The sequence below is a fragment of the Acidimicrobiales bacterium genome (assembly GCA_041394265.1).
Taxonomy (GTDB): domain Bacteria; phylum Actinomycetota; class Acidimicrobiia; order Acidimicrobiales; family SZUA-35; genus JBBQUN01.
Genome location: JAWKIO010000006.1, coordinates 1 through 230,686 on the forward strand (window position 1 = coordinate 1; position 230,686 = coordinate 230,686).

The window sequence follows — 230,686 nt, forward strand, 5'->3', positions numbered from 1 at the left end:
AGGTAACGGACAGGTAACACGGGGGCGAGTCGAGCGGGCGTGGGCCACGGCGCAGTCTCGGCGATGGTCACGCTCCGCGCGCATGGGGTCGAGCCCGTACAAGCCTGTTTCGGGTCCGATCAGGAGTGTGGGCGTGGGGTTTCGAGAGCGCATGTTTCGATCGCCGCCGCGCCAGGTCAGGCTGGCGACGCATCGTCCGGCAGCTCCGCTCGTGGGTCAGCTTCGCCGTCGTGCTTCGGCTCGAGCGGCTCTTCGGCGCGGCCGAGGAACGCGAGGAACTTCTCGGCGGGTGACGCGGTGGCGGCTACGTCGATCTCGGCGCTGTAGTGGTCGAGGTCGCGCTCGTGTCCGATGACGGCGTGGGCTGCGGTCAGACCATCTTCCCAGAGGCGGTTCGGAATCGCGAGCTGGTTTCGGGTGGGCCCCGCGATGTCCCAGCAGTGAGCGAGGACGTCGAACAGGTTGATACCGGCGGCGATGGATGCCGGGTACGAGCCGAACGGGAGATGGCAGGTTCGGGTGAGGTCGGTGCCGAGCCAGGCGTCCCTTGCGGTGGTAGCAGCGTTGCGGAGCGCTGCTCGATGGTCGGTTCCGAGGTGGTCCCCTTTGGGGGTTCGGGGAGCGTCGGTGTCGCCACGAGCGAAAGCTGCGAACTTCAGCGTCACGGCGATCGAGTGGTTCAGGACGTCTCGCACCTGCCAGCCGGGGCATCGCGAGTCGAGGCCGAGGTCAACGGTCTCGATGGCCTGACCCACTGTCACCTGGGCTTCGAGCGCTTCTGCCAATGCTGCCGGGTACATCGAGCCCAGGATCGCGCAGGATCCGGCGTGCTCGGAACCTTGTCTCATCAGACCGGGCGGGCTATCGGTCTCGGAGTCCCTTGCCGGCGAGGATGCGGGGGGTGATCTTGTCGATGCGGCTCTCCCGGGTGCTGGCTTGTTTCGCCCCGGAGACGTAGAGGTTGTACTCGCGTTGGCGGCCGGGGGTGAGGTCGTAGAACGCTTCGGCCAACTGATCGTGGGCTGCGAGCCGTTCGACGAGCTCGGGCGCGAGTTCCTCGTCGGGTCGTTCGGGGAGTTCGGTGCCGGCCTCTTCGTGCCCGATGGCTTCTCGGACGTAGGCGGTGATGGTGGCGGCGAGCTCCTCGACGTCGGCCACGGAGGTGAAGCGCATGCGCTTGGGGCCGTGGGTGTGCGGTCCTTGGGCGTGGAGCACGCCGTCGGGGTCGTCGAGGAGGACACCTTTGAAGAACATGAGGGCGAGGTGGTCGGAGAACTCCTGCAGCAGGACGATGTTCGCGTCATCGAGGCAGTAGCAGGGCTTGCCCCACTTGATCTCTTCGTCCAGCCCGCAGGCGAGCAGCACTGGCCGGATCGCGGTGATCTCGTCGGGCCACTGGGTGGAGGCGGCCAGGTAGGCGTCGACGTCGGGGAAGTCCTCCACTACTGCTGTTCCGGGAGTTCGGCGAAGTCCTTCTTGGCTTGCCGGTACCAGCGCATCCCGGAGACCGGACGGCGCCACCGTGACTTCATGTCGTCGCGTGCCGGACGGTGTTCCTCGTCTCCGGAGGCGACCATCTCTTTGAGGTGGGCGTCTTGGGCGCTGATGATCTCGTCGGCGGTGTCGCCGTGGTGTTCCTGGCCACAGGGACCTCCGAGCTGTTGGCAGGTCATCGTCTTCATCAGGGCGTGTTCTCCAGGACTCGATGCGGCATTGGGGCGGGGTGGGTCAGGCTTGGGCGATGCGGACCAGGTTTCCGGAGGGGTCACGAAACGCGCAGTCCCGCACTCCCCAAGGCTGCGACTTCGGTTCCTGCAGCACCTCAGCGGCACCGGAAGCCCGGATCCTCTCGAAGGTCTCGTCGAGATCAGCAGCCGAGAAGATGGCCGCCTGGATCGAACCCTTGGTGACGAGCTCAAGCAGGGCGTCACCGTCTTGTTGGGATCGCCCGCCGTGGGGCTGGGACAACACGACATCGACAGCCTGCCCGGGCGCACCGACGGTGACCCAACGGAAGTCACCCCGCTTGACGTCGTTGCGCACTTCGAGGCCGAGCGCATCGCGGTAGAAGGCCAGCGCTTCTTCGGGATCGTGCACCGGGATGAACATGGTGGAGACAACAACGCTCATGGCAGGCAACGCTACGAGGAGATCCGCACCGGGGCTTCTCCGATCCTGACCGATCGGCCGCCATGCGGGTGACGGCTACCGAGTCGGTCGGAGGTGGTGCATCGCCACACACGGTGGGACGGCCTCGAGATCACGGTGATCGAGCCGCTTGTACGCGGATGGGCTCATCCCCACGATCTCGGAGAACCGAGCGCTGAACGAACCCAGCGACGTACACCCAACAGCGAAGCAGGCGTCAGTGACCGAACTGCCCGACCTGAGCAGGGCCTGGGCGCGTTCGATCCTGCGGGTCATCAGATAGCTGTAGGGCGTTTCGGAGTAGGCGTCGCGGAACCGCCGCGAGAAATGGCCAGCCGACATGAACGCAGCCTCGGCCATCGCCGGAACGTCGAGCGGCTGCATGTAGTGCTGGTCGATGAAGTCTCGGGCTCGTCGCAGGCTCGCCAACTCGGCGAGCCGATCGGGCGTCATCCCTCGACCGTAGCGACAAGCCCGCCGGGCAACGAGCGGGGGTGTTCGCATCGGTCAGGATCAGAGAAGTGGGTCCTCCCACGCGCTCTCTACCGTCGACCTCGAATGACGTCACCTCGGAGGAGCACATGAGAAGACTCGGGATCGCGCTCACGTCGGTACTGGCGGCTGCCACGCTGTTCTCGGCGGCGGGCAAACTGGCCGGCCTGGACGAAGTCGAAGAGCTTCTCGACGACGTCGGCGTCCACGGTGTCCTGCGAGACGCTCTGCCGTTTATCCAGATTGCTGGCGCCACCGGAGCGATCGCTGGGCTGATCCGATGGCCAAGGCTTGGGATTGCCGCCACGATCGGGCTCTTCGCCTACTACGCGGGTGCCGTCCTGTTCCACCTCCGCGAGGACGCCGACGGCTACGGCATCGCCGCCGGCTACGCAATCCTCGCCCTCGTCGCAACCGGGATCAGGACCCACACGACGGTCAACCGATCCGAAAGGGAGATTGAGTCCGGTAGTGGTTCCGCGTGAGCGACCTGTGCCTGTCCGCAGTCCTTGCGGCGCGCTGAGCCCCTGACCCTGGACGAGGGACTCCCTGGTCGCCGGGCACCCACCCCGGTGAATCCCTAAGGGCCTGTCGTCGATCCGCGGTTCGGATGGTGGAGGGTTGAGACCTCTGCGTCCGGTAGCGGTCGGGCATTGTTCCATCGGGCACCGAGCGCCTGGTCGAGTTGGGCGTCGATGGCGGGGAAGAGGTGGCCGTAGGTGCCGAGGGTGACGTTGATCGTGGAGTGGCCCATCCGTTCCATGATCGCTCGAGGGTGAGCGCCCTCGGCGATGAGGAACGCCGCGTAGGTGTGCCTGAGATCGTGGAATCTGGTGCCGTTGGGAAGACCGGATCGGAGGACGGCGGGCTGGAAGTGGCGGGGGTACCAGTTGGAGTGGCGGAGTGGCCCGCCGTCGGGGCCCTCGAAGACGAGGTCGTTCTGCTTCTTGGTGGCGAGGTAGGGGGTGAGTTCGGCGACGAGGGGTTCGGGTAGTCCGACGGAGCGGCGGGAGTAGGTCTTGGTAGGGCCGATGTTGAAGCCGCCGTAGGCCTCGTCGGCCGATTCGGAGACTTCGACGCGGCGGCGCATGAGGTTGATCCTCGAGACGCGGAGCGCGCCGATTTCGCCGGCTCGGAGTCCGGTGTAGGCGGCGAAGCGGACGAGGAGGGCGTAGTCGGGGTAGCCGCCTTCTCGGTGACTGGCGCCACGCTGGAGCGGGGGCGGGTCCTGGATCGCTTCGGCGAGGGTCATGACCTGGTCGTCGGTGAGGAAGATCATCTCCTGCTTCACCGGTCGGGGTGCTTTGATGTCCATGACGGGGTTGTTCTTCACCACGCCGGAGCGGACGGCGAGCTTGAAGACGAGTCGCATGACGTCGCGGATGTTGCGGACGGTGCCGGCGCCCTTGCCTTGGGCGGAGAGCCGGGCGAGGAAGGTGAGCACCTCGGGGTGGTCGATCGACCCGATGGCGCGGTCGCCGAACTCGGGGAGGAGATGGTTTCGCAGAATCGAGTCGTAGCTCTCCCGTGTCTTGGGCTTGAGGTGGGCGGTGGTCTCGATCCACTTCTCGGCCCATTCGCCGAAGGGCTGTCGGCCGCGTTGGGGGTCGACCCAGTCGTGGCGGACGATGTCGGCTTCGACGGTGTTGGCGTAGCGCTGGGCGTCGACCTTTCGCTTGTAGGTCTTCTTGCGCTGCTTGCCGTCGGGCCCGCGGTAGTAGACGTCCCATCGGCGTTCGCCTGATGGTGTGGTGCGCGGCTGGATGCTGGCCATGACGGTGTCCTTCCCGGTCGGGTCGTGCTGGTGACGCTAGGTCGATGGTGTGACGCGAATCGGCCGGTTCAGTCGAAGTGCTTCTGGGGGACGGTGCGGGCGTCGATCCAGTCCTCGACGTCGGAGCGGCGGAACATCACGTACTTGCCAACCTTGATGAACGAGATGCGGTTCTCTTCGACGAGGCGGCGGACGAATCGTTCGGATCGGCCGAGGAGGGTGGCGACGTCGCCGATGTCGATGAGGCCTTGGTTGAGTTCGTCGACGGTGCTCATGGGTGTTCCTTTCATGGTGTGGTTGTGCGGGCGAGGGCGTTGTCGAGCCAGGTAGGCCAGTCGGTGGCGGGTCCGGGGTGGTAGCAGCCGCTGGTGGGCGCTGCCGTCGGTGGGATCGGCGTGCCGCGGAGGATGGCGAGCAGGAGGGGTTGGGGGCAGACGGCTTGGCCGTAGGCGCGGATGCCAAGGTGGAGGTGGGGTCCGGTGGTGTTGCCGGCACCGGGGGTGCCCGGCTGTCCGCCGCTGAGGCCGATGGTCTGTCCGGCGGTGACGTCGTCGCCGACTGCGACGGCGACGGTGGAGAGGTGGCAGTAGGTGTAGATGGCGCCGTCGGTCCCGGCGATGATGACGGTGTTGCCGCAACGGCCACCGCTCGCCGGATAGACGCCGGCGTCGCCGATGGATGTAGTGACCCGTCCGTCGACGATCGCGAAGAGCGGCGTGCCGACCGGCAGTCCGATGTCGTGGGCCGGGTAGTCGTGGTGGCTGCGGACGGCGATCGCTTCGGTGGCGTAGGCGACAGGGGCGGGGTAGGCGTAGCCGGCGACGACGGGCCCGATCGACGAGAGGGTGCCGGTGTAGCGGGCGGCCCATTCGAGGACCAGGTCGACGTAGGCGCGTGAGCGGTTGTAGGCGAAGATTGCGGCTTCTATGTCGTCGACCCGGCCATGCGGGCAGAGGTGAGCTACGGCGGCGGGGATGGCGTCGTGGACGTTGTTGGGGTCCCGGATGCCGTCGCGGTTGCCGTCTTGGCCGAAGATCGCCCAGGACGAGGGGATGAACTGGAACGGACCGACGGCCCGGTCCCACAAGGTGTCACCGTCGTAGCGGCCGTCGTCGGTATCGGGGATGCGGGCGGTGCCGTTGGTGCCGTTGAGCGGGATGCCGATGATGGCGGGGCTGATGGTGCCGTCGGGCTGGAGCGTCGCGCCGCCGAATCGTCCGTGATCGGACTCGATCTTGCCGATCCCGGCAACGACCTGCCACGGAAGCCCCGGGCACGCCGCGGACTGGGCGGCGTAGAGCTGCAGCAGCAGAGGCGGGATGTCCGCGACAGCGTCTTCCGAGGGGTCGAAGAGGGCATGGCCATCCGATGCTGATGCGCTGGCGGTCCCGGCGGCGAGGGCGGAGAGTCCGAACACCGCTGCGAGCGGCGTGGCGAGGACGGCGAGTCCGCCGAAGAGGAGCTTCGCGATCATCTGCCGCCCCCAAGCGATTCACCTTCCCGCATCCAGACCGGCCGGGCCAGTTCGAAGCGGTCCCCGTCTCGGTGGTGGAGGAGCAGGCCGAGACTCGTCAGAGGGGACCGGCCGCCGCCGATAGCGGCGTGCCTAGCGATCCGAGCTACGAGCCGACGATGCATGCCTCATCTGTGGCCCGTCGACCCCAGTGATTGGGACACGCCCTTCGATGCGCCCAACGTGCGTCGCCCGAGTGGGCTCACCCAACGGGCAGACAGAGGCTGTCACACCCTCTGTCTACGCTGGAGCACATGAAGGTGTTCGTTTCGCACAAGGACTCCGACGCCAACCTCGCGCGGACTGTCGTCCAGGCTCTCGAGGCCTTGGGCGTTCCCGCTTACCTGGATGTTCTCGATGACCGGCTCCTGCGAGGGCCGGAGCTGGCTGCTCAGATTCGATCACGAATGGCGACCTGTAGCCATTTGATCGCCGTCGTGTCGCAGGCGACCGCCAAGTCCTGGTGGGTTCCGTGGGAGATCGGCGTGGCAAGTGAACGAACCATGCCGCTCGCCTCGTTCACCTCGCAGCCCTCGCTCCTGCCTGACTACTTGCGTACGTGGCCGTTCATGTCTCGGTCGGGCGAAATAGCTACTTACGTCGAGGAGGCTCGCCGGTTCGACCGAGAGACTAGGTCGGTCACGGCCTCGGCAGCGCGAGGCGGTTGGGCCGACTTTCATCGCAATCTGAAGTCTAGATTGGGTCAGTAGTTTTGTATTCGAAGGGAAGTGCATGACATCTAAGAAAGTAGTATTCGTGGCCTTCGCAATCGAGGATCAACGCCAGCGTGATCTTCTCAAAGGCCAGTCCCTCCACCCCCGCGCCCCGTACGAATTCGTCGACATGTCCGTGAAGGAACCCTACGCCTCGGCATGGAAGGAGAAGGTTCGGACGCGGATTCGTAGGTCCGACGGTGTCATCGTTCTTGTGAGCAGGAACTCGCTGAAATCGACGGGGCAGAAGTGGGAGATTGAGTGTGCGAGAGCAGAGAAGAAGCCGGTCCGCGGTATATGGGCCTATTCGACTGACCGAACGAGCTTGAGCGGCGTCGCCACTTTCGTATGGAACGATTCCAATATCAGCTCGTTCATAGATTCGCTGTAAGCCGATGCGCAAGGCTCTTATTGTTGGCATCGACTTTTACAACGCGATCTCTCACCTGTCGGGCTGTGTGTACGACGCCCGTAGCGTCGAGTCCGTCCTTACTCGACACGCTGATGGCACGTTGAACTTCCCTTCGCCGCAGGTGATGACGGCGGTGGACGAGGGGACGGCCATTTCCAAGGTGCAGCTCAAGCAGGCTATCCGACAGCTATTTGAAGGGGATTCGGAGATCGCCCTCCTTTATTTCGCCGGCCACGGCTACGTCGAGGATACAGGCGGATTTCTTTGCGCGAGTGATTCTGAAACCGGCGATGACGGTGTGTCCCTCCATGAGGTGATGACTCTCGCGAATAAATCGGCAGCGACGAACAAGGTGATAATCCTCGATAGCTGTCACAGCGGTGCAGCGGGTACCAATCCGATTATGCGAAACCTGGCAGAGTTGGCGGAGGGACTGACGATACTGACGGCATCAACTGCAGACCAGGTGGCGTACGAGAAGGAAGGTGGAGGGGCAGGCGTCTTCACCAGCCTCTTCGTCGATGCGCTGCACGGAGCGGCGGCGAACTTGGTAGGTGATATTACGCCGGGGAGCATCTATGCGCACGTCGACCAATCTCTGGGTCCGTGGGCGCAGAGGCCTGTATTTCGAACCAACGTCAAGACTTTTGTATCGCTCCGCAAAGCACTGCCGCCGATCGCCCTTGATGACCTGCAAGCCCTTGGTCGACTCTTTCCCAGTCCGGATTTTGAGTTCCCGCTGGACCCGACCTACGAACCTCAACGATCATCTGATGAGATCAGCGATCCCCGCATACCAGATCCCGATCCCGTGCATACAGCCGACTTCCGCATTCTGCAAAGCTGTGTGCGTGTGAATCTTGTTCGACCGGTTGTCGCCCCGCATATGTGGAATGCTGCGATGGAGAGCAGGAGCTGCGAACTGACGGTTCTGGGTCAGCACTATTGGAACTTAGTAAACGAAGGGCTGATCTAGGTGTGGGATCGTGTCTTGGCCGCGCTGACGGGCGACGAGCTGCTCGAGCGGCTGTCCGCCATCGAGCACGAGCGGTGGGCTCACTGGCAGCGGTACGTCCATAGCCAGTGTGAGCCGGATGTGGATGGCTCTCTTCGGATCCCAGCCGAGCTGGTCGAACGGTGGACGGATCAGATCGACCGCCCCTATGCATACCTGTCAGAGGCTGAGAAGGAGAGCGACCGCGAGCAAGTGCGGCGCTACTTGCCGACCATCACCGCAGCCGTCGAGCAAGTTCGCGACTCGGATTCGTAGCTTCGAGCGCGTCGCCTTCGTCGCAGAGGGGAGCGAGTGCGGAATCCAGGGCTCCCTAGCACGGAACCTTGGAGGACTTCCCTGAGAGGTGTCCCAACGGCCGATTCGGACGGGCCACAGATGGGGCATGCACGTTGGGCGATTCGCACCAAAACCCTTGACGGTGACCGAGGTCACCTGGTTCCGTGGTTATCCACAGGCTGAATCGCGCGGAGAGCGCGAATCGGTGGCGGATCGGGCGATGCCAGGGGAGGTGCGACGGTGACGGATGGCTGTCACGACGGGTTTGTACCGTCGACGACACCAGCTGAACCTGCGAGGTTCGGCCGCGCCGGCAGCTTCTCGATCGTCGCGAGCACGGGCCTCGCCTCCTCGAGGAGAACCGCCGTGCGCCTGACCCATCGCCCTGTCGTTCTGACCCTTCTCGCCGCAGCGCTGCTCGCCGCATGCAGCAGTGGCGACGACACGATCGCCGAACCCACCGCAGGGACCACGCCGACTAGCGAGGCGACCGTGGCTGCGACGACAGCGCCCCCGACGAGTACCCCGGCGCCCACCGCGGCTCCCGACCCTGCTGGTGCCACCGAGGCATGGCTTCAGCTCTGGGATGGCACCGAGAGGCTGGTGACCGACGCCGACGCTGCGTCGGAGGAGATGCTGGCCGTCGCCAGCCCATCCGTCGTCGAGCAGCTCGCCACTATCTACAACCCGACCCTGGCGTCGGACGTCGCCAGCACGCCGAGATTGTTCGAGAACAACCCGGTCACGGAACCCCATGCGGACGGCACGGTTGCCGTCAGCGACTGCATCTTCGAGACACCCAAGGCCGGCAACGCCACGATCTGGTACTCGGGCACGGCCGAGGCGGTCGACGGCGCGTGGACGATCACATCCATCACGCTCAACTCCGAGATCGGCTGCGTTCCATCGGCGATCGCGACCGAAGCGATCGCCGGCTACGAGGCGTACTGGGACGCCCGGGTCGAGTTCTGGGATCCAGCCGATCCGTCGAGCCCGCTCGTCGACGAGACGATGACCGGCGCCCACCTCGACCTCATCGAAGGGCTCCTCGTCGATCACGCCGACCGGGGCCTCGTCCTGCGCGGAAGGCCGACAACACACCCCGAGATCATCGAGGTCCGCTCGGCCACCGAGATCGCCATCCTCGACTGCAGCGAGCAGGACACGGGCCGGGGTCTCTTCGTGGTCGAGACGGGTGAGCGTCTTGACGACATTCCGACCGTGCGGGACGGCCAACGCGACCTCACCTCGGCGGTGATGGTGCTCGAAGACGGGGCCTGGAAGGTCTCCGATGTGCAGGGACAGGCGGACGTGTCATGCGACTCGGCACCGACACCGCAGGGCTTGCCGGTCGTGTAGCCGCCGCGTTCGCGGCGGTCACGGCGACGCTGACACTTGTCGCCGCGCCCGTCGCTGCACAGCCGACGCCGCCCGATCCGGGCCCGCCGGCACCGATCAACCCGTTGCCGATCACCCCTGCGTGCCCGGACACCGGAGGCGGTGGAGCGGCGATCGACCAGAATGGCGGCGCCGTCCTCGGCACGTGTTGGGGCAACACGCCCGGTTCGGGGCCCGACATCACTGTCTCGTCTGCTCTCGTGTGGAACTGGTACGGCTGCGACCAGTGGCGTCCGTACTCACCGGGATCGACCGTCTCGGCCGTCAGCCCCCAGGGCGAGCTCCTGCTCGAGGACATCATCGCCCGAGGCCTCGACCCGACCGTCACCTACGTCTGGCACACCGTCGAGTGCACCCACGTTCAACGGGGAGCCGGCGCTGACGGCGCCGACCTCGTCGAGATCTGGGGGTGGGGACTTCTCGTGATCGGCACGACCGCACCGGTCGATCCGCTGACCCTGCGTGACATCGCCGCCGCCCGCATCGACCCCGAACCCCCGACCCCGGCTACGTCTCCCATGTGGGGCGAGGTGGCATCGGTCGTCAACATGAGCACCTGGCTCTGGGTGACCGACGACTGGGAACCGGTCGAGGAGGAGGAGTCCCAGGGCTTCGTCACCGTCGTGGTCCAGGCCCGCCCGGTCGAGACCTCCTGGGACACCGGTGACGGCACCACCGTCGTGTGCGCCAACGGCCCCGGCGTCCCCTGGGCGCCGGGCATGGCCAGCGACGACACCTACTGCTCGCACACCTTCACCGCCGCGGGCACGGGACTGGCCGGCTCAGCCACCACCACGTGGACCTTCCGCTGGTGGCTCAACGGCAACGACATGGGCGACTTCGGCGACTTCACCCGAACCACCCCGATCTCGTTCGACGTGACCGAGATCCAGGCAATCGAGACCGGCAGATAGGAACACCATGACCACGACACTCCGACCCCGGCCCAAGCCGAGCAGCAACGGCTCATCGCCACCGACGCGCTTCGACATCGAGCCACCGAACCACGGCTCAGCTCGCAGCAAGTGGCCGGAGATCACCGTCGGGCTGCTCGTCGTCGCCCTCTTCGCTCTCGTCGGAACCTGGTTCTACTCCTCGACCTCGGATCGTGAGCCCGTCATCGCTGTCCGAAACCCGATCGAGCGCGGGCAACAGATCACCGCCGCAGACCTCATGGTGGTCGACGTAGCCAGCGAACAGGCGCTCAACGTACTGCCAAGCAACCAGTCCGGTCTGGTCCTCGGACGCAGCGCACTGGTCGACCTCGCACCGGGCACTCTCGTGTCGGGCGATTTGTTCGCCGAGCAGGCGCTGATCGCTGACGGCGACGGGGTTGTGGGACTCGCCCTCGATCCTGGCGAGTACCCCACGCTCACCCTTGCCCCCGGAGACCGCGTCCGCATCGTCGAGACACCCAAGGGAACCGACGCCACCACCGAGGTCGTCCTGGTCGCCGACGCCGAGGTCATCGACGTCACCCCGATTGGGGTCCAGAACCAGCTCTTCGTCTCGGTCTCGATGGCAGCCACCGAAGCCGACGCCGTCGTCGCTGCCGCCTCGCAGGATCGTGTTCGGCTCGTACAAGTGGCGGGGTCCTGACATGGCGCTCATCTGCTTCGCCTCCGCCAAGGGCTCACCCGGTTCGACGCTTACCGCACTGGCGGTCGCTGCTGCCTGGCCGACCTCCGGCGATCGTCGCAAGCTGCTGCTCGAAGCCGACGCTTCGGGCGGGACGCTCGCGCTCCGCTACGGACTCGGGCTCGAACCCGGTCTCGTCACCTTCGCAGTCGCTGCCCAACGCCACCTCGATCCCGAAGCTCTCTGGGGCCATGCCCAACACCTCCCGGGCGGACTCCCCGTGATCGTCGGGCCCGACAACCCCGACAGAGCGGCCTCGGTCCTCGCCCGAAGCGCCGGAATGATCGCTAGCCGGCTGGCCGAACAGTCCGACCTGGACGTCATCGTCGACATCGGCAGGCTCGGCACCGAAGCGCCCAACATGGACATCCTTCGGGCCGCCGACGTGATCCTCATGGTGGCCCGGCCGACGGTCGAGCAACTCCAGCCTGGGGCCCATCGGCTCCGCTCGCTTCCGGTCCCCGACGACCGACTGAGCTGGGTCCTCATCGGACAGGCACCTCACTCAGCAGACGAGGTTCGCGAGGCGCTCGGCTACGACGTCGCCGGTGTCATCGCCGACGACCCCCGTGGAGCCGCTGCCCTCGAAGGCGGCGCCGCCGGGAGTCGGCTCCGCCGATCGGCGCTGGCCCGGAGCGCCAGTGCGCTCGCCGAGACCTTGGCGAAGCGGCACCACCCTGTCGCCCAACAGATGGCTGAGGCGGAAGCCGCTGTCGACGAAGACAAGCGAATCAGTCGCTCGACGTTCGAGATGTTGATGAACGGAGCCTCCAATGGCCGCTGATCGTGCTCAGGTTGCGGAGCTCCGACGGAGGGTCGGCGATGCGATCAGCCGGCAGGTCGCCGAGGCGGAGCACCGAACCGGATCCGTGATCGGCGGCGACGACCGCCGCATGCTCGCCCACAACATCATCGCTCGACAGATCGACGCGCTCGACACCGAAGCGATGAACAGTGGACGGCCGCTCGCCACCGAGTCCGAACGGGACGAGCTCACCCGATCGGTCCTCAACGACCTCTTCGCTCTTGGTCGCATCCAGCAGTACATCGACGATCCGAACATCACCGACATTGTGATCAACGGCCACGACACGGTCTGGCTCACCGACCGGCGAGGCACCAAGTTCCGGGGCGAGCCTGTCGCCGATAGTGACGATCACCTCATCGAGATCATCCAGACCGCAGCTCGCCGCGGTCGATCCGAGCACCGTTGGGATCCGGCCAGTCCCCGTCTCGACCTGCAACTGCCCTCGGGAGATCGACTCAACGCCATCGCCTGGCTGGCCAACCGACCGGCGATCTCGATCCGGCGACACGACTTCGACATCAACCGGCTCAAGCAGCTCATCGATCTCGGCACGATCAACGAACCCCTGCACCACCTCTTGAAGGCGATGGTCCGGGCGAGGTTCAACCTCATCATCGCCGGCGGCACCGGGGCCGGGAAGACCACCTTCATGCGGTGCCTCATCAACGAGATCCCGCCCGAGGAACGACTCATCACGGTGGAGGACTCCCTCGAAGTCGGTCTCCACCACTTCGCCGACCTCCACCCAGATCAGGTCGAGCTCGAGGCCCGACCGGCCAACGTCGAGGGAGTCGGCGAAGTCACGATGAACGACCTCGCCATCAACGCCCTGCGCATGAACCCCGACCGCCTCATCGTCGGAGAGGTTCGAGGCGACGAGTCCCTCACCCTTCTGCTCGCCTGCACGCAAGGTAACGACGGGACGCTTTGCACCGTCCACGCCGACTCGTCCGAGGGTGTGTTCGGGCGGCTCCAGATGTATCTGGCGATGACACGGGAACGTTTCGATCCGGCGGCCACCAACATGCTCGTGGCCCAGGGGATCGACGCCATCGTCCACGTCGCACGGATCGCCGGCAACCGGCGTGTCGTGACCTCCATCCGGGAGGTGACCGGCGCCGACCGCGACCTCGTGTCGACCAACGAGATCTACGGCCCTGACGAGACCGGTCGGGCGGCACCCCGCTACACGTTCAGCCCGGCCCGCCTCGAACGCCTCGAACAGGCCGGGTTCGACCGACGTTGGCTGAACGAACCGGGAAGGTGGGAGCGCTGATGGCCGCCTTCGTGTTCGCCGCTTTGTCGGCCGGAGTGGGTATCGGCGTTCTTCTGATCGTCCAGGGCCTCCGAGGCCGGGAAGTACTCCCGCCGGCTGTGATCGACTTCCGAGGCTTTGCCCGAAGTGGGCGCCTCCCGTGGATCGCCGGGGCGGGCGCCGTTGGTCTGGTCGTGCTCGCCATCACCGGATGGCCAGTGGCTGCTGCTGCTGGGTTCGCGCTCGTGGTCTCGGGGCCTCGTCTGCTCGGCGGCAAGCAGGTTCGTGAGACGGGCATCGCTCGAACGCAGGCCATCGCTACGTGGACCGAGACCATCCGCGACAACATGGCCGGTGCAGCTGGCCTCGAGCAGGCACTCATCGCAACCGCAGCGGTGGCTCCGGCTCCGATCGCCGCCGAGGTGCGCCGCTTCGTCCATCGCCTCGACGACATGCCGCTCGCCGAGGCCCTCGCCCGACTCGGTGACGACCTCGACCACCCATCGGCCGACATGGTGGTCGCAGCCCTCACGAACGCCGTGCGGATGGAGAGCCGCGACCTCGGGCCGCTCCTCACCCGACTCGCCGAGTCCATTCGAGGCGATGTGCGGATGCGCCTCCGAGTCGAGGTCGGCCGAGCACGAATCAGGACATCGGCCCGCATCGTCACCGGCGTCACCATCTTCGTGATCGTCTTCCTCTACCTGTTCTCCCGCCCGCTGCTCGACGTGTACGACTCCGCTGTCGGCCAGCTCTGGCTCGCTCTGGTCCTCTCGATCTTCGTCGGCGGCGCGTGGCTCATGAACCACTACAGCCAGGTCGAGATGCCCGAACGGTTCTCGGCCCGTCATCGAGTCGAGGGCCGCGTAGCTGGGAGCCAGTCATGAACGGTCCGCTGTTTGCTGCTCTCATCGGAGCCGGTCTCGGCGCCGGTTGTCTCCTGATCCTCCGGGCGCTACGACCGAGACCGGTGCCGCTCGCCGTCGCCGTTCGTGCGTTGGGTCAGCCCGGGCGCCCGGCCAGTGCACCGCTCGCACCCGCTCACGACGACCTGCGCCAGCGGCTCGGCCGCTCGAGCGCACGGGCCATGGCGGCGCTCGGGCTCGCCGAGAGCGGGGCGCTCGCCGAGCAGCTGCGAGTGCTCGACAAGCCCATCGAACGCCATGCCTACGAGAAGCTCCTCGCCGCCACGGCGGGCTTCGCCCTCCCGATGCTTGCCTACGCGGGGCTCACCGCAGGCGGGGTGAGCGTCGCGCCAATAGCTCCCCTCATCGCAGCGATCGTCCTCGCCGCAGGTGGCTTCCTCTATCCCGACCTGCCACTCGCGGAACAGGTCGAGCAACGCAGACAAGGGTTCCGTCACGCCTTGTCGAGCTGGCTCGATCTCGTCACCATCATCCTCGCCGGCGGTGGCGGTATCGAGACCGCCCTCACCGGGGCAGCGAACGCCGGGGGTGGCTGGGCCTTCGACGAGATCCGCCTCGCGCTGCGCCGTGCAGAACTGACCGGGCGCCCCCCGTGGGATCTCCTCGATGAGCTCGGCGCCACCATGGGCGTCGTCGAACTCCAAGAACTCGCAGCCTCCGTCCGCCTGGCTGGCGGGCAGGGGGCGAAGATCCGCCAGTCTCTCGCCGCCAAGGCCGACGCCCTCCGGGCACAGCAGGCCGCCGACATCGAGACGAACGCCGAGACACGCACCGAGAAGATGATCGTCCCGGTCACCGTCATGGTCCTCGGCCTCACCCTCTTCATCGGCTTCGGCGCCATCGACGCCATCAGCACCGATGGCGGCGCAACCACCTTCACGCCCACGGCGGCGCAGCCATGACCCCCGCCCCGACGATCGCCCAACCATCAACCGACTGACCCAACACCAGAGAGGACCGATCCCATGGATCAGCTCAAAGCACACGTCGAGTTCCTGCGATTCGGCATCGAATACAACCTGACCAAGGCCGGCGTCGCCGTTCGCGACGAACGTGGAGCGATCTCCACCGAGATGGCGGTCGTCATGGCCGGCTTGATCGCCATCGCCGTCGTGGTCACCGGGATCCTGATGTCGAAGGCGCAGTCCAACGCCAACAACATCCCCGACACCGTCCAGGCCCCCTGAGCCGACGATGACGACCAGGGCACCGACCGTCGACTCGGCGCGCCGCCGTTTGCGTGGCGAAGCCGGTGTCACGTCGACCGAGATCGCGATCGTCATGCCCGTGATGCTCATCGTCGTGATGCTGGTGTTCCAGGTCGCCCTGTTCTGGCACGCCAAGCAGGCGGCCGACACCGCCGCCGAGGAAGCGGTCGACGCCGCACAGGTCGCAACGGCGACCGACGCCGATGGCTACGGCGGGGCGGACACGATCCTCTCCCAAGCTGGCAACCTGCGAGACGTCCAGGTCCGTGTCACCCGAGACCTCGCCAGTGGCGTCGTCACGGCAACGGTTACCGGTCGGGCTCCGTCGATCATTCCCTTCGGATCGTGGAGCGTCTCGGCCCAGGCGCAAGGGTCGATCGAGCGTTTCATCCCGGCGGACGAGCGATGACCCGCCTGGCTCAGTGGCGCAGCGACGAGCGGGGATCGGTCGCGACCGAGTTCGCCATCGTCATGGCGGCAGTGCTCCTCGGGTTCGTCGCGCTCACCATCTACGGCGGACGAGTCGTCCAGGCCGAGAACGAAGTCCGCAGCGCCGCACAGGAAGCGGCCAGAGCCGCCAGCCTCGAAGGCACCCCGGCAGCGGCCGACGCAGCCGCACGTTCCGTCGCCGTCGCCAACCTGTCCCGATCAGGAGTGTCTTGCCCAACCCCGGTCGTCGCCGTCGACCTCGCTCGCTTCGGCCCCGGCGGCGATGTGACCGTGACCATCACCTGTACCGCCTCCTTCGGCGACGTCGGCAGCCTCGGTGTCGCCGATTCCCGAGCCTTCACGGCGTCGGCCACCGAGGTGATCGACCGGTATCGAGGTGGCGCATGACCTTCCGGACATCCGCTGCCACGCAGGGCGCATCGTCCCTTGAGGGCGAACGAGGCGCAGCGTCGATCCTGTTCGCCGTGCTGGGGCTTGCGCTGTTGATGGCGACCGGCCTCGCCGTCGACGGTGGCCGCAAGCTCGGCGCCCTCAGCGAAGCACGTGACATCGCCGACAACGCCGCCCGAGCCGGCGCCCAGATGATCGACGAGGACACCTACCGAACCAGTGGCGTCGCCTCCATCGACCCGGCCGCCGCAACCCAACGGGCTCAGGCCTACCTGGCCGCGCACGGCCACACGGGAGTCGTGAACGTCACTGGTACCGACGTCACCGTGACCGTGACCATCACGCTCGATCCCACCTTCCTTCCGGGACTCATGACCGTGTCGGCCACCGAGTCCGCGACCGCAACCACCGGCACGTAGAGGACGCCATGCACCGAATCACCGATCTCATCAAGGGCCTCGCCGGCCTCGCCCTCACGCTCGGCCTTCTCGTCGGCCTACCGGTCGGGCTGGCGACCATCGTGGGCTGGCCTCTCCCGACTGCGTGGCCAGGGCTCGAGACCGTCGGGCGCCACCTGAGCGACGGCGACATCCCCGACGCCTTCCTCCTCAAGCTGATCGCTCTCATCGTGTGGATGGCGTGGGCACAGATCACCGTCGCCACGCTCGTCGAGTACGTCACGATTCTTCGAGGCAAGGCAGCGCACCGAAGCCCGACGCTGCCGGCGGTGCGGCTCCTCGCAGCGAAGCTCGCCACCTGGACCACCCTGCTGGTCAGTGCCGTTGGTCCGATCCGCCCTGCGATGGCAACGCCCCTCGCTCCGATTCCCGCCGTCGCCGCGGAGTTCGAGCTCCCGGTTGCGACAGCCGAGGACACGGCCGACGTGCCCGATCCGGACGTGCAGGAAGTCGCCGCATCGCAGCGGTATGTGACCCGCCAGGGCGACACCTGGTGGTCGATCGCCGACGACCTGCTCGGCGACGGACTGCGATGGAAGGACATCCGAACTCTGAACGTCGAAAGCCGAATGAGCGATGGCACGGTGATCAGCGCGTCGACGGACATGGTCCGACCCGGATGGAACCTGGCAGTGCCGAGCGACGCCGTCCTGCCCACGTCGTTGGTTGAGATCGGCGACGATGCGTCGTCGGAGGTCGTGGTCGAGAAGGGCGATCATTTCTGGGCGATCGCCGACGAGGCGCTGACCGACGCATGGGGTCGCCCCCCGACTGATGCCGAGCTGACCCCGTACTGGACGGAGATCGTCGCAGCGAACGAGGACCGGCTCCTGCCACCGGAAGACCCGAACCTCATCTACCCCGATCAGCGCTTCGTCTTGCCGGCACCGCCACCAAGCCCGGACCTCGCCCCCGACCTGAACGGCAACACACCGATCGTCCCGAGCGAGGGCGCCCCGCCGGAGGCCCCAACGCCGGCTGCGCCGCTGGAGGCCTCCGAGTCGCCAGTCGTCCCGACATCACCCGCTCCACCCCAGGAGAGCCCTGCACCGTTCGAGGCTCCGACAAGCGCTCCGGCAACGGCCGTGTCGACGCTGCCCGAGCCTGCACCCGCTCCTGCGACCGAACCGGCCGCCGGTGAAGACAGGATCGATCGGGCACTTGACGCGGCGAAGCCGGTCGGCGTCGTCGCCGGGGGCATCGCACTGCTCGGTGGCACGCTGCTCTTCACGCTTCGCCGCCTGCGTCATATCCAAGCGGCCCGTCGGCGACCTGGTACGACGATCGATCCGCCCGATCCCGATGCGGCATCGTTCGAGCGACGGATTCGTTCGATCAGTGTGGACGGCGAGGACGTCAGGTACTTGGCTGCGGTCAACCGCTACCTGAGCCACCAGCTGGAGAGGTCCGACACCGGAATCCCGGCGATCGTCGCAGCCCGAGCCGGACAGTTCGGCCTCGAGCTGCTGCTCGACGACCCGTGCGAGCCCGTCGCCGGGTTCGTTCCCGCGACCCCGGACAAGTCCGCATGGCAGCTCGACTCGGACCTCGACGCCCGCATGATGGAAGCCGCGTTCGGCGACGACGCCCACCCCTTCGCTCCCGCCCTGTGCCCAGTCGGCGCAACCGACGCGGGCAATCTGCTCGTCGACTTCGAGCAACTCGGGTCGACAGCGATCGAAGGGTCGGTCGAGGAAGTGGCTGCATTCGAGCGAGGCCTCGTCGCCGCACTGTGCTCCTCCCCGTGGGGAACAGAGTGCGAGATCGTCGCCATCGGGATCGACGGGCTCTCCAACGATGAACTCAGCCGGGTCACATCGCCGGCCGATCCGGTCGCCTGGGCCAGCGAGGCCGGGGAGCGCATGAAGCGGATCGCCTCGTCGCTCCACCGGAGCCCCTACGAGGAGCGCGTCGCTCACGGCGAGGTCTACCACCCGACCGTCGTCGTCATCGGGCCTGGGGCAAAACTGGCCGGTGTCGCCCAGCACCTCGCTCCAGTCGCCGACTTGGCGTACTCGCCCCTCGCGGTCATCTCGGCTCACCCTCTCGCCGGTGAGCACCGGATCGCTCTCGAAGCCGGCACAGGAACGATCGAACCGCTCGGCATCAGCTTCGTGCCGATCTCACTCGCAGCGGTGGACCTGCACGCAGTCGACCACCTGATCGCCAACGCGTCCGACACCTCCACCAGCCCGCCAGCCGAGGCATGGGCCGACGAGATCCGCAGTGCCGATCACGCAGAGTCGTCCGACGGCACGAGCAACGGCTCGGCCACCGCCGTGATCGACCTGACACCTGAAGCACCGGCCGCCGAAGGCGAAGCTGCTAGTCCAAGCCAGGAAGCGCTCGACCGAATCGCCGAGATCATGGAACCCCGGCCGGTCGAAGTGACGATCCTCGGCCGCAAGCCCACAGTCGAGGGACTTGCCGACTCAGCCTCGGCGAAGCTCGAAGCGATCATCGTCTACCTCACCTTCCACCGCAGCGTGTCGAGCGAGCGGTTCCGCGACGAGTTCTGGCCCCGGTCGAACAGCCGGGCTGCCGGTGACAACGCCATCACGAAGGTGCGGACCCTCCTTGGCATCGATGCCGACGGCAACGCTCGGCTCGACTCGGCCCGCAACAGTGGAACCTACGCAGTTAGCGATGAAGTCGGCATGGACTGGCACCGGGTCGAGGCGCTGGTCGCTGCCGCCAAGGGGGCAGCGGAGGCCGACGAGGTCGCCTACCTCAAGGCAGCCTGCGAGCTCATCGACGGACACATCGCCGCCGACGCACCACCGAGCGCCTACGCGTGGCTGCTCCGGGAGCCAACGATCTACACGCTCATCGAGACGACTCTCGTCGACGCCGCTCACCGCTGCGGTGAACTCGCCCTCGCCTCCGGCGACTGCGACCTCGCCCGCTGGGCCGCCCGCAAGGGTCTCACCATCGTCGAGGGCCAGGAGTCGCTGTACCGGATGCGAATGCAGGCCGCCTATGAGGCCGGCGACCGTGATGGCATCGTCCAGGCCTTCCACGAGGCACAGCGAGCCGCCGAGTCGTACGGCTACGCCGAAGAAGTCCAGCCCGAGACCCAGGCGCTCTTCGAGCAGCTCACGGCGACGCCGGGACGCGGCCGGGACACCGCCGACACCTGAGCCCTCCGAGAATATCGGTCACCCTGCCGTGCTCAGGATTGCCGGCTATCGGACGGGCCGGAACCTATCGGCGTCGTAGATATGCGCTCTGATCCGGCCGGTCGGGGGCAGTTCCGACGACGGGCGCCGCCAAACAATAGGTGACAGCGGCAGACGCTGTGAGCGGATATCGCTGCGCTGTGCATGTGTCGAGTGATCGGCCAGGGACGCCGCATCGGCTTCGACGCGCAGTGCCGGTTCCGGTTCCGAACGGAGTTCTATTACACCGGCTACGCGCGTGGCGCTGGGCTCACGATCGGCGTCGTTGTCTGCGTAGGAGGGAGCGGAGTGTCTCGGCGTTTGCGTAGCCGACCCGCATGGCGATCTCGGCGGAGTTGAGGTCGGTGGTTGCCGAGAGATGCCGAGCCCGTTCGATGCGAAGACGTTGGACGAAGCCGAGCGGAGTGAGGTTGAGTGCCGAGCGGACTCGTCGTTCGAGGGTGCGCCGGCTGGTGCCGAGCGACTGCGCGACGGACGCGATGTCGAGCGGTTCGTCGAGGCGGGCGCGCACGAGGCGTTCGAACTCGACGACGATCGGGTCATCGTGGCGGAGGTGTTCGTAGGCGGCGAAGGCCGCCTGCGACGGGCGCTCGTCGATGAGGAGCAGTTTGGCGACGTGCTGGGCCAGGTCGGGGCTGATCGATCGCACGAGTGAGAGTGCGAGGTCGATGTGGGCGAAGGCGGCGCCGGCGGTGATGAGGTTTCCGTCGACCACGACCATGGTGTCGAGATCGAGGTCGACGGTCGGATAGCGCGTTCGGAACTCGGGCCCCAGGAACCAGCTGGTCGTCGCCCGCCGGTGGTGCATCCGTCCGGTCTCGGCGACGGTGAACACGCCGGTACACGCCGCAGCGATCTGGGTGGTCGCGTCGTCGAGCCGCGCGAGTGACTCGATGACCGAACGAGCATTTCGGCTCTGCAGCGCGTCGTTGGTGGCGGCGGCGGTGAGGGTTCCAAGCGCAGGGACGATGACGACGTCGAAGTCGCCGGACTCGGACAGCGGGTGCTCCACCGACAGGGTCATCGATGTCGTCGTGGTCACCCGTCGCTTCGGTCCGATGATGGCGAGTTCGATCGGGTCGATGTGTGGGTCGACATCGCCGCGGACTCCGTCGGCCACCCGCACGATGTCGATCACCGACGCGACCGCCGAGCCGAAGCAGCCATCGAGCGCGATCAGTCCGAAACGCATGGCGTGAACGGTAGCAATGCTGCCGTATGCGCCACTCCCCACCGCCCTCTTGCTTGTCGTACGTTGGACTCCTCATACGAACAACCCCGCAAGCAAGGAGACCACCGTGTCCACACCCACATCACTCCCGTACGCCTTCGTCGCCAAGATCGTCGCGGCCGATGGACAGCACGACGCGCTCGGCGATCTGCTCGCCAGCGCTGTCGAACTCGCCAACGATGAAGAAGGAACGATCGTCTGGTTCGCGGTCCGAACCCACCCCGACACCTTCTGGATCTTCGACGCATTTCCCGACGAGTCCGCTCGCGACGCCCACGCCAACGGCGCCATCGTCGAAGCCCTGATGGCCAACCAGCAGCTCCTCGGCGCAGCGCCCGAGATCCTGCCCGCCGACGTCCTCGCTTCCAAACTCCCGTAGTCCGCCACCACTCGAGAGGGTCGAGCCCCGCCGAGCGGCAGGCCCCAATCGCCGACCTGCTCGTGAATGTTCGGTTCGACCAGCGAGGCAGCCTTTGTTGGTGCCGCTCGGTTGCGGGCCGCATGACGCGAGACTCGTTGCATGAGTCCGCCACAGCGGTTTGCCGATCTTCAGCTGTCATCGGAGCGCCTCGGTCTGACCGAACGTCTGGACGAAGAACGTCGAGCGGTCGTCTCCCAAGCGTCCGACCTGACACCCGATGAGCTGCAAGCTCGGCCGCTCCCGGCAACGAACCTTACGATCGGCCGGTTGGTCAAGCACCTCTCGTTCGCCGAGGATCGATGGTTCCAGCACAAGCTGCTCGGTCTCGAGCTCCCCGTACCGAGGCGTTCGGTCGACGACAGAGATGCGCACGAGTGGTCGTTCCACTCAGCCGACAACGACAGCGCCGAGGAACTCCTCGGCCTGTACGTCGCAGCGTGCGAGCTGAGCCGAACCGCCACGGCAGCGTGCGCGTCGATGGACACGCTGGCGGCGTTGCTGTCGTTCGACAAGAAGCCGGTCAAATCTCCGTTGGCTCCTTGCGGACATGATCGATGAGACCGCACGGCACTCCGGGCACGCCGACCTGATTCGAGACGCGCTCGGGCGGCCTCCAGTTCGCTGAAGCGCTGGCGACAAAGGCGCTCGATATCACCGGGCTGTCCGAGCGGCATGCAGCGTCCGGGAACGGCACATACGCGAGCGGTGGGGTGTCCCATAATCCCCGTTGATCGAAGCCAGTAGACCGCCCCTAAACGCCGGTTACACGGGTGATCGGCGTTTGGCCGCTTGGCGAGCGATCGAGCGTGTTCAAACAAGCGTCGCCGACGCCGATAGATGCCTATGCCCACGTTTGACCGTCCACGGAGAAACCCTCTCAGCAGGGTCGCGGCGCTGGCGCTAGCCAGCGCAACGCTCTCAGCCTGCGGCGGAGACGCAACCGCCGCGGGTTCAGATGATCAATCGTCAGCGCCGGTGTCCTCTACGACGGCCCCCACTACCCAAGTGCCGACGAGTACATCCACGTCCACCACGCAGGCTCCGGCCGCCGACAGCGATCCCGTTCTGCCTGCTAACGCTGTGCTCGCCTTCACAAGCGACGAAGGCCGCCTTGGTGCAGCCTTCTACCTCGTTGACGGCTGGTGGTGGGCTGTTGTCGAGAACCAAGGCGAAGAGGGGCTCATCATCGGCGGTGTGCACAGCACCGATCTCGAGGGCGGATCCGAAACGACCCTCGGGTTTCCTCCCGGACGAGGGATCCTCGAACCCGGCGAGTCAAGGGTCTACGAGCTGAAGATCCAGAAGACACAGGGTTTCGCTGCGGGTGGCGCCGACTCTGTCGATTTCGAGGATGTCACCCTCGAAGAAGCAACTGCAGGCTCGTGAAACCCGGCGTCCCGCGAGTGTCAGATCGTGGGATACGGAAGCTGCAGGTCGGCAAGTTTTACAGCGGTCTTGCGTGGACGTGGCCTGCGTTCTTTCTCTGCGTGGCTGGGCTGGTCTTGTTGGAGAGCTCCAGCAACGACAGGGAGTCGATGCCAACACGGATCCTCGTTGCTGGGCTGCTCTAGATCGCAGTGGCGATGCGATGGGCTTCCCGGTTCATTTACGTCGAGTTCCGTCCGCGCCAGGTGATTGTCCGGAACTTCTTTCGCAGGACGTCCTTTTGTCTCGATGACGGTTCGACCACGGTGTACGTCGGCTACTTCGTCCACTTCGAGAATTCCGACGCTTACGTCGGAACGTTCGGTTTCGTCACTCAAGGGCCGTTTGGGTTCTTCAGATCTGAGCGGCGAGAACTCATCGCGAACGAACTGGCCGAAGCCGGGCGAGATTTCAAGCTAGTCGAACGGTAGGCAGCAGGAACCGACACGTTCGGAGCGACGCGCACGACCATCCTCCACAACTGGCCCGGCCGATCTCGACCGACCGCCCCCTACCGCTCACGGCTCCTCCCTCGACGACCGCCCCCCAACGCCGGGACGGCGACGCACATTCTTGAGCGCTTCGACGCGACCGTATTGCCGGCAATCGGATGGTTCTCAGGAGTTCCGACCAGTGTCGATATAGCGCCCCTGCCCGCGACCAGCCAAGCGAAGCGTCGCACGAGCCTCGCGAGTCGAGATGTCTATCGCTCCGTGGTGTCGACGTGCTCTGCGTGATGTCAGCGTCGGTTGAATAATGACCCCTTATCGACGCTCGAATTTTGACCCCCTTCTGGTCGGGTCCACCACGGGTAGTGATGGATTGCGATGCCTGGCGCTGTTGGCGTCGGGAGACTTGGAGGATGATCAGCGTGGAAGACTGGGCAGAGATCCGGCGGCTGCATTTCGCTGAAGGGCTGGGGGTGAAGACGATCGCGAGACGGCTCGGGATCGCGAGGAACACGGTGCGCACCGCGGTCCGGTCGCCGGAACCGCCGGCGTATCGGCGTGACGGTCCGGGATCGCGTGTCGACGCTGTGGAGCCGGAGATCCGCCGGTTGTTGGGCGAGTTCCCCGATATGCCGGCCACAGTGATCGCGGAGCGGATCGGCTGGGGGTATGGGATCACGGTGTTGCGTGACCGGGTCCGTGAGCTGCGGCCGTTGTTCGTGGCCCCGGACCCGGCACAACGCACCACGTATCGGCCGGGCGAGTTGGCGCAATGGGATCTGTGGCAGCCGGATGTGGAGATCCCGGTCGGTCACGGCCAGGCCGAGCGGCTCTGGACGGTGGTGGGTGTCCCGGGGTTCTCCCGGTTCATCGGGGCGTGGATGATCCCGTCGCGGGCGGCCCATGACGTGTTGGGCGGCATGAACCAGGTGTTGGGCCAGATCGGTGGGGTTCCCCGGACCGCGGTCTGGGACCAGGAAGGCTGTATCGGTCGTTGGCGGCACGGCACCCAGTCATTGACTGACCCGACCCGGGCGTTCGCTGGAGCATTGGGGATGGGGTTCCGTCTCTGCGGCCCGGCCGATCCGGAAGCGAAAGGGATCGTGGAGCGGGCGAACGGCTATCTCGAGACCAGTTTCCTGCCGGGCCGTTCCTTCGATGGTGTCGCCGATTTCAACACCCAGCTGGTCGCCTGGCTGACCAAGCGGGCCAATGTTCGGGTTCATGCCACGACCCGGCAACGGCCAGCGGACGCGATCTTCGAAGACCGGGGATCGATGCTGACGCTGCCGACGGTTCTGCCTGATGTGTCGCTGCGGTTCAGCACCCGGCTCCCTCGTGATCATTACGTGCGGGTCGACACCAACGACTACTCGGTCAACCCACGCTTCGTCGGCCGGCGGGTCAACGTCGCGGTCACGCTCGATGAGGTGATCGTCACCTGTGATCAGACCGTGATCGCCCGGCATCGGCGTTGCCTCGCCAGCCATCAAAGCATCCTGGCCGCCGAGCATTCCCGGATCCTTGGCCGCATGCGCGCCGAAGCCGCCGCCGTCGTTGCCGCACCGGTCGATGCTGGTGTCGAAGAACGCGACCTGGCCGTCTATGACCGGCTCGCGTCATGACCACCACAGCGTCGAAAGATCTCGACTACCTGTGCCGGGCGTTGAAAGCCCCGACCCTGGCCGCCGCGGTCGGCCGGCTCGCCGAGCGGGCACGCAACGACCACTGGACCCACGAGGAGTTCCTGGCCGCGTGTCTGGAACGCGAGGTCGCTGCCCGCCAAGCCAACGGCGGTGAGCTCCGGATCAAGGCCGCCAGGTTCCCGGCCCGGAAAACGTTGGAAGAGTTCGACTGGGACCATCAACGCTCACTCAAGCGTGACGTGATCACCCATCTCGGTGTCCTCGATTTCATCGAAGCCCGACAGAACGTGGTGTTCCTCGGGCCGCCCGGCACCGGGAAAACCCATCTCGCCACCGGGATCAGTATCCGGGCCTGTCAGGCCGGGCATCGGGTCCTGTTCGCCACCGCCGCGGAATGGGTCGCCCGCCTCGCCCAGGCACACGACCGCGGATCGCTACACGACGAACTCCGACGGCTGGGCCGCTACCCGCTGCTCGTGATCGACGAGGTCGGCTACATCCCGTTCGAGTCCGACGCTGCGAACCTGTTCTTCCAGCTCGTGTCCGCCCGCTACGAACGAGCCAGCGTGATCGTCACCTCGAACAAACCCTTCGGAAGATGGGGCGAAGTGTTCGGCGACCCCGTTGTCGCAGCGGCCATGATCGACCGGCTCGTCCACCACGCCGAGATCATCAACCTCAAAGGCGACAGCTACCGGCTCAAAGACCGCGACCTCGGCAGAGGAGGACCCACCACCAACGACACAGAGTGACCACCGGACCCACCGAGGGGGTCAATTTTCGGCCGACGCCAGGGGGTCAAAATTCAGCCGACGTTGACACGTGAGAAGTCATCGCAGAACGCGGCATGGCCGCGTCGAACACCTCGCAGTGCGGCCATGGCGGCTGCTCGGACCCGCCCTTCCATGTCGGATGAACGATCGCCCACCGCGTCTCGTCCTCGACGAAGACCAAAGTGTCGTCGCAACCTATGCAGCCCGCCACAGGACTGAGAACTTGTCCGAAAAGCCGGTGGCCGCTCGACAGCTCGACTGCGAGCTCTCTCACGAGTTGTTGGCGCCGCGGCTGGTCCAGGATCCTCCATCCCGCAGGCAACGGATCGGGTTGCCAGTCGATGTAGCTGCTCATATCGACCAGTCTGCACCGAGGCCAACCATTTGCCCGCTCCGGTGCGCATATCGCTCATTGCTCCGAGGCTTCGAATCCGAGCAGGACGGCACATACGCGAGCGGTGGGGTGTCCCATAATCCCCGTTGATCGAAGCCAGTAGACCGCCCCTAAACGCCGGTCAGGTGGCTCGCTCATTCTCGTGGCTCCGCTGGATGATTCGCTGCCGAGCACGCCCGGGCGGTCAATTGTCAGCCGACCCCGCGGACCGATTGCACCATCGTTCCCGCCAGCCTGTCATGACGGCCCCTGCCATCGACGTCGCTCAAGACCGAACCGAAGACGTAGATCCACAGGCCAAGCATCGCAATGGTCAGGGCCATGTTGACCACTCGTGTCAACACCAACACCTCACCCGCCAGCAGACCCAGCGCCACCAGATAGAACACCGTCGGCAGCTGTTTGACAGCGGTTCGAATCGCTGCCCGAGACCAGCCGAGAGCATCGGCCGCGACGGGCGCTACCCGCAGCCCAACAAGGGCCTTGCCCGGGGTCGCTCCGAATCGGGCGACGCCGACCCAGTCGACGACCACGATCACGACCAGGCCGGTGATCCAACGCCCGGTCGCGCTCCCGACGCCACTCCAGCCGATCAGAGCTGCCAACATCGTCGTGTCGAGCCACCACGCAACCAGTCGACGCCCGACGAAACGACCCCGCTGCGGCCCGGAAGAGGCAGCGGGCCCGCTTGGCGGGGGCGGACGATTCGACGGCCGCTTGCCATCTCTCCGAGTCATCGAACCGCGTCTCGCGTCGCTGGCGAAGAAATCATCGGAAGCGATCGCTCTGGGTGGCCCAGGGAACATTCGAGGCGATCACGAACCACAACAACCCGGAGAACGAGTCGACCCGACCCCCGGTAAACAGCCCAATGATCAGCAGCCGCTCTCGCATGGTCAACACTTCTGCCGCCGGGACCCACAGAAACCCCAACCGGTAGCGGGCAGCGAGAACGTCACCGGCAAGCAGGTCGAGACCCAACAGGCGGGGCCGGACCTCCACCGAATCGGTCGAGAACCGAATGACCCCGCCGTTTCGGTCGATCTCGATGGGCTGGTGGTCAGATCGAAAGAACCATCGAAGCGGGACCCGCCCGTTCGAGCTGAGGTGGGCCCGCTCTCGACTCGAGATGCCGAGCGACGAGACCACCAGTTGCTCCCCGCCGCACCTCAGCACGCACTGGCCCATCTCGGGACATCTGACCGTCACGTTCGGATCGTTCGGAATGACCACGGCGGCTACCCGGCGTCCGCATCGGAACGACTTGAACAGCCCGCTGTCCGATACGAACCTCACGGCGCCCGGTCGATGGTCACCGATCCACCGGCGTGGCCCGCGCAGTTGTCGGCTCTCGGCGACATCACTCGACTGCACCCGGACTCACCCTTTCGGACCATCTGTGCCGACCAAGACCCATCCAACGATGTGACATCGGGAGCTTTGATCGCTTCGATTCCTTCAGACCCTGCCGCCCCATGACCATCGTCGATGATCATCGGACCGAGGTCGTGGCACACCATCGGCCCAAATCAAAGCCGGATGAGGAAGCTACCGAGCATGCACGCGACCGTCCCCTACCACTCGCCGCACACCATTCAACGAACGTCCCTGACCGCCGGCCGTGGGGCGCATCGAGACGGACAGACATGCAGTGGTTGCGGGCGCCGGCGGATCAGCGACCTGATCGAGATGGAACCCAGACGACCGCTACTGTGACGCAATGGCAGCCCAGCGGATTGCGGCATCGTTCACACCCGGAGCCCCAGGACCCCAATTCGTTGTTGCCGGCGCGGACCTGAGTGACGATCTTGCCCCTGGCATGCAGGTCGAACTGGTCGAGGAGACCAGTGGGCTTGCCTACCTTGCGGTGGTGTTGCGGGTGCTTGGCGATCACCGTTTCGAGGCGTTGGTCGACAGCGTGCGTGTCGAGCGAGCTGGTCGAGACCGAGCCATCATGTAAACAGCCCGAGTCCTATCGTCCGGTCCCTCACGTCGATGCACACATGCCTGAGGCATTCCGTTTCTCCTGGCGGGCCAGGCAGCGGCCAGTTCCCGCTGCGTCTGACTCGATGAGTGTGAACAAATCTCGAGAGCGACTCGGACCCTTCCTGACGCCCAAGCGTTCTGGCCACACCGGACGGTCCTCATCGAGGTTGGCTGGCGATGCGGCCTTGTCGTGGGGCTGCCGATTTCGTTGGGGTGGTGTGGTGCAGATCGGCGGCTGGCTGCCTTGATTGGTATCTGACCTGTTCCAGTCCCTGGGAGGCCGCGGTGTCACCGTGTTCGACGTTGCCAACATGATCGCTGATCGCCCCGACGGTGCTGGACTCGACACGTCGAGCGGGCAGCTGGGTTTCGAGGAGTTCTTCGCCGTCCATGAGCCGCTGCTCCGTCGGGCGCTTGCGGCCGGGTTCGGCCACGATCTGGGCCGCGAAGCAGCCGCCGAAGCGCTCATGTACGGCTGGCAATGGTGGGACCGGGTCGCAGAACTCGACAACCCCGCCGGCTATCTCTATCGAGTTGGTGAGCGGTGGGCCGTTCGCCAACGGCAACGATCAACGAAGCGTGCCACCGGTTGGGCGACGCAGCCATCGGCTACGGACAGGTTCGAGCCGGGCCTGGCCGGCGCGCTCGACTCGCTCACCGCCCGCCAGCGCCAGGCTGTCGTCCTCGTCACCGGATTCGGTCTCACCCACGCAGAGGCAGCGGACGTGCTCGGTATTGCCCGCACGTCGCTGCAGAACCATCACGAACGTGGTCTCACAAACCTTCGCCGCCGCCTGGGAGCAGACACATGACCCTCGAGCAACAACTCCGCGACTACTACAACAGCGACCCGATCACGCTCAACGAGCTCCGCCACCGCATGCATTCTGGTGCTGATCTCATCGACTTCGAACCTGTCGACACCGACAATATGACGCTCGATGACCTCGACACTCCAACCGCGCACGATGCCGGTTCACTGCCTGGCCGGAAGCCCGCCCTGGCGCGGAATCCCGGCTGGTTGTACGCCGCCGCCGTGATGTTGATCCTCGTTGGTGTTGTCGCCGTCGTTCAACGCAGCACGTCTCCAGAAACTGCTGCGGTCGGATCGGCAGACCCGGCGGCTGCGGGCAGATGGGTGCAGATCGACCAAGGTGACGCGTTCGACCCCGCCCCCTCGGTCACGCCGGACGTGCTGGTCCAACCAATCAAGCAGAACCGGATCTTCGTCACCGCCGTCAGGTCCACGGCTCTCGGCTACTTTGCGATCGGGGCCGAACAACGCGACCAAGCGAGCACCGGGGCGGTGTGGCGGTCCGCTGACGGTCAGACCTGGACCCGGGTCGCTGACCCGGACCATCTCTGGGGCGACGTCGAGAGCCGACCCGTCGGCTACACGCGGCCACTCGCTGCTGGACTGTGGACGATCGCCGAGCACGATGGAACCGTTGTCATCGGCGGCTATAGGTACCGAGATCCGGCGTCGACGTCGATCACCGCCGCCGCATGGTCGACCACCGATGGAATCAACTGGACGGCCGGGCGCATGCCCGGCGATTCGGCTGGCCGGTCAGTGAGATCGATTGTCGGGACCGAAGACGGGTTCTTGGCGATCTCAGGAGGAGCGGCCGCTCCCGTCGGCCCGCAGCTGTGGCGCTCGGTCGACGGTGTCACATGGCTACAGGTCCATTCCGAGGGGTTTCCTGATGATGCGGTGGTGAGCTCGATGACAACCACCGATACCGGCACAAGCGAACGCATCGTCGCTGTCGGCTCCGCCGGGAGCCTCAACCAGCGACCCGGACTCTGGTACTCCGACGACAACGGCAACACGTGGCGATCCGGCACCATCGACCATCGGCCGTCAGATCACCCGTTCGGCGAACTCACCGATGTCCAAACTGGTCCCAACGGGCTGATCGGCCTCGGTATCCGTCAGGACCAGAGCGCCACCACCGACCAACTCGACGGCTCGTATCAGCTTGTGGTGTGGGAAAGCAGCGACGGCATCGCATGGGACGAACGACCGATCGATGCAACCGAGAACCGCCCGTGGATGTGGCCGGGACTTGCCGTCGGCCCCGACGGTTTCGTCGTCGCCGCCTTCATCGAGGTCGACGACGGGTACGAGGGGGTCAGCTGGATCAGCGCAGACGGCGGGCCCGTGGAACGGCTTGAGCACCCGACCGGCCGCGCCGGAGGTGTGCCGGCAGCGACCAGCGACGGTTACGTGACCATCACGCCAGTCCTCGCCACCAACAAGCCAGGACCCGTTCCACCAGTCGCCGAACCGACAGAGGTATGGACCCTCTCCACCGTCCGCAACTAACCCGACCCAGCGACCAGAGCAACGACCACGACCACCAATCTCGGCCCAACGTCGACCAGTCCTGCGGTCGATCCCGATCGACCAACCATGCGCCATCCACTACCACTCACGCACGGCACCGTGTACCAACGTCCTCGACCGCCGGCCGCGGGTGACGCAACTCTGCAGTCGACCGCCAACAGCCGACTACGGTCTCGCCATGTTCAGTATCGCTGCGAAGGTGTTCCAGGCATGGCGTGCTTTGCTCCGGCGAGTATTCGCCGACGACGGCTCAGGCAGTCGAATCGACCACGCTCACGGCGAGAACTTCGGGAAGGCACCGCACGGCTCCGGCCAAATGTGACCGTCTGCGATTCCATCAACATGTCTTGGCAACAGGTTCAGGCAACCACCATCGATGAGATAGGGGTCGGCAATGCTGGCTTCGTAGCGGCGGAAGCGGCAAGGTGTCCCCAAAACGCTCACGGCCGAGGCACCGGGGCGCTTCACCCCAACTCGCCGGCTCGATGACATTGGGGCACGGGTCATTCGGCTGCCTCAGCGACAGCGCTTCGGAGGGGGCATGATCAGCGCCACGCCGGCCTGCTGCATGCAGGAGGAGCTATTGGCTGAGCGACTTTCGTACGGACGAGACAGAGATTTCGGTATCGATTCGGTCTGTTCAGTGATGGATGGGGTGTGGAGATACTTGCCAAGGGACCGAGGAGCACTTTGGGATCGACGGCCGACAACGAACGCGCTGCGTTCAGGGCGTTCTACGAAAAGGAGTTCACCGAGCAGACTCGGCGAGCTGGTCTGATTGTCGGATCCAAGACTGCAGCTGCCGACGTGGTCCAGGACGCGATGATTGCCATCTGGCAGCGGTGGGGCGACCTGCAAGATCCTGGCCCATACCTCAACCGGTGCGTGCTCAACGGCTGCAAGCGCACGGCTCAACGGACACGAACCGGTGAACGAGCGCTGAGCCTGCTTCCTCCCCGACCAAACCCTGACGGTCAGATCGACACGATGTGGGACGCCGTCGCACAGCTCCCCTTCGACCTGCGGGCGCCAGTGGTCCTGCGCTTCTACGGCCAGCTCTCGAACAAGGAGATCGCTCACGCGCTCGATTGGCCCGAAGGGTCAGTCGGGCCGCGCATCACACAGGCGCTCCGACAACTCCGAAAGGCAGTGCAATGACCACTGACTCCCCCCAGGAAACCGAGGAACTCCTTCGCCGTGCTCTAGCAGCCAAAGCGCCCGACTACGGTTCCACCCCCGATTTCGATGCGTTCGAAGCCGCCAACCTGGACCCCGTCGGCCCCCTGGATCCCGACATCACGTCCATTGAGCCTTCAACGCCGACAAGCCGACGGTCACGCAAGGTCTTCGCCGTCGCAGCTGCTTGTGTCGGCGTGGCGGTCGGGGCGCTGCTCGCCTTCAACCGACCAGACATCAAGCCGACCGACATCGCCGCCGGTGATCCCTCCTCGGCAACTTCGGTGCTGGATCAGCAGACCGGCGGCGACGCGTCGACCAGTCCAATGGTCGAGTCTGGCGTCATCTTCTCGAAAGACTGTTCGGTCCTCATTCGTGTCTACAACGCATCCAGTAGGAGCGGTATCGCCGGCAAAGCGACCGACACAGCGTCTACCGCGATCGTTGAGGATCCGACATTGTCGGGATCCATGCTCGAGCCGCGCAACGCTGCCGTTGTCGAGGAAGCCGTGACATGGGTCCTGAGCGAAGGCGCAGACTGCGCCGACCTCGACCGGCTCGGACTTCCAGATGCCACCCGCCTCGAACAAGCGGTCGATCCGAGCGTGTGGGCAGCACTCGACTTCGAACCTGGCAGCACCCCGCAGATCGCCATCATCCTCGGAGCCAGGTACCAAGGGTGAGGTCAGCAGCCAGTGGGCATCGACAGGCCCGGGCTGGAAACCCCCTCGGGGCGCGCCCCCTACCACTCACGGCCAGAACGCCAAACAACGCCCCCGACTGCCGGTTCGAGGACGCCTACGGGCGATGGCGCAGCGCGTCGGCAACCGGCACGGAGTTCTCGCGTGTCTTGTCGGCGGATGCGTGGGAGTGACGCTTGTTGATCGGCTGCGAGGCAGAGGCGAGACTCGGTCGACGTGAGAGATATCGAATGAACAGGTTCGATGGGGTTCGTTCTCGGTCGAGGCTCCTCATCTACGGCGCTGCGCTGATCGCAACGACGGGTTTGGGAATCGGTTTCGCGTACGGAGCGGGCAGCGCCGGGCCGGCGACGAGCTATGCGTTTGCAGTCGGTTGTTTCTGGGGTCTTCTCATGCTGGGGCAACGCTGGACGGCTGAGGGAAACCTGTCGCAGCTCCTCGACGGTGGCCGCTTCGAGTTCCGCGGCACGCTCGGTGCTGAGGGTCTCGCCGAACCATGGAGGAGCCAAGTCCGCAACGTGCTCACCTCCCCTTTGCATCGGTACATGATCCGGCTACCGATCGACCTCCTCGTGTCGGAGACCGCCGTCCAGATCACCGCCCGGCCCACCGGCAGCAAGCAAGCACTGACCTTCAGCTTCCATTTCGGGCTCGCCAATGTTGCCTCCATCTCGACCCGATCCGCATGGCACGACCAGGCCGGCCCCGGACTGACCTTCACACTGCACGACGGGCAGAAGGTCCGCATCACCCTCTCACTCTCGGCGAAGCAGGTGGAACTGGTGGCAGCAGAACTCCGTCGGCGAATCGACGTCCAGAGCGTGTGAGGTCGTGGGCGTGACCCAACGCTGGCATGGCGTACAGGTCAAGCAGGTCGCAGCCTCAGCCGCAGTTCAATACCGCCAAGGGGATCGCCTCAGGGCGCCCTCGGTTTCGAGCCCAAATCCGGCCTCCTTGGCTGCCGCGACGATGCGCTGGTCGGTCGATCTGCGGCTGCCCACGCTGATCAGCCAGACGTTGCGTAGTGCCGGGATCTCGATGACCGTTGTCGAGCGTGTCGACCGGAGCACGAAACTCAAGATGTCGGTCGTGCGGTTCCGATAGCGCGCGACCAGCACCCACTCCGCCGCTGGATAGCACGTCGTTGTCGACCACCCCCGCACCAGCAGCGAACCTGGCACGAACTCGGCAGTGAGTCGAGACCAGCGCACCGCCAACATGACGAGTAGACCCACGAGAACCACGACACCGACGATGGCAGAAGTGAAGGAGCCGACGATCCAGCTGATCGGGACCGTCGCCAGCCCGGGAGCGAGAGGGCTCGGGTGGCAACGGGCGATCAGCACCGGTACGGCTCTCGGTAGGAGGCCGCTGCGGGAAGGTTGAGATCTCGTGTGGCCTTCTCGACCTCTTCCTTCCAGCGAGTGATCCCGAACATCGCAAAGAGGCGACGCGGTGACAGTGGCCGAGCATCGGATTGCAGGGCGGCTCGGAGGAACCTCGACTGGGTCGGGGTGAGGTCGCCCGCAAGCCCGAAGGTGAACCGGTTGCCGTCGACCTGTAGGTCGGTGGACACGAAATCGGATGCCGGGTCGACTGGATGATCCCAGGTCGCTGCGAGCCAACGACGCACGGTCGTCAACAGGTGATGTGCGGCCACGGTGAGATCGGCGAAGAACTCGTCACGCTCGGGAACCACCCCCAGCGGTCCATCGGGAACGAGGGGGACGCGCACCAGCGACACCTCCTGGCGAGTGTGTTCGCCCCGTTGTCGTTCCTGGAGCGCCTGGTAGGTGTCGGCTGCGACGAACGCCGTGGCCACTGGCCCCTCGAGCCAGTAGGCCGACGCCGGACGAGCGACCACTGACAGCAGACCGTTGAGTGGGTGGAGTACCGACCGCATCTGGTCACGGGTGCCGGTCAGGTGCACGCCGTCGCTGATCGGCATCGACTTGCCAGCGAGTCCGACATCGAGCGCCGCTGCCGGGGTCTCGTGCAGCCACAGGTGTTGCGGGTAGAGCGGGAGTTGGTCGATGGTGAGCCGTCCGGGTCCGGCTTCGTAGCCGCTCGCGATCTCTGTTCGCCAGAGTGGGGCTCGGGCGACGTCGGTGGCGATCCATCCACCACGCAGACCCTTCTCGGCCAGCGCGTCGGCGAGCGGGTCGAGTCGGCCGCCGTCGCTGCCAGCGATGACGATCCTGATCGTGGAGTGCTCGCCGTGGTGTCGAATGGTGAGTTGGTTTGGCGGCCACGAAACCTCGCTGTCTCGCCACCCGAGATGGAACTCGTCGCCGTATTCCGTCAGTCCCGTGACATCCGGCGCTCGGGTCGACCTGATCGCTCCGGGAGCGATCTCGTGGATAGCGCCCCACACGAGGTCGGCATGCGTCTGATCGATCCAGTCCATCGAAGCCGTCAAACTGGCCCCACCATCAATGGACACCGGGTCGCCCGCGTCGAACGGATCGGTCGGCAACGGAGGGACGGGATGAAAACGCGGCGTCATACAAGCAACACCCATCAGGGGCAGACCAGCCCGACGAGGCTGATCCACCCCAACCTACGCGTGTCCCCTACCACTCACTGTTCAAGCGCCGGACAACGCCCCACAACGCCGGCTCGGCGACGCATTTGCGTTCGAACGTGGGAGACATCGGTGAATGGACCGTTCGGGTGCTCGACGCTTGGGTGGAGGGTCGGAACATTCCGGGCACGCTTGCGAACGTGGCTAGATCCAGCGGCGTCGTCGCCGCCGTAGCAAGAGCCCGCTGGTACTTCGGGGCGCAGGCCGCAGCGGGCGCGATCTGGTGGATCTCGGTGTTCGCGTCCGACGACGTCCGTCGACTCACGTTGGGTGGATGGGATCCATGGCTGCTCGTCGGACCCGACGTGGCGTTCTTCGTCCTGGGTTCGTTGTGGGCAGCACTCACCGGCAGTCGTGCTGCATCGACGGTCGTGACAGTGTGGACGATCAGCGTCACCGCGTCTCTACTCGTGTACGGCTTGATCGAGCGCACCGCTGGCTGGGGTGTTGTCGCGATGACGGTCGCAGCGTTCGGCACCGCCGTCTCCGCCTTGACGGTATGGCATGGGCGTCTACCGACGGAGTGGTTCTTCGTCGGCCCGTTCGCGTTCCACCCGGCGACAGTGTCGAGCAAGGCAACAAATGTGCGACGAAGTCTCGCTCAGCTGGTCGTGTTCTGGACGCTGTTCTTCGCCGTGATACCGATCATCGTGGCCGCTGCTGAGCACCGCCTCAGAGTCTCATTGCCGGCGCTGCAGCACCCAGCCTGCGATTGGATTGGTTGGCTGGTCTTCACAGCGGGGAGCGCCTTGGGTTTGTGGTCGTGTCTCACGATGGCGTTGGTCGGCCGGGGCACACCGCTCCCAGCCGAGACCGCACGGCGACTCGTCGCATGCGGCCCCTATGGGTATGTCCGCAACCCGATGGCTGTAGCTGGCGCAGCCCAGACCGCGGCGATCGGCGCTGTCGTGGGTTCGTGGAGCGTGATCGCACTGGCAGGGGTTGGTGCAGTGCTGTGGAACCTCGTGATTCGGCCGGTGGAGGAGGCCGACCTCGCAGCCCGGTTCGGAGAGGACTACGACCGCTACCGCAGCACCACCCGATGCTGGGTTCCCACCCGTTCCTCCTAGCTTCGACCATGCTCGGCCACCGGTCGTCGAGCCATCGCCGCCGACCCACCACGGGTCGGCGGCCGTATCGCTCGGTCTGCCGGATAGCGCGTGGGTCGGGTGAGTGATCGGACCTGAACGCCAACTCTGCGCGAATTTTGGCTTCGGACTGATCCGGTCGCGACATACTCTCCGTCACATGTATGCCGCCAACTTCGCAATCAGTCGACATCGGTGGGAGGGGTCGACCCGGCCCTGTGCGTACTCGCTTGCTCTCGGCGATGTCGCGTTCGCTGACTTCTCGCTCGACGACGAAGGGCGCCTCTTCGTCGTGAGGATCTCCTTCGATGGCTATGGGTGTTGCAGCCCAGACCCTTCCGCTATTGCATCAATGGATGCTGCCGATTCGCTCGATCTCATCACCCTCATGGATTCGGACGAGCAACTGGAAAAATGACCACGTCCGAAAACTGCTGCGTAACTACTTCGAAGCGCACCGACTTGTGATCTGGGAAGAAGCGCTGATCGAGTGGGGCTTGGTTTCTGCTAGTCGATGACGCCGTGAATCGGCGGTAGCCGAACGTCAGCGCTCAGTGACTTGCTGGCTCTCCGCGTTTCAGCGGGGTGTGATGGTGGCGAGTAGGTCCCAGTTGGGTCGGCCGGCGTAGAGCAGGGCACGGATCCGGTAGTTGGTGAACTGGCGGAACCCGAACGCCACACGCTTGACCCTCTTGATCAGATTGTTCGCCGCCTCGGTCGGCCCGTTCGACACCCGGGCCTGGTGCCAGGCCGAGATCTGGTTGCTCCAGCGGACAATCGACCGCCCGAGACGCTGGATCTCGGGCGGGCAGTCCTGGTCTTGGAGATCGTGACCGAGCCGTTCGACGAACTCGGCCGCGAGCACGGGGTCGTCGATGTCGTAGATGCTGCGCACCGTCTCTTTCGCATGCCACGCGTTGCGGACCTCACCGTGCGGGTCCCCAGCGTCGAGCAGGCCCAACAGCTTGGCTCGACCATCCTCGTCGAGGCGTTCATCAGCCATGGTGAGCAGCCGCCGGCATCGGTAGAGCGGGTCGTCTTTGTGGCCCCGGTGCCCGAGGGTCTGGTTCTGGACCCGGCGACGGACCTCATCGAGACGCTGGTTCGCCAGCTTGATCAGGTGGAACGGATCCGCGATCTGGGTGGCGTCGGGGAGCATCGTGTCGAACGCGAGCCGCCACGGACCCGACAGGTCCAGCACCGCCCAACAGATCGTGTCCCGCCACGACGGCGGCGTCTCAGCAAGCCATTCACACAACCCGATCGATGAGCGGCCCTCGATCACATCGATCAACTGACCCCGGGCAACATCAACAATCGAGGTCGACCACGCCTGGGTCCGCCACCGACCCCGCCTCGCGAACAAGACCTCATCGACCCCGAGCGCGTCCACCGTGCCGACCCGGTCGGTATCGGCATCGAGGAGCGCTTGCCCGTAGGCGACCACGGCGTCGTTCACGGCGTGCCAGTCAGCACCAAGCTCGGCGGCGACATCGCTGACCGCACGACCGTGGCGGCCGACCTGCACCGTGGCCCACCGTGCGGCCCGGTCGGTCAACGACAACCGGGGCGCTGCGATCTTGGGGTCCTCGTGCGTCCAGGACCGCTGCTGGCACCAGATCCTGGGGCAGCAGAAGCGGTGCTTGCGCCACCGCAACCTCACCGGCCGTCCGAAACAGGTCAGGTCGGCGAGTTCGACCACGGGCCGGTCCTTCACCCAAGCCCGTTCGCGGCATTGCGGACACGCCGGCGTCTCGATGATCGATTCGACGGTGACCTCGAGCCGGCCGGGCAGCGGTTCGGTGACGTCGACGATGTTGACCGCGCTCAAGCCGACCAGCAGCTCGCACGCGCGTAGGGTTGAACACTGCAGGGGCACCTCAGAATCCGAACGGCTTAGACACCCTCAGATTCGCAGGTGCTCCTGAACCGCGCCGGCGATCCCCACCAGATCACACACCCCGCTCAGACGCGAAGCGCCGACTTGCCGCCTGGATCCACGCGATATCCGCACGTACGCGAGCGGCGCACTGCCCCTTATTGCTCAGCGCTCATGCCCCTCGTCCCTGCCCCATACCGCCGGCTCGAGGGCTGCGTCTTCCAGGGGTCGGGCGCGATGGTTCAGCGCAGGGCGATGACGCCCGATACTGAAGACGTGCGCTCGATGATCACAATCGCTTACCAGCGACTCCCGCCACTGCGGCACCAGCGATCCGCCGCTTCGGGGCCGCTCGCTGCGCATCGCTGGCTGCCCTCGAGTGTGGTGACGCCGATGACTTCTGAACGGTCGGTCGAGTTCGGCCCCGCCTGCCAGTCACCGAACCCGATCCAACGGTCGGAAGCCGGACACCCATACCTCGTCCGTCTGTTCGCCGCGTGGTGGCTGTTCGGATGGCCAGCGATCGGGTTCCTCGGTGCGTCGACCGGTTTCCAGTGCTTCGCTGCCGGTTTCGGAGCTCTCGCTGCAAAGTACGCACTCTCGTCCGCCAGCCGCCCCGCTCATCTAGACCGCCGTTCGCGTCTCGTGCGGTACGTGTCGTGGCCGACATGGCTTCCAGGCAGCCATCCCGATCCCGACGTGGCTGTCTCGTCTCCGGCCGAGACGGCATCAACTTCGACACGCGGACCAATCGGGGCCTCACCGAACCCGCTGCAGCGGCTCTCGGTCGTGAGCCCGTTCGGAAGCTACTTGTTGGGAATGGCCATCATCCTTGCTCCCTACGCAGTCGTGGGACTTATCGGTGGCGCGCCGATCGGCCTTCTCGCCATCGCGATGTCGTTCGGCACGCTGGTGACTGTTCCGATGGTCGTTCGACATCCGCTTTGGCGGATGACCCGGAACGAACGGTTCGATCGAGAGTTCGTCTACCTTGCTTGGCCAAAACGATTCCCTGGACACCGCGATCATAAGACGTTGATGTCTCGCGAACACCGTCGACGCGCCAGCCTCGCGGACGAACCCCAACCGTCCAGAAAGTGAGCGCCACCGGGCACCAGCGTCATCGACCCTGGACCGGGTGCGATCGCGAACGTTGCCCGAGCGAGCAGCACAACCACCCCTGAGCACCGCGGACCACGGAGCCCAGCCGAGCGAGATCGGCGAAGACGCAGACGACGAAACACCCCGAACCCCGGCCGATCCAGGCCAGGAGTCCATCCCAGATCGCCGGCTTGTGGCCAAGGGCCAGAACCTGGGAACCGGTAGCTTCACTTCAGCGGAGGTCGGATCCGAGATGGACCTTGCGATGTTGTACCAAGAGCCTTCGTCAGAAGCTGGAGGACCCTCCCGGTCTTCGTCCTCTCATCCTTGTGCTGGATCCTCTTCATAGTCAGACGGCAGATGGTCTGGGTGCGCAATGAGACGAAGTTCGACCCGATGCCCGGCCTAGTGGTGTGTCGCGGAATTGGTTCGGGTGGTCAGGGCTGCTCGGCCTCGTCGGGTTTGTCGATGATGTCGTTGGCGGTCTTGGTCCACACGAACGGCTTCGGATCGTCGTTCCAGTGCGACACCCACACATCGATCGCTTCGATCAACTCATCCAGACTCGAGAACGAACCGGTCTTGAGCCGCTTGTTCGTCAACTGGGCGAACCAGCCCTCGATCAGGTTCAACCACGACGACGACGTCGGCGTGAAATGCAGATGCCACCGCGCCTGACGGGGCTTGGCCAACCATTCACGAACCTCGGGCCCGGAATGCGCGGACAGGTTGTCCAACACCACATGGATCTCCAGATCCTGGGGCGTGTGCAGATCGATCCACTTGAAGAACGCCAACACGTCCGCCGACTTGTGCGACCGGCGGGTCTGATGCAACACCTCACCGGTCCCGACGTTCAACGCCGCGAACAGATCAGTGGTCCCGTGCCGCTTGTAGTCATGAGTCATCGTCCGACCCCGCCCCGGTTTCATCGGCAACGACGGCTGGGTCCGATCCAACGCCTGACACTGGGTCTTCTCATCGAAGGAGAACACCACCGCCCGCTCGGGCGGATCCAGATACAACCCGACCACGTCGACCAGCTTGTCCTCGAACGCCGGGTCGTTGGACAACTTGAACGTGTCGACCCGCCACGGCCGCAGATTCCTCGCCTTCCAGATCTTGGCGACCGTGTCCTTGCCGACCCCGAACCGTTCGCCCATCGACCGGGTCGACCACTGAGTCGACCCGTCATCGGGAACCGTGTGCAACGTGTCGTGCACGATCCCGTCCACCACCGCTTGAGGGATCACGGGTTTGCGGCCCCGACCCGGAGCGATTGTGCCGACCGCTTCGACACCACCGGCCTCGAACTTGCGACGCCAGCTGCGCACCGTGTCCGGAGACGCCGAACACCGTCTCGCGATCTCCTCGTTCGCGACCCCATCAGCCGCCAACAACAGTCCGGTCGCCTGACGCACCTTGCGATGCGGCAACGACGAGGAGCGTGCGATCTTCTCCAACTCGAGCCGCTGCTTGGGCGACACAACCAACGGGGCAGCAACCATCACCGGCATCTTGCCACCCTAGCCTACCTAGCTATTTTAACGACGAACCACTAGGCACGTTCTTTCGGGAAGGAGGCAAAGATGCTGTGATCGATCTGGCTCGGTCGAAGATCAACGCGTTTCAATTGTTGATCGTCACAGGCGTTGAGGTATTCGTTCTGTCGCTCACTGGATTGTCCGTGGGCACGATCTATCTGTTCTTCGTGGTGCTGCTGGCTCTGTACCTCCTTCCCGCCTATCAGACCATGTGCGTCCAGGTCGGATTGATGCGCGATGCGTGGCCGTTGTACATCAACTACTCCCGATTTTTCGACAGCTAGCAGATCCCTGGTTTGCTATGCCAACGGACACGTCCGCTGTCCGAAACCGACTCACGGCGTGGGTCGTCGACCGGCACGGTGGCGATGAACGTCTCTGTTCCAGTTGCGCCCCCTACCACTCACACCCCGAGCGCCGAAGACTGCCCCATACCGCCGGCCCGGGGACGCACATTCTCGAGCGCTTCGGCGCGACCACAATGCAGGTTGGCGCGTGGGATCGCGGCGCTGCCTCGGCCGCGGTTCTGATCGGCTGGCCACCGCAGGCACGGGATAGTCGACAGCGATGGATCGGCTGCCTATGAGCTGTGCATCATCTTCTCAACCAGGACGGTGAGCTGATCGATCTGGCGAAGCTCGTCGGCGGGAAGGCTGCGAGAGCCACGAAGCGAGCGCAACGCCTGCACGACCTCGGCCCAGCCATCGGTCAAGCCGTTGTTGGCCGTGTATGCCGGGAGCAGGACCGCGAGCGGTCCAAGTTCTCGTCGCTCGTATGAGTCCCTTGGCGTGGTGGGATTTCGGGGCGGGTCCACCTGTGGGTGAGTCACCGGCGTGATGCTCGGTGTGTACGACCAAGTGCACACCATGGAGAACCACACCGATGACTCTTGAACAGTCTGACATCGACCGCTTGCTCGACGCGATCTCGATCGGAGAAGGAACCGATCTGGTCCGCCAGCTCGCCCAGTGGGCGCTGCAACAGTTGATCGAGGCCGAAGCGGCCGAAACGATCGGCGCCGGCCGGTACGAGCGCAGCATCGACCGGACCACGCATCGCAACGGGACCCGGCCGAGGACCTTGTCGACCAAGGCCGGCGATCTGGAACTCGGGATCCCGAAACTTCGCAAGGGTTCGTTCTTCCCCAGCATCCTCGAACCCCGCCGCCGGATCGACCAGGCCTTGTATGCGGTGGTGATGGAGGCCTACGTCAACGGCGTCTCCACCCGAGCGGTCGATGATCTGGTGGTGGCGATGGGGATCGACACCGGCATCTCCAAATCAGAGGTGTCGCGGATCTGCGCCGGTCTGGACGAACGAGTCGAAGCGTTCCGGACACGCACCCTGGGTCACACCAGCTTCCCGTACGTGTATCTCGACGCCACCTACATCAACGTCCGTGACGACGCCCTCGGGCAGGTCGTGTCCCGGGCGGTGGTGATCGCGACCGGGATCACCGCTGCGGGTGACCGCGAGGTGTTGGGTGTCGATATCGGTGATTCGGAGGACGAAACGTTCTGGCTCCGGTTCCTCCGCTCGATGCGTAAACGTGGTCTTGGTGGTGTCCGCCTCGTCATCTCCGACGCCCACGAAGGGCTGAAGGCCGCCATCCGCAAGGGGATCAGCGGGGCGAGCTGGCAGCGGTGTCGTGTGCACTACGCCCGGAATCTGTTGTCCAAGGTCCCGAAAGGGCAGCAAGAAATGGTGGCGGCCGCGTTCCGGTCGATCTTTGCGCTCGGCACCACCGGGGAGATCAACGCCCGTTGGGACGAGGTCGCCGACATGCTGGAGGCCAAGTTCCCGAAAGCGTCGTTGTCGATGCGTGACGCCAAGACCGATGTGTTGGCGTTCGGGGCGTTTCCGTCGTCGCACTGGCGCAAGATCTGGTCGAACAATCCGTTGGAACGACTGAACAAGGAAGTGAAACGGCGGACGAACGTGGTCGGGATCTTTCCCAACGACGCCGCCGCGATCCGGCTCATCGGTGCGGTGCTCGCTGATCAGCACGCCGAATGGGCGGTCGCTCGTCGCTACATGACCGAGGGGTCGATGGCGGACCTCAACAGTGTGCGCGACACTGAGCGATCACGGGCCCAACTCGAGGCCTGACACACCGAGCAACACACTCGAACCCCACCACTCCACGGGACTCTGTCCGTCGCTCACACCACCCATCGATCAGTTGAGCGAGCGAGGCATCTGCAGGATGCTCATCTGCGGACATCACCGGTCCAGCTTCGCGCGAGCGACGTGCCCCGAGAAGCATCTGTGCTATCCGTCCTCCGTCCAGTGACTCGGTGAGACGTGCCAGCGATCGCCCGGCCCCGATCGCGTCGCCATGTGGCCCGGTGGCATGTCCGCCAGTGCCACTATGGAGGTGTTCCGATCAATGGCGTGCCAGATATGGCTGGCGACGCAGGCGCCACGGAACGTGTCAAGGGGGATGAGACAGCTTCTTACGCTGATTGGATGAGTGCTTCCCGGTTGGGTTCGTTGATCCACGCGACTTCGGGAAGCTTCGGCGGCGTGGGCGGACGGTGCCTGAATCGGGCGGGGTTCGCCTCGTAGGCAGCGGTCAGGGTCTCGGCGCGGGCAGCCCGGATCTCGGTGGCAGTGCCGTAGTGGACCGACGCCGGCGTGTGCAGCCCGATGCCGGCGTGGCGATGCACGTGGTTGTAGTGATCGAAGAACGCCGCGCAGAACGAGCGTGCGTCGGCGATCGACCCGAACCGGCCGGGGAACGCAGGGCAGTATTTGAGGGTCTTGAACTGGGCCTCGCTGTATGGGTTGTCGTTCGAGGTCGACGGACGGCTGTGGGATCGGGTGACGCCGAGATCGACCAGGAGCTGGGCGACGGGCTTGGACGTCATCGACGATCCACGATCGGCGTGCAGGGTCAGCTGGTCGCGGGCGACGCCTTGGCTGTCGAAAGCGGCGGCGATGAAGGCTTCGGCGAGCTCGCCGGTCTCGGCTTCGGCGACGGTCCAGGCCACGACGTAGCGGGAGTAGATGTCGATGATCACGAACAGCTCGTAGTAGACGCCACGCTCCGGGCCGGCGAGCTTGGTGATGTCCCAGCTCCAGACTTGGTTCGGACCGCGGGCGATCAGCTCGGGCTTCTTGCGGGCCGGGTGGGTGCGCTGGCGGCGTCGTTCCCGGTTCTCACCCGCAATGGCCAAGAGCCGATACATGGTGCGGATCGAGCACAGGTAGATGCCGTCATCGAGAAGCTGGGCCCACACCTGGGCCGGGGCCAGGTCGCAGTAGGTCTCTGAGCGCAGCACCGACAACACGTGCTGGCGTTCGGTCTCGGTCAACTTGTTCGGTGGCTCGGGTCGCGGTCGGGGTGGCCCCAGGACCGGGGCTCGTCGGCGACGCAGGATCGTGGATCGGTTCGCGCCCAGCAGCTCGCATGCCTTCTTCGTCGAGGTCGCCTCCTCCAGGGGTGGCAGGATCTCGGCGATCACGGCTTCGACCTCGGATCGTGCTCCACGCTCTCGGAGAGCTTCTCCAAGAGCGCGTGTGCTTTTCCCGTGATCTCCAACGCCAGCTTGGTGCGTTCCAGTTCGGCCTCGAGACGAGCGTTGCGTGCTCGAAGCTTGTCGAGTTCGATCTCGGCGGCCGAGCGACGCTGCTTCGCTTTGCGGGCCAGGCCCTCACGGGCGCCGGCCTCGGCCTGTTTGCGCCACTCCGAGATATGCGACGAGTACAAGCCTTCGCGTCGCAAGATCGCGCGCGTTCCTCGGAACCCTTCGGCCAGGAGTCGTACTCGGCCAGGATGTCGGCCTTGTACTCGGCGGTGAAGGACCGTCGTGTCGGCTTCGCTGCCGGGTCGATGTCGTCATCGGTCACCCCACCAGTGTGGGCGCGGCCGTTCAACAATGCAGTCGTCATAGTCATGATCGAATGTTCCTGTCTCGCCCCGTCGGCTCAAATGATCGGGTACCGCAGGTGTCTCACCTCACCCTGACAGACAGGGCCAGGCTCGTTCGGGTCATTGACTCCGTCGCCCACAAGCCAGCTTTCGTCCTCCGTGTGCACCACTTGCCGTGCCGGCTCCTCGCCGCGCAGAACGGTTCTCTGGATGACTGCTCCAAGCTGCCGGGGGAAGGTCCCGTCCCGGTACGGGAACGGCAGGTGCTGGAAGATCTCGTCCGTCTCGTCCAAGGGACGCATCGTGCCAGTTCCCGGATCCAGTGGCAATAGCACCCAGGCGTGCAAGCTGATCAGAACATTCGGAGCGGAGTGTGGACCGGTCTGTCCTGGATCGGGACATGCGCGGATGGCCCCACTTCCGACCGCGACACGCCAGGCGTCCCAGCACTTGGCAGCTACACCGAATCGTTCAGAAGCGCAGCATCGAACCAGACGTCCTCCTGCGATGGAGCCAGAAGGAATCGCCAACCTGGTCCAAGGCCGAGCATCCCGACTATCTCGGGGCAGCGGTCTGTCAGATGATCTGCATGCAACGGCTTGAAGAGGCCGGGATCTGCGCTGAGACTCTCACCGGCCCAAATGAACCATCCCGACGTTAGACCTCGATGATGGCGGAGACCGTTGAGCGGCCACAGTCCGGTACCGACGTTGTCTGCCACTCCGACAATGTCGTCGGGCGCCGTCATCGCGAACCCGGCACCGTATCGCGCACAAACCGCACGCATTTCGTCGATGAACTGGTGCACTCGCCAGAGCGTGGGCGAACTCGGAAGACGGGTTCCTTGCCCGGGGTGCGGCCGCCGAAGAAGCGATCGTCTCGATCGGACGCCAACTTCACGAATTCGGACTTCGGAGCCGCAAGCGAACCGGCTTTGACACCCGGGAGATCAACAGCCTCTGGGTGCCCCAGAACGCTCCGGTCGTTGCCTGTAGGAACCGTCACCTTACCGCGGAACGGAGTGAGCCGATGGGCCACGGGTCGAGTCCTCGCTACTGGCGCCGATCCCATGTCGGTTCAATGGGCCTGCCGACGGTGGGCTTGAGCACCGTGGGCAGTCGCCTCGCCCTTCCGGTCATCGAGGGCACCTGCCCTCGGCCAGCCATGGGTCAGGTCGCGTCGAGTTCGCTGGACGATACGGATGCACTGGCCGTCACGGGTTGAGAGCCGTACAAACTACGGACTCAAGTAGCAGGTGAAGTGGTCGATCCTCTGGTCATGAGGGTCAGCTCTCTCTATCTGCGTCTTCTTGCAGTCTTGGCGTTGGGTGTCGGCTTCTACGCGCTCCTCGTCTGCTTGCTCCTCGCTGCGTTTCTTCTGCCGGTGCTCGAGCTTCGCTACTTCGGTCGGCTTCACCTTGTCCTTGTCGGCGGGCCATTCGCTGTGGTCGCGTTGATGTGGGGAGCAAGACCTCGAAGGCATCGGTTCGAGCCCCCTGGACCCGAGCTTGCCGCTACCGAGCATCCGGAGCTGTTCGACCTGATCGAGCGTGTCGCTGTTCAAACTCGTCAGGCTGCTCCGACTGCGGTGTACCTCGTTCCTGAGGTCAACGTATTTGTAGCGTCAGTGGGCGGCGTCCTCGGGATGCGGCAGCGGCGAGTGCTCGGCGTCGGCCTGCCAGCTCTGCAGTTGCTAGACGAGGAAGAACTCCGGGCCGTCATCGCCCACGAGTTCGGCCACTTCGCCGGGGGCGACACCCACTTCGCCCGACTTGCCTTCGGCCTGACCCGCAGCGTCCGAAGCAGCCTCTCCAGGCCTTCGCCCAATCTCGCTTGGCATCTAGTGAATGGCTACTTCAAGCTCCTTCTACGATCAACGACCTGGGTTCTCCGAGAGCAGGAGAAGGCGGCCGACGAACTTGCAGCCAACGTGACGTCAAGGGTCACGATGGCCAGTGCGTTGTGGCGGATGGAACACGGCCAATCGCTTTTCGAGGCCTATCTCACCGAGGCCGCCGGTCCCGTGCTCACTGCCGGCTACGTGCCTGATCTTCGCGATGGGTTCGATCGCTTCCGCTCTACGCAACAGCTCAAGGCACCGCATTCGCGGATGGAGAGGCGGGATGCGGGCCGCTACGACACGCACCCGCCATTGGCCGAACGGCTGGCGATGTTGGGATTCGATCTGTCGTTTCGACCCTCTTCGACATTCGTGGCGTCCCCGGCCTCTAGCTACCTGCGACCGTCCGCAGCCGAGACCAACCTGTGGCCCTACCTGATTGGTGAGGGCGCCAACGATCTCGACCCCGTCGAGTGGGACCGGTTCGGTGAGATTCAGATTGAGGCATGGCGATGCGAGACCGAGCAGCAGAGAGAATTGCTGGTCGGACTTAGGCTCGGGGACTTGCCTCGCGACATCGGCCCCTGGAGCGCCATGGGCAGAGTCGTCCTAGGCAGACGGTCAGGCCCCGTGGGGCACCGCAACTGGCACAAGTTTGGTCACCACATGGTTGCCCGAGCGATGGCGGTTGCCCTTCACGACGCTGGATGGATAATTCGCTGCGAGCCCGGTGAGATCCTGACGATCGAGCACGACGGCCAGAAGTACGATCCCGTTGACCTGCTGGACGGAGTTGTCGATGACGACGCGGCTCGCATCGGCTTTGAAAAATGGGTGCGACGATATGGTCTTGGCGACCTGGCTCTGGTCTCCAACAGCGAGGACGCCACACAGACAACGAATGCGGATAATCAGGCCGGATCGCGTAGTGATCGATGGGCCCGCGAGCGACACCCGCAACGACAATGACACGGCGAAGACCAGCGATTCGGGCTTGATTGCCGGGTTAGCTCACTGTGATCGTGGCTAACGATCCAAGCGATGCGGCCGCAAGGTCAGTCACCTCGACCGTGACACCATCACAGGTCCCGAAGGTGCGCACGGCAGTGGAAAGTGCCGCCTCGCTCGCCTCCACGTCACGACTGTCGGGCCCCGAGCGACATCGGCCATGCTTGCCTATTTGTACTGCCGTCGCCAGGCCAGCAAGGCTGGTTGATCGGCGAGTGAACACCCGCGCGGGACTCGACCGATGTGAAAGGTCTGAAATGCAAGGAGCAGAAGGAGCTCGCTCTCGATCCAGACTCCTCGTCTACGGTGCGGTGCTGATCGTCGTGAGTGGTCTCGGAATCGGCGTTGCGTACGGTGCTGGGAGCGCAGGTCCGGCAACGAGCGCTGCGCTTGCAGTCGGTTGCTGCACGGGGTTGCTCTTGGTGGGGGAACGCTGGACCGCTGAAGGAAGACTGGCTCAGCTCGTCGATGGTGGTCGCTTCGAGTTCTATGCGACGCTCGGCCATGACGATCTTGCCGACCCATGGAGGAGCCAGGTCAGGGAACTGCTCGCTCTGCCAATGCGTCACTACTTGATCCGATTGCCGGTCGACCTGGTGGTGTCTGAGACGACGGTGCACATCGCATCGCGTCCGATCGGCGGCAGGAGAGCAGGAGCGTTCAGCTTGAGTTTCGATCTGTCGGAGGTCTTGTCGGTTTCGACATCGTCGCCATGGCACGACCAAGCGGGACCAGGGCTGACTCTCGGCCTTCACGACGGAAGCAAGATCTGCATGACGATTCCACTCTCGGCGAAGCAGGCGGAACTGGTGGCAGGAGAACTCCGTCGACGAATCGATGGTCGAACTGCGATGTAGCGGGAACCGCCCGGTTGCCGACGTCGTGTGCCGGTCTGGCACGGCCGATGTTCGCCAAGCTCTGTGTACCCCCAACCATGCCGGCCTTGAGCACTCCACGGCCGTCTCCGATCGCCGGCCATGGACATCGCCTCGAGTGTCCGAACGGTAGAGGTCACGCGGATCCCCAGCTTGGGCACGCGTCATCTGAGCAAGCAGACCCTCGTCAATGGAACAATGCCCGGCTCTCGTACATCGGCGGGCGCACGCACGCGAGGTCAGCGTTGCGAGGCCGGATAGCTACTCCCTTGGGAAAGGATTCGTCGGTACGCGTCACGCCTCGTTTCGGTACGTGAGGCTCCCCGGACAGCGACAACAGTCGAACCAGCGGCGCGATCATGGCGACCTCGCCGATCCTTGCCAACCAATACCGGCAGGTAGATGAACAATCCGATGCCCCACCAGCCGCAAAGCAAGACCAGGTAGGTGTTCGGCTCGATCTCGAAGTCGCCCGCTGTCTGCAGAGCAACGACCGCTCGCCAGTACAGCGTCGCCGCGATGCTGACCCCGGTTCGTATCGCTGCCCTTCGCAAGCCAACCCGCTCGTCAGTCGTGGAGCGAACGCGCAAGCCCATGAGTGCTTTGCCCGGGGTTGCTCCGTAGAGAGCGACGCCGAGCACATCGAGCATGGCGCCTGCAACGATCCCGACCAGCCACTTCCCGTTCGATCCCGGCACACCGAGCCACACGGCCAGTAGCCCGACCGGGAGAATCACGACCCCGTCAATCAGCCCAGCGAAGAAACGGCGCCCCACGAACCTTCCATCGCGTGGCCGCGCCACCTCCGCTGTCGGTGGAGGTGGCACTGCGGGTATCAGCGGGCTACGTCCATGCTTGCGAGTCACAAGAACCGGGCCTTCAGTCGAACATGTCCACGCCATACACGCCCTTCGACCATGTCAACGAACGTAGCGTCTCACCACCACAGCAGTGAGAAGCTGAACTCCCCAAACCTGCCATCGCATTACCCCGCGTTGCGTCCCCGAACGTTCAGCCGCCACGGGTTTCTCGCCTGCCCCACAACGCCGGGATGATGTCGCGCGAGTCGCCGCTCGTTCAGCAGGCCGCGTTCAGCAGCGGATGCTCTACTGCTCCGGGCCAACGGTCGAAAGGCCGAACTCGACTCGCATGAACCGCCAAAAGAGCGGAACGGCATCAGCGGCGGGTCGAGTGATCTCGGTGTCGGGGCCGTTGACAGCGATGTGGTCGATCCGAACTGTCGATTTCGCGTGTCTTCTCAGCGAGCCTGGGGCAGCCACGAGGACTACGTCGAGGGGTGGCGCCGATATCGGCTTTGGTGCGACGACGAGGTCGTGCATTGATGTAGTGATCGCGAGCAACCTGTCGGCGCCCGCGTTGACAACCGATCCGATGATCTCGAGCAGGTAATCGGCTTGTTCGTCTTCCCAGTTCACGCGTTCGAGTATCTCGCTGACGTCTTCCCATCTGCGTTCTCGAAATTCGTGTCGCCAGCCGAAGGTCACAGGATGCAGCCTCTCACCTCACAGCACCTCGCGACCACCTCGTTCAGGCAACGCGACCAATCCGGTGACAAGGTCGGCCGTCGTGACGGAGGGCTCGATTGGGCGTCGGGGAAGTGCCCCCGAACGCTCAACGCCCGCGTCGCCGCCCCTGCCCCAGACCGCCGGTTCTCGAGGACGCACGTTCGCGAACGGTCGGCTGGAACGCATTGGCGGAACGCGACGGCCTCGGCGGGTTGCCGGCCGGACCCCGAGTAAGGGCCCGACCGAGCAGCCTGTTAGGTCAGTTCGATGAGTCCGCCGACGGTGGGCGCAAATCCGCAAGCTTCGATGTAGAAGTCCCGAAGGCTTTCATCGAAGCCGACATGAAGGAACTCGCAACCAGCGGCCTGAGCGCCGTCGCGTGCAGCGTGGACGACGGCGACACCGATGCCGCGGTGCCGGTAGCCCTTGTCGACCATGACGTCCTCGATGAAGGCGTGGACCAGACCGTCCCAGAGCACGTTGGCGAAGCCGACGAAGCGTCCGCTGTCTCGTGCCACGACCCAGCCGAGGCTGTGTCGGCGGGTTTGCTCGACCCAGTCCCACTCGGACTCGTCGAACAGCCGCGTTTCGAACGCAGCTGCGTGAAGGGCGTGGATCTCGCGATTCGTGAACGGCTCGCGCCACGCGAAGGTGATGTTGCCGTGAGGCATGAACTCTCCTTGAAGGTCGGAGGGTGGATGCCCCAGCTGCGGCCAGGGTGCGGAGTCTCAGCCGATGAGCGGACCGAGCGCAGCAGGGGCGGTGAGGTCATAGCGTGCGGTGTCCATCAGGGGCCTCCCGGGGATCGATGCGGGAGAACCCCCGCACGACCGAGAGTACGCCGTCACCTTCGGCACGGCCTCGCGATATCGGCACGTACTCGAGCGACGAACTGCCCCATTCCGCTCAGCGGCTGCCTGGCTGCCCCTGCCCCAGACCGCCGGCCGTGGATGTGAGCTGTCGGGATTGACGATTGGAGGCGGCCGGACTCCCGTTGAACCACGAGGATTTCTGGGTGGGTGACCCCGCAATTTGGAACCGCCATGCCTTGTGGGTGTGATGGTTGGCGTGGGGTCGTTCGAATCGTTCTACGGGGAACACCGTGACCGACTCGTGGCGGTGCTGTTCGGGTTCGTCGGCGACATGACCGTCGCCGCCGACGCTGTCGACGAAGCCTTCACCAAGGCCTACACGCGATGGAACCGAATCAGCAGGCATCCCGAACCGGCCGGTTGGGTGTTCGTGACCGCAAGAAACGAGGCACGACGCCAAATGAAACGCCGCACGGCCCGACCAGCGTTCGCCACCAAAACAACGATCGTGGGCCCTGCCGGTGAGACCTGGCTCTTGGTCGCCGCGCTCCCTGACCGGCAACGCGAAGCTGTCGCGCTTCGCCATCTTCTCGGCTTGACCGAACAAGGCGTCGCCGAAGCCATGGGCATCACACGGGGCACCGTGTCCTCGACCTTGAGAGACGCCTACCGATCGCTTGGCCTGTCACTCGCGGACTCGCCACCCATTGAGAACATCGAGGCCCGACCATGAACCCGCTAGACACGCTGTCGACCGCATTTCACCAGCAGATCGCCGTCCCACCAGGACCAGGGGTCGACACCATCGTGCGTCGCGGAACCATGCGGCGTCGACGCGCGAAGGGTCGAAACCTCGCGGCCGCCGGCGTACTGGTCGCCGGATTGGCGGGAGCAGCAACGAACCTCGGTGGAGACGCCATCAACGAAACCATCGCGGCGGACGAAACCACGTCGTCGGGCTCGGTGATGGATCGACTGTCGATCGATCTCGACTCCGCCATGTCGGCATTGCCTGCCCGTCCCGCCGAATCGCTCACGATCCCCACCCCGACACTGCAGGGCTGGTCGGTGAGCGTCGACACGGTCGCCATTGAGGGATCCGGGCCGGATCGGTTGGCCCCAACAGCCACGTTCCTCCTCGCCAACGGCGACGACCAAGTCACTATCGACGTGGCCCGATGGGAGCTTCCGCTCGAATCGTCGACAGAAGCACCCGTCACCATCGACCGCCACGGCCAGACCGTGCAGGCAAGCCGCACCGACGCCGGCACTGAGGAGAATCTGGTCAAGCTCAGATGGCAGGAACCAGGCACACCGAAAAACCCGCTCACGGTGACGGTATGGGCCCATGCCGAGATCATCGAGGACGTTGCGGACACGATCACCTTCGAAGAACAGCCCGTCACCGGGGCCACAGCACCGCCCCTGATCGACAGCCGGCCCGACGATGTTGTTGTTCTGGCCGGGACAACCGACGAAGTGGCGTGGCGAGTCGTTCACGACGGGCGCGGAGGTGAACTTGCCGTCGAGATCGATGGCCAGGCGCCCCTGATCCGTGCTGAGGCATCGAGCGAACCCAACGACTTCCCGGTCGATCTCATCTCGGTCAGCAACAACGGGATACAGATCAACATCATCCGGCTACCCGCCGACGCCACGGCCAGCATCGAAACCGGCGGAACGATCGTCGCCCTACCCACCTTTGAGCTGGACGGATCAGTACAACGAATCGCCGCTGCACCGATCCCCGCGGCCGCTCAAGCCGACCGAGTCGTCCTACACGGCCCCGACAACACCATCGTCGTCCTCCCACTCATCACACCACCCCCCACCGGATGGATGGCAACACGCTACGAAGCCAACTGAACGCCCACATCCACTAGAGCGCCACCTGTCCCCGGCTGCTCACCAACCGCCGAACTGCCCCTTTGACCGGCGGCACGGCGGGTCCAATCGCCATCAGGTCGCCGTCGAGTGCCCGACCAGTAGCAGCGAACGCTCGCCCGGCACGGGGGAGCAGACCCCTTGGGCCACTACTGGCGTCGTAGCCGGCTGCTCCGATGGTGGCGGAGGTCAAGGAGCCGACGAGTCAGCAGATCGGGACCGTCGCCAACCCGGGCCAAAGGGCTCGGGTGGGAACGGGCGATCAGCACCGATACGGCTCCCGGTAGGAGGCCGCTGCAGGAAGGTTGAGACCTCGTGTGGCCTTCTCGACCTCTTCCTTCCAAGTGGGGATCCCGAACATCGCAAAGATGCGCCGTGGAGACAGCGGCCGAGCATCGCTTGTCAGAGCGGCTCGGAGGAACCTCGACTGGGTCGGGGTGAGGTCGCCTGCGAGCCCGAAGGTGAACCGGTTGCCGTCGACCTGTAGGTCGGTGGACACGAAATCGGATGCCGGGTCGACGGGATGATCCCAGGTTGCTGCGAGCCAACGACGCACGGTGGTCAACAGGTGGTGTGCGGCCACGGTGAGATCGGCGAAGAACTCGTCACGCTCGGGAACCACCCCCAACGGCCCATCGGGAACCAGTGGTACACGCACCAGCGACACCTCCTGACGAGTGTGTTCGCCCCGTTGTCGTTCCTGGAGCGCACGGTAGGTGTCGGCGGCGACGAACGAGGTCGCTACCGGCCCCTCGAGCCAGTACGCCGACGACGGAAGACCGACCACCGACAGCAGACCGTTGAGTGGGTGGAGCATCAACCGCATCTGTTCACGGGTGCCGGTCAGGTGCACGCCGCCGCTGATCGGCATCGCCGCCCCAGTGAGTCCGACATCGAGGACCGCCGCCAAAGAATCTTGCAGCCACACGTGTTGCGGGTGGAGCGGGAGTTGGTCGATGGTGAGCCGTCCGGGTCCGGCTTCGTAGCCGCTCGCGATCTCTGTTCGCCAGAGCGGGGCTCGGGCGACGTCGGTGGCGATCCATCCACCACGCAGACCCTCCTCGGCCAGCGCGTCGGCGAGCGGGTCGAGCCGACCGCCGTCGCTGCCAGCGATGACCATCCTGATCGTGAAGTGCTCGCCCTGGTGTCGAATGGTGAGTTGGTTGGGCGGCCACGAAACAGAGCTCTCCTCCCACCCGAGATGGAACTCGTCACCGTATTCCGTCAGTCCGGTGACATCTGGCGCTCGGGCCGACGTGGTCGCTTCGGGAACGATCTCGTGGATCGCGTCCTACACGAGATCGGCATGCGCCTGATCGATCCAGTCCATCGAAGCCGTCAAACTGGCCCCACCATCAATGGACAGCGGGTCGCCCACCTCGAACGGATCGGTCGGCAACGCAGGGACGGGACGAAAACGCAGCGTCATGCAAGCAACACCCATCAGGGCACAACCAGCCCGGAACGGCTGAACCACCACAACCTACGCGTGTTCCCAACCGCTCACGACCGCCAACCAAGGAAGACCGTCCTCGATCGCCGACGGTGGGTGGCGCTGTCGAGGGCCCCAGCCGGGAATGAGGGAGTTCCCGGAGTGGACGAGCTCATGGCATCGGCGATGGTGAGAACATGACAATGCACAGCGAACGACCTGGTCGGCCTGGAACAGTCGAGCGTGTTGTCCTGTTGGCCGGTGCCGGCTTCGCGTTTCCTGCGACGTGGTGGGTGTTGGGCCGCATCGATGATTCGGGCGCCTGGATCGCTGATCCGGACTACGCCGTTCGGCCGCCACAGATCGACCGAGGTCTCGCGCATGTGATCGGTGCCGGTTCGACACTTCTCGCCGTTCTGACGATCTTCGTGGTTGCCGGATCAATCGCCAGTGGTCGTTGGTGCCGATGCGTTGCCGGCGTCTTCGGGCCGTTGGGGGCAGGGTTCGCCTACGCCGGGATGGCGGGACATGTCCTCACGGCGCCAGTGATCGGGGCCAACATCGGCGCTGGGCTGGTCATGCTCGGCGCAGTTCCCGCCGCCGGCACCTTGATCTCAATCATCTCGATCTCCTGGAGGGCGTGCATGCGCACCCACGATTCGGCCCCGGCATGACCACCCCCCTGTGAGCCTCCGGCCTCGATCCTCGAACCTCGAGCGGACCGTTCCCGACAACGAACGACGCCCGGACCGCCACCGCAGCCGCTCTCTCATCCGGGCCATCTCGCAGACTGCCCACGTGCTGATGCCCGAGCAGCCGGGCCGAGACGTCCGATGACTTGCCGGTCGAGTGTGTTCCGCTGGTGCCCGACCGTGTGGTCAGCTTGTCGCGAAGTAGCGGATGTCGTTCATGATGGCGGTTGGGTCCTGCCCAGCAAGCGAAGTCTGCAGTGGGTCGGTGGTGTCGAAGCTGGAGCCGTCAGGGAACTCCGGGTAGGCGAGGACCGCCACGGTGACGACATCGCCATGGGCGTAGATCCAAACGATGCGGCGGAGCCAGGTGTCGGGATTGGCGCTGCCGTGCTGGTATTGCTGGATCGACGCCGATTCGCCGGTGGTGACGATCCCGTCCGGTGTTGACTGATATAGCGGCACCGCTAACGCGGTCGGCCCATCGACGATGTCGAGTTCGGCCGGGTCGGCCATAACCCGCCACGCCAGATCGTCGATGTCGAACGTGGCGACCTGAAGTCCTCCTCGACCGGTGACATTGGCCATGGCCGTTGCGGGATCGCCGTCCCACCCCTCGGGCACCGGAACATCAACACCGCCAGGCTCCGTCGACCCGGCACGGGTGGGGAACGCCGGTGTCGAGAGCCTGCCGGCAGCGAACTCAGCGACCACCGGCGGTGCGGTGGGCAGGACCGCCGGTTCGGTCGTGGGTACCGGCTCGGGTGCAGTCTCGCCGATTCGCTCGCGCTCGACCACAGGTGGCCCGACACCGAGTATCAGTCGTGTCGGCCGCGCTCGCGGCGATCGGCGGACCTCGGCTACGAACGGGAGATCACCGACATAGCGCCGCTCGAGAGCGACGGCGTAGACGGCGGGCGTGGCAGCTGCGTCGCAGAACACGTTGCCGCCCGGCGAGAAGAAGTCGAGGACGACGGTCGCGTCGTCGCTGCCGTAGCCGTCGAAACGCACGCCACAGGCACCGAAATTCACACCCGACCGGTGGGTGTAGGCGAGGATCACCTCGGTATCGAAATCGACCGCGATCTGCTCGGTCTCGGGGCCCTCACCGAGCAGCGGCCACAGTCGGTCGTAGTCGGCTTGATTGTCGATGACGGACGGGCCAGCCCCGAAAGCGACGCCGCTACCTGCACCGACCCACCGCCAACCCGGACCCGACAGTTCCTGTGGGCCGATAGGCACATAGTCGTTGGGATCGGCGCCCTCCACACACAGCTCGTCTGGATCGGCGAAACCAGCCAACGCTGCAAGGGTGGGTTCGTCGAGCACGAACAAGTCGATCCTCGGCAGATAGCCGTCACCACCGGGGCTTCCGCCCGGACTGAGTCCCGTCTCAACAGCAGCGAAGAGCAGCTCCTGACCTCGTTCGGTGCTGACATCGCCCTCGAGAGACAGGCCCGATTCCTGACAACGGCGAAACCCGGACGCCTGCAAAATGGCTTCGCTATCGATCTCGGGTCGGGTCGTCACCGGCAGCCCCGTCGCAGCCGCGACCGGTGTCGTGGCAGTGCGGTCGGACGCTGGCGCGGGGCCGTCGGCAACGAGACCCGGCTCTCCCCCGGTGCCGCAGGCAACCAGCCCGACTATGAACACGGCGACGACGAAGAACCGTCGCATGCCATTCAGACGCCGCACAAGACACATCCAGTGCCCATCGGCATCGGAGGGCTCATACAAAGCCGCCACCCAGATGGCTGCCACGAGCCCCGCGCCGCAACATAGCTATGCGCTCGTGACCGCCAACGCCAGAAGCGGCCCCTACCCCAGTCAAGCCCCAAGCGGAGAGGGCGTGCCCCACTTCGCCGGTGGGGCGGCGCACACTCTTGAGCGGTCCGTCGACGACACATTGCCGGCTGTGAGCGAATCACCACGAAACCCGCATCGTCATTCCTGAGCGCATCACGATGGCCTGTCACCTCTGGCCGTCGCGCACCTGCGTCCCGGAGCGAAGACCGAGGCGGTCACGCTCGAAGTACTCGTCGTAGCACGGTTCGCACACCCAATCGCGCGCCCACCGCCATCCGAACTCAGCACCGCCGTCTCCGATCTTCACCCAGTCGAGCAAGCAATGTTCATGGTCGCTGATCGGGCGCTCAAGGACCCAGGTGCGTCCGACATCAGCCACGGCGTCGTAGGCGTCGGGCGCCCACCACTGCTGTAGTTCAGCAACCCGACCAGCGACTGCGTCAAGCGCAGTTGCGTTCGTCCTGAACTCCGCCGTGTGATCGTCGGTTGAGACGACCACATCGAGATGCACGGTGGTTCCGTCGTCGAAGTGAAGCGACGACGGGGCGAGCGGCGGGTGGAACACGGCATCTGTTCGCACCGTGACAAACGTTGTGTCGCCGTCTCGCCGCACGCCGACGACCTCCACCAGTGAACCCACATGACGAAGCGTAGGGCCGCAGTCGAGTCGGACGATCGCGGCGCACTGAACGGTGCTTCGACGCAACGAAGCGATCCCGCTCGCTTCACCCACGACCCGGCCTCGATCGTGGCTGCCGCACGGCACACGCCGCGTACGACCTCTTCTGAGGACCCGCCCTCAATGGCACACACGAGACGGCGAAGCGTCCCATACCCTCGGCCGATCTCAGCCATGCCCATGCCCCTTGGCGCCGATTCAAGGTCGCGTTGTCCGGTGTCTTCAGACGCGTCGAGAGACGAGCCGTGGGAGCTCTGCAGCGCCGAGATCCGCCCCATGGCCAAGCAACGCTCGCATTGGAACCCGGATCGGCTTTTCAGTGAAATCGCGAACTTCGTGTCCTCGTCAGGACTAGACCGATCCGATGGCCTGCAACCGTGCCGCTGCGGACCTCAGCGCCTCAAGGTTCGCCTCGCTCACCGAGAGACGCGAACCGCCTTGTTCGTCGAACAAGCGCCAACGCGTTTCGTCTTCCAGTGAAGTACTGAGCCAAGCGTCCAGAGCGAGAGCAGCGATACGGGCGTCGGCGCCCGATTCGCTCGCGTCCAACGGCTGGTTGGCTGACAGCCAGCCGAGCCTGTGCACGGCCTCTGCTGCGCCCAATCGAGGAAGCAACCGGAGAAGCAGGCCAGTTTCGACGCCGGTATCAACAGCGGCTGCCGCTTCGCTCTCTCCGAACGCCCGCCGAGCTGCCACCGTATCGCGACGTTCGAGGGCGCCGATCAGCAGGAACCTGGAGGTGTGAAACCAATCAGCGGAACGGACGATGCCCGAGATCGACATCTGGATGAGTTCTTCGCCGCGTTCTGGTTCACCGGTCTGGACCAAACACGCTCCAAGCGTCCCGGCAATGACGGGCAGCTCCGCATCGGCATAGGCAAGATGAGCAAGACTCGTCGCTCGTTCGAGTGTGCCGGGCTCAGCCAGGACTGCGAGGGTGTAGGCAACGGCGTTGCGGTAGTAGGCAACATCGGCGGGCTCGGCGTCTTCGAGCGCCAAAGCGAGTGCGAGGGCCTTTTCGGCATATTGGAGTGCGTCTGCGTGGCGCTCGTCGAGGAGCAACGCGACGGCTGCTCTGATGTTGGCAGTGGCGTCGTCGGGTTCGATCTGCACGGCAGCGATCCCGTTGTCGGCGAGCGCTGCCGTAAGAATGCCAGTGGGCGCGATGCCAGCACCGTCCAGAAGCAGATCGTGGAACTCGAACGCGTTCACTGACCAGTCGGTCCGGCTCAGCCGTTCCTCGATCTCCGCACGTGTGAGCTTCAACGTGTCGAGGATCTGGCGCCCGTCTGAAGGCCACGCCGAGTTACTCGGGCCCCTGTGGAACGTCAGGCTGGCTGCGGCTGAGATGCCAGCGACGAATGTGAAGTACAGCCAGCCATTCGCTACAGCCGGAGAATCAGCCGATCTCAACCCTCGAGTCAACCATGCGATGAACAAGGGAGTACCCGAGCCTGCGAGCCCCATCACAACAAATCTTGTTCGATACCAGGCACCGTTGGCGGGGAAGTTCGCCACCCAGCCGCCGACGAGCCTTGACCGGAGCCGAATGTCGACGCTGCCGAGTCGGAACCGGGCTTTCGTTCTGCCTGCACCGAACGACACCTGATGGATCCGGAACCCCACGACAGCACCCACTGCCGCGTGGCCGAGCTCATGCAACGCACTCACAAGCAGCGGCACAACACAACCGATCGCCAAGACCTGCACGGTCGCGGCGACGTTGAAGTCGAGCAAGACCAACACAAACGCCGCGATCAACCCCGCGATGACGACGCGCCGCCCCATCTAGCTACAACAACCCAACAACTCGACTACTTGACAAAGTGTCCCTCAGCAAGAGACCCGCAGCGGGACCGTGGTGTTGGCAGGGAGGACGATTGTCAGGTCCCCCGATCGGAGCGTCACCATCTGATTGGCCGTGGCTCCAATCCGATACTCGAAACGGGCGTCGACACGTGTCGACCCGTCTGGCATCGGCGTGCTCGCCATGGTGAATGAAGGGTCGGATGCGGTGATCTCACCGGGTAGATCGTGCGTCCGCAGGGGCACAGACCACCACGAGACCGACGTAGAACGGTTACACCCGTAGGAGGCGCCACCCATAACCTCGAAGATGGTCCCGCTGACCTGGGGGTAGATCCGGCGGTAGGGGTAGCGGGCTTTGAACTCGTCGTTGGCTGCGACCCATCGAACGACTGCATGTTGCGAAAGCCCGCCATTCATCTCCCCGAGCCAGTAGTCGAACCCGGCGCGATCAGGCGTGCGACCAAGAACATTCGAATAGACGATGGTCAAGAACTCGTCATTGGATTGGGCGCCACCGAACTGCGTCCGAAACTCAGCAGACTCCTTGAACGCCCAGGCAAACTCATCGAGCACATCCTGGTGTGGCATTTGCGGCGAACGCAGTCCGTTGTATTCGTTGATCCAGTAGCTGGCTCCGGCGAAGTCTGGCTCTCGATCGAAGAACGCCCGGTAGAGACGCAACACATCTGAGTGAGGTTCCTCCATGTAGCCGATGGACGAACGAAGATCTTCGAGCGTCTCGGCGTTGGCGCGACCCGGGAGGCCGACAGGCAGAGCGGCACTAGCGAGCAGGACTACAAACAGAATGTGGACCAGGGTTGGGCGTACGAGCGAATCCGAGTATCGAGTTCTGCGTGCGTGCGCTTCGGCCATCGTCCGAGTGTGACAGGTGCCTCGGCGCATCGAAAGCCCGCACGCCGCTCAGGGTGGTTTGACCCAACTCGTCTCGAGAACGACCTCAAGCAACGTCGGCGATGATCATTGCTTCAGCGCGGAGGCGACGACGGCGGAGGCTGTGAGGCAGTACTCCTCGCTCGCCGGCAAGTTCGTCGAATCGAACGTCCTGCACGCGGGTGAGGGCTACAAGGCGAGCATCTTCTGGCGAGACCACGCCGCGCTTCACTGCATCGCCGAGCACGTCGACGAGTCGTTCGGCCGGATCCGCTGAAGGAGACACAGTGACCGGATGGAAGACCATCGGGTCAGGGATCTCCTTGCCGCTATGGCGGAACAGCGTTGTTGACGCGATCTGGCGGACGTCGAGTCCGATGTTCCCGCCGATGTTGTTCGGCCGCCGGTCGAGTGGGTACTCGGCGATGCGACTCCACGCAGCGGCGACAACCGTGGCCGCCACTTCTTCACCGCTGTGAGGTCCAGGTACGAATCGGTTGGTGGTGCACACCATCCCGGGCATCTGAACGTGAAGCACGACCCGCCAGGCGAGCGAGTCGTTCGCCCCACATCGGATGAGCGCAGCGAGTACATCGTCGCGACGAGAGCGGTCGGGGTCGTGCGCACGACCCACGACGGCGTCCAGATTGTCGAAGCCATGCAGTGCAGGCTCCTCGAGCGTCCACTGCTCGAGGGACCTGGCGGCCTTCCTCGACCGGACGATCCGCTCCCATTCGTCGTTGAGATCTCGGAACAGCTTGATCGACATGGCAGGTCTCCTCGCCTCGTTGGTAGGCGAAGGACCATCACGAACCGCGGTGCACCGACTTCTGCACCACCGACTGCACGGAAGGAGAGAAATCCCTGGTAACGGTGCACCATGGCCTGCACGGTGCAGTCGGTGGTGCAGCGTCGCAGCCAGGTCTCCTCTGGTTCGACAACTCGATCAGATGTGGCCGGGTCCACCTCTCCGGCCCACACATCGTCTGCTCAGCGAAGCCTGTCGATCTGGTTGATGGCCCACTGCCCGACGGCGGTCCTCGCCATCGCCAACGCCTGATCTCGGTCGGCCGTGATGACGAACACAAAGCGTTCTGGACTGACGTCCGCTACCCAGCCCGCGAGCGGTCCGCTTGCGAGTCGGAATTCGAGCATGTGCCCGAGGCGTAGATCGATCGGCGCCACAAACCAGCCATACGTGGCGTCGCGCGGCCACTCCGCCTCGACCCACCGGCCGTCGGCGATCCACACGTTGGCGACCGACTGGCACGCTACGGATGAAGGAAGGTCGAGGAGTCCGAGACCGGCGCCGAGACGCAAGACGACGGGACCCGGCAGATAGTCGACGAGCTCCGGACGCAGGACTTCGTTAGGCACCCGCTCAACGCCAGCGGGGCGACGGCGACCGAACAGTCGCATGCGGTCATCGTAGGCGTCGACAGCGACAACTCGGTCAGCACCGTTGCGACCATCCCGATCTGGCAACCTCGCCCCGATTGCTCGGGACGTAGCGACACCGAAGGACGGCCGCCGCATACCCGGAACGGCGACAAACGAGCCGTCGGCAGTTCCACCCATTCCGTACGTCTGTGTCACCCGCCACTCTTGGCAACGAAGGATCCATGCACTGACATGACGGGAAGCGGCAGCGACGCAGCTACCTCTCGGCGGTCGTTAGCGGGGCAGGCTGGCGGCGCCGATGAGGTTGGACTCAACTCGGTCACGCACGTCAAGGGTGTCGCAACGCTGAGCCACATCCTGGGGCAAAAGTGGACGACCACCATCATGATCGCGTTGGCGGTGGAGCCGGTTCGCCACGGTCCCTTGTGCCGCAAGCTCAGCGGCATCAGTCGCAAAGTGCTGCACGACAGTCTGAACGCACTCATCGAGGACGGAGTCGTGGAGAAGACCATTGGCGTCGACGACCTCGACAGTGTTTCCGTCAGCTACGGCCTCACCGCGCTCGGGCACTCGCTCACGCCGGTCCTCGCTGAGATGGACCGATGGTGCAGCTGCAACCTCGACGAACTGGGACCTGGCCGCGGAGCGCAACTTCGTGTCGAGCGAGGCGCTGACCAGGGTGGTCACTCCGAGGTAACCACGATCACCTTGCAGTAACCGGGTGCTCCACGTCGATCCTTTCGACCGTGACCGACCGACCCTGCACAAAGCGACAAACGCTGCGGCGCTCCGTACGCCAGCATTTGTGTATGAACCCTCGATCCCGCCGAGTTCCGAGTCGTCTCCTGGAACATCATGCAAGGCGGCGGGCCCCGCAAACAACGACTGACCGACCAGGTCGTCGCCTGGAACACCGACGTCGCTGTGCTCACCGAATACCGCCACGCCAACAGCAACGACCTCTCGACGATGCTGTCGAACGCAGGGCTCCCCCATCATCTGGCCGGCGAGGACACCACCGGCGGGTACGCGGGCGCTCTCATCGCCAGTCGCTTCCCGCTGACGCAGGGCAACGTCGTCCTCGATCACCCCGATGGACCTGCTCGTTGGCTCCACGCAAAGATCCCTCACATCGGCTGGAATGTCGTGGCCTGCTTCATCCCCGGATCGAGCGGACCCACTGGCAAGCAGCGCAAGGATGCCTTCTGGGACGCCGTGCTCGACAGCGCCACCCAGCTTGCCGACGAACCGACCGTGATCACCGGCGACTTCAACACCGGTCGCCACCTCATCGACGAAGACGGCAGGACCTTCCATTCCGCCGACCGATTCGAAGCGATCCTCGATGCAGGCTGGGTCGACGGCTTTCGATCGCTCCACGGCGATATCAAGGCGCCCTCCTGGTGGAGCCCCGGCTACAACAACGGCTTCCGCCTCGACCACGCACTTATCTCGGCCGGAGCACCGACCCCCACTGCCTGCCGCTACGAAACCACAGACGCCAGCGGCAACACCATCTGCGGACCGGCCAAGGGCCGCCTCTCCGACCACGCCGCAATGATCATCGACGTTCCGAATCTCAACCGCCCTTAGCGTCTTCGGTGCTGCCGGCCAGGGCTGGGAACTGCCAGCTGTAGCCGATCGACCCAAATGGGAAAACGCAACTCAGCGACCGAACAGTCCTTGGAGAGTTCACCGAGCAACTCGTCGGCGTGAAGATCTCCCCGCTCCGCGCGTTGAGGCTTCTCTTCTGCGGCTGTCGTAGTCGCACGGCACGCAACTCAACACCAGTAGTCGCTAGGACCGGCCGCCATCAGCGCTATCGCTCGCACGCGTGTGAGCGTGAAGCTGAGACCGCAAGCTCGCAACTGCCGCCGAGGCGTACAAAGGCAGAGCGAGTCGTCCGAATCACCTGCGTGTAGCGTCTTCGCTAGTTGCTGACGGCAGAGGGGAGAGATGTGCAAGGTCAAGTCCTCAATCCGGAAAGCTTCGTTTGGGCCCTGGGCAAGCTCCGTGGTCCGGATGTCTCATACGTCGTGACCAGAAGCGCTGGCTGGGAGGAGTTCCTGGCGCCAGACTACGCAACCGATGTCGTCCTGCTCGGCGATGACTACCTTGCGTCCGTTCGTACCGCCACGTTCGCCCTGGAGCAATCGTGGGCGGCGGAAGGACTACCTCGCGCCCTCGAGGCAATCCGTCCGACGTGGCGCTACATCGCCTTCAGTCTCGCGGCCATCGAAGGTCGTCTTCGCCTCCCCGAGGAGGTTTTGCTGACAAATCGTGAGGTCTGGCAGGAGCTTATTACTGGAGCTGAACCAGAGAACGCAGCCTCACGCCCTGTGGAGCAGCTGGCTCAACTAACCGTCTTGCCGGTGGACCGAGCCATCGTGGATTGCATTCCGACTGTTGACCGGCGGACGGGTGCAGCAACCGGCACGATCCTGCTCACGAACGGAAGGCTGATCTGGTCCGAGACGGGCCTTGTTGTGAGCTCGCTGTCGTGGGACCTGTGCCGTGAACTGAGTCTCGAACTACAGAGGGGCCAGCTACTGGACTTCTCGCTGACAATGCGCTCCGGGGACCATATCTCCTTCACGACAGCTGAGTCGGCAGCGAGGTCGCTCGTTCAAATTGCAGCGCTCCATAGTCTTGCGCTCCGCTAGTCGTCGAGGTGGCCGCATCGCGACCTGCTCGAGCTTGGCTGTTGGATGGCCATCGGCAAAGCTGAGGTTGTCGGCGTCACCGACAGTGAGGCAGGGCACCGCCATTGCGTGCGTGACCCTCTCAGTCGGCACTTGCCCTGGTCAATGTCGCTTCCTCGATCCACCTTGCGAAGAGACTCCAGGCTGCGAGCTGTTCGAGCGCAAGTTGCTCTGAGAGCTTGATCTCCGCTGCCGGAAGGTGACTGAGCGGATTTCGAACGCCTTCAAAGAGACCGATCCCGAAGCTTCGGGCACCGTCGAGTCGTGCTCGCTCCGTTGCGTCGGTCGAGGCAGCGAACCGGAGGCGAGGACTGTCGGGACCTGGATCACTCGACGAGAATGCTTGCTCGACAAGCTTCTTCTCAGACAGGTCACGCCGGCCAATCAACTGTTGGAGTCTTGAGTTCACAATTTTCGCAGCGGCATCGACGGCTCCGTGGTAGTCCAACGTGCGCCAGTAGGGATTGGCAGCGTCCCACACGAGCGGGTGGAGTGAGCTTGCTGCCAGTCGGGGTCCAGCCGAGCGGTCGCCGAGCAGTGCTTCGATCTCATCACCGACTTCTAGCCGAGCGAGTAGCTGTTGTGCGGCGAATCTCTCGCGCTCTGCGAAACGGGCGCCGCCTCCTGCAGACTCCCTCCAGTCAGGGTAAAGAGTCTCGAGTATCGGGCTGACCTTTTCGACGAGGCCCACGGCAGCGTCTCGTCCGCAAGCGATGTGACTACCACCGGCGACCTCGCGGCTAGCAATGTACCTGGTCGCGATGATGAAGGACCGCAACTCCTCCTTGATCCGCTCGTAGTCAGGCTCATTCGCCGCCATCTAATGACCTTAGCGCCCGCAACGGGCGAGGCGAAGGTGTCGAGGTAAAGCCGATCGTTCGCATCGACCGGTGCTGTGTCCCACAAGGCTACTTATCACGAACCGAAGCCACTGTCGCCCAGCAACCAGAACCGGTTCCAGGGGTGTCAACCACCTAGCGGCGCCAACATTTCCACCGTGACCCGGGACAGCTTTACAACCGTTGTCCACCTCGTTGTCCACCTGGAGGCGAAAACGAGGAGAGCCGGCCCCTGGGGACCGGCTCTGACCTGCTGCTTTACCGTCGGGCTGGGGAGATTCGAACTCCCGACCTCCTGACCCCCAGTCAGGCGCGCTAACCAAGCTGCGCCACAGCCCGTGGCCGCACGGATGCTACCGCGGCGAGGGGTGTCCCCCACCTGCCGCAGCCGCCAATCTGCTCACATCTTCTGCACGACCCAGATGATGCCCTGGATCAGGCGCCAGCCCAGGTAGAGCACGAGGGCGATGACCATCAGCCAGAAGTGCCACGGAGCCTTCGTGCTGGGCGGGTGCTTCAGGTCGGACGTGTCGACCTTGCCGCCACAGGCCGCACACGAGCCGTCCTCGGCGAGCGCGTTGGGCGCCCGGTATTCGTCACACGCGTCACACCACGGCATCGAGTTGTTGGTTGCTTTCAGACTCGTCGAAGGACCAGTACCGCAACGTCGTCGTTGATCGGTCCGCCCGAGAAGTCTCGGGCCGCTTCGACCAACACCTTGGTGAGCACATCAGGCGAGGCCGTGGGGTCACGGCGGATCATACTGGCCACGCCTTCCTCCCCGAACAGGGCCTCACCATTGCGGGCTTCGGCGAGCCCGTCGGTGTACATGACCGCCACGTCGTCGCTCTGCCAGGCGATTTCTCGTGAGTGATAGAGCGCCTTCGGATCGAGCATGAGCAGAGGTCCGGTGGCACCGAGCGGCCGCACCTCCGACGCATGCCACACGAAGGCGGCAGGGTGGCCGGCCGAGGAGTAGCGCAGCGTCTCGGCGTCGTTGTCGAACACCATCACGATGAGTGAGATGAACTCTTCGCCTCGTTCGAGGACCGACATCTGAGCGTTGAGTTCCTCGACCGCCTGGCCCGGGTCTCGGTACTGACGAAGGAACGCCCGCAGCAGGTACTTGGCCTGCAGGGCGGTGATCGATGGCTCGATGCCGTGACCGGTCACGTCGCCGATGACGGCGGCAACCCGGTGCTTGTCGACTCGGAACACGTCGTAGAAATCGCCTGCCATGGCGCCGCTCGACGCCTGGTAGTGCGAGCCGATCTCGAACCCCTTGAGGCTGGGGAGGGTGGACGGGGCGAGACGTGCTGCCCACTGCAACGGCGCCAGTTCTTCCTGGGTGAGCACCTCTCGAGCACGCTTTTCGACTTCGGACCGACCGGCGGCGACCCGGGCGATCTCCTCGAGCCGTTGCCGGCGGAACAGGGTGATCACCGACGGCAGGGCGAGGGTGAACGAGGTGAGGGTGACCCCACGGGGAACGGCCACGATCGCGAGCACGATCAAGACGGTCGCGGAGCTGGCAGCGGCAACCGCCGAGAGGAAATCACGCCGGAAATCGGCGTCGGCCAGGCGCCACAGGTCGGGGTCGATCTGCTCGGTCGACAGGCGGGAGGCCAGCCGGCGCTGGACGATCGTCTGCCGGATCCAGAACACCGCGGCGGCAACACAGATCGCGGCGGCGATCGCTGGCACGAGGCGTTCCATGGACCGAGGCTACCCTTTCTGGTCACCGGCAGCGGGAGTTGTTCACGCTGCCGTCACGATCGATTCGAAGCGGGAAGGAAGGCAACCCATCTGAGCTGGGATCCCTTCCTGTCGGCCGATCGGGGTGATTATTCACTCCTGCGTCGGACACGCATCTTGATCGGTGTCGAACCAAGATCGAACGCCTCACGCAGGCTCCGCTCCAGGTAGCGAAGGTACGACTGGGGGATGTCGCGGTTGGCGAACAGGGTGAACGTGGGCGGATCGGTCGCACCCTGCGTGGCGTAGAGCACCCGGGCCCCGTGAGGCGCCGGCGTGGCCTGCTGGGCCCGGCGGATGACCTCGTTCACCTTGCGGGTCGGCATGCGGGCCGAATAGGCGTCGAGCGCCAGGTCGAGCGACGGCAGCAGCTTGTGGGTGCCCGAACCCGACAGTGCCGAGATCCGGTGCACGGTGACGTTCGGCAGGAAGCTCAGCTTCCGTGCGATCTGGTCGGCCATGTTCTCACGGGCCTCGGTGTCGAGCAGATCCCACTTGTTGAGCACGACCACGATCGGACAACCGGCGCCATCGACCCGCTCGGCGAGCCGCTGGTCCTGGGCCGTGATCCCCTCCGTGGCGTCGATCAGCAGCAGAGCAACGTCGGCGGTGTCGACCGACTGGAGTGCCCGGATGGTCGAGTAGTACTCGGTGTTCTCGTCGATCCGGCTACGGCGCCGCATCCCGGCGGTGTCGAGGAACCGGATCGGACCGTTCGCCGTCTCGACGATCGTGTCGACGGTGTCCCGCGTGGTGCCCGCCATGTCGTGCACCACCGAGCGGTCCTCGCCGATCAGCCGGTTGAACAGCGTCGACTTGCCGACGTTCGGCCTGCCGGCGAGCACGATCGAGAAGATCCGCTCGTCATCACCGCCCTCGACATCATCGCCCTCGATCTCGGTCGGTTCGGGCAGAGCAGCCACCAGATCGTCGAGCAGATCACCGACGCCCCGACCGTGCAGGGCACTGACGCCGTAGGGGTTGCCGAACCCGAGACGAACCAACTCCCACACCTGATCGCTGTGGCGAGCGTCGTCGACCTTGTTGGCGACCACGAAGATGGGCTTGTCGTAACCACGGATGGCTCGAGCCATCTGGGCGTCGTCCTCGGAGATACCGACCGAGGCGTCGACCACGAACAGCAGCGCATCGGACTCGGCGATCGCCTTCTCGGACTGGCGAGACACCTTCATGTCGATCTCGGATCCCGAGGCCATCCAACCGCCGGTGTCGACGAGGTTGAACCTCGTGCCCTGCCACTCGGCCTCGACCATCTTGCGGTCGCGGGTGACGCCCGGCTTCTCCTCGACGATCGCCTCGCGCCGGCCCAGGACCCGGTTGAGCAGGGTCGACTTGCCGACGTTCGGCCGACCGACGATGGCGACCGTCGGCAGGTGGGAGGCGGATGTTGTTTCGGTCATGCCGATCTCACTTCTGTGGTGTCGAGCCCGAGGGCTCGACGGAGGGCGATGCCGTCGGTCGGCACCACCTCGACTGGTCGGGGCAGCTCGTCGAGGCTCATGCCGTCGAGGAACACACTGCCGGAAAGGCACACGTCGGGCAGCAGATAGCGGTGCCCGGCGGGCTGGTCGGCCAGCACCCGGGCGACGTCGGCACCCACCATGAGCCCGGCCACACCGATGTTGCCGCCGAAGAACTGATTGTCGACCTCGACGATCCGCACGTCGTCGCGGCCGAGATCGTCGATCATCGGCCCGAGGATGCGGGCGCCGTACTGACCGGTGAGCACACCGATCGGCGCGCTCGGCCGTGGCCGCAGCTGCACGATCGCTGCGCCGTCGGCGTCGGTCGGCGTGGCGAGCCGTGGTGCGCGGTAGCCCTCGGCGGGCGCACCTTCGACCCAGGCGAAGAAGCCGGACTTGGGGCCGGTCGCTTCGTCGGTCTCGCCCCGGAACTCCATCTCGAACGTCCGGGCCATGCCGATGCCGTCCTCGTGCATGGCGAACCCCTCGTAGGTCTCGGCGTCGGGGAATGGACGGTTGGCGAGCAGGTAGTACTCGTCGGCGGCGAACACGAGGCGGTGGCCCAGCACGTCGAGGAAGATGTCCTGCCACTGCTCGACCAACTCGACCACCGCTTCGGCTTCGGCCACGGTGTGCGCCCGCATGTCGGCCTCGTTCGAATGGTCGCTGATCCCCAGCGGCACGATAGCCAACGACGCGAGCTCGCTGTAGTCGTCGAGCACGCCGGCCAACGTGCGCTCGAGCGCCTCTGCGTCGTTGATGCCGGGGCAGACCACGACCTGCCCGTGGACCTCGATGCCGTGGTCGAGCAGGGCTCGCAACCAACGCAGGCTGGTGGCGCCGCGCTTGTTGCGCAGCAGCGACGACCGGACCTCGGGCTCGGTCGAGTGGATGCTCACGTACAGCGGCGACAGACCCTCGGTGATGACACGCTCCAGGTCGGCCTCGGTGAACCGGGTGAGGGTGGTGAAGTTGCCGTAGAGGAACGACAGCCGGAAGTCGTCGTCCTTGAGGTACAGGCTCTTTCGCATGCCGGCCGGCAACTGGTAGATGAAGCAGAACGAGCAGTGGTTGTCGCAGGTGCGGACCTGGTCGAACAACGACGACTGGACCTCGATCCCGAGCAGCTCGCCGTCGGCCTTGTCGATGTCGATCTGGCGAGTGAGGCCGCCCCGGTCGATCTCGAGGCTGACCGCCGGCTCGTCGACGAGCATCCGGTACTGGATCACGTCACGTGGCACCTCGCCGTTGACCCGCAACAGCACGTCGCCGACAAGCACGCCAGCCGTTGCGGCTGGTGAGTCGGGCGCCACCGCGAGGACGCGGGGAAGCTGGGCGGTCTGGGCGATCATCGTGAAAAAGTCTACGGAAGGGCATCCAGAAAGGACCCGGCGACGAACAACGGGCAATGAACGACACGGATCGACCCACCAAGATCGCCGTCATCGGCAGCGGCATCGCCGGTCTCAGCGCCGCTCACCAGCTGGCCAAGGACCCCCGCCATCATGTCGTCATCTACGAGGCGGCCGATCGGCTCGGCGGGCACGCCAACACCGTCACCGTCGAGGACCCGATCGCCGGACCGCTCGGCATCGACACCGGATTCATCGTCCACAATGACCGGAACTATCCCCACCTCGTTGCCTTGTTCGACGAGCTCGGCGTGCCGGTGCAAGACACCGAGATGAGCTTCGCCGTCACCGATCGAACCAACGGTTTCCACTATCGGGCCACCAACCTCAACACCCTGTTCGCCGACCGGAAGAACCTGGTCAGCCCCACCATGTGGCGAATGCTGGCCGACATCATCCGCTTCTACCGCAAGGCCAACGCCTACCTCGATGCCGGTCGCGACGACCTGAGCATCGCCGAGTTCCTCGACGAGGGGCGCTACCACGAAAGCTTCGTCGACCTCCACCTGATCCCGATGGGAGCGGCCGTGTGGTCGGCCGACCCGACCACCTTCGACCGCTTTCCGGCGGCCAGCCTGCTGTCCTTCCTTCGCAACCACGGCCTCCTCGGCATCGGCGACCGTCCCCAGTGGCGCACCGTGATCGGCGGCTCACGTGTCTATGTGCAGGCCATCGCCGATGCATGTGCGGGCGAGGTCCGATTGTCCTCACCCGTCACTCAAGTGTGTCGAACGACCAGCCAGAGCGTGGCGTCCGATTGGGCGGTGTCGGTCACGAGCAACGGGCACACCGAAGGGTTCGACGAGGTCGTCCTTGCCTGCCACAGCGACCAGGCCCTCGCCATGATCGCCGATGCCACGCCGACCGAGAAGGAGGTGCTCGGAGCGATCGGCTACCAACCGAACCGGGCGACGCTGCACACCGACGCCTCGCTCATGCCACCGTCGGAGGCTGCGTGGGCCGCGTGGAACTATGAGTGCGGCGTGGGTGACGAGACCCTCCCGGCGGTCACCTACGACCTGACGCGCCTCCAGCGGCTGCCCGGCTCGCGGCGCTACTTCGTGAGCCTGAATGCCGACGACCGCATCGATCCAACGACCGTGTTGTACTCCGCCGACTACGCCCACCCGGTGTTCGACCAACCCGCAATCGATGCCCAAACTCGCCACGGTGAGATCAGCGGTGTCGACCATCTCCACTTCTGTGGGGCCTACTGGGGCTTCGGCTTCCACGAAGACGGCATTGCGTCGGGCCTGCGTGTGGCGGAGGCGATCAGTGCTCGGTCCCGGAACGCCACACCGGTCGGGGCGTCGACATGACCCCCGGCGTGGCGTCGGTCTGCGCCGGCACGGTCTACCACCGGCGTGCCACGCCGACCGAACACTCCTTCGAGTACCCGATGTCGATGGTGTGGATCGACCCCGATCATCCGAACGATCTCTGCCACCACCACCGGCTCTACTCCCCTGCCGAACCCGCACCGGCCCGCTTCCGACGCAGCGACTACGGCGACGAACGCACCCCGCCGCTCGGGCTCCTCGTGCGTGACGATCTCGAACCGGTGCTCGGGCATCGGCCGGACGGACCGATCCGCATGCTCACCCAGCTCCGCCGGTTCGGCTGGCTGTTCAACCCGATCACCGTCTATCTGGCGTGGGACACGACCGATCCCGAACCCGTCGGCGCTGTGCTCGAAGTGACGAACACCCCCTGGCACGAGCGCCACCGCTACACGATTGCGCTGCACGATGCTGCGCCGGCGGGACCCGGTCCTCGTTTGATCGACCTGCCCGAGGGGAACGATGCGCCCATCATGCGCACCGCCCGGTTCCCGAAATCACTGCACGTCTCGCCGTTCTTCGGCCAGGACTACGACTACCTGATCGGGGTCGCCGCCGGCGAGCAGCTGCGCATCGACCTCCAGCTCGTCGACCCGACCAACGAGACCGTGGCCCTCGACACCTCTCTCCAGCTCGACCGCACTCCGGCCTCTCGCCGTGCCCTGGCTCGCAATCTGTGGTCGGCCCCCCTGTCGACCTACCGGGTCAGCACCGGCATCCACTCCCAAGCCGCCCGTCTGGCTGCCAAACGAGTCCCCTTCGTCCGCCATCCCGACAAGCTCACCCAGGAGTCCCCCTCATGACGGCACCGGTCGACCCCGCTGCTCCCCTCGCTCCCGCCGCCCACGACACCGATCAACCCGTCGCCGACGGCAACGTGCCGATCGTGCGGCCCGAACGTCTCCTGCGTCACGCCGAACGACAACGCAAGGTTCCGGGCGTGCAGCGAGTGGCTCGCCGTGCCGCCCATGCCGTGATGGATCGCATGACCTCGGGCCAGCTCACGGTCATCGACCGTGAAGGCGTCCACCGCTTCGGACCGGGCGGTGGCCTCAGCGCCGAGATCGAGATTCGCGACGATCGAGCGTGGAGCAGCCTCATCAGTGAGGGCTCGATCGGGCTCGGCCGTGGCTACATCGAAGGCTGGTGGCACTCCGACGATCCTGTGTCGGTCGTGCGCATCATCATCGAGAACATCGAGCCGCTCGATGAGTACCGAAATCGGCTCCACCATGCCACGGGCTGGCTCGTCGACCCCGTCCGTTCCGTGCTGCCGCGGCGCAACAAACACCGCAACAAAGAAGACATCGCCAGTCACTACGACGTCGGCAACGACTTCTTCTCGATCTTCCTCGATGAAACGCTGACCTACTCGGCCGGTGTCTTCACCGAACCCGGTATCCCGCTCGCCGCCGCCAGCCGGGCCAAGTACGACCGGCTGATCGACAAGCTCGGCCTGCAGCCCGACCACCGTCTCCTCGAGATCGGCACCGGCTGGGGCGGCATGGCGCTCCAGGCGTCGGAACGGGTGGGCTGCAACATCACCACCACCACGATCTCCGACGAGCAACTCGCCGAGGCCACCCGCCGGGTGCACGAGGCGGGTCATGCCGACAACGTGACCCTGCTCGACGCCGACTGGCGAGACCTCGAAGGAACCTTCGACCGGATCGTGTCGATCGAGATGATCGAGGCCGTCGACTGGCGCGACTACGACCAGTTCTTCTCGACCATCGAGCGCTGCCTCGCCCCCGACGGGCTGGTCGGCATTCAGGCGATCTGCATTCCTGATCGTCGCTACGAGCGGACCAAGAACACCGAGGACTTCATCCGTCGCTTCGTCTTCCCTGGTGGCTTCCTTCCCTCCATCGGCGCGGTCAACCGTTCGGTGTCGTCGGCCACCCGCATGAAGATGCTCGACGTCGAAGACCTCACCGTCCACTACGCCGAGACACTTCGGCGATGGCGTGACCAGTTCGATGCCCAGCTCGACGAGGTACGGGAGCTCGGTCTCGACGAACGCTTCATCCGCCTGTGGCGCTTCTACCTCGCCTATTGCGAGGCAGGGTTCCTCGAGCGTCACTGCACCGTCAATCAGTTCGTGCTTGCCGGCAGGGACTGGCGCCCCGACGGGTTGGCCCTTCGCCCGTAGGGCGGCGCGGGGATCGAGGCTCGAACAACTACGATCGACCACCATGACCGTCGACCGGGTACTACTGTGCGCGCCCCGTGGCTTCTGCGCCGGGGTCGAGATGGCGATCAAGGCGCTGTCGTGGATGGTGCGTGCGTTCGATGCGCCGGTCTACTGCTACCACGAGATCGTGCACAACAAGCTGGTCGTCGACCGGTTCGAGGCCCAGGGCGTGATCTTCGTCGACTCGATCGACGAAGTGCCCGAAGGTCGTCCGATCATGCTGTCGGCTCACGGGTCGGCGCCCGAGGTGGTGGAGGCCGCCCGGGCCCGAGGCAGCTACGTGGTCGACGCGGTGTGCCCGCTCGTCACCAAGGTGCACCACGAGGTGAAGGTGCGGGCGAAGAAGGGCTACCGCATCATCTACGTCGGCCACGAAGGCCACGAAGAGGCCATCGGCACCATGGCCGTCGCTCCAACCGCCATCAGCCGGGTCGAGTCGATCGATGATGTCGCCGCCCTCCCCGAGTTCGACGAGCCGACGGCGCTCCTCGCCCAGACCACGTTGTCGCATCGTGACTGGTCCGATGTCGCCGACGCCGCCCGCGTCCGCTTCCCCGACCTGTGGCAGCCCGGTCGCTCCGATCTGTGCTTCGCCACCACCAACCGCCAGTCGGCGCTGATGTCGGTGGCCGATCGGGTCGACGCCGTCGTGGTGATCGGCTCGGCCAACTCGTCGAACACCAACGCTCTGGCCAAACTGGCCGAGCAAGCCGGGTGCCCGCGGGTGTTCCGGGTCAACGGACCCGAGGAACTGCCCGACGACCTCTCCGGTGTCGTCGCCGTCACCGCCGGTGCGAGCGCCCCCGAAGACGTGGTCCAAGCGGTCATTGCCGTCCTCGCCCCGGCAAACGGGGTCGAGGAAGTCACGATCACCGAAGAAGCCGAGTACTTCCCGCCGCCCCGCAACCTGCGCGAGATGCTGACCTCGGTCGACGTCGTCGCCACGTTCGGCCTCGGCGGCAATGTCGACGCCCGCCCGCCGCTCGATGACCGAGTCATCGGCGCCGCCGACGTCCTCGCCTCGATCAGCGGCAGCTAGAGACCAGCTCGGATCTGGGCCTGATCGAACAGCTCCTGCAGCGAGTCGTGGAGTTGCTGTGAGATCGCCTTCACGGTCGAGCGCTTCACCCGCTCGCCTGCCACTCGCTCGGGCGGCATGATCGGCTTGCCGATCACGATCGTGCACTTGCGGGGGCGGATGATCCTGCCGCCGATCGGGAGGGCGCGTTCGGCGCCGCCGATCCCGACGGGCACGATCGGCACACCGGCTCGGCAGGCGAGGAACGCCGCACCCTCCTTGATCGGGGCGACGACCGGGCCCTGGTAGCGAGTGCTCTCGGGGAAGATCACGAGCGGGTCACCGGCGGCGAGAATCAGCTCCGACAGTCGAAGCGCTTCACGGTCGGCCATGTGGCGTTCGACCGGAAAGCCGCCGACGGCGAGCAGGAACCGGCCGAGACCCGGAGTGGCAAAGTACTTCTCGGCACCCATGTAGCGAAGGATCCGCGGCGTGGTTGCCGCCGCCAACGGCGTGTCGAGGATCGACCGGTGGGCGCCCGGTGCCAGCACGAAGCCACCCTCGGTCGGCACATGCTCTTCACCGACGACCTCGAGCCGGAACATCACCTTGAACAGAAACATGGCCACGATGCGCACGGCCCGGTAGAGCCGGGGCGAACCACCGCCGAGGTCGGGCGTCGTCTCAACCACAGGTCACACCCACGAATCTCAGCTGCGGATCTCGGCCGCGATCAGTTCGACGACTTCGTCGATCGACAGATGGCTCGTGTCGACCTCGATCGCTCCATCGGCCCGCTTCAGCGGATCGTGCTGGCGCCCGGAGTCGAGTGCATCACGACGAGCGAGATCGGCGGCGACGGTGTCGTAGTCGAGATCCTCGACCTCGCGTGCCCGGCGGGCGGCACGAACCTCGGGGCTGGCGGACAGGTACACCTTGAGCCGAGCGTTCGGGAACACGACGCTCCCGATGTCGCGCCCTTCGAGCACGCCACCGCCCCGACGACGGGCCCACTCGCGTTGGCGGGACACCAGCTCGGCACGGACCTCGGGGTGCGACGCCACTTGCGACACCGCACGGGTGACCTCGGGCCCACGAATCTGGGTGGTGGCGTCGAAACCGTCGACGGTGACGGTGCCGTCGGCCTCGATTCGCAGGTCGATGCCTTGGGCCACGATGCCGACCTCGTCGGCGTCGGCCGGATCGATACCACGGGCCAGGCAGGCAAAGGTGACCGATCGGTACATGGCACCGGTGTCGAGGTACTCGAGGTCGAGTGCCTTGGCCAGGCGCCGCGCCACCGTGGACTTGCCGGATCCGGCGGGGCCGTCGATGGCGATGACCAACAACTCGGGTTCCACAGATGTCACGCTAGCGCTCCTGGTTGGTTCACTCGGTTGGTCATCGCGCAGGCACCACCCATCAGTCGAGTTGGCGCAGCGTGGGTTGGTAGCCCCGCACCATCAGCCCGCCGACGAGGCGTTCGCCCAGCTTTCGATCGACCATCAGCAACATCACACCGCGTCCGCCCTCGCCGCTGTGGGTGATGTCGAGGTCGAGGATGTTCACGTCGAGCTCGGATGCCAGCGTGGCGATGGCCGCGATCTCACCCGGGCGATCGGGGATCGGCACCGCGACCTCGGCGACCTCGTCGGTCACTCGGAAGCTGGTCGGCAGATTGATCCGAGCGTGCCGGGCCGTGGTCAGCAGATCGAGCAGACCGCTGCGGTCTTCGTCGAGGACCTTGCTCCGAACGTCGGACAGCCGGGTGATGAGTCCGTCGAGCCCGGCGACGATTGCGTCGCGATTGGCGACACAGATGTCGGGCCAGATCGACGGACGGCCGGCCGAGATGCGGGTCATGTCTCGGAATCCACCGGCAGCGAGGCGTAGGAGCGCACGATGCTCGACCGATGACTCGTCGGCCAGCGTCATCAGCGCCGCTGCCGTGAGGTGAGGGACGTGGCTGACCTGGGCGACGAGCCGATCGTGCACTGCGGGCGCGAGTGCGATGACTTCGGCGCCGAGCTTGCTCACCACCCCGGCGACCATCGCCAGGCTCGCCTCTTCGGTGTGGTCGGTCGGGGTCAGTACCCACATGGCACCCTGGAAGAGATCACCGCGTGCGCCGTCGATGCCGTCTTGCTCCGAACCCGCCATCGGATGACCGCCGATGAATCGGGGGTCGTCGATCGCCGAACAGATCTGGGCCTTGGTCGAACCGACGTCGGTGACGACCGCGGTGGTCTCGGCCAGGGCCCGCTTCGCCAACTCGGGAATGACGCCGACGGGTCCAGCCAGCACCACGAGGTCGCTCATCGGGTCGACCCCGACCGCATCAGCGGCGCCGACGTCGACGGCCCGCTTGGCCACTTCGGGATCGGCGTCGTCGGCCGAGACGTGCCAACCGTCGGCCCGCAGCGCCATGCCAACCGACCCACCGATCAGGCCCGAGCCGATGATCGTGGCTCGACGAGCGGCCGATCCGACCTGGCGCTCGCTCACTGTTCGTCGCCGGGCTCGGCAAGCTCGGGTCGCAGCGCCACTGCGCCGCGAAGGAACACGTGGCGCAGCTGGTCCTTCGTCTTGGTGGTGTCGAGGTGGGCGAGCAGACGCACGCACAGCGGCAGTGCGCCGTCGACCGCCATCTCCTGCGTACAGATCAACGGCACATCGGTGAGACCAAACGCTCGGGCCGACACGGCCGGAGCGATGCTCGAGATGTCAGGCGTGGCGGTGAAGAGCACCGACACGATCTCGTCGTTGCGCAGATCGTTGCGCTCATACAGCGTTTCGAGCAGCCGGGTGGTGTGTTTGCCCACCTCGTCGGGCGTGTCGGCATCGATGGTGATGGCGCCACGCAGGGCGAGGAACGAACGCGAGGGAGTAGACATCGCCCGTGAGGCTATCGGTCGCCGCGGTCGGCGTCATCTGCCGAAACCCCGTCGATGACCGCCCGCTGAAGCTCGAGCATCTCGTCGGCGTCGACCACCCGCCACGCCCCCGGGGCGAGGTGTGGATCACTCAGCGGTCCGATGCGGGTGCGGGCGAGCCGCTGCACGGGGTGGCCGATCGCCTCACACATGCGCCGGACCTGACGGTTGCGGCCCTCGTGAATGGTGATGCGCAGCAGGCCGTCGGCGACGGAAGCGACCTTGGCCGGGGCGGTCATCCCGTCGTCGAGTTCGACGCCCTCACGGAGCTGCCGAAGTGCCGCTCGCGACGGCACGCCTTGAACGTGGGCCAGGTATTCCTTCTCGACGCCGAAGCTGGGGTGGGTCAGGCGGTGAGCCAGCGTGCCGTCGTTGGTGAGCAGCAGCAGTCCCTCGGTGTCGTAGTCGAGTCGTCCGACGGGAAAGACCCGCGGCTCGCTCGGTACGAGATCGATCACGGTGGGGCGACCCTGCGGGTCCGACGCCGTCGTGATGGTGCCCGCCGGCTTGTTCAGCAGGTAGGTGATGGCGTCGGGCAGCGTGGACAGCACGGCGCCGTCGACGGCGATCACGTCGACCCCGGGGACGACCCGACGACCGAGTACCGCGATCTCGCCGTTGACCGTCACCTTCTCGTCGACGATCAGGTCTTCGCACACTCGTCGGCTGCCGACACCGATACGGGCCAGCACCTTCTGCAGCCGCTCACCGTCGTGCAGCTCGGGCTCAGTCATCGTCGGGCCGCTCGTCGACGGCAGCAGGGCCCTCAGCAGCAGGGTCCTCAACTGCAAGGTCGTCCGCAGCAAGGTCGGCGACCGGGTCGATCTGGGAGCGGTCGACCCGGAGCGTCTGTTCGAGTGCTTCCACGACGTGAGCACCGGGCACGAAGTCGCCGAGTGGCGGCAGCTGGTCGATGGACGCGATGCCGAGCTTCTCGAGGAACGACGACGTGGTTCCGAACAACACCGCCTGGCCCGGACCGTCGTCGCGGCCGACCTCGGCCAGGTAGCCGCGGTGGACCAGCGTGCGCAGCACGCCGTCGACGTTCACGCCGCGGATGGCCGACACCTGGGCCCGGGAGATGGGCTGCTTGTACGCAACGATCGCCAGCGTCTCGAGCGCTGCGGTCGACAGACGGGTGGTCTGCCCTTCGAGCACATACCGCTCGATGTAGGGCGACAGGTCGGGATGGGTCTGGAACCTCCAACCATTGGCCACCTCGACCAGCTGGAAGCCACGCCGCTCGCTGGCGTAGGACGCGGCAAGCTCGTGGCAGAGCTCTCGGACCAGCGTGACGGGGATCTCGATGAGCTGGGCCAAAAGGTGTTCGGCCAGCGGATCGGTCGACACCAGGACCATGGCCTCGATGGCTCGCTTCGCTTCGGCGATCGACACCTCGGGCCGGGGTGCCAGCTCGGCTGCGACCTCGGGCTCGGTTTGCTCTGACTCCGACACGCTCATCCTTCGTAGGTGTCGGTGGTCGCCATCACGTAGTCATCGACCCCGACGTTTCCGCCGATCCATTCGACGGTGAGGGTACCGAAGACGGCGACCTGCTCGATCTCGACCAGTCCCTGCTTGAACAGCTCGAGCACCGCGAGGAAGTTCACCACGACCTCGACCCGATCGAGGCAGTGCCGGGTGATCTGGCGGAACGACATCACGCCCATGGAGGGGAGATCGGTGATGAGGCGCTCGATGGCGTCGGTGACACTCACCCGGATCTGGGTGACGTGATGGAGCGCGACGGTGGGCACCGGACGAGGCGATGCGACGCGAACGAAGGCGTCGTGGAGGTGCTGCGGGCTGACGCCGGCGAGCAGATCAGGAGCGAGGTCGAGGAAGCGATCATCGACACCGACACGGCGCGGGGCCACCAGCGACGCCAACTGGGCCAGCTGTTCGAGGACCTTGGCCGCGTCCTTGAAGGTCTTGCACTCGAGCAGCCGGCTGAGAAGGTAGTCGCGCTCCTCCCACAGGCCGAGCTCTTCGTCGAGATCGACGTCGGCGTCGACGGGCAGGAGACGGCGGCACTTGAGTTCGATGAGCGTGGCGGCGATCAGCAGGAACTCGGTGGCGACTTCGAGGTCGCAGCGATCCATCCGGTCGAGCTCGGCCAGGTAGGCGTCGACGATGCGCGACAGCGAGATGTCGTACAGGTCGACCTCGTCCTTCAGGATGAGGTGCAGCAAGAGGTCGAACGGTCCTTCGAACGCCTCGGTCTGCACTTGAAATGACATGGGTGTGATTGTACTCCCGGCCGCGGCGAGGAAACTCTCGCGCCGTCCTCGCCACCTCGCCCTACCCTACCGACCATGACTCGCCTGTTCAGTGGAATCCAGCCCTCCGGCGCCGTGCATCTCGGCAACTACCTCGGGGCGCTCCGCAACTGGGAAACCATGCAGCACGACGCCGATTCGGTCTACTGCATCGTCGATCTCCACGCCCTCACCCTGCCGAAAGAGCCGGGCGAGGTCCTCCAGGGCACCCTCGACATCGCCAAGATCCTCCTCGCCATCGGCATCGATCCCGAGGCCTCCACCCTGTTCGTGCAGTCGCAGGTTCCCGAGCACACCGAGCTGGCGTGGCTGATGCAGACCACCGTGTCCTACGGCGAGCTCAGCCGGATGACCCAGTTCAAGGACAAGTCCGAACGCTCCACCGGCTTCGTGTCGGCGGCGCTCTTCACCTACCCGGCCCTGCAGGCAGCCGACATCCTCCTCTACGACACCGATGTGGTGCCCGTGGGCGACGACCAGCGCCAGCACATCGAGCTCACCCGTGATGCGGCCATGCGATTCAATACCCGCTACGGCGACACGTTCGTGATCCCCGAGCACCGCATCCCGGCCGCCGGCGCCCGCGTGATGGATCTCCAACACCCCGAGAACAAGATGTCGAAGTCGGTCGACTCACCCCAGGGCACCGTCGGCATTCTCGACGACCCGAAGACCATCGAGAAGAAGTTCAAGCGGGCGGTCACCGACAACGATGCCGAGGTTCGCTATGACCCGACCACCAAACCCGGTGTGTCGAACCTGCTCGACATCCTGGCCGCCGTCACCGGCGGTGATCCCCATGCGCTGGCCGAGGGCTACACCCAGTACGGCCCCCTCAAGGCCGACACCGCCGCCGCGTTGATCGAGCTCCTCACGCCCATCCAACAGCGGATTGCCGAACTCGATGACGCCACGGTGCGCACGGCCCTCTCCAGGGGCGCAGAGAAGGCGCGTGACATCGCCGTTCCGGTGATGAGCCGGGCCAAGAAGGCTGCGGGGCTCCTCGTCAGCGAGTGATGATCGCCCACACCTCGTGAGCGAGGTGACTCAGCGTCGCAGGGCACCACCGAACGTAATCTCACGGTATGCGTTCATTTCGCCACCGTGTGATGTCATCCCTCGCTCTCGCCCTGGCGGCCGCCACTGCGGTCGTCGCCCCAGTCGGCGCCCAGGGCAACGACCTGGCCTCGACCTCGGATCCACTGCCGTGGGGCGTGGTCGATCGCCTCGATGTTGGCGTTGCCGATGACCAGGAACTGATCCGCGACATCGCGATCTCGGGCGACACCGTGTACGCCGTCGGCTTCTTCTTGAACGTGCAGCCCACGGACGGTGGCAGCAAGGTCGCCCAGTCCTTCGTCGCTGCCTTCGACCGAACGACCGGGGCGTGGAAGCCGGAGTTCCGACCGGTCGTCGACGGCCCCGTGCTCGAGGTCGAGGTCGACGCCCAGGGCCAGGTCTACATCGGTGGCGACTTCTCCTCGGTGAGCGGCGCTCCTCGACCGCCGGCATCGCCGTCCTCGACGCCGTCACGGGCGAACCGACCGACACCAAGATCAACGGCGAGTGGACCTACCCGCAGGGCATGCTGTCGATCGACGCACTCACCATCGAGGGCGACCTGCTCTACATCGGTGGCAACCTGACCCATCTGTTCACCAACGACTCGGGCCGAGTTCGGGTCAACCGCCTGGCCCGGGTGCAGCTGTCGACCGGTGCCATCGACCGCAACTGGAACCCAACGGTGTCGGGCGGACGGGTCTCGACGATCGCCGTCGACCCGAGCCGAAGCCGGGTCTATGTCGGCGGGCAGTTCACCGGGGTCAACGGAACCACCAACACCTACCGCTTCGTGGTCCTCGACCAGACCACCGGCGACTTCGCTCCCGGCGTACCCCAGGGGCTGCGGGTCTCGAACCAGCTCTACCCCGTCAGTTCCCGGGCCCAGACCAGCACCTATTACTACTACCGCTACTCCCGCCAGGATCACTTCCCCTACGACATCGAAGTCTTCCCCGGCTATGTGGCCTGGGGCGGCGACATGGCGATCGAGATCATGTCGGAGTCCAACCTGAACTCGGTCTACTCGTGGAACCGGCGCAGCACCCTGTCGAACAACTGCCCGCTCGACGGCGACGTACAGGCACTCGAATACACCGGCGGCTACCTCTACTGGGCCGGCCACTTCGAGCAGGAGGGCACCTACTACTCCACTCGTTGCGCCACGGGCAATCCCCGAGTCCTGGCCCGCTGGAGCCCGCAGGGTGGACGCGACACCAGCTTCACCACGCAGTGGAACCAGCCCTCGCCCACCGTCTGGGCCCTCACGGCCGATCCGGCGTCGGGGGCGCTGTGGGTCGGTGGCTACTTCAGCTCGACCGGCAATGTGCCTGTCCGCTCGCTCGCTCGCTTCACGCCCGGCGGACCGCCAGTCGCCGACACCGAACGGCCCTCGGTCCCGACCGGTCTGAGCGTGGTCGGCGCCACCGATTCCTCGATCGACCTGGGCTGGGATCCCGGCGTCGACAACGTCGGCGTCACCGGCTACTACGTGTACCGCTCGTCGACACCGAACCAGCTCGGACCGCTGGTCGGCACGTCGGCCACCACCAGCTTCGTCGACGACGACCCGGCGCTCGCAGCGTCGACGACCTACTACTACGCCCTCAAGGCGTTCGACGCCGCCGGCAACCTGTCGTATCGCACCGGCTTCCGGGCCGCCACGACCGCCGACCCCGGCGTGGTCATCGATACCGAGCGGCCAACGGTGCCGACCAACCTGGCCGTCGACGCCGTCACCGCCGACACGGTCACACTCAGCTGGACCGCAGCAACGGACAACATCGGCGTCACCGGCTACGAGATCTACCGATCCACCACCCCCGGCACCGTCGGACCACTCGTCGCCACCTCGGCAACCACCGGCTACACCGACACCGGCCTCACCACCGGCACCACCTACTACTACGCCCTCAAGGCCTACGACGCCGCCGGCAACACCAGCTGGCGCACCGGCCTCCGAGATGCGACCCCCGTCGGCGGTGCCGCAGCCGACACCGAGCGACCGACGGTGCCGACCAACCTGGCCGTCGACGCCGTCACCGCCGACACGGTCACACTCAGCTGGACCGCAGCAACGGACAACATCGGCGTCACCGGCTACGAGATCTACCGATCCACCACCCCCGGCACCGTCGGACCACTCGTCGCCACCTCGGCAACCACCGGCTACACCGACACCGGCCTCACCACCGGCACCACCTACTACTACGCCCTCAAGGCCTACGACGCCGCCGGCAACACCAGCTGGCGCACCGGCCTCCGAGCGGCCGCCACGAACTGATCCACAGGCGAATCGGGCCGGATTTCGCGCCGCCCGGGCGCGAAATCCAGTCCAGCCACTCACCTGTCTCCTGCCTGGTCAACGTGTTTCTGTGATGTGACGTTGTGGTAACGCGATGTCAAGTTGACGGCGTATGGCCAAATCTGGCACTACCGTGTTCCTCGGCCTGAATGGATGGCCATATCTCGTACTACCAAACGAGGAGAGGTATACGTATGACAAAGAAGAGCCTGACTCGGCTTCTGTCGTTGCTCGCAGCCCTGGCGATGGTCGCCAGCGCCTGCGGTGGCAGCGACTCGGCCGGCACGGACGCTGGTTCGGAGGGTGAGTCGACCGAGACCACCGCCGCCCCGGAAGAGGACTCGACCGAAACCACCGAAGAAGCCATGGACGATGCCACGGAGACCACCGAGGCAGCAGCCGAGGGCGCCAGCGCAAGCGCCGATGGTGTCCTCACCGTCGGCACGCTGATCCCGCTCACCGGCGACCTGGCCTTCCTGGCTCCGCCGGAGGTTGCCGGTTCCCGTCTGGCCGTTGAAGACATCAACGCCGCCGGTGGCGTGCTCGGTGCCGAGGTTGCCCTGGTCGAGGCCGATTCCGGCGACACCAACGTCGACATCGCCAACCCCAGCGTCGACACCCTCCTCGGGCAGAAGGCCGACGTGATCGTCGGTGCGGCCTCGTCGGCCGTGTCGAAGCTCGTCATCGACAAGATCACCTCCAACAACGTGATCCAGTTCTCGATGGCGAACACCTCGCCTGACTTCACCACCTACGACGACAACGGTCTGTACTTCCGTACCGCCCCGTCCGACCTGCTCCAGGGCAAGGTCCTCGCCAACCTCGTTGCCGAAGAGGGCAACGCCTCGGCGAGCGTCATCTACCGTCAGGAAAGCTACGGCGAAGGCCTCGCCAACTCCTTCAAGGAGAACTTCGAGGCACTCGGCGGCTCGATCGACGAGTTCCTCCCGTACGCAGTCGACACCGAGAACTTCGATCCCGAGATCGACAAGCTCGTGGCTGCTGACTCCGACGCCATCATCGTGATCTCGTTCGCCGAAGCCGGCAACATCCTGACCACGATGAACGAGCGGGGCATCGGCCCGACCGCCAAGGCGGTCTACGGCGTTGACGGCTTCATCGAGTCGGCCGACAACAACCTCAGCGATCCCTCGATCCTCGAAGGCCTCCGCGGCACCCTGCCGTCGGTCGACCTGGCGACGATCACCACGCTGACCGACCGTTTCGAGGGCGCCTACGGTGACACCGTCGACACCCTCGCCTACGGCGCCGAGACCTACGATGCCATCATCATCACGGCGCTCGCCGCCGAGGTGGCCGGTTCCGACGATCCTGTCCTCATTGCCGCCGAGATCAACGGCGTCACCAAGGACGGCGAGAAGTGCACCGAGTTCGCTGCCTGCAAGGAGCTCATCGCTGCCGGCACCGACATCGACTACGACGGCTACGGCGGCCCCTACGAGTTCGTCGACGCCGGCGAGCCCGCTGCTGCCAGCTTCCGCATCGTGACCTACGGAGCGGCCGGCCTGGACACCTCGCTCGACGAGTACGTCTTCGCCAGCTGATCCTTCCGGATCAACATCACAGTGGCCGGGCCTTCGGGCCCGGCCACTGGTCGTTTTGGACCGAGATGCGGAGACGGTATGCCTCTCGATGCACCAGCGGCGACGCAACGCGATGTGGCCCGGGCTCGTGCCCGGGCCACATCGCGAAGTATTGGGAGACGCCTTGGTCAGTGCGCCTTGGTCAGTGTGCCGAGGTAGAGCTCGATGACCTTGGGGTCCTCGAGCAGGTTGCGACCGGTGTCGGTGTACGCGTTGGTGCCCTGGTCGAGCACATAGCCACGATCGCAGATTTGTAGGCATCGGCTCGCGTTCTGCTCAACCATGATGATGGTGACGCCGGTGTCGTTGATCTGCTTGGTACGGATGAACACCTGATCCTGCAGGGCCGGGGAGAGTCCAGCCGACGGTTCGTCGAGCAGGAGCACCGACGGCTCCATCATGAGCGCTCGTCCCATGGCGAGCATCTGCCGTTCACCACCCGAGAGCGACCCGGCTCGCTGCCCGATCCGCTCCCCCAGGCGTGGGAACAGGGTCAGCACCCGATCGAGTCGTGGTCCGGTCGATTTCGGGGTGAGGAAGCAGCCCATCTCGAGGTTCTCACGGATGGTGAGGCTCGGGAACACGTTGTTGTTCTGCGGAACGTAGCCGATGCCTCGCTCCACGAGGGCATGAGCCTTGAGGTTGGTGATCTCGTCGCCATTCAGCGTCACCGTTCCCTCGTGGATCTTCACCAGGCCGAACATGGCCTTGATCATGGTGGACTTCCCGGCGCCGTTGGGGCCGATGATGCCGATCAGTTCACCCTGTGCGGCAACGAGGTTGACGCCATTGAGGATGTTGACACCCGGCACGTAGCCGGCGACGACGTCTCGGATCTCGACGACCGGGGTGTCGGTGGACGTGCTGGTGGTCATTGGGTCCCTCCCAGGAGATCTTCGGAGAAGTCGAGGGCGGCATCGTGATGGCTGCCGAGATAGGCATCGATCACTCGCTGGTTCGACCCGATCGAGCTGTGCGGGCCTTCGGCGATGACTTGTCCTTCGGCCATGACCACGACCCAGTCGGAGATGTCACGCACGACGTCCATGTCGTGCTCGACGAACACGACAGAGATGCCCTCATCGCGTAGCGACTTGACGTGCTCGAGCAACGACTGGGTGAGGGCCGGGTTCACCCCGGCCATTGGCTCGTCGAGCATGACGACGGCCGGGTTGGTCATCAGCGCCCGCGCCATCTCGAGGAGCTTGCGCTGGCCGCCCGACATGGTGCCCGCGAACTGGTCACGCATGTGAGACAACTTGAATCGCTCGAGCAGCTCGTCGGCCCGGGCCTCGATCTCTTGTTCCTGCCTCCGCCAGGTCCCTGGGATCAGGCCCCGCCACATCGTCTCACCCCGCTGATTGGTGGCACCCAGCTTCATGTTCTCGATGGTGGTCAGACGAGAAAGCGCCTTCGTGAGCTGGAAGGTGCGCACCATGCCCTGATTGGCGAGCTTGTGGGACGGCTGACCGGTGACGTCGGCGCCATTGAATTCGACGATCCCGGTATTCGGCGTGTCGAAGTTGGTGAGAAGGTTGAAGAAGGTGGTCTTGCCGGCGCCGTTCGGACCAATCAGTGCAGTGATGACGCCCCGCTGGATCTCCAGGTGATCCACGTCGACGGCCTTCAGTCCGCCGAACTGGCGAGTGAGATTGTGGACCTTGAGAATCGGGTCGGGCTTGGCCACGCCTGGCGTCTCGGCGACGCCTTCGAGGGCGGCGGCCGCCGCGGTCGCCGTAGTGGAAGGGGTCTCGTCAGCGGGCATCGAGTGCCATCTCCTCTTTGTCTCCGAAGATTCCCTGGGGTCGGAACGCCATCAACGCCATCAGCATCAGGCCAACGAGCAGGAATCGGATCAGTGAGACCTCGGTGCGGTCGATGACCTTGGCGACCGAGTCGTATTGGTCGACGAGCTGTCCGATGAACGACTCGAAGAACGTGATCAGGAACCAGAACAGGATTGCCCCGATCACCGGTGAGAACACCCGTGCGGCGCCGCCAAGGATGAGGGCCGCCCAGATGAAGAAGGTAATCGGCGGGACGTAGACATCGGGTTGCACGGTCGAGTTGGTGAACGCCCAGATGAAGCCGGCGAACCCGGCGATCACACCACCCAGGATCAGCGCCTGGAGCTTGAACCAATAAGCGTTCTTACCGAGCGCTCGCACGGCGTCTTCGTCCTCACGGATGGCCTTCAACACTCGGCCCCATGGGCTCTTCATCAACAGGTACACCCCGTAGGTGATGATGGCGACGGCGATCCAGCCGAACACGACGACAGCGACCTGGTTGCCGCGATAGGTGAATGGCCCGACGTCGACGGTCTTGCCGTTCCACGGGTTGATCTCCTGGAGCCCGCCGGCCCACTCGTTGAGGCCTTCGGCGCCTCGGGTCACCGACCGAAGCGCCGTGGAACGAGCCAGCAATCGAATGATCTCGGCCGCCGCAATCGTGACGATGGCGAGGTAGTCGGCTCGAAGCCGCAGCGTGGGGAGACCGAGCGCCAGGGCCAGGACGAGTGCGAACATCAGGCCCACGATGATGGCGAGACCGGAGACCAAACCCCACGAGGTGATGGCGATGGCGGTGCCGTAGGCGCCGACGGCCAGGAAGCCGATGTGGCCGAAGTTCAACAGGCCGGTGTAGCCGAAGTGGATGTTGAGCCCGATGGCCGCCATGGCGAACACGACCGCCTGGGGGCCGAACGCCTGCGTGAGGCTCTCGGACATGACCCGCCCGAAGTCGAAGGCGAGAAGTGGGGCAAAGGCTGCGAACAACATGTGTCAACCGATCCTTTCGGCGCGACCGAGGATGCCCTGGGGTCGCACCATCAACACGACGATCATGACGGCGAGCGCACCGGCGTTCTTGAGCTCGATGGGGATGAAGAGCGTCGACACCTGGATGCCGATGCCGATGAGCAAGCAACCGACGAAGGCGCCGTAGGCGGTGCCGAGCCCGCCGAGGGTGACACCGGCGAAGATGAGCAGCAGCATCCGGAAGCCGAGCAACCAGTTCAGCGTCTCGGAGAGGCCGAGGAACGTGCCGCCCAGGGCGGCCAACGCGCCACCGGCGATCCACACGAAGCGGATCACCCGCTGCACGTCGATGCCCGAACTCTCCGCCAGGTCGCGATTGTCGGCGACCGCCCGCATGGCCTTGCCGATTCGGGTGCGCTGCAGCAGCAGTCCGACGCTCACGAGCACCACGACCGTGATCACCATGGTGATCAGATCCTTGTCGGTGATGTCGATCAAACCGAAGTAGGTGCGGGCCTGTTGCGCGGTGTAGTCCTTGTAGAAGCGGGGATTGCCACCGAAGATGAAGAGGAAGAAGTACCGCAGGAAGATCGAGAGGCCGATCGTGATGACCAGCTGCGCGATCAACGACGTGCCACGCCGCCGCAGGGGGCTGAAGATCCAGGCATCGAGCAGGTAGCCGAACCCACCACCCAGCACCATCGAGATCAGGGTGGCGAAGATCAGGTTGACACCGCCACCGAACGGTGCCGGCCAGCCGGCCATGAAGCCGAACACGCCGGCGAGCCCGTAGTAGTTGAAGAAGTACGACGTGAGCATTCCGAAGACCATCATCTCGGAGTGCGCGAAGTTGGTGAGCCCGGTCGTGCCGAAGATGAGCGACAGCCCGATCGCCGCCATGCCCAGGAAGAGTCCGAGCTTGGCACCGTCAACGATGAGCTGCAGGACCCGTCGGACGCTGACGCCGCTCTCGGTCGTGGTCTGCACGGGCGCATCACCGCTCTCGAGCCCGAACAACGTGTTGCCCACGCCGCCGACGTCGACTCGGGCCTCGTTGGAGACCCGATCGGGATTGCTGAGCGTGATGCCCTCGGGGAGTGTCGTCGGGTCGATCGTGACGATGTAGGTTCCGGCCGAGGGCACGTCGAGCAGGAACACCCCGTCCTCGCCGGTCGCTCCCGAGCCGATCTCGTTGCCAGCTTCGTCGGCGACGGAGAAGACCACGCCGACGACCGGCTGGCGCTCTCCCTCGGCGTCGCGTGCCTGCAACCGCACCTGCACCTGTTCACCTTCGGCCGACGCCGGCGCCACCAGGCCGAACAGGACGGCGAGGAAGACGGCAATGAACATGAAACGTCGCTTGGGCACACGCACTCCCTGATCCCGCACCGGTCGGCGTGCGGGTCGTGGTCAGACTTTCTGCGTCACCAGGTTCGAGGGGAACCACCGAAGGTGACCGGGGAACCCTAGCAGTGTGATCGGTGCCTGTGCCGATGTCGCGCGATTGGACCGATCACTTCGATGAATGGATGGTTTCCCGAGTGTTTCGCGCTCAGTCGCCGTCGCAGTGTTTGAGCACCGAACCGATTCGTGGGTCGATCGTCCACCGGTCCTCGGGCCGATGATGCTCTCGGGCCCAGCGCACGACGAGGTCATCGGCATCGGCCGCAGCGAGCAGATCGGCGCCCAGCTCCGGGTGGAGGCGGTATTCCGCAAGGCGCCGGCGTGGCGGTCCGGCGTCGAGCCAGGCGTGGGCTCGTGCCGGGTCGACCAGGCTCCACACCAGCGTGGCGACGACCCTCATCGGGGTGCGGTAGTTGCTGACCACCTTGCCTGAGTCGTGCAACAGCGCCGCAGCGATCACGGCGTCGGTGGCCCCATCGCTGAGCGCCCCGACCACGTCGCGCGCCACTTGCACCGCATGGCGTCGGTCGGGATTGGACATTTGCTGCCAGAGCGCGAGTTCGCCGGGGCCGAGATGGCTGGCCGCCCACGCCTCGTCGTCGGCTGTGGGTGGCCCCGGACGGATCGATCCGAAGAAGCGACCCGCAAGATGGGCAACGCTTGCCGGGCCCCGCATCACTGGTCGTCGGCTCGGATCAGTGACCGAGCCGGCGGGCCGCGGCCAGCACGGCGGCAATGGACTTGCCGTCGGTGATCGTGCCGTCGAGCGCCATGTCGATGGCCTGGGCAAACGGCACCTTCTCGATGAGCATGTGCTGCTCTTCGAGACCATCGCCTTGCCGGGGCACTTCGGTCAGATCGGTGGCGAGGTAGATGTACTGCAGCTCGTCGCAGAAGCCCGGCGAGTGATGGAACCGCAGCAGCAGTTCGAGCGATCCGGGCGTGCGGCCGATCTCTTCGGCCAGTTCCCGCACGATGGCCGTCTCGGGCGGTTCGCCGTCGACGTCGAGTTTGCCTGCCGGCACCTCCCACAGATCACGGTCGATCGGTGCCCGGTATTGGCGAACGAGGAAGATCGAGTCGTCTTCGATCGCCACGGCCGACACGGCGCCGGGATGACGTACGACGTCGCGCCGTACCTGCTCACCGCCCGGCCCTTCGAACCATCCGTCGAAGAAGCCAACGACGGCGCCCTGGTGCACCAGGTCGTCGCGCACGTGACGGAAGCCTGACGGAGGCGCAGCGAAGGCGGGTGCCCGGCCGGATGTCGAATCGGTCATGCGTTGACGCTGCCGCCGGCGACGGCCTCGTCGTCGAGCGTGAGCACGCCCGCCTGGCCATTGGCCGACGCCCCGGGCCTGCGCCGCTCGGCGTCGACGAACCGTTGGGGGTCGTTGGTCTGCGCCCGCTCGAGAGCGGCGGCGACGAAGCCGTCGAACAGCGGAGCGGGGCGGTTCGGCCGGCTCTTCAGTTCGGGGTGGGCCTGGGTGCCGATCCAGAACGGGTGGTCGTCGAGCTCGATGAACTCGACGAGGCGCCCATCGGGCGACGTGCCCGAACAGCGGAAGCTGGTGCCGTCGGTGAATCGGGTGCGGAACTTCGGGTTGAACTCGTAGCGGTGACGGTGACGTTCCTTGATCACGCTCTCGCCGTAGATCTTCGCCACCTGCGAGCCTTCGTCGAGCACGGCGACGTAGGCCCCGAGGCGCATGGTGCCGCCCATGTCGGTGATGTTGCGCTGGGAGTCCATCAGGTCGATCACGGGATAGGGCGTGGTGACGTCTTGGGTGTCGAACTCCGACGAGTTCGCACCGTTGAGTCCGAGCACATCACGGGCGTACTCGATGGTCATGACCTGCATGCCGAGGCACAGACCCAGGCATGGCTGGAGGTGCTCACGGGCATAGCGGGCCGCTTCGATCTTGCCCTCGACGCCACGCTCGCCGAAGCCACCGGGCAGCACGATGCCGTCGAGATGGCCGAGCTTCTCCTCGACCAGCATCCCCTCGACGTGGTCGGACATGATCCACTCGATCTCGATGTCGACCTGGTGGTGCAGCGCCGCGTGACGCAACGCTTCGGCCACCGAGAGGTAGGCGTCGGGCAGGGTGATGTACTTGCCGACGATGCCGATCTTGAGCGGCTTCCACGCCGAGTCGACCAGGTCGACCAGACGGGTCCATTCGGCGAGATCGGGTTCATTGTCGGGCAGCTGCAACAGCTTGCAGACGTAGGTGTCGAGGCCCTCGTCGTGCATGTTCAGCGGGATCTGGTAGAGCGACGACGCGTCGGCGGCGTTGACCACCCCGTCGAGGGGCACGTCACACATGTTCGAGATCTTCGATCGGAGCCCATCGGAGATCCGCTCGTTGGAGCGGCACACGATGACATCGGGCTGGATGCCGCGCGAACGAATCTCGGTGACCGAGTGCTGGGTGGGCTTGGTCTTGTGTTCGCCGGCAGGGCCGATGAACGGCACCAGCGTGACGTGGACGTAGCACACGTTGTCGCGGCCGACATCGAGCCGGAACTGACGGATGGCCTCGAGGAACGGCAGGATCTCGATGTCGCCAACCGTGCCGCCCACCTCGGTGATGACCACGTCGACGTCTTCGGCCGCCAAGATGTTGATGCGCCGCTTGATCTCATCGGTGATGTGCGGGATGACCTGCACGGTCTTGCCGAGGTAGTCACCACGCCGCTCGGCAGCGATGACCGAGGAGTAGATCGAGCCGGTGGTGGCGTTCGATGCCTGGGTGAGCGGCTCGTCGATGAAACGCTCGTAGTGCCCGAGGTCGAGGTCGGTCTCGCCTCCGTCGTCGGTGACGTAGACCTCGCCGTGCTCGAACGGGTTCATCGTGCCCGGATCGACGTTGAGGTAGGGGTCGAGCTTCTGCATCGTGACCCGCAGCCCCCGTGCCTTCAGCAGCCGGCCGAGCGACGAAGCCGTGAGCCCCTTGCCGAGCGAGCTGACGACGCCGCCGGTGACGAAGATGTGCTTGGTCAATGCGCGCTCCAGTTCCTGATCCGCTCGCACCAACCTAGCGCCGTCAATTCAAGATGGGCAGGACTGGATCGGGAAGCGCCGCCCGTAGTGCCTCGGCGAACTCGCGGTCGGGTGATGTCGTTCCGGCCCCGCAGCTCAGCGACAACATGAAGGCGAAACAGACGTGGTGGGCGAGGTGGTCGGCCGAGCCCCGGTAGCTGATCAAACCGTCGAGCAGCGCGGGCGTCGTTCGGGCATACATGACGGTGGTGGCGTCGCTGTTCGCCATCGCACCGAGCTCGCGAACACCGGCCACCAGCGCCTGCGCGGTCTCGGTGTCGATCGCCTCCAACGGCTGATAGCCGAGGGTGTCGAAGGCGTCGGTGTCGTACACGCTGAACGCCATGGCCTGCTGGCACACGCCGGTGACCGCCGCCAGACGCAGGTTGTCCGAGCCGACGTCGAGGCCACCCTGGCGGATGAGGAGGTGCAGGTGTTCTCGCAGCGTCGTCGGGAGCCGGCGCGCTGCCTCCTCGTCGAAGTCGACCATCGCCGCAACGAAGCGTTCCTCGAGCCGGCGGGTGAAGTCCTCACCGGTGGCGCGGCGGTGTCGGGATGCCGACTCGGGCTCGTTGTCGTCGGGACGCGGTGCGTCGTGGTCTGCCACGGCACTTCCTCTGCGCTCGGGACCTTCGGTGGGTTGACCATCGGTCGATCGGTACTGCGTCCTTGAGCCGACAGTGTGGCACACCGCCGTCGGTGCTGACGTGGGCAGAACCGCCTCATTGGCAGTTCGACCCATCAGCGAGGCAGGATGAGCGCCATGAGCCAACTCACCGCCGTCGCCGATCCGTCCGAACTGGGACTCGATCCCGCTCGTCTTGCTGCCATCGACGCCTTCGTCGCCGAGCACTACCTCGACACCGGCCGGTATCCGGGTATGAGCCTGGTCATCGCCCGCGGCGGCAAGGTGGCGCACGTCTCGCACCAGGGCTACGCCGACGACGCCATCTTCCGCATCTACTCGATGTCGAAGCCGATCACCTCGGTCGCCCTCATGCAGCTCTATGAACAGGGCCGGGTCAAGCTGAGCGACTCGGTGTCGGACTACCTGCCGTCGTGGGCCGACCTGCGGGTTTGGAAGGACGGCTCACCGGCGAACTACACCACCGACTTCCCCGAGCGAGAGATGATCGTGAGAGACCTCCTCACGCACACGTCGGGTCTCACCTACGGCTGGATGGGCCGCCATCCCGTCGACGCCCTCTACCGCAAGTCCAACATCGGCGGCGTGGTGCGCGGCGGAACGCTCGCCGGCATGTGCGATGCGCTGGCCGAGGTGCCGCTGCTGTTCTCGCCCGGCACCCAGTGGAGCTACAGCGTCGCCACCGACGTCTGTGGCCACCTCGTCGAACTCGTCAGCGGGCAACCGCTCGACGAGTACTTCAGCGAGCACATCTTCGAGCCGCTCGGCATGGTCGACACCGGCTTCTTCGTCGACGATGCTCGCGCCGATCGCCTCGTACCGAACTACGCCCACCCCGAGCTCTCGCCCTTCGGCGTGCCACCTGGCGCCACCGGCCAGATGGCCCTGATCGACGACGGTGGCAACGACAGCCCCAACCGCTCCAAGCCCACCTTCTTCTCCGGCGGCGGCGGCCTCACCTCCACACTCGCCGACTACCACCGCTTCACCCAGATGCTCCTCAACGGTGGCGCACTCGACGGCCAGCGGGTGATCGGACGCAAGACCCTCGAATACGCCACGTCCAACCACCTCCCGAACGGTGCCGACCTCGCCCAGATGGGCCAGGCCGTCTTCAGCGAGACCACCTACGAGGGCGTCGGCTTCGGCCTCGGCTTCTCGGTCGCGCTGCGCCCGACCGACACCCAGACCATCACCTCGGTCGGCGAGTTCGCATGGGGCGGCGCGGCGTCCACGATGTTCTGGGTCGACCCGGCCGAAGAGCTCACCGTCGTCGGGATGACCCAGCTCATGCCGTCATCGGCCTACCCGATCCGCCAGGAGATGAAGGCGCTGGTCTACGGCGCCCTCACCTGATCGGCATCGGTGAACTTCGGCGCCCACATCGTCGTCGCCCGACACCTCGGCGATGACCCCCGATTCTGGCTGGGCGCTGCGTTGCCGGACCTCGCCGCCATGGGCGGGTTCCGTCTCCTTGGTGACACCACAGACGACCAGATCACCGCCGGCATCGGGATACACCACCGCACCGATGAGGCCTTCCACCGTCACCCGTGGTTCACCGACCTCCAGCGGACACTGCAGTCCGTGCTCCTCGACGACGGACTGAGCCGCGGTGCCGCCCGAGCCGTCGCCCACGTGGGTCCGGAGCTGCTCCTCGACGCCTCACTGCTCGCAGCGTCGGGGCCAGGGTCAGGCCCAGGCCACGGCGACACGATCGGGGCGGCCCTGGCCGAACTGCCGACGCTCGGCGACGACCTCGCTCCCCTCGTTCGACCTGCACACCGCGACGACTGGGCCCATCACCTCGATCGTGTGGCGAGTTGGCACCCGGCCAACGACGACCACGACGTCGACGCCATCGCCCGGCGTCTCCACCGCATCCTGTCCCGCCGACCTCGGCTGACGTTCGGGTCCGAGCAGATCGGCGTCGTCGCTACCCACCTCCGCTCGATCAATGACCACGTCGAGCGAACGGCGACCGTGATCGTTGGCGAACTCGTGGGCGAGCTCCGGTCGAGATGATCAGCGCTTGGCCCGCTTCGGCTTCTTCGCCGCTGCCGCCGTGGGGGGCCGCTTCTGGGCCTGGGCCTCGTCGAGCAGTTCGGATCCGTGCTGGCGAGCCGTCGAGGAGTCGGGCTGGCCCGACAACATGCGGGCCAATTCGGTCCGCCGCTGATCGTCGTCGAGGAGGTGGACCTCGGACACGGTGTCGTCGTCGCCCTGCAGCTTCTGCACGGCGAGATGGGCATCGGCGAAGGCGGCGACCTGCGGAAGGTGGGTGACCACCAGCACCTGATGGCGGTCGCCGAGCGCTGCCAGCGCCCGACCGACGGCGAAGCCGGCCTGCCCGCCGATGCCGGCATCGACCTCGTCGAACACGAGGATCGGTGGGGCCTCGGACAACACACTGCGCAGGGCCAGCATGGCCCGGGCGAGCTCACCGCCCGAGGCGACCTTGGCCAGCGATTGCAGCGGTGAACCCGGGTTGGCCGACAGTTGGAACACCACCTGACTACCGTCGTCACCGTCGATGGAGATGCCGACCTTCGCCTTCGGCATGGCCAGCTCGGGCAGGTAGGCCTCGATCGCCTTCGCCAGCTGGGGCGCGGCCGCTTCGCGGGCTGCTCGCACCTTGGCCGCCGCTTTGGCCACCGCCGCCAGTGCCGCCTGGTGCTCGGCGTCGAGGTGCTCGGCCCGACGATCGGCTTGCTCGAGGGTGTCGAGCTGTTCGGCGAGTGAACGGTGCTCCGCCATGACCGCTTCGAGCGTGTCGCCGTACTTGCGGCACAGCTGCTGGAGCTGGTGACGACGGGCCTGCACGGCCGACAGCGCCTCGGGATCCTGCTCGATCGTGTCGGCCACGGTGCGGATCCCGTCGGCCAGATCGTCGAGGTCGGCCAGGATGTTGCGGATCCTTTCGGCCTCGTCGCTGAACGGGGCGCGTCCGTCGAGCCGGGGCAGGGCGGCACTGAGCTGGTCGCGGATGCCGTCGTCGTCGGCGAGCATCGCCAGCACGGCGGCTGCGGCCTCTTGATGGTCGACGGCGTTGGCCAGGATCTCCTCGGTGGCAGCCAGCCGGGTGTCCTCATCGGCGTCTTCCACCCCGGCGGCGTCGAGCTCGTCGACCTGGTAGCGCAGCAGGTCGATCTCGCGATGGCGAGACCTCGGATCGCCACCCAGCGATGCCAGTGCATCCTCGACCTCGTGCAGGGCACGGCGGGCGGCGTCGAGCTCGGAACGGTCGATCTTGGCGAAACTGTCGAGCGCACCCCGCTGGGCCTCGACCCCGAGGAGGGACTGGTGGGAGTGCTGACCGTGCAAGTCGACGAGCCGCTTGCCCACCTCGGCCAGCGACGACACGGTGACCGGGCGCCCGTTGATGTAGGCCCGAGACCGGCCCTCGGCCGGCACAGCTCGGGTGATCACGATCTCGCCGTCTTCGGCTCCTTCGCCGTCGAACGAGAACCGACCGTCGACCAACGCCTCGTCAGCGCCAGGGCGCACGAGTCCGGGATCGGCGCGCCCGCCCATCAGCAGCGAGATGGCGTCGACCAGGAGCGTCTTGCCGGCGCCGGTCTCGCCAGTCAGCGCAATCAACCCCGCGGGCAGCCGGAGGGAAAGCTTGTCGATCACTCCGAGGTCGGAGACGGTCAGTTCGAGCAGCATGGGTCAGATCGTCGATCTCGTGCCTAGCGGTCGGTCAAGCCGAATTTCTCTTTGAGGATCGTATGGAAGTCGCGATCGCCCCGCACCAGGAAGGTGGCGCGGCGGCGTCCGCCCCGACACAGGACCGCATCGCCCGGTGTGAGCCGGGCGATCTGCTGGCCGTCGACGGTGACGATGCCGTCGCGGTAGCCGTCGATCACGAAGCGGACCTCGGTGCTCGGTGCCAACACGAGCGAACGGTCGAACACCATGTGGGCGGCAACCGGGGTGACGACCAGGGCCTCGAAGTTCGGCTCGACGATCGGCCCACCGGCCGACAGCGAGTAGGCGGTGCTCCCGGTCGGCGTGGAGATGATCAGGCCATCGGCCAGGTAGCGGGTGAAGTGACGACCGGCGATCCAGGCGTTGACCGACACCGTGTGCCCGCTCTCGGCCCGCTCGAGTACGACCTCGTTGAGGGCGAAGGTCGGCTCGGGTGGCGTGGCACCGTCGGCCCGTTCGAAGCTGATCTCGAGCAGCATCCGATGCTCGGGCGTGAGACCGCCGGCCAACCACTGATCGAGCACCGGCTCGAGTTCGTGCGGGTCGACTTCGGCCAGGTAGCCGAGGTGCCCGGCATTGATCCCGAGCAGCGGCACCCGGTCATCGACGGTCAGACGGGCAGCCCGGAGCATGGTGCCGTCGCCGCCGAGGCTGAGGCACAGGTCGAGTCCGGGGCCGAAGGCCTCGTCGCCGACACCGAGGTCGGGCCGACCGATCAACCCGGCGTCGACGCTCGGCAACACCCCGACCCGGCCGTTGGCCTCGCACCACGCCAACGCCCGCAGCGCCAGGTCTCGTACCTCCTCACGATGGTGGTGGATCACCAGTCCGATCGATCGTTGCTCGGTCACCGTGTTGTCCCTCGCGTGGTTGGTCGCAGCGTCTTGGGCTGCTCGCCTGCCGCCCCATCGATCAGGTCGCTGAGCGCAAGCGGATCGAGTGGCTCGGCTCCGACGACGAACCGACCGACGAACTCGATGTTGCCGTTGGTCCCGGTCACGGTGGATTGCACCAGATCGAGCATCGGCGCACCGGCCTCGACGCCGGCGTGAGCGACCTCGTGGAGGACTCGGCGCCACACCGAGGGATCGGTGATGATCCCCTTGCCCTTCGACGCCTCCTGACGGCCGGCTTCGAACTGCGGCTTGATCAGGAGCAGCATCGTGGCCCCTGGTGTGGCGCATCCCACCAGCGTCGGCAGGACGCGGCCGAGCGAGATGAACGACAGGTCGCCCACCACGAGGTCGACCGGACCGCCCAACTGCTCGACCGACAGGCTGCGCACATCGGTTTGTTCCCGCACGTCGACCCGGATGTCGGCGCGGAGGCGTTCGTGGAGCTGGTGCGTGCCGACGTCGACGGCGTAGACCCGCTCGGCGCCTCGTTGGAGGAGGCAATCGGTGAAGCCGCCGGTGGACGATCCGGCATCGAGGCATCGCAGGCCCGACGGGTCGACGCGGCAATGGTCGAGCGCGCCCGCCAGCTTCCCGCCCGCACGGCTCACGAACTTGGGCGGCGGCCCTGACAGCTTGACGTCTTGGCCGGGCAGCACCTGGCGGGCCGGCTTGTCGGCAATGGCGCCATCGACGAGCACTTTGCCCTCGTTGATCAGCCGAGCCGCCTGTTCGCGGCTGGGGACCAGGCCTCGCCGCAGCATCTCGGCGTCGAGTCGTCGGCGAACCGCCATCAGGCGTTGTCGTCGAGGGTGGCCACCAGGGATCCGAGATCGTCGGCGACGACATCGGGCGTTGGCTCGACCGGAAGATCACTGGCCGACACCACGCCGCTCAGCACGAGGCCGAAGCGATAGCCAAGGGCGACGGCGAAGGCACCGTCGGTCTCGGGTCGGTCACCGACCATGATGCCGTCGGAGCCGAATCGGGCCCGAACCAGATCGGCCTGGGGCTCGTGCGGCTTGCCGGCGATGATCGGCTGCTGGCCGGTGGCAGCCGCGACGGAGGCGACGATGGCCCCGGCGCCGGGATAGAAGCCGTTCTCGGTTGGGTAGGTCGGGTCGGTGTTGGTGGCGATGAACCTGGCGCCGCCGGCGACCGACTGCACTGCGAATCGGAGCCGGTCGTAGGACAGGTGCCAGTCGAGTCCGACCAACACGGCATCGACGCCGTCGGGCGACGAGGTCGTGTCTTCGATCAGGTGAGCGCCCCGAGCGCTTACGGCCTCGGCGATCCCCGGGCCGCCCAGCACGAACACCCGCTCGTCGGGCTCGACCAACGTGGCGCCGGCCATGGCCGATGAGATGAATCGGCCTGGTGCGTCGATCCCCATCGCTGCCAGCTTGGCTTCTTGCTCGCCGACGGTTGCGAAGGAGTTGTTGGTGACGAACACGACCTCGTGGCCCCGGTCGAGCAATCGGGAGACCGCTTCGGCCGAGCCCGGGATCGGCAGCTTGCCGGTCCACAGGACACCGTCGAGATCGAGCGCCCATGTCGTCACGGCTTCACCCTATCGAAACGAACCGGTTCGTCGCCGATCCGCAGGTGAGCCGTAGTGTGCTTTGCCTCTGGTCTGGGCCGGACCGTGATCTACAGTGCTACCCATGACTGACGTTCTGAGCTCACTTCCGGCCGGTGTGATCACCGGCGATGCCGTCCCCGCCGTCTTCGCCGAGGCCAAAGCCCGCGGGTTCGCCCTCCCTGCCGCCAACTGCATCGGCAGCAACTCGATCAACTCGGTCCTCGAAACGGCCGCCGCGGTCAACTCCCCGGCCATCATCCAGTTCTCGCACAGTGGCGGCGCCTTCATCGCCGGCAAGTCGATCACCGGCGGCGACACCGGCGCCATCCTCGGCTCGGTTGCGGGAGCCCAGCATGTGTGGACCATGGCCGAGGCGTACGGCGCCCGGGTCATGCTGCACACCGACCACGCCGCCAAGGACAAGCTCGGCTGGGTCAACGGTCTGCTCGACTACGGCGAGCGTCACTTCGAGACCAACGGTGTGCCGCTGTTCAGCTCGCACATGCTCGACCTTTCCGAGGAGTCGATCGAGGAGAATCTCGAGATCTGCTCCGCCACCCTGGAGCGGATGAGCAAGATCGGCATGACCCTCGAGATCGAGCTCGGCATCACCGGTGGGGAGGAAGACGGCGTCGACAACTCCGATGCCGACTCGGCTGACCTGTATTCGAAGCCTGAAGAGGTGGCCTACGCCTACGAGCAGCTGATGAAGATCTCCCCGAACTTCACCATCGCTGCGGCGTTCGGCAACGTCCACGGTGTGTACAAGCCCGGCAATGTGGTCCTGACCCCGTCGATCCTCGACGATTCGCAGCGCTACATCGCCGAGAAGTTCGGAACCGACGCGAAGCCGGTCAACTTCGTGTTCCATGGCGGGTCGGGCTCGACTGCCGCCGAGATCGAAGAGGCCATTTCGTACGGGGTCATCAAGATGAACATCGACACCGACTTGCAGTGGGCGTTCTGGGACGGCGTTCGTCAGTTCGAGGCCGAGAAGCACGATTATCTCCAGGGCCAGATCGGCAACCCTGACGGCGACGACAAGCCGAACAAGAAGGTCTACGACCCCCGGGTGTGGCTGCGGGCCGGCGAGACCTCCTTCGTCGCTCGCCTGAAGCAGGCCTTCGCCGAGCTGAACAACGTCGGCACGCTCGCCTGACCCACCGCCCCACCGGGGCGCCATGTCACCGCCCCACCGGGGCGCCATGTCACCGCCCCACCGGGGCGCCATGTGACCGCCGCTGATTCAGGCGGCCTCGTCGAGGCGTCGAATCACTTCGGCACACAGATTGCGTTTCGCGGTCGACGTACGGGCAATCACCTCTGCTCGGACGTCGACCGCGTGCGCGTTCGACCCTCCGACCCGGAAGAACCGGCGCTGCACGGTACCGAGGATCATGAGCCGGTCGTCGACGGCAACCTTCGGCAGCGACCGGGTAGGCCCTTGCCACGAGACCGGCACTGTACGTCGATCGGCGTCGGCCCCACTGACCAGGTCGAACGTCAGGAGCACGTCGTCGGACGGCAGGGCCCGCAGCACGGGCTCAGCGCGCACGGCTCCTCGGATGACGACGATGTTCTCCGACGATGGTGAGGCGGTCACTTGCTTCTTGGTGGCCATGTCGACCACTCCCCTCTTGATGCAATCGAGCGAATCGGTGTCGCTCGCTGGTTCGACGGGGGAAAAAGAACGTGTCACGTGCCGGTCGGATGTCTCGACCGATCGTGGTTGGTCAGCGTAGCTGTCGGGCGCGCTGAGCCGCGTCGCCGAAGTTGGGGCTCAGCTTGTCGATCTCGAGGAACAGTTTGCGCGCTCGCGACGCTTCGCCGTTGCGCTCGTAGAGATCGGCCAGGGCGTACCAACGTCGAAGATGGTGTTCCTTCGGCTTGCTCGGCGCTTTGGGCGCGGTCTCGAGGATTCGGATGGCGTCTTTGGGCTTGCCGTTGTCGGCCAATGCTCCCGCGTAGACGATCCGGCCTTCCTCGACCAGTTCCGCCGCCGGCGACGCCGCACCGAGCTCGAGCCACAGCGCCTCGACGGTGTCCCAATGACGAAGGGCTCGGTGACAGTCGGCCAGCACCGGGTGTTGCTCGACCGAGTTGGTCATGTCGGCAAACGACTGGAGTTCCTTGGCCGCCTGTGACCACCGGCCCTGTCGATAGAGCGAGAGGCCGAGCAGCTCCTGTACCTCGGGAACGCCAGGGGCGAGCTTGTTGATCGACACCAGCAGACGCTGAGCATCGGCGAAGCGCTCCGCCTCGAACGCGGTGGCGGCCTCGATGAGCCGGCGCCGGAGCTTCGACGTGGTGTCGCTGGCGACGCCAGGGAACACCACCTCGGACACATCGATCGTGCTCCCACCTCGGCGGCGCTTCTTGCCCGCCTTCGCCGGCGCCTCGTCGTCGATACGGGCGATCTCGACGGGGTCACGCAGCACCGGGGGCGGCGGCACCCGGCGGCGACGGCCTCCCCCGCTGCTCGGGCGAGAGTTCGACGGGCGCGGGTTCGATGACATCAGGCCAGGATAGGGCCACCTGAGCGCCAAAACGCCGAAAGCCCCATGCCGAAGCATGGGGCTTTCGTAAGAAATCCGGCGGCGACCTACTCTCCCAGGACGTCTCCATCCAAGTACCATCGGCGCAGGAGGGCTTAACTTCCGTGTTCGGAATGGGAACGGGTGTGACCCCTCCGCTATCGCCACCGAAATCTGTTGCACTGGTTCCAGATCGATGACCGATCGGACACAAGTTACGAACTTGTTTCTCAAGAATTCCACAGCGAGCACGAGCTGTAATAACCATAAGCCCTCGGCCTATTAGTACCAGTCAGCTGAATGTGTTACCACACTTACACGCCTGGCCTATCAACCTAGTCACCTACTAGGGGCCTTACCCGGTTAACCCGGTGGGAGATCTCATCTTGGAACGGGTTTCCCACTTAGATGCCTTCAGCGGTTATCCCTTCCGCAGGTCGCTAACCAGCCATGCTCCTGGCGGAACAACTGGCACACGAGAGCTGCGTCCATCCCGGTCCTCTCGTACTAGGGACAGACTTCCTCAAATCTCCTTCGGCTGCAGAGGATAGGGACCGAACTGTCTCACGACGTTCTAAACCCAGCTCGCGTACCGCTTTAATGGGCGAACAGCCCAACCCTTGGGACCTGCTTCAGCCCCAGGATGCGATGAGCCGACATCGAGGTGCCAAACCTTCCCGTCGATATGGACTCTTGGGGAAGATAAGCCTGTTATCCCCGGGGTACCTTTTATCCGTTTGCGACGGCCCTTCCATACGGCGCCGTCGGATCACTATGCCCTGCTTTCGCACCTGCTCGACCTGTCGGTCTCGCAGTCAAGCTCCCTTGTGCCATTGCACTCAACGACTGATGGCCGACCAGTCTGAGGGAACCTTTGGGCGCCTCCGTTACAATTTAGGAGGCGACCGCCCCAGTCAAACTACCCATCTGACACTGTTCCCGACCCAGATCATGGGCCCGGGTTAGACGTTCAATATAAACAGGGTGGTATTTCAACGATGGCTCCACCGATGCTGGCGCACCGACTTCCTAGCCTCCCACCTATCCTACACAATCTAGATCAAACGCCAATATCAAACTGTAGTAAAGGTCCACGGGGTCTTTCCGTCCTTCTGCAGCTAACGAGCATCTTTACTCGTACTTCAATTTCGCTGGGTCTGTGGTTGAGACAGTAGGGAAGTCGTTACGCCATTCGTGCAGGTCGGAACTTACCCGACAAGGAATTTCGCTACCTTAGGACGGTTATAGTTACCGCCGCCGTTTACTGGGGCTTAAATTCAAAGCTTCGTCTTGCGACTAACCTCTCCTCGTAACCTTCCAGCACCGGGCAGGCGTCAGAGCGTATACAGCGCCTTACGGCTTCGCACGCTCCTGTGTTTTTAGTAAACAGTCGCTTCCCTCTGGTTTGTGCCACCTCGTCGAGCTCCGGAAGCAAGTTCCATCACTCTAAAGAGGTCCTCTTTATCCCGAAGTTACAGAGGTATTTTGCCGAGTTCCTTAACCACAGTTCACCCACTCGCCTTGGTCTACTCGACCTATCCACCTGTGTCGGTTTCGGGTACGGGCGATGTAAGAACTCGCTAGAGGCTTTTCTTGGCAGTCTGGAATCAATGACTGACCACTGTGTGGCCGGCATCGCGTCTCAGGCTTCATGAGGTCCGGATTTACCTGGCCCTCGCCCTACACGCTTACCCAGGGACAACCAACGCCCCGGTTCACCTATCCTTCTGCGTCACCCCATTGCTAGCCGCGTCATCGTGGGTCGTTTCGCCTCCCGAAGGAGACAGCCACTTAGCAACAACAATTTGGCTCGGACGTGCTTACATCGGTACTGGAATATCAACCAGTTGTGCATCGACTACGCCTCTCGGCCTCGCCTTAGCTCCCGACTAACCCTGGGCGGACGAACCTTCCCCAGGAACCCTTGGATATTCGGCGGAGGAGATTCTCACTCCTCTTTCGCTACTCATGCCAACATTCGCACTCGACCACGCTCCACGGCTGGGTTATCCCGCCGCTTCATCGCAAGATCGACGCTCCGCTACCACGCACACAAAAGTGTGCATCCGCAGCTTCGGCTCTGGACTTGAGCCCCGTTACATTGTCCGCGCAAGATCACTCGACCAGTGAGCTATTACGCACTCTTTAAAGGGTGGCTGCTTCTAAGCCAACCTCCTGGCTGTCTGAGCAATCTCACATCGTTTACCACTTAGTCCAGAATTAGGGGCCTTAGCTGGCGGTCTGGGCTGTTTCCCTCTCGACCATCGAAGCTCATCCCCCGAGGTCTCACTGCTGCGCTCTGGAGCCATGGTATTCGGAGTTTGGTTGGGGTCAGTAAACTTGTGGGTCCCCTTGCCCATCCAGTAGCTCTACCTCCATGGCTGAACACGCAACGCTGCACCTAAATGCATTTCGCGGAGAACCAGCTATATCCGAGTTTGCTTGGCCTTTCACCCCTAACCACAGGTCATCCCCCCAGTTTTCAGCCTAGGTGGGTTCGCGCGTCCACGGGGTCTTACCCCCGCTTCCCACTGCCCATGGCTAGATCACTCGGCTTCGGGTCTGCAGCATGCGACTATGACGCCCTATTCAGACTCGCTTTCGCTCCGGCTTCCCCTCACGGGTTAACCTTGCCACATACCACAACTCGTTGGCTCATTCTTCAAAAGGCACGCTGTCGCCCCGAAAGGCTCCAACTGTTTGTAAACCAACGGTTTCAGGTACTATTTCACTCCCCTCCCGGGGTACTTTTCACCTTTCCCTCACGGTACTCGTTCACTATCGGTCGACTACGGATACTTAGCCTTACGAGATGGTCCTCGCAGATTCACACCAAGTTTCACGGGCTCGGTGCTACTCGGGTGTCTTGGAAGGAGGTGTCTACGTTTCGTGTACGGGGCTATTACCCTCTGTGACCGGACTTTCCAGACCGTTCCACTACGGAGACACTTTGTAACTCCTCGACAGCTCTGACGTACTGTCATCAAGATCCCACAACCCCACACCAGCAACGCCGTCAGGCTTGACACTGGTGTGGTTTAGGCTCTTCCCATTTCGCTCGCCGCTACTCAGGGAGTCGTTTTTACTTTCCGTTCCTTGCGGTACTTAGATGTTTCAGTTCCCGCAGTTCCCTCTACCGCTGCTATGTGTTCACAGCGGAGTAACAATCCATAACGATTGCTGGGTTTCCCCATTCAGACATCCTCGGATCAACCCTTATTCGGCAGGTCCCCGAGGCTTATCGCAGCCAATCACGTCTTTCATCGGTCGTAGTCGCCAAGGCATCCACCGTTGGCTCTTAATAGCTTGTGGGTATTACATTCAAAATCAGCGAACTGATAAATCAGTTCAAAGATGCTCGTGCTCGCTATGCAATTCTCAAGAAACATGGAGTGAGCTACACCAGCTCCCTCAAAGCGGAAGAGACGAAGAACGATGAAGAGCCCCGTGAGGGGCTCGACGTAGCGTGTGTCAACTGAGATGCCCAGCACCCCGGGTTGCTCGTTTGGCAACCATCGGCTTGCTGAGCTCCTTAGAAAGGAGGTGATCCAGCCGCACCTTCCGGTACGGCTACCTTGTTACGACTTCACCCCAATCGCCACCCCCACCTTCGAACACTCCCTCCCTTGCGGGTAAGGCCATGTGCTTCGGGTGTTGGCAACTTTCGTGGTGTGACGGGCGGTGTGTACAAGGCCCGGGAACGTATTCACCCCGGCGTTGCTGATCCGGGATTACTAGCAACTCCAGCTTCATGGAGTCGAGTTGCAGACTCCAATCCGAACTGAGACCGGCTTTAAGGGATTCGCTTCACCTCGCGGTGTTGCAGCCCGTTGTACCGGCCATTGTAGCATGTTTGCAGCCCTAGGCATAAGGGGCATGATGACTTGACGTCATCCCCACCTTCCTCCGAGTTGACCCCGGCAGTCTCTTACGAGTCCTCAGCATTACCTGTTAGCAACATAAGACGAGGGTTGCGCTCGTTGCGGGACTTAACCCAACATCTCACGACACGAGCTGACGACAGCCATGCACCACCTGTGTAGAGCCCCGAAGGACACCATATCTCTATAGCTTTTCTCTACATGTCAAACCTAGGTAAGGTTCTTCGCGTTGCCTCGAATTAAGCAACATGCTCCGCTGCTTGTGCGGGCCCCCGTCAATTCCTTTGAGTTTTAGCCTTGCGGCCGTACTCCCCAGGCGGGGCACTTAATGCGTTAGCTTCGGCACGGAAACCGTTGAAAGTCCCCACACCTAGTGCCCACCGTTTACGGCGTGGACTACCAGGGTATCTAATCCTGTTTGCTACCCACGCTTTCGCTCCTCAGTGTCAGTGCCGGCCCAGAGTGCTGCCTTCGCAATAGGTGTTCCTTCTAATATCTGCGCATTTCACCGCTACACTAGAAATTCCACACTCCTCTACCGGACTCAAGTCAGCGCAGTATCGGATGGCGTCTCCAAGTTGAGCCTGGAGTTTTCACATCCGACTTACGCAACCACCTACGAGCCCTTTACGCCCAATAAATCCGGACAACGCTCGCCCCCTACGTCTTACCGCGGCTGCTGGCACGTAGTTGGCCGGGGCTTCTTCTGTAGGTACCGTCATTTTCGTCCCTACTGAAAGGGGTTTACGACCCTAGGGCCTTCATCCCCCACGCGGCGTCGCTGCATCAGGCTTTCGCCCATTGTGCAAGATTCCCCACTGCTGCCTCCCGTAGGAGTCTGGGCCGTGTCTCAGTCCCAGTGTGGCTGATCGTTCTCTCAAACCAGCTACCCGTCGATGCCTTGGTGAGCCGTTACCTCACCAACAAGCTGATAGGCCGCGAGGCCGTCCCAAAGCGATAAATCTTTCCGCTACAGATCATTCGGTCCGTAGAGGGCATCCGGTATTAGCTCAGGTTTCCCTGAGTTATTCCCGACTTTGGGGTAGGTTCCTCACGTGTTACTCACCCGTTCGCCACTCTCTCATGTGACCCGAAGGTCGAGAGCGTTCGACTTGCATGTGTTAAGCACGCCGCCAGCGTTCGTCCTGAGCCAGGATCAAACTCTCCATCAGAGAATCTGTCCGGAACCTGGGAAAGGCTCCGAACGTGATCCGGTTGCCGAATGCAAGTACCAACTCGCATCCAGCGTGGCTTTTTTTGTTCTTATGACGGGGCTTCAAGATGTTCTCCTCGGCCGAAACCTCGGAGGCGGTCATCGTGAAGCTCCGCACACGCTGCGTACTTCGTCTCTTCCGTTTTCAAGGAACTGGTCCGCTGACGGCACACAAAAGCTGGGATTCTTGGAACCTCAACACCTTTGGAGGTGCGGTTGCGTCTCTCATGGAGGCGCTGAGCGGGCTCTGGCTGCGTTGCTTCAGGGCTGGTGTTGCGTGCCCCGTGCTCGCTGGCCGACTGATAAAGATAGAGCGGTTCGCACTTCCCCACAACCCCCGCGTCGGCAATTTTCCAAATTTCGTGACATCGATGTGATTTCAACCGACCACGCGGACCAGGAACACCTGCTTCTTCCCTCTTCTGACCAGGAGAAACTCGTCGTGGAGGAGGTCGTCGACACTCACCACGGCGGTGCCAGAAATCTTGGCATCGTTGAGAGAAATCCCGTTCTGATCCAGGAGCCGGGTGGCTTCTCCGTTCGAGGATGTGACGCCGGTCTCGCGCAGGAAGGCGACTGCGCCGGGACGGTCCGCGAGGAACGATCGATCGAGGGTCGTAGTCGGCAGTTCGTGGGCCAGTGTGTGCAACACCCCACGGTCGAGGTCGGCCACCGCTCCCCCGCCGAACATCACTTCCGACGCCGAGACGGCTGCCCGGGCTGCTTCTTCGCCGTGCACCAAGGCCGTGACCTCCCACGCCAGACGCAACTGACCAATCCGCCGGTGCGGAGCGGACTGGTGCTCACCCGCGATCTCGTCGATTTCATCGAGCGGGAGCAGCGTGAGTTGCGCCAGCAGCTTGGCGACCTCGTCGTCGTCGACCTGGATCCACGCCTGGTAGAAGCGGTACGGGCTCATCCGCTCGGCACTCAGCCACATGGTGTCGCCACCGGCGGTCTTGCCGTACTTGGTGCCGTCGGGCTTGGTCAGCAACGGCCAGGTGAGTGCGAACGCTCGGCGCCCGTAGCGGCGGCGGATCAGATCGGTGCCGAGGGTGATGTTCCCCCACTGGTCCGAACCTCCCATCTGCATCTCGCAACCCTCGTTCTCGCTCAACCAGGCAAAGTCGTGCGCCTGGAGGAGCATGTAGCTGAACTCGGTGAACGAGAGTCCGTTTTCGGAGTCGAGCCGATTCCGGACTGACTCCTTCGCCATCATCTGGTTCACGGTGACGTGTTTGCCGACGTCGCGCAGGAAGGTGAGGAACGAGACGCCCACCGTCCACGCCCGGTTGTCGAGCAACTTGGCCGGGTTGTCGGTGGAGTCGAAATCGAGGAACTGCCGCAACTGCGGGACGATGCCGGCGAGATTGTTCGCCAGCGCATCGTCGTCGAGAAGGTTCCGCTCGTCGGACTTGCCCGACGGATCACCCACCATGCCGGTGGCGCCGCCGGCCAGCGAGATCACTCGGTGCCCGGCATCTTGGAACCGCCGCAGCATCAACAGGCCCACCAGGTTGCCGGCGTGCAGGCTGTCGGCCGTTGGGTCGAAGCCGACGTAGACGGTGATCGGTCCCTCGGACAGCCGCTCGGCGAGTTCGGCCCGATCGGTGCTGTCCTGGATCAGTCCACGGGCCACCAGATCGGTGAGAAGGTCGGGATCGGTCGTACGGTCGCTGGGGACGGTGTTCGTCGGCATGCCTTCACTGTAGAGAGGCGCCCGGGCGCGATCTCCCATTTCCCGGCTCGACTGGTTGACTGAGGTCGTGCACTCGTTCACCAAAGTCGCCATGTCGGTCACGGTCGTCGCATCGTTCGGGCTGTGGGGCTACGCCCTGTCGGGGAAGGCAGCTCGGGTCGCTCCCGACACCTTCGACGACCCGGCGTTCGCCGCCTCGCTCGAGTCGGTGTGCAGCGAGGCGATGACCACCTTCGATGCACTCCCCAATGCCGAGGTGGCCGAGGACAACGTCGAGCGAGCCGTCCAGATCACCGACCGCAATGCCGTGCTCATCGCCATGATCGATGACCTCGAGGCCGTGCCCGCCACCACGGATCGAGACGCCGGGCTCGCTGGCGAATGGCTCGCTGACTGGCGCACCTATGTGAGTGAGCGGCAGGACTACGCCGATCGGTTCGCCGAGGACGCCACCGCCGTTGCCTACTTCTCGGCCGTCGGCGGCGAACGCATCGAGAAGCGCATCACCCGGCTGGCCGACACCAACCTGATGTTCTCGTGCGAGACCCCAACGGATGTCGGCTGAAACCCTTGTCGGCTGAAACCCGTCGGCCCTGGCGGGCCTTTGGGGTTTCTTGGAGTTGCTCGCTGCGCTCGCAACATCCCACCTTCGCTATGCCAAGTGGGATGCCATTGCTAGGCCTTTGCGGAAGAGGCGTTTGAGTTCGCCGTCGTCCATGTAGGACGACGCTTCGGCGGCGGTCACCCATCGGGCATCGAGGGCTTCGTGGTTGTGATCGGCCTCGGCGCCAGCCGGGGCCAGCACCAGGAACCGCACGTCGAGATGGAGGTGGGCCGGCTCGTCACCACGTTCGGGAATCTCGTGGATGTCGAGATCGATCGCCGGCAGCACGAGCGACAGTCCGTCGAGACCGGTCTCCTCGGTCGCCTCGCGCAGCGCCACCCTGCCGAGATCGCCATCGCCATCGGCATGTCCGCCGGGCTGCAGCCAGCGATCGAGCTTGGCGTGATGAATGAGCAACGAGGCGCCTCGGCTCGGGTCGACGACCAAGGCCGACCCGGTGAGATGCCCCGCCAGGCAACTGCGGTGCAGCGCGTCCGGATGCTCGGAGCAGAAGTCGAGGATCGACCGACGAGCGGCAGGGTCGACGTCGACCGCCTCTCGTACGAAGGTCTTGGCCAGCTCGAGGTCGGTACGCGACGTTGCCACGGCGCGAGACTACTCCGGGTGGCCGGGCTACCGATCGACCCAGACGTGCCGATGGGAGCCGATGTCAGCTGCACCCTCCGGACCTCCGCCCCTGGTGGCGCGCCTGGTGATGTACCTGACCCAGACCATCGGCGTCTCACTCGCCTCGATCGTGGTGATGACCATGCTCACCTCGGCCTGGTGGCGGCTGACGCCCCACCGCGAGGTCGACATCCTCGTCTACGACCAGAACGTGCCGAACGAGACCTACGGCCAACACGGTGCACTGGCCCAGATCTTCGAGTATCACCGGGTGCCGTATGCGCTCGATGACTATGTGGGCCTCACCCCCGGCACGTGGGAACCCCACGGCGAATGGCCCGAGCAGCAGCCCGACCTGATCGTGCTCGCCGATGTCACCGGGGTGTACCTCGACGAGAACAACGAGCCAGACGAATTCGGAGGCCGGCCGGTCGGCGAGGTGATCTGGCCCAGCCAGGCCGAGGACATCCAACGGTGGGTCGCCGCCGGCACGCCGGCATACGGCGAGTTCTCCATGGTCGTCGAACCGACGCCCGGACGAGCAGGTGCCATCCTCGAAGACGTGTTCGGTGTGTCCTCCACTGGCTGGCGCATCCGGATGTTCGATGACCTGACCCTCGTGTCGCCCGGCATTCGAAACCTTGGTGCCTACCCCTGGCCGTACACCGGGCGCGGGCTCGTTGCCGTGTCGGGCCCTGCCGGTGGTCGGAACCAGGGACGCAATCTCGTGGTGCTGACCGAGGAACAGCTCGATGGGTTCGAGATCCGGATCATCGGCGGACCTCCCGGCAGTCCGGGCGGCAACGCCCGCTTCGACGGCTGGGTCGAGGTCGTCCAGCCCGATCCCGGGACCGAACTCGACGCCGTGTTCGAGCTGCCGGTCAACGCCGACGGCGCCAAGATGCTCGCCCGCATGGGACTCCCCACTCGGTTCGCCGCTCTGGTCCGTACCGACCGCACCCTGTACTTCGCAGGCGACGGCCTGCGAGACGAGACCCCGTTCCGGCTGCGCAAGCTGAAAGGGGGCGCCACGTTCACCCGACTCGTGACCGGCGACGAGTTCCAGTTCCTCTACCAGGTGCTGGAACCTTCGTTTGGTTGGCTGCTCGATCGGGTTCCCGAATCGACCGATCAGGTGGCGTCGACGGACTGAGCGATCGGGAGCAGACCTCGCCGAGGGGTGCTCACGTGGCGATCGCCGGCGATCGCGAATCGCCATGGCCAGTCCACCGCCTTCGAGATCCCGACCCGAGGCCCCGACACGATCCTGACCGGGATGGAGCCAGTCGCGTGATCGAGCCGGACCGCACTGTCAGGGTCGAGCACGTCGACACCGTCGTGTGCGAGCCCGATGCCCAACGCTTCGGTGAGCTTCCCCGGCCCGTTGCAGTAGTCGACCGTCCGCTTCGCCCGAGGTCGAGCAACAGCCATCTCGGCCAGGCCCTCGATCGGCTCGAGCGCCCGAATCAGGACCGCTGACGCCTGGCCCTCGGGTCCGCACACCACGTTGGCGCAGCAGTGGATCCCGTAGCTCAGGTAGACGTAGAGACCGCCCGGCGGTCCGAACATCGTGGCGTTTCGGGGCGTGCGGCCTCGGGCTGCATGGCTGGCGGGGTCATCGGCACCGCCGTATGCCTCGACTTCGACGATCCGTCCTGCCCGCTCGCCACACCGCAACACGAGCCCGAGCAACATCGGTGCCACCTCGATCGCCGGGTGCTCGAGGTCGATCCCCACCGAAGGTGCAGCCGAGCGACTCGCCTGCCGCCTCGAGTCGCCCGACTCGTTGGGCGTCAACTCTGCGGACCGACTCAGACTCGGGCCCGATCGGCCGCCAAACGCTCCCGGAACCGCTCCAGCTGCACGGCGACCGCATCTGGACCCCCGCCGCCGGGTGTGTTCCGGCCCCGTGCCGAGGCACCGGGAGCGAAGATGGCCGCCGCCTCGGCGCCGAGCTCGGGGTGATCGGCCACGAGATCCGGCAGCGACCCCTCACCCGCCAACGCCGATCGCACGAGTTCGCCAACGATCGCGTGGGCGGCTCGGAACGGGGTGCCTCGGCGAACCAGGAAGTCGGCGAGGTCGGTGGCCGCAGCGTACGGCGAGTTGGCCTGGGCCGCCATGGTGTCGGTGTTGAACGTGAGCGTGGCGAGCATCCCGTCGAGCGCCAGGAGCGTGAGGCGAATCGTGTCGCACGCGTCGAACAGGGGCTCTTTGTCCTCCTGCAGATCCTTGTTGTAGGTCAGCGGTAGACCCTTGAGGGTGGTGAGCAGACCGGTGAGGTGGCCGACCAGTCGTCCCGCCTTGCCCCTCGCCAGTTCTGCGATGTCGGGGTTCTTCTTCTGCGGCATCATCGACGAACCGGTCGAAAAGCCGTCATCGAGGGTGACGAATCCGAACTCCTGGGTTGCCCAGAGGATGACCTCTTCGCCGATGCGTGAAAGATGCACGCCGAGTACGGCGAGCGCGTAGAGCGAGTCGAGCACGAAGTCGCGATCGCCCACCGCATCGAGCGAGTTCTCGAACCGGGCGCCGAATCCGAGCGCCGCCGCGGTCTGGTCGGGATCGAGCGGAAGCGACGAACCGGCCAGTGCGCCGGCGCCGAGTGGCGACACATCGGTGCGGCGACGGGCATCGAGCAACCGGTCGACGTCTCGCGACATCGCCCAGCAATGGGCCAGGAGATGGTGCGCGAGCATGACCGGCATCGCCTGCTGGAGGTGGGTGTAGGCGGGAAGATAGGCGTCGATGTTCGCCTCGGCCTGTGTCAGCAGCGTCGACTGCACCTGCAGCACGAGTGCGGCGAGATCGCCGAGCTCGCGCTTGGTCCACAACCGCAGGTCGGTGGCGACCTGGTCGTTGCGGCTTCGCCCGGTGTGGAGCTTCGCCCCCGCTGGTGCCAGCTCGGTGACCCGCCGCTCGACGGCGGTGTGGATGTCTTCGTCGGAGGGCAGGAACCGGAACGCACCGGACTCGATCTCGCCCTCGACCGCGTCGAGCGCCGCCAGGATCGCGTCACGCTCCTCGGCGGACACCAATCCGACGGCGGCGAGCATGGTGACGTGGGCACGCGAGCCCTCGATGTCCTGGGCGTACATCCGCTGGTCGAACGGCAGCGAGTCGTTCAGCTGCTGCAACGCCTCGGACGGCCCGCCGGCGAACCGGCCATGCCACAGGGTCTTGCCCGTCGCTGCGTCGTCGGTCATGCCTGAGCGCCGCGCTTGGAGGCCAGGGTGCGCAGCCGCAGCGCGTTGAGCTTGATGAAGCCTTCGGCGTCGGCCTGGTTGTAGGCGCCGCCGTCGTCTTCGAACGTGGCGATCTTCTCGTCGAACAGTGACTCGGCCGAACGCCGGCCGACGACGTCGACGTTGCCCTTGTAGAGCTTGACCCGCACCTCGCCGTTGACGTGCAACTGGCTGTGGTCGATCGCCTGCTGCAACATCACTCGCTCGGGGGCGAACCAGTAGCCGTTGTAGATCATCTTGGCGTAGCGAGGCATGAGGTCGTCCTTGAGATGGCATACCTCACGATCCAGGGTGATCGACTCGATCGCCCGGTGGGCCCGCAGCATGATCGTGCCGCCCGGGGTCTCGTAGGCGCCACGGCTCTTGATCCCGACGAACCGGTTCTCGACGATGTCGAGCCGACCGATGCCGTTGGCACCGCCGAGCTCGTTGAGCTTGGTGAGCACCTGCGCCGGTGTCATCGACACCCCATCGATGGCGACGATGTCGCCCTTTTCGTAGGTGAGGTCGACATAGGTGGCGTCGTTGGGAGCCATCTCGGGGCTGACCGACCAGCGCCACATCTCGCTCGGCGGCTCGGTCCAGGGATCTTCGAGCGGCCCGCCCTCATAGGAGATGTGCAGGAGGTTGGCATCCATCGAGAACGGGGACTTCTTGCCCCGGGCCATTTCGATCGGGATGTTGCGATCGGCGGCGTAGGCCATGAGCTTCTCGCGGCTGAGCAGATCCCACTCGCGCCAGGGGGCGATGACCTTGATCCCGGGCTCGAGCGCGTAGGCGTTGAGCTCGAAGCGCACCTGGTCGTTGCCCTTGCCGGTGGCGCCGTGGGAGATGGTGTCGGCGCCGGTCTGGCGAGCGACCTCGACCAGGCGCTTGGCGATCAGTGGTCGAGCGATCGAGGTCCCGAGCAGATACTCGCCCTCGTAGATGGTGTTGGCCCGGAACATCGGGAACACGAAGTCGCGGACGAACTCTTCCTTCACGTCGTCGATGAAGATCGACTCCTCGGGCACGCCCATCTGGAGCGCCTTCTGTCGAGCGGGTTCGAGCTCCTCACCCTGGCCGAGGTCGGCCGTGTAGGTGACGACCTCACAGTCGTAGGTGTCCTTCAACCACTGGAGGATGACGGAGGTGTCGAGGCCACCGGAATAGGCCAGAACGACCTTCTCCACCTTGTCGGACTTGGTGTTGTCTTGAACGGCCACGGGGGCGCTCCTTGGCTCTGAGGGTTTGCGGGAAGATTCAGTGGTGGTTGAGACCGGCGAGGTCTCGCAACACGTTGGCGAGGGCTTCGCCGTCGCCTTCGGAGGCGATGGCGAGGATGGTGTCGTCGCCGGCGACGGTACCGATCATGCGAGGCAGTCCCGACCGGTCGAGGGCGTTGCCGACCACGTGGGCCGATCCGGGCGGGGTGCGGAGAACGACCAGGTCACCCGATCGCTCCACGTTGACCAACCACTCCCCGAGGACTCGACGCAGGTGGTCGCTCGGGGCGAGTTGTTCGGTCGGGAGTTCGGGGATCGCATAGACGGTCGCCCCGCCGGGGACTCGCACCTTGATGGCGCCGAGGTCTTCGAGATCACGAGAAACGGTGGCCTGCGTGGCGGTGATGTCTTCGTTGGCGAGGAGATCGACCAGTTGGCTCTGACTGGCAACCGCGTGGTCGGCCAGCAATTGTGTGACGACGTGCTGGCGCTGGGCCTTTCCGACGCTCATGGCCTGAGCGAGCCTTCGCGTTCGAGCCAGGCGAGGACGCCACGGATCGAGTTGAGTCGGTTGGCGGCCTGAGGCCAGATGCGGCTCTGCGGTCCCTCCATCACGCTCGACGCCACCTCCTCGCCCCGGTGGGCAGGGAGGCAGTGCATGAAGATGGCGTCGGGGGAGGCGCTCATGAGTGCATCGTCGACCATGAAGCCCTCGAAATGACGCAACCGCTCATCTCGTTCGGCCTCCTGCCCCATCGACACCCACGTGTCGGTGTAGACGACATCGGACCCAGGAACGGCGTCGGCTGGCCGATCGAAGTATTCGACCGGCACGCCCGCCGCCGCCAGACGATCGACGTCGACGGCAGCGAACTGGTGGCCGGGAGGGGCGGCGATGCGGGTGGTGCCGCCGGCAAACCCGACGGCCAGCGCCAGCGAGCGAGCGACGTTGTTGGCGTCGCCCACGTACGTGACGACCTTGCCCTCGACCGTTCCGAGCTCGGCTTGGATCGTGAGCACATCGGCAATCGCCTGCAGCGGATGGGCCTGATCGCTGAGGAGGTTGACGATCGGGGCGACGTCGAGCGCCGCCATCCGCTCGAGTACTCCGTGATCGAACACCCGAGCACAGATCACCGAGTGGTACTGCGACAGCGTGCGAGCGACGTCTTCGGCCGACTCCCGCTTGTCGATCCCGACCTCGGCGTCGGTGATGTAGATCGGGTGACCACCGAGCTGTACGACGGCCATCTCGGTCGAGTTGCGGGTGCGGGCGGACGGCTTCTCGAATACGCACGCCACACCGCGACCTCGGTAGGTGGGCTCGACCTCGGCCGCCGGCAGTTGCCCGAGCGCGCAGATGGCGGCGAACTCGTCGCGAGAGAGGTCGTCGACCTCGAGGAAGTGACGCATCAGTCCGCCACCTCGTCGATGACCGAGCTCAGGATGGCAACGGCTTCGGCGATGTTCTCGCTGGTGATGATGAGCGGCGGGGCGAGGCGTAGCGCGGTCGGCGAGATGCCGTTCACGACCAGCCCGGCGTCGAGGCACTTGGCGGCCACGGTCTGGGCGTTGACGCCGGTGAGTTCGGCGGCGATCAGCAGACCGAGACCCCGGACCTCGCTCACGTTCGGCAGTTCGAGCAGCTTGGCCGTGAGTTCGGCACCGGCCTCGGTGGCGAGCCGGGGAGCGTCGATGGCGATCATGGTGTCGAGCACGGCGCGGGCGGCTGCGGTGGCGAGCGGTTGGCCGCCGTAGGTCGTGGCGTGATCACCGCCCTGCATCACCGACGACACGCTGCGATGGGCCCAGGTGGCCCCGATCGGCACACCGTTGCCGAGCGCCTTGGCCATCGACACCACGTCGGGCAGGACGCCAAAGTGTTGGAAGCCGAACCACTTGCCCGTTCGGGCGAGTCCGGTCTGGACCTCGTCGACCATCATGAGGATGCCACGATCGGTGCAGAGTTGGCGGACACCCTGGAAGTACTCCTGGGTTGCCGGGTTCACGCCGCCCTCACCCTGGACGGGCTCGAGGAGCACGGCAGCGACCGTGTCGTCGAGCTGACGTTCGAGGTCGTCGAGGTCGTTCCACACGGCGTGGCGGAAGCCCTCGGGCAGCGGCTGGAAGGTCTCCCACTTCGCCGGTTGGCCGGTTGCATGCAGGGTGGCGAGCGTGCGACCGTGGAAGCTCTGGAACGCGGAGACCACCACATGGCGGCCGTGTCCTCCGAACTTGCGCGCGATCTTGATGGCGGCCTCGTTGGCCTCGGCGCCGGAGTTGCAGAAGAAGACCTGGCCGGTCTGCTCGTCGACACCGCTGATGAGCCGGTCGAGCTGCATCGCAACCGCTGCGTTGTGTTCGGTGGCGAAGAGGTTCGACACGTGCAGGAGCCGCTGGGCCTGCGAGGCGAGCGCCTCGGCCACCACGGGGTGGGCGTGACCGAGACTGGTGACGGCCAAGCCTGACAAGAAATCGAGGTAGCGCTTGTCGTTGCGGTCGAACAGTTCCACGCCCTGGCCGCGGATGAACTGGACCGGCGGCGGTCCGTAGGTGGGCATGATCGGGCAGAACGACAGTCCTTCGGGATTGCCGACGGCTTCGACGTGGCTCATGAGGTGGGGCCTTTCGTGGCGGGAGCGGGCGATGGTGGGTCGAGGGTGATCTTGGTGCCGATGCCGGCATCAGTGAAGAGCTCGAGGAGCATCACATGGGGGCGGCGGCCGTCGAGCATGTGGGCGCTGCGGGCGCCCATGCGGACGGCGTCGATGCAGGCGTCGACCTTGGGGACCATGCCGCCGGAGATCACGCCGTCGTCGATCAGCTGCACGAGTTCGGCGACGGTGGCCTGGGTGACGATCGAGCTGGGATCGTCGACGTCGAGCAGCAGACCCGGCACGTCGGTCAGGTAGATGACCTTCTCGGCACTCAGCGCGCCGGCGATGGCGCCGGCGACGGTGTCGGCGTTGATGTTGTAGGCCTGGCCCCGGTCGTCGGACCCGATGGTCGAGATAACCGGGATGAGGTCTTCGGCCAGCAGCCGCTCGAGGATGCCCGGGTTCACCGACACGATGTCACCGACGAACCCGAGCTCGGGGTCGCGGGCGACGGCCTTGATGAGCCCGCCGTCTTCGCCGGACATGCCAACGGCATACGCGCCGTGGATGTTGATTTCGCCGACGATGTCGCGGCCGACCTTGCCGACGAGCACCATGCGGGCGACGTCGAGGGTTTCGGCGTCGGTCACGCGCAGGCCGTTGCGGAACTCGGTTTCCTTGCCGAGACGGCCCAGCAACTCACCGATCTGGGGTCCGCCACCGTGGACGACGACGGGCTGGAGACCGACCGAACGCAGCAGCACGATGTCTTCGGCAAAGGTGCGCGACAGATCGGGATCGACCATCGCGTTGCCACCGAACTTGACGACGACGACGGCGCCCCGGAACTGCTGGATGTAAGGCAGTGCCTCGATGAGCGCCTGGGTGCGCAGCTCCGGTGAGTAGCCGCGTTCGGCGGCTGCGGGATCGACGCTGTCGGTCATGATCGGTACCCCGCGTTGATGTCGATGTAGCCGTGGGTCAGGTCGCAGGTCCAGATGGTTCCCGCTCCGCTGCCGACCCCGACGTCGACCGTGAGCGTGACCTCGTCGCCTTGAAGGTGCTCGGTGGCTCGCTCCTCTGAGTAGGACTCGAGCTTCTCCCCTGCTACGGCCACGTGCTCGTCGCCGATCCAGATGGCGAGAGCGTCGCGGTTCGCGGCCTCGCCCGACTTGCCGACGGCCATGACGAGTCGACCCCAGTTGGCATCAGATGCAGCGAGTGCCGTCTTCACCAGCGGCGAGTTGGCAATGGCGCGGGCGATCCGCTGAGCTGCGGCGTCGGACTCGGCGCCGGTGACGTTGACGGTGACGAACTTCGATGCCCCTTCGCCGTCTCGGACGATGAGGTGCGCCAAGCCGAGGTTGACGCGATGGAGGGCTTCGGCCAGCTCGTCGTAGCCCGGCGAGTCGGGCCCGGTGATGAGGTCGTTGCCGGCGGCACCGGTGGCAAAAACCAGCACGGTGTCACTGGTGGAGGTGTCGGAATCGACCGTGATGGCGTTGTAGCTGGTCGTGACGGACGGTGACAGCATCGATTGCAGTGCTTCGGCGGTAATGGCGGCGTCGGTGAAGACGAACGACAGCATCGTGGCCATCGCCGGTTCGATCATGCCCGACCCTTTGGCGATGCCCGCCACGTTCACGACCGCTCCCGACGGCAGCGTTGCCCGGGCACCTTCGGCCTTCGGGAACGTGTCGGTGGTGCGGATCGCGTGGGCGGCCGACTTGAGATTCTCGGCATCGGCTGCCGAAAGCCCACCCACCAGTTCGGGCACGGCGGCAACGATCGGGCCGACATCGAGCGGCTCACCGATGACGCCGGTGGAGGCCAGGAACACTTCGGACTCGGCGATCCCGAGGGCGGACGAAACGGCGGCGGCCGTGGCCCGGGTGGACGCATCGCCGTGCCGGCCGGTGAAGGCATTCGCATTCCCGGCATTGACCACGAGGGCGCGGGCGACGCCGTTGCCGAGGATCGACTTGCACCAGTCGACGGGCGCCGACGGGCACTTGGAAGTGGTGAAGGCACCGGCGACGGTGGTGCCTTCGTCGAAGGAGGCGAGCAGCACATCGGGCCGACCGTGATACCGGAGCCGCAGCTCGAGCGGACTCAGGCGGACGCCGGCGATGCTCGGGAGCACCGGGAACTCGGCGGGGGCAAGTGGTGAGACGTTCATGGGTACACCCCTACGATCGGCAAGCCGGCGGTTTCTTCGAGCCCGAGGGCCAGGTTGGCGTTCTGGACGGCCATGCCCGAGGCGCCCTTCATCAGGTTGTCGAGGGCGGCGATGGTCATCACCAGCCCGGTGCGCTGATCGACCCGTGCGGTGAGGTGCACGGTGTTGGAGCCGAGGGTCGACTTGGTGGACGGCGGGCGCTCGTCGACGACCATGAACGGCTCGTCGGCGTAGAACTCACGAAGCGCCGCCAGCGCCTCATCGGTCGTGGTCGGCTGTGTGGGTCGGCCGTAGCAGGTGGCGATGATGCCACGGTTCATCGGCGCAAGGTGCGGCGTGAACAGCACGGTGTTGTCGACTCCCGTGCGGTCGCGGAGTGCCTGCTCGATCTCCGGCGTGTGCCGGTGCGTGAGCAGGCCGTACGGAGTGACGTCTTCGTCGACCGTACAGAACGTGGTGTTCGGCTTCGGTGGGCGACCGGCGCCGCTCACGCCGGTGACGAGGTCGACGATCAGCCCCTGCCCCTCGACCAGACCGGCTTCGAGCATGGGGGCCAGGGCAAAGACGGCCGTGGCCGCGTTGCAGCCAGTGGCGGCGATCAGCTCAGCCCCACGGAGTTGTTCACGGAAGAGCTCGGGAAGTCCGTAGACGAAGTCGTCGAGCAGGGCGGGTGCCGTGTGCTCGGCGCCGTACCACTCGGGGTAGAGCGCCGGGTCGTGGAGCCGGAAGTCGGAGCCGAGGTCGACGATGTGACCGACCCGTCCTCGCACGCCGGGCACCACACCCATGCTCACCCCGTGGGGAAGCCCGCAGAAGACGAGATCGAGCCCATCGAGTCCCTCTTCGGAGAAGGTATCGAAGGTACGGTTGCCGTAGGCCGCCGCCAGGCTCGGGTAGAGATCGGCGATTCGGGAACCGGCCATCGAGTCGCCGGTGGCGACCTTGAGTTCGAGCTGAGGGTGTTGGGCGAGGAGCCGCAGGGTTTCGGCGCCGGTATAGCCGGAAGCACCGATGATGCCCACGGCATAGGTCGGGGTAGCGTGACTCACTGCGTGATCATACGTTGTCATGAGTATTCATGCAATGAGTTTTCTCGGCCTCACTCACCGGCGGGTGTCGGGCGTGGCCGACGGAGGAGGCACGCTCCGAGCGAGCAACTCGGATCGCCGGAGGCGCACCGGCGGAGCCGGTGAAAGCAATAGAGTGAACGCCCGATGAGCTTGCTGGTCGGGATCTGTGGAGGGAGTGGGTCGGGGAAGTCGACCCTGGCCGAACGGGTCCGCGCTGCCCTGGGCCACGACACCGCCTCGATCCTGTCGTTCGACACCTACTACCGCGACCAGCAGCATCTGTCGGTCGAGGAACGGGCGGCGCTCAATTTCGATCATCCGGACACCCTCGATGTCGAACTGTTCGTCGAGCACCTCGACCAGCTGGCTGCCGGTTCGCCGGTCGAGCTTCCGGTCTACGACTTCTCGACCCACACCCGGGTCCTCGGCCAGTCGCAGCACATGGCCCCGACCCCGGTGATCCTCGTCGAGGGGATCCTGCTCTTCGCGTTCGCCGAGATCGCCGAGCGCCTGGCGCTACGGGTCTACCGAGCGTGCCCCGAGCACATCCGCTATTCCCGCCGGCTCGAGCGCGACATCACCGAGCGAGGGCGAACCCCCGACTCGGTGGCTGCCCAGTTCGCCGCGACCGTCGCCCCGATGCACGACCATTTCGTGCTCCCGAGCATGGAGCGAGCCCACGTGGTCTACGAGCACGGCGCGATGGAACTCGACGAGATCTGTGCCGAGGTGCTGCTCGAGATCGAGCGCCACCGACAGGAGCGTCTTCCGGCCTCACCCGCCCGCGATGGAACCACGATCGATCTCACCGCCGATCCGGTTCCGAACAGTGCAGCCCTCGGCAACGCCAGCTCGACGAACCCGGTCGGGAGCGAACCGAGCGCCTGAGCGCGCCGATCAGGCCAGACGACCGGCGGCTCGGGCCGCCTCCTCGGCTGCGGTCAGCTGACCGGCGACGATCCCGAGGCCGGCATCCCAGAAGCCGGGGTCGGTGAGGTCGCAATCGACGATGGCGCCGAGGTCTTCGGGTGACCGCGACCCACCGGCTTTGAGCAGCTCGAGATACGCCGGCACGAACGCATCGCCCCGCTCCTGGTAGCGAGCGTACACCGACAGGGCGAGCAGCTGGCCGTAGGCGTAGGCGTACACGTAGCCCGGGGTGCCGATGAAGTGCGGGATGTAGGACCACCAGTTCCGGTAGCCGTCGGTCAGCTCGACCGCCTCGCCCATCATGGCGGTCTGGGTGGCATACCAGTGGTCGCCAAATCGTTCGACCGACAGCTCGCCGTATTCGCGCCGGTCGGTGTGGCAGGCGTTCTCGAAGCGATTCATCGCCACCTGACGGAACACGGTGGCGATCGAGTCCTCGAGGGTCGAGGCGAGGAAGGCGAACCGCTCCCCCGGGTCGTCGAGCATGCCGAGCAGTCGATTGCTGGTGACAGTTTCGCCGAACACCGAGGCGGTCTCGGCCAGGGTGAGTGGGGTCATGTGATGGAAGATGCCCTGTTCACGTGACAAATAGGCGTGCAGCCCATGGCCGAGCTCGTGGGCGAGCGTGGCGACGTCTCGGCTCTTGCCCGCCCAGTTGAGCAGCACGTAGGGGTGGTGCTCGGGCACCGTGTAGGCGCAGAAGGCGCCCGGTCGCTTGCCCGGCCGGATCGGAGCGTCGATCCACTGCTCGTCGATGAACTTGCCGACGATGCCGGCCAGTTCGGGCGAGAAGGACGCGTAGGCGTCGCGAACGATCGAGGTTGCCTCTGACCAGCCGATCTGCTTCTCGGAGGTGGCGACCGACGCACCACGGTCATAGTCGGCGAGGTGGTCGAGCCCGAGGATGTCGGCCTTCAGCCGGTACCACCGCTGCGGGATGTCGTATCGCCCGACCACGGCATCGATCAGCGCCTGGACCGATTCGTCGGACGCCTCGTTGCCGAGGTTGCGAGCGGAGATCCAGGTGTCGAACGAGCGGAGCCGATCGTCGATCGAGCGATCAGCGAGAAGGGTGTTGTAGACGTAGGCCCGAGTGCGCAGCCCCGGTTCGAGCGCCATCGAGACCGCGGCGGCAGCGGTCGAGCGGACGGAACGGTCGGGGCTCGACAGCATCGACAAGCCCTGCTCGAGGCCGACCGGCTGCTCCTGATCGGGAAGCCGGACCTCGATGGCCGAGGTCAGCTCGTCGAAGAGCCGAACCCACGCGCTCTGGCCGGTCACCGACTTCTCGGCCAGGATCGTCTCCTCGGCCTCGGAGAGCAGGTGCTCGCGGTTGGCCCGAAGGGTTTCGAGGTGGTGCCGGGCGAACGCCAGCTCATCGTTGGCGAGCATGGCGTCGGCGTATTCGTCGGAGACCGCGGCCCATTCGAGATCGGCGAACATGGTCTTGGTGGCGATGGCGGTGCTCTGTTCCTGGACCCGCTGCAGCGCAGCGCCCCGAGCCGGGTCGGCGGTGTTCTCACTGAAGGCCAGCATCACATAGTGCCCGGCCCGGCTGAGCAGCGAACCCAGCTCGGCCTGCTGCTGCTGCAACGTCACGAAGTCGGCGAGTTCGAGCTCGCCCACCCGACCCCGGTACTCGGTGATCTCGTCGGCGACGGCGTCGGCCCTCGCGATGATGTCGTCGACGGAGTCGTCGTCGAGCAGGGTCTCGATGTTCCAGGCCACATCGGCCGCAGTGAGGTCGCGAGTGGCGGGGTCAAGCGTGTCGGTCGAATCGGTCTCGGTGCTCATCATCAGATGATGCCAGCCGATGGATCAGTATGCGCAGTCATCTCCCTCGACGTACGACGGCCCTGCTCGGCCTCGCACTCGCCGCCACCGGTGCCTTCGGCGCGCCGACCGTGGCCGGGGCACAAGACGACACCACGGGCTCGACGATCGTCGCCCAGACCCTGCCGGAGCTGGCGCCCGGTGAGTCGCCCGATGGCGCCGAGCTGGAATCAGGCCCGGTGCTCACCCTGCCGCCGCCCTCGACGACCACGACCGACGTGGTCCCCGCCGGGCCGGTGGTCTTCGACCCGACCCCGTCGTCGTCGCTCGACGACAACCTCAAGACGGTGATGTTCCTGCTGATCCTGACCGCGGTCCCTTCCCTGACAGTGGGTACCGCCCTCTGGCTTCACCGCGACCGAGCCACTTCTCCTCGACGCTGACGCGACCCGCACCCCTCCCATCTACCCCCTCCCCCTCCACCTTCCGCAACTTTGGAGAATTGATGCCGCTGAGCGGTCTCAACTCTCCAAAGTTGCGGAGGTTTTGCGAGGTTTGGAGGGTCTTGGCGGGGGTCAGCTTCGGAGTTCGGCCTTGTGACGCTTAGCGACTGCGGCGATGAGCTGATCACGCAGGCCGGTGAGATCGGCGTCGGTCAGCGTGCGATCGTCGGCCTGGAACCGGAGTCGATAGGCGAGCGAGCGGCGGTCGGCACCGAGCGACTCGCTGCGGAACACGTCGAACACCTCGACCGATCGCAACAGCGCGCCGCCGGTCTTGTAGAGCGTGCCGGCCACCGTCGACGCTGCGATGTCGTCGGTGACGACAAAGGCGAGGTCGAGCTCGCTGGCCGGATAGACCGACACCGGCGTCGCCTTCGGCACGGTCTCCATGGCGGCGAACACCGGGTCGAGGTCGAAACCGACCCAGGCCACGCGGCCCTCGACGTCGAATGCCTCGAGCACGCCCGGATCGATCTCGCCGACGGCGCCGATCGTGCGACCTCGCAGGACGATCTCGGCGGTTCGGTACGGGTGCAGACCAGCGAGGACCGGCTTGGCTGCGATCGACGCCGGGCCGTCGGCGTTGTCGAGGCGAATGTTCGCCAGGCCGAGTACACCGGCGATCTGCTGGAACACCCGGACCGCGTCGCCAGCGTCGGCTCCCGCCCATACCAGGCCGAGCCGTTCCGGCTCGATCGGCAGCGGCGCCGCCACCGGATCGTCGAGCGTCTTGGGATTGCGGAGATACACGCGACCGAGTTCGAACAGCCGCACTCCGTCGTTGCTTCGCGCCTGGTTGGAGGCAACGGCCTTGACCAGGCCCGGAAGCAGCGACGTCCGCAGGATCGACTCCTCGTGGACGAGCGGGTTGGTCAGCCCGATGGCCTCGTCGCTGATGCCGGCGGCGGCCTGATCGGCCGGTGATAGGAACGGCATCGGCATGGCTTCGTCGAAGCCGATACCGGCGACCGCGTGGCGAACACGTCGGCGAGCGGTCTGGCGATGGGTGAGGCCGCCCGATTGGGCGGGCCGCGGCACCAACGTGCCCACCTTGTCGTAGCCGTAGTGCCGACCGACCTCTTCGACGATGTCGGTCTCCATGGTCGAGTCAGGGCGCCAGCTGGGGATCGTGACGGTCAACGCATCGGGGCCGTCGGCGGTGTTGGCGAAGCCGATCGGCGTCAAGAAGTTGGCGATCTCGTCGGTGGTGAGCGACGAGCCGAGGAGCTGATTGACCCGGGCAGTCCGCAGGGTCACCACTGGCGCCGGCAGCTCACGACCGTCGGCGATAATCGCCCCAGACGCAACGGTGGCACCGCACAGTTCGATGGCGAGTTCACAGAACCGATCGAGGGCCCGCTCGACCGCCGCGTGGTCGACGCCTCGTTCGTAGCGAGTCGAGGCCTCCGAACGCAGGTTCAACCGACGTGAGGTCTTGGCGATCATCATGCGGTCCCAAATGGCCGCCTCGAGTAGCACCCGGGAGGTGGAGGGACCGATTTCGGTGGCCTCACCCCCCATCACGCCAGCCAGGCCGATCGGCTCGTCGGCGGCGTTGGCGATCACCCCGTCGGCTGGGGTGAGGGAGCGCAGCTTGCCGTCGAGCGTGACCAGGGTTTCTCCCTCAGACGCTCGGCGGACCCGGAGTGCGCCATCGGGCACGGTGTCGAGGTCGTACGTGTGGTTCGGCTGCCCGAGTTCGAGCATCACGTAGTTGGAGATGTCGACGATCGAGTTGATCGGACGCATGCCGGCGGCGGTGAGTCGGGCGGCCATCCACTCGGGCGAGGACCCCATGGTGACGTTCTCGAGCACGCGGATGCCGAAGCGGGGGCACAGCTCACCATCGAGGATCTCCACCGATGCGAGGTCGGCGGTGTTGGCCGAGGATTCGGCAACGACCGGGCTCGGCTCGGTGAACGGCACGCCGAGCTTGGCGGCCAGGTCACGTGCCACGCCGATCACCGACAGTGCATCAGGACGATTGCCCTCGACATCGATGTCGAACAGCACGTCGGATTCGAGTGCCAGTGCCTCGGTGATCGGCTGACCGAGCGTCAGCGACGGGTCGAGCACCATGATGCCGTCGGCATCAGCGGCCAGTTCGAGCTCGGCCGGCGAGCACAGCATCCCGTTCGACATCTGACCCCGCAGCTTGCGCTGGGCGATCTCCATGCCGCCGGGCATGGTGGTGCCGATTGTCGCCAGCGGCACCAGGTCGCCCACCGCCATGTTGAAGGCGCCGCAGCAGATCTGCAGCGGCGTGCCGTCGCCGGTGTCGACCTGCACCACCTGGATGCGGTCGGCCTCGGGGTGTGGGGCGAGTTCGAGCACCTTGGCCACGATGATCCCATCGAGGTCGGCACCCACGGTCGAGACCTCTTCGACCACGAGACCCAGATCGGTGAGTGTCTCGGCCAGCTCGGCCGGGTCGCCCTCGATCGGGGCGAACTGTTGCATCCAGGAGAGGAGAACCTTCATGAGTGGGACTTTCCGAACGTGAGAGGGTGGGCGGGCGTCAGAACTGCTGGAGGAAGCGCACGTCGTTGCTGAACATGTCGCGAAGATCGGTGACGCCGAACTTCATGAGTGCCAGCCGATCGATGCCGAACCCGAAGGCGAAACCCGAGTACTCCTCGGGGTCGATCCCGCCGGCCCGCAGCACGTTCGGGTGGACCATGCCGCAGCCGCCCAGTTCGAGCCACGAGCCGTCGGGCATCTGGATGTCGAACTCTGCCGACGGCTCGGTGAAGGGGAAGTAGTTCGGTCGCAGGCGGGAATGGAAGCCCGGCCCGAAGTAGGCCGACGTGAACGACTCGATCGTTCCGGCGAGGTGCGCCAGCGAGATGTCGCGGTCGACGACCAGGCCCTCGATCTGGTGGAAGACCGGCATGTGCGTGGCGTCGGCGGTGTCGCGCCGGAAGACGCGCCCGGGGGCCACGACATAGATCGGCGGCTTCTGATCGAGCATCGTGCGGGCCTGCACGGGCGAGGTGTGCGTGCGCAACAGCGTCGAGCCCGGGGCGCCGTAGTCGACGTAGAGGGTGTCGAAGCCGTCGCGGGCGGGATGGCCGGGCGGGATGTTCAGCGCGTCGAAATTGTGCCAGTCGGTCTCGACCTCAGGCCCTTCGGCCACCCGGAATCCCATGCCGACGAAGACGTCTTCGAGGGCCTCCCAGGCCTGACTCACGATGTGCAGGTGCCCGACCGGCAGCGAACCGGTGACCTCGGTGAGGTCCATCCGCTCGTTGGCGAGTTGTTCCGCTCGCTCTGCCCGGGCCAGTTCGCCGCGCCGTGATTCGATGGCGGCTTCGAGGGCGGTGCGGGCGTCGTTGAGCGCTCGTCCGGCGTCGCGTCGGTCGTCGGCCGGCAGCGAGCCGAGCTGCTTCTTCGCCGCCATCAGCGGCCCGGTCTTGCCGAGCGTGTTCGCCTCGAGCTCGCGCAACTCCGCCGTGGACGACGCCGCAGCAGCGGCCGCCGTGACCTCGGCGATCAGGGAATCGAGATCTTGCAACATCATCGCACCTTGTCGTCTTTCACCAGCACTGTCCATCGAGTATCGGCGCTCTCACACCATCCGCCTTTGGCGGAATCACACCATCCGCCTTTGGCGGAATCACACCATCCGCCTTTGGCGGAATCACACCATCCGCCTTTGGCGGAATCACACCATCCGCCTTTGGCGGAGTGCCTCGAACGCCAGCAGGGCACCCGCCACACCCACGTTCAACGACTCGGTCGGGCCGTCGAAAGGGATCACCACCGACGTATCCGCTCGAGCGATGACGTCGGCCGGCAGACCATGGGCCTCGTTGCCGAGCAGAATGGCGGCTCGAGTGAGGTCGGTCTGCCACAAGTCGCGAGCCCCGTCGACCAGGGCCGCGGCGACGATCGGGCGTCTTTGGTCGGCCAGGCCGTCGATCACGGCCCCGATGTCGCGGTCTTCGACCACGATGGTGCGCAACCACGAACCAGCCGACGCCCGAACCACCTTGGGATTGGTGGGGTCGACGCACGTTCCGGCCAACACCACGCCGGCGCAGCCGGAGGCCTCTGCGGTGCGGATCAGGGTGCCGAGATTGCCGGGGTCACGGACGTCGACGAGCACGAGCACCGGCCGGTCGGTTGCCAGCAGCTCGATCGATGCCGACAATGTCTCGACCACGGCCACGATCGGTTGCGGCGTGACGGTGTCGAGCACCTTGTCGAGCACTCCGGCCTCGACGAACGTCACCGGGATCGACGCGTCGTCGGCCCGGGCCTGCGCCGACCGCTCGAGCGGCGATTCGGTGAAGACCTCGCGCACTCGGCCAATGATCCGATCATCCGAGAGCGCCTCGGCCACGAGCGTCGGCCCTTCGACCAGGGCAACCCCCTCGACGCGACGATCGCGCCGCTGCGTCGCAAGACGACGCAGGGCGCGAACGCGTGCGTTGTTGGGTCCGAGCACGAGATCTCGACGGCTCACGACGCGGACCGACGAGCGAACTGCTGCGTCAGGCAGCGTTGCTCGCCGCAGCCTCGCGGGCACTGCTGGCCACTTCGACCAGCGCCGAGAAGGCGGTGGGATCGGTGATGGCCAGGGCCGAGAGGTTCTTGCGGTCGACTTCGATACCGGCAGCCTTCAGCCCGGCGACGAACTTCGAGTACGAGGTGCCGTTCTGGCGGCAACCGGCGTTGATGCGCTGGATCCACAGGCGACGGAAGTCGCCCTTGCGGGCACGGCGGTCACGGTAGGCGTAGTTGCCCGAGTGCATGACCTGCTCGTTGGCGGCGCGGAAGGTACGGCTCTTGTTGCCGTAGTAGCCCTGGGCCCGCTCCAAAATGGTGCGGCGGCGCTTCTTCGAATGAACGGCGCGCTTGACTCTGGCCATCGGGGGAATCTCCTTGGTGAGGGTGTGCGGCAGGCCCTGGCCTGCGTCACGAGGTGTCGGACGAGGGGTGGGCGAGCTTCAGCTCGAGAGCAGCTCTTTGACCTGCTTCATGTTGGTGGCGTCGACCAGCTCCGGCCCGCCGAGGCGGCGCTTGACCCGGCTCGACATCTTGGAGTTGAAGTGGTTGAGGCCCGACTGACGGCGGCGGATCTTGCCCGAGCCGGTGACCTTGAAGCGCTTCTTCGCACCCTTGTGGGTCTTCATCTTGTTGTTCGACACGTGGGGGACTCCTCGTTCGTCATCGAATGGGTGGGGGCAATCGAAACCGGGCTCGTTGGAGCCCGGTCCGACGGTGGCCACGTTCGCCGAACGCAGATCCGTTCGGACGTGTGAGTGGTTCGGTGTGTTACTCGGTCGACTCGGTGTCGGCCGGAGTGGTGTCACCAGGGGTCTGGTCGGCATGGGCGCCCGAACCATTGCCGGCAGCTGCCTCGGCCCGGTTCGACTTGCTCTGTCGACTCTGCTGTTTCTTCTTGTCGGGAGCGAGCACCATGGTCATGTTGCGGCCATCGAGTCTCGGGTAGGCCTCGACCTTGCCGATCTCATCGACACGTTCCGCGATGTTGTCGAGGATCTTGCGCCCCAGTTCGGGGTGGGTCACCTCGCGGCCTCGGAACATGATGGTGATCTTGACCTTGTGACCTTCGTCGAGGAACTTCTCGACCTTCTTGGTCTTGGTCTCGAAATCGCCACCCGAGATCTTCGGCCGGTACTTCATCTCTTTGACCGTGATGTGGCTGGCCTTCTTGCGGGATTCCTTGGCCCGTTGTGCCGCTTCGTACTTGTATTTGCCGTAATCCATGATTCGGCAGACGGGCGGCCTCGCCTGATCGGCGACTTCGACGAGGTCGAGGTCGAGTTCACGGGCGAGATTCAGGGCTTCGGGTAGGGGCTTGATCCCCAGCTGATCACCGTTGGCGGCGATCACCCGGACTTCGCGAGCACGGATACGTTCGTTGATCCGTGGCTCCTGTGGCGCAGCTATTGCTGATCACTCCTCATGCAGGCGCAACTCCTCCTGGCGCTTGGGCGGACGGCATCATCAGCCGTGGACCAGAGATCACGAGGAAGGGATCCGCAGGGGCGGATCGACTGCCAACATGGACCCGGACTCACGATCTCGGGGCGTTGCCAGCGAACTGACATGCCTCGGGGGCGGCCGGGTGGGGACTGGCCCACTTCGATGGTTACCGATCCATCAGAGAGGAAGCTCTGACGGACTCTCCAAGACTAGCGGAGATCCCTCCGGATGCCTCCCCCTTCGATAACCTGCGGCTCATGAGCACCTCGACGCCCGATCCCGCCGCCTCCCCCGCCGACGATCTCACGCCCGAACAGCAGGAGCAGGCCCGGGCGATGGCCAAGGAACTGGCCGAGGCCCGAGCGCAGATCCTCGAGGCCGATCCCACCGCCATCATCGCCAACCACGCCTTCGGCATGTACGAGCTCGCCATGCTCCACATCACCAACGACGACCCCGACATGAAGGCGGCCCGGCTGGCGGTCGATGCCCTCGGGGCGCTGGTCGAGGGTTTGCGAGGTCGCCTCGACGAAGCGGAATCGCCGCTCAACGAAGCGCTGCATGGCGTCCGGCTCCTGTTCGTCGAGCGCACCACGGCCCTCAAGAAGGCGGCAGAAGCGGCCGAGACCGCGGGTGATGCAGACAGCGATGCAGGCGAAGCGAACGAGGACGACTGAGCCGGCGACCTAGCATGCGCTCGGTGCCGTGACCTCGAGTTCGACGTCACCACGCCAGGCGCTCACCACCTCGGGTGGCTCCTCACAGAACGCCCGCTCGACAGCGAGCAGCGCTCGCCCCTCGGTGGTCATCACCGCGAGGCGCCGACCCTCGACGTCGACCACGAAGTGGGTCATGTCGATCGGACCGGCGAGTTCGTAGATCGAACCGGTGTCGCTTCCCGACGCTCCGGCGTGCCCAACGCCCTGGACGCCGGCATCGCCGATCGCGCCACACGAAGCGCTCATTCCATTGGTCTCGGTGATCACCATGCAAAGCTGCAGCCCGGGCCCCATCTCGGGATCGCTGACTCGAACCTCGTACATCTGGACGGGACCATTCGGCGTTGCGATCGAGAGCACGGCTCGTTGCCCGACGAGGGTCGCCTTCGGACCCATCGGCGAGTCACGAAGTGGCGCTCCCGTCGGGGGCAGCATACGGATCACCCCGTCGATGTCGTCATGTTGCTCCAGATCGGCGGCAAGCTCGTCACCGGTCGCACCCAACGACAGCGCAGCCTCGTCGCTCCCCTCGCTCGCAGCGTCGGACGACCCGCCAGTACACGCAGCGACGAACAGCACGCACACCACCAACAAGCCACCGCGCCACCGAAACATCCGCGAATAGTAGTGGCAGTGACGCTTGCCCGTCCGGCGCGCCGTCGGTACGGTCGCTCGCCATGACCGAGACCCGAACCGACGCTGTCGCCGTCGAAGACGGCGCCGTGCCCATCTGGGTGGCCGAGCCGGCCGATGCGGCGAACCTTCCTGCGCTGGTGGTCGTGCCGTCGATCTTCGGACCGAACCCCGATCTCGTCGAACAAGCTCGATCCCTCGCCGACATCGCCACCACTGTCGTGATGGATCCGTTCTGGCGCCAGGGTGGTGGCGCCGTGCCCTACGGCGAACACGACGCCGCGATCGGCCGCCTGGCCGACTTCGACCGTTCCCGTTGCCGCAACGACGTCGCCGCCGTGGCGCAGTGGGCGGCGGCGCGTTCGAACGGTCGGGTGGTCGGTCTCGGTATCTGTTTCGGTGGACCGTGGGTGCTGACCGGAGCGGCGCACGGCCTGTTCGCCGCTGCTGCGACGTGGCACGGCAGCCGGATGGAAGGAATCCTCGATCGGCTCGATGGACTCGACGCCCCATTGCGCCTGCACTTCGGCGAACTCGACACGATCACGCCACCGGACGTGATCGCTGCGATCGACCAGCACTTCCGAGGCCACGAAGACTGTCGAATCGTGGTGCATCCCGGTGCCGCACATGGGTTCTCACACGAGGGTCCGGCGTGGGATCCCGCTGCAGCGGCGGCCGGCATGGCCGACGTCCGTTCGCTGCTGGAGCAGTTCGCGACGTCGACGGCCTGAACTGAATCAGTTCGGCAGGCTGATGGCGTCGGGGACGTCGAACGACTTCTGCAGCAGCCCGATCATCTTCTCGCTCGGGCCGGGACGCTGGAAGTAGAAGCCCTGGATGAACTCGACGCCGAGATCACGCAGGATGCTGACCTGGTCGGCGTACTCGACTCCCTCGGCCACGACCTCCATGCCCATCGACTCGGCGAGGGCGACGATGGCGGTGATGATCTTGCGGTCGACCGGATCGTTGGCAACATCGATCACGAACGCCCGGTCGATCTTCAGCGTCGCGACCATGTCGAGCCGCTTAAGCTGGCCAAGTGACGCCCGGCTGGTGCCGAAGTCGTCGATCGCGAGCTTGATGCCCATGGCGTCGAGCTTGCGCAGAATCGTGAGGCGACGGTCGAGCTTCTCGACGATCAGCTCCTCGGTGATCTCCAGCTCGAGCTGGTCCGGGCGGACACCGGTCTCGGCGAGCACACGGCGCACGGTGTCGATGAGTCCGGCGTCGATGAGCTGACGTTCGGCGACGTTGACCGACACACAGATCGGACGACCGACGGCCGCACTCCACAGCGCCACCTGACGGCACGCCTCACGGAGCACGTGCTCGCCGACATCGACGATCAGGCCAGACTCCGCAGCCACGCTGAGGAACTGCCCGGGTGGCACCATGCCGCGGGTCGGGTGCTGCCAGCGCACGAGCGCCTCGAGCCGATCGACCCGACCGGTCTCGACCTCGACGATCGGCTGGAAGTGCACCACCAGCTGGCCGGTGCGGATGGCCCGACGCAACTCCCGCTCGACCTCGAGCCGAGCGAGCGCTGCCGTGCGGAGCTCGTCGTCGAAGACCTCGTAGCGGTTGCCGCCGGACTCCTTGGCCCGGTACATGGCGAGATCGGCGTCGCGGAGCATGATCTCGGCCGACTCGGTCCCCTTGGCCACATAGGCGATGCCGATACTGGCGCTGACCATCTGCGACGACTCGTCGTCGAGGATCACCGGCTCACGCAGGGTGGCAATGACGCGCTCGGCCGACGCTTCGAGATCGCTGACGGCCTTGAGGCCGGTGGAGGCGATGACGAACTCGTCACCACCGAAACGGCCGACCACATCGGAGTCGCGCACGATGCCCTCGAGGCGACGGGCCACCACGGCGAGCACTTCGTCGCCGGCGGAATGACCGATCGAGTCGTTGATCACCTTCAGGCGGTCGAGGTCGAGGAAGAGGACACCGACCAGCTCATTCGGTGCCCGGTGTTCGAGCATGTGGTTGAGTTCCTGGGTGATGCCGGCTCGGTTGTAGAGGCCGGTGAGGAGGTCGTGACGGGCGTCGTACTCGCTTCGTTCGAGCCGCCCCAGTGTGATGGCGTGGTGGCGGGCCGAGGTGGAGAACAGACCACCAACAGCAGCCAGGACGAGGCCGGTGACCAGCGCTGCCCACGAGCTGCGGTGGTCGACGACGATGCCGGCCGTGTAGCCCTGGATGGCCCAGGTCGAGTCCTGGTCGGAGAACGTGGTGGGCTTGCCGAACGGCTCGCCGAGTTCACCGGCGGGCAGGGTCGACACCAGCGGCTGCCCATCGCGGGAGAGCTGCAGTGCGACCGGTCCGCTCTCACCGGTGGTGGCGGCGAGCAAGCGGTCGAGGAACAGCCGGGTGGCGAGCACCCCCTGGAAACTCTTGCCCTCACCGACCGGTGCGTAGAACGCCGTGGCCGGCCGGGTCGATAGATCAGCCGACGACGAGATGGCGTAGATCGAGTCGAAGATGGCGTTGGACTCATCAGCCGGGCGGACCCCGACATCGGCGCCGATCGCCAGCTCGTTGACGATCGAGCTGAGTCCTTCGACCGTCGAGAGGTCGCGGCCGATCACATCGCGGTGCGTGCCGTCCGGCTTCAACTTCGAGAGCACCAAGGTCGGTCGCTCTCCATCGACCCCGTATTGGCCGTACCCGTCGACGAACGCCTGGTTGCCGAGGCGTTCCTCCCGCTCACGGATATTGATCTCGTCGGCGGCCGAATCGATCGTCTCGAAGAACATCAGTTCCTCGACTGCGGCCGACGACAGGATCTGGACCGCAGCAGGGGAATCGAAGGCATTGACCGCAGCGGCAGGATCGTCACTCGCCTCGTCGGCGGCGGCCATCGTCCCGGCCAGCGTGGCAAGGTTGCTGCGGAGTTGCACGATCTCGACGTTGATTCGCGAGGTCTGGGCGAGCAGGGTGCCGCCATAGCTGACCTGGGCCTCTGAGTTCTCGATCGACCGGAGTCCCAGCCAGGCGAAGACCGACAGGGCGACGCCCAAAACCACGATGACACCGGCCAGTGGTGCTCGGGCCATCCAGCGGGCCGTCGCGCTCGTCGTCGGCCGCCCGTCCGGCTGCTCGGCGAGCACCGTGGCGATCGCGTTGTCGTTCGTACCCTCGGTCACTCTCCCTCTGTCGGCACCGACTGTCCGAAGTTGACCGAATCTGAACATGGAGGCAGCGCGGAGAGGCGAGACGTTGCACTGCGATTCGCCTCCTTCGTCGGCGAAACAACCAGGCTGGGCTTCTGGGTCGGTCCACGTCGAGGGCTCCTTCGTCGCCCTCTCTGCGCACCTCCTTACGTAGGTCCGATGGCCTGGACGTCGACCGCTTCCCACACGCCTGGTCCCACGGCGACGACCCGGAACGTGACGGCGGCGCCGTCGGCGATCTCGCGTGTGCCGTCGGCGATGTTGGTGCAATGGAACGGGTAGGAGGCACCGTCGGGATCGGCGACCGCCACCGTTCCGACACCGCGTGGCGACTCGAACGCCACGACCCGCCCCCGCTGCTGATCGAACACCAGCATCAGTGGGGTCGCCCACCGGCAAGGAGATCGACCGCGTGCGGAACGACATCGATGATCGCCTCGATGGTCTCGACCGTGCCCTTGGTCGAGCCGGGGGTGTTGACGATGAGCGCGGCGCCCCGGGTACCGGCGATGGCTCGACTGAGCCGACCGAGTCCATTCGGGTTGACCAGCCGCATCGCCTCGGCCAGCCCCGGCGCCTCCCGCTCGATCGCTTCCCGAGTTCCTTCCGGCGTGAGGTCACGAGGCCCGAAACCCGTGCCACCGGTGGTGACGATCAGCCCGTTGAAGCCGTCGGCTGCTGCCACCAGCGCGTCGCGCACCGACTCGACGCCGTCGGAGATCTGGCGGCGATCGACCACGGCCACACCATGGCGCTCCAGACATTCGGCAAGTGTCTCGCCGGACCGGTCCTCGCGGGTCCCGGCGATCACGCCGTCGGAGACCGTGATGACGATGGCCTGGACACCCGATGCCGTGGGCGACGTCGACGGGCCCTCGGATGGCTGCTGCTCGGTCATGGCCCGCGAGTGTAGGGCGCTAGTGTGCGAGCGTGAATGTTCCCCGCCGCCGAGCGCCCGCCCTCGACCTGACCGGACTCCATCCCGACACCGTGGCGGTCGCCGCCGGGAGGCCGCACCTGGCCGGACAACCGGTGAACACACCGATGGTGCCGGTGTCGAACTACGACAGCGGCAACGGCCCCGAATACGCACGGGGCGACGGCACCGACACCTGGCGGGCGCTCGAAGACGCCGTCGGTGCGCTGGAAGGCGGCAAGGCGCTCGCGTTTTCTTCGGGGATGGCGGCCATCTCGGCCCTCTTCGACTCGCTCGGACCCGGCGCCAAGATCGTGCTGCCCGACGACTGCTATCAGGGCACGGCCACCGTGGTGGCCGACGGTGCTGCGCGTCTCGGCTGGCGCGTCATCCGCCTCCCTACCGCCGAAACCGAACGCTGGGTGCAGGCGGCCGCCGGGGCCGACTTCATCTGGATGGAGACGCCCAGCAACCCCCTGCTCGAGATCGGCGACATCGCCACGGTGTGCGCCGCCGCCGAAGCGGCCGGCGCCCTGGTTGCGGTCGACAACACCGTGGCCACTCCCCTGCTCCAGCGGCCACTCGACCTCGGCGCCACCTTCAGCGTGCACAGCGCCACCAAGTTCATCGGCGGACACTCCGACCTGCTGGCGGGCATCGTGGTCTGCGCCGACCGTCAGCCGGGATGGGATGGCTTCGAGTCACTCACTCGACGCCGCACCTACGGAGGCGCCACGCCGGGCACGCTCGAGTCCTACCTCGCGCTTCGAGGCCTACGCACCCTCTCGCTCCGGCTGGAGCGGGCCCAAGCCAACGCGGTGGAACTGGCCGAGCGGCTGGACCAGCATCGGCTCGTCACCAAGGTGCGGTACCCGGGCTTGTTGTCCCATCCCGGTCACGACCTGGCGCGGGCCACCCTCGACGGTCCGGGCGCCCTCCTCAGCTTCGAACTCGTCGGCTCGGCCGTGTCGACCGACGTACGGCTGTCCAAGCTCCAGCTGATCCACCGGGCGACCAGCCTCGGCGCGGTCGAAACCTGCATTGAGCGTCGAGCCAAGTTGAGCGGTCAGGACCACCTCCCACCCACGCTGTGCCGATTGAGCGTGGGGATCGAGCATGTCGAGGATCTGTGGTCCGACCTCGTGCAGGCGATCGACGGCCTGGTCGACTGAGGCATGGCGACCGTCGAGCCGCTGGGGCTTCGACTCGTCACCGCCGAGTTCGCTGATCGCGTGCCCTCGCCGGCGCACGATTCGCTCACGCCCGAAGGCCGTCGACTCGCGCTCGAGGCCAACCCCGAGAGCTACCTCGCCGTCACTCGATCGCTCGAGGACCTCGACCCGTCCGTCGCCATGTCCAACGACGAACTCCTCGCCCTCGGCCGCAGGTCGCTCGACCGCCTCATCGCGCTCGGTGCCTTCGATGGCGGGCACGCTCCTCGGTTCTTCGCCTACCGGCTCGCAACCGACACCCATTGCCAGACCGGTCTGGTCGGTGGCGTGGCCACGGCCGACTTCGCCCAGGGTGTCGTGCGAGCCCACGAGCAGATCCATCACGCCCGATCCACACACCTCGCCCGCCATCTGGCGGTGGTGGGCGTCCAGTCGAGCCCCATCGCCGTCGCCCACCGACCGATTCCCGAGCTGCGGGCGTACCTCGATCAGGCCACCGAACAAAAGCCGGCGCACACGATCGCTTCCGAGCCCGGCTTCACCCAGACCATCTGGCCCATCGACGCAACAGCCTCGCCGGCCATCACCGACCTCCTCCGGCCGACGCCGCTCTACCTCATCGACGGCCATCACCGAGGTGCCGCCGCAGTCGAGTACCGACGTCTGGCCGGTCCGGGCAACGCCGACTCGACCCTGTGCGTGCTCTTCGCCGCCGACGAACTCGCCAACCATGCGTTCCACCGGGTGCTACCGCCGGCCATCGGAACGACGGCCACGGTCGAGGCAATGGCGGCGGCCGGTGCTCGCCCCATCGCCGACGCCGCCGACCCGCTCCAAGCCGACGAAGTGCGTATGTACGACGGCTCCGCGCGGCGCTGGCGGGCGATCCCGGCCCCGTCGGCGTCCGGTGTTGCGCCGGCGTTGGCCGACCTACCACCGACCCGATTGGCAGCCCGGTTCGACGAGGTGTTCGGAGCGTTCGCCAGCGACAACGTCGGCGGTCACCGATGGCGCGACGCGGTGCAGTACCGGCCCGGTGTGTTGCCGCTGCCGCAGCTGCTGGACGAGGCCGACGATCACGGCGGCGCACTCTTCCTGCTGCCATCGGTCGGCCTCGACGATCTCTTCGCCGTCGCCGATGCCGGGTTGGCCATGCCGCCGAAGTCGACCTACTTCGATCCGAAGGTTCGCTCGGGGGTCTTCCTCCGCCATCTGTGATCCGATCGCCACGCACCGAGCATCGTCGGGCAGACTCTCGGGGTGCGTCTGACCAAGCGAACCCTCGATGTCGAACTCTCCCCGATTGCTGCCGCGTACGCGTTCCTCGAACAGCGGTCGAGTGATCGGCGGCTGTTGGATCTGTCCCAGGCTGCGCCCGCCTATCCCACCGCCGATGTCATCGCGGAACACGTCGCCTCGATCGCTCGGTCGGCCGATGGCGGGCGATATGCCCCGTCGAAGGGGCTGCCCGAGCTCCGAGCGGCCGTGGTCGACGAACTGCGTGCCGGTCACACCACGACGGACGCGACCGCCGACCTCTCGATCGACCAGATCCAGATCACCGCCGGCTGCAACCAGGCGTTCTGCGTGATCGCTTCGGCCCTCTGCGAGCCCGGCGACGAGATGATCATCAGTGTCCCCTACTACTTCAACCACCGGATGTGGCTCGATCTCGCGGGCGTTCGGCCGGTGTTCCTCAAGACGGGCGATGACCTCGTTCCCGACCCGGAGCGCGCCGCCGAACTCATCACCGACCGGACGCGTGCCATCCTGCTCGTGAGTCCGGGCAACCCGACAGGCACCACCATCGAGCCCGCAATCCTCGACGCCTTCTTCGACCTGGCCGAAGCACGAGGCGTCGCCCTCATCCTCGACGAGACCTATCGCCACTTCCGCCCCACCGACGAACCGTCCCACACGCTCTATGCCCGACCGAACTGGGACGACACCCTGATCACGCTGCACTCCTTCTCGAAGGAGTTCGCCATTCCCGGTTACCGCGTGGGTGCCATCTGCGCCAAACAAGCGGTTGTCGACGAGGCGCTGAAGCTGCTCGATTGTGTGGCAATCTGCGCCCCTCGCATCGGGCAGGAAGCAGCACTCGCGGGACTGCAGCACGCCGGCGACTGGCGACGGGCGATGGCCGCCAGAACTCGCACCCGGCAGGCGGCCTTCACCGACGCCATGGCCACGGATCCCGGCGGCTTCGTCCTGGCGAATGCCGGGGCCTACTTCGGTTGGGTCCGCCATCCGCACGTCGGCGTCGGTGATCGCGAGATGGTGCGCAGGCTCGTGGTCGACCACGATGTGCTCGTGATTCCCGGCACGGCCTTCACTCCGACCGATGAGCGGTGGCTCCGCTTCAGCTTCGCCAACCTCGAGATCGATGACTTCGCCGAGCTGGCCAACCGGCTCACCGAGGCCGGTCTGCGCTGAACGTCCGCCCCGCCCCCCAGGCTCAGCGTTTGCGGAGCCGGAACAACGCCATGCCGTCGGTCTCGCCGGGCAGAAGGACGGCAAGCGCGCCCTCGGTCTGCCACGGGCTCGCCGGTGGCGGCAGCATCTCGATGTCGGGTCGGCCGGCGGCGTGCTCCAGCACGCCCTGCGTCTCGACGCCCGTCAGCGTGCACACGCTGTAGACCAGTTCACCGCCCGGGCGCAGCAGCTCGATCCCGGCATCGAGAATCGACCGCTGGAGCGAGGCGAGTCGGTTCGGTGCGTCGGCGTCGATGCGCCAACGAGCGTCGGCTCGACGACGCAGGCTGCCGAGGCCCGAGCACGGGGCGTCGACCAGGACACGGTCGAACGAACCAGCAGCGAACGGGGGCGCGGTGGCGTCGGCGGTCACGACACCGACCCACGCCGGGGCCGGAGCACCCGAGGCCTCAGCCGTCTTCGCCAGTGTGGCAAGGTTCCGGGCGATCAAGCGGGTGCGGTTGGGACGCAGATCGGCGGCGATGACCTCGGCACCTTCGAGCGACAGCAGCGTGGCCTTGCCGCCCGGCGCTGCACACAGATCGATCGCCCGGTGACCGGGCTGGATGTCGACCGCCTCGGCCACGAGCCTGGACGCGGGGTCCTGCACGTAGCCGTCGTCTCGCTGGTGCACCGTGGCTGCCTCGTTCATCGCCTCCATGGCACGAACCGCTCGTTCGACACCGAGGTCGTCGGTCAGCTGCTGGGCGATCCAGTCGGGGTAGCTGAGCCGAGTGGCATCGTCGGGCCACGGGATCGGCGCCGCCTCGGACTCGTCGATCGCCGCCTTCTCTGCCGCTACCTTGCGAAGCACGGCGTTGACCACGCTCTTGCCCCGTCCCCGTGCTGCGCCCACGGTGGCGCTGACCGCAGCATGAGCAGGGGTATCGAGGTGATGGAGTTGGTAGGTGCCGATGCGGAGGGCGGCGCGTACCTCGGGACCGATGTCGTCGAGGAGGAACCGGTCGACGATGAAGTCGAGCGCACGGCGCATGCGGGTGGTGCCGTACACCAGCTCGGTCACCAGGCCGCGATCGCGGGCCTCGAGGGTCGACCGTTCGAGCATCGGAGGAAGGGCCAGGTTGGCGTAGGCCCCGTCGGTGTCGATCCGCAGCAGGGCATCGATCGCGAGGCGGCGAGCGGCGACACCGGGCTCGGCCGCTCGGCGTTCGTTTGCGCTGCCTTTCGCGCCTCGACCCTTCGGGTTTCGCCTCGGCGAGCGGCGCCGCTGCTCGGCCATCAGGAGAGTCGCTCGTCGGGCGATGGCTGGGCGCCATTGATCCACGACCGAGCATCCATCCGCGCCTTGCCCTCGGGCTGCACTTCGACCAGTTCGAGTGCCGTGGTACCGGTGCCGACGAGGGTGCCGTCGAACTGCCCAGGCGCGAGATCGTCGCGAGTCGACGGCGTCACCGCCCAGATCTTGAACCGCTTGCCGCGGAACTCTCCCCAGGCACCGCCCAGCCGCACCAGCCGGTGGAGCGACTCGGATGACCGGGTCGGGTCGATCCGGTACTCCTCGTTGGCGATCTTCTCGGCGTAGACGGGCTCGCCGATCTGGGGCTCCCCCGGGCCGAGACCGTCGCGGAGCGAAGCGACGAGGAGGTCGGTGCCGATATCGACCAACTCGCCACGAAGTGAGTCGAGTGTCGCGGTGTCGTCGATCGTCACGATGGCGCGTCGGTAGACATCGCCGGTGTCGAGGCCTTCGGCGACCTGCATGACACACACACCGGTCTCGGTGTCGCCTGCCAGCAGCGCCCGTTCGACCGGCGCCGCGCCGCGCCAGCGAGGCAGCAGCGAGAAGTGGAGGTTGACCATCGGCAGTGCTTCGAGCACGTGCGGCTTGATGATCCTGCCGAACGCGACCACGACGCCCAGATCGGCACCGACGTCGAGCACGGCGTCGACGTCGGTGGTCACCGGCAGTCCGAGCTCGCTCGCCGCTGCCTTGACCGGCGAGGGATGCAGGGTCGATCCCCGTCCCCGGCGCTTGTCGGCACGGGTGACGACGAGCGGGATCTCGAACCCGGCGGCGTGCAGGGCGCGCAACGGCGGAACGGCCACTTCGGGCGTTCCGAGATAGACGATCCGACGGATCTCGGCTGGTGGCAGCGCGAGCTCGGTCACCGGAGCCGAGCGATCACGGGCTTGACGTTGGCAGCGTTGACGACAACAGCATCGGTCAGGGCAACGTGGGTCACGGGAGCGTCAGACCGCGCAGCCGGCCGAGCGGCTTCTTCTTCTCCTTCGGGGGATCCAGGAACAGCTCGTTGAGGGTCTTCAGGGCGTCCTTGCGCCGGTCGTCCTCGAGACGGTCGATCAACAGGACGCCGTCGAGGTGATCGAGTTCGTGCTGGAAGAGGCGAGCGAGCAGTTCGTCGGCCTCGATCGAGATCTCGTTGCCGTCGAGGTCGTAGCCGGTGAGGTGGACTTCCTTCGGCCGGACGATGTCCCAGTGCAACCCAGGCACCGACAGGCAGCCCTCCTCGTAGAGCCACTCGCCCCGGGACTCTTCGATCTTGGGGTTGACGATCGACTTGGGGCCGTTGCCGTCGCCGAGGTCGTAGACGAAGAAGCGCCGATTGACCCCGACCTGGGTGGCGGCGAGTCCGAGCCCCGGTTCGGCGTACATGGTGTCGAGCATGTCGTCGGCCAGCTTGGCCAACTTGGCGTCGATGTCGGTGACCGCGTCGGCCACTTTGCGCAACACCGGATCGCCGAAGATGCGGACTTCGTAGGGAACTGCCATGTCCTCAAGGCTATCTGACCGGCAAGAGCTACCGTTCCAGGGGCCGGGCAGCCAGCGCGGTAGCGGGTACCGCAGGAGCCAGGTGACACCGAACGACCAGCCGACGAACGCTCGAGGGCACTATTTCGATGCCTCGCCGGCCACACCGTCGAGCCGTCAGACCGTCGAACTGGCGCTGCCTGACCTTCGCCTGACCCTGGTCACCGATCGTGGCGTGTTCAGCGCCGACCGGGTCGATGCCGGCTCCAAGTTGCTCCTGCTCGACGGACCACCTGCGAATCCATCCGACTCGGTGCTGCTCGACATCGGCGCCGGCTACGGGCCGATCGCCTGCGCGCTGGCGCGCCGGAACCCGCAGGCCACCGTGTATGCCGTCGAGGTCAACGAACGAGCACGGGAACTGTGCCGGGAGAACGCCGGCGCCAACCGGCTCGACAACGTCATCGTCGTGGCACCCGACGACGTGCCGGGCGATCTCGCCATCGACCGGATCTGGTCGAATCCTCCGATCCGAGTGGGCAAGCAGGCACTCCATGAGCTGCTGCTTCGCTGGCTGGCTCATCTCGCTCCCGGCGGCTCGGCCCATCTCGTGGTGCAGAAGCATCTCGGGGCCGACAGTCTGGCCCGCTGGCTCGACGGCCAGGGCTACCCCACCGTGCGCCGATCCAGCCGCAAGGCCTTCCGCCTTCTCGACGTCGCCCCACGAACGGAGCTCTCGTGAACCAACCGGTCAAGACACTCTCCCCTACCGAGCTCAAGCGGCTGCATCGCGAGTGGCGACGCCAGACCGACCTGGAACTCGGCCTCATCCTCGACGGCGTCCAGAACCCGTTCAACGTCGGCTCGCTCTTCCGCTCGGCCGCCGCGTATCGCGTCGAGCGCATGTGGCTGTGCCCGCCGACGCCGGATCCCAGTGAGACCAAGGTCGCCAAGACCGCACTCGGATGCGAGCGACTCGTGTCGTGGGAGGTGGCAGCCACCGGGGTCGAAGCCGTCCAGGCGGCTCGCGCTGCGGGCTATGTCACCGTGGCGATCGAACTGACGGCAACGGCGCGGCCCATGTTCCAGCTCGATCTCGGACCCAAGGTGGCGTTGGTGCTCGGCCACGAGGATCGCGGCGTCCACAAGCAGACCCTCGCCGAGGTCGACCACATCGCCTTCCTCCCCCAGCTCGGCAAGGTCGGTTCGCTCAACGTGGCCCAGGCCGGCACGGTCGCCCTCTACGAAGCGGCCCGCCAGCGCTGGCAGTGAGCGGGCATCGCTAGCCGGTGAACCAGCCGCCGTCGGGGTGGATCAGCTCGCCGGTGATGAAGCTTGCCTCATCGCTGAGGAGGAACAGGATGAGGTTGGCCACCTCGACCGGTTGCCCCATGCGTCCCATCGGCGTGAGCGACATCAGCATCGTGCGCAGCTCGTCGGTCTCGTTCATGAGGCTGGTCATGTTGGTCTCGGTGAACCCCGGCCCGACACTGTTGACCCGGATCCCGAGTGGGGCCAGCGTCTTCGCTGCATTCTTCGTCAACATCCAGACACCCGCCTTCGAGACCGGGTAGCTCGGCGAACCCCACAACGGGTCGCGGGCCGCAATCGACGCGATGGTGACGATCGAGCCCTTCCGCTCCTGTTCGAGCATCACCCGAGAAGCCGCCTGGATGGCGAGCAGGGTGCCGGTGAGGTTGACGTCGAGGACCCGCCGCCAGTCGTCGATATCGAGTTCGGTGAGCGACGCCGCCGGATTGACGGCTGCGGCTTCGGCCCGCATCTGCATCAACTTGAGCCCGCCCTCACGATCGCCCGAGGTGTAGCTGCCGCTGCTGATCCCAGCCGCGGTGACGAGCAGATCGACCCCTCCATAGGCGGCGATGGTGGCATCGACCATGGCCTCGTTGCCCTCGGGGCTGGCGGCATCGAGCTCAACGAACATGGCCGTGCCGCCGGCCGCCTCGATCGCCTCGACCGCAGCCCGACCCGGCTCCGGCTGGAGATCCGCGATCACGATCTTCGCTCCTTCGGCGGCGAGCTGGTCGGCACATGCCCGGCCGAGTCCGTTGCTGCCTCCGGTGATGATGGCGACGCGGTCGGTGAATCGATCTGGTCTGGTCATGGCCGCACGCTACGGGCGAGACCCCGATCGATCAAGCAGCACGACCGATCAGGCACGTCATCCAGCAGCGTGGACGATCGCGCCGTCGACGATGGTGATCACGATCGACGTCTCGAGCAACGAGGCAGGCCCCTCAGCCAACGGATCGCGGTCGAGGACCACGAGGTCGGCCGCCAAGCCCTCCCGGAGCACGCCGGTGAGGTGGTCGAGGTGTGCCGCCCAGGCCGACTCGCGGGTGGCGTGGATCAGCGCGTTGGCGAGCGGCAGCGCCCATTCGGGCCGCAACGGTGCCAGCGACGGGTCGCCCGGGGAGCGTCGGGTGCTCGCCAGGTACATGTTGGGCAGCGGCTCCAGCGGCGCGGTCGGCGTGTCGGTCCCGAAGACCAGCGTGGCGCCGCCGTCGAGGTAGCCCGGCCAAGCAAAGCCGTTCTCGGCCCGTTCGACGCCGAGCATCTGGATCCAGATGGGCAGGATCGCAGGATCGAGGTGCACCGGCTGCATGGATGCCGTGACTCCAAGCGGCCCGAGCCGGGCGATGTCTTCGGTCTGGGCCGACTCGAGGTGTTCAATACGGTGGCGTCGACCGCTGGTGCCGTTCGTCGCCGCCGCCAGCTCCAAGGCGTCGAGGGCATTGCGAACCGCCTGGTCGCCGATGGCGTGGATCGCCACCTGGAGGCCGGCGGCATCCGCGGCGGTCACGACTGGCTGCAGTGACTCGAGCGGCCAGATCGGCTCGTCGTTCGTCCCGTTGGTGTACGGGTCGATCATCGCTGCCGTGCACGCATCGATCGTGCCGTCGGTGATCAACTTGATGCCTGCAACTCGAAGGCGGTCGCTGCGGTAGCGGTCTCGCAGGGCGACGGCCGCCTCGACCTGTGCCAGCTCGGCCTCGGATGAGGACGACCGGTGAACGATCACGTGGGCGACGATCCGCGTCGTGAGCCGACCCGTGGCCTCGAGCCGTGCCATGGCCGCGAGTTCGCGGGCACCGACCGCCATCTCGACCGCCGACGTGATGCCGGCCGCTCGATACGCATCGAGGGCGGCGAGGACCTGGTCTTCGATTTCCGAATCCGGAACATCGGCCAACAACTGCCAGACGAGCTCGATGTTCGCGTTCTCGAGCAGATGGCCGGTTGCGTCACCGTTGACATCGCGCACGATCCGACCCCCGATCGGGTCCGGCGTGTCGCGGTCGATACCGAGCTCGGCCAATGCCGCGGAGTTCACCCACGACGAATGCAGGTCGTTCGCTTCGAGGTAGACCGGTCGATCCGGGATCACGGCGTCGAGCATCTCCTTGGTGGGCACCCCTCCGGGGATCGCCGTGCCGAGCCAGCTCGTACCGAGTACTCGTGGTGCGGTGGGATTCGCGTCGGCCCACCGCGCGATGCGGTGGCAGATGTCATCGAGGTCGACGGCGTCTCGCAGCTGCGCCTTGCGGAGATTGGCCCCGGTCATGGCGACGTGCACGTGTCCGTCGACGAATCCCGGCAGCACCAGGCCACCGTCGGCATCGATCCGCTTGGCGCCGGGCCCGGCGAGGGCGACCGCCTTCGCCGTCGACCCGACATACGCCAGGCGCGACCCGGCGATCACGACGGCCTCGGCAAATGGTTGCGCCTCGTCGGCGGTGAACACCGTCCCACCGACGATCAGTGTCCGCTGTCCATCCACCCGAGTCCCTCCCCTGCCGTATGCGTCGCTGCCGCTCGTACCGAACCGGGCGACTCTATAGCCCCGGCCCCACCATCGCCCGGTGCTCGTAGCTCCGGGACTGCGTCCAAACCAGCGGAACCTTCGGGGCTGCGTGCGCTCTGCACAACGCAGCCCCGAAGGTTGGGCGAGATCGTACGGAAGCCCGGCAGTTCGGGTGGCCGGCAGGTCGGCGGGGAGTCGACGTGGCCGGTGGGCGATGCCGGTGGTGGTCGATGCCGGTGGTGGATGCCGGGGAGGGTCGTCAGATGCGGGGTGGGTCGACGGCCACTCGGGTGCGGGCCTTCGTGCGAGCGAGGTCGTCGAGGGCGTCAGCCAGGCGATCGGGGTCGTCGGCCCGCACGAGGAATCGACCGTCGTCGGTGGGTCCGAGCACGGCGACATCGAGCCGCTGCTGCAGCGGTGCAACGGCCTCGGCTGCGCCCTTCCCACTCACCTCGGCCAGGGCCGAGAACGGTGGCCACCCGAGCTGACGCCGCAGCTCGGCTTCGGCCTCGGCGAAGCGACCGGGATCGGAGCGTACCGCCGCCGCGAGCACCCGGTGCTCGGGCACCCGCGTCTGCACCATCACCCGGCCACCCCCGGTCCGCCCACCCACCATCCGAGCTGCCAGCACGAGCAGGGCCATGGCCTGCTCACCGGAGCGGTAGCGCTGCGCCATCAGCTCCTGGTCGAAGTCGAGGAACACGACCAGGCCGGCCTCGGGCACGCGATGCAGAACGGCCTCGGTCCCCACCACGATCCGAGCCGACGAGTCGTCGTCGAGCTCGCCGACGGGTTCCTGCGCCAGCGCCGCCAATTCCTCGCGGACCCGATCGACCCCGAGCCGCAGGCGCTTGAGGCCGGTGCCCCCGCAGTTGGCACAGACCTTGGGGCGCCGCTCCCCGGTCCAGGCGATCAGCTCGTCGTCGACTTCGGCCATGAGATGTTCGCCGTCCTCGGTCTTGATCAGCTCGCCGCAGGTTCCGCAGGCCAACATTCGTGCCCGGCCCTTGCGGTTGAGCACGCAGACCACCCGCTCCCCCGACGCCCGGCCGGCGTGGAGCTGGCTGGCGAGCTGGGGTGAGAAGATGCCGGATCGCCCCGGATCCTCTCGCCGGCGGTCCACCACCTGGATCGGTGGCCAACCGGCTCGCTCGACCGAACGGGACAGCGTCAGGACCCGATCGGCGACGGCGAGTGCCGCCAGCGATGGGCATGGCGACACCAGCAGACACGGCACCCCGGCGCGTCGGGCTCGCTCGATCGCAACGTCGCGAGCATGCCAGGTGGGATTGCGCTCCTCCTGGAGCGACTCGGCATGCTCGTCGAGAACGACCACGGCGGCCAGATCGGCAACGGGTGCCCAGACGGTGCTCCGTGCGCCGATCACGACGCCGCCGCTTGCGCCCAGGGCCCAGTCACGGCCGGAGAGGCGGATGATTCCACCGGCCCGACGCAGCCGGGCCCCGTGGTAGCGGGCGTCGGCGACGTCGGGCGTGATGACGATCGCGTCGCCGGTGCGGGCGGCGGCGGCAACGACACCGAACAGATCGGAGGCCGGCGACGCCCGCAGGACACTGACACCGGGAAGGGCAAGGGCCTCGAGTGCCAACTCGCCCAGGGGGTCGAGCACCGTCTCGGCCAACTGTTGCGGTCCCGACCGGCCCTCGGGTACGGCGTCGACCATTCGCTCGGGGGATGCCGTCTTCATGACGGTGCCGAGGCGACCATGCCAGCGGTGGGCGGCCCAACGGGCGAGGTCGATGATGTCGGCGGGCGGCCCGACCGACGACCATTTGGAAATCGTTCGCAGCTCGACGCCGCTCGGTGGCTCGACGTCGACCTCGATCACCCAACCGGCAATACGCCGCCCGTGTAGGTCGACCCGCACCATGTCGCCGGGCGCGACCGTGCCCGCCCAGGGGGCGGGCACGAGATAGTCGAACGTCTTGTCCAACCCCGAGACCTCGGGGAGGACTCGAACGACACGGGGTGCTGACACACCCCTGAGCCTACGGTCGATCGCCAGCCTGACCAGCGTGACCGCCGGAGCAGATCAGCTTCGAAGCAGCGGGCTGATCAGAGACCGAGGGCGGTCTTGACGGCGTCGACCCGATCGAGGCGCTCCCACGTGAACGACGAACCGTCCTCACGACCGAAATGCCCATACGCCGCCGTCTGCGAATAGATCGGCTGACGCAACGCCAGATGATCCAGAATCGCCCCCGGACGAAGATCGAACACCTCGTTCACACACGCCGCGATCTTGACCGGATCCACATGCTCGGTCCCGAACGTCTCCACCATCACCGACATCGGACGAGCCACACCAATGGCATACGCCACCTGCACCTCACACCGATCCGCCGCACCAGCCGCCACCAAATTCTTCGCCACCCACCGCGTCGCATACGCAGCCGAACGATCCACCTTCGAGGGATCCTTCCCCGAGAACGCACCACCACCATGACGAGCCGACCCGCCATAGGTGTCCACGATGATCTTCCGGCCCGTCAACCCCGCATCACCCACCGGACCACCGATCACGAACCGGCCCGTCGGATTCACCAACACCTCATAATCGTCATCCGCGAACTGCTCCGGAATCACCGGACGGATCACGTTCTCGATCAGATCCGGACGAATCATCGAATCCCGATCGATCCCATCATCGTGCTGGGTCGAGATCAGCACCGTCCGCAACCGGACCGGCTTGCCATCCTCATAGTCGAACGTCACCTGGGTCTTGCCATCCGGACGCAGATACGGCACCGTGCCCGCCTTCCGCACATCGGCCAGGCGCTCCGCCATCCGATGCGCCGTATGAATCGGTAGCGGCATCAACACATCGGTCTCGTTGCAGGCGTAGCCGAACATCATGCCCTGGTCACCGGCACCCTGCTCGTCATACGCGTCGGTCGTCCCCGACCCGCCCCGCAACTCCTCGGACTTGTCCACACCCTGAGCGATATCGGCCGACTGCTCATCGATCGCGACCATCACCCCACAGGTGTTCCCATCGAACCCGTAGGACTCCTTGTCGTAACCAATCCGCGTGATCGTCTTGCGCACCACCGATGGAATATCGACATAGGCGTTCGTGGTGATCTCACCAGCAATGATCGCCATGCCCGTGGTCACCAGCGTCTCACACGCCACCCGAGACATCGGATCCTGCTCCAACAACGCATCCAGAATCGAATCAGAAATCTGATCCGCCATCTTGTCAGGATGACCCTCGGTCACCGACTCAGACGTAAACGTGAAATTCTTCAACGGAGCTCGCTTTCGAAGGGGTACGAAATCAGGGGTGTTCGGGGGCGTCGATGGCGTGCAATTTCGCTACCGCAACGTCGAGCACGACATCGGCCACAAGGTTCTTGTCGGCAAGTTCGGTGCGCTGTACAACACCTTCCACACCATAAATGGTGACGGCATTGGTGTCGTAGGCAAAACCGACCCCCGGCGCCGAGACATCATTGGCCACGATGAAGTCGGCGTTCTTGCGCTCGAGCTTTCCCTTGGCGTTGGCTTCGAGGTCGTTGGTCTCGGCGGCGAAACCGATGAGCACCTGGCCTGCGGGCTTGTTGGCTCCGAGGCCGGCAAGGATGTCGACGGTCGGTTCGAGGACGACCTGGGGGACGCCTTCGTGCTTCTTGATCTTGTCCCCGGCCACCGTGGCGGGGCGGAAGTCGGCGACGGCGGCGGCCATGACGATCACGTCGCTCGACGCCGAGCGTGCATTCACGGCGTCGGCCATCTGCTGTGCGGTCTCGACGCTGACGACGTCGATCGCGGGATGCACGGGTCGGTCGACGGTGGTGACGAGCGTGACATCGGCCCCTCGCCGGCGTGCGGCCTCGGCAATGGCGTAGCCCTGCTTGCCCGACGACCGGTTGCCGATGTAGCGCACCGGGTCGATTGCCTCACGGGTGCCCCCGGCGGTGACCATCACGCTCCGGCCGGTGAGATCGTCGGTCTGGGTCAGGATGTCGACGACGGCTTCCACCACGGTGGCAGGACTGGCCAGACGGCCACGACCGATGTCACCGCCGGCGAGTCGGCCTTCCTCGGGCGGGACGATGTGAACACCGCGATCGCGGAGCACCTCGAGGTTCTCCTGGACCGCCGGGTGATCCCACATCTCGGTGTGCATCGCGGGCGCTACGACCACCGGGGCGACCGTGGCGATCAGCGTGGCCGACAGCAGGTCGGCCGAGCGTCCCATTCGATAGTCGGCGAGGATCCGTGCCGTCGCCGGGCAGACCAGGATCAGATCGGCAGTCTGCCCCATCGTGGTGTGGGGAATCGGATCGGGGTCATCCCACAACGAGGTCTTGACGTGTTCGGACCCGAGTGCGGTGAACGTGGTGGGCCCGACCATGTGCAGCGCCGCGTCGGTGAGCACGGGCACCACATGGGCACCGAGGTCGACCAGACGGCGCATGACCTCGATGGCTTTGTACGCGGCAATGCCGCCGGTGACGCCGAGAACGATGCGCTTGTTGCCGAGGATGGGATCCACGGTGACGGCCGAACCGGATCAGGCGGCGTCGTCGGAGTCGTCGTCGGTGGTCTCGGCCACCGGCTCGGGGATGATCGGCACGATCTTGTCGGCGGCGATCTCCTCGAACGCGATCGACAACGACTTGCGAGCCACCGAGGTGACCTGCGGCGGCACCATCGACCCGACGCCCTGACCCAGCGTGTTGAAGTAGGCGTTGATCTCGCGGGCACGGGTCGCGGCCAGCGTGCACAGCGAGAACTTCGAACCCGCTCGGTCCATCAGGCCCTCGACTTCGGGGCTCATCATCGTGTCGTATCGTGCAGCCATCGGGCCTCCTCGGAGCAGCTGACGACTATAGCCGCTGTTGGTGTGAGTCGGCCGCCATCTCCGGAGCAGTCGACCGCTCGCGAGCGGCGACGATGGCGGCATAGATGTCGTCGGCACACTGGCCGACCTCGACGTTCACGATGGTGGTGGCACCGAGCTCGGCGCCGGCGTCGGCTTCCTCGCGTGCCTTGGCCAGCCGCTGGGCCACCTTGTCGGAAGGATCGCCGCGACGGCGCAGCCGCGCTTCTTGTTCATCGACCGACGGCGCTTCGAGGAAGATCAGCAATGCGTCGGGATCGAGCGCCACGACCTGGCGCGCTCCTTGGACGTCGATCTCGAGGATGAGATCGCGCCCGGGCGGCGCCTCGGGGGTCGGGGTGCCGTAGTAGTTGTCGAGGAACTCGGCGTATTCGAGGAATCCTCCGGCGTCGATACGCGCCTCGAACTCGTCTCGACTGACGAAGACGTAGGCGTCCTCGGCCTCACCCGGACGCCGTTCTCTCGTGGTCCATGAACGCGACAGCCACAGCTCAGGGTGACGCGACATCAATTCGGCGACAACGGTGCCCTTGCCGACACCGCCGGGCCCGGAAACGACGACCACGAGTGGTTGCCGTTGTGCAACATCTGAGCTCAGGAGGCGAACTCTCTCAGGAGTTTCTCACGCTGCTGGGGGCCAAGGCCCGACAGACGGCGAGATTCGGCGATGCCGATCTCTTCCATCTTGCGACGGGCGGTGACCTTGCCGATGCCCGGAAGTGATTCGAGCACGGCGAGCACCTTGATCTTCGCGACGATGGGATCACCGTCGGCCTGATCGATCAGCTCGTTGAGCGTCACGGTCCCCATCTTGAGACGAGCCTTCACATCAGCTCGCACTCGACGAGCCTCGGCTGCCTTGGCGAGCGCGGCCGTCCGCTGTTCCGGAGTCAACTGTGGTGGATTTGGCATGCCGCGAACACTACCTCAGATCATCGTGCGACTTGGGCCAATCGCGAACTCTGGTGTGACGGGCGTCTCAAGGACAACGCTGGTCGGCCTACTCGAGACCGGCGAAGAGCACCGCCGCAGCGGCCTCGGGATCCTGGGCCAGAGTGACCGCACGGCCGACCACGATGAGGTCGGCACCACTCTCGAGGGCGATGGCGGGCGTGACCGCCTTGGGCTGATCGTGACGATCGCCATCGGCCGCTCGAATGCCGGGGACGACTCGCTTGATGCGTGGCGCCATCTCTCGGATGTCACGCAAGTCGGACGCAGCGCAGACGATGCCGCCGCACCCGGCCTCGACGGCAACCCGCAGACGATTGGGGACGATGTGGTCCGGCGCATCGGTGTCACTGGTCAACACGGTGATGGCGAGTGCGGTCGGCTCAGGCAGCCCGGCCTTCAGTGCCCCTTCTTTGAACCCCTCGACGCCGGCTCGCAGCATGGCGGGGCCACCGTGCGCGTGCATCGTGAGGTAGCTGACGCCAAGGGCACCAGCCACCGACGATGCCTTGCCGACAGTGGTGGGAATGTCGTGCAGCTTGAGGTCGAGGAAGACGTCATAGCCCTGGTCGACCATGGCACCGATCGCGTCGGGCCCGGCGGCGGTGTAGAGCTCGAGCCCGATCTTGACGACGCCGAACCACGGCGCCAGCTGTCGGGCGAGTCGATTCGCCGAGACGAGGTCGTCGACGTCGAGGGCGAGCGCCGTCTTGGCCCTGGTGCTCGGCGAGAGTCCTTCGGTGGCCGGCGCGGCGTCGCTGGTCGGCGTCGTGCTCGGTTCGGTGGTTGTGCTGTCCGCCACGGTGTGCTCCTCGTTCGGGGTGATGTTGGCTGGGAGAAAGTGTTGGGCTGGGAGGTGTTGGTTCGAAAGTGGTGATACGGGATGATCCGCAGAGGCCGGGGACCGGGCTACATCTCGGCCGCGCCGACGAGTTCGGCGAACGATGCCACGCCTTGTTTAGCGCACCAGGCGGCCAAGTCGGTGGTTAGTCGGTGACAGGTGCCAGGATCGGCGAAGGTGGCCGTGCCGACCTGGACGGCACTGGCGCCGACGAGCGCGAACTCGACGACGTCGTCGACGGTGGCGACGCCGCCGGCCGCGACGATCGGCAACTCGGGATGACGGGCATGCACATCGGCGACGGCCTTGACCGCGAGTGGATGGATGGCGGGGCCGGAGACGCCTCCGGCGCCGTTGCCCAATCGAGGGCGTCGGGTGACCGGATCGACACTCAGGCCGAAGTAGGTGTTGACCAAGGTGACCGCCTCGGCTCCCGCCTCGGCAGCCGCACCGGCGATGTCGGCCAGTCCGGTACCGACGTTGGGACTGAGCTTGGCCCAGCGAGGGCGACGGCACGCCTCGGTGGCGGCGACGACTGCGGCGGTCGTGTCGGCCGAGTGAGCGAACAACTCGTTGCCCTTCTCGGTGTTGGGGCAGCTGATGTTGACCTCGACCGCCACCACACAGGGCGGTGCATCGGCCAACATCTCAGCGGCCGCCCGATAGTCGTCGACCGAGCGACCCCAGATCGAGGCCACCACGGCGGCACCGACGGCGTCGAGCTCCGGAAGCTCGTCGACCAACCAGGCTTCGACGCCCGGCCCCTGCAGCCCAACGGAGTTGATCATGCCCGACGGCGTCTGGTGCACCCGGATCGGGGCGTTGCCTGCCCATGCAAAGGGTGCAAGCGACTTCACCACCACCGCACCGAGTTCGCTGAGCGCGCCGAACGCCTCGAGTTCGGCCCCGTGTCCCGCGGTGCCTGCCGCGGTCAGAACGGGGTTGCGAAGAGGGACCGAACCCACCGTGGTGCGCAGATCGACCCCGACGGCGTCGCCGGCCCGACGCAGGCGGCGCCCGATCATCCGAGATGCTCGTGGAGTGATTGGATCGACCGAACCACCATGGCGTCGTCGTCCCACTGGGCCAGCCCGCGAGCGGCGGCGAGTGCCGCCGACACCGTGGTGAGCAACGGAACGCCGTTCTGGGCGGCGGCGGTGCGAATGTAGCCACCGTCGGCCCGGGCCCCGCGACCACGCGGGGTGTTGATGACGAGGGACACGCCGTTGGCGGCCATGAGGTCGAGCGCCGTCTTCGGTCGGTCGCTCGGAGCCGTCGTCGGATCGAGGTCGGCGCCTTCGACGATCTTGGCCAGTTCGGTCTCGACCTCGATGCCCGCCGAGCGCAGTGCGGCCGCCGTGCCGGCGGTGGCAGCGAAGCGGAACCCGAGCTCGGCGAACAGCGCAGCGATCTCGAGCCCGGCCGCCTTGTCGCGATCGGCGAGGGACAGGAAGATGACGCCTTGGTCCTTCACCAGATCGTTGCCGGCAGCGAACTGGCTCTTCACGAACGCCAGGCCCGGCGTCACGTCGATGCCCATGACCTCACCGGTCGAGCGCATCTCGGGGCCGAGCAGGGCATCGGAGTTCGGGAACCGGTTGAACGGCAGCACCGCCTCCTTCACCGAGTAGTAGTCGGTGCGCCAGCCGTGCGCAGGGAGGAGACCCTCGGTGCGCAGCTGGCCGAGCGTGGCCCCGGCCATGACACGCGCCGCGACCTTGGCCAGCGGCCGCCCGGTCGCCTTGGCCACGAAGGGCACGGTGCGCGAGGCCCGCGGGTTGGCCTCGATGACGAAGACCTGCCCGGCACCGGTCCCGGTGGCCTTCACCGCGTACTGGACGTTGATGAGGCCCACGACGTCGAGATCTTCGGCGATCCGCCGGGTGTAGTCCTCGAGCACGGCGATCGTGGCATCCGCCAGGTTCGGCGGCGGCAGCACGCAGGCCGAGTCGCCGGAGTGCACACCAGCCTCTTCGACGTGTTCCATGACACCGCCGATGATGGTGTCGCCCGTGGCGTCGCGGATGGCGTCGACGTCGACTTCGATCGCGTCTTCGAGGAACCGGTCGACCAGCACCGGGCGCTCGGCGGACAGGCCACCCTCGCGTCCCAGCGACCCGAGCGATCCGATTGCGGCCATGGCGGAGGCGAGGTCGGCGTCGTCGTAGACGATTTCCATGGCCCGACCGCCGAGCACGTAGCTCGGTCGAACCAGCGCGGGATACCCGATCCGTGTGGCGACCTTGAGTGCGTCGTCGAGGGATCCTGCGGTTCCGCCTGCTGGTTGGGGGATCTCGAGGCGAGCACACAGCGATGACCAGTGGTCGCGGTCTTCCGCCGCGTCGATCGACGCGGGCGACGTTCCCAGCACGAGTTCGGGAGGCAGGACGTCGGCCAGCTTCAGCGGCGTCTGACCGCCGAGCGACACGATGACGCCGATGGGGTGCTCGGCTTCGATGACGTTCATGACGTCTTCGTAGGTGAGCGGCTCGAAGTAGAGCCGGTCGGAGGTGTCGTAGTCGGTCGACACGGTCTCGGGGTTGCAGTTGACCATGACCGTCTCGAAGCCGGCCTCCTGCAGCGCGAAGCTGGCGTGGACGCAGCAGTAGTCGAACTCGATGCCCTGCCCGATCCGGTTGGGACCGGAGCCGAGAATGATGATGCGGTCCTTGGCGCCCGGCGTGACCTCGCTCTCGTCCTCATAGGTCGAGTAGTGGTACGGGGTCTTGGCGTCGAACTCCGCGGCGCAGGTGTCGACGGTCTTGAACGTGGCGACGACACCCGCCGAGATCCGGTGCGCCCGCACCGTCGCCTCGTCGGAATCGAAGAGGTAGGCGAGCTGGGCATCGGAGAACCCGAGCTGCTTGGCCCGCCGCAGCTCACGCCGCCCGAGGTCGCCGATCGATGCGCCTTCGGCGTGGCGGGCTTCGAGGGCGGCACGCTCCTCGACGATGATGGACATCTGATCGAGGAACCACGGATCGACCCGGGTCCGTTCGTAGAGGGTGTCGACGCTGATGCCTCGCCGCAGGAGCTCCGCCAGTTCGAACAGACGGTCGGGCGTCCCGAAGCAGGCCCGATCGAGCAGGTCGGCGTCGGCGATGTCGGCGAACCGGTCCTCCGAGGCCGAGGCGCCCAGGCCGGTGTAGCCCTGTTCGAGCGAACGGCATGCCTTCTGCAGGCTCTCCGGGAACGTCCGACCGATGGCCATCACCTCACCGACCGATTGCATCGAAGTGCCGAGCCGACCCGAGGTCCCGGGGAACTTCTCGAACGCCCAACGCGGGATCTTCGTGACGACGTAGTCGATGACCGGCTCGAAGCTGGCCGGGGTGACCTCGGTGATGTCGTTCGGGATCTCGGGCAGGGTGTAGCCGACCGCCAGCTTGGCGGCGATCTTGGCGATCGGGAATCCCGTGGCCTTCGACGCCAGTGCCGAGGAGCGGCTGACTCGGGGATTCATCTCGATGATGACCCGTCGCCCGGTGGCGGGATCGACGGCGAACTGGACGTTCGAGCCACCGGTCTCGACCCCGATGCGCCGCAGGCAGGCGAACGCGGCGTCGCGCATCTCCTGGTATTCGACGTCGGAGAGGGTCTGGACCGGGGCGACGGTGATGGAATCGCCGGTGTGCACACCCATCGGATCGAGGTTCTCGATCGAGCAGATGATGACCTGGTTGTCGTCGCGGTCGCGCATGACCTCGAGCTCGTATTCCTTCCAGCCCGCAATCGACTCCTCGATGAGGATCTCGGTGATCGGGCTGGCGAGCAGGCCGTTGCGAGCGACCTGTTCGAACTCCTCCATGGTGGCTGCGGTGCCGGTGCCACGACCGCCGAGGATGTAGGCGGGACGGATCACGATCGGTAGCCCGATCTCTTCGATGATCTCGCGGGCCTGGGCCATGCCGAACTCGACGGCTGCGTTCTTGTCGGCCCCCTCACCACGGGCGGTACCGCTGCGCGGCACCTCCATACCGATCTCGATCATGGCGTGCTTGAACCGCTCTCGGTCCTCGGCGGTGGCGATGGCCTCGGCGTCGGCACCGATGAGTTCGACACCGTGCTCGTCGAGGACACCGGCGGCCACCAGTTCCATCGCCAGGTTGAGCGCCGTCTGTCCACCGAGCGTCGGGAGCAGCGCGTCGGGCTTCTCGGCCTCGATGATCTTGGTGAGCACGGCCAGGTTCAGCGGCTCGATGTAGGTGGCGTCGGCGAACTCGGGATCGGTCATGATCGTGGCCGGATTCGAGTTGGCGAGGACGACTCGGTAGCCCTCCTCACGAAGCACCCGGCAGGCCTGGGTGCCCGAGTAGTCGAACTCGCAGGCCTGGCCGATCACGATCGGACCGGAACCGATGACCAGAATGGTGTGCAGGTCGTTGCGGCGGGGCATGCTCAGGCCTCTTTCTCGGTCGAGGTGGCATCGGCCGCAGCCATCAGCGCCTCGAATCGATCGAACAGATACAGCGAGTCGTGGGGACCGGGACTCGCTTCGGGATGGTGCTGCACGCTGAACGCCGGAGCGTCGAGCAGCCGCATGCCTTCGCAGACGCCATCGTTGAGATTGAGGTGGGTGACCTCGGCGATGCCCGCGAGCGACTCGGCGACGACGGCGAAGTTGTGGTTCTGACTCGTCACTTCGACCTTGCCCGTGTCGGCGTCTTGCACCGGGTGGTTGGCACCGTGGTGGCCGAACGGCAGCTTCTCGATCCGAGCCCCGACCGCCAGCGAGAGGATCTGATGGCCGAGGCAGATGCCGAAGATCGGCACCTGTCCGACGAGTTCGCGCACGGCGTCGACTGCGTAATCGACGACCTCGGGGTCGCCGGGACCGTTCGACAGGAAGACGCCGTCGGGAGCCATTGCCAGGACCTCGGCGGCGGAGGTCGACGCCGGCACCACCGTGACATCGCCGAGTTCGGCGAGGTGGCGCACGATGTTGGACTTGATCCCGAAGTCGAAGGCGACGATCGAGCGGTTACCGCCGGTGCTCGGCACCTCGTAGGGCTGGTTGGTGGTGACCTGGGCAACGAGGTCGACACCGTCGGTGCCGGGCTCGGCCTTGGCCGCTGCGAGGAGGTTGGCGACGTCGGCGTCGTAGGTGTCGTCGCCGACCGGCCCGAACGCCCCGGGGAGCGCACCGGCATCGCGAATCAAGCGAGTGAGACGGCGAGTGTCGACACCGGCAATCCCGCTGAGCCCGTGGGCGGTGAGGAATGCCTCGAGGTCGCCCTCGGCCCGGTGGTTGGAGTGACGACGGGCGAGGTCGCGCACGATGACACCGCGAGCGAAGGTGCCCCGGCTCTCGCTGTCGTCGGCACTCACGCCGTAGTTACCGATGTGCGGATAGGTGAAGGTGATGATCTGCCCGGCGTAGGACGGGTCGGTGACGATCTCCTGGTACCCGGCGAGCGCCGTGTTGAAGACAACTTCGCCGGAGGCAAACGGACGGACCTCGCCGTCGAGCGGTGCGCCGATGAGTTCGCCCTCGAAGACCGAGCCGTCGCTCATCACGAGCGCACCCGGCCGCAGCTCACGTGCGGTTGTTTCGCTCATCGAGCCACCGCCGCGCTTGCGTCTGCTGAGATGCTGCGCATCTCGACGGGGGCTGCGTCGATCACCACGAGTTGTCCTCGATACACCGTGTGCCGGACCTTTCCTTTGAGTTGGCGCCCGATGAAGGGCGAGTTCGTTGCGTTGGAGGCGAAGGCCGTCGGGTCGACCGTCCACTCGCACTCCGGGTCGATGATGGTCAGATTCGCCGGCTCGCCGGCCTCGATCGGGCGGCCGTGCCGGTGGTCGAGGCCGGCGATCTCGGCGGGTTGCCACGACAGCAGCGGGACGAGTTCGTCGAGATCGAGCCCGCTGTCGGCCAGTGCGATGGCCAGTGCCGTTTCGAGTCCGATGGCACCCGCCGGCGCCTGGTCGAACGGCCGTTCCTTGGCGTCGGGCGCATGCGGCTGGTGGGCGGTGGCGATGGCGTCGATGGTGCCGTCGGCCAGCCCCGCCCGGACGGCAGCGACGTCGTCATCGCCTCGAAGCGGCGGCTCGATGCGGAATCTCGGATCGTACCCGGCGCACGCGGCATCGGTGAGTACGAGGTGGTGGGGCGAAACCGAGGCCGTGACCCGGACACCATCGGCCTTGGCCCGGCGGACTGCCTCGACCGCACCGGACGTGGACACCTGCAGGTGCAGTCGTGCCCCGGTGAGCGCCGCCAGCGCGAGATCACGCTGGACGAACAGGTCCTCGGCGAGCGACGGCTGTCCAGCGAGGCCGAGGCGAACCGACCAGGGTCCTTCATGCATGACCGATCCCGCTGCGAGTTCGCCGAGCGCTCCGGACTGCATCAGGACGATCGACGAGTCGATGGAATCGGCGTACTCGAGTGCCCGCCGCAGGAGCTGGGGATTCTGCACTCCCCGACCGTTGTCGGTGAAGATCCGCACGCCGAGATCGGCGAGTTCACCGATCGGCGCGAGCTCCGTGCCACGGCGCCCGGCGCTGATCGCGCCGGCTGCGGCGATCTCGCACGACACGCCCACGGCGGCGGATCGCACCATGGCCAACGTCGAGGCCGAGTCGAGGCACGGTTCGGTGTCCGGCATCGCGACCACGGCGGTGTAGCCTCCGCAGGCCGCGGCCCGACTGCCGGAGCGGATGTTCTCGGCCGCTTCGTCGCCCGGTTCCCGCAGGTGGGTGGCCAGGTCGACGAAGCCCGGGGTGATCACGCACCCCGACACGTCGATGACGTCGAGGCCGGTCGCGTCGATTCCGGACTCGACCGCAACCACTTCACCGCCGAGGCGGTCGACAACGACATCGGCACGTCGACGGCCATTGCGGTCGAGCACCGTGGCGTTGGTGAACAGCGTGAGCGCTGAGGCAACCGTTGTCATGCTGCGGCTCCCGGATCGATCTGGTCGAATTGGCCCGGGCCGAGCACGGTGTAGAGCACCGCCATGCGGACCGCCACCCCGTTGGCCACCTGATCGAGGACGGCGCTGCGGGGATCGTCGGCGACCGCCGGGTCGATCTCGACCCCACGATTCATGGGCCCTGGGTGCATGATCACGGCGTCGGGTGCGAGTCGCTTCGCTCGTTCGACGGTCAGCCCGAAGCGATCCCGGTATTCACGGTCGCTTGGCAGCAGCGCCTCGGACATGCGCTCCTTCTGGATGCGCAGGAAGTACGCGACATCGACGTCGGCGATGACGTCGTCGAGCGATGGCGCGACCTCGACCGGCCATCCCTCGAGGGTCGGGGGCAGCAAGGTACGGGGGGCGACGAGCGTGACCTTCGCTCCGAGTCGGGTGAACGCCTCCACGTCGGATCGGGCGACCCGGGAGTGCTGCACGTCGCCGCAGATCAAGATGTGGCGCCCCTCGATCGAACCCAGCCGACGGCGGATGGTGAACGCGTCGAGCATCGCCTGGGTCGGATGCTGGTGCCAACCGTCGCCGGCGTTGATGACCGACGCGTCGGTCCACTGCCGGATCTGTGACGCTGCACCGGAGCTGGCGTGGCGAACGACCAGGGCGTCGATGCCCATCGCGGCGATGGTCTCGATCGTGTCGCGAAGCGACTCGCCCTTCTTCAGCGAGGACGAGCCGGCCGCGAAATTGACCACGTCGGCCGACAGGCGGCGAGCGGCGAGATCGAAGCTGGTGCGAGTTCGCGTGGAGTCCTCGAAGAAGGCGAGGACGATGGTGCGGCCCCGAAGGGCCGGGACCTTCGGCACGTCGCGGTCGAGCACGGTGGAGAACTGTTCGGCGAGGTCGAGGATCGAGGTGAGTTCGGACGCGTCGTGGTCGGCGATGTCGAGGAAGTGGCGCATCAGCGTTCCATCTCGCCCAGTTCGACCCCGTCGAGGGTGGCGTTGACGACCTCGCTCAGTCGGGTCGGCAGGTTCTTGCCGACGTAGTCAGGCCGGATCGGGACCTCCCGATGCCCACGATCGATCATCACGGCCAGCTGGATCGCCCGGGGCCGCCCCTGATCGATGAGCGCGTCGAGAGCGGCCCGGATGGTCCGGCCAGTGAAGAGCACGTCGTCGACGAGCACGACGACGCTGCGTGAGATGTCGAACGGGACGTCGGTGATGGCCTCAGGGAGGACCGGGCGCAGCTTGATGTCGTCGCGATAGAACGCGACGTCGAGCTTGCCGACGGGGACCTCGACCGACTCGATCTGGCCCAACGCCTCGGCGATTGCCTCGGCAAAGGGAACCCCGCCCGTCTGGAGACCGACGATCACCACGTCGGCGAGACCTTCGTTGCGCTCGATGATCTCGTGCGCCATCCGTCGCACCGCTCGGGCCACGGCATCGGCGTCGAGGATCTCGGTCCGAGCAACAAAAACGCCCCCATACGGGGGCGTGCGACGGCGTTCGCGTTCAGCCATGAACGATCCTTTCGGGGCTCCGTGCGAGCCTCACAGGACCCGCTTCACGGACATGTACGCTGGGCACCCTAGCGGGCTAGAGCGACCAGCACACCTGCGCTCGAGCCGAACGCACCGGACGCAGCGACTCGACGAATCCGACGACCGCAGGACCGGCGTCGGGCGACACGTCGGCCACCACGTCACCGCACAGGAGCTGGCGGGCGTGGGCGTAGGCGGCGTCGAACAGCATCGATCCGATCCCGGAACGTCGGGCGTCGGACCGGACGTCGAGGGCCTCGATCCTGGCGGTCGCCGGCGCGTCGGGACGGCGAATGATCGAGCCCCAGATCCAGCCGAGCATTTCGTCGTCGGCACCAAGTGCGACGAAGGCGAACGACAGGCGGTCGGCGACGAACCCGGTGACCCATTCGTCGCTGCGATCGTCGGTCGCTCCGAACGCATCGACGGCCGCCGCGAGCACTGCCCGATCGGACAGCCCGATCTCGCGAATGGCGTGAGCAATCACGACGCGGTCAATAGACCGGCGGGGTACCGGCGACGTCGAGAGCCCGGGCGGCGCCGTCCATGAGCGCCGCGGTGTCGCTGGTGACCGTGATCATCTTGAATCCCTGCGAGCGGCGCAAGTCGACCACGTCGGGCTGGGAGTGGATGCCGGCGATCACGCCGTGACGCTCGCAGGCGGCGAGAATGCGATCGATTGCCTCGACGAAGACGGGCTCGGGGTGGTCGTTGCCGGGGCCGAGCCCGAGCGAGAGGGCCAGGTCGGACGGGCCGACGTAGACGGCGTCGATGCCATCGACGGCGAGGATGTCATCGATCGCCTCGAGCGCTTCGACCGTCTCGATCATGGGAATGACCGCCACCTGGCCGTTGGACTCCTGGTAGTAGCGGCCGCCGAGAGCGGAACCGGCGCGGATCGGGCCGAAACTCCGCCGACCCGCCGGTGGATAGCGGCAGAAGGCCACGGCGTCGGCAGCCTCGGCCACCGAGTTGACCATCGGGATGATCACGCCCATGGCTCCGGCGTCGAGAACCCGACCGATCACGCCCGGCTCGTTCCACGGGACCCGGACGAACGGCATGGCGTTCGACCAGCGCAGCGCCTGGAACGTCGCCAGCATCGTGTCGTAGTCGTTGAGACCGTGCTGCAGGTCGACGTTGATGTAGTGGTACGGCAGCGAACCGAGCATCTCGGCCGTCCGTGGATCAGCGGCGCCGAGCCACAGCCCCAGCGCTTCTTCACCTGCGTTCCAACGGTTCTTGACGGCGTTCTCGATCACCCGCCGAGACTAGACCATCGATGAGCGGGCGTAGTACTCGTCGCTGCTGGCCAGCAAGCCGGCCAAGTCGAGGTCGTTCCCGGAGGCCAGCACGCCGGCCCAGTAGTCCCGACCAGCGGGGTCCGGGTCCCGGTCGAGGAGCTTGCGATAGAGCGCCGTGACCCGGGCCTGACGGCTCTCGAACGACTGGTAGAACTCGAAGGCAACCGAGTGGGAGCCGACGATGTTGGCTTGCCCCGACCAGAACGACCGGCCGCCGGCATCGGCCGACCGGGCGAGCAGCACGCCGTACAGCTGGTTGACCCACTGGTCGTACGTACCACCTTGGCGTTGCACGTACTCGGGGCTACCGTAGAACGAGGCGGCGACTGCGGCGACCGGGACTCGGTTGCGGAGCTGGGCCGACCAGTACGCCCGACCGGCGGGGTCGCCGGTCCGCCCGAGGGTGTTGCGGTAGAGGTCGTCGACCACCACGTTCGTCCATTCCTCGCTGCCGGCGAGCTGGTTGACGAAGGTGAAGCGAGTGGTGCCCGAGTTCAGCTTGGCGTTCCACGAGGCGATCTCGTTGGCAGTGGGGTTACGACCGAGGAAGTCGTTGTAGGCGGCCGTGATGTAGGGCGCATGATCCGATGGCGCTGCGGGCGGACCGCCAACACCGGCGCCGGCCTGCTGCCCCAGCACGATCACGTCGTAGGTGTACGTGCGCTGCTGGGCACCGACCGTCACATTCGACACGGTGACGGTGTAGACCACGTCGGTGGCCGGATTCTTGTCCACCCCCTGCGGTTCCCACACGATGTTCGGGAACGGAGCGGCATTGGCTCGGGTGCTGCGGTGCACCACGGTGCTCGACAGTGGTTGGCCACCACGGCTCACCGTCACATTCGCACTCTCGAAGGTCGCTCCTCGAAGGGTGAACGACCACCGATCGAAGACCAAGGCGCCGGGGTTGTAGCCGCGGACCGGCCAGGCGACGAACCCGTCACCTTCACGCAACGTGGGTTCGCTGGCGAAGGCTCGGTTGGCGTCGATCACCTGCAGGGTGTTCGCCGAGTAGTTGGTCGATGACGAGGGCAGGTCGCCGACGCCGACCTCTTGCAGCGTCGAGTGGAAGATCCATGACCGGTGGCCCGTGCTCACGTTGCTCGCCCCGGGGTCCTGCACGTACCCGTCGATCGCGGCCGGACCGGTCCGGCCCAGGTAGAGGTTGCTCGCCCCGGCCGAGGCCTTGACGGTGCTGTTGAAGCAGGCAAACGAGCTGTCCGGGTTGTGGCTGAGTCGCCCGGTGGCGCTCATCGACACCGCCGCCTGCTGGGCCTGCGCCGACCAGTTCGCGTTCTCCACGACCCCAACGGGCACGCCGGCCATGGCTCGGAAGTAGTTGATCCGCTCGACGACGGCCGTCCGGTAGGCCTGGGATGTCGTTCCTGCATTGCAGGTCGCTCGGTCGCCGGTCCACTCGATGGCCGGTGTCGGTTTCGCATACTCGGTCTCGAACGCCGAGACGACCGCCTGCCGGTCACTGGTGTCGAGCCACGCCCCCGTCGTCTCGGCGCCGGCAACGTCGACCGGGGCCAGACCGAACAATGTCGAGGCGGCGAGTGTCGCCGTTGCGACCGTGCGGAGGAGAGAGGTGCGATTCACCCCATGGTTGTCGGAGACGCATCAGCCCGACTTGAATGACCATCGCGTGACGAAAGTCACACGTTGGCCGGGGAGCTTTGCTCAGGGGCGGAGGTCGGCCGCAATGGCCGAGAGCACGCCGTTGACGAATCGGGTCGACTCATCGGTGGAGTACCGCCCCACCAGGGCAACGGCCTCGGCGAGGATCACGCCGGTGGGCGTATCGGTGGTGATCATCTCGGCCACGGCCATCCGCATGACGAGCCGGTCGATGAGGGGCATGCGGTCGAGCGACCAGCCGCGAGCCCGCTCCGCGATCAGTGTCTCGGCCCGGGTCCGCTGGAGTTCGGAGGCCTTGAGCAGGAGCGCCGCATACGGATCGGGATCGACGACCAGCCCCGCCAACAGGGCATCGGCCCCGATGGCGCGCTGCTCGCTCTCATAGGCCAGCTCGATCGCTCGTTCCCTGGCGTCTCGCCGGGTCTGTGCCAGCGGATTGTTCACGCGCGGGTGATGTATTCGCCGGTGCGGGTATCGACCTTGATCCGCTCACCGGGTCCGACGAACAGCGGCACCTGCACCACGAGCCCGGTTTCGAGCGTCGCCGGCTTGCGGGCCCCCGACACCCGGTCGCCCTGGACGCCGGGTTCGGTCTCGGTGATCGCGAGCTCGACCGACGACGGCAGGTCGACACCGACGATTTCGTCGCCGAAGGTCAACAGCGTCACGGTGGAGTTCTCGACGAGATAGTTGACGGCGTCACCCAGTGATTCGCCCGGAACGTTGCGCTGGTCGTAGGTCTCGTTGTCCATGACGACATAGTCGTTACCGTCTCGGTAGAGGAACTGCTGGGTCCGCTTGTCGATGAACGCCCGCTCGACTCGTTCACCAGCTCGGAAGGTCCGATCGACGACCGCGCCATTGCGCACGTTCTTGAGCGTGGTGCGGACGAATGCCCCGCCCTTGCCCGGCTTGACGTGCTGGAACTCGACGACGCTCATGAGGTCGCCCTCGAGTTCGAGGGTCATGCCGTTCTTCAGGTCATTCGTGGTGATGTTGGCCATGGGAGGAGTCCTCGCTGCGGTTCGCTCGTGCAACTGCCACCGGGTCGAGACCCTTCGGGCAATGGGTGATGGGGACACACCCGGTGTCGGTCACGACGACGGTGTCTTCGACGCGCACGCCTCCGAAACCCGGAAGGTAGGCGCCCGGTTCCACCGTGACGATCAGACCGGCGGTGAGGATACCCACGGACCGAGCCGACAGGATGGGTTGCTCGTGGATCTCGAGCCCGAGACCGTGGCCGGTACCGTGGACGAACGCATCGGCCAGGTCGAACTGGGCGAGCACGTCACGGCAGGTCGTGTCGATCGACCGCTGGTCGGCACCGGCCCGGACGGCGGCGACACCGGCCGCCTGTGCCGCTGCCACGGCATCGTAGAGACGCTGTTGCTCGGCCGTTGGCTCGCCACCGGCCACGAAGGTTCGGGTCATGTCGCTGCCGTAGCCGTCGACCTTGGCGCCGAAGTCGATCACCACCAGATCGTCGGCCTCGATGGTCCGCTCCCCCGGCCGGTGGTGCGGCAGCGCGGCGTTGGGACCGGAGGCGACGATGGTCTCGAAGCTCACATCGTCGGCACCGTGCTGGCGCATCGCATGGTCGAGGGCCATGGCGAACGCCCGCTCGGTGGGTCGTTCGGCAAAGAGTGCAAGGGTGGCGAGCAGCGCCCGATCGGCGATGGCCGAGGCCCGTTCGAGTCGCGATCGCTCGCCGGGATCCTTGTGCCGACGCAGCCCTTCGACGAGGCCGCGAGTGGGGACCAGTTCGGCGTCGCTCAGCTCGGCCTGGTAGTCGCTCAGCGTGCTCCACACCAGGTGGTCGGCTTCGAGACCGACTCGGTCACCGCGACCGATGGTCGAGGCGACGAGCGTGGGCACCTGGGTCACCGTGATCTCGACAGCGGCATCGACGCCGTTGGCCGCCAGCTGCCGATGGGCTTGCTCGTCGTAGCGCCCATCGGTGATGAGACGGCACTCGTCGGGTCCGACCATGAACGTGCCGTTCGAACCGGTGAAACCGCTCATCCAGCGGATGTTCACCGGCTTGGTGACCACGAGCCAGTCCACGCCGAGTTCGGCCATGGCGCTCCGCACCCGAGCGACCCTCGACGCGACATCGCACGGGACGAGCTCGGGCAGGCCGCTGCGATCGATGCTGGCACCCTGCTCGCTCACTGGCGCATCCGATCGAGCGCAGTGAGCAACAGGTCGGGATCGTCGATCACCACCGGTTCGACGCCGTTGGGTCCGTCGAGCACGAAGGTGACGCCGTCGAGTGCCTTCTTGTCGCGAGCGAACAGGGCGATCAGCTCATCGTGGTCGGCGTCGTCGGGGACGGTGGTGACGAGGTCGTACCCGCTCACGACCACACGATGCTGGGCCAGGCGGTCGTCGTCGATGCGGCCGAGCAGGCGTGCGAGCTCACCGGCGTAGACGAGGCCGATGGCGACCGCCTCGCCGTGGCGAAGGTCGTAGCCGGCGGCCGTTTCGAGCGCATGGGCCAGCGTGTGGCCGTAGTTGAGGATCGCTCGCAACCCGCCCTCGCGTTCGTCGGCGGCGACGACGTCGGCCTTGATCCGCACCGAGGCGGCGACTCGTTCGACCAGGGTCATCGATTCGAAGGTGCGACCACGCAGGCAGTGGTGCGCGATCGTTCCCTGCTCACCCAGGGATGTGCCGCCGAGGAAGTGGTACTTCGCCATCTCGCCGAGGCCCGCCCGATAGTCGCGGGGCGGCAGCGTGGCGAACAGGTCGGTGTCGCACAGCACGGCCGACGGCTGCCAGAACGCCCCGACGAGGTTCTTGCCTTCGGGAAGGTTCACCCCGCATTTGCCCCCGATCGACGCGTCGATCTGACCGAGCAGTGTGGTACTGACGTGCACGACGGGAATGCCCCGGTGATACGAAGCAGCGGCGAAGCCACCGAGGTCGGTCACCACTCCCCCGCCGACGGCAATCACCACGTCGTTGCGGTTCATTCCCCATTGGGCGAAGCCGCGCACGAGAGACTCGAATTCGGTGAGGGTCTTGGCCCGTTCACCGTCGGGCACGTGGAACACCCGGTGTTCGATACCGGGATCGACCTCGAGGCCGATGTTCTCCTGGGTGACGATGGCAGCCTTGCGAGCGGAGGGCGGCACGACACCGGCGAGTTCGCGGCTCGCACCGGGCCCGATCAGTACGGGATACGACCGGCCGTCGCCCAAATGCACCGTCTCGCAGATCAGACCGGAATCGTGAGTCATCCGCTCAGGCTAGTGGGGCCCCGATCGCCGACAGGCTCGGATCGGAGTACACGATCAACACCAGGGCGCCGAGCACCAGGAACGGACCGGCCGGCAGCTCGACCTTCAGACCCTTGCCCATCACCTTGCCGTACAACACCCCGAGCACACCGAGGGTGAAGAAACCGACCAGCAGGGCGTAGAGCACCATCATGACGGCGGTGAGCGAGTCGGCGGCCACCCATCCCATGGCGAGGCCGAGCGTCGGCGCCAGCTTCACGTCGCCGAGGCCGAGTCCCGGCGGGTAGACGATGAAGGCCAGGCCGAGGATCCCGAGATACGTGAGCGCGCCGATGAGCGCGGGGTAGATGCCATCGGCGTGGTCATTGGGGCCCGACAGGACGAGCACACCGAACAGGGCGGCACCGAGGGTCGGATAGGTCAAGATGTTGAGCAGCAGCTTGTGTTCGAGGTCGATGATCGACATTGCGACGAACGACACGAATAGGAGCAGGTAGGGCACCAGGATCCAGGAGGCGCCGAACCGAGCCCCCATGAAGGCGAAGCACGCGGCCAGGGCAAGATCGGTCACCGGGTAGCGCCAACGGGGATGTGTCGGGTCGGTCGGGCAGCGCCGGAACCACGAGGCGACGGGGACGAGCGAGGCGGAACCGAGCGAGGCGGAACAGCGCTGGCAGCGATGTTCCAACACCGGCGTCTCACGCTCGACCGCACGGTCGACGACGATCCCCACCAGGGGGCCGATGATCAGACCGACGGTGCCGAGCACCATCGCCAGCACCAGATGCGACGACACGTTGGTCAGCTCTCGTCTCGCAGGTATTGCATGAGGAGGCTGCCGTCGTCCTCTTCGTCGTCGACGCCACGGTCGGCGACTTCGAAGTCATACCGCTCGGTCCCACGACCCGACAGCAAGCGACGGGCCTCGGCCCCGTCGACCCGCTCCGACCCGACGAGGTCGGCCGGTGATGGCGGAGCCGGAGGCGGTGGGGTCGGCGCGTCGAACTGCTCGAACGCCGCCGGTGGAGCCGGGGGCGGGGGCGGCGGCAGTGCGTCGGAGGCTCGGCGCATGAGGCCCGACCTGGGGTCGACCGCCGGCGGATCGGGCCGGAACGAGAACTCGTTGACATCGAGTGGCGCCGACGCCTCGGCCTCGTCGGGTTCCTCGCCGAGGTCGGCAACGGTCGCTTCGGCGATCGAGTCGTGATCGGCGTCGTCGCCGAGCGGATTCCAGGCTCGCTCGCCCGGATCGAGGAAGCCGGCGTCGGTGGGCGTGGCGACCGGGGCCTCGCCGAACGCATCGGCGCCGAATCGGTCGCCCGGGTGCGGCGGCGTCGCCGGAGCAGCCTCGGCAGGCGGAGCGATGTGTGCTGTCGGTGCAGCCTCAGCCACCGGAGCGGCTGCGGCGACGTGAGCGGAAGCGGTCGCCGGAGCAACGGGTGCGGCGTGCTCGGGCGCCACCGGGGTGGGGGCAGCATCGAACGCGCCAACACTCGCCGGCGATGCGATCTCGTCGGTGGTCAGGCCGGCCGGGGCGAGCCCGAAGTCGTCGGAATCGGTGGCCAGTGCGTGATCGCTCGTGGAGGCCGAAGCCGCATGAGGCGGGGCGATCGTGATCAGCGACCGTTCGACGAGGAGCTTGACCCGGCGGCTGCCCTCGACCTCACCGAGACCGAAATGCTCACAGACCGACCCGACCTCGGTGCCGGCACCGATGGCCATGAGCAGATCCCATTCGGCCGCCGTGATGGTCATCTCGGGGGCGGGAAGGCTCGAGACCGGGGCGATCACGTGGGCCAGTGACGGAACGACTGCTTCGATCTCACGCCACTGCGTGAGACGGTCGAAGGCGGCTTCGAGCACCGTGGCGACATCGGTCGCGGGTGCCGCCTCGGTTGGGGTCTCGTCGGAGTTGAACGAGAAGTTGCCGGTGTTGAAGCGGAGCAACTCGAACATGGTCTCGTCGATGGGACCGGCCGCGTCGGCACGGGACGCCTCGGAGCCGACGAGCTTGCCCGACACCAGCCACAGCGAGCCCGAACCACGATCACCGGTGATCCGCATGCGACCGGTCTTCGCCGTGTCGGCGAGGAGACCGAGGACTTCGTCGAGTCCGAAGTTGTCGAGTGATCCTTGGAGCATGTCGCGCCGTGCCCTTCGCTACTGAGGTGACGAACGAACTGTAGGTGAACCGACAGACACGTTCGGGTGATGGTCACCCTTTCGGCCCGAGTCGTTCGGCTTTGAGCGTCTCATCGACGAAATCGGACGTCAACGGTCATCGTCGGGGGCCGAATCCGTCCCTGCTGCCCGCGCCCCAGCTGCCTGCGACATCGCTGCTATCGGCGCGCGGACGCCGGTCCAGTGCTCGAACTGGGCGACGGCCTGGTGGACCAGCATCGGCAGGCCGCCCATGGTCGGCACCCCCGCAGCAGCGGCGTCGGCGAGCAGACGAGTGATCAACGGCGAATAGACGATGTCGGCGACGAGTTTCTGTCGGCCGAGCAGCGAGGCGTCGATCGGGCTCCGATCCGGCGCAGGACCGCCGTCCATCCCCACCGAGGTGGTGTTCACGACGATGTCGGCCGTTCGCACCTCGCCAACATCGGCCACCGATGCCACGTTGGCCAGCGCCGCGGCCGAGTGAGCGGCCGATTCGGTTCGGTTGACGATGCCGATCGCAGCGGCGCCGGCGCGTCCGAGCGCCTCGACGATCGATCGAGCCGCTCCCCCGGCCCCGAGGACCACGACCGTCGAGCCCTCGATCCGAAGGTTGGTCTCGGCATGCACGGCGGCGACGCACCCGTCGCCATCGGTGTTGTCCCCGACGAGTTCTCCGTCTTGCCGGTACACGCAGTTGCACACCCCGAGGGCGGCCGCGGCCGGTGTGTGTCGGCTCAGTGCAGCGAAGACGTCGGCCTTGTGGGGCATGGTCACCGACAGTCCCTCGATGCCGAGCACCTCCATCGCAGCGACGGCGTCGGCGGCGCAGCCGGCCTTCACGGGCAGCGCCACGTACCGCCAATCGAGCCCGGCAGCGGCGAACCCGGCGTTGTGGATCGCCGGCGAGCGGGAATGTCGAACGGGATCGCCGATCACGGCGGCCAGCCGGGTGGCTCCGCTGATCGGCAGCGCGAAGTCCGGCGTCGGTGACGAGCCGGTCAGCACAGACCCTTCTCTTGACAGATGGCCTTCGCTGCGAGGAACTCCTCTTCCGTGGTGGCGAAGGTCTGCGTCCCGTCTTCTCCGGTGAGCACGTAGTACATGTAGTCGGTCTCGGCCGGCTGCAGCGCCGCGGCGAGCGACGCCGCTCCCGGTGAGTTGATCGGCGTCGGCGGGAGTCCGGTGTTGAGACGGCAGTTGTACGGACCCTCGGTGTCGAGGACCTCCTGCGTCAGCTCGACGCCCCGTTGACCGGTGCCGTAGACACAGGTGGCGTCGATGCCGAGGATCCAGCCCTCACGAAGGCGGTTGTAGATCACCGAGGCGACGAGCGGCCGTTCCTCCGGCAGCGCTGCCTCGGCCTCGATCAGCGACGCAACGATGAGCACGTCATAGGCGGAGTAGCCGAGGATCGAGTCGGCAGCGCCGAAGCCGAGTTCGCCCGTGACCTTCGAGAACTCGTCGGTCATCTTGAGCAACACCTCTTCGGCGGTGTCGTCGGTGTTCACCTCGTAGGTCTCGGGGTACAACAACCCCTCCCACGACGACACACCATCGGGTCGATAGCGAGCAGGGACCCGCCCGCTGTCGAGCGCGTCCCGCAGATCGGCCTCGGTCACGTTGTCGAGCTGCGACGCGATCGACGCCAGGACTTCGTGTTCCCACAAACCCTCACGCACGGTGAACCGAGTGGTCTCGTGCGGCTTCGGTCCGGCATTGAGGACGGCGATCGCCTCCTCGACCGAGGCGTTGGTCGGCATGGTGTACTCGCCGGCCTGGAAGTTGCCTTCATCTTTCGCCCGGGCGTAGTAGCGGAAGAAGGTGCTGTTGGGGATGACCTCGAGATCTTCGAGCTGGCGAGCGATGTCGGCGGTGGTGGCGCCGGCAGGAACGACCAGCGCAATCGCCTCTCCCGGCTCCCCGGGCGGGTCGAGCTGCTCGTCGAACCAGGTGCGGGCCCGGCTGTAGGCCATCCACAACACCAGCGCGATCAGCCCGAAGACGATGAAACCCCGCGCCAGACGGAACCACACACCATGGACCCTGATGGGGGCCTCGTCGTCCCATCCCAACAGGTCTCGCTGCCGTGCGACATCGTCGGCGTCGCGCTGGGTCGGACTGTCCGGATCGTAGACCTTCACACCGACATCGTAGGACCCCACGTACCGACCGCAGTGTCATCGCTGCGATCTCGACCGCAGTGTCATCGCCGATCGCAAGATCGCAGTGTCACGATCCGGCGTCAGCGTCGGTCGAGCCACGCCTGCAGCAGCACCGACGCGGCAACGGCGTCGACAAGATCTTTGCGCTTGCGACTGACGACCCCGGCACTGGCCAGCTGCTGGTGTGCCGTCACGGTCGTGAACCGCTCGTCGATCTCCTCGACCGGTACCTCGAGCCGTTTGCGCAGCCCGCGAATCTCGCTCCGCACGAGCGCGACCGCCCGACCCTCATCGCCGTCGAGCTGCAGCGGGAGACCGACCACGACCACCTCCGCTCCGGTTTCCTCGACCAACTCGGCAATGCGTCCGTGCTCGACAGTGCGGTCACCGACGCGCTTGATCAATTCATACGGCGTCGCCAGCAGTCCACCGGAGTCGCTGAGGGCGACACCGATTCGCTTCGAACCGAAGTCGATCCCCAGCGCTCGCACGCTCAGGCGATCCCCGCCGCTGCTCGCGCCAGGTCGAGCGCCGCGTCGATGCCCGAAGGATCCTTGCCACCGGCCATGGCGAGGTCGGCGCCGCGGCCGCCGCCTCCCTTGATCTGCTTGGCGCCTTCGGCGATGAGCGCGCCGGCATCGAGCCCGGAGTCGGGCGTGACCGCAGCAAGCAATGCCGCACCGCCACCCGGAGGTGCCGTGGCCAACACGACGGCGCGGATGCCCTCGTGGTCGCGAACGGCCACCGCGAGCTCGCGCAGATCGTCGCGTTCCAGGCCGGGCACCGAGGCAACGACCACGCCGTCGACCGCTTGCTCGACCAAGCCAGCCGACTGGCCGACGGCCAGCTGCTGCTTCAACGCCGCGATCTCGGCCTGCAGGGACTTGTTCTCGGCCAGACGCTTCTCGATCCCCTCGAGGAGGTCACCACGGGGCACGTTGAGCAGGTCGGCGGCCGTCCCGACCACCTGCTGCTCGGTCCGCAGAAGGTCGACGGCGCCCGCACCGGCAACCGCCTCGACCCGACGCAGGTTCGACCCGATCGAACCCTCGCTGACGATCTTGACCAGACCGATGTCGCCGAGCGCCTTCACATGGGTACCGCCGCAGAACTCGAGCGACGGCCCCGCTTCGAGCACCCGGACCCGATCGCCGTACTTGTCGCCGAAGAAGGCGATGGCGCCCATGGTCTCGGCCTCGGCCTTCGAGACCTCGGGGTGCTGGACTGCCGGATTGAGCAGCAGCTGCGCGTTGACCAGGTCTTCGACCTGCGCGATCTCCTCGGCGGTGAGCGGCTCGTGATGAGCGAAGTCGAAGCGCAGCCGGTCGGGTGCGACCATCGAGCCTTGCTGCTTCACCCGATCGCCCAGCACTTCGCGCAGCGCCCAGTGGATGATGTGAGTGGCGGTGTGGTGGCGCCGGATGGCGTCGCGGCGGGCGACATCGATCGAAGCGGTGGCTTCCTGACCGGCGAGGATTTCCCCTTCGGTGATGCGGACCACATGACGGTGCACACCGGGAACCGCGTAGATCGTGTCGAGCACCTGCGCCGTGCCGGTCGACGTGGTGATGGTGCCGGTGTCGCCGATCTGGCCGCCGGACTCGGCGTAGAACGGCGAGCGGTCGAGGAAGATCGACACCAGGTCGGTGCCGATACCGGTGACGGCGAGGACCCGAGCCGAGACATCGACGAGCTCGTCTCGCCCGACGAAGTCGGTGACCCCATTGGCCTCGAGCAGCGCCTGGACCTGTTCGAAGTCGGCCGCCTGCACGACGCCCTTGCGGGATGCCTTGGCCCGCTCCCGCTGCTCGGCCATGTCGGCGTCGAAGCCAGCCCGGTCGACGGTGAGGCCCCGCTCCGCGACGACCTCTTCGGTGACCTCATAGGGGAAGCCGTAGGTGTCGTGGAGCAGGAAGGCGACGGAACCGGGCACGACGCCGCCCCGCTCGATGCCCTCGATCTGGTCGTCGAGAATGCGCAGGCCGTTGGCGAGCGTGCGCCGGAACTGGGTTTCTTCTCGCTCCACCACGTCTCGCACCAGCGCATGGGTGGTCACGAGCTGGGGATAGTCGTCGCCCATGATCTCGACGACCGCGTCGACGAGCTGCGGGGTCACGAGCGACTCGACGCCGAGGAGGTAGGCGAAACGCACGGCGCGTCGCATGATGCGGCGCAGCACGTAGCCGCGGTCTTCGTTCGAGGGGAACACCCCGTCGGAGATCAGGAAGGTCATGGTGCGGGCGTGCTCGGCGAGCACCCGGAGCGCGAGATCGGCGTCGGTGTCGGCGCCCAACTGGTAGCCCGTGGCCTTCGACGCGACATCGATCAGCGCCGCCATCTCATCGATCTCGAAGACCGAGTCCTTGCCCTGAAGGACCGAAAGGATGCGCTCGAGTCCGGCGCCGGTGTCGATCGACGGTCGGGGCAGCGGCTTGGATTCTCCCGACTCGTCGGTCTCGAACTGCATGAACACGAGGTTCCAGATCTCGACGTAGCGCTCGTCGGCTTCGGGATTGGCCGGTCCGCCCTCTGGGCCGTAGGCCGGGCCCTTGTCCCAGAAGATCTCCGAGCACGGTCCGTTGGGACCGGTGTCGGCCATACGCCACCAGTTGTCGTCGCCCAGACGTTGGATGCGCTCGCGGGGAACGCCGACGGTTTCAGCCCAGATCTCCTCGGCCTCGTCGTCGGTGTGGTGAACGGTCACCCACAGTCGTTCAGGGTCGAGTTGCAGCACCTCGGTGAAGAAGGTCCAGGCATCGGGGATGGCCCGCTCCTTGAAGTAGTCACCGAAGCTGAAGTTCCCGAGCATCTCGAAGAACGTGAGATGGCGTGAGGTGCGACCGACCTCGTCGAGGTCGTTGTGCTTGCCGCCGGCCCGGACGCACTTTTGCACCGAGACCGCTCGGGGATGCGGTGGCACCTCCTCGCCGACGAAGTACGGCTTGAACGGCACCATGCCCGAGTTGGTGAACAGCAGGGTCTTGTCGTGGGGAATCAGGCTCGCCGAGGGGATCAGCAGATGATCGCGCTCGATGAAGTAGTCGGTGAATACGCGTCGCAGTTCTCGAGCCTTCATAGAACGGTGAAGTGTAGGCATTTGGCCTGGCGGTCGGTAGTACGTTTCCTCGGCGACGCCGAGACGCTCGTTCGCTCGGCTTCAGCGGTCGGTCGAGCGATTCCCCGCTCGCCGATCCCATGAGGTGACGGGCGGCAGGTAGGTGCGCTGGACCCGAGCGACCGGGGGTGCCGGCAGCGAGGGTTGGTGGCGGCGACGGCCTCGGGCAATCGGGGGTTTCACCTCGGGCAGCGGCTCGGCCTCGACCGCTCGAAGGTCGAGCAGCGCTTCGAGCGCCGCTCCTTCTCCCTCGGTCTCGCGGATGGCGTCGGCCTTGAGCCGACGGCGCTCCCGCTCGATGCCCTCACCGATCTCGGCTCGGACCGAGCGAACCCGATCCCCGACGTCGCGTGGGGTTCCGCTCAGCTTGCGAGCGGCTCGTGTGACGGCAACGGTGGCCTTGGCCGCCGTCGCGGCATTGTTCTTCGCCACGATCGCCGCGCCTCCGACTCGAGGCAGATCGCCGGGGAGTGCGTTCACCACCCGGTGCAACGACTCGGGCATCCGCTCCCCCAGCTCGGTCGTCGCCCGATCGATGTCGCGCCGAGTCTTGACCTTCGACGCGTAGCTGAACGCCGCCCCCACGGCCATCCACTGCAACCGGCGCACCAGCATCAGGTGGTCTTCTTCCGCCGCAGCCAACCCTTGGCGGCCTTCGAGGTACCGGACGCGACCGCCAGGGTCTTGATGACGGGGTCTTGCACCGCCTCGTGCGTGCGGCGGGACGTCTCGGCCATGACCGAGGTGGCGTGATCGGCTCGGTCGAGAACGAGGTCGACCTTGTCGAGTTCGGCGTCGGCATCGGCGACCAGCTTGCGCAGGTCCTGGAACGCAGCGACGCCTTCATCGCGCAGCTGATGGGCGGTGTCTTCCAGTTTGGCCAGCGTGTTGTTGAGGTTGTTCACGGCCGTGACCAGGAACACCGCCGCCACCACGACGGCGATCGCCACGACGAGCGCTGCGAAATCAGTGATGCTCATCGGCGCCTCCTCGTCTGGCGTTCCATCCCTGCATGCGTTCCGCCACCTCGGCCTCGTAGCCCCGTCCGGTCGGCCGGTAGTAGCGCTGCTCGGCCACCTCGGTGGGCAGGTACTGCTGATCGACCCAGCCGTCGGGATGGGCGTGAGGATAGTCATAACCTCGCCCGTGGCCCAGCGATGCCGCGCCGCGGTAGTGGCTGTCACGCAGGTGCATCGGCACCTCACCGGCCGGTAGCTCCTGCACGTCGTGCATCGCTTCGTTGAGCGCGGTGTAGGAGGCCGCCGACTTGGGCGCCGTTGCCAGGTGGACTGCAGCCTGGGCCAGGGCGATGCGGGCTTCGGGGAGTCCGACGAACTCCACGGCGTGGGCCGCCGCATTGGCAACGAGCAAGCTGGTGGGATCGGCCATCCCGATGTCCTCCGATGCCGAGATGACCAGCCGACGAGCGATGAACCGGGCGTCTTCGCCGGCCGCGAGCATTCTCGCCAGCCAGTAGACCGCAGCATCGGGGTCGGAGCCTCGGATGCTCTTGATGAACGCGCTGATGACGTCGTAGTGCTCGTCGCGCCCGTAGCGCAGGGACTTCAGGTCGGTGGCGGCCTCTGCGTGGCGAAGTTCGACGTGGGCCACCGGTCCATCGATGGCCGACGGACCGGTCGGGTCGGGCTCGGCTTCGCGCTCGGCAGCAGCGAGCGCAATCGCCACCTCGAGCGTGGTGAGGGCCTGCCGACCGTCGCCGGCAGCGCGACCGGCGAGATAGGCGATCGCCTCATCACTGGCCGTCGCCCGTTCGGCGGCGATCCCGCGCCGCAGCAGGACCGAGAGATCGTCGTCGGTGAGCGGCTCCAGGCGGAACAGCGTCGATCGACTCCGCAACGGAGCGTTCACCTCGAAGAAGGGGTTCTCGGTCGTGGCACCGATCAGGACGAGGACACCGGACTCGACGGCGGGCAGCAACGCGTCCTGTTGCGCCTTGTTGAATCGGTGGACCTCATCGAGGAACAAGATGGTGCTACGGCCGTGGGCTCCCAACCGTTCCTCAGCTTCGGCAATCACCTGGCGAACGTCCTTCACGGTCGCCGTGACCGCCGACAACTGCACGAAGGTCTTCACCGACGTGGCGGCGAGCAGCCGAGCCAAGGTGGTCTTTCCTGTTCCCGGCGGCCCCCACAGGATCGCCGACGACAGCCGGTCGGCCTGCACGAGGCGACGCAGCGAGCCCTTCGGTCCGAGCAGATGCTGTTGCCCGACGATGTCGTCGAGCGTGGCCGGCCGCAGTCGTGCTGCCAGCGGCGCTCGCGCTTCGAGCCGAGATTTCGCTGCTGCGGTGAAGAGATCATCGGCCACGGGTTGATGAGCCTAGTCTGGGCGCATGAAAGCCGTCGTCGTCATCGCCTTCTACGTGTGGCTTGCCCTCACCGTCGCCATCGTGCTGGGCCGCCTTGCTCGTTGGTCGGCCTCTCGCCAAGCGGCCAAGCGCCGCCGCAAGGCCCGCGAGGCCGCACGCAGCCAGCAGGTTGCGGTGCCGGTGGCGGCAGGCCGTTCCCCGCACGAAGAAACGATCGATCTCGACGCTCCGGTCGGGCCCCGCCCGAGCGAGATGCAGCCCGAGCATCGTGAGCCGGCAAACGTTCCTTCTGCCTCGATCCCCGAACCACAGGCAGAGGAAGTCGCCCAGATCGCAGAGCGTCGCAATGCCGACCGTCGCGGCGGTGAACGTCGTCAGGGCGATCGTCGCAGCCGAGATCGACGCGAGCCCGTCGACCTCGACGGTGTGGTGCCCGAGCCGGTCGCCGTCGCCCCCGAGCCGACCCCGCCGTCTGCACCGGTGACCGTCCCGACGCCGACACCCACACCCACACTCGCCCACCTGCTCGCAGGGATCGCCATCCCGGGCGATCTGGTCCCCATCGTGGCGCAGGGCGCCGCCGCCAACGAGTACTCCAGCACGATGATCTCGCGGCAACGCCCGGCCCACGAGGTCGGCGCCGGCATCGCCGACGAACTCGAACGGCTCGGCTACGCCCTCGAGCCGATCGGTCTGGCCACCTTGCGGGCCACCCGTGGCGGCGATGTCCTCACCGTCGAGATCGACCCGGAGCCGGCTCGGCCCGACGATCGAGGCGTGGTCCGATTCCCCACCGCCGCGCCCAACGACGTCATCGTGGAATTCTGGGTTGGTGACGGCCCTCGGCCTGTTTGAGAAACGTCTCGACCTCGTGCTCCTGCATCGCCGGGGCGACGAGATAGCCCTGGAAGGTGCTGCACCCGGCCTTCGCCAACAAGTCGAGTTGGTCCTGTGACTCGACGCCCTCGGCGACGCATGACACCGCCATCGAGGTCGCGAGCGACACGATGCCTTCGAGCAGGCTGCGTCCGGTCGGCGTGTCCGAGCGAGTCACGAAGGAGCGATCGATCTTCAGCTCGGTGACCGGCAGCTCGGCGAGATAGCTGAGGGCGGAGAACCCGGTGCCGAAGTCGTCGACGGACACGCCGACGCCAAGGTCGCGCAACGTACGGAGCGTGCGGCGGGCAACGGCGAGGTCCTGGATCATGCCGGACTCGGTGATCTCGATGGTGAGTCGCTCGCTGGGAAGGCCGGCGTCTGCCAGCACCGAGGTCACGAAGTCGGGGAAGTCGGCGGCCAGGAGCTGCCCCGCCGACACGTTGACACTGATGTGGAGCGGCGAGATGGCGGGAGACGCGGCGAACGCGGCGGCTCGGCGGAGCACGAAGTGATCGAGTTCGGCGATCAGGCCGGCGTCCTCGAGCGACGAGATGAACTCGTCGGGCATGAGCAGACCACGCTCGGGATGCCGCCAGCGGGCCAGTGCCTCGAAGCCGATGACCTCACCGGTCTCGATCGAGCACTGGGGCTGATAGTGCAGCTCCCACTGCTCGGGCCCGTGGCCACTGCGCACCGTGCTCTCGAAGTCGAGGCGGCGCAGTGCCTTGTCATGCGTGCCGGGGTCGAAGGCGCGGATCGACGCCCGACCGGCGCTCTTCGCCTGGTACATGGCGGCGTCGGCATCACGAATGAGGTCGTCGGTGTCGGTGTAGGCGCTCGTCACCATGGCGACTCCGACCGCGGCGCTGACGTGGAACGTGCGATCAGCCATCACGATCGGGGCGGCAAGTGAGTCGCTGATCCGCTGGGCGACGTCGAGGGCGTCCTCCGCACGGGACAAACCCGAACACACCATCACGAACTCGTCCCCGCCGAAGCGGGCCACCATGTCGGTCGGACGGATGCTCGAACGAAGCCGGTCACCGACCACTTTCAGGATCGCGTCCCCGATCTCGTGACCGAGCGAGTCGTTGATCACCTTGAGACGGTCGAGATCGAGGAAGATCACGGCCGACATCCCGACGCCGGTGTCGACCTCGTCCAGGGCCACCCGTAGCCGCTCGGCCAGGGCATAGCGGTTCGGCAGGCCGGTCAGCTGGTCTTGGTGGGCTTGACGCTCGAGCTCGGCTCGACGGCGACGGCGGTCTTCGATGTTGCGGAGTGACACCACGAAACCGGCGATGGCGGGATCGTCATGGTGGCTCTCGCCGACGGCCTCGCACCACAGCAGTGAGCCGTCGGCCCGCTTGATCGGCACCTCCACCGTGACCGGCTCGCCGCTGGCCAGCGCCTCCAGCTTGACCGGCTCGAGCGAGGCGAAGTCCTCCCGCCGGAGGAAGCGACCGGCGGGCGCGCCAACGATCTGATCGAGCTGGTAGCCGAACAGTTCCTCGACGGCTGCCGACGCGTAGGTCACTTTCAGCTCACGGTCGATCAGCAACAGTGCGTCACTGGTCCGGTTGATGAGTACGTCTGCCATCCGACGAGATGACGCCAGCTCGTCGGTCCGCTCCTGGAGCTCGTCCTCGAGCGAGCGACGGTACGAGGCGTTCTCCGCCTCGAGTTTCATCCGATGGAGTGCTCCCGAGACGCTGATCAGCAGCGCGTTGCGGTGGAACGGTTTGGTCAGATAGCCGTGGGCGCCGAGTTCCTGGGCTCGCAGCGCCGTCGAGGTGTCGTCGAAGCCGGTCATCATCACCACGCCGATCGGCGGACGATCGGGTTGGGTCACCCGCTCGAGGAGTTCGAGACCGCTGGTGACCGGCATCGTGATGTCCGAGATGAGGACGCTCACGTCGTGCGTTGCAAGCAGGTCCTCGGCCTCGGCGACCGAGAAACAGGCCAGTGCCCGGTAGCCGCCGCGCTCGAGGAGGCGTGCGATGCGGCGGCACAGCTCGATCTCGTCGTCGACGACAAGGACCAGCGGGCGGACGTCCTCAGGCTCGCTCATGCTGCTGCCTCGGCGTCGGACGCGAAGGCGGCGGGAAGGTGGAGACGCACCACGGTGCCCGTTCCCAGCTCGCTCTCGATCGAGACCGAACCGCCACAGCTGGTCAGCAGACCGTGCACGGTGGCCAGGCCGAGCCCGTTCCCTTCGCCGGTCGCCTTGGTCGTGAAGAACGGCTCTACCGCCCGCGCTGCGGTCTCGGCATCCATCCCGACACCGTCGTCGACGACCTCGAGCACGACGTAGTCGCCCTCGGAGACGAGCAGGTCACGGGCGGCGTCCTCGTCGAGCCTGCGGCGACGTGTCGTGATCGTGATCGCTCCGGGCGGGGTGACGGCGTCGCGCGAGTTGACCACGAGGTTCATCACGATCTGTTCGAGATCGATCGGGTCGATCAGCACCTCGCATCGAACCTCGGCGAGATCGATCGAGAGCAGCGCGTGTTCGGCCAGCATGCGATGGAGCAGTGTCGCGAGGTCGGTGACCACGAGGTTGACGTCGGTCAGGCCCGGCTCGTCGGTCTCGTGCCGGCTGAAGGCGAGGAGACGGCGAGTGAGGTCGGCACCTCGCCGGGCCGAGCGTCGGATCTCGCCGACGTCCTCCAGCGATTCACCGTCGACGTCGTCCTCGAGCAGCTCGACACAGGTCAGGATCCCGGCCAACACATTGTTGAAATCGTGAGCCACCGACCCGGCCAGGCGGCCGATCGACTCGAGCCGATGCTGCTGACCGATCCGTCGTTCGAGGCCGATGCGAGTCGCCTCGGCCTCGACGGTCTCGGTGATGTCGTTCATCGCAACGACCGTGATCCGGTGGGCGGGGATCGGGCGAGCCCAGAGATCGAGGTGGCGGGTCTCGTCGTCGTACACCAAGAGCGCGTGGTCGACCGCAAACTCATTTCCGTGCTCGATCGAACCCAGGAGGTCGGCAACCAGGCCGGCATCCAGACCGGCGAACGCTGCAGCTGCCGGCTCGTCGGTGGTGTCGCGACCGAGGATCCGGCGGGCGGATGGGTTGGTCGAGCGCACGACGCCGTCGGCATCGATCAGGAAGACGCCCTCGACGAGCGCATCGATCACCGTGCGCAGCTCGGCACTCTTTCGTTCCGCTCGAGCGGTCGCCTCGGCCAGCTCGGCCGACGCCAGACGAGTCGAGCGCTCGCTCAGATACCGCTCCCGGTCCCGATCGGAGTAGGCCGAGTCCATCCGCTCGAGGAACGCGCTCCACTGCTCGGCCGTCGGCGGCACCGACGGGTCGAGTCGGAGCCGGCGCAGTTGCCGCTCGAGCTGACGGTTCACCCCCGGGCCTCACGGATGGTGGTGACGGTCATGGTCTGGTTGTGCAGCTCGCCGATCCCGTTGGCGCTCGAGATCTCGCCGTAGGAGTAGAAGCCGATCACCTGCGTACGTTCGCTCAGGCCATCGACGACCGAGAGGAGTTCGTCATCGGCAGAACCGCCGAGCACGAGGCGGCGACCCACGCAGCTCACTGCGAGCGCCAGCGAGTCGCCTGCCACTTCCGCCGCGCCATTGCTGTCGTTCGCCGCCTCCGCCGCCGCGTCGATCAGATCCTCGGGGTTGGCGATCATCAATTGGGCGTGCCAGCCCTGCGGGATGTCACCGGCAAAGGTCATCGAATTGTCGTCGGTGTCGACGCCGAGCACGGTTCGTACCAGCGGTGCCGACGACCGATCCGCCGGCCAAATGCACAGCGGGAAAAACAGCGCCGAGGCCGGGAGGCCGTCGGCCAGGTCGCCGAGGTAGGAGCGATACAGCGGCAGTGCCGGCTGCCCGTCGAGCTCGGCCAGTACGTTCGCCGTGGCCTGGGTGACCACCCGCTCGGGGCCGAACGGTACCCATCCCCCACGCGAGCCATAGCCGGACCGTACCGACGGGCCGTAGAGCCCGACCGCAGCAATCAGATCGGCACCGAAGCGATCGCCACTCAGCACCCAGGTCTGTTCGAAACGGTCACCGTCGCCGGCGAGGCCACCCGACACCGGCGTTTCGGCGCCTGCGGCGTGCTGGAGCCCGGCAACGAGCGCCGACCCGTTGGTCGAGATCCCGTCGGCGAAGACCAGCATCGAGGCCAGATCGTCGGCGGCCAGCTGCTGCCCCAGGGCGCACCCGGCCGCCCTGCTGTCGACGAAGTCGCTGCTCGACACGGTGGCCAGCCGCAGCTGCGATGACTCGAACTCGACAACGGCGACGGCGATCGTGTCGTCGAGCAGCTGTTCGCCGACGATCTCGCCCGACGTCGAACAGCCGACGATGATCGACGACGGATAGTAGGAGCGCAGATCCGCCAGCCATCGGGTGTCGTCGTCGCAACGGCGAGCACCGAACACGATCACGAGCGTCTCCGGCCCGTCGACCCTCGGCAGGGCGGCACTCCACCCCGCGCCGTCATTCACCAGCGTCTGCACCTTCATCGTCGCGCTCCTCGTCCACTGCGGCAGTGGTCACCGCAGTGTCGGCGGCGAGGAACGGGCCATGAGCGCGTCGGTGCTGGCCGAGCAGGTGTTACATGGTCGGCGGGAGGACGCGGAGACCGAGTTCGGTCAGCTGCTTGTCGTCGATCGCCGTTGGGGCGTTCGTGAGCGGATCGGCACCCGACTGCGGCTTGGGGAACGCGATGACCTCACGGATGTTCTCTTCGCCGGCCAGGATCGCGGCGAGGCGGTCGATGCCGTAGGCGAAACCGCCATGCGGCGGGGCGCCGTACTTGAACGGTTCGAGGAAGAAGCCGAAGCGCTTGTTGGCCTCGTCCTCGGAGATGCCCAGGATCGAGAACACGCGTCGCTGCAGCTGCGGATCATGGATTCGGATACTCCCCGACCCGAGCTCCCAACCGTTGAGGACCAGGTCGTAGGCCCACGCCCGCACCGACATGGGGTCGGATTCGAGCCGCTCCACGTCGTCGAGGTGGGGATGGCAGAACGCATGGTGGCCGGGCTTGGGCCGCCCGGTCGTGCTGTCGACCCCGACGAACAGCGGGAAGTCGACCACCCAGACGTACTTGTAGGGGCCTTCGCTGACCGGCGGACGACCGAGCTTGTTGCGGATCTCGCCCAGAACCTCGCAGGTGGTCATCCAGTCGTCGGCGACGAGCAGCAGCAGGTCGCCGACGGCGCCATCGAGCGCAGCGATCAGCGCCGGCACCTCGTCGTCGGAGAGGAACTTGGCCACCGGCGACTCCAGGCCGAGAGAACCGTCGTCGGTCTCGACCACTCGCAGCCAGACCAGGCCCTTGGCACCGTTGCTCTTTGCGAAGTCGGTGAGGGCGTCGAGCTTGTTGCGCCCGTAGTCGGCCGAGCCGCCGACGTGATTGATCCCCTTGATGGACTCGGCGGTCGAGAACGCCTTGAACTCGGTCGAGGCGAAGATCGGGGTGAGCTCGACCAGTTCCATGCCGAAGCGGAGGTCGGGCTTGTCGATACCGAACCGGTTCATGGCATCGTGCCAAGTGATGCGCTCGACCGGGTCCGGGCGAACGCCGGTGACGGCCTCGGCGGCATCCAGCACACCGATTTCGGCGGCCGCGAGCACGTCGTCCACGTCGACGAAGCTCATCTCCATGTCGAGCTGCATGAACTCATACTGGCGATCGGCCCGGAGATCTTCGTCGCGCAAGCAGCGAGCGATCTGGAAGTAGCGGTCGAGGCCGCCGACCATCAGCAGCTGCTTGTAGAGCTGGGGCGACTGCGGCAGGGCATAGAACGTGCCCGGACGCTGACGCGACGGGACCACGAACTCACGGGCGCCTTCCGGGGTCGACGGCATAAGCATCGGGGTCTCGACCTCAACGAAGTCCTGACCCACCATCGCGCTACGAATGGCTGCGTTGACCTGGGAGCGCACCCGAAGGTTCTTCTGCATGCGCTGACGACGTAGATCGACATAACGATGCTTGAGCCGCACCATCTCGTCGACATCGTCGGCACGGGCATCCATGGGAAACGGTGGTGGCTCGGCGATGGAGAGGATCTCGACCTGGCAGTCGTGGATCTCGATGTCACCGGTCGCGATGTCGGCGTTGACGGTCCCCTCCGGACGTGCGGCCACCGTGCCGGTGACCTGCAGCACGTACTCGCTGCGCACGTCGACGGCGTTGTCGACCACCAGCTGTGTGATGCCGGAGTGATCACGAATGTCGACGAAGGCCAGGTGCTCCCCGTGCTCACGCCGACGGTTCACCCAGCCGGTGAGGGTGACGGTCTCGCCGATGTTGTCGGCCCTGAGCTCTCCGCAGAGGTGGGTTCGCATCATGATTGGAGCATCTCCTTCACGGCGGTCACGAGCTGTGACCGCGGCACGGTGATCTGGTCACCTTCGGTTCGTAGGGGTCGGATGGTGACGGTGTCGTTCGCCGCTTCGTCTTCGCCGACGATGACGGCGACCCCAGCATCGGATCGGTTCGCCGCCTTCATCTGGGCTCGCATCGAGCGACCGTCGAAGCTGCGGTCGGCCCGCAGGTCGGACCGACGAAGCTCGTCGGTGATGCCCAGGGCCTCGAGACCGTCGGTGGTCGACACCACCCACACGTCCATCGACGAGTCGGGAGCAGCGAACGCCTCCTCGGCATCGCAGGCGAGCAGGGTGCGGTCGACGCCGAGTGCGAACCCGACTCCGGGTTCCTCGGGACCGCCGAGATCTGCGATCAGGCCGTCGTAGCGGCCGCCGCCACCAACGGCATTCTGGGCGGCGTCGAGCCCGTCGGCGGCGAATTCGAACGTGGTCCGGGTGTAGTAGTCGAGGCCTCGCACCAGACGTGGCGCCAGCTGATAGGCGACGCCGAGCGCATCGAGGCCGGCGCAGACTCGCTCGAATGCAACCGAGGCGTCGTCGGACAGGTAGTCGGACAGGAACGGCGCCGCAGCGATCAGCTCGGCGTCGCCCGGACGTTTGGAGTCGAGGACCCGGAGCGGGTTGACCGCCAGGGTGGCCCGGCTCTGCTCGGACAGGGCGTCGAGGTTCGCCTCGAAGTGGGCACGAAGCGCCTCGAGGTAGCGAGGCCGGTCGCCGGCGTCACCGAGCGAGTTCATCAAGAGCGTGACCTTGGTGAGGCCGATCCGCTCATAGAAGCGGTTGGCGAGGGCGATCAGCTCGGTGTCGACATCGGGATCGTGGGTGCCGATCGACTCGGCGCCGACCTGGTCGAATTGGCGATAGCGCCCTTTCTGCGGCTTGTCGTAGCGGAAGTTCGGGCCGGAGTACCAGACCTTCCACGGGGTCATCGGACGCTGCTCGGCGAAGATGCGGCAGACCGAGGCGGTGAACTCGGGCCGGAGCGCAATCTGGCGCCCGCCCTTGTCCTCGAAGGCATACAGCTCCTTCGACACGACGTCGCTCGCCTCGCCGAGTCGATCGAACACGCGAACGTCTTCGAACATCGGGGGGATCACCTGGCCGAAGCCGGCTGCCGTTGCCTCTTCGGCGAAGATCGCAACGAGCGCTCGCATCCGATCGGTGTCGGGCGATTGGAGGTCGCGGGTACCCGGCAGTGCTTGAAAACTCGACTTGGCCATGCCCGCCCGAGGGTATCGCTACCGACCGTCCACCACCCGTGTTTACGCCCTCACAACCAGCTGGTCGCTAACCATCGCACGTCGAGGGTGTTTCGGCGCCAAGCGCCGAAACACCGTAAGTGACGAAGCCCCCCAGGGGCTGAGGAACGACGGGTGGTTACGCCCCTTTGCCGGGCATGATCCGGTAGGCGTCGTAGACGGTGTCGATCTTGCGCAGCGAGCGCAGCAGGTTCTCGAGATGGGACGGATCGGCGATCTCGAAGTCGAAGCGCAATCGGGCGATGCGATCGGTGCCGGTGAGCGTGGAGGCCGACAGGATGTTGATGTGGTTGTCGGAGAAGTGGGCCGTGACATCGGACAGGAGCCGTGAGCGGTCGTAGGCCTTCACCTCGATCGAGGCAATGAAGTAGCCGGCCTCTCGCTCGGTGTCCCATTCGACGTCGATGACCCGGTCGTTCTGGCTGGTGACCAGCGATTGGGCGTTGGCGCAGTCGGATCGGTGGACCGACACGCCGCGTCCTCGGGTGACGAAGCCGACGATCTCGTCGCCGGGCACCGGCGTGCAACAGCGTGACAGCCGGACGAGGACGTCGTCGAGGCCCTCGACGTGAACCCCGATGGCCTGGCGGCTGCGGCGTCGAGGCCGATTCACCGTGGCAGGGATCGACTCCTCGACCCGGCTCCCGCTGGCCGACTCGAGCTCGCGAGCGACCCGAGCCGAGATGGATTGACCGGTGACATGGTGTTCACCGATCGCGGCGTAGAGCGCCGTGACGTCGGCGTAGTTGAGCTTCTCGGCCACCGTCTCGAGCACGTTCGAGCCGAGGATCTTCTGGACCGGGAGACCGTCGCGGCGCAGCGCCTTCTGGAGGTCGTCCTGGCCCTGGGCGATGGCGTCCTCGCGCCGCTCTCGAGAGAACCACTGCTTGATCTTGCTGGACGCCTTCGGCGTGCGGACGAACAGCAGCCAGTCTTTCGACGGACCGGCCGATTCGGACTTCGACGTGAAGATCTCGACCGTCTCGCCCGAGTGCAGCTCTTCGGAGAGAGCAACGAGGCGACCGTTGACCTTGGCACCGACGGTCTTGTGCCCGATGTCGGTGTGGATCGCATAGGCGAAGTCGATCGGCGTGGAGCCGGTCACGAGCGTGAAGACGTCGCCCTTCGGCGTGAAGACGAAGACCTCATCCTGATCGAGATCGATCTTGAGGCTCGCCATGAACTCGTCGGGATCGCTGGTCTCCTTCTCCCAGTCGATGATCCTGGCCAGCCACGGGAGGTCCAACTGCCCGGCAGCGGTGTCGCTCCCCCGCGCCGTGGTGCGGTCCTTGTAGAGGAAGTGCGAGGCCACGCCGAACTCGGCACGGTTGTGCATGTCGGCGGTGCGGATCTGGACCTCGATGGGCTTGCCCTGCGGACCGACGACCGTGGTGTGCAGCGACTGGTAGAGGTTGAACTTGGGCATGGCCACGTAGTCCTTGAACCGGCCCTGCACCGGCTTCCAGGTGGCGTGGATCGAGCCGAGTGCGGCATAGCAATCGCGGACCGAATCGACGATGACGCGAATGCCGACCAGATCGTGGATCTCGTCGAACTCCTTGCCCTTGAGCACCATCTTCTCGTAGATCGAGTAGAGGTGCTTCTCGCGCCCGGTGACCTCGGCGTCGATGTTGAGTTCCTGCAACCGGAACCGGACGTCTTCGAGAACCTGCGTGAGATAGATGTTGCGCTCGGGCGCCCGCTCGGCCACCAGATGCTCGATCGTTGCGTAGCGCTTGGGGTGGAGGGCGGCGAAGCTGAGGTCTTCGAGCTGGGTCTTGACCTCTTGGATGCCGAGACGATGGGCCAGCGGAGCGTAGACGTCGAGCGTCTCGCGGGCGGCCCGTTCCTGCTTCCACCTGGGCATCGCACCGATCGTGCGGAGGTTGTGGAGTCGGTCGCACAGCTTGATCAGCAGGACACGGAGGTCCTTCGACATCGCCACCAGCATCTTGCGGAAGGTGGCCGCCTGCTGGGCTTCCTTGGAGTTGAAGTGGAGGCGGTCGAGCTTGGTGACACCGTCGACGATCGCCGCCACCTCGGGGCCGAAGGCGGCCTCGATGTCGAGCACGGTGCACGTGGTGTCTTCGACGGCATCGTGGAGCAGGGCCGCCGCAATCGTGTATTCGTCGAGGCCGAGGCCGGCCACGATCTTGGCCACGGCGACCGGGTGCACGATGTAGGGCTCGCCGGACTTGCGTCGCTGGTTCGCGTGGGCCTCGGCGGCCATCCGGTACGCCCGGGCGACGAAGTCGATCTGCTCGTCGCGCCGCCTGCCCTGGAACCCGACGACGAGATCACCGATGTCGTCCGCGAGCGGTTGACGCTCCCGCCGCCATGGCAACACTCGGTGGGCACTCACCATGGCTCTACGGTATCGCCCCTCGTCGTTGGCGCCTTAGCGAGGCAGCCCGGTCGGTCCGAGCGGGGTGATCGACGGCTTGGACTTGGTGTCCGTTGCGGGCTTCTCCGGCATCCGTTGCTTGAGCCACACGAGTAGCGGCGAGGCAACGAAGATCGACGAATATGTTCCGGCGAGCAGGCCGATGAAGAGGGCCAGGGCAAAGTCCCGCAGGGTCGCGCCCCCCAGGAACAGGCCGCCGATGACCAGCATCGACACCACCGGGAGCACCGTGGTGAGGGTGGTGTTGATCGAACGCATCAACACCTGGTTCATCGAGGTGTTGACGAGGTCGCTCAATTCCGCCGGCTTTCTACCGGTGTTCTCCGCCTCGTTCTCCTTCACCTTGTCGTAGACCACAACGGTGTCGTAGAGCGAGTACCCCATGATCGTGAGCAGCGCGATCACCGTGGCGGGACTCACCTCGAAGCGCACGATCACGTACACCCCGGCGGTGAGCAGGAGGTCGTGGATCACCGCGACGATGGCACCGACGGCCATCTCCCACTCGAGCGTCAGCGAGAGGTAGACCGCCACGGCGATGAAGAACAGCACCAGGGCACGGAGTGCCTTGTTGGTGATCTGATCGCCCCAGGTGGGGCCGACCTCGTTGATCGAGATCTCGTCGGCGGTGCGCCCGCTGACCTCGACCAGCTCGCTGATGATCTGGTCGGAGTTGTCGAGCTGCTCGGCGCCGGTCTGCACCCGAACGTAGCTGTCGCCGTCGGCGTTCTCGATGATCTGGATACGGACGTCGGTCTCGGTGATCACACTTCGTGCGGATTCCACCGTGACGTCGGCAGGCACCTGCACCTCGTAGATGCCGCCACCCTCGAAGTCGATGCTGAGGTTGAAGCCGACCACGACGATGAGGATCGCCGAGATCAGGCTGACCGCTCCGGCGAGCGGCAGGGTGAACTTCCACGATGGCCGGAAGTCGATGTTCGAGCTGTTGTTGAAGATGTCGCGCAGCGTCATGACGAGCGTCCCTTCCGCTTGCCGGCCTTGGCACTCGAGGCATCGAGCCCTTCCGTCTGGCGGATACCCAGCAGTTTCGGATTGGCCACCACCGCCGGTCGCCGGGCAATCCACATGAGCGCCGGACGCATGAAGACATACGCCACGATCAGGTCGAGGAAGGTTGCGATGCCGAGGTAGAAGGCGAAACCACGCACGGCGCCGACCGTGAGGAAGTAGAGCAGGCCGGCGGCGATGAGGCTCACCACATCGGCCTTCAAGATGGTGGAGATGGCCCCCTGGTAGGCCCGTTCGACCGCCGTGGTGAGCTTTCGGGCCTTGCCGTGGGCCACGGTGTCCTTCACGTTCTCGAAGTAGACGATGTTCGAGTCGGCCGAGACACCGATCGACACGATGAGCCCGACCACACCCGAGAGGGTGATGGCGAGCCCCCGGGTCTCACCGAGCCACGAGATGATGGTCCACAGCAGCATGAACGACATGACCAGGCCGCCGATGGCGACCATGCCTGCGAGGCGGTAGTACCAGAGCAGGTAGAGCGCCACGATGGCGAGACCGATGAGGCCGGCGATGATGCCGGCTCGAAGAACGTCGTCGCCGATCGTGGCCGAGACGGTGCGGGTCTGCTGCGCTTCCAGCACGACCGGGAGGGCGCCGTAGTTCAGGACCAGCGCCAGGTTGCGGGCACTCACCTCATCGAAGGAGCCGCTGATCTGGATCTGGTCGCGAGAGAAACTCGGCTGCTGGATGTTGGGCGCCGAGATCACCTTGCCGTCGAGGACGATGGCGAGACGACCCGAGGGGCAAACCAGGGGGTCAGGGCTCGAGACGTAGCACTTTGCCGCCGCGGCGTTGAACTGGTCGATGCCCTCGGCCCCCGACTTGAACACGGGGCTCACCGACCAGGTCTGGAGCCCGTCGAAGCCGACGTCGGCCGACTCGAGGGTGTCGCCTCGAAGCAACGCTGGACCCAGACAGATCCGGTTGCCGTCGATGTCGTCGAGCACGACGTAGTCGTCGTAGAGGTCGGCCTCGGGCGGCGTGGTGCCATCGATCCCGCAGGCCGCGTCGACGGCAGCAATGAGCTGCTCCTGTTCGGGGGTCAGCTCGGTGACGGTCGTGTCGGTCGTTACCTCACCCTCGAGCGTCGTGTCGGTGGTGTCGTCGCCCGCGGCTTCGGACGTGGTCGTGGTCTCGTCGGTCGCGGAGGCCTCGGAGGTCGTGGTTTCGGCGACCGTGGTGGTCGTGGTCTCGCTCTGACGGCGGTACCGGGTGGCCGCCATGCCTTGCTCGTCGTCGGCCCCCGTCGTCGTGGTGTCGGATGCCGTCGTGGTGGTGGTCTCGTCGGTGGCCGTGGAGGTCTCGGTGGTGGTCTCGCCCTCGACCGTGGTGGAGGTCGAGTCTGCCTCGTCCTGCAACTGCTGCAGAATTTCGGGATCGATGGTGGGACCGAGGTCTTGGATCACCGGGCGGAACCGCAACTCGGCGGTCTGGCCAACGAGATCGAGCGCACGCTGCTGCTCGTCGACACCGGGCAGGTCGACCACGATGGTCTGGCCCTGACGCGAAATCTCGGGCTCGGCGACACCGAGCGCGTCCACGCGCTCGCGGATGATCTCGAGCGTCTGGTCGAGGGTCTCCTCGCTGGCCGGCTCGGTGGGGGCATAGACGACCGACACACCGCCCTGGAGGTCGAGGCCCAGCAGCGGCTGGTTGCCCGCCACGACGGTGTAGACGATGCCGGCGATCGAGAGGGCGACGAGCCCGGTGGCACCGGTGAGTTTGGGAAGCGCCATGTTCAGCTTTCTGCTTTGTCTGCAGCGTCGGTGACCAATCGGCTGGCGATGGCCGACCGTGACACCTTCAGCTCGACGTTTGGCGCGACTTCGAGCCACACCACGTTGTTCTCGAGCTCGGAGATGAAGCCGTGGATGCCGCTCTCGAGGACGACCTCGTCGCCGACGCTGAGCGCGGCGAGCAGCTCGCGGGTGGCCTTCTGGCGCCGCTGCTGCGGGAGCAGCACGAGAACATAGAAGATGGCGATGATGCCGGCATAGATGGCAAGGGTGGCGTACAAGGCAAGACCTCCAGCCGAGGAACGCTAGCGGCTACGACCTCGGGACCGGTGCCACTGACCTAGATGTGCCAGTCTCAGATGTGTCAGCCTCGGATACATCAGCTCCAGGTGGCCCAGATCTCGGCCCGCAACGCCTCGAAGGTACCGGTGGCGATGGCCGCACGCATTCGGTCGGTGAGGTGGGCGAGGTAGGCGAGGTTGTGGAGCGAGATGATCCGGCCCGCGGTCGGCTCGTTGGTGACCAGGAGGTGTCGGAGGTAGGCCCGGGAGTACCGCCCCGACAAATCGTGTTGGAAGCCGGGGTCGATCGGGCCGTCGTCGCGGGCGAACTTGAGGTTCTTCAGGTTGAGTCGACCTTGCGTGGTCAGTGCCGTCCCGTGCCGGGCCAGCCTGGTGGGTAGCACGCAGTCGAACATGTCGATGCCATGCGCGACGGCCTCGACGAGGCCGATCGGGTCGCCGATGCCCATGAAGTAGCGGGGCTGATCGGCGGGAAGGTGCGCCATGGCGGCGGCGAGCGCCGGCAGCATCTCGTCACGGGACTCTCCGACCGACAACCCGCCAACGGCGTAGCCGTCGAAGCCGATCTCGACGGTCCGTTTCGCGGAGTCCTCCCGCAGCTCGACGTCGGTGCCTCCCTGCACGATGCCGAACTGTGACTGGTCGGCCCTGGTGTGGGCCGCCTTGGACCGTTCCGCCCACCGCAGGGTGCGTTCGAGGGCGTCGACCTGGACCTGGCGAGGCGACGGCAGCGGCGGCACGACGTCGAGGACCATGGCGATGTCGGCCCCCAGCTGTTCCTGCACCTTGACCGAACGCTCGGGCGAGAGTTCGACGTAGCTCCCGTCGTAAACCGAGCGGAACCGAGCGTGATCCTCGGTCACCTTCGGTTCGAGACTGAACACCTGATAGCCGCCCGAGTCGGTCAGCATGTGACCCGACCAGTCCATGAACCGGTGCAGGCCGCCGAGCTCCTCGATCAGATCGCCACCGGGGCGTTCCATGAGGTGATACGTGTTGCCGAGGACGATCGGCGGGCCGAGTCGGTCGAGGTCGCCGGTATCGAGCGTCTTCACCGCACCACGGGTGCCGACCGGCATGAAGACCGGCGTGGCGATCTCGCCCCGATGGTTGCTCATCCGCCCGGCACGGGCGTGGCCGTCGGTGTGGTCGATGACGATCTTCATGCGTCTGGCTCCTGGGTTGACTCCCGCTCGCTCGGCTGCCGCTCGATCGACTCGTGCTCGATCGACTCGCGCTCGATCGACTCGCGCTCGATCAACATGGCGTCACCAAAGCTCAGCATGCGGTAGCCCTCGGCGATCGCGGTGTCGTACAGCGCCCGCCACCGATCACCCATGAAGGCATCGACCAGCACGAGCAGCGACGAGCGAGGAACGTGGAAGTTGGTCATCAGAACGTCGACGACCTGCCACGGGTAGCCACGGCTGATGAACAGGCTGGTGTCACCGGACAGTGCTCCGGTTGCGGCCACCGACTCGAGCGTGCGAACGACGGTGGTGCCGACCGCAACGACGCGTCGGGCACCACGAATGCGCTCCCACGTGTCGGGTTCGACCCGGTACTGCTCGGTGTGCATCGTGTGGTCGGCGACCTCGTCGGTGCTGATCGGGCGGAAGGTGCCGAGACCGACTCGCAGTTCTACCCGGGCGATGTCGACGCCACGATCGGCGAGCCGCCTCAGCACCTCGTCGGTCAGGTGGAGCCCCGCCGTCGGAGCTGCCACCGACCCGGGTTCGCGGGCGAAAACCGTCTGGTAGCGGTCGGGGTCGTCGAGCGGTTCGGTGATGTACGGCGGCAGCGGCATCTCGCCGACCCGGGTCATGAGGTCGTCGTCGTGCACGGTGACGACGCGCCGGCCGTCGTCGAGGACGTCATCGACCACGACCACTGGGGCCTCGTCGGTCGCACCCGGCACGAACAGCTCGGTGCCCGCCTTGACTCGCCGCCCCGGCCGGACGAGGGCTCGCCACTGGCGGTGATGGCCCGTCGGTTCGAGCAGCAGGACCTCGACCGCCCCCTGCGTCGCCTTCACCAGGTGGAGCCGGGCCGGGAGCACCTTGGTGTCGTTGACCACGACCAGGTCGCCCGGCTGCAGGAGGTCGGGCAGGTCACGGACGATGTGATGATCGGCGGGCGTCGCCGGCCCCCGGTCGACGAGGAGGCGCGCTGCGTCGCGGGGTTCGGCCGGATGCTGGGCGATCGCGGTTGCGGGGAGTTCGTAGTCGAACCACGCAGTCTTCAAGGGGGCGCGCACTTCCCCAGTCAATCGTCGCCGAGCAGTTCTTGCTGCCCGAGGCCTCCCGGGCGGTCGAGGTCGGCGGGTGGGGTGCGGCCGATGTGACGCCATGCCGCGGCGGTGGCAACTCGCCCGCGTGGGGTGCGAACAAGCAGGCCCTGCTGGATCAGGAACGGTTCGATCACGTCTTCGACCGTTTCGGTGGGCTCAGCGATGCTGATGGCCAGGGTCGACAGGCCGACGGGTCCACCGCCAAAGTGGCCGCAGAGGTTTTCGAGCAGTTGTCGGTCGACCTTGTCGAGGCCGAGTTCGTCGATGCCGAACAGGGCGAGGCCGTCGGATGCGCTCTCGGCGTCGACTCGCCCGTGGCTGCGGACCTCGGCATAGTCCTGGACTCGATGCAGCAGCCGGATGGCGATGCGGGGCGTTCCCCGGCTGCGTCGAGCGATCTCGTGCGCACCTGGTTGATCGATCTGGACGTCTCGCAGAGCCGCCGCTCGCATGACGATGGCCTCGAGGTCGCTCGGTGAGTAGAACTCGAGCCGGAACGAGAACCCGAAGCGGTCACGCAGCGGACCGGTGATGAGGCCGGTGCGGGTGGTGGCCCCGACCATGGTGAAGGCCTCGAGCTCGAAACGGATGCTGCGGGCCGCCGGGCCCTTGCCGAGGAGGACGTCGATCTGGCGGTCCTCCATCGCCGGATACAGCACCTCTTCGACGGCCCGGGGCAACCGATGGATCTCGTCGATGAAGAGCACGTCGCCGGGTTCGAGCTTGGTGAGGATCGACGCGAGGTCGCCGGCGCGTTCGATGGCGGGACCGGAGGTGATGTGGAGGTGCGAGCCGAGTTCGTTGGCGACGATGCCGGCCAGCGTGGTCTTGCCCAGGCCCGGTGGTCCGCCGAACAGCAGGTGGTCGGCCGCCGCACCCCGGAGGCGGGCGGCTTCGAGGATCACACTGAGGCGTTCCTTCAGCTCGGCCTGGCCGACGAACTCCTCCAGCATGCGGGGTCGGAGGCTCGACTCGTCGAGCACGCCGCCGGGCCGCTCCGGCTCTCGGGGCTCGGGCGCGATCCATTCGTCTCTCGGCATGATCAGGCTCCTGCCAACGCCCGCAGCGCCAGCTTGAGCAGGACGCCCGAGTCGTCACCAGCGGCATCGATCTGTTCCGCCGTGAGCGACTTCGTGGCCTGGGCTACCTCGTCGGCGCCGTAGCCGAGGCTGGCGAGCGCTTCGCGGACATCGGCGAGCGCACCGCCACCTGCGCCGGCCGCAGCTGCGACTGCTGGTGCACCGCCACCGTCGAGCACCGGCAGCACCAAACTCGATTTGAGATCGACGAGGAGCCGCTGGGCGGTCTTCTTGCCCACGCCCGGCACGGTGCACAGGGCGTCGATGTCGTCGTCGTTCAGCACCTGGGCCAGCGCACCGGGATCGAAGGTGGCGATGATCGCCAAGGCCAACGCCGGGCCGACCTTGTGGGCGGCGAGCAGGCTCTCGAAGGCGAGCCGCTCGTCTTTGGTGACGAACCCGAAGAGGCGCTGGTCGGCCTCCCAGAAATGGTGATGGATGTGCAGCACGACCGACTGGCCGGGCTCGAACGCCGCCGCGGTGGCCGGCGTGACCGTGACCCGGTAGCCCAACCCGCCGGTGTCGCCGGAGGTGTCGACGATGACCTCGGCACCCGACCCGGCAAGGTGATGCTCTCGTTCGACGATGCGTCCGCGGAGGAGTCCGATCACGTGGTTGCCCTTCGCTCGTTGAGGGGGTGGAGTCCGGTGGGGTCGTGCGCGAGGTGGCACAGTGCGAGTGCCGCCGCGTCGGCGGCGTCGGCTGGCTGCGGAGCAGCGGGCAGACCGAGGAGGGTCTTCACCATGGTGGCGACCATCGCCTTGTCGGCGCGGCCGTCGCCGGTGACCGCGGCCTTGATCTGGTTCGGCGAATACTCGACCACGGGGACACCACGGATCGCACCCTCGCTCATCGCAAGCCCGGCTGCCTGGGCGACCCCGACGGCACTGTGCAGGTTGTTCTGGAAGAACAACCGCTCGACGGCCAGCACGCCCGGACGGAACTCCTCGAACAGCAGGGCGAACTCGCGGCGGAGTTCGGCAAGTCGCAGCGGTGTGGTGAGATCACGATCGGTCGTGATCACGCCAAGCGAGATGGCACGACCGCCGCCGCGACGGCCGGGTTCGATCACCGCATACCCACAACGGGTCAGACCGGGGTCGATTCCGAGCACGAACATTTGTACGACCGTAGCCGACCTGCACTAGCTTCACGCTCATGCCAGTCACGCACATCGATCTCCACGACCATCGCAGCTTCGCCGGCGGGCAGCCCCACGAGGCGTTCGACTGGCTGCGAACCAACGATCCGGTCCACCGGCACGCCGAACCGGCCGACGAAGGCCCCGGCTTCTGGGCCCTCACCCGCTACGACGACGTGAAAGAGGTCGGCCGCGACGCCGAGCGCTTCTCGTCGTCGCCCACCATCATGATGGCCGACTCGGCCAACGACGCATCCGACGGCGAGCACATCATGATGCTCATGGCCGATCCACCGGTGCACACTCGCATGCGCCGACTCCTCAGCCGGGAGTTCACACCGAAGTCCGCCCAGCTCCTGGCACCGCGGGTGGCCGAACTCGCCACCCAGATCGTCGACGCCGTCGTCGCCAAGGGCACCGGCGAGTTCGATCTCGTCACCGAGCTGGCCGGCGAGATGCCGAGCTTCGTCATCGCCGAGATCCTCGGGATCCCCCTCGAGGATGGCCGCTCGCTGTACCACCTCACCGAGGCCTTGCACTCCTCGCGAGAAGCGATCGGGATCGAGGCCCAGCAGGCGGCGTTCGCCCAGATGTTCGCCTACTCCCAGCAGGTCTTCGCCGACCGGATCGCCAACCCCACCGACGACCTGTCGTCCGTGCTCGCCTCGGCCGAGCTGCACGGCCGCCCCACCGACGAGCTCGACTTCTTCCTGTGGTTCCTGCTCCTGGTCGACGCCGGGGGCGACACCACACGCAACCTCGTCGGCGCGGGAATGCATGCACTGTTCGAACATCCCGACCAGCTGGCGCTGCTGCGTTCCGATCCCGAGCGGCTGATGCCGAGCGCCATCGAGGAGCTGCTGCGTTTCGTGAGCCCGGTCATCCACATGCGCCGGACCGCCACCGTCGACACCCAGATTCGCGGCGTCGACATCGCCGAAGGCGACAAGGTGATCATGTTCTACGGCGCCGCGAATCGAGATCCCGAGGTCTTCGATCGACCGCACGAACTCGACATCACCCGCTCGCCCAACCCGCACGTTGCATTCGGTGGTGGAGGACCCCACTTCTGCCTCGGCGCTCACCTGGCCCGCATCGAAATCGCGGCGCTGTTGCACGAGGTCATCAACCGACTCCCCGACCTCGCACCCAGTGGCGAGCCCTCCTGGATGGCGTCCAACTTCATCTACGGTCCCACCAGCCTCCCGGTGACGTTCTCCACCATTTGAGAATTCCGCGATCCTGCCGATAGCACCTGGGTGACCCATCACCCAGCCCAACCCGCTGCCGACCGACCCGAACTGATCGCCAACGTGGCCGGCGTCAGCCGCTGGTTCGGCGAGGTGCAGGCCCTCACGAACCTCACGATCGAGGTGCCGAAGGGCGCCATCACCGTGCTGCTCGGCCCGAACGGCGCAGGCAAGACCACGGCGATTCGCATGATCACCGGTGCGCTGGCGCCGCAGGAAGGCACCGTCGAAGTCTTCGGCCTCGACCCGGCTCGATCCCGGGGCGAAGAGGTCCGCCGACGCTGCGGCGTCGTCTCGGCCAAGCCCTCGCTCTACGACCGGCTCGACGGCTGGGACAACCTTCGCTACGCCGCCGAGCTGTACGGACTAGGCCGGGGTTCGAACGCCGACCGCCGTATCGCGGAGGCCGCCCACCAGTTCGGCATCGACGCTGCCCTCGATCACCAGGTTGGCGGCTATTCGACCGGGATGAAGACCCGGCTCGCGCTGGCCCGATCGGTCCTGCACGACCCCGACCTCCTACTGCTCGACGAGCCAACGTCGGGACTCGACCCCGAGTCGGCGATGGCGGTGCTCGAGCTCATCCGCACGATGACCGGCGAGGGCCGCACCGTGCTGATGTGCACCCACCTGTTGCTCGAGGCCGAGGGGCTCGCCGATCAGGTCGTGGTGATGCAGCACGGCACGAGCCTGCTGTGGGGCGCCCCCGATCAACTTGCCCGCCAGTTCTGGCCGAAGCAGGTCGTGCGGATCGGCGCAACCGACGGCGCCGATCTCGACGTGCTCGCCCGAATGAACGGCGTCAGCAACTACGAACGCTCGGCGTCGGTCGCCTCGCTCGAGGTCGACCACCTTGACCGGGTGCCCCAACTCGTCGCCGACCTCGTCCGCCGTGGCGTGGCGATCACCAACGTCAGCCCCTTCACCCCCACGCTCGAAGACCTGTACTTCGCGGTGCGCCGCCAGAGCGGCTCGACCGTCGACGAGATTCCACCACCCGGCGGCTCGACGGGGCGACCCGTCCGCCGGTCCGCTGCTTCGGAGATGGCACGATGACCACGATCGACCCCACCACGGCGCCGCTCGGCACGTCCGACCGAGAGCGCTTCGATCGCAGCCGGATGCTCACCGTGGCCCGAACCGACCTCAAGCAGCTGATCCAGGCGCGGGACTTCTGGTTCCCGATGATCCTGCTCGGCAGCTTCTTCTTCGTCCTGATTCCGGCCTTCCTGCTGCTCTCGATCACCCAGATCGGATCGGTCGAGACCGTGGCCAAGGTGTCGGAATCGCTCGACATGCTTCCCCCAGCGGCGCAAGCCCAGATCGTCGGCGATTCGCCGGAGGGCCGCACCGGCTACGCGCTTGCGGTGTACCTGTTCGCACCGATCGCGGTGATCGTGCCCCTCACGATCTCGACGGCGGTCGGCGCCTCGACGATCGTCGGCGAGCGCGAACGCGGCACCGGCGAGTTCCTCGCCCACTCCCCCGCCAGTGCCAAGGAGATCTACATCGGCAAGCTGATCGCCAGCCTGATCCCCGGCTACGTCACGACCGCCGTGGGCTTCGGCCTGTATTCGCTGATCGTGAACCTCACCGTCGGACCCGAGGTCGGCGGATGGTTCTTCCCGACCTTCCAATGGTGGGTGATGATCCTCTGGGTGCTGCCACCGTTCCTGGCGATCTGTCTGTCGCTGGTCCTGCGGCTGTCGGCCAAGGTGAAGTCGACGGCGGCAGCCCAGCAGGCGTCGGGCCTGGTCAGCTTGCCGCTGATCATGATCGCCTACAGCCAGTCCACCGGCATCTTGCTCGGTGCCGGCAACATGCCCTACTTCGTCGGCGGGATCGCCTGGGTGGTTGCCCTCTTTAGCCTGCACCGAGGCGTGCGCTCGGTGACCCGATCACGCCTCCTCGGGGTGGCCGGCGGCATCTAGTTTCGAGGCGCTGCCCGCGGTCGTCACGCCGAGGGCGACCAACACTGCGCCGAGGAGCACGACGCCGAGCCCCATGCCGGTGAACGAGAGGGATCCCGGTCCCGAGGTCGGTGCCGCCGGCGACATGCGGTCGGGAAGCTCCGGGCCGGCGGGGATCGGATCACCGACCCCGAACGGATCGCCAAGATCGGTGCCCGCCGTGGTGGTGGGCCCGACGGTCGAGCCACCTTCGGGCACGAGCGTCGGCTCGGTCGTGCTGCTCGGTGCAGCGGTGGTCGACGGCACGGTGGTCGACGGCACGGTGGTCGACGGCACGGTGGTCGCTAGCAGGGTCGTCAAGGGCACGGTCGTCAGTGGCACCGTCGTGGGGGTCGCCGTCGACGGTGGGAGCGACGTCGAGGCGGGGATCGTTGGCGCCACCGTGGTCGACGTCACAGGGGTGGTCGGCACGAGGCTCGTGGTCGTGCTCGGAGCCGTCGTCGTCGGCAGTGTGGTGGGCACCTGCGTGGTCGGCGCCGACGAGGGCGTGAGGCAGAAGGTCGAGACCCACACCGAGTTCGGCCCCGGCGTGGATGCCCGGTGGTACGCCGTCAGCGACGAGAACGGTGCCGGTGCAACGAACGTGCCGTAGGTGATGTCGTTGACCGAGACGACACCGTCGACGAGATCGTGCGACACGATCCCGGCGACCTCGACGATCTCGGTCTGCTGGCCGGACGGGTCGGTCTCGGCCCGCTCGGGATACGAGTCGGCGGTGACGAGCATCGCGTCATACACACCGGCCGGCAGGGTGACGCCGAACGACAGCGTGTCCGACGACGGGGTCGTGCCACTGATGAAGCGGATACTTCGCCCGGTACACACCTGACCCGACGTCGCCCCGGCCGAGCCAGGAGCAACCAACGAGGTCGTCAGGGCCGCCAGTCCGGCGACACCGAGCAACCGACCAACCGGGTGCGAGCGCATGGTGAGCATGCGCGGAGTTTCGGCACCGACCCCGCCACTAGTGCCAACGGCGCGTCAAGAACGGTGGGCCTACCGGCTCATTTCGACCGAACAGTGGTCAGAGTTCCGCCAGAATTTCGTCAGGGATGTCGGCGTTGGAGAAGACGTCCTGCACGTCGTCATGATCGTCGAGCGCATCGACGAGCTTGAGCATGGCGTTCGCACCGGCGACATCGCTGATGGGCACGGTGTTGGTGGGCACCATCGAGTTGTCCTCCTCGAGCACCTCGATGCCCGCGTCGTCGAACGCGGCACGCAGCGGGTGGAGGTTGCTGGGCTCGCAGATCACTTCCCAGTGCTCGTCGAGGTCCTGCACGTCTTCGGCCCCGGCGTCGAGGCCGACCAACATGACGTCTTCCTCGGACGCGGACTTGGCCACCTTGATGGTGCCCTTGCGCTCGAACTGCCAGGCAACGGCGCCCGGTTCCGCCAGCGATCCACCGTTCTTCGACAGCAGCGAGCGGAGCTCGGACCCGGTGCGATTGCGGTTGTCGGAAAGGACTTCGATCAGCAGGGCCACACCGCCGGGGGCATAGCCCTCGTAGGTGATCGACTCGTAGTTGACGCCTTCGAGTTCACCGGTGCCCCGCTTGACGGCCCGGTCGATGGTGTCGATCGGCACCGAAGCGTTGCGGGCCTTCTGGTACATCGTTCGCAACGTGGCGTTGGTGTCGAGATCGCCGCCTCCCTGACGAGCGGCCACCTCGACCTGCTTGATCAGCTTGGCGAAGAGCTTGCCCCGCTTGGCATCGGCAGCACCCTTCTTGTGCTTGATCGTTGCCCATTTGGAGTGGCCTGACATTGCTCACCTCGGCTGGAGAAAGTGTGGGAGAACAGGGTGGGAGTGGAGTCTAGATGGAGTCGACGAAGAGCCGGTGCAAGCGGTCGTCGTCGGTGAGTTCCGGGTGGAACGAGCTGGCGAGGATCGCACCTTCGCGCACCAGCACCGGCGTGTCGCGGGCGACGGCGAGCACCTCGACGTCGGGTCCGACTCGAGTGACCACCGGAGCTCGGATGAACACGGCGGTGAACGGACCGCCGTCGACACCGGTGACGTCGAGGTCGGCCTCGAAGGAGTCGATCTGGCGGCCGTACCCGTTGCGGCGAACGGTGAGGTCGATGGCGCCGAACGACGCCTGACCGGCGATGCCGTCGAGCACCTCGACCGCCAGCAGGATCATCCCGGCACAGGTACCGAAGGCCGGCATCCCGCTCGCCAGACGATCGGCGAGCGGTGTGAGCAAGCCCTGGGTGACGAGCAGCTTCGACATGGTCGATGACTCCCCGCCGGGAAGGACGAGCGCGTCGACCGTGTCGAGCTGGGCCGGCGTACGGACCTCGGTGGCCTCGACGCCGACCCGGCGCAACGTTTCGATGTGCCGGGCGAAGGCGCCTTGCAGCGCCAACACACCGACGACTGGTGAACTCACCAGCCGCGTTCGGCGAACTTGAGCGTGTCGTCCATGCCGATGCCGGTCATCGGCGCACCGAGGCCCCGGCTGACCTTCGCCAACACGTCGGCGTCGCGGAAGTTGGTGGTGGCCTCGACGATGGCCCGGGCACGAGGCGCCGGATCGTCGGACTTGAAGATGCCCGAGCCGACGAACACGGCCTCGGCCCCGAGCTGCATGGCCAGGGCGGCGTCGGCCGGCGTGGCGATGCCACCGGCACAGAACAGCGGAACCTGGAGCTTGCCCGTCTCGGCGATCTCCTGCACCAGCGGCAGCGGAGCCTGCAGGCGCTTGGCCCACTCGAACAGCTCGGCTTCGTCGGCCTGGGTGATCTTGCGGATGTCGCCGGTGATGCTGCGGAGGTGGCGAACGGCCTCAACGATGTTGCCGGTGCCGGCCTCGCCCTTCGAGCGGATCATGCAGGCGCCCTCGGAGATACGACGCAGGGCCTCGCCGAGGTTGGTGGCGCCACACACGAACGGCACGGTGAAGGCGAATTTGTCGATGTGGTGGGTCTCGTCGGCCGGGGTGAGGACCTCGGACTCGTCGATGTAGTCGACACCGAGGGCCTGGAGGATCTGGGCCTCGACGAAGTGACCGATACGAGCCTTGGCCATGACCGGGATGGTGCAGACCTCTTGGATCCCCTGGATCATCTCCGGGTCGCTCATCCGTGACACGCCGCCGTCGCGACGGATGTCGGCCGGCACACGCTCGAGTGCCATGACGGCGGTGGCGCCGGCATCCTCGGCGATCTTGGCCTGCTCGGGATTGACGACGTCCATGATGACGCCACCCTTGAGCATCTCGGCCAGGCCACGGTTGACTCGGACGTTTGCGTTGGTGGAAGAAGACTCGCTCATGGCGTCGAGTCTACGAGTGGCCCCCAATGTGGCGTCTCGCCCGCAGGCCACTTTGTCCCCCGCACCTCACGCACCCCAACCCACCCAAAAAGTGACGCAACTTTGGAGAGTTGACACCGCTCAGCGGCATGAACTCTCCAAAGTTGCGTGGGGTGGAGGCTACGGGAGGGTGACGTTGCCCTCTTCGGGGAACAGGACCCAGGTCTGGCCGGGGGTCAGGAGGATGGGATCGCCGTTGTTGTCGACCAACTCGGGCTGCGACGTTGCACTGTCGCGGGACCAGGTGCCTTCGATCAGGTGGCCGTCGGTGAGCACGATCACCGGTCCGGTGCCGACCGATTCGAGTTCGGCGGAGCCGGCGTCGGCCGGGCTGATCGAGTAGTCCACGATCATGATCACCACGTTGGCCGGGGCCAGCTGGTCGCCGAGCACCGTGGTGTGCGGGCGCCCATCCTGGGTGCGCAGCCAACCGCCCCGACTGGCGTCCCAGGTGTGTGTGACCGTCGGGGTGCCCCGATAGTCGATCGTGACCGGACCGCTGATCTCGACCGCATCGGCCGACAGCTCGTCGCCCGGACCGCGGAACTCGAACCAGGGCGCCGGCGGCTCGGCATCGTCGGGAGCGAACGCAAAGAGGTCGGGCGTGTTGACGTAGAGGTTGTGCGGCGCCCGACGCGAGCTGTCGCGGAAGTACACCGACCGGCTCATGGCCGTGACCTCGACGATGGGCAACGAGCGCAGACGTTGTGCGACGTAATCGTTGCCACCCGACGAGGCGTAGAGCGGGGTGTTGAACCCGCTCACCAGGTCGAAGTCGGACGTGCGGCTCGAGCGAACCGGGCCGACCGGTGACGGCTGATTGGTGTGGAACACTGCCGCAAAGCGGGTGACGCCCTCGGTCAGCATCTCGAACACCAAGTCGGCCTGGTCGAGGCCGGTCTGGGGCCGAGCCTCGGGGAAGTTGTCGATCTTCACGATCAACGCCGGACCGGTCAGCTCCTCGTCGACCGGCAGGCCGGTGAGCGGTGCAAACGGACCCGACGGTGCGGCGTCCATGGTCGTGGTGGTGGCCGCCTCGGTGGTCGTGGTGGTCTCGGCGGGCGGTGCCGTGGTCGTGGTCGTCACCTCGTCGGCGGCGTCGCTCGAACCGCCACTGCAGGCCGCAGCGGTCAGGGCGAACACGACCGCGGCCGCGAGAGAGGAACGGAAGGGCGTGCGGGGCATCAGATCTCCTCGAGGACGTCGATGCGAAGGTCGAGCGGGTGGGATGGGACCAATGCGGTCGGATGCGGCACGAGCCACAGGTGAGCGTTGCTCGGCGTTGCACAGGAGGGCTGGAGCGACCCTGACCGAAGGGTGGCGAATGCCGATGCCAACGCCGGTGGGTAGCGAGTAACCCCGACGGCGGCTTGATCGGCGAGCAAGTCACGGTCCTCGTCGAACAGCGCCGTCGAGCGACCGACGACGAACGACGAGAACGGCTTGAGCACACCGCTCGAGCACCGGTCGACCAGCGACGCGACCTCGGTCCCGAGCTCGGCGTCGCCGTCCTTGGCTCGCACCAACAGCTCGGCGACGACACCCTCGAGTTGCATCCGGTCGAGCGCTTCGACCAGGCCCTGGGTGATGACGAGCGTGACCCCGCTCGGATCGGCGACGGTCATCGCATTGCGGGCTGCGTCGTCGAGCACGATCACCTCGGGTTCGACGACACCCGTGGACAGGCTGAGGCCCTCGACCAGGTTGACCAGGCGGGCATGCGCCATCTCGTTCGGCGGCCGACCGTTGATCGCCGACAATACGTTGGCGGCGGGCTGCTTGGTCGTGGGGAACACGAGCACCGCAGCGACCACGATGGCGACGACGATCCCGATGAACCACGGCCAACCCAGGAGGAGCAACAGCACGACCAGCGGAATCGCAAGCGCCAGCGCCACGACGCCGGTGATCGTCAACAGAATGGAACGCAGGTGCGGATTGGAAGTCAGCGGGATGCCTCCAGAGCGGAACCGGGCCAGGCTATCGGAGCCGACTCCGACGGGTGTGCGAACCGTCGAGCATCGCTACCCGAGAAGGCGTTCGTAACGCTCGAGATAGGCGTCGACGAGGCGATCCATCGAGAACTCCTGGGCCCGTTCCCGGCCACGTTCGATCTGGTGGACCACCTCGGGCGAGCGTTCCAGCGCCCGTTCGATCGCCCGCGCCAGCGCATCGGCATCGCCGACGGCGAAGAGACCGGCGTCGGTGCCGTTGCGACTGGTGAGCCGATACGCGTCGATGTCGCTCGCGACCACGGGTGTTCCGGCCGCCATTCCCTCGAGAAGGACCACCCCGAAGCTCTCGCCCCCGAGCGACGGGACACAGAAAACGTCGGCCGCTGCGATGGCTGCCAGCTTGTCGACCTCCGACATGGGACCCATCCACATCAGCCGGGGATTGTCGGCGTTGGCCTCTCGCAGCGCCGCCGTTTCGGGTCCCGTCCCACCGATCCACACGGTGACGTTCTCGGGCAACTGTCGCGACGCTTCCAGCAGGACCGCCAGACCCTTCCGGGGTTCGTGGCGAGCGAGGAAGAAGACGGTGGGGCCGCCGGTCGGCGCCGGCGCAGCGTTGGCGAAGCGGGCCACGTCGATGCCGTTGAACAGCACCTCGTAGTCGCTCCCGAGATGCCGGCTGGCCATTCGGGCGGCCTCGTCGCTGACGGCGACGCGAACGTCGAGTCGGGTCACGAGGCGCCGCAGAAGTGGGCGCAGGTAGCGATAGACGGAGATCTCACCACTGGCGTGGAAGGTGCCGACCAGCGGCACCGGCTTCACGACAAGCGCCGTGAGCGTGGGTCCAGGCGCCAGTGGTTCGTGCAGGTGGAGCAGGTCGAAGCGTTCGTCCCAGATCGCCCCGAGCGCCCGGAGCTGGGCCGCGGGATCGGGAGCGACCGGCGCGTACGACCCGTTCTGGGCGTAGGGCATCGAGTTGCCGAGCGGAGTGATCCAGGGTTCGGGCGGCAGACCATCGCATGGGGCAAGCACCTGGACGTCGATGCCGCGCGCTCGCATCGACCGGGCAAGCCCCAGAACCTGCGCCTGGACACCGCCCCACACGCCCATGCTGTAGGGGCAGATCATGCCGACACGCACGCCGTTCAGCCCTGATCAAAGAGTGGCTCGAGCACGTGCCACTGGTCGGGTGCGCGGTCGATCAGCCGCTCGAGTTCGGTGGCGATGCGCTGGGTCACTCTCGCCAGCTCGGGCTTGAGTCGCGCCGACGGGTCGACGTCGATGCGATCGCCGATCACGCAGTGGTGCCCGAGCCGCTGGTCCTGTTCGTCGGACACGGCGAAGTAGACGGCACAGGGGTGCAGCGGCGCGCCGGTTCGCCGGGCCAGCATCGCCGGGCCGGCTGGCAGGGTGGTCGAGCGGCCGAAGAAGTCGACCTCGATCCCGCCGCCCGCCAGATCTCGATCGCTGAGCAGACAGACGACGTGACGCTGGCGGACGGCCTCGGTCAACGCCGCAAACGCCGAACCGTCGGCCGGGATGACCTGGACGCCGTACGACGATCGCAGCTCGGTGAACCACTCGAAGAGATCGTCGGGCTGGAGCCGTTCGACCACGGCACTCACCGGGATCTCCGCCACCCGTCCGAGATAGGCAGCCGCCCACTCCCACCCGCCGAGATGGGGAAGGGCCAGGATCGGGCCCTGCCCGTTGGCCCGAGCGGAACGGATGTGTTCGTAGCCAGTGACTCGCAACCCTCGTTCGAGCGTGGCCGCAGGGAGGTCGGGCATACGAAGGGTCTCGGCCCAGTACCTGGCGTACGACGCCATCGCGGCTCTCACCAGCTCGTCGATCGCTGGCTCGTCGAGCTCGGGGCGGACGACCGCGAGGTTGGCGGCAAGCGCACGAGCCTTCGGCGAACGTCGAGCGCCCACACCGAAACCGATCACTTCCGCGACCGAGATCAGCGACCGGAGGGGCAGCCGCCGGCTGACCGAGGCGCCGAATCGATAGAGCCGCAGCTCCCTACTCGACACGCAACCCGCTTCGTTCGCCGCACTTCGTTCGACGCACGTCGCCGGCGCTCCCGCGATCGATCAGGGCTGGCGGCGGCTGCGAACCGGCGAGCGACGGCTCCGCCGGGCGGCGCGAGCCTGGCGACGGCGGGCCGCCGATGGCGACCGGGCCGGCATGGGTCGACCGACGCTGGCCTGCTTCCACACCTTCACGAAGCGGAAGGCAGCGGTGGCCGCCGTCAGGGCGAGCATCAGCCAGAGCACCGGAACGAAGAATTCGTTGAACAACAGCCCGAGGCCGAGCACGACGAACCGCTCGGCCCGCTCCATGAGACCACCGCGAGCGTCGAAGCCCAGCGATTCCGCCTTGGCCCGCTGATACGACACCAATGAAGCCGCGATGTAGAGGCCGAAGGGCAGCAACGCCATGCGCGGGTCGTAGCCCCCACCGCCGCCCGCCAGGTACCAACCGGCGCCGGCGAACATCAGACCGTCGCTCAGTCGATCCGAGACCGAGTCGAAATACGCGCCCCTCGGGCCGGACGTGCCGCCGGCTTTGGCCACCGCCCCGTCGAGTGCGTCGGGCAGACCGGTGAGCACGAGTAACAGGAACGCCACGCGGAAGTTGCCGGTGCCGATGGCAACGGCGCAACCGGCGGCCATGGCCACACCGAGCGCCGTGATGAGATCGGGTGAGACACCCACTCGGTTCAGCGTGCTGCCGATGGGCGACACGACCTTCTCGAAGTTGGTGCGGAACGAGCCGTCGAACATCGCAACAGCCTATCGGGTGCTTGCAGATGGCGGGGTGAGCAAGCACTAGAGTCTGGCGATGGCCGACCGCTACGACGCACTCACGCCCACCAACCTCATCGCCACCCTCCGCTCGTTCGAGCGCCGCTACGGCGCCGTGACCGGACCGATGCGCAGCGATCCCGAACTGCTGGCCCGAGCCGATGCTCCCGGTCCCGACGGCGACTCGATGGTCGACCTGTGCAACCGGGCGCTGCGTGCGGTCTCGATGCTCGGCGCCGAGGCGGAGCGCATCGCCACCCACGTCGATCCGGTCAGCCCGGCGGCGGCATTCGATCCCGAGACCTGGGCCGACGGCTCCGCCCCGGTGGCCACCATGGCGGAGGCCACCGATGTCATCGCGTCGACCGCCAATCAGCTGGCCGATCGCCTCGACGGGCTCCAGAGCGACGAATGGAATCGGACCACCACGATCACCGGCGGCGGTTCGATGTCGCTGATCGATGTCGTGCGTGCCATCGCACGTGAGGGCGTCGAGACCCTCCGTCGAGCCGAGCGTCAGTTGGAGTGGCTCCAGTCCTGACCCGGCGCACGGCGGCCGATCAGGCGTCGAGTTCGGACCAGTCCTCGGGGTTGTCCTCGACGAACTGCTCGACGATCGAGCCGTCGACCCCGTCGACCAGCACCAGACCCCGCTTGGTGGGAGGGTTGTCGGCCGAGTAGAGCAGGATCCGCCAGGTGGGGCGACTCAGCAGACCGCGCCAGCCGAGCTGGGCCGAGGCGTGACCGATCGGGAACCCGACCTCGCGGCTCGACGCGACCAGAGCGTCTCGCTCGTCGATCTCGAGATTCACGCCGGCGACGATGCTGTAGACACCGACCACGGCCAGGATGATCCCGGCGGCGAGGATTCCCGAGTTCATCAACACGCCCGCACCGTTGACGGCGTAGCCGATCACCAGACAGGCGGCGATGGCGAGATAGATGAAGCCCGGTATCCGGCGCCGATTGTTGTTCGGGAACAGGTAGTCCTCGTGATCGACCAGGCCCGGTTGGAGGTCGGCAGGCAGCTCGTCGACATGATCGTCAGCGATCGAGTCGTCTGCGGTCGAGTCTTCGGGTTCGCTCACGTCGGGAACGGTAACGACTCGGGCCACGCTTCACGTAGTCGTGCCCAGGTGTCGCGCAAGGTCATCGGCAACACTCGGGTCTCGGCGATCGCCGTCATGAAGTTGGTGTCGGCGTTCCAACGAGGCACGACGTGCACGTGCAGGTGGTCGGGCTCGGATCCCCCACCGGCTTCGCCCTCGTTGACCCCGATGTTGAGCCCCTGGGGCCGGAACGCGGTGCGAATCGCCTGTGAAGCCAGACGCACCGTGCGCCACAGTTCGTCGAAGGTCTCGGCATCGAGCTCGTCGATGCTCGCCGCCTTGGCGATCGGCAACACCATGCAGTGGCCCGAGGTGTACGGGAACACGTTGAGCACGCAGAACGTCCGCTCTCCCCGCCACACGATGTAGGTCTGATCGTCGGGCAAGCCGGACTGTTCGATCGACTCGAAGAGCGATCGTCCCGCCACCCGAGCGGGCTCGTTCAGCGGTTGACCGTCGGCGGCATTGCCGGTGCCGAAGGCCGCGAGCTTCCAGCCCGCCCACAGGCGATCGAGGTCACCCATCGATCAGGCGTGACTCTCGATGTCGGCCTGGATACGAGCGATGAAGTCGTCGATCGGGATGTCCCGCTCGACCGCTCCCCCGCGCGGATTGACACCGGCGGTGCCGGCCGCAACGTCGTCGGCCCCGACCACCAACACATACGGCACCTTGTGGGTCTTGCCGTTGCGGATGCGCTTGCCGAGCTGATCACCGACGACGACCTCGGACCGCAGCCCGAGTTCGTTGAACCGCTCGTCGAGCTGGCGGGCGTAGTCGGCGTGATCGTCGGACACGGGCAGCACCTGGATCTGGACCGGTGCCAGCCACACGGGGAACGCGCCGGCGAAGTGCTCGACCAGCACCCCGAAGAAGCGCTCGACGGAACCGAAGAGCGCTCGGTGGAGCATCACCGGCCGATGGGCGGCTCCGTCGTCGCCGATGTACTCGAGCTCGAACCGCTCGGGCAGGTTGAAGTCGTACTGGATGGTGGACAGCTGCCAGGCCCGGCCGATCGCGTCGCGTACCTTGATGTCGATCTTGGGCCCGTAGAACGCACCGCCGCCCTCATCGACCTCGTAGGGAATCTCCTCGGCCACGAGCGCCGCACGCAGATGCTCGATCGCTTCGTTCCACCCCTCGTCGGTACCGACCGACTTCTCGGGCGGGCGAGTCGACAGCATGGCCTCGAACTCCTCGAACCCGAAGGCCCGCAGGACCGACAGCACGAAACCGAGCAGGCTGCGGATCTCACCGTTGGCCTGCTCCTGGGTGCAGTAGATGTGGCTGTCGTCCTGGGTGAACCCACGGATACGGAGCAGACCGTGCAGGGCGCCCGACAGCTCGTAGCGGTAGACCGTGCCGAGTTCGTAGAGGCGGAGCGGAAGCTCGCGGTAGGAACGTTGACGCGAGCGATACACCAGGTTGTGCATCGGGCAGTTCATCGGCTTCGGGTAGTACTTGCCGTTGTCCATCTCCATCGGGGGGTACATGGACTCGGCGTAGAAGTCGAGGTGCCCGGAGATCTCGAACAGCTTCGAGTTGGCGAGGTGCGGGGTGTACGCAAACTCGTAGCCACCGTTCTGATGGCGCTCCCGCGAGTAGTCCTCCATCAGCTTGCGGACGACGGCACCCTTGGGGTGCCACACGGCAAGGCCACCACCCAGTTCGGACGGGAACGACAGCAGATCGAGCTCGTTCGCCAGCTTGCGATGGTCGCGTAGCGCTGCCTGTTCGAGCCGGTCGAGGTGCTCGGCCAGGGCCTGCTTGGAGTCCCACGCCGTGCCGTAGATGCGCTGCAACATCGGGTTCTTCTCGCTGCCTCGCCAGTAGGCGCCGGCAACCGACATGAGCTTGAAGTGGCCGAGATGGCCGGTGTGCGGGACGTGCGGCCCGACACACATGTCGACGAACGCGTCGGTGTTTCGGTAGAAGCTGATGACGTCGCCGCCGGCCTCGGTGGCCAGCTCGTCGTCGAGCGCACCACCGTTGCCCGACACGGCGTCGATGATGCTCTGCTTGTAGGGGTGTTGGGCCATCAGTTCGAGCGCCTCGGCCGGCGACGCCTCGGTCCGCACGAATGGCTGGCGGGCCTTGATGATCTCGCGCATCTTGGCGTCGATGGCCTCGAGGTCGTCGTCGGAGAAGGTGGCCTTCCCCGGCAGTTCGAAGTCGTAGTAGAAGCCGTCGGCGATGGCCGGGCCGATGGCGAAGGTGGCGCCGGGATACAACTCGAGCACAGCCTGGGCCAGGACGTGGGCGGTGGAGTGGCGGATCGTGTGCAGACCCTCAGGCGAACTGGGGGTGACGATCGCGACGCTCTGGCCATCGGCCAGGGCCACATCGAGGTCTTGGGGCGTCCCGTCGACCACGGCGATCAGTGCATCCTTGGCCAGCCGGGCACCGATGCTCGCTGCCAGGTCGGCCGCCGTCGATCCCTCGGGGAGGGCTCGTACGGACTCGTCGGGAAGTTTCACACTGATCTCGGACACGGCCGAAAGTGTACGGGCCGAATCCCGACGGGTGCGGCCATTTGCCGACGGTCGCACCTCCGACAGCAGTGCCCCGGCAATCATCGACCGGTGCTCGCACCAAATGGGACAGAACCGACCGTTTGCGGTCGGTTTCGTCCCCTTTCGCTCGGACGCCCGAGTTCGGGGTCCTCAGTCGATGCGGACGCCGAGCAGCAGTGCGGCGGTGGACACGCCCTCGCCGCGCTCAGCGGCAGCGTCGATGGCAGCGATGGCGGCCGGGGTGTCGAGGTCGTTGTCGAGTGCGGCCCGCACCTCGTCGAGCGCGCCGTCGCCGATCCCGGCGGCCAACCACTTCTCGAGCCGAGCGGCGGCGGTCGGCATGATGTCGTCGTTCCACTCCCACTCGAAGCGGTAGTGGTTCGAGATGACGCCCAGCCGGATTGCCCGGGGGTCGAAGGTCTTGCGGAGCTCGCTGACGAACACGAGGTTGCCCAGCGACTTCGACATCTTCTCGCCGTCCTTGCGAACCATCGCCTGGTGCATCCAGTGCCGCACGAACGGTTCGCCGGTGGCCGCCTCGGACTGGGCAGCTTCACACTCGTGGTGCGGGAAGATCAGGTCGCCACCACCACCGTGGAGATCGATCGTGGTGCCGAGTTCGCGCAACGCCAGCGCCGAGCACTCGATGTGCCAGCCGGGGCGGCCCGGACCCCACAGCGATTCCCACGCCGGCTCGTCGTCGGCCGACGGCTGCCACAGCACGAAGTCGAGCTGGTGCCGCTTGTTGGGATCGTCAGGATTGCCGCCTCGCTCTCGGGCGTATTCGAGCATCGTGGCTTCGTCGTAGCCCGAGATCGAGCCGAACTTGTCCCACTTGGTGACGTCGAAGTACACCGCACCGCCGGCCTCGTAGGCATAGCCGCGGTCGAGCACCTTGCCGATGAACCCGCGGATGTCGGAGATCGCGGAGGTGGCACGGGGCTCGCTGTAGCAGGGGATCATCTCGAGCGCTTCCATGTCGGAGTGGAAGCGTGCGACCTCGGCCGCCGCAAGGTCGAGGTAGTGCACCCCGAGTTCGCGGGCCTTGTCGAGGATCGAGTCGTCGACGTCGGTGATGTTGCGCACGGTCCGGGTCTCGTGGCCGAGATCGCGCAGGCGGCGCTGGAGCACGTCGTAGCCGAGGTACACCGCCGCATGACCGAGGTGGGTGGCGTCGTAGGGCGTGATGCCACACGTGTAGATGTTGACGATGGGTCCCGGCTCGAAGGGAACGACCGATCGGCGTGCGGTGTCATAGAGGCGCATGGTCACGGGTCGGAGGCTACCGGCGCCACGGCGTCGGACCGAATCGGAACTCGGGTCACCAGATCGGCGTAACGGGCGCCTGTATCTGCTAGTCAAAGGGGCGTGGGAATCCTCGACGACAAGAAGCTACTCATCACCGGCGTCCTGACCGACGACTCGCTCGCCTTCGGCATCGCGCAGCTCGCCCAGCGAGAGGGAGCCGAGATCGTGTTGACCGGCTTCGGCCGCGGGCTCCGCCTGACCGAGCGCACGGCCCGAAAGCTCGACACCGAGCTTGAGGTTCTCGAGCTCGACATCGCCGATCTCGATCACGTCGCCAAGGTGCAGGCGCACCTCCAGGAGAAGTGGGGACGGGTCGACGGCGCGCTGCACGCCATCGGGTTCGCTCCCGCCGATTGCCTGGGCGACGACTTCTGGGCCCCGGGGTGGGACGACGTCGCCACCGCCGTGCAGGTCTCGGCCTACTCGCTGCGAACGCTGGCCGACCTGGTGCGCCCGTTGATGCAAGGCCACGGCGGCTCGCTCGTCGGGCTCACCTTCGATGCCACCGTCGCCTGGCCCGCCTACAACTGGATGGGCGTGGCGAAGGCCGGCCTCGAATCACTCAATCGTTACCTCGCCCGCGAACTCGGGCCCGAGGGGATTCGCTCCAACCTGATCGCGGCCGGCCCGATGCGCACCATCGCGGCGAAGTCGATCCCCGGTTTCGCCAAGTTCGAAGACGAGTGGGTCAAGCGGGCCCCACTCGGGTGGGACGTCAGCAACTCCGAAGGCGTCGCTCGGTCGACCGTGGCGCTGCTGTCGGACTGGTTCCCGCAGACGACCGGCCAGATCATCCACGTCGACGGCGGCTACTCGGTCATCGGCGCCTGAACTTTGACGGTCAGGTCGCCAACCAGCGGGGGTTGACCACGGCGAGGCGCTCGGCGGTGCTGAGCGCCAGCTGACCTGCGACCTCACCGAGACGGTCGTCGAACGCTCCGCGGCGGATCCCATCGGCCAACTCGGCATCGTCGGCAGCCCCAAGTGCCGCCAGACGATCACGGTGACGCCGACGCTGGGCATCGCCGGCGATCGCTTCACGCTCGAGCATCGACGCCACGTTGGCGGCAACACGGACGTGGAAGGCGAGACCGCCGCTGAGCGCCGGCTGCACGTTGTTGGTGAGGAACGTTGCCAGCGCGCCGGCGAGCTCGTCGGGTTGTGGCTGACCGGTTCCCGGTGCGCGTGTGGCGCCGAGGCCGAGGTCGTCGATCTGTGTCTGATCGACGGACTGACCGAGGCGCTCGACCATGGCCCACGCCACGTCGTATTCCTGTTCGGCGATGCGGTTCCCGATGGCCAGGAGTTCGAGCGATTCGACGACGCCGGTGCGGTGCGCATTGGCCTGCAGGCTGCACATGATCCCCCACTTGAGCGTTCCGAGCAGTTGCCACCACGCAAAGGCATCACGATCGACCGGCGTGCCGGTGGCCGCCTCGTGGGCGGCGAACAGGTCTTCGTAGTCGCCGATTCCACCGACGGGACCTGCGCCGCCGAACCGCCATGCCCTGGTGCACAGCCATCCGAGGTCTTCAAGTGGGTCACCGAGGTGAGCAAGTTCCCAGTCGAGCACGGCCGCCAGCCCGTCCGGGCCGACCATCAGGTTCCCGAGCCGGAAGTCGCCATGCACGAGCACCACTCCCGTTGGCGCCGGCCGGTGCTGCTCGAGCCAGCGGAACGCGAGTTCGAAGGTCGGCGAGACCAACGACAACTCGTCGACGGCCTCTCGCCACTTCGCGAGTTCGTCGATGTGCTCGAGATGGGCGAGGTCGGGGCGAGCGAGCTGGTCGGTCGGGATCGAGTGGAGTCGGCCGAGGGCGGCGCCGGTGTCGGCGGCGAACCGAGCTCGAGCCTCTGCGTACTCGTCGTCGCGCTGGATCCGGCGGGCGATCGATTCGCCGTCCACGGCTCGACCGATGAACCAGCTCGGTCCGATGCCACAGTCGGGATGGCTCTCGTTCGTGGCGACGATTTCGGGAACCGGCATCTGCGCCTCGGCCGCGACTCGCACGACCGACGCCTCGGCGGCCATCCCGCGCTCGTGACGCAGCTCCACGCTGCGCTCTCGCTGGAGAATGAACCATTCGTCGTTTCCGTCGACCGTGACCCGGAAGCGGTACGTTTCGCGGCTCGCGCCGCCGGTCAGCCGCTCGAGGTCGCCGACCTCCACGTCGGCGTCGTCTCGACCGAACACGAGGGTCAGGGCGTCGGTGATGGTCGTGATCTCGGTAGGAGTCTCAGGCACAGGTCGAACGTAGTTGGCTCGCTACTGCCCGACCAAGACCGGTCGATACTGCGGCCATGCGTCTTCGCCGTCCCACCGCCGAGATCGACTCGTCCCTCGACACCGAACAGGCCACCCCCGTCGGGTGGACGACGACCGACGACACCATGACCACCAGCCCCAGCGCGCTCACCGAGGCCATCGATGCGCTCGCTGCCGGCCGCTACGACGACATCGACGTCGGCGACGACCACGTCGGCCGCGAGCTGCGACGACTGGCCAGTGCACTTCAGGCCGCAGCCACCGACGAGATGGACCGGATGGTCGGGTTCTCCATCGGCGTCGTCGATCAGGTGATCATGTCGGCGGAGATGTTCACCGGCGTCCGCGAGATCGACAGCCACGTCCAGTCGATCGCATCGGCCGCCGAGGAGCTGCTCGTGACCGCCGAGGGCATCAACTACGGCGCCACCAAGGCGGCCGAGGCGGCCGCGTCGACGCGCGAAGCCGCCGGGCTCGGTGCCGAGGCTGCTCGGTCGACGACGGAGCATCTCCACTCGCTCATCAGCGCCGTGACCGAAGCGGCCGAGCGGGCAGATCGCCTGGCCGAGACGTCAGACGAGATCGAACTGGTGGTGGCCGAGATCCGTGAGATGGCCGACCAGACCAACCTGCTGGCCCTGAACGCCAGCATCGAGGCCGCTCGGGCCGGCGAGTCGGGCAAGGGCTTTGCCGTCGTCGCGTCCGAGGTGAAGGCGCTGGCGGTCCGCTCGGCAGAATCGACGACGGCCGCCAGGTCGCAGATCTCGAAGCTCCAGCAGGAAATGGTGTCGATCACCGATCTGATGGAGCGCTGCCGCTCCCTCGCCGGCTCGGCCGACGAGGTCGTCGCCCACAACGGTGAGGCGATGTCTCGCATCATCTCCTATGCCGGCGACTCGGCGAGCGAAATGGACGAGATTCGCCACGCCCTCGTCGAGCAGAAGACGGCGTCGGCCGAGGTGGTCCAGTCGGTTCACACGATCGCCGAGATGTCGAAGCTCGACCTCGCACGCATCGACCGCCTCATCAGCGACGCCGAGAGCATCGAGCAGAAGGCCGTGGCCGCCCTGGGCGAGATGTTCACCAAACACATCCCCGACAAAGTGGTGCGCATCGCCAAGGTCGACCACATGGTGTGGCGCCGCAAGCTTGCGGCGATGGTGGTTGGGCGAGAGTCCCTCAACCCGAACGAGCTGGCCGACCACCACAGCTGCCGTCTCGGCAAGTGGTATGACGGAGCCGTCGCCGACTACGCCGGGTCGGCATCGTTCGCCGAGCTCGCCCATCCACACCAGCGAGTCCACGAGCACGGCATCGCCGCAGCGCGACGCTATGCGTCACGTGATCTCCACGGTGCCATCGAATCGATCCGAGAGGTCACCGAGGCATCGGTCGATGTCATTCGCCTCCTCGACGACCTCATCGAGAAGCCATCACTGCCGCCGGGTCGCTAGCCGCCGGAGGGCCGAGCGACCGTCAGCAGACGGCGGCGACGTAGGGGTACGGGTTCACCGCCGCCCCGCCACCGGGGTGGATCTCGAAGTGCAGGTGCGGGATCCCCCGAGCATTGCCGTCGTCGCCGACGTACCCGATGATGTCGCCGGCGTTGACCCGCCCCGAGGCGCCGTAGCCCGACAGGTGGGTGCCGTAGTAGTAGTTGCCGTCATCACCGTTGAGGTGGAACGATCGGCCACCGACCGAGTTGGAGCGGTGCTCGACGGTGCCACTGACCGGTGCGGCCACCGGGGTCCCGATCGAGGCCATCATGTCGACCCCCTTGTGTCGCCGGCCGCCTGATCGAGGGAATCCCCACGAGTCGATGAACGAATTGGCTCCGGCGACCGGACACGTCTTCAGCGTGCCGGTGCCGTTGGCAGGCACGCTCGTGGCACCGCCTCCTCCCCCACTGCCGCCGGACCCTCCCGATGCGGCTGCGGCTTGAGCGGCGGCCTTGGCCAATGCGGCCCGTCGGCGCTCCTCCTCGGCGAGGCGTTCCCGCTCGAGTTCTTCGAGCCTGGCCAGTTCGGCGCCGAGCTCTTCACGGGTGGCGAGCAGCGCCGCCACCTTGGCCTCGCTGGCCGTTGTGGCGTCGGCCAGTTCGGCCCTCGCGACCGCCAGGTCTTCGAACAGGCTTCGATAGCGCTCCATCGCCTCGGTGTCGGTCCCGATGGCCGCGTCGGTCAGCGTCGAGGCCCGGCGGGACGCGTTGAGGTCATCGGCAACGAGCATGGTCGGACCCTCGTCGGCCCGCATGAACTCGCTGATTGCCGAGTTGACGACGACATCGGCGAGTGCGCTCGACTCGAGGTCGAGCGTCCGGAATCGTGCGGCCGCCTCGTCGGTCGCAGCTTCGAGGTCGCTGAGTTCGGTCTCGGCGTCGCTCAGTTCCTGCGTGAGTTCCTGGACCCGCTGCCGGGTTTCGTCGAGTCCCGGAGTTCGTTGGGCTTCGGCTGGGACCGAGATCATCAGCAGCAACGCAGTCAGGGCGACGGCGAGGATCGATGCCAATCGGTGGCGAGACGGCGAGGGCACGAGGCGACACGCTAGCCGCTACCGCTCCCGATCACCATGGGGAGTGACCGACGGCCACTCTAAGCGTTTGCGACTTGACCAAGAGCGTCAGCGTCAGGCGTCGACGAGCGCCCGAATGATCTGCTCAACCGACACCACGCCCACGGGACCGCTGGGAGTCGAGACCACCGCAAGCTGGCGACGGAGTCGACGCATTGCCCGCAACACGTCGATCAAACTGCGGTCGGCGGACACCACCACCATCGGTCGGACCCGGTCGCCTGCCAGCGGTGCTGCACGTCGCTCCCGGGGAACGTCGAGCAGATCCTTGGCGTGGATGTAGCCGAGCAGCTGCACCTGGCCGCGTGCCGACGACAAGATGGGCAGGCGCGTCTGTCCGGTGCGGCGAACGACCTGTTCGACCTGGGCCGCCGTGGCACCGTCTCGGATCGTCGCCAGCTCGGACAGCGGTGTTGCCACGTCGGACACCGGACGTTGCGAGAAGTCGAGGGCACCCGACAACAAACCGGCGCTCTCGGCCTCGATGGCGCCGCCCTCGGACGAGGCGGCGACGATGGCGGCCAGCTCGGCGGCGCTGTGCGCCGAGACCAGCTCGTCGCGCGGCGTCACGCCGAGCGCTCGACACCCGAGGTTGGCGAGCGAGTTCAGCAACTTCACGGCCGGTCGGACAACGGCGAGATACCCCTGATACGGCAGGACGAGGAATCGCATGGTGGCGTCGGGCGCAGCGATGGCGACGTTCTTCGGCACCATCTCACCGATCACCAGGTGCAGGAACACCACGAATCCGAGGCCGACGGTGAACCCGATGACCCGCCCGACCTCTTCGGACACCACTGTGCCGAGGAGCGCTTCGATGATGTGCGCCACTGCCGGCTCACCGACGTAGCCCAAACCGAGGGAGGCCATGGTGATGCCGAGCTGAGCGCCGGCCAGCTGGGTCGACAGATCCGAGAAGGCCCGGACGGTCAGGCGAGCACTTCGAACGCCACGCTCGGCCGCAGACTCGAACGACGACCTCTTGGCGGCGATGAGTGCGAACTCGTAGGCGACGAACACGCCGTTGGCGAGAATGAGCAGTGCCGCCGCCACGAGCGACAGCGCGATCGAACCACCGCTCGCCGACGACTCCGATGCCATGAGCCAGATCATGCCGAACCTCGACTCGTCGTCCCCGAGGAGGCCGCAACGTCGTCACTTCCGTCGACGGGTGCCACCATCTCGATCGAGGCGATGCGCAGGCCGTCCATCGCGACGACCTCGAACTGCCACCCCTCCCAGAGCACGACCGTCCCCTCGGCCGGAATCGACCCCAGCCGATCGAGCAGGAAGCCGGCGATGGTTTCGTAGTCGCCATCGGGCATCCGGAACCCCGCGACCTCATCGACCTCGTCGGCGTGCAGCGTGCCGTCGATGATGAAGACACCGGTTCGGCTCACCCCGAGTGTGGTGACCTCGTCGTACTCGTCGTCGATGTCGCCCGTGATCTCCTCGAGCACGTCTTCGAGGGTGAGAATGCCTGCGGTACCACCGTGCTCGTCAACGACCACCAGCATCTGGGTCTCGTGACGACGGAAGTCGCCGAGAATGTCGACGAGGTCCCGGGTCTCCGGCACCACGTGCGCCTCGCCCATGATGTCCGACACCAGCGTGGTGTTGCGCCGATCGATCGGCAGGTCGAACACGGCGACCACGTCGACCACACCTCTGATGTCGTCGATGTCGCCGTCGCAGACCGGGTAGCGACTGTGACCGCTCGCATTGGTGTGCTCGATGAACTCACCGACGGTCGCCTCGAGGGGAAGCCAGTCGACGTGGACTCGTGGCGTCAGAGCATCGGCCGCCGTCTTGTCGCCGAAGCGAATGGTGCGGGTGAGGAGGCTCAACGCATCGGGTGCCAGCGTGCCGAGCGTGGCCGACGACTGGATGAGGTACTCGATCTCTTCGAGCGAGCGCATCGAGGACAGTTCCTCGGTCGGCTCGATACCCAACCGCCGCACGGTCCAGTTGGCCGCACCGTTGAAGGCGGTGATGATGGGGCTGAAGGCGCCGTGCACGATGCGGGCGGCCGGTGACAGCGCCTTCGACGTGGCCTCGGGTTTGGCCAAGGCCAGGTTCTTCGGAATCAGCTCGCCGGCCACCATCTGGAACACCGTGGCGATCGCCAGCGCAAGCAGCGCCGACACGGCCGAGCCGCTCGCCCCTCCGAGGGCCTTGACCGCCGGGTCGATCAGCTGACCGACCAGCGGCTCCGCCAGAAACCCGAGCACCAAGCTCGTCACCGTGATGCCGAGCTGGGCCCCCGAGAGATTGAACGAGATGCGGCGCAGCACGCCGAGCGTGATCCGGGCCGTCGCCGATCCCTCCTCGGCCTGGGTCTCGAGCTTGCTGCGGTCGGCAGCGATCAAGGCGAACTCGATCGCCACGAAGAAGCCGTTTGCCGCAACGAGAAGGAGAATCAGGATCAGACCGAGGGCAACGTTCATGACAGCGGTTCGAGACTAGCCTCTGGCGCTGTGAACTCGCCGACTCCATCCGATGAGCGCATCGCCGCCACCGCCACCGGCGTGCCGGCGATGGAGTTCATCGACGTTTCGGTCGTGATCGGCGGCAACACCATCATCGACCATCTCGACCTGGTGATCGGAGCGGACGACCACTGGGTGGTGCTCGGGCCCAACGGCGGCGGCAAGTCGACCCTCGTGCGTTTGGCGGCGCTGCAACAACACCCTTCGTCGGGCACGCTGCGTCTCCTCGGCCATGAATTGGGCCGCATCGACATCCGTCCGTTGCGGTCACGCATCGGGATCACCTCGGCCGGCTCGGCCGAGCGCATCCGGGGGGAACTCGAATGCGGCGTGGTCGTGATGTGCGGACGCGACGGGGTGTTCGAGCCGTGGTGGCACACCTACGGTCCCTCCGACGCCGAGCGCGCCAGCCGCCTTCTCGCCCAGGTCGGATTGGACGACTTCGACACTCGCCCGTTCGCCACGCTGTCATCGGGCGAACGACAACGGGCCTTGCTCGCGCGATCGTTGATGGCCGACCCCTCGATCCTGCTACTTGACGAGCCGACGTCCGGCCTCGATTTCGGCGGTCGAGAGCGCCTGGTCGAGGCCTTGCGCACCATCGCCGACGATCCCGACGGTCCCGCCACGATGCTCGTCGTGCACCACGCCGAAGACATCCCGCCCGGCACCACCCACGTGCTCGGACTCGGAGCGCACGGCGTGGTCGCCCAGGGACCGATCGAGTCGGTGCTCACCTCCGAGCTGATGAGTGAGCTCTATGGCCTCGACGTGACGCTCACACAGATTGGTGAGCGCTACTCGGCGTCGGCGAGACTCCGGGCGGCGATCTCGTCGTCCGACACCAGTTTCAGCAACGGGTAGGGGTTCACCGGGTCGCCGCCGTTGGGATGGATCTGCATGTGGAGGTGCGGCGGGGTGCCGACGGCGTTGCCGGTGTTGCCGACGTACCCGATCAGCTCGCCGACCTCCACGACCTGATTCTCGTGCAGCCCGGGTGCGAAGCCCGAGAGATGGGCGTAGTACCAGTCGGTCCCGCTCTCGCCCCGCAACCACAGGCGTAGACCGCCGAGGGTGCCGTTGCCGATACGGGTGACCACACCGCGTTCGGTGGCGACGAGCGGCGTGCCGGCAGCAGCGAAGATGTCGATGCCCTCGTGCCGGCGACCACCTGATCGGGGGAAGCCCCACGAGTTGATGAGCGGGACGCTGTAGGGCCAGGCGATCGGGAACGTGATGCCCGAGATGTAGACGCCGCTGCCGGCCTCGAACGCCTCGAGCTCGGCGGCCGCCTGCTCGAGTTCGGCTTGGGCGTCGGCCACGGAGTCTTCGGCGAGGCTCAGCGATCGGGCGATCATGCGGGTTCGGTCGATCACTCGCCGGGTTTCGACGGCGAGGGCCGAGCTGTCGGCCTCGTGCGCAGCGATCAGCGCTCGATCGGCTTCGAAGACGATGTCCACGACGCTCTGCTGCGCCTCATCCTCCGGCACCTGGCCGAAGTCCTCGACGTCGGAGATACCCACCTCGTCGCCGTCGACGAACGCGTTGAGTGCTCGCAGGCGGAGGCGTTCCTGGGCCGCTTCCAGAGCAATGAGCGTCGCCAGTGACGCTTCGTCGAGCAATTCGCGCTCACCGGCCAGGCGCTTCTGCTGCAGCCGGAAGGAGCGAACGGTGGCGACGAGCGTCGTCAATCGTTCGTCGGCGTCGTCGAACTTCTGACGGGCGGTGTCGATGTCACTGACGAGGGCAACCGCAGGGGTCCACTCCACGGCGTTGTCGAAGCGGTTCGGGGGCGGGATCGTGACCGTCACCACCGGTGGCGGGCCGTCGACTTCGTCCTCGGTCTGCCCGGGATCGACCTCGGGCGTCACTTCATCGAGGATGCCGTCGCCGTCGATGTCGAACAAGGGCGGGAGGCAGGGTGCTTCTTCGACTGGTGCGTTTGGATCCGTGGTGGTGGTGGTTGTTGTGGTGGGGCCTTCCGGCTCGGCACACACCGGCGGCGGCGTTGGCACGGACGACGAGGTCGACGAGGTCGGCGTGGTGGTCGTCGACGAACCACCATCTGCCGGTTGGGTCGTGGTCGTCGACGTCGGGGCGGGCGCAGCCGTCGTGCTCGTGGTGGAAGGGGGCACGGCGGTGGTCGTTGTCGAGGAGGCTGCCGGATCGTCCTCCTGGGCCGACACCGACGGGGTGGCCGTGGCGATCATCGCCAGCGCGACGACGAGCCCGGCCGCCGTTCTGCGGAGGGTGCGTCGCCTGGGTTGTCCGCCGTGCGCGGAGCAAGAGCTGACCGTGCGATTCATCTGCTGTGTTCATCGGCTGATCAGCACGCCGACATGAGGAATCAGCGCTGGTGATGTGCGTCACCGGCGAAGAGGGTTCGCCGCTCACCTTCCACCTCGAGCACGAGCCCACCGCTTGGATCGATGTCGACCGCAGTGCCCGTGACGACCCCCGCCGGCGTTTCGAGCGTCACGACCCGGCCGAGCGTGACACAACGGTCACGGTATTCCTCGATGATCGCCTCGGCACCCGCCCGATCCAGGAGGTCGAGCCAGTGGTCCAGCGCTCCGAGGATGGCTTCGAGAAGGACCGCTCGATCGACCGGCGCCGAGGCCGCCGAGACGAGGTCGATCGCCCGGTCGCGCACCTCGTTCGGGGGCCCGGTGACGAATGCCACATTGATGCCGCAACCGACGACGACGGCGAGTCCGTCGGCGGTCGTGACCGCCTCGGCGAGGATGCCGGCGAGCTTGCGCTCCGACCCGTCCGCGTCGACGACGAGAACGTCGTTCGGCCATTTCAACACGGCCGGCACCGAGCTCACCTTGCGGATGGCATCGACGACCGCCATCCCCATGACCAGGGGTAATACGCTCGTTCGGTCGGCTTCGGGGCGGAGCAACACCGAGAAGAGCAGGGACCGTCCGGGGTCGTCGAGCCAGGTTCTGCCTTGGCGTCCACGCCCTGCGGTTTGGTGGTCGGTGACCAGTACCGAACCGGCCGGTCGACCCTCGGTTGCGGCGTCGAGGAGGTCACGATTGGTCGAGCCGGTCTCCTCGATCCAGCGAATCTCGGAAAATCGTTGGCTGGTTACTTTCATTGACCTACCCATCTCGGCTAACCATACGGGCGTGCTGTCCTCACCCACGTTCAATCCGCCGTTCACCAAGGTCCTCATCGCCAACCGCGGCGAGATCGCCGTTCGAGTCATCCGGGCCTGTCAGGAGCTCGGGATCGGCACGGTTGCCGTCTATTCCGAGCTCGATCGTGAGGCGCTGCACGTGCGTCTCGCCGACGAGGCGTACGCCCTCGGTGGCCAGACGGCGGCCGAGTCCTACCTGAACACCGAGGCCATCCTCGACGCCATCGAGCGTTCGGGTGCCGAGGCAGTGCATCCCGGCTACGGCTTCTTCTCCGAGAATGCCGACTTCGCCCGAGCCATCACCGAGCGGGGCGTGGTCTTCATCGGCCCGCCGCCCGAGGCCATCGAGGTCATGGGTGACAAGATCAGCGCCCGTGAGGCTGCCGAGAAGGTCGGCGTCCACGGTGTTCCCGGCGTCACCGAGTTCCTCACCGGACCCGACGAGATCACGGCGTTCGGCGACCAGCACGGCTACCCCGTCGCCATCAAGGCCGCCTTCGGCGGCGGTGGTCGCGGCATGAAGGTCGTTGCGTCGGCCGCCGAGGCCGCCGACGCCCTCGAGTCGGCCCAGCGTGAGGCCTTGGCCTATTTCGGTCGCGACGAGTGCTACATCGAGCGCTACCTGACCAAGCCCCGCCACATCGAGATCCAGGTCATCTGCGACTCCCATGGCAACGGCCTCTACCTCGGGCAGCGTGACTGTTCGGCCCAGCGCCGCCATCAGAAGCTCGTCGAGGAAGCTCCGGCGTTCGACCTGCCGCCCGAGATCGCGAAGGCCATGGGCGAAGACGCCGTCAAGGTCGCCCTCGGCTGCAACTACACCAATGCCGGCACCGTCGAGTTCCTCTACGAGGACGGCGGCTACCACTACCTCGAGATGAACACCCGCCTCCAGGTCGAGCACCCCGTCACCGAGCTCATCACCGGGCTCGACCTCGTCGCCCTCCAGCTCCACGTCGCCGGCGGGGGCGAGTTGCCGTTCACGCAGGACGAGATCGAACTGCACGGCCACGCCATCGAGATCCGCGTCAACGCCGAAGACCCGGCGGGCGGCAAGTTCCTCCCCTCCCCCGGACCGCTCACCAAGTTGCGCGTCCCCTCCGGCTTCGGTGTCCGCTGGGACGGCGGCTACGAAGCCGGCGACGAGATCAGCCAGTACTACGACAACCTCGTCGGCAAGCTGATCTGCTGGGGCTCGACCCGAGAGGTCGCGATCGCCCGCACGCTGCGTGCGCTGCGTGAGTTCGAGATCGAGGGTGTTGCCACCACGATTCCGGCCGACATCGCCATCCTCGAGCATCCCGACTTCGCCGCCGGCACCCACTCCACCAAGTGGGTTGAAGAAGTCCTCGACCTCACCGGTGTCGGCGGAGCAACGGCCCCCACCACCGACGGCGAAGACGCCGAGCCGAAGATCCGACGCGACGTCGATGTCGAGGTCAATGGCAAGAAGTTCTCGGTGGCCATGTGGGTGCCGGAGTCGGCCATGGCGGCAGCGCCGGCAGCTGGGGCGAAGAAGCCGCGCCGCAAGGCCTCCGGCGGGGCCGGTGGCGGTTCGGGCTCGGGCGACGTGACCGTGCCGATGCAGGGCACGATCGTCAAGGTCGTGGCCGAGGTCGGCCAGACCGTCGAGGTCGGCGACACCATCGTGGTCCTCGAGGCCATGAAGATGGAGAACAACGTCGCAGCCGAGAAGGCAGGCACCGTCACCGAGATCCGCGTCGCCGCCGGTGACTCGGTCGGTGGCGGCGACATCGTCGCCAAAATCGAATAGCAGCTACTCGGCTCCGGGGACGAGGAGTTCCACACGGGCGCCGGTGGCGGTGGCCAACGCGTCGAGGAGGCCGTCGGTGCTGCGGCCGTCGTGGGATACCAGCGGTGCGCCAACGAACACCTCGTCGATGGCGGCGGCCTCGACAGTCGCACGGACCTCGGCATCGATGTCGCCTCGGCGCACCACCACCCGAGTCACCAGGTCGACCAGGCCGGTCTGGCGGCGGGCCAGTTCCATCTGGGCCTCGAGCAACCAGCGGAGTTCGTCGGTGACGAGGTCGAACATGGTGTCGTCGAGATCGGCGAAGCTCGCCGAATCCAAGATGGCGAGGTAGACGAGCGCTCGGTCGGCGTCGTCGGCGCGCTGCATCGCCATGCGCAGGCTCGCCGGCCGCCCGGCCCCACCCCAGGAGACGTACAGCATCTCGTCGCTCATCGCTCGTCTCCGTCGATTCGTTCAGCGACCACGAGCTGCTCCTCGGGAAGCGCGTCGGACTCCCACCGTTCCTCGATCAGATCGAGCGCCGCCAGCCGGTTGTTGGTGGCGACGCTGAGTGCGTCGGCCACCTGCTGCTCGACCAGGCCGGTGCGCACCACGTCGGACAGCGCCCCCAGTTCTGCCACCAATGCGTCGCGGCGGGCCTGGAGCAGCATCGCGACCTCGAGCTCGGGATGCTCACGAAGGTGGCTGCGCAGCTTGCGACCCTCATCGTTGACCTGGCGCTGATACGTCACCGCCAGTGCGTCGGCGAGTTCTTCGAAGAGCACGCCCTGTGAGCCGAGTCGGTTCATCTCGGCCTGGCCGGCTCGGGCCATCATGATCCGGGCCTGTCGGTGCTGCTGGACCAGCTCGTTGTCGGCCCGCCCTGCCAACCCGAGGCGCTGGATCAGCGGACCCATCGTGGTGCCCTGGATCAGCAGTGTGAAGACGACCACACCGAAGGTCATCACCTGGAGCGACTCGACGATGTCGGGATCGATCGAGGTCTCGGTCAGCAGCAGCGCGAGCGCCAGCGAGATGGCGCCTCGCAAACCGCCCCAGAACATCACGTGCTGGAACGGCAACGGGATGCGACGCTTCGGTTCGAGTGTGTTGCCGATCGCCGTCAGTCCGTAGACGACGACCAGGCGCACGGCGAGCACCGTGAGGACGGCGAGCACCACCTCGCCGGCGTGGTCGACCAGACTCGACAGGCTCACGGTCAAGCCGATGAACAGGAACACCAGCGAGTTCACTAGAAAGGTGAGCAGCTCCCAGGAGTGTTCGAGCGTCTGCCGGGTGTTCGGCGAGGTGTTCTTGAGGCCGAGCGAGCCGACCGTGAGTCCGGCGGCGACGACGGCGAGGATGCCCGAGAAGTGGAAGCTGCGACCGACGATCTCGCCGGCGCTCTCGGCGACGAGATAGGCACCGTAGGCGAGCGCCATCGTGGTAGTGGTTTCGATCAAGCCGTCATCGACCCGGGCCAGGATGATCTCCGAGACGATGTAGCCGAGGACCAGTCCGACGGCGAGACCACCGGCCGACACCACCACGAAGTCGCTGAACGCCCCGCCCAGCGAGAAGGCTTCGCCCTCGGCGGCGCTGAGCGCGAGCCCGAAGGCCACCACCGCAACGGCGTCGTTGAACAACGACTCCCCCTCGACGAGGACGGACAGTCGTTTGGGCGTGCCGAGGGCCTTGAAGAAGGCGATCACGGCGACCGGGTCGGTCGCAGAGATCAGCGCGCCGAACGCAAAGGCGGCAGCCCACGGGATATCGAGCGCCGCGTGGACGACGGCGCCGACGGCCAGCGTGCCGATGAGGGTCCCGACGATGGCCGAGGCCAGGACGGGTCGCATGTCGGCTCGGAGCTTCCGCCACGGAAGGTGCAGGGTCGCTTCGAACAGCAGCGGCGGCACGAGGAGACCAAGAATCAGATCGGGTGACACTTCGACCTCGACCAGATCACCGAGCAACGTCGCACCGAACCCGGCGATCACCAGGGCCACCGTGAACGGGAACCGCAGCCGGCTGGCGAGCACCGCAACACCGGCGGCAATGGCGAGCAGGATCACGGCGGCCTGCTCCAATCGGAGCAGATTGCTCGCCGTTTCGTGGCCAGCCTCGGCGGCCATCATCGCAACATCCATCGAAGCACCCTAGTCAGGCCGCCCTGGCTCCGTCGTGGCCCCCACCGGCTCGTCTCGACCGACAACTCCTCTACGACGACGCCATGCGCGGCACCCTGCCGTCACAGATCCCCGAAGCCCGGTCTGCGAAACCCGGTCTGCGGAGCCCGTCACGCTGCGGAGGGACGGAGCAGCCCCGAGCGCGAGGCCCGGATGGGCGAAGCCCGGTCTGCGGAGCAGACCAAAGCAGTAGAGCAGCCCCGAGCGGATGAACCAGATGGGCGAAGCCCGGTCTGCGGAGCAGACCAAAGCAGTAGAGCCCTAACTGTCGAAGCCGAGGCCGATGCGGTCGAGGGAGCGGAGCCAGAGGTTGCGTTCGCCGGTGCGATCTTCTTTGTCGAGTGACCAGCGGGTCATCTGGATCCCGGCCCAGCGGAGAGGCTCGGGTGGGAACGGCAGCGGCTTCTTGTTCACGAAGTCGAGCCCGACAATGGGGCTGTCGCGCTTGTCGAGCAAGTCGAGCATCGCTCGGGCGCCGAAGCGGGTAGCGGAGGCTCCGAGCCCGGTGTAGCCCATGGCGTACACCACCTTGTTGCCCATCGCCCGGCCCCAGAAGACGGTGAAACGGGTGCTGGTGTCGATCGCTCCGCCCCAGACGTGGCTGAAGTGCAACCCCTCGAGCTGAGGGAAGGTCTCGAAGAAGTGCTTCGACAGCAGGGCAAAGGTCTCGGGCCGCTGCTCGAGCTGGGGGTCGACCTTGTTGTTGAAGTAGTAGACCGCGTCGTAGCCACCCCAGATGATCCGGTTGTCGTAGGTGAGGCGGTAGTAGTGGAACTGGTTGGTCGAGTCCGACAGGCCCTGGCGTCCCGCCCAGCCGATGGAGTCGAGCTGCTCGGCGGTGAGCGGCTCGGTGGCGAGGACATAGTCGTAGACCGGCACCATGTAGTGGCGCATCTGACGCAGCAGCGGCGGGAAGGCGTTGGTGCCGAGCGCAACCTTTGCCGCTCGTACCGAGCCGTAGCCGGCCCGAAGCTCGACCGCATGGTCGCGCTCGATGAGCTCGGTGACGTTCGTGTCTTCGAAGATGCGGACGCCGGCGTCGAGCGCGACCTGCTTCATCCCGAAGACGAGCCGGGCCGGGTCGCACACCGCAGCGCGCTTCTTGCGGACGAGTCCGCCGTGGTAGGTCGGCGAGTGGACCTCGGCCTGCATCCGCTCGGCGTCGAGCAGCTCGATGTCTTGGCCGAGCGCTTCGAGGTGCATGGCCTGCTCGGCCAGGTCAGGCATGTGTTCGGAGCGGGTGGCGACGTCGATGACCCCGTTGCGTTCCCAGTCGCAGTCGATCTGGTGTTTGGCGACGAAGCGCTCGATCTCGTTCAGGTTGTCGAGCCCGAGCTTCTCGAGCAGTGGCAGCTCGGGGGCGAACTTCGACAAACCTTGGGACACGCCGTGGGTGAGGCTCGATTCGAAGAAACCGCCGTTGCGGCCCGAGGCGCCGCTGCCGCAGCGTCCGCCTTCGAGCAGAACCACATCTCGGTTGGGGTCGCGTTCCTTGGCCAGCAGGGCGGTCCACAACCCCGTGTAGCCGCCGCCGACGACACACAGATCGGCGGTTTCGGCCTCGACAAGGGTGTCGGTGGCATCGGGTTCGTCGGGATCATCGAGCCAGTAGCAACCGGGTTCGGCACCGGCGAGGGCGAGCAGGTGGGGTTCACCGGACATGTCTTCGCTCCTGCGTCACTCGGCCGCCTCGCCGAGCACTTCGGCCAGTGCCGGGTGGACGAAGAGCGACTCCACGAGATCGGAGACCTTGAGTCCGGCGGTGACGGCCAGCGCCAGCACCGAGATCAGTTCGGCGGCGTGGCGTCCGACGATCGATCCACCGAGGACGACACCGGTGGCCGGATCGGACACGATCTTCACGAAGCCTCGTGAGTCGTTGTTGATCAGGGCCTTGGCCGAGACCGAGAACGGCACCTTGGTGACCCGAATCTTTCGGCCCTCGGCAAAGGCGTCGGCCTCGGCGAGACCGACATCGGCGATCTCCGGATCGGTGAAGATCGCCGAGGCCGCCTTCTCGTAGTCGAGGTGGCGGTGGGGTCCGGCGTGGAGGCCCATGGCGTGCTCGGCGATCTTGCGTCCTTGCATCGATGCAACCGACGACAGCGGCAGCTTGCCCGACACGTCACCCGCCGCGTAGATGTGCGGCACGCTCGAGCGGAGGTTGTGGTCGACCTTGACGTAGCCCCATTCGGTCTCGACACCGGCCGCTTCGAGCCCGAGATCTTCGGTGTTCGGGATCGAGCCGATGGCGAGGAGTGCGTGGGACCCCTCGGCGATGCGGCCGTCGTCGCAATAGATCGACACTCGGCCGTCGGCCACCTCGGCTCGCTCGGCGCGAGCACCCATGAACAGTCGCACGCCTCGGTCGAGGAAGCTCTGCTCGAGCACCGCCGCCACTTCGGGATCCTTGTTGGGCAACACCTGCTGGCGGCTGACGATGAGCGTGACCTTCGAGCCGAACGAGTTGAACATGTGGACGAACTCCACACCGGTGACACCGGAGCCGATCACGATCAGGTGCTCGGGCAGTTCGGGTGGCGGATAGGCGTGACGGGTGGTGAGCAGGCGCTCTCCGTCGATCGCTGCCCAGTCGGGAATACGAGGTCGGGATCCGGTGGAGATGAGGATGACGTCGGCTTCGAGCACGGTGGTCGACCCGTCGGCGAGGGTGGCCTCGACGTGGTGGTCGTCGACCAGTCGACCGGTGCCATTGATGAGCCGCACGTTCTGGCTCTCGAGCAGGCTCGACACCGAGGACTCGAGCCGGGTGGTGATGGTGCCGATCCGGGTGCGGAGCGCATCGAAGTCGAGCTCGACGTCGACTCGGGCGAGGCCCATCTTCGCCGCCTCCGACATCATCGACATGGCACCCCCGGTGGCGATCATCGCCTTCGACGGGATGCAGTCGAGCAGGTGGGCGGCACCGCCGACGATGTCCTTCTCGATCAGGGTGACATCGGCGCCGAAGCGAGCGGCATAGGTGGCGCAGTTCGTTCCACCGGGACCACCGCCGATGATGACGAAGCGTTTCCTGGTTCCCTGCGTTCCGTGCATGTCGGTGGACTCTACTCGCCCGCCGACGGTCCACCCGGGACTCCTCCCGAGCCCACGACAGCCGTAGTGCCCCTGCGGCTACGGCGACGAGAGCCGGCGGTAGAGGTCGACGAGCGCGTCGACCGCAGCGGGCCAGGTGTAGTGCTCGACCCGGGCCGCGCCGGCGGCGAGCAGGCGGAGCCGCTCGTTGTCGTCGGTCAGCACCCGGTCGATGGCGTCGGCCAGGGCGGATGCCTCGCCGGAGGGGACCAGCAGGGCCCCGTCGGCCATGACCTCGGGGATGGAGCCCACCGCCGTGGCGACGACGGGAACTCCCGACGCCGCGGCTTCGAGCGGCGGTAGACCGAAGCCCTCGTAGATCGACGGGTACACGAACACCGACGCGCCGGCGAGTAGGTCGGCCTTGGTGTTCTCCGAGACGTAACCGAGCCGAATCACCTCGTTCGCAACACCGCTCTCGGCCAGCGCCTTCTCGTAGGCCTCGGTGCCCCAACCGTCACCCCCGGCCACGACCAGGCGAAGATCGGGGTGTCGGGCGCGAAGTTCGGCGAATGCCCGGAGCAGCGTGGGGTGGTCCTTGCGGGGCTCGATCGTGCCGAGCGCCAAGAGGTACGGGTGGCCACCGCTCGCTTCGAGCCCGGCCGAGGCATCTCCCGAACTCGGCGGCACCATGCCGTTGCTGATTGTGTGCACGCGCTCGGCCGGGATCGGCAGGTAGTGCAACGCCTCCTCGGCGACGGTGTTGGACACGGCGTGGATGTGGGCGCCGCGACGGATGGCTTCGTCGACGAGCCGGGGGAAGCTGTGGGTGGCGCCCCCGACCAACTCGGGAAATCGCCAGGCGGTGAAGTCATGGATCGTCAATAGTTCGGCGCCACCACCGGCCGGCGGCACCACGTAGTTCGGTCCGTGTACGACGTCGTAGCCCCGAACGCTCGGCCTCGACGCGTAGCGCCACGCCCAGTGGTAGGCCTGCGCCGGCAGCGGTAGACGACGCAACGGTGCTCCCGGTGGCAGGTGAGACCCGAGGTCGGCGCCAGCCCGTCGGGAGATCAGCAGCACCGTGAGATCGATGTCGTCGTTGGCGGCCAGTCCCTTGGTGAGTTCGTCGACCACCGCCCCGACGCCAGACCTCGACCCGACCAACGAGGTTCCGTCGAGGGCGATGCGCATCGGGCGATCCTAGGACCCCAGTCCCCCATTCGTTTGTTCGCTGTCCAGGCAATACCATCGACGCCGTGACGAGCCATGCGAATGACCGGACCGAATGGGAGAAGGCCGCCGAGGCCGAGATGCGAGGGAAGCCGGTTGCCGATCTCACGGTGACCACCCCCGAGGGCATCGAGATCCAGCCCCTCTACACGAGCGACGACGTCGCCGGGCTTTCCCACCTCGACAGCCTTCCGGGGTTCGAGCCTTATGTCCGCGGCCCCCGGGCCACGATGTACACCAACCGGCCCTGGACCATCCGCCAGTACGCCGGCTTCTCGACCGCCGAGGAATCCAACGCCTTCTACCGGCGCAACCTCGAAGCCGGCCAGATGGGCCTGTCGGTCGCCTTCGATCTCGCCACCCATCGCGGCTACGACTCCGACCATCCACGCGTGGTCGGCGACGTCGGCAAGGCCGGTGTGGCGATCGACTCGGTCGAAGACGCGAAGATCCTCTTCGATGGCATCCCGCTCGACAAGATGAGCGTGTCGATGACCATGAACGGCGCCGTCCTGCCGATTTTGGCCTGCTACATCGTGGCCGGCGAGGAGCAGGGTGTCGCCACCGAACAGCTCTCGGGGACCATCCAGAACGACATCCTCAAGGAGTTCATGGTCCGCAACACCTACATCTACCCGCCGGTGCCGTCGATGCGGATCGTGGCCGACATCATCGAGTACACGGCGCAGAAGATGCCCCGGTTCAATTCGATCTCGATCTCGGGCTACCACATGCAGGAGGCAGGTGCGACCGCCGATCTCGAGCTGGCGTTCACCCTCGCCGACGGGATCGAGTACGTACGGGCGGCGCTGGCCAAGGGCCTCGATGTCGACGCGTTCGCCGGTCGCCTCAGCTTCTTCTTCGCCATCGGCATGGACTTCTTCATGGAGGTTGCCAAGCTGCGGGCCGCCCGCCTGCTGTGGTCCGAACTCATGGCCCAGTTCGAGCCGAAGGACGCCAAGTCCTCGATGCTGCGCACCCACTGTCAGACCTCGGGTGTGTCGCTCACCGAGCAGGACCCGTACAACAACGTGGTGCGCACCGCCGTCGAGGCAATGGCTGCCGTGCTCGGCGGCACCCAGAGCCTCCACACCAACTCCTTCGACGAAGCACTCGGGCTACCCACCGAGTTCAGCGCCCGCATCGCCCGCAACACCCAGCTGATCCTGGCCGAGGAAACCGGGATCACCCGCACGGTCGATCCGCTCGCCGGTAGCTACTACGTCGAGAAGCTCACCGCCGACCTCGCCGATCGTGCCCGCGCCATCCTCGCCGAAGTCGAAGAGCTCGGCGGCATGACCGCCGCCATCGACTCCGGCATGCCGAAGCTCCGCATCGAGGCGGCCGCCGCCCGCCGTCAGGCCCGGGTCGACCGGGGCGAAGACGTCGTGGTCGGTGTCAACAAGTACCGCCCCGAGCATCCCGATCAGGTCGACGTGCTCGATATCGACAACACCGCCGTCCGTGAGTCGCAGATCGCCCGACTCGAGCAGGTCCGCTCGAGCCGTGATCAGGCGGCCTGCGACGCTGCGCTCGAAGCGCTCACCGCCGCCGCGTCCGGCGATGGCAACCTGCTCGCCGCCTGTGTCGACGCCGCCCGCGCTCGGGCCACCGTCGGCGAGATGTCCGACGCCATGGAGGCGGTCTTCGGTCGACACCAGGCCGAGACCCGTACCATTGCCGGTGTGTACGGAGCGGCCTACGAGGGTGACGACGAGTTCAACTCGGTGGTCGCCGCCGTCGAGGCCTTCGCCGAGTCCGCCGGGCGCCGGCCCCGCATGCTCGTGGCGAAGATGGGCCAGGACGGACACGACCGAGGGGCCAAGGTCATCGCTACCGCCTTCGCCGACCTTGGCTTCGACGTCGACGTCGGCCCGCTGTTCCAGACCCCGGCCGAGGTGGCCCGCGATGCCGTCGACAACGACGTGCACATCGTCGGCGTGTCGTCGCAGGCTGCGGGGCACAAGACCCTCGTTCCCCAGCTGATCGATGAGCTCCGCGCCAACGGCGCCGGCGACGTCGTCGTGGTGTGTGGTGGCGTGATCCCGCCGCAGGACTACCAGATGCTGCGCGACGCCGGGGTCGGCGCCATCTTCGGGCCGGGCACCAACATCTGCTCGGCCGCACACGAGGTCCTCGGCCTCCTGGGCTGACGACCGGCTAGCCCGACCACCTTGAGCGAACTCGCCGAACTCGTCGTCGCCGGTCAGCGTCGTGCGCTGGCGCGCGCCATCACCCTCGTCGAGTCGACCAACG

218 protein-coding genes, 1 tRNA gene, 3 rRNA genes and 2 pseudogenes (1 of these 224 cut by a window edge) are annotated in these 230,686 nt (G+C 66.3%); 73 read left to right on the plus strand and 151 right to left on the minus strand.

Annotated elements, in window-relative coordinates; all coding sequences use genetic code 11:
* Window positions 1-176 precede the first annotated feature (176 nt).
* The 5 genes from R2733_24275 to R2733_24295 form a co-directional block, all read right to left on the minus strand.
* Window positions 177-800: a TIGR03086 family metal-binding protein gene (locus tag R2733_24275; protein MEZ5379637.1), complete on the minus strand. Its 624-nt coding sequence runs from the start codon at window positions 798-800 to the stop codon at window positions 177-179.
* 61 nt (window positions 801-861) lie between these two features.
* Window positions 862-1,443 carry a DUF1801 domain-containing protein gene (locus R2733_24280; GenBank protein MEZ5379638.1) on the minus strand — a complete coding sequence of 194 codons (582 nt, stop codon included), beginning with the start codon at window positions 1,441-1,443 and terminating at the stop codon, window positions 862-864.
* Window positions 1,443-1,682: a hypothetical protein gene (locus R2733_24285; GenBank protein MEZ5379639.1), complete on the minus strand. Its 240-nt coding sequence runs from the start codon at window positions 1,680-1,682 to the stop codon at window positions 1,443-1,445. The genes R2733_24280 and R2733_24285 overlap by 1 nt, the downstream gene beginning before the upstream one ends.
* A gap of 46 nt (window positions 1,683-1,728) precedes the next feature.
* A complete protein-coding gene (locus R2733_24290; protein ID MEZ5379640.1) occupies window positions 1,729-2,130 on the minus strand; it encodes a VOC family protein in 402 nt (133 codons plus the stop codon).
* 75 nt (window positions 2,131-2,205) lie between these two features.
* Window positions 2,206-2,601 carry a helix-turn-helix transcriptional regulator gene (locus tag R2733_24295; protein ID MEZ5379641.1) on the minus strand — a complete coding sequence of 132 codons (396 nt, stop codon included), beginning with the start codon at window positions 2,599-2,601 and terminating at the stop codon, window positions 2,206-2,208.
* A gap of 41 nt (window positions 2,602-2,642) precedes the next feature.
* On the opposite strand from R2733_24295, the gene R2733_24300 reads away from it, so the two are divergent.
* Complete coding sequence (locus tag R2733_24300) at window positions 2,643-3,125, plus strand: DoxX family protein (protein ID MEZ5379642.1); 483 nt, start codon at window positions 2,643-2,645, stop codon at window positions 3,123-3,125.
* Between the two features lie 95 nt (window positions 3,126-3,220).
* Here R2733_24300 and R2733_24305 read toward each other — a convergent pair whose 3' ends face one another.
* From R2733_24305 to R2733_24315, 3 genes are all read right to left on the minus strand, one after another.
* Window positions 3,221-4,414 (minus strand): site-specific integrase, encoded by a 1,194-nt coding sequence (locus R2733_24305; GenBank protein MEZ5379643.1) that lies wholly within the window; start codon window positions 4,412-4,414, stop codon window positions 3,221-3,223.
* 68 nt (window positions 4,415-4,482) lie between these two features.
* Window positions 4,483-4,689, minus strand: a complete 207-nt coding sequence (locus R2733_24310) for a helix-turn-helix domain-containing protein (GenBank protein ID MEZ5379644.1) — start codon at window positions 4,687-4,689, stop codon at window positions 4,483-4,485.
* A gap of 11 nt (window positions 4,690-4,700) precedes the next feature.
* Complete coding sequence (locus tag R2733_24315; protein ID MEZ5379645.1) at window positions 4,701-5,888, minus strand: peptidoglycan DD-metalloendopeptidase family protein; 1,188 nt, start codon at window positions 5,886-5,888, stop codon at window positions 4,701-4,703.
* A 771-nt stretch (window positions 5,889-6,659) separates the two neighbouring features.
* Here R2733_24315 and R2733_24320 point away from each other — a divergent pair.
* The 15 genes from R2733_24320 (at window position 6,660) to R2733_24390 (ending at window position 20,014) form a co-directional block, all read left to right on the plus strand.
* Complete coding sequence (locus tag R2733_24320; protein ID MEZ5379646.1) at window positions 6,660-7,031, plus strand: TIR domain-containing protein; 372 nt, start codon at window positions 6,660-6,662, stop codon at window positions 7,029-7,031.
* 4 nt (window positions 7,032-7,035) lie between these two features.
* Window positions 7,036-8,028 carry a caspase family protein gene (locus R2733_24325; GenBank protein MEZ5379647.1) on the plus strand — a complete coding sequence of 331 codons (993 nt, stop codon included), beginning with the start codon at window positions 7,036-7,038 and terminating at the stop codon, window positions 8,026-8,028.
* 15 nt (window positions 8,029-8,043) lie between these two features.
* Window positions 8,044-8,322, plus strand: a complete 279-nt coding sequence (locus R2733_24330) for a hypothetical protein (GenBank protein ID MEZ5379648.1) — start codon at window positions 8,044-8,046, stop codon at window positions 8,320-8,322.
* 387 nt (window positions 8,323-8,709) lie between these two features.
* A complete protein-coding gene (locus R2733_24335; protein ID MEZ5379649.1) occupies window positions 8,710-9,702 on the plus strand; it encodes a hypothetical protein in 993 nt (330 codons plus the stop codon).
* A complete protein-coding gene (locus R2733_24340; protein ID MEZ5379650.1) occupies window positions 9,660-10,655 on the plus strand; it encodes a hypothetical protein in 996 nt (331 codons plus the stop codon). Before R2733_24335 ends, R2733_24340 begins: the two co-directional genes overlap by 43 nt.
* Before the next feature lie 7 nt (window positions 10,656-10,662).
* The gene (locus R2733_24345; protein MEZ5379651.1) at window positions 10,663-11,340 is read left to right on the plus strand and encodes an SAF domain-containing protein; all 678 of its coding nucleotides are present in this window, start codon (window positions 10,663-10,665) and stop codon (window positions 11,338-11,340) included.
* A gap of 1 nt (window position 11,341) precedes the next feature.
* The gene (locus R2733_24350; GenBank protein ID MEZ5379652.1) at window positions 11,342-12,163 is read left to right on the plus strand and encodes a hypothetical protein; all 822 of its coding nucleotides are present in this window, start codon (window positions 11,342-11,344) and stop codon (window positions 12,161-12,163) included.
* On the plus strand, window positions 12,153-13,463 hold the full coding sequence (locus tag R2733_24355) for an ATPase, T2SS/T4P/T4SS family (GenBank protein MEZ5379653.1): 1,311 nt from the start codon (window positions 12,153-12,155) through the stop codon (window positions 13,461-13,463). Before R2733_24350 ends, R2733_24355 begins: the two co-directional genes overlap by 11 nt.
* Window positions 13,463-14,329, plus strand: a complete 867-nt coding sequence (locus R2733_24360) for a type II secretion system F family protein (GenBank protein ID MEZ5379654.1) — start codon at window positions 13,463-13,465, stop codon at window positions 14,327-14,329. Before R2733_24355 ends, R2733_24360 begins: the two co-directional genes overlap by 1 nt.
* On the plus strand, window positions 14,326-15,270 hold the full coding sequence (locus R2733_24365) for a type II secretion system F family protein (protein MEZ5379655.1): 945 nt from the start codon (window positions 14,326-14,328) through the stop codon (window positions 15,268-15,270). Before R2733_24360 ends, R2733_24365 begins: the two co-directional genes overlap by 4 nt.
* A 63-nt stretch (window positions 15,271-15,333) precedes the next feature.
* Window positions 15,334-15,555: a hypothetical protein gene (locus tag R2733_24370; protein MEZ5379656.1), complete on the plus strand. Its 222-nt coding sequence runs from the start codon at window positions 15,334-15,336 to the stop codon at window positions 15,553-15,555.
* 7 nt (window positions 15,556-15,562) lie between these two features.
* Window positions 15,563-15,985 (plus strand): TadE/TadG family type IV pilus assembly protein, encoded by a 423-nt coding sequence (locus R2733_24375; protein ID MEZ5379657.1) that lies wholly within the window; start codon window positions 15,563-15,565, stop codon window positions 15,983-15,985.
* Window positions 15,982-16,413, plus strand: a complete 432-nt coding sequence (locus R2733_24380; protein ID MEZ5379658.1) for a TadE/TadG family type IV pilus assembly protein — start codon at window positions 15,982-15,984, stop codon at window positions 16,411-16,413. The genes R2733_24375 and R2733_24380 overlap by 4 nt, the downstream gene beginning before the upstream one ends.
* Window positions 16,410-16,835, plus strand: a complete 426-nt coding sequence (locus R2733_24385) for a pilus assembly protein TadG-related protein (GenBank protein ID MEZ5379659.1) — start codon at window positions 16,410-16,412, stop codon at window positions 16,833-16,835. Before R2733_24380 ends, R2733_24385 begins: the two co-directional genes overlap by 4 nt.
* 8 nt (window positions 16,836-16,843) lie before the next feature.
* Window positions 16,844-20,014 (plus strand): LysM peptidoglycan-binding domain-containing protein, encoded by a 3,171-nt coding sequence (locus R2733_24390; protein MEZ5379660.1) that lies wholly within the window; start codon window positions 16,844-16,846, stop codon window positions 20,012-20,014.
* A 289-nt stretch (window positions 20,015-20,303) separates the two neighbouring features.
* Here the strand turns inward: R2733_24390 and R2733_24395 are convergent, their stop codons facing one another.
* The gene (locus tag R2733_24395; GenBank protein MEZ5379661.1) at window positions 20,304-21,245 is read right to left on the minus strand and encodes a helix-turn-helix domain-containing protein; all 942 of its coding nucleotides are present in this window, start codon (window positions 21,243-21,245) and stop codon (window positions 20,304-20,306) included.
* Window positions 21,246-21,351: 106 nt separating this feature from the next.
* Between R2733_24395 and R2733_24400 the strand changes: the two genes are divergently transcribed.
* From R2733_24400 to istB, 5 genes are all read left to right on the plus strand, one after another.
* On the plus strand, window positions 21,352-21,663 hold the full coding sequence (locus R2733_24400) for an antibiotic biosynthesis monooxygenase (GenBank protein ID MEZ5379662.1): 312 nt from the start codon (window positions 21,352-21,354) through the stop codon (window positions 21,661-21,663).
* A 141-nt stretch (window positions 21,664-21,804) separates the two neighbouring features.
* The gene (locus R2733_24405) at window positions 21,805-22,263 is read left to right on the plus strand and encodes a DUF664 domain-containing protein (GenBank protein ID MEZ5379663.1); all 459 of its coding nucleotides are present in this window, start codon (window positions 21,805-21,807) and stop codon (window positions 22,261-22,263) included.
* A 522-nt stretch (window positions 22,264-22,785) separates the two neighbouring features.
* On the plus strand, window positions 22,786-23,091 hold the full coding sequence (locus tag R2733_24410) for a hypothetical protein (protein MEZ5379664.1): 306 nt from the start codon (window positions 22,786-22,788) through the stop codon (window positions 23,089-23,091).
* A gap of 901 nt (window positions 23,092-23,992) precedes the next feature.
* Window positions 23,993-25,204 (plus strand): IS21 family transposase, encoded by a 1,212-nt coding sequence (gene istA, locus R2733_24415; GenBank protein ID MEZ5379665.1) that lies wholly within the window; start codon window positions 23,993-23,995, stop codon window positions 25,202-25,204.
* Window positions 25,201-25,977, plus strand: coding sequence for an IS21-like element helper ATPase IstB (gene istB, locus R2733_24420; protein ID MEZ5379666.1), 777 nt, complete (start codon window positions 25,201-25,203; stop codon window positions 25,975-25,977). Before istA ends, istB begins: the two co-directional genes overlap by 4 nt.
* 46 nt (window positions 25,978-26,023) lie before the next feature.
* Here istB and R2733_24425 read toward each other — a convergent pair whose 3' ends face one another.
* From R2733_24425 to R2733_24435, 3 genes are all read right to left on the minus strand, one after another.
* Window positions 26,024-26,353, minus strand: a complete 330-nt coding sequence (locus tag R2733_24425) for a hypothetical protein (protein ID MEZ5379667.1) — start codon at window positions 26,351-26,353, stop codon at window positions 26,024-26,026.
* 230 nt (window positions 26,354-26,583) lie between these two features.
* Window positions 26,584-27,198 (minus strand): RDD family protein, encoded by a 615-nt coding sequence (locus tag R2733_24430; protein ID MEZ5379668.1) that lies wholly within the window; start codon window positions 27,196-27,198, stop codon window positions 26,584-26,586.
* On the minus strand, window positions 27,161-27,601 hold the full coding sequence (locus R2733_24435; protein ID MEZ5379669.1) for a hypothetical protein: 441 nt from the start codon (window positions 27,599-27,601) through the stop codon (window positions 27,161-27,163). Before R2733_24435 ends, R2733_24430 begins: the two co-directional genes overlap by 38 nt.
* 511 nt (window positions 27,602-28,112) lie before the next feature.
* Here R2733_24435 and R2733_24440 point away from each other — a divergent pair.
* The 7 genes from R2733_24440 to R2733_24470 all read left to right on the plus strand — a co-directional run bounded on the left by R2733_24440 (window position 28,113) and on the right by R2733_24470 (window position 33,432).
* Complete coding sequence (locus R2733_24440) at window positions 28,113-28,352, plus strand: hypothetical protein (GenBank protein MEZ5379670.1); 240 nt, start codon at window positions 28,113-28,115, stop codon at window positions 28,350-28,352.
* Between the two features lie 337 nt (window positions 28,353-28,689).
* Window positions 28,690-29,190: a sigma factor-like helix-turn-helix DNA-binding protein gene (locus R2733_24445; protein MEZ5379671.1), complete on the plus strand. Its 501-nt coding sequence runs from the start codon at window positions 28,690-28,692 to the stop codon at window positions 29,188-29,190.
* On the plus strand, window positions 29,187-30,707 hold the full coding sequence (locus R2733_24450) for a sialidase family protein (protein MEZ5379672.1): 1,521 nt from the start codon (window positions 29,187-29,189) through the stop codon (window positions 30,705-30,707). Before R2733_24445 ends, R2733_24450 begins: the two co-directional genes overlap by 4 nt.
* A gap of 199 nt (window positions 30,708-30,906) precedes the next feature.
* The gene (locus R2733_24455) at window positions 30,907-31,050 is read left to right on the plus strand and encodes a hypothetical protein (protein MEZ5379673.1); all 144 of its coding nucleotides are present in this window, start codon (window positions 30,907-30,909) and stop codon (window positions 31,048-31,050) included.
* A 368-nt stretch (window positions 31,051-31,418) separates the two neighbouring features.
* On the plus strand, window positions 31,419-31,886 hold the full coding sequence (locus R2733_24460) for a sigma factor-like helix-turn-helix DNA-binding protein (GenBank protein MEZ5379674.1): 468 nt from the start codon (window positions 31,419-31,421) through the stop codon (window positions 31,884-31,886).
* On the plus strand, window positions 31,883-32,587 hold the full coding sequence (locus R2733_24465; protein MEZ5379675.1) for a hypothetical protein: 705 nt from the start codon (window positions 31,883-31,885) through the stop codon (window positions 32,585-32,587). Before R2733_24460 ends, R2733_24465 begins: the two co-directional genes overlap by 4 nt.
* A gap of 248 nt (window positions 32,588-32,835) precedes the next feature.
* Complete coding sequence (locus R2733_24470) at window positions 32,836-33,432, plus strand: hypothetical protein (protein ID MEZ5379676.1); 597 nt, start codon at window positions 32,836-32,838, stop codon at window positions 33,430-33,432.
* Between the two features lie 66 nt (window positions 33,433-33,498).
* On the opposite strand, the gene R2733_24475 is transcribed toward R2733_24470, so the two are convergent.
* Together R2733_24475 and R2733_24480 are read right to left on the minus strand one after the other, a co-directional pair.
* On the minus strand, window positions 33,499-33,951 hold the full coding sequence (locus R2733_24475) for a hypothetical protein (GenBank protein ID MEZ5379677.1): 453 nt from the start codon (window positions 33,949-33,951) through the stop codon (window positions 33,499-33,501).
* Window positions 33,945-35,012, minus strand: coding sequence for a hypothetical protein (locus tag R2733_24480; protein MEZ5379678.1), 1,068 nt, complete (start codon window positions 35,010-35,012; stop codon window positions 33,945-33,947). Before R2733_24480 ends, R2733_24475 begins: the two co-directional genes overlap by 7 nt.
* Before the next feature lie 317 nt (window positions 35,013-35,329).
* Between R2733_24480 and R2733_24485 the strand changes: the two genes are divergently transcribed.
* Together R2733_24485 and R2733_24490 are read left to right on the plus strand one after the other, a co-directional pair.
* Window positions 35,330-36,259, plus strand: coding sequence for an isoprenylcysteine carboxylmethyltransferase family protein (locus R2733_24485; protein MEZ5379679.1), 930 nt, complete (start codon window positions 35,330-35,332; stop codon window positions 36,257-36,259).
* Window positions 36,260-36,437: 178 nt separating this feature from the next.
* Window positions 36,438-36,695 carry a hypothetical protein gene (locus R2733_24490; GenBank protein MEZ5379680.1) on the plus strand — a complete coding sequence of 86 codons (258 nt, stop codon included), beginning with the start codon at window positions 36,438-36,440 and terminating at the stop codon, window positions 36,693-36,695.
* Between the two features lie 159 nt (window positions 36,696-36,854).
* On the opposite strand, the gene R2733_24495 is transcribed toward R2733_24490, so the two are convergent.
* Window positions 36,855-38,108, minus strand: a complete 1,254-nt coding sequence (locus R2733_24495; protein MEZ5379681.1) for an ISL3 family transposase — start codon at window positions 38,106-38,108, stop codon at window positions 36,855-36,857.
* Between the two features lie 1,554 nt (window positions 38,109-39,662).
* A pseudogene (locus R2733_24500) lies at window positions 39,663-40,774 on the minus strand (IS630 family transposase).
* A gap of 77 nt (window positions 40,775-40,851) precedes the next feature.
* Between R2733_24500 and R2733_24505 the strand changes: the two are divergent.
* Together R2733_24505 and R2733_24510 are read left to right on the plus strand one after the other, a co-directional pair.
* Window positions 40,852-41,085 (plus strand): hypothetical protein, encoded by a 234-nt coding sequence (locus R2733_24505; GenBank protein ID MEZ5379682.1) that lies wholly within the window; start codon window positions 40,852-40,854, stop codon window positions 41,083-41,085.
* Window positions 41,086-41,683: 598 nt separating this feature from the next.
* Entirely contained in the window at window positions 41,684-42,910 is a 1,227-nt protein-coding gene (locus tag R2733_24510; protein ID MEZ5379683.1) for an IS256 family transposase, read from the plus strand.
* A gap of 347 nt (window positions 42,911-43,257) precedes the next feature.
* Here R2733_24510 and R2733_24515 read toward each other — a convergent pair.
* Window positions 43,258-44,695, minus strand: a pseudogene (locus tag R2733_24515) (IS3 family transposase).
* 1,240 nt (window positions 44,696-45,935) lie between these two features.
* Here R2733_24515 and R2733_24520 point away from each other — a divergent pair.
* Window positions 45,936-47,483: a M48 family metallopeptidase gene (locus R2733_24520; protein MEZ5379684.1), complete on the plus strand. Its 1,548-nt coding sequence runs from the start codon at window positions 45,936-45,938 to the stop codon at window positions 47,481-47,483.
* A gap of 1,153 nt (window positions 47,484-48,636) precedes the next feature.
* On the opposite strand, the gene R2733_24525 is transcribed toward R2733_24520, so the two are convergent.
* From R2733_24525 to R2733_24535, 3 genes are all read right to left on the minus strand, one after another.
* Complete coding sequence (locus R2733_24525) at window positions 48,637-49,173, minus strand: RDD family protein (protein MEZ5379685.1); 537 nt, start codon at window positions 49,171-49,173, stop codon at window positions 48,637-48,639.
* A gap of 330 nt (window positions 49,174-49,503) precedes the next feature.
* Entirely contained in the window at window positions 49,504-49,902 is a 399-nt protein-coding gene (locus tag R2733_24530; GenBank protein ID MEZ5379686.1) for a hypothetical protein, read from the minus strand.
* A 275-nt stretch (window positions 49,903-50,177) separates the two neighbouring features.
* Window positions 50,178-50,594 carry a GNAT family N-acetyltransferase gene (locus R2733_24535; GenBank protein ID MEZ5379687.1) on the minus strand — a complete coding sequence of 139 codons (417 nt, stop codon included), beginning with the start codon at window positions 50,592-50,594 and terminating at the stop codon, window positions 50,178-50,180.
* Window positions 50,595-50,991: 397 nt separating this feature from the next.
* Here R2733_24535 and R2733_24540 point away from each other — a divergent pair, with 397 nt between their 5' ends.
* Window positions 50,992-51,468, plus strand: a complete 477-nt coding sequence (locus R2733_24540; GenBank protein ID MEZ5379688.1) for a sigma factor-like helix-turn-helix DNA-binding protein — start codon at window positions 50,992-50,994, stop codon at window positions 51,466-51,468.
* Window positions 51,465-52,601, plus strand: coding sequence for a hypothetical protein (locus R2733_24545; GenBank protein ID MEZ5379689.1), 1,137 nt, complete (start codon window positions 51,465-51,467; stop codon window positions 52,599-52,601). Before R2733_24540 ends, R2733_24545 begins: the two co-directional genes overlap by 4 nt.
* Window positions 52,602-52,881: 280 nt before the next feature.
* Here R2733_24545 and R2733_24550 read toward each other — a convergent pair whose 3' ends face one another.
* Window positions 52,882-53,739, minus strand: coding sequence for a hypothetical protein (locus tag R2733_24550; GenBank protein MEZ5379690.1), 858 nt, complete (start codon window positions 53,737-53,739; stop codon window positions 52,882-52,884).
* Between the two features lie 509 nt (window positions 53,740-54,248).
* Here R2733_24550 and R2733_24555 point away from each other — a divergent pair.
* Complete coding sequence (locus tag R2733_24555) at window positions 54,249-54,725, plus strand: hypothetical protein (protein MEZ5379691.1); 477 nt, start codon at window positions 54,249-54,251, stop codon at window positions 54,723-54,725.
* A 204-nt stretch (window positions 54,726-54,929) separates the two neighbouring features.
* Here the strand turns inward: R2733_24555 and R2733_24560 are convergent, their stop codons facing one another.
* The 6 genes from R2733_24560 to R2733_24585 form a co-directional block, all read right to left on the minus strand.
* On the minus strand, window positions 54,930-56,270 hold the full coding sequence (locus tag R2733_24560; GenBank protein MEZ5379692.1) for a hypothetical protein: 1,341 nt from the start codon (window positions 56,268-56,270) through the stop codon (window positions 54,930-54,932).
* 442 nt (window positions 56,271-56,712) lie between these two features.
* Window positions 56,713-57,186, minus strand: a complete 474-nt coding sequence (locus R2733_24565; GenBank protein ID MEZ5379693.1) for a hypothetical protein — start codon at window positions 57,184-57,186, stop codon at window positions 56,713-56,715.
* 390 nt (window positions 57,187-57,576) lie between these two features.
* Complete coding sequence (locus tag R2733_24570) at window positions 57,577-58,665, minus strand: hypothetical protein (protein ID MEZ5379694.1); 1,089 nt, start codon at window positions 58,663-58,665, stop codon at window positions 57,577-57,579.
* 393 nt (window positions 58,666-59,058) lie between these two features.
* Entirely contained in the window at window positions 59,059-59,907 is an 849-nt protein-coding gene (locus R2733_24575) for a DUF4214 domain-containing protein (protein ID MEZ5379695.1), read from the minus strand.
* Between the two features lie 85 nt (window positions 59,908-59,992).
* Window positions 59,993-60,694, minus strand: coding sequence for a hypothetical protein (locus R2733_24580; GenBank protein ID MEZ5379696.1), 702 nt, complete (start codon window positions 60,692-60,694; stop codon window positions 59,993-59,995).
* A gap of 221 nt (window positions 60,695-60,915) precedes the next feature.
* Window positions 60,916-61,344, minus strand: a complete 429-nt coding sequence (locus tag R2733_24585; GenBank protein ID MEZ5379697.1) for a hypothetical protein — start codon at window positions 61,342-61,344, stop codon at window positions 60,916-60,918.
* Between the two features lie 213 nt (window positions 61,345-61,557).
* Between R2733_24585 and R2733_24590 the strand changes: the two genes are divergently transcribed.
* The 3 genes from R2733_24590 to R2733_24600 all read left to right on the plus strand — a co-directional run bounded on the left by R2733_24590 (window position 61,558) and on the right by R2733_24600 (window position 63,989).
* On the plus strand, window positions 61,558-62,043 hold the full coding sequence (locus R2733_24590; GenBank protein ID MEZ5379698.1) for a helix-turn-helix domain-containing protein: 486 nt from the start codon (window positions 61,558-61,560) through the stop codon (window positions 62,041-62,043).
* A 135-nt stretch (window positions 62,044-62,178) separates the two neighbouring features.
* Entirely contained in the window at window positions 62,179-62,919 is a 741-nt protein-coding gene (locus R2733_24595) for an endonuclease/exonuclease/phosphatase family protein (GenBank protein ID MEZ5379699.1), read from the plus strand.
* A gap of 365 nt (window positions 62,920-63,284) precedes the next feature.
* On the plus strand, window positions 63,285-63,989 hold the full coding sequence (locus tag R2733_24600; GenBank protein ID MEZ5379700.1) for a hypothetical protein: 705 nt from the start codon (window positions 63,285-63,287) through the stop codon (window positions 63,987-63,989).
* 121 nt (window positions 63,990-64,110) lie between these two features.
* Here R2733_24600 and R2733_24605 read toward each other — a convergent pair whose 3' ends face one another.
* The 6 genes from R2733_24605 to R2733_24630 all read right to left on the minus strand — a co-directional run bounded on the left by R2733_24605 (window position 64,111) and on the right by R2733_24630 (window position 69,458).
* Window positions 64,111-64,848, minus strand: coding sequence for a TIGR02391 family protein (locus R2733_24605; protein MEZ5379701.1), 738 nt, complete (start codon window positions 64,846-64,848; stop codon window positions 64,111-64,113).
* Between the two features lie 283 nt (window positions 64,849-65,131).
* Window positions 65,132-65,206: transfer RNA gene (locus R2733_24610), tRNA-Pro, on the minus strand.
* A 61-nt stretch (window positions 65,207-65,267) separates the two neighbouring features.
* Window positions 65,268-65,486, minus strand: coding sequence for a hypothetical protein (locus tag R2733_24615; GenBank protein MEZ5379702.1), 219 nt, complete (start codon window positions 65,484-65,486; stop codon window positions 65,268-65,270).
* Between the two features lie 17 nt (window positions 65,487-65,503).
* Complete coding sequence (locus R2733_24620; protein MEZ5379703.1) at window positions 65,504-66,583, minus strand: PP2C family protein-serine/threonine phosphatase; 1,080 nt, start codon at window positions 66,581-66,583, stop codon at window positions 65,504-65,506.
* 128 nt (window positions 66,584-66,711) lie between these two features.
* The gene (der, locus tag R2733_24625; protein MEZ5379704.1) at window positions 66,712-68,043 is read right to left on the minus strand and encodes a ribosome biogenesis GTPase Der; all 1,332 of its coding nucleotides are present in this window, start codon (window positions 68,041-68,043) and stop codon (window positions 66,712-66,714) included.
* Entirely contained in the window at window positions 68,040-69,458 is a 1,419-nt protein-coding gene (locus R2733_24630) for a DUF512 domain-containing protein (protein MEZ5379705.1), read from the minus strand. The genes der and R2733_24630 overlap by 4 nt, the downstream gene beginning before the upstream one ends.
* A gap of 56 nt (window positions 69,459-69,514) precedes the next feature.
* Here R2733_24630 and R2733_24635 point away from each other — a divergent pair, with 56 nt between their 5' ends.
* The 4 genes from R2733_24635 to ispH are packed head-to-tail and all read left to right on the plus strand — an operon-like array spanning window position 69,515 to window position 74,091.
* Window positions 69,515-70,837 (plus strand): FAD-dependent oxidoreductase, encoded by a 1,323-nt coding sequence (locus tag R2733_24635; GenBank protein MEZ5379706.1) that lies wholly within the window; start codon window positions 69,515-69,517, stop codon window positions 70,835-70,837.
* Window positions 70,834-71,661 carry a DUF1365 domain-containing protein gene (locus tag R2733_24640; protein MEZ5379707.1) on the plus strand — a complete coding sequence of 276 codons (828 nt, stop codon included), beginning with the start codon at window positions 70,834-70,836 and terminating at the stop codon, window positions 71,659-71,661. Before R2733_24635 ends, R2733_24640 begins: the two co-directional genes overlap by 4 nt.
* Complete coding sequence (locus R2733_24645; protein MEZ5379708.1) at window positions 71,658-73,010, plus strand: cyclopropane-fatty-acyl-phospholipid synthase family protein; 1,353 nt, start codon at window positions 71,658-71,660, stop codon at window positions 73,008-73,010. Before R2733_24640 ends, R2733_24645 begins: the two co-directional genes overlap by 4 nt.
* Window positions 73,011-73,053: 43 nt before the next feature.
* The gene (ispH, locus tag R2733_24650) at window positions 73,054-74,091 is read left to right on the plus strand and encodes a 4-hydroxy-3-methylbut-2-enyl diphosphate reductase (protein MEZ5379709.1); all 1,038 of its coding nucleotides are present in this window, start codon (window positions 73,054-73,056) and stop codon (window positions 74,089-74,091) included.
* Here the strand turns inward: ispH and R2733_24655 are convergent.
* From R2733_24655 to R2733_24685, 7 genes are read right to left on the minus strand one after another with little or no spacing between them, the layout of a single operon-like run.
* On the minus strand, window positions 74,088-74,762 hold the full coding sequence (locus R2733_24655; protein ID MEZ5379710.1) for a lysophospholipid acyltransferase family protein: 675 nt from the start codon (window positions 74,760-74,762) through the stop codon (window positions 74,088-74,090). The genes ispH and R2733_24655 overlap by 4 nt on opposite strands.
* Before the next feature lie 18 nt (window positions 74,763-74,780).
* The gene (cmk, locus tag R2733_24660; protein MEZ5379711.1) at window positions 74,781-75,440 is read right to left on the minus strand and encodes a (d)CMP kinase; all 660 of its coding nucleotides are present in this window, start codon (window positions 75,438-75,440) and stop codon (window positions 74,781-74,783) included.
* Window positions 75,441-75,492: 52 nt separating this feature from the next.
* Window positions 75,493-76,575 (minus strand): prephenate dehydrogenase/arogenate dehydrogenase family protein, encoded by a 1,083-nt coding sequence (locus R2733_24665; GenBank protein MEZ5379712.1) that lies wholly within the window; start codon window positions 76,573-76,575, stop codon window positions 75,493-75,495.
* Window positions 76,572-76,964, minus strand: coding sequence for a chorismate mutase (gene aroH / locus R2733_24670; GenBank protein MEZ5379713.1), 393 nt, complete (start codon window positions 76,962-76,964; stop codon window positions 76,572-76,574). Before aroH ends, R2733_24665 begins: the two co-directional genes overlap by 4 nt.
* Window positions 76,965-76,975: 11 nt before the next feature.
* Window positions 76,976-77,737: a pseudouridine synthase gene (locus R2733_24675; protein MEZ5379714.1), complete on the minus strand. Its 762-nt coding sequence runs from the start codon at window positions 77,735-77,737 to the stop codon at window positions 76,976-76,978.
* Window positions 77,730-78,458: an SMC-Scp complex subunit ScpB gene (scpB, locus tag R2733_24680; GenBank protein MEZ5379715.1), complete on the minus strand. Its 729-nt coding sequence runs from the start codon at window positions 78,456-78,458 to the stop codon at window positions 77,730-77,732. The genes R2733_24675 and scpB overlap by 8 nt, the downstream gene beginning before the upstream one ends.
* 2 nt (window positions 78,459-78,460) lie before the next feature.
* A complete protein-coding gene (locus R2733_24685) occupies window positions 78,461-79,243 on the minus strand; it encodes a segregation/condensation protein A (protein ID MEZ5379716.1) in 783 nt (260 codons plus the stop codon).
* A gap of 75 nt (window positions 79,244-79,318) precedes the next feature.
* Between R2733_24685 and trpS the strand changes: the two genes are divergently transcribed.
* The 4 genes from trpS (at window position 79,319) to R2733_24705 (ending at window position 84,211) form a co-directional block, all read left to right on the plus strand.
* Window positions 79,319-80,299 (plus strand): tryptophan--tRNA ligase, encoded by a 981-nt coding sequence (gene trpS / locus R2733_24690; protein ID MEZ5379717.1) that lies wholly within the window; start codon window positions 79,319-79,321, stop codon window positions 80,297-80,299.
* Window positions 80,300-80,367: 68 nt separating this feature from the next.
* Window positions 80,368-80,928: a hypothetical protein gene (locus tag R2733_24695; GenBank protein ID MEZ5379718.1), complete on the plus strand. Its 561-nt coding sequence runs from the start codon at window positions 80,368-80,370 to the stop codon at window positions 80,926-80,928.
* Window positions 80,868-82,625 carry a fibronectin type III domain-containing protein gene (locus R2733_24700; protein ID MEZ5379719.1) on the plus strand — a complete coding sequence of 586 codons (1,758 nt, stop codon included), beginning with the start codon at window positions 80,868-80,870 and terminating at the stop codon, window positions 82,623-82,625. Before R2733_24695 ends, R2733_24700 begins: the two co-directional genes overlap by 61 nt.
* A gap of 215 nt (window positions 82,626-82,840) precedes the next feature.
* Window positions 82,841-84,211, plus strand: coding sequence for an ABC transporter substrate-binding protein (locus tag R2733_24705; GenBank protein ID MEZ5379720.1), 1,371 nt, complete (start codon window positions 82,841-82,843; stop codon window positions 84,209-84,211).
* A gap of 167 nt (window positions 84,212-84,378) precedes the next feature.
* Here R2733_24705 and R2733_24710 read toward each other — a convergent pair whose 3' ends face one another.
* The 8 genes from R2733_24710 to R2733_24745 all read right to left on the minus strand — a co-directional run bounded on the left by R2733_24710 (window position 84,379) and on the right by R2733_24745 (window position 92,066).
* Window positions 84,379-85,125, minus strand: a complete 747-nt coding sequence (locus R2733_24710) for an ABC transporter ATP-binding protein (GenBank protein ID MEZ5379721.1) — start codon at window positions 85,123-85,125, stop codon at window positions 84,379-84,381.
* Window positions 85,122-86,015: an ABC transporter ATP-binding protein gene (locus R2733_24715; GenBank protein MEZ5379722.1), complete on the minus strand. Its 894-nt coding sequence runs from the start codon at window positions 86,013-86,015 to the stop codon at window positions 85,122-85,124. The genes R2733_24710 and R2733_24715 overlap by 4 nt, the downstream gene beginning before the upstream one ends.
* Entirely contained in the window at window positions 86,005-87,030 is a 1,026-nt protein-coding gene (locus tag R2733_24720; protein ID MEZ5379723.1) for a branched-chain amino acid ABC transporter permease, read from the minus strand. Before R2733_24720 ends, R2733_24715 begins: the two co-directional genes overlap by 11 nt.
* A gap of 3 nt (window positions 87,031-87,033) precedes the next feature.
* Window positions 87,034-88,377 carry a hypothetical protein gene (locus R2733_24725; protein MEZ5379724.1) on the minus strand — a complete coding sequence of 448 codons (1,344 nt, stop codon included), beginning with the start codon at window positions 88,375-88,377 and terminating at the stop codon, window positions 87,034-87,036.
* Window positions 88,378-88,561: 184 nt separating this feature from the next.
* The gene (locus R2733_24730) at window positions 88,562-89,089 is read right to left on the minus strand and encodes an HD domain-containing protein (protein MEZ5379725.1); all 528 of its coding nucleotides are present in this window, start codon (window positions 89,087-89,089) and stop codon (window positions 88,562-88,564) included.
* Between the two features lie 19 nt (window positions 89,090-89,108).
* A complete protein-coding gene (locus tag R2733_24735) occupies window positions 89,109-89,693 on the minus strand; it encodes an NUDIX hydrolase (GenBank protein MEZ5379726.1) in 585 nt (194 codons plus the stop codon).
* Complete coding sequence (locus R2733_24740; protein MEZ5379727.1) at window positions 89,690-91,420, minus strand: CTP synthase; 1,731 nt, start codon at window positions 91,418-91,420, stop codon at window positions 89,690-89,692. Before R2733_24740 ends, R2733_24735 begins: the two co-directional genes overlap by 4 nt.
* Before the next feature lie 43 nt (window positions 91,421-91,463).
* Window positions 91,464-92,066, minus strand: coding sequence for a hypothetical protein (locus R2733_24745; GenBank protein MEZ5379728.1), 603 nt, complete (start codon window positions 92,064-92,066; stop codon window positions 91,464-91,466).
* 156 nt (window positions 92,067-92,222) lie between these two features.
* Here R2733_24745 and R2733_24750 point away from each other — a divergent pair, with 156 nt between their 5' ends.
* Together R2733_24750 and R2733_24755 are read left to right on the plus strand one after the other, a co-directional pair.
* Window positions 92,223-93,461 carry a serine hydrolase domain-containing protein gene (locus tag R2733_24750; GenBank protein ID MEZ5379729.1) on the plus strand — a complete coding sequence of 413 codons (1,239 nt, stop codon included), beginning with the start codon at window positions 92,223-92,225 and terminating at the stop codon, window positions 93,459-93,461.
* Between the two features lie 9 nt (window positions 93,462-93,470).
* Complete coding sequence (locus R2733_24755; GenBank protein MEZ5379730.1) at window positions 93,471-94,130, plus strand: hypothetical protein; 660 nt, start codon at window positions 93,471-93,473, stop codon at window positions 94,128-94,130.
* On the opposite strand, the gene recN is transcribed toward R2733_24755, so the two are convergent.
* Genes recN through R2733_24775 form a run of 4 tightly spaced genes read right to left on the minus strand, consistent with a single transcriptional unit; the run spans window position 94,131 to window position 98,270 of the window.
* Window positions 94,131-95,774, minus strand: a complete 1,644-nt coding sequence (gene recN, locus R2733_24760; GenBank protein ID MEZ5379731.1) for a DNA repair protein RecN — start codon at window positions 95,772-95,774, stop codon at window positions 94,131-94,133. It lies immediately after the preceding gene.
* Between the two features lie 23 nt (window positions 95,775-95,797).
* Window positions 95,798-96,667 carry an NAD(+)/NADH kinase gene (locus R2733_24765; GenBank protein ID MEZ5379732.1) on the minus strand — a complete coding sequence of 290 codons (870 nt, stop codon included), beginning with the start codon at window positions 96,665-96,667 and terminating at the stop codon, window positions 95,798-95,800.
* The gene (locus tag R2733_24770) at window positions 96,664-97,503 is read right to left on the minus strand and encodes a TlyA family RNA methyltransferase (GenBank protein ID MEZ5379733.1); all 840 of its coding nucleotides are present in this window, start codon (window positions 97,501-97,503) and stop codon (window positions 96,664-96,666) included. The genes R2733_24765 and R2733_24770 overlap by 4 nt, the downstream gene beginning before the upstream one ends.
* On the minus strand, window positions 97,503-98,270 hold the full coding sequence (locus R2733_24775) for an HAD-IIA family hydrolase (protein ID MEZ5379734.1): 768 nt from the start codon (window positions 98,268-98,270) through the stop codon (window positions 97,503-97,505). Before R2733_24775 ends, R2733_24770 begins: the two co-directional genes overlap by 1 nt.
* Window positions 98,271-98,373: 103 nt before the next feature.
* Between R2733_24775 and fbaA the strand changes: the two genes are divergently transcribed.
* A complete protein-coding gene (gene fbaA / locus R2733_24780) occupies window positions 98,374-99,450 on the plus strand; it encodes a class II fructose-bisphosphate aldolase (GenBank protein MEZ5379735.1) in 1,077 nt (358 codons plus the stop codon).
* Window positions 99,451-99,537: 87 nt separating this feature from the next.
* Here the strand turns inward: fbaA and R2733_24785 are convergent, their stop codons facing one another.
* The 6 genes from R2733_24785 to tyrS form a co-directional block, all read right to left on the minus strand.
* Window positions 99,538-99,912, minus strand: a complete 375-nt coding sequence (locus R2733_24785) for a hypothetical protein (GenBank protein MEZ5379736.1) — start codon at window positions 99,910-99,912, stop codon at window positions 99,538-99,540.
* A 112-nt stretch (window positions 99,913-100,024) separates the two neighbouring features.
* Entirely contained in the window at window positions 100,025-100,807 is a 783-nt protein-coding gene (locus R2733_24790; protein ID MEZ5379737.1) for a tetratricopeptide repeat protein, read from the minus strand.
* Between the two features lie 73 nt (window positions 100,808-100,880).
* Window positions 100,881-100,997, minus strand: a 5S ribosomal RNA gene (rrf, locus tag R2733_24795).
* Window positions 100,998-101,087: 90 nt separating this feature from the next.
* Window positions 101,088-104,137, minus strand: a 23S ribosomal RNA gene (locus R2733_24800).
* A 224-nt stretch (window positions 104,138-104,361) separates the two neighbouring features.
* Window positions 104,362-105,878, minus strand: a 16S ribosomal RNA gene (locus tag R2733_24805).
* Together the 16S, 23S and 5S rRNA genes form the textbook arrangement of a ribosomal RNA operon.
* Before the next feature lie 420 nt (window positions 105,879-106,298).
* On the minus strand, window positions 106,299-107,618 hold the full coding sequence (tyrS, locus tag R2733_24810) for a tyrosine--tRNA ligase (protein MEZ5379738.1): 1,320 nt from the start codon (window positions 107,616-107,618) through the stop codon (window positions 106,299-106,301).
* 67 nt (window positions 107,619-107,685) lie between these two features.
* Between tyrS and R2733_24815 the strand changes: the two genes are divergently transcribed.
* Window positions 107,686-108,183 carry a hypothetical protein gene (locus R2733_24815; protein ID MEZ5379739.1) on the plus strand — a complete coding sequence of 166 codons (498 nt, stop codon included), beginning with the start codon at window positions 107,686-107,688 and terminating at the stop codon, window positions 108,181-108,183.
* An 87-nt stretch (window positions 108,184-108,270) separates the two neighbouring features.
* On the opposite strand, the gene R2733_24820 is transcribed toward R2733_24815, so the two are convergent.
* Window positions 108,271-108,828, minus strand: coding sequence for an NUDIX hydrolase (locus tag R2733_24820; GenBank protein MEZ5379740.1), 558 nt, complete (start codon window positions 108,826-108,828; stop codon window positions 108,271-108,273).
* A 61-nt stretch (window positions 108,829-108,889) separates the two neighbouring features.
* Between R2733_24820 and R2733_24825 the strand changes: the two genes are divergently transcribed.
* Window positions 108,890-110,002 (plus strand): hypothetical protein, encoded by a 1,113-nt coding sequence (locus R2733_24825; protein MEZ5379741.1) that lies wholly within the window; start codon window positions 108,890-108,892, stop codon window positions 110,000-110,002.
* Here R2733_24825 and R2733_24830 read toward each other — a convergent pair.
* From R2733_24830 to argC, 9 genes are all read right to left on the minus strand, one after another.
* The gene (locus R2733_24830) at window positions 109,981-110,586 is read right to left on the minus strand and encodes a DNA-3-methyladenine glycosylase (protein ID MEZ5379742.1); all 606 of its coding nucleotides are present in this window, start codon (window positions 110,584-110,586) and stop codon (window positions 109,981-109,983) included. The two genes, R2733_24825 and R2733_24830, sit on opposite strands and share 22 nt — an antisense overlap.
* 74 nt (window positions 110,587-110,660) lie before the next feature.
* Complete coding sequence (gene argH, locus R2733_24835; GenBank protein MEZ5379743.1) at window positions 110,661-112,055, minus strand: argininosuccinate lyase; 1,395 nt, start codon at window positions 112,053-112,055, stop codon at window positions 110,661-110,663.
* A complete protein-coding gene (locus R2733_24840) occupies window positions 112,052-113,299 on the minus strand; it encodes an argininosuccinate synthase (protein MEZ5379744.1) in 1,248 nt (415 codons plus the stop codon). Before R2733_24840 ends, argH begins: the two co-directional genes overlap by 4 nt.
* 37 nt (window positions 113,300-113,336) lie before the next feature.
* Window positions 113,337-113,810: an ArgR family transcriptional regulator gene (locus R2733_24845; GenBank protein MEZ5379745.1), complete on the minus strand. Its 474-nt coding sequence runs from the start codon at window positions 113,808-113,810 to the stop codon at window positions 113,337-113,339.
* Window positions 113,807-114,712 (minus strand): ornithine carbamoyltransferase, encoded by a 906-nt coding sequence (locus R2733_24850; GenBank protein ID MEZ5379746.1) that lies wholly within the window; start codon window positions 114,710-114,712, stop codon window positions 113,807-113,809. Before R2733_24850 ends, R2733_24845 begins: the two co-directional genes overlap by 4 nt.
* Entirely contained in the window at window positions 114,712-115,914 is a 1,203-nt protein-coding gene (locus R2733_24855; protein ID MEZ5379747.1) for an acetylornithine/succinylornithine family transaminase, read from the minus strand. Before R2733_24855 ends, R2733_24850 begins: the two co-directional genes overlap by 1 nt.
* Entirely contained in the window at window positions 115,911-116,840 is a 930-nt protein-coding gene (gene argB, locus R2733_24860) for an acetylglutamate kinase (GenBank protein ID MEZ5379748.1), read from the minus strand. The genes R2733_24855 and argB overlap by 4 nt, the downstream gene beginning before the upstream one ends.
* Window positions 116,837-118,075 (minus strand): bifunctional glutamate N-acetyltransferase/amino-acid acetyltransferase ArgJ, encoded by a 1,239-nt coding sequence (gene argJ / locus R2733_24865; protein ID MEZ5379749.1) that lies wholly within the window; start codon window positions 118,073-118,075, stop codon window positions 116,837-116,839. The genes argB and argJ overlap by 4 nt, the downstream gene beginning before the upstream one ends.
* A complete protein-coding gene (gene argC, locus R2733_24870; protein MEZ5379750.1) occupies window positions 118,072-119,124 on the minus strand; it encodes an N-acetyl-gamma-glutamyl-phosphate reductase in 1,053 nt (350 codons plus the stop codon). The genes argJ and argC overlap by 4 nt, the downstream gene beginning before the upstream one ends.
* Window positions 119,125-119,289: 165 nt before the next feature.
* On the opposite strand from argC, the gene udk reads away from it, so the two are divergent.
* Complete coding sequence (gene udk, locus R2733_24875; protein MEZ5379751.1) at window positions 119,290-120,033, plus strand: uridine kinase; 744 nt, start codon at window positions 119,290-119,292, stop codon at window positions 120,031-120,033.
* A gap of 9 nt (window positions 120,034-120,042) precedes the next feature.
* On the opposite strand, the gene R2733_24880 is transcribed toward udk, so the two are convergent.
* Window positions 120,043-121,869 (minus strand): M3 family oligoendopeptidase, encoded by a 1,827-nt coding sequence (locus R2733_24880; protein MEZ5379752.1) that lies wholly within the window; start codon window positions 121,867-121,869, stop codon window positions 120,043-120,045.
* Window positions 121,870-121,898: 29 nt separating this feature from the next.
* Here R2733_24880 and R2733_24885 point away from each other — a divergent pair, with 29 nt between their 5' ends.
* Entirely contained in the window at window positions 121,899-122,291 is a 393-nt protein-coding gene (locus R2733_24885; protein MEZ5379753.1) for a hypothetical protein, read from the plus strand.
* A 132-nt stretch (window positions 122,292-122,423) separates the two neighbouring features.
* Here the strand turns inward: R2733_24885 and pheT are convergent, their stop codons facing one another.
* From pheT to infC, 6 genes are all read right to left on the minus strand, one after another.
* Window positions 122,424-124,832: a phenylalanine--tRNA ligase subunit beta gene (pheT, locus tag R2733_24890; GenBank protein MEZ5379754.1), complete on the minus strand. Its 2,409-nt coding sequence runs from the start codon at window positions 124,830-124,832 to the stop codon at window positions 122,424-122,426.
* Window positions 124,833-124,869: 37 nt separating this feature from the next.
* Window positions 124,870-125,871, minus strand: a complete 1,002-nt coding sequence (gene pheS, locus R2733_24895) for a phenylalanine--tRNA ligase subunit alpha (GenBank protein ID MEZ5379755.1) — start codon at window positions 125,869-125,871, stop codon at window positions 124,870-124,872.
* A 144-nt stretch (window positions 125,872-126,015) separates the two neighbouring features.
* Entirely contained in the window at window positions 126,016-126,819 is an 804-nt protein-coding gene (locus R2733_24900) for an RNA methyltransferase (GenBank protein ID MEZ5379756.1), read from the minus strand.
* A gap of 28 nt (window positions 126,820-126,847) precedes the next feature.
* Window positions 126,848-127,225 carry a 50S ribosomal protein L20 gene (gene rplT, locus R2733_24905; GenBank protein ID MEZ5379757.1) on the minus strand — a complete coding sequence of 126 codons (378 nt, stop codon included), beginning with the start codon at window positions 127,223-127,225 and terminating at the stop codon, window positions 126,848-126,850.
* Between the two features lie 78 nt (window positions 127,226-127,303).
* Window positions 127,304-127,504, minus strand: a complete 201-nt coding sequence (gene rpmI, locus R2733_24910; GenBank protein ID MEZ5379758.1) for a 50S ribosomal protein L35 — start codon at window positions 127,502-127,504, stop codon at window positions 127,304-127,306.
* Between the two features lie 127 nt (window positions 127,505-127,631).
* A complete protein-coding gene (gene infC, locus R2733_24915) occupies window positions 127,632-128,270 on the minus strand; it encodes a translation initiation factor IF-3 (GenBank protein ID MEZ5379759.1) in 639 nt (212 codons plus the stop codon).
* Window positions 128,271-128,563: 293 nt separating this feature from the next.
* On the opposite strand from infC, the gene R2733_24920 reads away from it, so the two are divergent.
* Window positions 128,564-128,983 (plus strand): hypothetical protein, encoded by a 420-nt coding sequence (locus R2733_24920; protein ID MEZ5379760.1) that lies wholly within the window; start codon window positions 128,564-128,566, stop codon window positions 128,981-128,983.
* Between the two features lie 9 nt (window positions 128,984-128,992).
* Here R2733_24920 and R2733_24925 read toward each other — a convergent pair whose 3' ends face one another.
* A complete protein-coding gene (locus tag R2733_24925) occupies window positions 128,993-129,640 on the minus strand; it encodes a hypothetical protein (protein ID MEZ5379761.1) in 648 nt (215 codons plus the stop codon).
* A gap of 62 nt (window positions 129,641-129,702) precedes the next feature.
* Here R2733_24925 and R2733_24930 point away from each other — a divergent pair, with 62 nt between their 5' ends.
* Window positions 129,703-130,392 carry a dienelactone hydrolase family protein gene (locus R2733_24930; GenBank protein ID MEZ5379762.1) on the plus strand — a complete coding sequence of 230 codons (690 nt, stop codon included), beginning with the start codon at window positions 129,703-129,705 and terminating at the stop codon, window positions 130,390-130,392.
* Window positions 130,393-130,398: 6 nt separating this feature from the next.
* Here R2733_24930 and R2733_24935 read toward each other — a convergent pair whose 3' ends face one another.
* From R2733_24935 to R2733_24945, 3 genes are all read right to left on the minus strand, one after another.
* Window positions 130,399-132,816 carry an EAL domain-containing protein gene (locus R2733_24935; GenBank protein ID MEZ5379763.1) on the minus strand — a complete coding sequence of 806 codons (2,418 nt, stop codon included), beginning with the start codon at window positions 132,814-132,816 and terminating at the stop codon, window positions 130,399-130,401.
* Window positions 132,817-132,989: 173 nt separating this feature from the next.
* On the minus strand, window positions 132,990-133,214 hold the full coding sequence (locus R2733_24940) for a hypothetical protein (GenBank protein ID MEZ5379764.1): 225 nt from the start codon (window positions 133,212-133,214) through the stop codon (window positions 132,990-132,992).
* Window positions 133,215-133,219: 5 nt separating this feature from the next.
* The gene (locus R2733_24945) at window positions 133,220-133,741 is read right to left on the minus strand and encodes a MogA/MoaB family molybdenum cofactor biosynthesis protein (protein MEZ5379765.1); all 522 of its coding nucleotides are present in this window, start codon (window positions 133,739-133,741) and stop codon (window positions 133,220-133,222) included.
* A 32-nt stretch (window positions 133,742-133,773) separates the two neighbouring features.
* Here R2733_24945 and R2733_24950 point away from each other — a divergent pair, with 32 nt between their 5' ends.
* The 3 genes from R2733_24950 to R2733_24960 are packed head-to-tail and all read left to right on the plus strand — an operon-like array spanning window position 133,774 to window position 137,367.
* On the plus strand, window positions 133,774-134,931 hold the full coding sequence (locus R2733_24950) for a PLP-dependent transferase (GenBank protein MEZ5379766.1): 1,158 nt from the start codon (window positions 133,774-133,776) through the stop codon (window positions 134,929-134,931).
* Between the two features lie 3 nt (window positions 134,932-134,934).
* Window positions 134,935-136,149, plus strand: coding sequence for a DUF1015 family protein (locus R2733_24955; GenBank protein MEZ5379767.1), 1,215 nt, complete (start codon window positions 134,935-134,937; stop codon window positions 136,147-136,149).
* A gap of 42 nt (window positions 136,150-136,191) precedes the next feature.
* Window positions 136,192-137,367, plus strand: coding sequence for an aminotransferase (locus R2733_24960; protein MEZ5379768.1), 1,176 nt, complete (start codon window positions 136,192-136,194; stop codon window positions 137,365-137,367).
* Between the two features lie 22 nt (window positions 137,368-137,389).
* On the opposite strand, the gene R2733_24965 is transcribed toward R2733_24960, so the two are convergent.
* The 3 genes from R2733_24965 to def all read right to left on the minus strand — a co-directional run bounded on the left by R2733_24965 (window position 137,390) and on the right by def (window position 140,158).
* Complete coding sequence (locus R2733_24965) at window positions 137,390-138,646, minus strand: transcription antitermination factor NusB (protein MEZ5379769.1); 1,257 nt, start codon at window positions 138,644-138,646, stop codon at window positions 137,390-137,392.
* Window positions 138,646-139,536, minus strand: coding sequence for a methionyl-tRNA formyltransferase (locus R2733_24970; GenBank protein ID MEZ5379770.1), 891 nt, complete (start codon window positions 139,534-139,536; stop codon window positions 138,646-138,648). Before R2733_24970 ends, R2733_24965 begins: the two co-directional genes overlap by 1 nt.
* Before the next feature lie 70 nt (window positions 139,537-139,606).
* Window positions 139,607-140,158, minus strand: a complete 552-nt coding sequence (gene def, locus R2733_24975) for a peptide deformylase (GenBank protein MEZ5379771.1) — start codon at window positions 140,156-140,158, stop codon at window positions 139,607-139,609.
* An 82-nt stretch (window positions 140,159-140,240) separates the two neighbouring features.
* Between def and R2733_24980 the strand changes: the two genes are divergently transcribed.
* Both R2733_24980 and R2733_24985 read left to right on the plus strand, forming a co-directional pair.
* Complete coding sequence (locus tag R2733_24980) at window positions 140,241-140,879, plus strand: methyltransferase (protein ID MEZ5379772.1); 639 nt, start codon at window positions 140,241-140,243, stop codon at window positions 140,877-140,879.
* The gene (locus R2733_24985) at window positions 140,876-141,409 is read left to right on the plus strand and encodes a TrmH family RNA methyltransferase (protein ID MEZ5379773.1); all 534 of its coding nucleotides are present in this window, start codon (window positions 140,876-140,878) and stop codon (window positions 141,407-141,409) included. The genes R2733_24980 and R2733_24985 overlap by 4 nt, the downstream gene beginning before the upstream one ends.
* 10 nt (window positions 141,410-141,419) lie before the next feature.
* Here the strand turns inward: R2733_24985 and R2733_24990 are convergent, their stop codons facing one another.
* From R2733_24990 to R2733_25140, 31 genes are all read right to left on the minus strand, one after another.
* Window positions 141,420-142,262, minus strand: a complete 843-nt coding sequence (locus R2733_24990) for an SDR family NAD(P)-dependent oxidoreductase (GenBank protein MEZ5379774.1) — start codon at window positions 142,260-142,262, stop codon at window positions 141,420-141,422.
* A gap of 57 nt (window positions 142,263-142,319) precedes the next feature.
* The gene (locus R2733_24995) at window positions 142,320-143,939 is read right to left on the minus strand and encodes an amidohydrolase (protein ID MEZ5379775.1); all 1,620 of its coding nucleotides are present in this window, start codon (window positions 143,937-143,939) and stop codon (window positions 142,320-142,322) included.
* A gap of 283 nt (window positions 143,940-144,222) precedes the next feature.
* Window positions 144,223-145,962: a hypothetical protein gene (locus tag R2733_25000; protein MEZ5379776.1), complete on the minus strand. Its 1,740-nt coding sequence runs from the start codon at window positions 145,960-145,962 to the stop codon at window positions 144,223-144,225.
* A gap of 77 nt (window positions 145,963-146,039) precedes the next feature.
* A complete protein-coding gene (metK, locus tag R2733_25005) occupies window positions 146,040-147,236 on the minus strand; it encodes a methionine adenosyltransferase (GenBank protein MEZ5379777.1) in 1,197 nt (398 codons plus the stop codon).
* Window positions 147,237-147,264: 28 nt separating this feature from the next.
* Window positions 147,265-148,485 (minus strand): bifunctional phosphopantothenoylcysteine decarboxylase/phosphopantothenate--cysteine ligase CoaBC, encoded by a 1,221-nt coding sequence (coaBC, locus tag R2733_25010; protein MEZ5379778.1) that lies wholly within the window; start codon window positions 148,483-148,485, stop codon window positions 147,265-147,267.
* Window positions 148,486-148,503: 18 nt separating this feature from the next.
* A complete protein-coding gene (gene rpoZ, locus R2733_25015; protein MEZ5379779.1) occupies window positions 148,504-148,794 on the minus strand; it encodes a DNA-directed RNA polymerase subunit omega in 291 nt (96 codons plus the stop codon).
* Between the two features lie 25 nt (window positions 148,795-148,819).
* Window positions 148,820-149,398 (minus strand): guanylate kinase, encoded by a 579-nt coding sequence (locus tag R2733_25020; GenBank protein MEZ5379780.1) that lies wholly within the window; start codon window positions 149,396-149,398, stop codon window positions 148,820-148,822.
* A gap of 29 nt (window positions 149,399-149,427) precedes the next feature.
* Window positions 149,428-149,745, minus strand: a complete 318-nt coding sequence (mihF, locus tag R2733_25025; protein ID MEZ5379781.1) for an integration host factor, actinobacterial type — start codon at window positions 149,743-149,745, stop codon at window positions 149,428-149,430.
* A gap of 88 nt (window positions 149,746-149,833) precedes the next feature.
* Window positions 149,834-150,586 (minus strand): orotidine-5'-phosphate decarboxylase, encoded by a 753-nt coding sequence (gene pyrF, locus R2733_25030; GenBank protein MEZ5379782.1) that lies wholly within the window; start codon window positions 150,584-150,586, stop codon window positions 149,834-149,836.
* Between the two features lie 107 nt (window positions 150,587-150,693).
* A complete protein-coding gene (locus tag R2733_25035; protein ID MEZ5379783.1) occupies window positions 150,694-151,650 on the minus strand; it encodes a dihydroorotate dehydrogenase in 957 nt (318 codons plus the stop codon).
* Window positions 151,647-155,021, minus strand: coding sequence for a carbamoyl-phosphate synthase large subunit (carB, locus tag R2733_25040; protein ID MEZ5379784.1), 3,375 nt, complete (start codon window positions 155,019-155,021; stop codon window positions 151,647-151,649). Before carB ends, R2733_25035 begins: the two co-directional genes overlap by 4 nt.
* Window positions 155,022-155,023: 2 nt before the next feature.
* Window positions 155,024-156,184 (minus strand): glutamine-hydrolyzing carbamoyl-phosphate synthase small subunit, encoded by a 1,161-nt coding sequence (carA, locus tag R2733_25045; GenBank protein ID MEZ5379785.1) that lies wholly within the window; start codon window positions 156,182-156,184, stop codon window positions 155,024-155,026.
* Window positions 156,181-157,527: a dihydroorotase gene (locus R2733_25050; protein MEZ5379786.1), complete on the minus strand. Its 1,347-nt coding sequence runs from the start codon at window positions 157,525-157,527 to the stop codon at window positions 156,181-156,183. Before R2733_25050 ends, carA begins: the two co-directional genes overlap by 4 nt.
* Window positions 157,524-158,465: an aspartate carbamoyltransferase catalytic subunit gene (locus R2733_25055; GenBank protein ID MEZ5379787.1), complete on the minus strand. Its 942-nt coding sequence runs from the start codon at window positions 158,463-158,465 to the stop codon at window positions 157,524-157,526. Before R2733_25055 ends, R2733_25050 begins: the two co-directional genes overlap by 4 nt.
* On the minus strand, window positions 158,465-159,031 hold the full coding sequence (gene pyrR / locus R2733_25060; protein ID MEZ5379788.1) for a bifunctional pyr operon transcriptional regulator/uracil phosphoribosyltransferase PyrR: 567 nt from the start codon (window positions 159,029-159,031) through the stop codon (window positions 158,465-158,467). The genes R2733_25055 and pyrR overlap by 1 nt, the downstream gene beginning before the upstream one ends.
* 76 nt (window positions 159,032-159,107) lie before the next feature.
* Window positions 159,108-159,539, minus strand: a complete 432-nt coding sequence (locus tag R2733_25065) for a GNAT family N-acetyltransferase (protein ID MEZ5379789.1) — start codon at window positions 159,537-159,539, stop codon at window positions 159,108-159,110.
* Between the two features lie 7 nt (window positions 159,540-159,546).
* On the minus strand, window positions 159,547-160,314 hold the full coding sequence (locus R2733_25070) for an aldolase/citrate lyase family protein (protein MEZ5379790.1): 768 nt from the start codon (window positions 160,312-160,314) through the stop codon (window positions 159,547-159,549).
* Window positions 160,315-160,323: 9 nt separating this feature from the next.
* Window positions 160,324-161,958, minus strand: coding sequence for a DUF4214 domain-containing protein (locus tag R2733_25075; GenBank protein ID MEZ5379791.1), 1,635 nt, complete (start codon window positions 161,956-161,958; stop codon window positions 160,324-160,326).
* Window positions 161,959-162,039: 81 nt separating this feature from the next.
* Window positions 162,040-162,441, minus strand: a complete 402-nt coding sequence (nusB, locus tag R2733_25080; protein ID MEZ5379792.1) for a transcription antitermination factor NusB — start codon at window positions 162,439-162,441, stop codon at window positions 162,040-162,042.
* The gene (gene efp / locus R2733_25085) at window positions 162,438-163,001 is read right to left on the minus strand and encodes an elongation factor P (protein ID MEZ5379793.1); all 564 of its coding nucleotides are present in this window, start codon (window positions 162,999-163,001) and stop codon (window positions 162,438-162,440) included. Before efp ends, nusB begins: the two co-directional genes overlap by 4 nt.
* Entirely contained in the window at window positions 162,979-164,172 is a 1,194-nt protein-coding gene (locus R2733_25090) for a Xaa-Pro peptidase family protein (protein MEZ5379794.1), read from the minus strand. The genes efp and R2733_25090 overlap by 23 nt, the downstream gene beginning before the upstream one ends.
* Complete coding sequence (locus R2733_25095) at window positions 164,169-165,242, minus strand: 3-dehydroquinate synthase family protein (GenBank protein ID MEZ5379795.1); 1,074 nt, start codon at window positions 165,240-165,242, stop codon at window positions 164,169-164,171. Before R2733_25095 ends, R2733_25090 begins: the two co-directional genes overlap by 4 nt.
* A gap of 4 nt (window positions 165,243-165,246) precedes the next feature.
* On the minus strand, window positions 165,247-166,038 hold the full coding sequence (locus R2733_25100) for an A24 family peptidase (GenBank protein MEZ5379796.1): 792 nt from the start codon (window positions 166,036-166,038) through the stop codon (window positions 165,247-165,249).
* A 5-nt stretch (window positions 166,039-166,043) separates the two neighbouring features.
* Window positions 166,044-167,384: a DUF4388 domain-containing protein gene (locus tag R2733_25105; GenBank protein MEZ5379797.1), complete on the minus strand. Its 1,341-nt coding sequence runs from the start codon at window positions 167,382-167,384 to the stop codon at window positions 166,044-166,046.
* A 129-nt stretch (window positions 167,385-167,513) separates the two neighbouring features.
* Window positions 167,514-168,410: a shikimate dehydrogenase gene (gene aroE, locus R2733_25110; protein MEZ5379798.1), complete on the minus strand. Its 897-nt coding sequence runs from the start codon at window positions 168,408-168,410 to the stop codon at window positions 167,514-167,516.
* Entirely contained in the window at window positions 168,404-169,546 is a 1,143-nt protein-coding gene (mltG, locus tag R2733_25115) for an endolytic transglycosylase MltG (GenBank protein MEZ5379799.1), read from the minus strand. Before mltG ends, aroE begins: the two co-directional genes overlap by 7 nt.
* A 101-nt stretch (window positions 169,547-169,647) precedes the next feature.
* Window positions 169,648-170,058: a Holliday junction resolvase RuvX gene (ruvX, locus tag R2733_25120; GenBank protein MEZ5379800.1), complete on the minus strand. Its 411-nt coding sequence runs from the start codon at window positions 170,056-170,058 to the stop codon at window positions 169,648-169,650.
* A 2-nt stretch (window positions 170,059-170,060) separates the two neighbouring features.
* Window positions 170,061-172,643: an alanine--tRNA ligase gene (gene alaS, locus R2733_25125; GenBank protein ID MEZ5379801.1), complete on the minus strand. Its 2,583-nt coding sequence runs from the start codon at window positions 172,641-172,643 to the stop codon at window positions 170,061-170,063.
* Between the two features lie 81 nt (window positions 172,644-172,724).
* Window positions 172,725-173,297 carry a hypothetical protein gene (locus R2733_25130; GenBank protein MEZ5379802.1) on the minus strand — a complete coding sequence of 191 codons (573 nt, stop codon included), beginning with the start codon at window positions 173,295-173,297 and terminating at the stop codon, window positions 172,725-172,727.
* A complete protein-coding gene (locus R2733_25135) occupies window positions 173,297-173,662 on the minus strand; it encodes a hypothetical protein (GenBank protein ID MEZ5379803.1) in 366 nt (121 codons plus the stop codon). Before R2733_25135 ends, R2733_25130 begins: the two co-directional genes overlap by 1 nt.
* Window positions 173,649-175,010, minus strand: coding sequence for a replication-associated recombination protein A (locus R2733_25140; GenBank protein MEZ5379804.1), 1,362 nt, complete (start codon window positions 175,008-175,010; stop codon window positions 173,649-173,651). Before R2733_25140 ends, R2733_25135 begins: the two co-directional genes overlap by 14 nt.
* 25 nt (window positions 175,011-175,035) lie before the next feature.
* Here R2733_25140 and R2733_25145 point away from each other — a divergent pair, with 25 nt between their 5' ends.
* Complete coding sequence (locus R2733_25145) at window positions 175,036-175,866, plus strand: hypothetical protein (protein MEZ5379805.1); 831 nt, start codon at window positions 175,036-175,038, stop codon at window positions 175,864-175,866.
* On the opposite strand, the gene R2733_25150 is transcribed toward R2733_25145, so the two are convergent.
* The 14 genes from R2733_25150 to ruvC all read right to left on the minus strand — a co-directional run bounded on the left by R2733_25150 (window position 175,823) and on the right by ruvC (window position 193,490).
* Window positions 175,823-177,961: an EAL domain-containing protein gene (locus tag R2733_25150; GenBank protein MEZ5379806.1), complete on the minus strand. Its 2,139-nt coding sequence runs from the start codon at window positions 177,959-177,961 to the stop codon at window positions 175,823-175,825. The two genes, R2733_25145 and R2733_25150, sit on opposite strands and share 44 nt — an antisense overlap.
* Entirely contained in the window at window positions 177,958-179,256 is a 1,299-nt protein-coding gene (locus R2733_25155) for an ATP-binding protein (protein ID MEZ5379807.1), read from the minus strand. Before R2733_25155 ends, R2733_25150 begins: the two co-directional genes overlap by 4 nt.
* A complete protein-coding gene (locus R2733_25160) occupies window positions 179,253-180,389 on the minus strand; it encodes an FIST N-terminal domain-containing protein (protein ID MEZ5379808.1) in 1,137 nt (378 codons plus the stop codon). Before R2733_25160 ends, R2733_25155 begins: the two co-directional genes overlap by 4 nt.
* 91 nt (window positions 180,390-180,480) lie before the next feature.
* Complete coding sequence (aspS, locus tag R2733_25165) at window positions 180,481-182,226, minus strand: aspartate--tRNA ligase (GenBank protein ID MEZ5379809.1); 1,746 nt, start codon at window positions 182,224-182,226, stop codon at window positions 180,481-180,483.
* The gene (hisS, locus tag R2733_25170; protein ID MEZ5379810.1) at window positions 182,223-183,485 is read right to left on the minus strand and encodes a histidine--tRNA ligase; all 1,263 of its coding nucleotides are present in this window, start codon (window positions 183,483-183,485) and stop codon (window positions 182,223-182,225) included. The genes aspS and hisS overlap by 4 nt, the downstream gene beginning before the upstream one ends.
* Before the next feature lie 157 nt (window positions 183,486-183,642).
* Window positions 183,643-185,889: a bifunctional (p)ppGpp synthetase/guanosine-3',5'-bis(diphosphate) 3'-pyrophosphohydrolase gene (locus R2733_25175; protein MEZ5379811.1), complete on the minus strand. Its 2,247-nt coding sequence runs from the start codon at window positions 185,887-185,889 to the stop codon at window positions 183,643-183,645.
* A 33-nt stretch (window positions 185,890-185,922) separates the two neighbouring features.
* Window positions 185,923-186,903, minus strand: a complete 981-nt coding sequence (gene secF / locus R2733_25180) for a protein translocase subunit SecF (protein MEZ5379812.1) — start codon at window positions 186,901-186,903, stop codon at window positions 185,923-185,925.
* Window positions 186,900-188,699, minus strand: a complete 1,800-nt coding sequence (secD, locus tag R2733_25185) for a protein translocase subunit SecD (protein ID MEZ5379813.1) — start codon at window positions 188,697-188,699, stop codon at window positions 186,900-186,902. The genes secF and secD overlap by 4 nt, the downstream gene beginning before the upstream one ends.
* Before the next feature lie 2 nt (window positions 188,700-188,701).
* Window positions 188,702-188,980: a preprotein translocase subunit YajC gene (gene yajC, locus R2733_25190; protein ID MEZ5379814.1), complete on the minus strand. Its 279-nt coding sequence runs from the start codon at window positions 188,978-188,980 to the stop codon at window positions 188,702-188,704.
* Between the two features lie 98 nt (window positions 188,981-189,078).
* Window positions 189,079-190,167 carry a tRNA guanosine(34) transglycosylase Tgt gene (gene tgt / locus R2733_25195; GenBank protein MEZ5379815.1) on the minus strand — a complete coding sequence of 363 codons (1,089 nt, stop codon included), beginning with the start codon at window positions 190,165-190,167 and terminating at the stop codon, window positions 189,079-189,081.
* Window positions 190,164-191,258, minus strand: a complete 1,095-nt coding sequence (queA, locus tag R2733_25200) for a tRNA preQ1(34) S-adenosylmethionine ribosyltransferase-isomerase QueA (GenBank protein MEZ5379816.1) — start codon at window positions 191,256-191,258, stop codon at window positions 190,164-190,166. Before queA ends, tgt begins: the two co-directional genes overlap by 4 nt.
* Before the next feature lie 8 nt (window positions 191,259-191,266).
* The gene (gene ruvB / locus R2733_25205; GenBank protein ID MEZ5379817.1) at window positions 191,267-192,331 is read right to left on the minus strand and encodes a Holliday junction branch migration DNA helicase RuvB; all 1,065 of its coding nucleotides are present in this window, start codon (window positions 192,329-192,331) and stop codon (window positions 191,267-191,269) included.
* A gap of 2 nt (window positions 192,332-192,333) precedes the next feature.
* The gene (gene ruvA / locus R2733_25210) at window positions 192,334-192,981 is read right to left on the minus strand and encodes a Holliday junction branch migration protein RuvA (protein ID MEZ5379818.1); all 648 of its coding nucleotides are present in this window, start codon (window positions 192,979-192,981) and stop codon (window positions 192,334-192,336) included.
* The gene (gene ruvC / locus R2733_25215; GenBank protein MEZ5379819.1) at window positions 192,978-193,490 is read right to left on the minus strand and encodes a crossover junction endodeoxyribonuclease RuvC; all 513 of its coding nucleotides are present in this window, start codon (window positions 193,488-193,490) and stop codon (window positions 192,978-192,980) included. The genes ruvA and ruvC overlap by 4 nt, the downstream gene beginning before the upstream one ends.
* Window positions 193,491-193,528: 38 nt before the next feature.
* On the opposite strand from ruvC, the gene R2733_25220 reads away from it, so the two are divergent.
* Genes R2733_25220 through R2733_25230 form a run of 3 tightly spaced genes read left to right on the plus strand, consistent with a single transcriptional unit; the run spans window position 193,529 to window position 196,692 of the window.
* Entirely contained in the window at window positions 193,529-194,740 is a 1,212-nt protein-coding gene (locus tag R2733_25220; GenBank protein ID MEZ5379820.1) for a cytochrome P450, read from the plus strand.
* Between the two features lie 30 nt (window positions 194,741-194,770).
* Window positions 194,771-195,817: an ABC transporter ATP-binding protein gene (locus tag R2733_25225; protein MEZ5379821.1), complete on the plus strand. Its 1,047-nt coding sequence runs from the start codon at window positions 194,771-194,773 to the stop codon at window positions 195,815-195,817.
* Complete coding sequence (locus tag R2733_25230; protein ID MEZ5379822.1) at window positions 195,814-196,692, plus strand: ABC transporter permease subunit; 879 nt, start codon at window positions 195,814-195,816, stop codon at window positions 196,690-196,692. The genes R2733_25225 and R2733_25230 overlap by 4 nt, the downstream gene beginning before the upstream one ends.
* On the opposite strand, the gene R2733_25235 is transcribed toward R2733_25230, so the two are convergent.
* The 9 genes from R2733_25235 to R2733_25275 all read right to left on the minus strand — a co-directional run bounded on the left by R2733_25235 (window position 196,660) and on the right by R2733_25275 (window position 204,794).
* Window positions 196,660-197,667 (minus strand): hypothetical protein, encoded by a 1,008-nt coding sequence (locus R2733_25235; GenBank protein ID MEZ5379823.1) that lies wholly within the window; start codon window positions 197,665-197,667, stop codon window positions 196,660-196,662. The two genes, R2733_25230 and R2733_25235, sit on opposite strands and share 33 nt — an antisense overlap.
* An 88-nt stretch (window positions 197,668-197,755) precedes the next feature.
* Window positions 197,756-198,499, minus strand: a complete 744-nt coding sequence (locus R2733_25240; GenBank protein MEZ5379824.1) for a YebC/PmpR family DNA-binding transcriptional regulator — start codon at window positions 198,497-198,499, stop codon at window positions 197,756-197,758.
* A 49-nt stretch (window positions 198,500-198,548) separates the two neighbouring features.
* Window positions 198,549-199,127 (minus strand): pyridoxal 5'-phosphate synthase glutaminase subunit PdxT, encoded by a 579-nt coding sequence (gene pdxT / locus R2733_25245; protein MEZ5379825.1) that lies wholly within the window; start codon window positions 199,125-199,127, stop codon window positions 198,549-198,551.
* The gene (gene pdxS, locus R2733_25250; GenBank protein MEZ5379826.1) at window positions 199,124-200,011 is read right to left on the minus strand and encodes a pyridoxal 5'-phosphate synthase lyase subunit PdxS; all 888 of its coding nucleotides are present in this window, start codon (window positions 200,009-200,011) and stop codon (window positions 199,124-199,126) included. The genes pdxT and pdxS overlap by 4 nt, the downstream gene beginning before the upstream one ends.
* Before the next feature lie 159 nt (window positions 200,012-200,170).
* Window positions 200,171-201,235 carry a DUF3048 domain-containing protein gene (locus R2733_25255; GenBank protein ID MEZ5379827.1) on the minus strand — a complete coding sequence of 355 codons (1,065 nt, stop codon included), beginning with the start codon at window positions 201,233-201,235 and terminating at the stop codon, window positions 200,171-200,173.
* Window positions 201,235-201,966 carry a hypothetical protein gene (locus tag R2733_25260; protein ID MEZ5379828.1) on the minus strand — a complete coding sequence of 244 codons (732 nt, stop codon included), beginning with the start codon at window positions 201,964-201,966 and terminating at the stop codon, window positions 201,235-201,237. Before R2733_25260 ends, R2733_25255 begins: the two co-directional genes overlap by 1 nt.
* Window positions 201,967-202,074: 108 nt before the next feature.
* Window positions 202,075-203,145 (minus strand): glycosyltransferase family 4 protein, encoded by a 1,071-nt coding sequence (locus tag R2733_25265; protein MEZ5379829.1) that lies wholly within the window; start codon window positions 203,143-203,145, stop codon window positions 202,075-202,077.
* A 5-nt stretch (window positions 203,146-203,150) separates the two neighbouring features.
* A complete protein-coding gene (locus R2733_25270) occupies window positions 203,151-204,041 on the minus strand; it encodes a phosphatidylinositol mannoside acyltransferase (protein MEZ5379830.1) in 891 nt (296 codons plus the stop codon).
* Window positions 204,042-204,101: 60 nt separating this feature from the next.
* On the minus strand, window positions 204,102-204,794 hold the full coding sequence (locus R2733_25275; GenBank protein ID MEZ5379831.1) for a CDP-alcohol phosphatidyltransferase family protein: 693 nt from the start codon (window positions 204,792-204,794) through the stop codon (window positions 204,102-204,104).
* Between the two features lie 58 nt (window positions 204,795-204,852).
* Here R2733_25275 and R2733_25280 point away from each other — a divergent pair, with 58 nt between their 5' ends.
* Window positions 204,853-205,356 (plus strand): hypothetical protein, encoded by a 504-nt coding sequence (locus R2733_25280; GenBank protein ID MEZ5379832.1) that lies wholly within the window; start codon window positions 204,853-204,855, stop codon window positions 205,354-205,356.
* 19 nt (window positions 205,357-205,375) lie between these two features.
* Here the strand turns inward: R2733_25280 and R2733_25285 are convergent, their stop codons facing one another.
* The 4 genes from R2733_25285 to R2733_25300 all read right to left on the minus strand — a co-directional run bounded on the left by R2733_25285 (window position 205,376) and on the right by R2733_25300 (window position 209,703).
* The gene (locus R2733_25285) at window positions 205,376-205,903 is read right to left on the minus strand and encodes a hypothetical protein (protein ID MEZ5379833.1); all 528 of its coding nucleotides are present in this window, start codon (window positions 205,901-205,903) and stop codon (window positions 205,376-205,378) included.
* The gene (locus R2733_25290; protein ID MEZ5379834.1) at window positions 205,900-206,448 is read right to left on the minus strand and encodes an HIT domain-containing protein; all 549 of its coding nucleotides are present in this window, start codon (window positions 206,446-206,448) and stop codon (window positions 205,900-205,902) included. The genes R2733_25285 and R2733_25290 overlap by 4 nt, the downstream gene beginning before the upstream one ends.
* Window positions 206,449-206,451: 3 nt before the next feature.
* Window positions 206,452-208,416: a threonine--tRNA ligase gene (gene thrS / locus R2733_25295; GenBank protein MEZ5379835.1), complete on the minus strand. Its 1,965-nt coding sequence runs from the start codon at window positions 208,414-208,416 to the stop codon at window positions 206,452-206,454.
* Between the two features lie 171 nt (window positions 208,417-208,587).
* On the minus strand, window positions 208,588-209,703 hold the full coding sequence (locus tag R2733_25300) for a cysteine--tRNA ligase (protein ID MEZ5379836.1): 1,116 nt from the start codon (window positions 209,701-209,703) through the stop codon (window positions 208,588-208,590).
* Between the two features lie 102 nt (window positions 209,704-209,805).
* Between R2733_25300 and fabI the strand changes: the two genes are divergently transcribed.
* Window positions 209,806-210,576 (plus strand): enoyl-ACP reductase FabI, encoded by a 771-nt coding sequence (gene fabI, locus R2733_25305; protein MEZ5379837.1) that lies wholly within the window; start codon window positions 209,806-209,808, stop codon window positions 210,574-210,576.
* Window positions 210,577-210,586: 10 nt separating this feature from the next.
* On the opposite strand, the gene R2733_25310 is transcribed toward fabI, so the two are convergent.
* Window positions 210,587-211,990 carry a phosphotransferase family protein gene (locus tag R2733_25310; protein MEZ5379838.1) on the minus strand — a complete coding sequence of 468 codons (1,404 nt, stop codon included), beginning with the start codon at window positions 211,988-211,990 and terminating at the stop codon, window positions 210,587-210,589.
* A 56-nt stretch (window positions 211,991-212,046) separates the two neighbouring features.
* Here R2733_25310 and R2733_25315 point away from each other — a divergent pair, with 56 nt between their 5' ends.
* Window positions 212,047-213,465 carry a methyl-accepting chemotaxis protein gene (locus R2733_25315; GenBank protein MEZ5379839.1) on the plus strand — a complete coding sequence of 473 codons (1,419 nt, stop codon included), beginning with the start codon at window positions 212,047-212,049 and terminating at the stop codon, window positions 213,463-213,465.
* A gap of 22 nt (window positions 213,466-213,487) precedes the next feature.
* Here the strand turns inward: R2733_25315 and R2733_25320 are convergent, their stop codons facing one another.
* The 3 genes from R2733_25320 to R2733_25330 all read right to left on the minus strand — a co-directional run bounded on the left by R2733_25320 (window position 213,488) and on the right by R2733_25330 (window position 217,029).
* Window positions 213,488-214,543, minus strand: coding sequence for a peptidoglycan DD-metalloendopeptidase family protein (locus tag R2733_25320; GenBank protein MEZ5379840.1), 1,056 nt, complete (start codon window positions 214,541-214,543; stop codon window positions 213,488-213,490).
* A gap of 93 nt (window positions 214,544-214,636) precedes the next feature.
* Window positions 214,637-215,695 carry a hemolysin family protein gene (locus R2733_25325; protein MEZ5379841.1) on the minus strand — a complete coding sequence of 353 codons (1,059 nt, stop codon included), beginning with the start codon at window positions 215,693-215,695 and terminating at the stop codon, window positions 214,637-214,639.
* Complete coding sequence (locus tag R2733_25330) at window positions 215,692-217,029, minus strand: hemolysin family protein (GenBank protein MEZ5379842.1); 1,338 nt, start codon at window positions 217,027-217,029, stop codon at window positions 215,692-215,694. The genes R2733_25325 and R2733_25330 overlap by 4 nt, the downstream gene beginning before the upstream one ends.
* A gap of 30 nt (window positions 217,030-217,059) precedes the next feature.
* On the opposite strand from R2733_25330, the gene R2733_25335 reads away from it, so the two are divergent.
* Window positions 217,060-217,935: an ATP-binding cassette domain-containing protein gene (locus R2733_25335; protein ID MEZ5379843.1), complete on the plus strand. Its 876-nt coding sequence runs from the start codon at window positions 217,060-217,062 to the stop codon at window positions 217,933-217,935.
* Here R2733_25335 and R2733_25340 read toward each other — a convergent pair.
* A complete protein-coding gene (locus R2733_25340) occupies window positions 217,869-218,978 on the minus strand; it encodes a M23 family metallopeptidase (protein ID MEZ5379844.1) in 1,110 nt (369 codons plus the stop codon). The two genes, R2733_25335 and R2733_25340, sit on opposite strands and share 67 nt — an antisense overlap.
* A gap of 64 nt (window positions 218,979-219,042) precedes the next feature.
* On the opposite strand from R2733_25340, the gene R2733_25345 reads away from it, so the two are divergent.
* Window positions 219,043-219,414 carry a hypothetical protein gene (locus R2733_25345; GenBank protein ID MEZ5379845.1) on the plus strand — a complete coding sequence of 124 codons (372 nt, stop codon included), beginning with the start codon at window positions 219,043-219,045 and terminating at the stop codon, window positions 219,412-219,414.
* A gap of 4 nt (window positions 219,415-219,418) precedes the next feature.
* Here R2733_25345 and R2733_25350 read toward each other — a convergent pair whose 3' ends face one another.
* On the minus strand, window positions 219,419-220,177 hold the full coding sequence (locus R2733_25350) for a biotin--[acetyl-CoA-carboxylase] ligase (protein MEZ5379846.1): 759 nt from the start codon (window positions 220,175-220,177) through the stop codon (window positions 219,419-219,421).
* Between the two features lie 31 nt (window positions 220,178-220,208).
* On the opposite strand from R2733_25350, the gene R2733_25355 reads away from it, so the two are divergent.
* Entirely contained in the window at window positions 220,209-221,993 is a 1,785-nt protein-coding gene (locus R2733_25355) for an acetyl-CoA carboxylase biotin carboxylase subunit (GenBank protein ID MEZ5379847.1), read from the plus strand.
* Between the two features lie 3 nt (window positions 221,994-221,996).
* Here R2733_25355 and R2733_25360 read toward each other — a convergent pair whose 3' ends face one another.
* The 5 genes from R2733_25360 to R2733_25380 all read right to left on the minus strand — a co-directional run bounded on the left by R2733_25360 (window position 221,997) and on the right by R2733_25380 (window position 228,391).
* On the minus strand, window positions 221,997-222,428 hold the full coding sequence (locus tag R2733_25360) for a hypothetical protein (GenBank protein ID MEZ5379848.1): 432 nt from the start codon (window positions 222,426-222,428) through the stop codon (window positions 221,997-221,999).
* Window positions 222,425-224,122: a Na+/H+ antiporter gene (locus tag R2733_25365; GenBank protein MEZ5379849.1), complete on the minus strand. Its 1,698-nt coding sequence runs from the start codon at window positions 224,120-224,122 to the stop codon at window positions 222,425-222,427. The genes R2733_25360 and R2733_25365 overlap by 4 nt, the downstream gene beginning before the upstream one ends.
* A 300-nt stretch (window positions 224,123-224,422) precedes the next feature.
* Window positions 224,423-225,823, minus strand: coding sequence for an FAD-dependent oxidoreductase (locus R2733_25370; protein ID MEZ5379850.1), 1,401 nt, complete (start codon window positions 225,821-225,823; stop codon window positions 224,423-224,425).
* Window positions 225,824-225,838: 15 nt separating this feature from the next.
* Window positions 225,839-227,218 carry an FAD-dependent oxidoreductase gene (locus R2733_25375; GenBank protein ID MEZ5379851.1) on the minus strand — a complete coding sequence of 460 codons (1,380 nt, stop codon included), beginning with the start codon at window positions 227,216-227,218 and terminating at the stop codon, window positions 225,839-225,841.
* A gap of 78 nt (window positions 227,219-227,296) precedes the next feature.
* Complete coding sequence (locus tag R2733_25380) at window positions 227,297-228,391, minus strand: glycosyltransferase family 1 protein (protein ID MEZ5379852.1); 1,095 nt, start codon at window positions 228,389-228,391, stop codon at window positions 227,297-227,299.
* 65 nt (window positions 228,392-228,456) lie between these two features.
* On the opposite strand from R2733_25380, the gene scpA reads away from it, so the two are divergent.
* A complete protein-coding gene (scpA, locus tag R2733_25385) occupies window positions 228,457-230,583 on the plus strand; it encodes a methylmalonyl-CoA mutase (protein ID MEZ5379853.1) in 2,127 nt (708 codons plus the stop codon).
* Between the two features lie 21 nt (window positions 230,584-230,604).
* Window positions 230,605-230,686, plus strand: partial view of a methylmalonyl Co-A mutase-associated GTPase MeaB gene (meaB, locus tag R2733_25390; protein MEZ5379854.1) — the 5' portion only. 872 nt of this gene lie beyond the right edge of the window; only the first 82 of its 954 coding nucleotides appear in the window; the start codon lies at window positions 230,605-230,607; the stop codon falls past the right edge of the window.

Coding starts and splice junctions, on each gene's coding strand:
- R2733_24275 (MEZ5379637.1), bottom strand. CDS start 800: ATGTACCCGGCAGCATTGGCAGAAGCGCTCGAAGCCCAGGTGACAGTG.
- R2733_24285 (MEZ5379639.1), bottom strand. CDS start 1,682: ATGAAGACGATGACCTGCCAACAGCTCGGAGGTCCCTGTGGCCAGGAA.
- R2733_24290 (MEZ5379640.1), bottom strand. CDS start 2,130: ATGAGCGTTGTTGTCTCCACCATGTTCATCCCGGTGCACGATCCCGAA.
- R2733_24295 (MEZ5379641.1), bottom strand. CDS start 2,601: ATGACGCCCGATCGGCTCGCCGAGTTGGCGAGCCTGCGACGAGCCCGA.
- R2733_24305 (MEZ5379643.1), bottom strand. CDS start 4,414: ATGGCCAGCATCCAGCCGCGCACCACACCATCAGGCGAACGCCGATGG.
- R2733_24310 (MEZ5379644.1), bottom strand. CDS start 4,689: ATGAGCACCGTCGACGAACTCAACCAAGGCCTCATCGACATCGGCGAC.
- R2733_24315 (MEZ5379645.1), bottom strand. CDS start 5,888: ATGATCGCGAAGCTCCTCTTCGGCGGACTCGCCGTCCTCGCCACGCCG.
- R2733_24320 (MEZ5379646.1), top strand. CDS start 6,660: ATGACATCTAAGAAAGTAGTATTCGTGGCCTTCGCAATCGAGGATCAA.
- R2733_24325 (MEZ5379647.1), top strand. CDS start 7,036: ATGCGCAAGGCTCTTATTGTTGGCATCGACTTTTACAACGCGATCTCT.
- R2733_24340 (MEZ5379650.1), top strand. CDS start 9,660: ATGCGACTCGGCACCGACACCGCAGGGCTTGCCGGTCGTGTAGCCGCC.
- R2733_24345 (MEZ5379651.1), top strand. CDS start 10,663: ATGACCACGACACTCCGACCCCGGCCCAAGCCGAGCAGCAACGGCTCA.
- R2733_24350 (MEZ5379652.1), top strand. CDS start 11,342: ATGGCGCTCATCTGCTTCGCCTCCGCCAAGGGCTCACCCGGTTCGACG.
- R2733_24355 (MEZ5379653.1), top strand. CDS start 12,153: ATGGCCGCTGATCGTGCTCAGGTTGCGGAGCTCCGACGGAGGGTCGGC.
- R2733_24360 (MEZ5379654.1), top strand. CDS start 13,463: ATGGCCGCCTTCGTGTTCGCCGCTTTGTCGGCCGGAGTGGGTATCGGC.
- R2733_24365 (MEZ5379655.1), top strand. CDS start 14,326: ATGAACGGTCCGCTGTTTGCTGCTCTCATCGGAGCCGGTCTCGGCGCC.
- R2733_24370 (MEZ5379656.1), top strand. CDS start 15,334: ATGGATCAGCTCAAAGCACACGTCGAGTTCCTGCGATTCGGCATCGAA.
- R2733_24375 (MEZ5379657.1), top strand. CDS start 15,563: ATGACGACCAGGGCACCGACCGTCGACTCGGCGCGCCGCCGTTTGCGT.
- R2733_24380 (MEZ5379658.1), top strand. CDS start 15,982: ATGACCCGCCTGGCTCAGTGGCGCAGCGACGAGCGGGGATCGGTCGCG.
- R2733_24385 (MEZ5379659.1), top strand. CDS start 16,410: ATGACCTTCCGGACATCCGCTGCCACGCAGGGCGCATCGTCCCTTGAG.
- R2733_24390 (MEZ5379660.1), top strand. CDS start 16,844: ATGCACCGAATCACCGATCTCATCAAGGGCCTCGCCGGCCTCGCCCTC.
- R2733_24395 (MEZ5379661.1), bottom strand. CDS start 21,245: ATGCGTTTCGGACTGATCGCGCTCGATGGCTGCTTCGGCTCGGCGGTC.
- R2733_24405 (MEZ5379663.1), top strand. CDS start 21,805: ATGAGTCCGCCACAGCGGTTTGCCGATCTTCAGCTGTCATCGGAGCGC.
- istA (MEZ5379665.1), top strand. CDS start 23,993: ATGATCAGCGTGGAAGACTGGGCAGAGATCCGGCGGCTGCATTTCGCT.
- istB (MEZ5379666.1), top strand. CDS start 25,201: ATGACCACCACAGCGTCGAAAGATCTCGACTACCTGTGCCGGGCGTTG.
- R2733_24425 (MEZ5379667.1), bottom strand. CDS start 26,353: ATGAGCAGCTACATCGACTGGCAACCCGATCCGTTGCCTGCGGGATGG.
- R2733_24430 (MEZ5379668.1), bottom strand. CDS start 27,198: ATGTTCCCTGGGCCACCCAGAGCGATCGCTTCCGATGATTTCTTCGCC.
- R2733_24440 (MEZ5379670.1), top strand. CDS start 28,113: ATGGCAGCCCAGCGGATTGCGGCATCGTTCACACCCGGAGCCCCAGGA.
- R2733_24445 (MEZ5379671.1), top strand. CDS start 28,690: ATGATCGCTGATCGCCCCGACGGTGCTGGACTCGACACGTCGAGCGGG.
- R2733_24450 (MEZ5379672.1), top strand. CDS start 29,187: ATGACCCTCGAGCAACAACTCCGCGACTACTACAACAGCGACCCGATC.
- R2733_24455 (MEZ5379673.1), top strand. CDS start 30,907: ATGTTCAGTATCGCTGCGAAGGTGTTCCAGGCATGGCGTGCTTTGCTC.
- R2733_24465 (MEZ5379675.1), top strand. CDS start 31,883: ATGACCACTGACTCCCCCCAGGAAACCGAGGAACTCCTTCGCCGTGCT.
- R2733_24470 (MEZ5379676.1), top strand. CDS start 32,836: ATGAACAGGTTCGATGGGGTTCGTTCTCGGTCGAGGCTCCTCATCTAC.
- R2733_24480 (MEZ5379678.1), bottom strand. CDS start 35,012: ATGGACTGGATCGATCAGACGCATGCCGACCTCGTGTGGGGCGCTATC.
- R2733_24490 (MEZ5379680.1), top strand. CDS start 36,438: ATGTATGCCGCCAACTTCGCAATCAGTCGACATCGGTGGGAGGGGTCG.
- R2733_24510 (MEZ5379683.1), top strand. CDS start 41,684: ATGACTCTTGAACAGTCTGACATCGACCGCTTGCTCGACGCGATCTCG.
- R2733_24535 (MEZ5379687.1), bottom strand. CDS start 50,594: ATGCCTCACGGCAACATCACCTTCGCGTGGCGCGAGCCGTTCACGAAT.
- R2733_24545 (MEZ5379689.1), top strand. CDS start 51,465: ATGAACCCGCTAGACACGCTGTCGACCGCATTTCACCAGCAGATCGCC.
- R2733_24550 (MEZ5379690.1), bottom strand. CDS start 53,739: ATGGTCATCGCTGGCAGCGACGGCGGTCGGCTCGACCCGCTCGCCGAC.
- R2733_24555 (MEZ5379691.1), top strand. CDS start 54,249: ATGACAATGCACAGCGAACGACCTGGTCGGCCTGGAACAGTCGAGCGT.
- R2733_24575 (MEZ5379695.1), bottom strand. CDS start 59,907: ATGGCCGAAGCGCACGCACGCAGAACTCGATACTCGGATTCGCTCGTA.
- R2733_24580 (MEZ5379696.1), bottom strand. CDS start 60,694: ATGTCGATCAAGCTGTTCCGAGATCTCAACGACGAATGGGAGCGGATC.
- R2733_24585 (MEZ5379697.1), bottom strand. CDS start 61,344: ATGCGACTGTTCGGTCGCCGTCGCCCCGCTGGCGTTGAGCGGGTGCCT.
- R2733_24590 (MEZ5379698.1), top strand. CDS start 61,558: ATGACGGGAAGCGGCAGCGACGCAGCTACCTCTCGGCGGTCGTTAGCG.
- R2733_24605 (MEZ5379701.1), bottom strand. CDS start 64,848: ATGGCGGCGAATGAGCCTGACTACGAGCGGATCAAGGAGGAGTTGCGG.
- R2733_24615 (MEZ5379702.1), bottom strand. CDS start 65,486: ATGCCGTGGTGTGACGCGTGTGACGAATACCGGGCGCCCAACGCGCTC.
- R2733_24620 (MEZ5379703.1), bottom strand. CDS start 66,583: ATGGAACGCCTCGTGCCAGCGATCGCCGCCGCGATCTGTGTTGCCGCC.
- der (MEZ5379704.1), bottom strand. CDS start 68,043: ATGACCGAAACAACATCCGCCTCCCACCTGCCGACGGTCGCCATCGTC.
- R2733_24630 (MEZ5379705.1), bottom strand. CDS start 69,458: ATGATCGCCCAGACCGCCCAGCTTCCCCGCGTCCTCGCGGTGGCGCCC.
- R2733_24635 (MEZ5379706.1), top strand. CDS start 69,515: ATGAACGACACGGATCGACCCACCAAGATCGCCGTCATCGGCAGCGGC.
- R2733_24640 (MEZ5379707.1), top strand. CDS start 70,834: ATGACCCCCGGCGTGGCGTCGGTCTGCGCCGGCACGGTCTACCACCGG.
- R2733_24645 (MEZ5379708.1), top strand. CDS start 71,658: ATGACGGCACCGGTCGACCCCGCTGCTCCCCTCGCTCCCGCCGCCCAC.
- ispH (MEZ5379709.1), top strand. CDS start 73,054: ATGACCGTCGACCGGGTACTACTGTGCGCGCCCCGTGGCTTCTGCGCC.
- aroH (MEZ5379713.1), bottom strand. CDS start 76,964: ATGTCTACTCCCTCGCGTTCGTTCCTCGCCCTGCGTGGCGCCATCACC.
- R2733_24675 (MEZ5379714.1), bottom strand. CDS start 77,737: ATGACTGAGCCCGAGCTGCACGACGGTGAGCGGCTGCAGAAGGTGCTG.
- R2733_24685 (MEZ5379716.1), bottom strand. CDS start 79,243: ATGTCATTTCAAGTGCAGACCGAGGCGTTCGAAGGACCGTTCGACCTC.
- trpS (MEZ5379717.1), top strand. CDS start 79,319: ATGACTCGCCTGTTCAGTGGAATCCAGCCCTCCGGCGCCGTGCATCTC.
- R2733_24695 (MEZ5379718.1), top strand. CDS start 80,368: ATGCGTTCATTTCGCCACCGTGTGATGTCATCCCTCGCTCTCGCCCTG.
- R2733_24700 (MEZ5379719.1), top strand. CDS start 80,868: ATGCTGTCGATCGACGCACTCACCATCGAGGGCGACCTGCTCTACATC.
- R2733_24705 (MEZ5379720.1), top strand. CDS start 82,841: ATGACAAAGAAGAGCCTGACTCGGCTTCTGTCGTTGCTCGCAGCCCTG.
- R2733_24710 (MEZ5379721.1), bottom strand. CDS start 85,125: ATGACCACCAGCACGTCCACCGACACCCCGGTCGTCGAGATCCGAGAC.
- R2733_24715 (MEZ5379722.1), bottom strand. CDS start 86,015: ATGCCCGCTGACGAGACCCCTTCCACTACGGCGACCGCGGCGGCCGCC.
- R2733_24720 (MEZ5379723.1), bottom strand. CDS start 87,030: ATGTTGTTCGCAGCCTTTGCCCCACTTCTCGCCTTCGACTTCGGGCGG.
- R2733_24730 (MEZ5379725.1), bottom strand. CDS start 89,089: ATGCGGGGCCCGGCAAGCGTTGCCCATCTTGCGGGTCGCTTCTTCGGA.
- R2733_24735 (MEZ5379726.1), bottom strand. CDS start 89,693: ATGACCGATTCGACATCCGGCCGGGCACCCGCCTTCGCTGCGCCTCCG.
- R2733_24750 (MEZ5379729.1), top strand. CDS start 92,223: ATGAGCCAACTCACCGCCGTCGCCGATCCGTCCGAACTGGGACTCGAT.
- recN (MEZ5379731.1), bottom strand. CDS start 95,774: ATGCTGCTCGAACTGACCGTCTCCGACCTCGGAGTGATCGACAAGCTT.
- R2733_24770 (MEZ5379733.1), bottom strand. CDS start 97,503: ATGGCGGTTCGCCGACGACTCGACGCCGAGATGCTGCGGCGAGGCCTG.
- fbaA (MEZ5379735.1), top strand. CDS start 98,374: ATGACTGACGTTCTGAGCTCACTTCCGGCCGGTGTGATCACCGGCGAT.
- R2733_24785 (MEZ5379736.1), bottom strand. CDS start 99,912: ATGGCCACCAAGAAGCAAGTGACCGCCTCACCATCGTCGGAGAACATC.
- R2733_24790 (MEZ5379737.1), bottom strand. CDS start 100,807: ATGTCATCGAACCCGCGCCCGTCGAACTCTCGCCCGAGCAGCGGGGGA.
- tyrS (MEZ5379738.1), bottom strand. CDS start 107,618: ATGCCGACGAACACCGTCCCCAGCGACCGTACGACCGATCCCGACCTT.
- R2733_24825 (MEZ5379741.1), top strand. CDS start 108,890: ATGTCAGCTGCACCCTCCGGACCTCCGCCCCTGGTGGCGCGCCTGGTG.
- argH (MEZ5379743.1), bottom strand. CDS start 112,055: ATGACCGACGACGCAGCGACGGGCAAGACCCTGTGGCATGGCCGGTTC.
- R2733_24845 (MEZ5379745.1), bottom strand. CDS start 113,810: ATGAGCGTCGGAAAGGCCCAGCGCCAGCACGTCGTCACACAATTGCTG.
- R2733_24850 (MEZ5379746.1), bottom strand. CDS start 114,712: ATGCGTCACTTCCTCGAGGTCGACGACCTCTCTCGCGACGAGTTCGCC.
- R2733_24855 (MEZ5379747.1), bottom strand. CDS start 115,914: ATGAGCCACGTCGAAGCCGTCGGCAATCCCGAAGGACTGTCGTTCTGC.
- argB (MEZ5379748.1), bottom strand. CDS start 116,840: ATGACCGACAGCGTCGATCCCGCAGCCGCCGAACGCGGCTACTCACCG.
- argJ (MEZ5379749.1), bottom strand. CDS start 118,075: ATGAACGTCTCACCACTTGCCCCCGCCGAGTTCCCGGTGCTCCCGAGC.
- udk (MEZ5379751.1), top strand. CDS start 119,290: ATGAGCTTGCTGGTCGGGATCTGTGGAGGGAGTGGGTCGGGGAAGTCG.
- R2733_24880 (MEZ5379752.1), bottom strand. CDS start 121,869: ATGAGCACCGAGACCGATTCGACCGACACGCTTGACCCCGCCACTCGC.
- R2733_24885 (MEZ5379753.1), top strand. CDS start 121,899: ATGCGCAGTCATCTCCCTCGACGTACGACGGCCCTGCTCGGCCTCGCA.
- pheT (MEZ5379754.1), bottom strand. CDS start 124,832: ATGAAGGTTCTCCTCTCCTGGATGCAACAGTTCGCCCCGATCGAGGGC.
- pheS (MEZ5379755.1), bottom strand. CDS start 125,871: ATGATGTTGCAAGATCTCGATTCCCTGATCGCCGAGGTCACGGCGGCC.
- rplT (MEZ5379757.1), bottom strand. CDS start 127,225: ATGGCCAGAGTCAAGCGCGCCGTTCATTCGAAGAAGCGCCGCCGCACC.
- R2733_24920 (MEZ5379760.1), top strand. CDS start 128,564: ATGAGCACCTCGACGCCCGATCCCGCCGCCTCCCCCGCCGACGATCTC.
- R2733_24925 (MEZ5379761.1), bottom strand. CDS start 129,640: ATGTTTCGGTGGCGCGGTGGCTTGTTGGTGGTGTGCGTGCTGTTCGTC.
- R2733_24930 (MEZ5379762.1), top strand. CDS start 129,703: ATGACCGAGACCCGAACCGACGCTGTCGCCGTCGAAGACGGCGCCGTG.
- R2733_24945 (MEZ5379765.1), bottom strand. CDS start 133,741: ATGACCGAGCAGCAGCCATCCGAGGGCCCGTCGACGTCGCCCACGGCA.
- R2733_24955 (MEZ5379767.1), top strand. CDS start 134,935: ATGGCGACCGTCGAGCCGCTGGGGCTTCGACTCGTCACCGCCGAGTTC.
- R2733_24965 (MEZ5379769.1), bottom strand. CDS start 138,646: ATGGCCGAGCAGCGGCGCCGCTCGCCGAGGCGAAACCCGAAGGGTCGA.
- def (MEZ5379771.1), bottom strand. CDS start 140,158: ATGGCAGTTCCCTACGAAGTCCGCATCTTCGGCGATCCGGTGTTGCGC.
- R2733_24990 (MEZ5379774.1), bottom strand. CDS start 142,262: ATGACCAGACCAGATCGATTCACCGACCGCGTCGCCATCATCACCGGA.
- rpoZ (MEZ5379779.1), bottom strand. CDS start 148,794: ATGGCTGCACGATACGACACGATGATGAGCCCCGAAGTCGAGGGCCTG.
- mihF (MEZ5379781.1), bottom strand. CDS start 149,745: ATGCCAAATCCACCACAGTTGACTCCGGAACAGCGGACGGCCGCGCTC.
- R2733_25035 (MEZ5379783.1), bottom strand. CDS start 151,650: ATGATCGGGCGCCGCCTGCGTCGGGCCGGCGACGCCGTCGGGGTCGAT.
- carB (MEZ5379784.1), bottom strand. CDS start 155,021: ATGCCCCGCCGCAACGACCTGCACACCATTCTGGTCATCGGTTCCGGT.
- carA (MEZ5379785.1), bottom strand. CDS start 156,184: ATGAGCGAAACAACCGCACGTGAGCTGCGGCCGGGTGCGCTCGTGATG.
- R2733_25050 (MEZ5379786.1), bottom strand. CDS start 157,527: ATGACAACGGTTGCCTCAGCGCTCACGCTGTTCACCAACGCCACGGTG.
- R2733_25055 (MEZ5379787.1), bottom strand. CDS start 158,465: ATGCGCCACTTCCTCGACATCGCCGACCACGACGCGTCCGAACTCACC.
- pyrR (MEZ5379788.1), bottom strand. CDS start 159,031: ATGGCTGAACGCGAACGCCGTCGCACGCCCCCGTATGGGGGCGTTTTT.
- efp (MEZ5379793.1), bottom strand. CDS start 163,001: ATGGCCAACATCACCACGAATGACCTGAAGAACGGCATGACCCTCGAA.
- R2733_25095 (MEZ5379795.1), bottom strand. CDS start 165,242: ATGACTCACGATTCCGGTCTGATCTGCGAGACGGTGCATTTGGGCGAC.
- R2733_25105 (MEZ5379797.1), bottom strand. CDS start 167,384: ATGCTCCAAGGATCACTCGACAACTTCGGACTCGACGAAGTCCTCGGT.
- alaS (MEZ5379801.1), bottom strand. CDS start 172,643: ATGAAGGCTCGAGAACTGCGACGCGTATTCACCGACTACTTCATCGAG.
- R2733_25130 (MEZ5379802.1), bottom strand. CDS start 173,297: ATGCTGGTGCGCCGGTTGCAGTGGATGGCCGTGGGGGCGGCGTTCAGC.
- R2733_25135 (MEZ5379803.1), bottom strand. CDS start 173,662: ATGAGCATCACTGATTTCGCAGCGCTCGTCGTGGCGATCGCCGTCGTG.
- R2733_25145 (MEZ5379805.1), top strand. CDS start 175,036: ATGAAAGCCGTCGTCGTCATCGCCTTCTACGTGTGGCTTGCCCTCACC.
- R2733_25150 (MEZ5379806.1), bottom strand. CDS start 177,961: ATGAGCGAGCCTGAGGACGTCCGCCCGCTGGTCCTTGTCGTCGACGAC.
- R2733_25160 (MEZ5379808.1), bottom strand. CDS start 180,389: ATGAAGGTGCAGACGCTGGTGAATGACGGCGCGGGGTGGAGTGCCGCC.
- aspS (MEZ5379809.1), bottom strand. CDS start 182,226: ATGATGCGAACCCACCTCTGCGGAGAGCTCAGGGCCGACAACATCGGC.
- hisS (MEZ5379810.1), bottom strand. CDS start 183,485: ATGGCCAAGTCGAGTTTTCAAGCACTGCCGGGTACCCGCGACCTCCAA.
- R2733_25175 (MEZ5379811.1), bottom strand. CDS start 185,889: ATGGTGAGTGCCCACCGAGTGTTGCCATGGCGGCGGGAGCGTCAACCG.
- secF (MEZ5379812.1), bottom strand. CDS start 186,903: ATGACGCTGCGCGACATCTTCAACAACAGCTCGAACATCGACTTCCGG.
- secD (MEZ5379813.1), bottom strand. CDS start 188,699: ATGGCGCTTCCCAAACTCACCGGTGCCACCGGGCTCGTCGCCCTCTCG.
- tgt (MEZ5379815.1), bottom strand. CDS start 190,167: ATGAAGATCGTCATCGACCACACCGACGGCCACGCCCGTGCCGGGCGG.
- ruvB (MEZ5379817.1), bottom strand. CDS start 192,331: ATGCCGAGAGACGAATGGATCGCGCCCGAGCCCCGAGAGCCGGAGCGG.
- ruvC (MEZ5379819.1), bottom strand. CDS start 193,490: ATGTTCGTGCTCGGAATCGACCCCGGTCTGACCCGTTGTGGGTATGCG.
- R2733_25220 (MEZ5379820.1), top strand. CDS start 193,529: ATGCCAGTCACGCACATCGATCTCCACGACCATCGCAGCTTCGCCGGC.
- R2733_25230 (MEZ5379822.1), top strand. CDS start 195,814: ATGACCACGATCGACCCCACCACGGCGCCGCTCGGCACGTCCGACCGA.
- R2733_25235 (MEZ5379823.1), bottom strand. CDS start 197,667: ATGCTCACCATGCGCTCGCACCCGGTTGGTCGGTTGCTCGGTGTCGCC.
- R2733_25240 (MEZ5379824.1), bottom strand. CDS start 198,499: ATGTCAGGCCACTCCAAATGGGCAACGATCAAGCACAAGAAGGGTGCT.
- pdxS (MEZ5379826.1), bottom strand. CDS start 200,011: ATGAGCGAGTCTTCTTCCACCAACGCAAACGTCCGAGTCAACCGTGGC.
- R2733_25255 (MEZ5379827.1), bottom strand. CDS start 201,235: ATGCCCCGCACGCCCTTCCGTTCCTCTCTCGCGGCCGCGGTCGTGTTC.
- R2733_25275 (MEZ5379831.1), bottom strand. CDS start 204,794: ATGTTCGACGGCTCGTTCCGCACCAACTTCGAGAAGGTCGTGTCGCCC.
- R2733_25280 (MEZ5379832.1), top strand. CDS start 204,853: ATGGCCGACCGCTACGACGCACTCACGCCCACCAACCTCATCGCCACC.
- R2733_25290 (MEZ5379834.1), bottom strand. CDS start 206,448: ATGGGTGACCTCGATCGCCTGTGGGCGGGCTGGAAGCTCGCGGCCTTC.
- R2733_25300 (MEZ5379836.1), bottom strand. CDS start 209,703: ATGCGCCTCTATGACACCGCACGCCGATCGGTCGTTCCCTTCGAGCCG.
- R2733_25315 (MEZ5379839.1), top strand. CDS start 212,047: ATGCGTCTTCGCCGTCCCACCGCCGAGATCGACTCGTCCCTCGACACC.
- R2733_25325 (MEZ5379841.1), bottom strand. CDS start 215,695: ATGATCTGGCTCATGGCATCGGAGTCGTCGGCGAGCGGTGGTTCGATC.
- R2733_25330 (MEZ5379842.1), bottom strand. CDS start 217,029: ATGAACGTTGCCCTCGGTCTGATCCTGATTCTCCTTCTCGTTGCGGCA.
- R2733_25350 (MEZ5379846.1), bottom strand. CDS start 220,177: ATGAAAGTAACCAGCCAACGATTTTCCGAGATTCGCTGGATCGAGGAG.
- R2733_25360 (MEZ5379848.1), bottom strand. CDS start 222,428: ATGAGCGACGAGATGCTGTACGTCTCCTGGGGTGGGGCCGGGCGGCCG.
- R2733_25365 (MEZ5379849.1), bottom strand. CDS start 224,122: ATGGATGTTGCGATGATGGCCGCCGAGGCTGGCCACGAAACGGCGAGC.
- R2733_25370 (MEZ5379850.1), bottom strand. CDS start 225,823: ATGTCCGGTGAACCCCACCTGCTCGCCCTCGCCGGTGCCGAACCCGGT.
- R2733_25375 (MEZ5379851.1), bottom strand. CDS start 227,218: ATGCACGGAACGCAGGGAACCAGGAAACGCTTCGTCATCATCGGCGGT.
- R2733_25380 (MEZ5379852.1), bottom strand. CDS start 228,391: ATGCGCATCGCCCTCGACGGAACCTCGTTGGTCGGGTCGAGGTCTGGC.